Source organism: Paenibacillus sp. FSL F4-0087 (genome assembly GCF_038020215.1).
GTDB classification, from domain to species: Bacteria; Bacillota; Bacilli; order Paenibacillales; family Paenibacillaceae; genus Paenibacillus; species Paenibacillus taichungensis.
In genome coordinates this window covers 5,709,479-5,940,164 of sequence record NZ_JBBODJ010000001.1, presented here as the reverse complement: position 1 = coordinate 5,940,164, position 230,686 = coordinate 5,709,479, and the positions used below count along the sequence as shown (strand labels likewise).

Here is a 230,686-nt window from a genome sequence, read left to right as displayed (position 1 = left end):
TCCACAGATATTGTGCTGTTTCGATGGCAGAAGACGATTCCGGGATCGCCATCAGTCTGCCGTCAATTGTGGCCGCATCGAACGCACCTCTTCCCTCAGCCTCCAAAATTTTTTTCGTAAGCGGAGAGGCTTGCGTCTGATACACTTCTGTCAGGTCTTCAATCAATCCCGCATTGCTTAATTGTCTGAGTTGATATGGATTTACTTTGACTACATCCGGAAAACGGCCTGCCGCGAGGGACACCCCCAGCTTCTGATTATATACGTCACCCCTTGCGATCCAGTCATAGTGAATCTGAATGCCCAATTCTTCTTCATACAATTGGGTCCAGCGATTATCCTCTAAACTTTCACCTGGTAACTGATCGATCATTTGCAGCAGATCCTCCCCGGTTTCCATGACAAAAGTGACTTTTATCGGTGGTACGTATTTCCCATCTTCTCCAGGATTCTGCCCCTGCTGCCCCGCAGGTACAGACTGTTGTTGCTCTGTATTTCCTTGGGAAAGGCCTGCAGGTATGGACACCAAAAGGAGGAGAATTAAGGTCCATCTTGAACTGTACATCCATCTCTTATTCACGTCGACATGCCCCCAGTTCTATTGGAATGAGTTCACCATTTTGTTAGATCATCCCGAATCCTATCATTGTATAACAAACTTGGGCGGTATGAGTACAAAAAGCCGCCATCAGGCGACTTTATCCATAACCATCGTGTGTAAGCTGACTAGATCATATCGTATTTGAAATTCGAAAAATCAGCCGTTCCTCCTTTGACCTGAGTTGAATACAAGAATATGCCAATCCGACAGCCCATGAAATGATCCAGTTTGTAGAACATCTTGTGGGAAATGCCGAGTGGCTTCCACTCCGTGCTATCGAGATAGGCAAAAGAACACTCATCCTGATTGTTCACGAAATGGCCTGATGCCTGGAGTGTAACGACTGGTCCGGCTACGCGAATCCGCGCATGCTCCGTCGCAGGCTCCTCATCGATCAAATTGCCGAATATGCTGGAATCCTGACTTTCCCGCGCCTGCATGACAAGGTAGAACTCTCCCTGCTCTCTCGTTAGCGCGATCAGGCCATATGTGCCTATTAGGAAACATAGCCCTGCATAATCACCATCGTTTAAACTGCTGCCGTCCAGGGTGACGTTTACCTTACAAGCGGGCCCCATCGCACGCTGGGTCAATGTGTTCACCGCATAAATAAGGTTCGGGCTAAGCTGGCCGGTCCGAATCCGGTACACTCCAAGCTTCTCGGTTACGGACCACTGCTCATCATGGGGCGTGTGGTTCCATTGCCAAAAATCACGAAGGCGAACTCTGCTGTCCCCGCCGATATGATACTCAAAATCGTCACTACCCACCAGCGGGTTGTAACTATAATCTGGTCTTGTGCTAGGAATATCTATTGTTCTTGGTGCGTTGCTTGCAAAAACGGGAATTCCGTCTTCAAAATTCATGGGAACGATTACAGGAATACGCCCTACTGCACCATGATCCTGAAATAGCACAGCGTACCAGTCCCCACCGGGGGTATCGACTATACCGCCTTGAGCAATGCCTGAATTGAAATATCCCATATCATCGTTAAATACTTCCCCACCGATAAATTCACCATCTAGCGTATCTGCCATGTAGTAAGCCTGGGTTCTTCGTCCCACCTCTTTGGAAATGTGAATCAAGAACACATAATACTTCCCATTAACCTTGTAGAAATGGGCACCTTCGTAACCAAGATGGTAAGGATCCCGCTCCTTCACGATTAAACGCTGTGTCCCCCCCGGTTTGGGTCCTGATAAATCAGTTTTTAACTCTACCAGATGAATCTCGGCATTGCCATGTACCAAATATGCCCGATCATCATCGTCAAAGAAAAGGGAGCAATCATGATAAAAGCCCTCTACGATGCGTTTGTCCCATGGTCCCGAAATGGATGCGGACGTGTATAAATACGTTTTACGCGTATCATTGGCTACAAAGATCACGTAGAACGTCCCTTGCTGATACCGAAGTGAAGCTGCCCACATGCCTTTACCATAGATGTGCTTGCCATCTTCCAGTCTTTGGGCTGGGGTGTCATCCAGTCTGTCATATACGTAGGTTGCCACTTCCCAATGAATCAGATCGTACGAACGCAGGATGACGCAACCCGGCATCATGTGCATTGTTGTACTGACCATGTAATAGGTATCTTCTACGCGAATGACATCAAGATCCGGGTAATCAGCCCATATAATTGGATTGTGATACATGCTGTAATTACACCTCACTTTGTTTAGGATATTGTAAAGTCAAAAGCAAATGTATAAGATGACTGATCAGTCACCCTCATTTTACATGTTTTAATAGGTAAGCGACAGGATAAATAAACCGCTTTCTTCCTTTATAAAAGCTTCAAATATATGTTGCAATACACAATAACCTCCATGCCAAAGTGATAGTGGCAAGAAGGTTATTATAAAATGACAATGCATAGATATTGTTGAAGAGATATGCCAGCCACGAGCGCTAGCTTTCGAATGTACTTAGATTCACCGCTGCAGCGATGTGAAAAGTGTCCTTAGATGACGCCTTGAATGGTGCCTCGTTGGCTAGATCTCATACTCGAACCAATCAAAATGGGCAGGTGTGCTACATGCCTTACCATTGCCGGTAGCATATAGTCCGACCACCGCTCCGGTAAAGCACATTTTGTGCACAAAGTCCTCCGGTGATATGGCACGTGCCGAGCCTGAACCCAATGCTGTCCAGTTCTGTCCGTCCTCGGAACAAGTCAGCCTATATTCCTTCTCCGTCGATTCGATCCGGAGAAACAGCTGCTCCGCTTCAGTCTCGCCCGCATACACGATTTCCGACTCTCCGCGCACCGTGAGACGGGCAAATATCAGGTTGCGGCCTTCTGACCGTCTTATGCCAATCTCATAGTGTGCATCTTCATCCCGGCGGATACACATTCCGGCCTCTTCTCCATCAGCAGCCGGTACGAATGCCATGTGAGTTGTATAGCACGCTTCAACATGCTGCTGCCTCCGGCCAACAAACGTAACCTGACCGACGTCGCCGAGACTTGCTTCCTGGCCATATAAGGTCAGAAAACCCGGTTTTTCCGTAACGGAGCACACTCCTCCTGACGGATTGCGAACGAACATCCACTGCGGCCCAAGTTCTTCATTGAAGTCTTCTCGCCCTACAACGACTGCTGCATGACCATCCAATATAGAAGGTGCTGTCATCGGCGAACGTTGAACGGCCATGTCCAGACTCACTATTCCTTCATTGTTGTCCATGTGGGGCCAGCCCTCGTTCCAAACGACCGGGGCGAGGAACGTTTCCCGTCCAAGCACACTATATCCGTCCTCTGTCAAACGCACCCCAAGGAATACGGCCCACCATTCTCCGTGGTGATCCTCCACCAGATCGGCATGACCCAAATACTGGATCGGATGGTCCAGATGGCGATGGGTCAGGATCGGCTCAGGATAGCGTTCAAACGGACCATAAGGTCGATCGCTTCGGCCGATGATCTCACGATGCTCCTTGGCCGTCCCACCAGAAGCAGACATCATGTAATACAGACCATTGATTTTGTACAGATGTGGCCCTTCGGTCCATGGCCCTCCATCTCCATGCCAGACAACATGTGGTTCAGAGAGAGCCTCACCTGTAGCGATGTCGATCTCATACTGGATGGCATGAGAATCGTAATCGGCACCTTGTTGGGCGGTCACGTACACTTTGCCATCGTCGTCAAAAAACAGCGAGGGGTCAATGCCCCCATAGGGAATACGAATTGGATCGGACCATGGTCCGGCAGGGTTGGTTGCCGTAACATAGAAGTTCCCGATGCCCCTTACATCTGTCGTAATCATATAAAATATACCTTCATGGTAACGCAGTGTCGGAGCATAAATGCCGTCCGAGCTCTTCTGACCGGTCAAATCCAGCTGGCTGATTCGGTCCAGTACATTGCCGATCTGCTCCCAGTGAATAAGATCCGGACTCCGAAAGATCGGCACGCCGGGAAAATATTCAAACGAGCTGCAAATGAGGTAAAAATACTCTTCCGCCTTCACAATGCTGGGATCCGGATAGAATCCGGGAAGAATCGGGTTGGCATAACACATGGTATTAGCTTGGAGTTGCTTCATCTATTCCTTCACACTCCCTACATTTAGTCCAACGACAAAGTATTTTTGCATAAACGGATACACCAACAAGATCGGAACAGAAGCGACAATCGTAACTGCAGCACGAATCGAAATGGGCGTTACCTGTGTGGAATGCTCCACCCCCACGCCGTTGGCAACGGAAGGATTACTGTTGGCGTTCATACTGGAAGACAACAGCTTCATCAGTTCGTATTGCAGTGTACTGAGCTCTTGACGTGATGACGTGTATAGAAAAGCATCGAACCAGGAATTCCACGCGCCGACTGCGACAAAGAGCGCAATGGTCGCTAGCACAGGTTTGCACAGTGGAAAAATAATTCTCCAGAAAATTCTGAAGTCGCCTGCTCCATCAATTTTGGCTGATTCAATCAAGCTTTCAGGGATCGTGTAAATATAGGTACGAATAACGATCAGGTTAAACGCACTAATCAGCGATGGTAAAACATACACCCAGAAGGAGTTAATCAAATGCAGATCCTTCATCAGGAAGTACCCCGGAATTAGCCCGGCATTGAAATACATCGTCAGCACAAAAATGGTCGTAATCAGCTTGCGGAAAATATAATCGCGCCGACTCAGTGTGTAAGCCAACATGGTGGTCAAGAAAATGTTCAGAACGGTGGATAGTACTGTACGTGCAACGGAAATCAAAAATGCATTATAAATGGTGCCTGATGCAAATACGGCTTTGTAATTCTGCAGGGTGAAATCGCGGGGCCACAAATATAAGCCTCCTCGTATGGTGTCATTCCCTGCATTAAATGAAACCACAATCGTGTTCAAAAATGGATATAACGTCACAATCACCAGCAGCACCATGAAGATGGTATTAAAGGTGTTAAACAGAAACGGTTCCATGCCTCTGCCACCCGGGCGGCGAACGGAAAGCGCCGCTGTATTTCCTAAACCAGACAATGGTGTTTTTTTCGTCATTATAACAGCCTCTCTTCCCCAAGCCGCTTGGCGGTCCAATTCGCTACAAGTAACATCGTAATGCTGACAACGGTCTTAAATATTCCGCCTGCAGTTGCGAGCGAATAGTTGCCCTGTGCAATCCCGTATTTGAGCACGAAGATATCAATCGTTTCCGCCCAGTCAACAACCAATCCGTTACCCAGCAAATACTGAACCTCGAAGCCGGCTTCCAGAATATGTCCAATCGACATAATCAACAGGATGACAATGGTAGGCTTGATTCCCGGCAAGGTGACATTCCACATTTTTTGATATCGATTGGCGCCATCAATATCGGCAGCTTCATACTGTGCCGGATCAATCGAGGCCATGGCCGCCAAATAAATAATGGTGCTCCACCCGACTTCTTTCCAAATATGAGAACTTGCCACAACGCCCCAGAAATACTTTCCTTCCGTCAGCCACAAGATCGGCTCGTTGATGAGGTGCAGTCTCATGAGGATATCGTTGATAATGCCGTCAGAAGCAAGCGATGTCGCTACGATGCCAGTCACGATAATCCATGATAAGAAGTGAGGAAGATAAGAGATGGTTTGTACTGTCCGCTTCCACATGACCTTCTTGATCTCATTGAGTAACAATGCCAAAACAATAGCGGTAACGAAACCCAAAATCATGTTGATGATACTCATGGCCAGCGTATTGCGAAGCACACGCAAGAAATTGTCATCGGTAAACAAAAACTGAAAATGCTTAAACCCTACCCACGTTTGCTGCGAGAAACTTCTGGCCGGTTTGTAATCCTGGAAAGCCATCGTCCAGCCCCAGACAGGCACATAAGCAAAGATGATAATGTACGCAAGCAGAGGAACAGACATCCATATGAGCTGTCTCTGTGCTTTGATATTTTGCCAGGTAATCCGCTTCATTTTTGGTTTTTTCTTCGGGCGGAGCGGCTTAGTACCCACTACAATTTCCTCCATAATATCAGGCTCCCTATCCATCTTTAAAATCAAAGCAAAACATCGAAAGCGACGTATCTTCCACGATGAAAGACCAGGCCCTACAAACAATTTTTTCAAAAGAATCAGGAAGAAAGGTTATCTTCCTTCCTGACGTTAAGTCTTTTATTTCACAGACCAGTTATCGATTCTCCACTTCAACACTTCATTGATACGATCTTCATACGTTTTGATGTCCAGCTTTTTAATATCGGAAACGTATTCATTCCAAACACTGTCAAACTCTGATGTACCGCTCAAGATTGCTTTTGGCAAATATTTGGTCGACAATTCGTTCAACTTCGTATTGGCAATCTTGGCTGCAGATCCCTCAACCAGATCGACAGACCAAGCAGGGTAAGTCACCGGATTCTCTGGTGGAGCACTGAAGAAATCGACATAGCTGTTGAAACCATAAGCGCCCAAAACTTCCTTATCAAACGGTTTCAAGCTGGCTTGATATTCTTCCGGCTGATTGCTTGCCGAAGTGGCGTTGCCATCACTAAAGTAGCCTTCAACTTTCGGCGCAGTTCCATAAAATGCATCCGCTTTGTTGGCCAGTTTCCAGGCCGCATCTGCGGCATTGTCGCGCTGCTCTTGGGTTTTCATGAAACGGCCTTCGTCATTGACGTAATAGTCTTCATCCTGAATGCCCCAAGTGAGTGTCTTTTGCCAATCTTCTTCCATGAGCTTGTCGAGTGCTTTAATGATTTTCACAGGGTCTTTGGCACTCACGGTAATACCGAAGCCATTGTTCAGGTTAAGCGCTGCGCGATCACGATAATAGTCTTTGGTGCTGCTGTCATACACGAGCGGGAACCCCACATAAGTGCGTTCAATTTTGTCCTGCGTTATGAGCGAATCTTCCGCGCTGCCGAAATTCCAGTGTTGGTCGAACATGCCGAGTACTGCCCCACTGGACAATTTGGCCATATATTGGTCGTAGTTTTGTGCAAACGCTTCCTTATCCAGCAAGCCTTGTGCATTGATTTCATTTAGTTTCTGATAGTACGTCTTGGCATAATCCTTGTCCGCAAAGATCTCTGCCTTGCCGTCGTTGACGACCACACCACCATCATTCGGATGACCGATCAAATGCTGCGGCGGATTCAGCAAGCCCCAGTTTTTCCAATCATAGTTCAATACCTCGAAACCGACTGTCGGTTTGCCGTCAATGGTTGGATACTTTTCCTTGTATTTCGCGATCAAGTCAAAGTATTCGTCCAGTGTCTTCGGTGTCGGATAACCGAACTCTTTCAACACGGCTTTTTGGATCCAAAAGGCAGGTCCGCTGTAGTAGGTATCCGCCACTTCGCCGTTGTATGCACCGTAGTTTGGCAGGTAGTAAATGTGTCCATCATTCGGGTCCTTCATTTGATTCCAGTACTTCTCGTAATGCTTCTTCAAATTAGGCGCGTGTTCTTCAATCAGATCTTCAAGCGGAATGACTGAACCGGCTGCCGTAAGTTTGGTATCGGCTGAGATCAGATCCGGATAATCTCCACCGGCGATCATGACGCCGAGCTTTTGGTTCTTGTCACCAGCCAGAAATTCGAATTTGAATGTAACGCCGAGCTCTTCCTTGATTTTTTTGTAAATCTTGTTGTCAGCGGTTGGCTGCTGTCCGGCCTCATTCAGAAATACCGAGATTTCTATCGGATTGTCAGCCCCCACTTCACTTCCTGCACTGTTCTCTTCTCCGCTTCCGGAGTCACCTGCACTGCCTGAGCAACCAGCCAGCACAACGCTCAGCGACAACAACAATGTTGCCCCCATACGGAAAAAATTCTTTTTATTGCCCCCCATAAAGCACCTCCAAAGTTTCAATCTCGTATTAATGAAAACCCTTTCATTGGGATAATTTAATTATAAATTTAACACTACCTGGAAACTATATTCGAATTATAGCTCTTTCCGAGAAAAGTTCAGGTTTTCTCCCTCCCGGTAATGCGCATGAAAATAATTGTTGATATCCTGGCACAATACCCTGCGCTTCAAAGGTATTCTCCTTGAACTGTCATAATCTTGGCACGAACTTAGTTCCTTAAAACAAAAAAAAGCCGCTATAATAGCGGCCCATTTCCAGCAAAACAATCATCTTCAATTTTTTTATCACTATGATTCTGGCGGGTTTACTCCCAGGAAATGAAGAAGAACCGATCACTTCTTCATGACCAGCTCTTCTCATTAAAATTTTATAGATATCGCGAATTATGTCTCTTGTGCAATATGTGTATTATCAGGCGCTTTTTGGTTCATGATCGGAACCATGACCAGTGCGCCAAGAAGAAATAATAATCCTGCACCACTATAGATTGTACCCAGCGAAAAGGCACCCTTTAATGCGCCAGCGAAAGACATGGAAACGACCATCATGCCAACGAACATCGGATTCAGAACCCCATTCACCCGGCCGACAATCGAAGCCTCTGACCATTTCAGAATCATTGTGCTGATCCCAATATGAATGCACGGGAAAACAAGTCCATTCAGAAATTGAACGGTCAGGGTGAGTGGAACGCTTGTCGAATACCCTACAATGGCTGTGCAGACTGCGCCTGCGATCATACCTATTGCGAGAAGAATCTGCGGCGGAACCCGCTTGGCGAAAGCGGCCACGATTCCGCCACCAATCAACATAGCTGCACCATTAACCATTAGCAGATACTGCAGGAATTCCTTGCTTCTGCCCAGCCGCTCCGTTACGATAAACAGGTTGAGCGCTTGGGCTACGCCAACAGCCAGTCCCGCGAGAATAAATGCCAGTCCGAGCATCCGCAGTACTTGGCTTTGCCAAACATAGCGGAAGCCTTCAATGAATTCTTTACGGAACTGCCCTTTTACAGCGGCGGTTTGAGATTGCATATGATCTTCTGGCAGACGAATAAGAACGAGTGCAGAGAGCAGAAATACCAGGCCCATGACAGCGATCGATATTTCAAGGCCAAATGTGCTGTAAACGAAGGTGCCGAGCATAGGACCAAGCACCATGAAGATGGCCATCAGTGATTGGAATAGAGCCATCCCTTGCTGGAGCTGTTCTTCGGGCACATGATACTTGAACAAACGCATGCTCGAAGGTTGAGAGAACTGCGAAAGAATAGCTGAGATGAATGCGACAAGGTAAACGGAGTGCCAAGAACCGAAATGTATGGTCAGAAGTACTACGAATACCGATACCGCGGATAATAAATCGCACCAGATCATCGTTCGCTTTGGCCGCCAGCGGTCAGCAAATGTACCTCCAATGAACGAAAAAACAAAAATTGGTGCGAATTCGGCTACGCTGATTAGCGAAATAGCGTATGGATCATTGTTTGTTCTCTCCGCAACGTACAAGAGAATAGCAAAATTACGTACCCAAATGCCAACCTGCAGGAGCACGCTTGATAATAAAATCGTCTGCAGGAACCGATTGCGAAACAGGCTTGGTGCATTCATGGTTTTTTCGTGCCGATCCAATCTTTTCAACCTCCAATTTGTTCAAAAAGATTCCCATTTTGAGTAAGATATGACTCTCCTTTCAATTCCTAATTATACGGACTTCCACATCGTTCACCTCATACTAAAGACTGAATTTTCAGAGTGCGTCTCCCAAAAATATTCTTTTCCTGCCAGGGCACACCCCGCTCTACAAAACAAAAAAGCCACCATCAAAGATGGCGACTGTGTTGATTATTATGGTGATATTATTCATCTCATACTAATTAGCAGAGAGCATTTCATCTTTAGTTGCTAACACTGTTTGAGTCTTTTGATTCCGTTGGCTTTCGCACCTATCTTCTGCATGTAAGGTCTCACTTATTTAATAACTTCAACCTTTTTATCCCCTGCTGACTTCGCTACCTCTAACGTTGTATTACCTTGGATAGCGACGATCACGCCAGTAGCCAGCATAGAAACGACTAAAGCAGCGCTGAGGGCTTTGGAAATTTTCTTCTTGACCATAACCACACCTCCTCCGATATCTATTATGTAATAAGCGGCTCAAGACTATGACGAGCCAAGGGTGACTCCATGACTGTGAAAGGGAGAGAATCCAATCTAAATTTACATGGTGGAACTCACTAAATAATTACAATATTTCACTTTTTATGTTGAGTAATCCACCTGGTGATTGTATTATAACGTACTGACAATGATTGTAAAAGGATTTTTTCCTTGCGTTCAAATAAAATAAATTAGCCTCGGAAAATAAAGTTGTAGACTAAGCAAAGGCACCTTTGACTGCATCGTCATATTCCACTGTAACTGGTACGGTTGCCCTCTATTGTGACTGGATACGCAAGTGGATTTTCCATCACTCACCCTGATTAGAGCGTCTCAACCAATTTCTGAATCTTTGATTGGGAAATTAAATATACTGGACCCATTATTTCTATTTTGCCGTCCTTCACACGCACAGCACTCTCCTGTTCTGCCGCATAAACATCAATCTCTTCAGACAAGGGGAACAGATAGCCTTGAACAAATGTGGCGTAGTCGCGTTGAGAATGTGATTCATAGGCAAATTGATCAAAGCCAATACCATCATAAATAGCACTTGTTTCAACTTCATCAGTTTTATTCAAGCTTAACCATTTTGCAGCCATGTTTAACGCACCGGCGCTGGCACCCATTATAACGGCATTGCTGTTCTTAATAACATCCGATAATTCATATTCCGTCAAGAAATTGTTCTGCAAAACAGGATATCCACCGCATAAGAAAATGACAGAGGCGTTTTGAATGAATCGCCGGGCATCTTCCTTCTGCATGCGGTAATCAATGAAATGATATTCATCAAAAATAATATTAGCCTGATTCAACCATCTCCATTCTGAAACATCATCAAAGTTAATTTGCTCACCTGTATAACCAGACGGATCAGCGCTAATCATAACAAGCGATTTTCTGTCTTGTACATCCTCCTGCAACAATTTGACCAGCTTCTCTGGAAAAAAATCATTAAACCAACTGAAGTAGTAGTGAGTTTTCAAACTTAATTACCTCCATATGTACTTTTTACATGCTTCCATTCTAACGATAAAACATATTACACACGCTAGAAAGATGAACTGCTCTTTAGCTATCTCGTTTACAGACCCTTGTACACATTTCATAAATCCAACTCTATATTACCATAACATGGGACACGGACTTGTACCGATAAAACAAAAAAGCTGCTAAGTTAGCAGCTCTATGGGCATCTATTTTATCGACAATTCAGGTGCACATCTTTCAATAATCCCACTCTTTTAAATCCTGGATGAACTTGCTCGCAAAAACAAGTTCATCAGCTGTATATTTATCTAGAAAATTCATGAATCGTTCTTCAATTTCTTGATGGATTCGATGATGGATAACATAAACTTTTTGGCCTTTTGATGTCAAACTATAATAGACTTCTTTTTTATTGTCATTAATCTGCTGTCTTTTAATCAAGGCCAGTTCTAGAAGTTTTTTGCTAATTCTTGTGATGGACCCTTTGGTTAATCCCGTTTTTTCTGAAATGGAGGTGACATTAATCGGTGAGAAATCTCCGATACATGCGATGAGGTGAATCTCCGACAAGGTCAAATTCACCTTTTCTCCAAATTCCTTTTCGAATTTATGTAGTTCCTCACTCATTCTGACGGATAACTTGCTTTCCCTTACGTCCTGTTGACTCATAAGATGAATAAAGCTTTTAAAAATCCATTGTTTAGAATGATCCATTGGCTGCATTTTCTTTGGTCTCCTCTATTCGCATATCTCTCCTCATTATACATAATTGTTTCGCGAAAAACATTTGATACGCTTATTTTTGAAAACTTGTAGACTAAAGTATCCATGAAATAATGGGATTAGTTGCATCTGAGCCTTTGAACAACTTGGCCATTTTCCCCGCATTGAAATTTGCGCCCCAAAACGTAGCTGACACTGCGAGTGTAAAGTAAGAAAACGGAACTTTTCTCATATCAACACTTCACATAGAAAAAATGCCCGGAAAGCGATGATTCAGAGGCTTCCGGACATTTTTTGTTTCTCACAAAACAATAAGAGTAAAAAAATTACCCTTTGCTGATGCTTTTAATACCTTCCTTTATGCATTGTTCCAGTTCACTGTCTTGATCGGAAATTGCCCATGCGATATATCCATCCGGACGAATCATTGCTGTGTGCACATTGTTCCAGTCCAGGGCTGGTTCCGCCAATATCGCATTAACACATGTGAAATGCTGATTGGGCAAACGACGAGTGATGCCTTCCACGAGTTGATCATTAACGAGATTTAGCAATATGTATTTGCCTTCCCGGAAAAGTTCGTAACTGCTGAAGATATCTCCGTTTTCCTTACGCAGTTTGATCTCTGCAAGTCTGCGACCATTTAATGGATGTTCAGAAACAGTATCTGGCACTGTATAGCCAACATCCACAGCTGCAATTTGACTCGCTAAGCGGTAGTTTGCTTCCGGAATTTCCAATAGGTTGGAAATCATTGTCCGCAGATCGATCGTAGTCGATGAAAAATCGCTACCAAATAGCAGCGTTTGTACACGTGTATTCCTAAGCAATGCTGAATTGATGGGAAAACGCTCTTCATGGTAACTATCGAGCAATCCTTCTGGTGCCCATCCTTTCACTTCCGCAGCCAATTTCCAACCGAGATTCAAGGCCTCTTGCAGTCCCACATTCATACCTTGACCTCCGGCAGGGAAATGAATATGAGCAGCATCCCCTGCAAGGAATATTCTTCCTTCCCTGTAGCGGTCAGCTTGTCGGGTAGCATTGCCAAAGCGAGTCATCCAGTACGGATCTGAAATCCCATAGTCGTCCCCTAACATGCGAAGCATTCCCGAGCGTAGTTCCTCCAGCGTGACTGGTGTGTCCTTAGGAATAGATTTTCGATCCGGATCGATAAAAACTACACGATGCAACTCTTTAGACACAGGAACGATCATGATCATTCCGTTCTCGTCAAAGCTGGAAACGACATTCGTTGCAGGCGGGCGTTTAAGCACAACATCGCCTTGGACCGAAGTAAGTGTTGTATCCGTTCCGTTAAAGGGAATGTTCGCCTGTTTACGTACAATGCTTCCGGCTCCATCTGCACCAACTACATATGCTGCTGTTAATGTCATTTCGCCTTCAGTTCCAGTGGCTACCACTTCTACATATTCTGAATTTGGTGAGATAGACGAAACTTCCGTTCCTCGCCGTATTTCCGCACCTAGCTCTCTGGCTCTGCGCTCCAGTGTCTTTTCGGTTTCGGATTGGGCAATAAACAATGAATAATTCGATGAAGAGTCGATGACCGTAAAGTCCAACCGAGTTTCCAAGCCTGCAAAATGCCCGGTCGGCAACGGTTTCCCGATCTTCAACAATTCCGCTTTTAAACCGCGCAAGTCCAGCATTTCTATTGTACGAGGATGGATACTAAGTGCTCTAGAGTATGGGGTGGTATCTTCTAATTTCTCCAAAATACAAACCTTGACGTCCGCCAAAGCGAGTTCTCCTGCCAACATCATGCCGACAGGTCCCCCTCCGATAATAATCACATCATAATTCATTTTCATATTTCTCCTCTCTTAGTTGAAAATCGATGCAATTGCATCCAATTTAGTGAAGACTTACTTGGACTGAAAAAGATAGTCATCCTTCTCGAGTAGCTCGCCTTTTTCGTTTAAAGCAACTTGTCCGGAAATAAAAGCTATCGAAGAAGCGGTAATGACGATTTGCGAAATGAGATCTGCCACTGTTTGTGTGACGGTACTCGGATTTATTATCATGCGCGCCTCCTTATTTCATTGTTTTACACAAAACAAAAATAATATATTGTTTTGCACGAAACAAAATTATAGTACCATCAATATTATATTTAAACAAGATATATTTTGTAAATTGTTTTGATTGAAACAATATTATCTAAAAATGATGAATTAATATTCTAGGCTTTTGACTTGCGTTCTTCCCTCGGTATGGAAACAGTTTTTGGTACCTTGAAATAGAATAAGCCGCTAAAATAGCGACTTCAGAAGTAGATTAGCGTTAGATAAACAAAAGCAGCCGAGCAAGTTGTTCGGCTGCTTTCTAGGCATATTAAATTAGCATTTCCGTTGGTTAGACTTTTTTCTGTACTTGATATAAAAGACTTAGACACTACATTGATGACACTTTCTTTCGTTCTGAAATTTTCGGAACTGCATAATATGCACCCACATTCATTACTCCGCGCGCCCAAGGATAAACGGTCCCAGCTTGAGCGTGTCCTTTTTTGTACTGTTTACTCGACAGGGTTATGACCAATTTAGCGCCTTTCTATGGGCTCCCATCCATTCCCCTGCTCAATTGACTACATACAATGCACTAGACTAATGAACAGGAGTGATGTTATATGACATTTTTACCTCCTTTTGGACCTGGCGGAGGGTTTGGTGGACCTGGGGGTCCCGGAGGACCGGGTGGAATGCCTGGTCCTCCATCGTTCCCTGGGGGTGGAGGCGGCGGACCACAAGGTATGCAAGCACCTACCGGGCCGCCACCATCATTCATTCCTCAGCAATCCGCTTCGTTATTTGCGGTAGATCCAAGAGCCATATCCGGCTGTTTGTTTCGCTACACATATATTTGGCCGAATCGTGGTCCCGGCTTCTGGATGTTCCCGGTATTTGTCGGCAGAAATTCGGTGGCTGGTTTCCGCTGGAATGGCTTCTTCTGGCTGTACAGCGGCATTGATCTGCAGCGAATCAGCTCGTTTAGTTGTTTCTAGAATTAATCACCCTGTATGCGGATCAATCCGCATACAGGGTGATTTACATTTATTTTATGAGTATAAATATCCGTTAGCTACTCAAACATTAAGGTGTCTTCATTATATATTCCGATGAAACAGAGAGGCTACTCCAATCAGCCCTGCTTTATTGCCCAGCTTAGCTGGAATGATCTGCGTATGTTTAAAGTTATCCTACTTACAAGCCATTCTTGCTCCTTAATACCGTCACCAACGATCAACTGCAGGAGGATCTAAAAAATGAGTCAGCGTTGCAATTCCTCTAGATACTTAAAGCACTGAGTTTTGCAACAAAGAAATATCTCTCCATTTATTTGCTAAAATGCTTATTGAAGAGCTTGTTTATCCATTTTTCAAATGAGATCACAGTTTCAGTTGATATACTTCCGAGTATTAAATCGGGTCTCAAGGCCTAGCTATCATTCTCAATGCTCTCAGCATATGTTACTCCACTAATAGATGTTGCTCTGAACCGAGTGTAATGTCATATCTTTTTTGAATACCAAGATCCTTCACTAATTTTGCTGTCAATCCTTCAGTTATAGTTGACCTTGGAAGATTCTCAACTGGGCAAATCAGAAAATTGATGTTCGGTGAAAATAAAGTCTTAGACTGCCGCTGTTGTTGTTCAATTATCGTTTCCCGCTAGTTTAGTCAAGGATTTCCGATTTGATATCATTTTGAATTAAAAATTTCATTAAATCATCACTCAGTTGCACAATCTCATTGTTAGCATTATTCGCATAATCCGGCAACATCATATCCTTAACCATTTTAGTTCGTAGCCATGTCATAAAGAAAAGATCCAAAAATATGTTTGGAAATTTAAGCACCATTCTCAGCATTGGTGGATCTATTGAAACGCCAGCTTTTTGTATTGCCCTTAGATGCGCTTTTAAAGTGACTGTTATTTGGCGTGCCGTCTTTCTGATTTTGGCTGTTTTTTTGTCAATGATCTTATTCTCAGAATGCAAAAAGCTTAACATGGCAATGTCTGATACGGAATGTGTGATTAGATATGCTTGCATATCCTTTTTAATAACGTAAGGAAGCTTTGCTGTTTTAAATAATTTAGCGAGGTTTTCTATGCGTTCTGTCACTACACCATTAATTTCTCCAAATGCAGTTGCCGCTATAAACTTTGGTAGAAATCGAGCATGCAATACTCCATCTTTAATCTGTCCGCCGAAGCCTGGAAAAGCGGGTAAAAGTCTATCCCCTACGATATCCAGCCACGAAGAAAATCCAATTGAATTACTAGTCATCGTAACTATATTTTTGCTTTGATTATCTTTTAGCGCTAACAACGCTGATTCGGACCGATCATAACGAACGGTAACGAAAATAAAACCGTATATATCGTCATTTGCGAGCGTATCAATGACATTCACTTGTACCGATCTAACTGTACCTTTTTCTTTATATTGCAGGCCATTTTCTCTTAATGATTTAAATCTATTCGAATGTGCAAACAGGGTAACGTCAAACCCTGCTTCAATAAACTTAATTGCGTACATACTCCCGATGACACCTGCACCAAAAATTAATATTCTATCTTGTTTTGCTGACATTTAAGCCACCCCTACTTTTTAACATTTACTTTTTGATTATCCGACAACATGTTGTATGATGTGATTGTAAATCTTTATTATTCCTTGATCAACCATCAGATTTTTATGATTTGTCGGATGATATTCTTATTCGCTAGTAGGAGGAAAACATGAAAAAGCAACCCCAAATAACGGAGAAAACAAGACAACAGTTTGTAGAAGTTTTTTGTGAGTTATATAGCCAAAAGCCGATTGAGAAAATTTCGGTTCAGGAAATTGCGAATAAGTCAGGATATAACCGCAGCACCTTTTATCAATACTTTACTGACATTTACGAATTGTTAGACTCTGTTGAAAATGACTTATTCAATGAAATGAAGAAAGAAATGGCGAATAAAGAGCTGTCAGTGCATACAGTTCAAGATACGCTCCATTGTCTGGATAACAGGGAACACCTCCTGGTTCTCAATGCCCTTTTGGGTGATTATGGAAGTGCCCGCTTTTTAAAACGCTTAAAACAAGAAATTACTTTGAATCAATTAGAATTAAACGTCCCGCAAAACCATTCCTTAACGCCATACTTCATTGAGTTTTACCTGACAACTTCTCTTTCTTTATTTCGTCTTTGGATCCAGCGTCAAAAGGATTTATCGTCAGAAGAATTTTTCAAGTTAATGGAGAACCTATATTCAAGAGGAATTACGCCCTATTCTAAAGAATGAGTCTGTCATTCAAACCAAATCCATATGTTGTATAACAATAAAAAAGTGTGCATAAGTTGTTTACACAATATACTCCATAAAGACTGACCTAACCTACTCTTAAAGGGCCGCATTCTGTAAATACAGACTTCTCCAAGTTTTTTCTTCAGAGAAATTGTCTCTTTTTGTGCTACAGTCCTCTGTGCTGTCTGTAACGGCAAGTTAAAAGCCATCCTTCGCCAGATGGCCCTGATTTTGATCTCGCTTTAGGAGGTGAAGGTGTGTATGGCTAAATATAAAGTTAATAGAAATTCGAACTTTTTAATACGGCACCTAGATTGTGATAGCGCTCATAACTATTCATCTTTCCCTTATCAAATATATACGATTAAAGTACCTTCCTCGGAAGGGCCATGCCAATGAGGGATGATGCGGAGGGTCAACAGAAGCACGGGCAGCAAAAACATATTGAGACGATGCCGTTGTTCTCCACCATGGACAGGAACGGAAGGATGACTATGCTCCGGCCGGGACGTCGTGTCGGACTTGCGGCTCCGATACTGCCGTGGCTGCTCACAGCTGCTACACTGTGGGCAATGACAGGCTCCGTGCCGTTCGGAGCACTGCTCGGTCTGGCGCCGACACCCGCGATCAGCATTTTCCTCGGTCATCCGGTCGCGGTGAGCATTGCCGTGGTGCTGCTGTTTGTCGCGATCGGTGCAACCTGTGGAGTGTACTCGCGAGCGGTCGAGCAGTTCGGACAGACCAGGGTCGCCGGCCTTTTCGCGACACTCGCGATCGCAGGAGGGCTAGTTACAAGTGCGGGAGTCCTACTGCTCTGGACGCTGAAAAGCAATCCATCACGCCCTTTCGACCTCGCATCCATAGCGACGTCGCCGACAATCCCGCCAGAGCTCGGCGCCGTGGTCGGAGCTGGCTTCGCTCTTATAGCGGCTATCGTGCTCCTTCAGTTACCCGGCTCAATCGCCCACGCCGCGCGACGTCAGGCGGACATCCAGCTTCTCCGCTTGCAGGGTTCCTCATTCGCAGGGACATTGACTGCCGTAAACTTCACAAACCGATGGCTCTTCAATTTCCCGATGTTCACGGTCGAGGTAAGCTATATCGTCAACGATGCTCCTATTATCATCTCAGCGCACATGCGCACCAGCGCCGACCGCGTTCCCGTCGTTGGCTCGCGCATACTCGTGCTGACCGATGTTCGCGGCACCACCCATGTGGAGCTGGACTTGTCCAATGGAGTGGTATTCGAGCCAGACGTAACGAAGTACGCCGCACCGGACTATTGATTTTGCTCTTCTGATGCACCCTTAGTCCGCGTGGCCCACATTAAAACTCCAATTTTTTGGCCTCACTTGTGGTACGGCTCAGCTTAAGTTCTTGATACAATTTCTTGTCCTTAGCTTGGGACATGAACTTGGTTACTTAAAACAAAAAAGCCGCTATAATAGCGACTATAAATGGAACAAAGTGCTTGTACCGCGACACCATTCATTCTTTACTTTTTTCTACTACTCTTCTTTTTTCTGAAGAAATCGAACTTGATCACATAATCAAAAAGAGACGTAATTACAACAACTCCAAGTGGAAACAATGAATAAACCCAAAACGGATTATTTGGAGCTTCACCGGGGGGGGCATCAGTTAAAAAAACATAAAGGACAACACAATAAATTATGGCCACTACAATACCTGTTACGTTTCTATTTTTCATACCTGCTCTCCACCTCTTGTTCACAGAAAATTTAAAGTATTGTATGAATATTAAAACCCATATCTGGAATAATTACCTGTATTTAATATTCTATAATATGGATTGTATAAATACTAGTTTCTGTGAACCCAGGCCTTCGTATCCATTTCGTACCACATTAACCTTTAACCACTGATCAAACAGCATCAAGGTTAAATTAAACATAAACTAATATTTATACATTAACTCATTATAATATGGGTCCATTCTCCCGTTACAAACCTAGCATTGACTGCTTTTTCCAGACTAATAGGTGTCTTACCATTTTTATCATCTTTCTATGCTTGAAGCCCAATTTTCAAAGTAAATTAGTATCTCTTCTAGATTCATTGCTCCTCCTGCACCATGAAATACTCCATCCCTCACAATACAGTAAAACCAATCTTGATCATTTCTCTCTTCTTCAATTGACTCAAATGGTACATTTTCTAAATAAGTATCTGTCAAGTTGATTTCAACAGACCAACCGGGATTATCTACTGTATCAATTTTCACACCATATGAATGTTCCCAATCCCCATAACAGTTTTCATAATACCAGTTCTGAACCCATGTTAATGTATTCATCATCTATACCTCTTCTTTGAAATTTCATAGCTGGCCTAACTCCCCCATGTTAAGATTCACTATTAACATGGGGTATTGGCAGATTCTATTTTGTTATTTATTAATGGGACCTTTTTCTTTTCCATCAAGACGTTGTACCTTATCAAATCTATTGTATTTCTTTTTTATAGAAAGAAGAGTTATACCATATGATTGGAACACTTACCAAATAAAAAATTTTCCAAATATCTCATTCCTAGAATACTTATTGATTTCCAGGTGAAAAATCCGATTTCAATGGAGATTACATTGCTTGAAGATTTTTGCTATGCTGAATTCAAACATTTAGATATGGGAGACGGAGCATTGATGCCTAAGATACTGATCGTGGACGATGAAGCAGATCTTCGAAAGTTGCTGACTGATTACTTTGAAATAAATGGATATTCCGTCATGACGGCCAAGGACAGCCGGGAGGCGCTGCGGAAAGTGGAACAACAACCCGATCTCGTTTTGCTAGATATCAACATGCCTGAGCAGAACGGTCTTCAATTGTGCGAGAAAATTCGTGGCTTCGTCTCTTGCCCGATCTTATTTTTAACGGCTCGAATCGAAGATGCAGATAAAATAGCCGGATTTCGGGCCGGAGGCGATGACTATATCCTGAAACCTTTCAGTATTCACGAACTGGGGGCCAGGGTCGAAGCGCATATGCGCAGAGAACAGCGAATCCAAAGCAAATCCTCGATAAGGTTTAACGAAGACTTGGTCATTGACTATACAGCCCGGGAACTCTACTACCGGGAGAAGCGAATTCCTCTGGCCAAAAAAGAGTTCGACATTATCGAATTGCTGTCTACGCATCCCGGCATGGTGTTCGAAAAAGAACGCATGTACGAAGCTATTTGGGGCATGGACAATCAAGGCGACAGCAGCGTGATCGCGGAGCATATCCGGCGTATTCGCTCCAAATTAAAGGAATACAGTTGCGATAACCGAATCGAAACAGTTTGGGGAGTCGGATACAAATGGCCAAGCTCATGAATAGGCTGCCGCTTAAGCGATTTAGCTTATTGCAATCTTTTATCCTGTTGTGTGTGGTCACGCTCATTGCTGTGCTGGTCGTCATAACCATTGAGTTCTCCTGGGCAGAGAACCTGCGGCTGCGTTTTGGAGAAACGGATTGGGTGCTTCCCTCCCTTGTCGTGGCTGTGCTGCTAACCGTGGCAACAGGGATTGTCACCATGGCAGTTCTATTTTACAGATGGAAACTAAAACGTCCGCTGGAGCTATTAAAGCAAGCATCCGAAAGCATTTCGGCCAACGATCTAAGCTTCAAAATCTCCTATGACAGCCGGGACGAGATGGGCGAGTTGATCGCGGCATTTGAAAACATGCGCTCACAGTTGGAGAAAAACGTAAAGACGCTCTGGCGTTCGGTTGAGGAGCGGAAGCAGCTCAATGCGATTTTTGCCCATGATCTGAGAACCCCCCTGTCGGTGTTAAAAGGAAACGCTGAGTTTCTCGCCACTTATCTGCCCGAGAAGAAGTTATCGGAAGAAAAGGTGTTGGACCTGATCCATACCATGAACCTTCACATCTTGCGTCTGGAGAGCTATGCCGAGGCCATGAACTCGATTCAGAGACTGGAGGATGTCCTGTTGAACTACAAGTCGATGGATACGATCTCACTGACGACTTTACTGGACAGCAGCGGCGAACAAATAGCAAGACAGTTCGGTATACGCTTCGTCTCTTCTTTGAAATATGATAATGCCTCAATACATGTGGATCCCTATCTTGTCATGCAGATTTTCGAAAATGTGGTCGCAAATGGAGTGAGATACGCATCCAGTCAAGTGAACGTTCGTTATGACCTTAAGGAAGACACGATGAAAATTACCGTTTCAGACGACGGTCCTGGTTTCTCGGACGAAGCCCTGGTTAAGGCTGTACTCCCTTTTTACCGTGGCGAAGTGTGGGATTCGTCCGAACATCGCGGGTTGGGTCTTTACATTTGCAAGGTGTTTTGCGAAAAACACGAAGGAAGTCTCCAGGTCGCAAACGGACCTCACGGCGGCGGAAGCGTAACGGTAAGTATTGGGACCCAAGTTGATAAATAGTTGAAAATTATTTGATAGCATTTCCTTATCTTGAATTCAAGGAGTGTTATCATGTTAAAACTGAGAAAAAGAATGTATATCACCATCAGCTGTTTATTGTTGTTATTTACCATGTGGGGAACCCCCGTATCCGCCAATGCAGCCAGAGACAGGACAGAAGTCTTGCAGGAGATCGACGAATATATGAATCGGACCATGAAAGCCAATCACATTAAAGCTGCTTCACTGGCGATTGCCAATAACGATGAGGTCTTCTACGCAAAAGGCTACGGGACATTCGCGGATGGTCAAAGCGTTACGGGAGACGCCCCTTTTCCTATTGCTTCGTTAAGTAAGTCCTTTACCGCATTGGCCGTTCTGCAGCTGGCGGAAAAAGGCATGATTGATCTGGATGCGACTTACGCTTCCTATTTTCCAGAGCTTTCTCCTCAGGATCCCCGTGTTCTTGACATCACGATCCGTCATTTATTGAATCAGACCAGTGGTCTCAATGACAAAGTAAATCCCGATATGACGAGAAATCCGCAATTCCAATCGCTGAATGAGACGAATCGTTTATTAAACAAGGTTCAACTTGCCCATAACCCAGGAACAGCCTACAGCTACCATAATCCCAATTACGTATTGCTGGCGAACCTCGTGGAGAGCGTCAGCGGTGAGTTCTTTTCGGATTATCTGAAAAAACATATTTTTGAACCGTTAGGAATGAACCATACCTTTAGCGTCACCACGACGCAGCAAATAAATGATAATAAAACTATTCCGCTAGGACATTACTTGAGTTTGGGACGTTCCATAGGTCAATCGGAACCGCTTTGGTTCATTGATGGCCCCGCCGGCATTGTTTCAACTGCGGAGGACATGTCCCTATGGATGCTTGCCCAATATCACGGCAGCTTGCTTTCCCCTGCGTTGATGAAACAGTATCATAAACCCGGAGCCATCGGTCCGTACGGCATGGGCTGGCTTGCTGACCAGGACGAGTCCGCCGGCCGAACGATCTCCCATAGCGGCATTTTCTGGACGTACAAGTCGGAAGAAATAGTTTATTTGGACGATCAGATGGGTATCGCGGTGATGTTTAATTCCGGATTAAACGCTTTTGTGAATTACTCGGCTTTTATCGATGGAATCGCGAATATAATGAGGGGTGAGAAGCCCACAATCTCTTTTCTGAACGGTAGAAATATGGAAACAATCATGATTGCGCTGATCCTGGCTACCTTACTATGGGGCGTGCATGCCTATTTTCGCATCCGTAGAAGGAACAAACGTCTAACGTTCAGCAAATTGATTCTAATTACTGTCGGAAGGTTGATCCCGGTACTAGTTCTCTTGTCCCTATCCCCTCTGGTGACGTTTATCGGCGGAGGACGTGTGCTGCCTTGGTTCGGCATCTGGACTACCCTGTCGTCTCCAATCATATGGCTTGTTGTATGGTCGTTAGTCAATTTCTTGCATTTGGCTTGCTATTATTACATCTATTTGAGAACAAAAAGAACGGCTATGCATAGCCGTTTCAATTTCTCAAAATAAACAAAAGTGCTACTCCTCAAAATGATGAGGAATAGCACTTTTTATATACTTACCTTACTTCGTTTCTAATCACTTAATGTTAATGGAATGCCTCAAACATTTCAGCTTACTCTCGTACCGTCACATTTAATTTGGATGATCTGGTTTCCCCTGAAGAATTACGAAGTATAGCTTCATACTCATAGATTCCAGGTACCCTTCCAGAGATTGCGGTAACCGCAGACTGTGCACTAGGTGTACGGGATTGTAGTGATTGTGTGTCGATCAAAACACCATTTTCGTAAAGTTCGTATTCGGTTGCGTTCTTTCCCCACCACAGATTCATGGTGACATTATAGTTACCGTCTCCATCCCAGTTGTCATTCGACAGAACAGATTGCCCCGGGGAAGCATCCGTGACGATGACTGTCAGCGGAACACTCGTGGTCGTACCCAGTGCATTGATCAATTCACCGGTATAAATATAGGTACCATTTTTCTTTCCAGTTATATCAACTTTAACAGACTGGGCGGATGGGGATTGATCGACCAGAGAAATTTCCTTGATCAACTCACCATTCTCATACAATTTGAACTGATTGCCGTTATTGCCCCACCATAAATTCATCGTTACAGTATAGTCTCCGTCTTTGAGCCCTGTGTCGTAACCATTATTGTCAGATAACACCGGAGTGCCAGGGGCCCCGTTTGCTAGTGGGGTTGCCTGCTTGAGCCATTCTTCCCACTTAAGCAGCACATTTGCCTGCTCATCCGTAAATACGGTTCCTCTAGCTGCTTGAACGTCATTACCGTAGGCTGCAAGCAGTTGACGCGCCTTTGCTCCTTCATGATCGTTTGCTGCCTGGCTTGCTTGCTGTAAGGTGTTCGCAAGCTGATCAGCAAGAATACCGGCATTAGGATCTACCGATTCATCCGCAAAGGAATTGGTCAGATTGATCAGACTGTCGAACGTAGCAATAACCCCGAAACTATATTCTATCGTCTGTTCCCAGCCAGCCAAATCGGAGAGGGTTGCCGTAACCTGGTTCAGGCCGGGTTCAAGTGTATACGCCGGAGTGTCCAGGAGCACACCCGTCGGTTCTGCCACACCGGATACCGTATCGGAGGCTGTATAGCCAATTTCCACGTGCTGATCAATGGTGTACTCGGTTTGACCATGAATTTCAATGGTTGGAGGTACGAGATCAATGGATACAGACAAAGACTGTTCACTCTCTTTGTTACCGTCAACATCGACGCTCCAGTAGGTGATGGTATGTGTTCCTTCTTCAGTTAGGGTCAACTGCGTACCACTCACCGTTTCGCCACCATTGATTTGATAATAGGTCCCTTCGATTTCGGAATCTTCATCGGTTGCTGTGAAGGTTACTTGTACTGGAGTCGTATACCAGTCGTTCTGGGATTCTCCTTCCACATTTGCCGTAGTATGCGGGGCTTCCTGATCAGGTGACTCCCCTTCCAGCATGACAAAATCAGATAACGGTATATTCAAATCTTTCACAAGACGTGCCACGAGTTCGGCTACCTTGATTGCACCGTTCATCTGCAAATGCGTATTGTCCTCTGTTGTACCTACCCACATGAATATCGATTTGGTTCCTTCTGTGCCAAGCTCCTGGAAATGCTCCCAACTGGCCTGGTTCAGATCAATGATGAGTGTTTCCGTTTCCTGCGCCGTTTCTTTCATCGCCTGTACGTATTCCGGGAAGCTCTTGTTCAGTACCTCTCCGGTAAAATCACGACGGTTCACTGGTGTGACCAGAACCGGAATTGCACCTCTCTGCACAGCACCGTTAATGTATTCTTTCAAATATACTTTAAACTGCTCGGGTGTAAGATAACGCTCCGGACGTGACGGCGTGGAATCGTTATGAGACCACTGCATGAACAGATAATCGCCTTCATGAATGTCGAGCAAAATATCATTGAGATATCCGCCGACCAGGAAGGTTTTGCTGCTCAATCCTCCAACTGCCCGGTTATCAATGCTTACCTCATTCTGATCAAAATATCTTCCCAACGTTTCGCCCCAACCCGCTTGCGGACGATAATTCTCCGCGTAATTGGCCACGGTGGAATCACTAGCCAAATAAATTACAGGTTCATCGCTTGCGCTGTTATCTGGCAGGCGCTCCAGCTTCAGTGCATTGATCTTCGGTGCATTTCCGGTGAAGTCGAAATTAAAGACGCCATCGATCAGAGCAATGTCATACGTAATTTCTTTGAATTCTCCCTTGGCAATGGTTGTGAGCGGAAGCTTCGTCATCTGCTCTACAACGACATTCGCGCTGGTCGATTCTTGGGCATCCCCGATGGTCATCGTTACCCGGTAATTGGCCGGCTCCATTTCCACCAGGAAGGAGATGCCGTTTACCCGTGTGAAATCCTCCTTGAGCGCATCCCCGGTTTCCCGATTCTCATCTTTGGTTAGCGCAGTATCGGCAAAGCCATACCCATTACCTTCAATATACGCTCTTTTGGCATCTACCTTGGTGTATCCTTCGGCAGTGCCGCCGGAACCAAAATCAAATTTGTATTGGCTAATCTTTTCGCCCGGTTCACTTGTCAATGAATCTTTCGCCACAGTTAACATGTTAAACGCATGGTCAACTTGAGCTTGGGTGGCTTCCGTATTGAATATCGCTTCTGCAGCTGCCAAAGCCCGGTTCACCACTGCCTTCGATGCTTCTGTATATTCCGACAGATCAAGTGCTTTGATCTCATCGTACAGAGCGATTAAGGCAGCTTGATCGCCGCCCTCCGAAGGAAGCTCCGTGCCTTCAATTCGCACGTTGTCGATCTGCGTAGTCCAGTTCAACGTGCCTCCACCGCCTTTTCTCGTCCCTAGGAACCGAATGGCTCTGACGTTGTCCGCATATACACCGGAACTCAGCGGGATATCTTTGATCGTTTGTGTAACTGTCGGATCCGCCAGATTCGTCAATGTCAGATCCAGTGTTTTCTTGGCAAAATTAACGGTTGCATCCACATCGACCCACTGGTTCTTGGAAATCTCTGTAGCCGTTCCCCCTTCGGGTATGGCCGTATCGCCCGTACCGTAGTCCGGATTATATGCACCGACAAAATAATGAATTTTGGTGCTTCCGGTTTTCGTATACAGCGTGAAAAGGGCATTCTCGTTAGAATCCTGTACTGTGAGATGACCTTCTGACGGATAGGCACTCACATTACCGGATTGCCAGTCAAAGTTCACTTTCACCTGATCGCCGTTTACCGCATCGAACAGACGGAATACCTTGGCCCGATTGCCCGATCCTGCCCCCGTGACGGACAGTACCTTATTTCCAGACTGTTCAACGACCGTTCCGGTCATGGTTCCTGCAATACCAGTGGCATTAACCATCGCATACTGGTAGTCGGCAGCGTCGCCTTCAAAATCCTCCTCATATAGCTGGATTTCCGGCTCTGGTTCGGGTTCGGAAATATCCGGGTCGATGACCAGCGAAGAAATGCTCAGCTCCATGTCTTTGACCGCACCAGCAACGAGTCCGGCAATTTTCTTCGCACCATAGCTGCTGAAATGGGTATTATCGTTGATCCCATTCGGATATTTTGGATATTCACCCGGATTAGCATAAAGGAACACTTTCTCCGTAGCTGTATTACCAATTTTGTCGTAGTACGCAATACTTAACTTACTAAGATCAACTAGCGGCACGTCAAGCTCCTCTGCCACTTCTTTGGCAGCCTGCACGTATGCCGGGAAGCTGACGTTGAATTCCTGAGTCACCGTATTGAAATCTCTGCGTCCAACCGGAGTGAGTAATACCGGTGTAGCGCCGCGCTGTTTGGCACCGTTTACATAACGAGCCAAGTAAATCTTATAGTCCTCCGGTGATGCATACCGATCCGGTATCCCTACACTCGCGTCGTTATGACCAAAGGAAATGAAGAAGAAGTCCCCCGGTTTGATTCGCTGCAGGATCGTGTCCAGTCGGCCGTCTACCATAAACGATTTGCTGCTTCGGCCACCGATTGCATCATTCACGATGACTGCCCCATTCGAGAAATAACGTCCGAACTGCTGGCCCCACCCTTCTTGAGGAGCCTGCATTTCACTGTAAGATTGCATGGTTGAATCACCGGCCATATAGATCGTTGTTGCCGCACCGGCGACTTTCTCTGGATATTTCTCAATGAGGATATCCTGGATGTCTATGGCTGTACCGGTGAAGAGGAAATCGAGCTGCCCATCCACCAATGCAACATCATAGGAATACTCCAGCGGCGCTCCGGCTGCCACATTCGTTACGGCGAGCTTTTGCACAAATTCGGATTTGACCCCGACGTTTGAGTCATGCGTATCGTTGCCCAAACGTAGTGTAACCTTATAGTTGGCATTTGGCAGGTCAACAGCAAATGTCGTACCTGTCGCAACCGAAACCTCATTTGCTCCTACGGTAACACCGGTTGTATCCACGAACCCGTATCCTGGATTTTGCGCGTAGAGCGTATCCTGTATGTTCGTACTTCCCGACGCAGTCTCTGTTCCGAAATTAAAGCGATAGACCGGCTCTGGCATTTCTGCATCACGAGTCAGCGTCAGATCGGCTTTAGGGAATGCGGTAGCTTCCGCTCCAAGATAGAAGCCGGTATGAGGCGGCTGGTTGTAGGCTACATTTTGCCAGGCTACGCCAAGTCGATACACAGGGTCCTGCATCAGCGTTGGAATGCGATAGTCTGTAGGAATGGTCGTTGTATAGAGACGATACTCCGAACTATCTTCGCTTCGCAGCAGAATTTCCTCACGCCAGTCGCCCAGAATGTCCGCCTGAAGCGCCGGATTTCCTTTGGTATGGTTGTTTGTTAACGTACCGGTCGCCCGGAAGATTTCATTTAGCTTTTTGTTTTCGTAATCCCATTTATAAATGAGCGGGATACCTTTGGCTGTACTGTTATCCCACTCATGGTCAAACAGCTCACGCTGAAGATCTCCGTCCCACCAGATGGCGAAATTGGCGGTTTCGGGCCCTTCGCCCACCGTGTAGATAGCCTCTCCGGCAGCCGAATAGGTATTGGTTACGGGAACGCTCTGCCCGTTGGTAATGGTTGTGGCCCATGATTCGTATCCCGGATAGTTCGGATCAATATCCGCCGACATCCCGCGACCGGTGTCAAAACCTGTTTTCTCCCCCCAGAGGATTTCACCTGTTGCCGCATCGCGCATCTCCAGTCCGTATGCAGCATCTGAATGCTCATGCACGCTTACCATCTGATAGCCCTCTCGGTTTGGATCGAGCTGACCGGCGTGCATGGCATCGCCGTGGCCGAGTCCGGTGCTATACAGCAAGCTACCGTCATCGTCTATGGCTAGAGCGCCAAACATGATTTCGTCCTTGCCGTCATTGTCGACATCCAACACACTTAGATTATGATTGCCCTGTCCTTCATATTGTTTTCCTGCTTCGTTTGTGTCGAAAGTCCAGCGCTTTACGAGTTCTCCACCAACATAATCATAAGCAACAAGCACAGTGCGGGTATAATAACCCCGGCTCATCACAACACTTGGCTTCGTGCCATCCAGATAAGCTATGGCACCAAGGAACCGATCTACACGGTTGCCATAGCCGTCACCCCAATCACTGACGTTGCCTCTTGGCGGATCATAATTGACGGTGGATACGGCCGCGCCGGTCTCACCGTCAAACAGTGTGAGATACTCAGGCCCTGACAGTATGTATCCACTCTCGTTACGGTAATCTTTCGTGCCGTCGCCAATGACCGTGCCTTGGCCGTCCTTCGTGCCGTCCGCCGTCTTGACCACAACTTCGGCCTTTCCGTTGCCATCAAGGTCATACACCATTAATTGTGTGTAGTGCGCTCCGGCACGGATGTTAACTCCCAGGTCAATCCTCCACAGCTTCGTACCGTCCATTTTGATGGCATCGATATACACATTGCCGGTATAACCTGCCTGCGAATTGTCCTTGGAATTGCTCGGACTCCACAGAAAGACGATTTCATATTCGCCGTCGCCGTCCAAGTCAGCTACAGATGCGTCACCTGCATAATACGTATAGGTTCCACCGTCTTTGGTCCGACCGTCAGCCGGTTTATCCAGCGGAATAGGCAAATAATCATTATGCCAGACCGATACAACCTCCGGCAGCATTTGCTCCTTTCCCGCAACGATAGTGGATATTTGGTACTGCGAGCTGTCGAAACCAGTGGTGTCCACATAGTTCGTCACGTCGCTTATGGGCGATGCGTTCACTTTGGTTCCGTTTTTATATATATTGAAAGAGATATCATCAGGATCATTATTTAAATACCTCCAGCTTAAAAAAACACCATTGTCTACAAGAACCGCAACCAGACCCCGGTTAAGATATTCTCCTTGGCGACCCGGTAGGCTACTGCTACTTGGTGACTCTGCACGCACCGGCGCCGGGGGTATGACCAGTGAGATAACCATAAGGAGCGCTAATAAAGATACAAATATCGATTTCTGCATGGAAACAGTTCTTCGGTTCATCGGATTAAGTCCTCCTTATCGAAAAAATCATTTTAGAATCACAAGTTCGATCTGCTCTTCTGGTTGTCAAATGAACGCAAACTACAGTCACCCCCTTTTTTTATGTTACCGCTTACATTTATCTTACAGCTCTAAAAAAAGACAGACAATCTAAAAAATGTGACGTATTATATAATATAATTGACTTTTTTAGGCAGGGGATGAAAGTATGGTTCATACGGTCTCTTATGCTTTTCGTAATGACGATACATCAATCATGACACTTGACTCTATTGGATGGCAGATCGTCTCAAGCGAGGAATATCGTTGTCCAAGTGACAATAGACCGGACCCGGGGCATGTTGTTTTTCAATACACGCTTAATGGTCAGGGTTATCTGGATATTGAAAATCAAACGATTCCTTTACCGAAGGGACATGCACTACTTGTTAAAATCTCCGGAGAACATTGCTATTACTATAAACAAGAGAACAACGAACCATGGGAGTTTATATGGATAAACATTCGAGGGGATGAAGCCAACCGAATTTGGGATATGATCCACGAAAATGAGGGACATGTCATTCGACGAAACGCGGACTCCCCTTTGATTCAAGAGTTATGGCAAATTATCCATTTGATTCATCAAGAGAAAGTTACGGACAAGTATCGCTTGTCCGAGCAAATCTATCGGTGGTTGCTTATCCTAGTGCAGACAAGTCGGGATGCGGAGAAGGATATCGGGGCCCTTTCAATAACAACGATCGAGAAATGTAAAAAATTCATCCGAGAGAATTATGCAGCTCCATTGACGCTGGATCTGCTGGCCAGCCACTGCGATATCAATAAACACTATTTGTGCAGATTATTCCAGAAATCTGAGAAAACATCACCGCTAGCCTATCTCAAGGACAGACGCATTGAGGTTGCAATCCGACTACTCCGTACAACGGAACTCCCGATTTCCCAAATTGGCCAACAATGCGGTTTTGAGAGTCCCAGCTATTTCGGCAAAGTTTTTCGGCAATATATGTCCATGTCGCCTAAAGAGTATCGCATGAATAAGTTAGAGTTTCCTTACGAGGCCATTTATTATGAATAGCCAAATCCGCTATTTGCGAGGAAGCTTTCAAGCTCTTCACGTTTAATCTTCGGCCTCAAATTGCCAACATGTTCTTATCATTGGATTTAGACATGCGGTTTTCAGTTGTACCGATAATGTAAAAAAAAGCCGCTAAAATAGCGACTTTCAATGTAATAATGTTTTTGTACCTCGACATTAAAGATTCAATTTTAAACAAGTTTATCAACCGACTTTTGCAGCTTTATTTTCTCTTCATCTGGGTTGATCATAACGAACATTTCGATTTTCTGAGATTAAGAGAAATCACGGATTAAATTGCTTCTTTATTACGTTCATCATGAAGCGCAATTCCATTGAGATACCGACTGGTTCTCCACTCTGCCTGTAACGGCAAGTTTAAGGCCGTGTTCGTATCACACGAATTCAATTAACTTCCTATCTATTTCTGCGATATCACCAATCTCTGATATACCATCCCAAAGGATAATTGAAGAAGCTTCATCGTTTTCAACAAAATCATCAAGTTGGTACAGTTCACCCACAAACAGAGCTCCATACTCTGTCCGTTCAGGTCCATGAAAACTGGGCTGAAGTCTAAATTTCATTAAACCTTTGAATTCAACCGTATCAATATTTTGATTGGTTTCCTCAAATAATTCTCTAATTACACATTGTTGAGCATTCTCTCCAGCTTCAATAATACCTCCCGGCAGCTCCCAATTCTTTCTCCACTTATTATGCATGAAGAGATACTTTCCTTGGAACTTCGCCACGATTAGAGCATGTGTTAGTGAAGCATCCAGTGTAATTGTTGTGACCTTATCATACTCAATATTAATAAATTCCAAAAAAATATTACCTCTTGAATCTGTCATGATTGCCATTTTTACTCCTCCATTTCTTTTGTACCAAAAATAAAAAACGCGCTAGACCTAAGTCCTGCGCGTTACATATCGCAGGATGGTAAGCGCGAATAGCGTTAACCCATCCCCAATTTTTAAAAGGATGGATTAACGCTTTCCATGATGGTGTGATTGTTTTAATTCTAAAGTTAACATCGTCTATTCTCCTAATCATCAATGTATGGAAATAATACCCACTATTATGCACTAGAGTCAAGTATATATTTTGCTTCATTCACTATAACGTACCCGCCTGATAGCTTATTGAGGATTATCTCCCGTTAGCGTAACAGGCATTAACTTTTAATATCTTTATTAGGCTTTATGTTTTGTCTGTATCGAATTATGGCTAGAGGTAGATTAACTATTCCACAGATAAAAGAAGAGACAATAGATATCCATTGAGGTATTGTAGGATAATTCGGTTTCCCGTCTCCGACAGGTCCTATTTTGGGTTGGTGGCTATCCCACAAACCATATAAGAGACCAACAGCAGGTGTCAATATACAAATTACACTTGCAACGATATGTAACACATACTTGTTCAATCTAGCCCCTGCCTTTAATTGAATGAAAGCAGCCAATCATCGTTAGCTCGGGACACGAACTTGTACCGATAAAATAAAAAAAAGCCGCTAAAATAGCGACTTTCAATGGGACAATGTTCTTGTAATCATTTCAATCAGAGAGCTGTAATTAAAGCAACTTAATCAGCCCTTCAAGCTCATCAACCAAAACTTTGGCAAGTTCAAAATTAGTATCTTTTAAAGCCAATTCGATTTTCATCTCAACAGACTTTTTCTTTTGTTCATTTTCTAGATAGTCTTCATCAAAATGACTCGCATAAATCATCTCTCTAAATTCTTGTATACTCATTTTGCTAATCGTCTTGTCCTCAATAATTAAAACATAATCCATACCATTTACAACAGAATAGAAATCATGAGAAATCATGAGAATCGCACCTTTGTAGTCTTCAATGGCTTTCTCCAATGCGATTTGTGTATATATGTCCAAATGGCTTGTCGGTTCATCTAGGAGCAATACGCTGGCTTGACTGGCAGAAACTTTAGCCAATTGAAGCATGTTTTTTTCTCCGCCAGATAACGATTCAATCTTTTGATCAAGGATTTCTCCTTCAAAGCCATAGTTTGGAAGATACGATCTAATCTCATCATACGTTTGAAACCCAGCATCTATGAATTCATTTAGTATGGTATTCGAATCTTTTAGCATTTCGCCTTGAACCTGAGATAAATAAGCCACGTTAACATCAGCATTGATTTCAATGGAATCCTGATTGTTTTTAAAGATTTCTCGGAGTAAAGTCGTTTTCCCGGTTCCATTTGGACCAATCAGGGCTACTTTATCTGTCGATTTGATCTCAAAGTTCACATTTTCCAAAAGCAGCTCATCAAAGGAAACGCTATAATTATTGACTTTAACCACAACAGCTTCTTCCATTTCCTTATCGATACCAAAACTGATATTCGGCTGTTTGATATCGACAAAGGGCTCTTTTATTCGACGTGCTTCCAATCTCTCTTGAAACTTGACTCTGGCTTTTAACGCTCTGCCTCTGGAGGCTTCCGAATTATACGTGGCGATCTCTCTAAGATTGTCGATGATGTGATCGTATCTCTCAATTTCTTCAGCTTCAGCAACCGCGATTTCTTGCAGCTCGACCTTAGTCTGAAGCAGCGAGAAGTTATAATCGATAAATCGCCCGTCAAACTCCTGAATCTCTGTGTTTTCAAGGTGTATGATTTTGTTGAAACAATGATTCAACAGATACCGGTTGTGCGTAACAACCAGCAGCATTCCCTTGTGGGAATTAATAAGCTTTTTAAGTGCGTTCAGATTTTCAAAGTCTAAAAATACATCGGGTTCGTCCATAATCATTAAGTCTGGACGATTCAGCATTTCCTTCATCACTTGAATAAGTTTGAATTCCCCGCCGCTTATGGCGGATATACTAAGATCTTTGAGCTTCATGAGGTTGGCAAGGTTTAACTGTTTATTGATGTTTTTTTCGAAATTATCCCCATCCATCGCCTCGAAGGCATCCAAAGCCAATTGAACCTTTTCCATCAGGGAATCCATATCCGATGTGGTGGCCATCTCCGCATAAATCGCTGTAATTTCATCTTGTATCTTGATGAATTCTTCTGCGATATATTCAAAAACGGTCATTTCTTTCGTTTTGTCTACTTGTAAAAACTGACTCACATACCCGATTCTGCAATCGGGGTCTATCTCTAACTTGCCCTCGAACAAATATCGTTCCGGATCCATCAGGATATCGATCAGTGTACTTTTCCCACTGCCGCTTGTTCCGATAAAAGCACAATGTTGTGCCTCTTCAAACGTAAATGAAATGTTTTTATATAGTTCCTTTTGTGGAAATGAGAAGGATAAGTTTTCAACTTTTATCATAGTGTTACCTTTCTTTATAACTAAATTGGTGGCTAGTATTGAATATATTGTCGAACACAGACTTTTAGAGTAACACTGTTTACCACCAAGTACAATCGATTTTTAGCCCTTACCCGCACTTCGAAGTTCTAATACTTTCTATAGATTGATGACTTGTTGGACGATTTTCAGAATCAATCAGTACAAGTTCTTATCCCTCGCCACTAATTCCCAAGTAAAAAAGCCCTAATTTAGGGCTTTTCATTGAGTCACACTTTTCAACATATACTCCTACATTTCTATAATACAGGGGATGTACCACCATCTATGTTCACGGCAGTTCCTGTTACATAGGAGGCTGCACCCGATACAAGAAAAGCAATCACTTTTGCCGCCTCTTCTGTTTGACCTATTCTCTTGAGTGGGATGCCGTGAATGGGGTTGGAAGCGAACTCCTCCCAACTCTGCTCAGGTGCTACATCCTTCCACTTCCGCTCAATCTGATCGCTACGAATTAGACCAATGCACACGGCGTTAACACGAATATTGTCCTTGGCAAGGTCTTTGCTCATGGCCTTCGTTAGTGCAAGTCCTGCCGCCCGACTGACTGATGTTGGCAAAGACGATGCAGATGGCGCCTTCCCTACAATCGCCGTCACATTAAGGATGGAACCGCCACCTCTTTGACGCATATGAGGAACTGCTGCCTTAGAACTATGGACTGCTCCTAACACTTTCAAATCCAGATCTGAATACCAGCTTTCGCTGCCAACCTCTTCAAACGGATTAGCCGCAGACGTTCCAGCATTGTTAATCAAAATATCCAATCCACCGAAATGCTGTACAGTCTGCTCCACCACACCTCGTACCTCTGCCTCTACTGAAATATCTGCAGAAATGACTAGTGCATCTGTTCCTGTAGTTTGCTTAATACGTTTCGCCGCAGCTTGAAGCGCCTCTTCGTTGCGTGCGACGATTGCCACCTTTGCACCTTCCGATGCTAGAACAATTGCTGTCTCCAGCCCGATCCCTTTGCTGCCACCTGTAATTAGTGCTATTTTATCCTTTAATCCTAAATCCATTTGTGTTTCCTCCCTTTTTGTGTCCACTAATTGAATTAGACGGGTTATATTCAGCTAACGTTCCCGTTAGTTAAATGCCTCAATAGAATTAAATGCAAACATAATTTCTGCTTCACAAACTAATTCATTGTTTACCCTTGCAATACCTATTCCTTTAACAATCTGTCCCTTGGTTCGGGTTACTTCGAATTCAAGATGGAGTTGATCCCCTGGTTTACTTGCTTTTTGAAGCGACAATTATTAATGCCGGTCAGTAAACCTATCTTATGGTTATTGCTCACTACGTTGGACATAACGGTACCACCTACCTGTGCCAGTGCTTCTACAATCAAGACTCCAGGCATGACAGGATAATCGGGTAAGTGACCAAGGAAATAGGGTTCATTGAAAGTCACATTTTTGATTCCAACGGCTTTCTTCCCCTCAACAATTTCTAAGATTTTATCAACCAAAAGAAAGGGGAATCTATGGGGAACAAGCTCTTTAATTTGATTAATATCAAGCATGGATTTCCTCCTCTAATATTGGCTTATAACGATTCTAACTCCATTTGGATAATTAATCCATTATTATACTATATCCTGCCCGTTAGCTTAATGGAACAGATATCGTATTACAATTAGATGGACTTATCTTGCCTAACGAAGGGATATTTCCAGAATTGCCACTTTCAAAGTTGAACCGTTTCTTGTTGTTCATCTGCATAATACCTTTCATATTCTTTAGTCAGCGTGTAGCGCTCGACACCTTTGGAGGCATTCATCGCTTCCGTGGCGTGCTGGATAGCCAATTCGCGATGACCCGATTGGCCTTCTATTTCAGCAAGAAGCGCAGATCGCATCCATTGTTTTCTAATCAATTTCAGATGCTCCCTTGCTTGCTCACTCTTCTCTTCCTCCAAAAGCAAAAACGTCTCATAATATGTACGGAAATCTGATCTGCGCATCTGGAGTACCGCTTGCTGAACGACAGTCAAGTCCTTGCGATAAGCACCGTAAGCAGCCTGATATATCGCTTGCCTCGATTTTTTCGTCGTCTGTTTTCTAAGTTTCTCCATCGTGATATCGACTTCATCATCAAGTCTGTTGGCAGTCACATAATAAATATAAATATAGGGCGTATGATGATTTTTGCGTAAAAAAACTTCCACACGGTCCATCCGGGTTTCCCAAGCCATTGGGTACAAAATGTGAATCGTAAACGCAATAAGTGTGGCGACCATCACCGTTCCCACTATAAGGAAAACAGATTGTTCTTTCCACAACATCACCAGCACAAATACAAATACAACGGAATAAAACGCAACATTCCACCTACTCATTCTCATCTACCATTCCCTTCAGCATCTAAATCATAAAAGTATCTATTATATCAGAATTACAACTATCCCTTGTATGAATTTAGTAAATAGATATTGATATCACCAATAAAATATAATTTCAACAGATATGGTGAAAACGATACTTCTCTAATAGAAAGTGAAAGAATAGCACTCTGCCTCTGAACCCCGAGACGTTGGATAAAATCACTTTATTTGTGTTATATATTGCTCCATTACTTGTAACCACACTCTTAATTGACTCAAATGTTCTACTGAATGAGAACCATATGGAAACAATTCAAATTGATATAGTTCTGGACTTCCAAATACATAACTAAAATTAACTTCAATCTGGTCTTTAGTAAAATTTAAACATTCATAGTAGCTCGTAATTTCTACTTCACTGTATTCATCTGGGCAGATGTAGTCGATTGCCTGAATGATGTGATCATAATTATAATCCTCGGCTTTTAATTCAAATATGACCAGATCTTCATGTGAAAACTCACGAAACATGGTTGCCACCTCCCCCAATCATTTATTAGTGAACGTTGCTGCCTTAATCTAACTAAATGATTATCGTAAACTACTGTCCCAATCACCTCGACGTTCAGACCACCGTCTCCATAAGAATTGCCGAATTCATAACAATGAATATATCTTACATATTTTATCATCGTATAATAAAATTTCATTGTTTTTTCATTCCACATAATTAGAGGCTTGTTATATCATGCAGCAAAACAATTCTGTAAAGGTCCAACATTTAGGGGAAGATGAATGCCGACCAGCCTATATGTATATACAAATTTAGGATTAGTCTTCATTTCCCTCTTCCATTTTACGATAAATAGTATGGGGTTATACGGATAATCCTATTGCTTTACTACTTCCAAGGGGGAACAGAACGTGAGACAGACTCGCAAGAAAAAGATGGATTTAAGGTTCAAACTGTATTTGATCATTCTGGTTCCGCTACTGGCCATGGGCGGTCTAATTATGTGGACCACCATCGACTCTAGTGAAAATGCATCATTAATGACCATGCAGCACAACAATCAGCAGCTGGCAGTGAATACTGCCTCTCAACTAGGCCAGGAATCGGAATTAATCAAGACATTATCCTCTACTGCTTCGGAGGAGAGCAACGAATACAAAAGTCTTAGAGACGAACTCGTTAAAGTTAGGCTTCAATCGGGAGCCTTATACGTTTATATGTATAACAAGACTTCAAACGGGTGGATCTACACCGTGGATGGAGCGGATTGGGATGATAAGGAATACAGTCCTTACGGGACTGCAATGGAATTTAACCCCCAGATTCAGGAACGCTTGTTAAGTGGTGAAGTCGTCACAACGGGCATTGTAGATGATCCAACCTGGGGGCAGCTATTGTCCTCCTTTACACCAATTAAGGATTCGCAAGGTACTGTTATTGGCTATCTGGGCATTGATATTTCTGCTGAAGCAGTGAACCAAGTCTCCGCGACATCCTTGAATAATGCTTATCGGACCATTATCCCGATTTTTGTGGTTGTACTGATTCTTTCTTTGGTTATGATGCTATTCGTAGTAAGAGGCATTCTCGGACAAGTACGCGATATTAAGTCAAGCCTCGAACAGGTTGCTGATGGGAATCTCAAAGTCGTATCCAAACATATGACAAACGATCAACTCGGTGACATCAGTGATTTGATTAATGTCATGGTTGCCCAATTGACGAACATTCTGATGGGAATACAGCAAGGATCCAATACCTTGCAGCAGTCCTCGAAAAATATTGCGGAAACGGCTCAAACGAACCTGCGTCAGACCGAAGAACTTTCCAGAGCGATTGAAGAAATTGCCATAGGATCTACGAAACAGGCCGAAGAGACAGAACAATCTGTCCAGCACTCAGAGAGTCTCGGCAAAATAATGGATGAAGTAGGTTCATATGTGCAACAGTTTACCCATACTTCAGAGCAGTTATCTGCTGTGCAAATACAAGTTACACGTGAACATGAGGTTCTGCTTGAAAAGAGCCGAGAGAATGCGAAGCGCGTCGAGCATCAGCAGGAAATTTCCAGTTCACTGACGACTCAATCGGAACTCGCTTCCTCCATTAGCGGACAAATACACAACATTTTAAAACAAACTCAAATTCTATCGCTGAATGCTTCAATCGAGGCAGCCCGCGCTGGCGAAGCGGGAAGAGGCTTTGCGGTCGTTGCTGGTGAAATGGGACAGCTCGCTCAGCAATCCGAACGTTCGATCCAGGAGATTGATGAGATCCTGAGTTCATTTGTTCAAGAGATACATCGTATGGGCAGTCATTTTGATGCGAATATGGTGGCGGTCAAGGAACAGGAAGAACAGATCGCTGATTGCCTCCAGACGTTCAGACAGGTTAGCCGCTTATCGAACGAAGTGCATGAGCTGGCTCAACGTTTGGAAATCCGTACAGTGGATATGCACTCTATTCGTCAGGAAGTAGAACAGCACTTGAGCTATATTGCTTCCGCAACCGAGGAAACTTCAGCCATGGCTGAAGAAGTCACGGCAAGTGCTGAGGAGCAGCAGCGGTCGGCGAACGAATTGTCGAACATCTCCGGACAGCTCTCCAGCCTTGCAGGGAACCTCAAATCATATTCTGATCAATTTCAGATCGAACTCCATAAATCAGATTCATAATAATGAAGCTCCCCGCTCCTGTTGACTCAGACGGCGGGGTTTTGCTTTATCTAATTACCTTGAGGAATCCTCAAACGCTCATATGGTTAAGATCAATCCCAAAATTCTGGTGGATCCGGAATGAGTACCGTTTTATTAAGAAGGTCTCTTCAAAAGCCAAATAGTCGCGTTATGGGAACAGGTATCGCAAAACATTTGGTCTTAGAAGAAGAGCTAGTTGTACGTAATAGCATATATTAAAATCGATAGTCTGTTCCGTTATTTATAATAGCGAGGTTGCGAACTTCACCTCCGGAAAGCGGCTATCCGGTCCTTTTATTAAGTCTCCGCCTTGATTTTTCAGATACATATCGAAGAAATCCAGCATATAAGCATTGATAACGGAGTTCGCTCTTTCTGGCGCAATCTTTCCTGTAATGCCCAGCATATTGAAAACCGGAGAAATGAACTGTACGTCGGTAAAATTCAAATGCTCTGTATTTTCGATATAGAGGATTTGTCCTCCTGCGTCGGCCGTTTCGCGCATCCGTTCAAGCTCCAACTTTTTATCTTCCGTTACTTGATTCATCCACTCTCTTGTTGATCCCATCCGGTCAAGCTCTGCATCTGTGTAGACCCGATTATTGATCACCCTGTTTAATTCTTCGAAATAGCTTTCAGAGTTGATGAACAAAAACGGCTTTCTCAGATCCTCGCTTTCACGCAGTCGATACAGTCCTCCATCCAAGTCTATTCCGACCGTGATTCGTGGATCGTAAGAAGCGTCGTAGGCCGTCGCTCCGCCGATAGAATGACCGAACACCCCGACATGACCGAGATCAATCCTCCCTTTTAAAGGACTTGAAATCTGTCCCGATTGGATGAGCTCGAATTGGTCCAGCGTAAACGCCACATCGCTGGTTAACACTTTTCCCAACTTGTCGCGATTTTCTCTTCCCGTTCGGTAATCATCGTCGGGAGAGAATAAGTCGTTGGTTCTGCTGGTCGTGATTCGACCGTCCGGAAACTCGGTTGCAAATGTATTGTAGGTATGATCGATCACTGCCACGATATATCCGTGACTCGCGAGATTTTCAGCTTGCGACGTATGGAGGAACCTGGACGAGCCGAAGCCGGGATTCGCAAGGATCAGCGGATATGAAGTCTGTGCCGAGGAAACTTCGGCTTCCGAATAAGCATGACTGGACACGTACTTCAAGTGCTGAAGAGTATACTCAGGAAGGCCATAGTTCGCGGCCATGTAACGTAAAATTGGAGTATCGGGAATAAAGGGTGCGTACTTGCCGGTGCCAACTTTAACCGGATACCATACCTGAACCATCAACTCTCTCTTACCTTCTCTGGCTTTGTCGAAAATCTCTTCCCTATTTGTATCCACGAGATGAAAAGTTTGCGTCCCTACCTTAAATTCACCTGTCGGTTCAGGTAGATTAAATACTGGAAAAGCATACATAAGACCCGCTGTTACGACCAGCATTATTGCTATAGCGGTACAAGCTGAACCCAACAAGAATCGCGGGATTTTTTTGGGGCCATTTTTTCTAAAGTAACTATAAGCTGAAATGGCTAAAAAAATGATTGTTATGCAATATGGGAAAAATAGCTGAACTCTGTATCCTTCCACCGTCCATTGAATGATCAGTAAAAGTGTGGCGATCCCGATTGCAACGAATAGCGGAGTTCTGTTCCGTCCTTTTTTTAATAAGAATGTTAATGCAAACAAGCCGATGTTTGACAAAAAAAACAACAGTTCAAACAGCCTCATCTCGATTCTCCTTTTAAAAAAAATTTCTATTTTTGTTTGTTCCAATATTATCCTGGCAGGTTGGCCTGAGCTATCGATTCAACTTACATCTACCTTACAATTTTGTAATTCTACCTTGTAACTGTGCTCATCTTTGGATAGGAACTTAGTTACTTAAATCAAAAAAAGCCGCTATAATTAGCGACTTTGAATGTAATAATGTTCTTGTCCTGCGACAAGCAGACACAGGATAGTGCATGCCTTTTTCTCTTCAGTGTACTTATACACAATTCGGAGATTTCCAACAAACAATCCATCCCATTAAAATGTATGAATTATTGCTACAGAATCGCTTATACGAGCTTTAATAGTGGAGGAGAAATATCAAATCTATCCGACATATTGAAGAATTAACTGGTATATTGCTACGGAAAGTCCTAAAATACTCGCTTTCATTTTAGATGGATGATATCTTTCTCTCCGAAACAAGTACAGAAACATCACTATAAATCCTAAGGGAATCCACAGCTGAAAGACACCTTCTGTTGTATAACGAGAAAAAATTGGAATAATGGAAGTACTGATCAAAAAGTAAAAGAAAACTGTAAAACGTCTTGTTTCTAATTGCTTGCTCCACCTTACTAAAAAGAAAAAAATAATGATTCCGATAATTGTAATGTATAAAGGGGGGAGAAGAATAGAAACGTCCCCAAATTTGAATTCCATTTTGCATTGCCCTCCTCTTTTTAATCATCACCACTTTTTGTTCCGGATTGGGGAAGCATGTACATTATATGTTATAATTGAAAGGTTAATTTTACCAAAAGTAATGAGGGATGTAAAAAAACATTGTGGGGTTTATAGTTTTCGCTTAAGATTTTAGCTGTATTATGGAACTATTCCAAACAGGTGGTTCCATGCAAAGAACCAGTAGATATTTAGAGGTACTTAATAGATCGCGGAGCAGATATCCATGTCACTGATTTAAGAGGTAAATCTCCCATTGATGTGGCGACAAGCTATAAACCAGACAAGATCATCCAATTTTCAGAAGAATATCAACCATTACATCGTGACTAGGAGGACCTCATATCATGAAAAGGATCACCAAACGTACATTTCTAATCACTACTCTAACAGCGTTCCTTACTATTTCCTTAGCCCCTATCCCCACTCTCGCTTCTGATTACAAGCAACTTCCAAAGCCAGAGTGGACCTATGACGTACCTACCGATACGACAACCCAAATACATAGTAAGAACTATTATTTCACAGGAAATATCGTCTACCCTATCGTGTCAGAACAGACTAACTCTCAAACTGCATATACATTCTTGTATCAGTCAGATCGCTCTACCGGCAAAACTAAATCCGTACACTCCTTATTAGCGATAGACGACAAAACTGGAAAACAGAAGTGGATTCATAAATCGCCTATGCCCTACAATTCGTTTGAAATAGATCAGAGCGGTAACGTCTACTACTTCGATGAGGCAAATTCCGGTAATAAGAAGGTATACCAGTTAATCTCTCTGGATTCAAATAACAATCCACGCTGGGTCAAAACATTCAAAGAGCACTTTCAATTCAATGTCCTAGAAGATGGGCGCATAGCCGTGGTTACTTTCACAAAAGACACCAGTGTGATTACTCTTTATACAAAGGAAGGCAAGCCGCTCATCAAAAGGGAGTTTCCTGGCCACGTACGACATATTCAGGGGAACTACGTCGGATTGTTAAATTCTGATGCTCCGAGAAACACGACGACAATTGATATTTACTCCATTCCTACAGGAAAGAAGATTATTTCCGCTGTCCAACCGCAGGATCACGTCAATATTGTGCATGCTGACTTTGAAGTTCTAAGTGGCGGAACTGTGATTGTTCCCATTTATGATGCAAAGATGGAAGTGGAAACCTTGCACGGCTACAAGCCTAACGGGGAACAAAAATGGATCAGACCATTGCCTAAGCCAGCACAGGATGCCGCTTTCGGTACAACGTATGCGCATAATATGTACGATTCTTTTTATGTATCCTTAGGAAATAACTTTCTGATTCAAGAGAAAAATAAGCTTAGTCTGTACAATGCTAACAATCAATTGATTGCGACCAAGACGTTTACTGATTTACCTGCACAAGGACTGTTACAACGACTAAATGATCAGAGCATTGTCTTCGGAGCCGTCGACAAAACACAAGCTTGGTATGATTCATTTAAACCGGAGCCTAAGAAAGCCGCCTACTATATTCTGGACTCTAATACACTAAAAATAAAAAACTCTTTTGTAATCGATGACGCACTTTTTCACCAAGCCGATGTTCGTTTTCACGATGCAAATACATTCTATATCCACATGAGTGAAACCATTGCCAAATACGTTCTAGAGTAGCATATGCAGGCTGGATTATTCCCCCATTTTAACGATGTATGCCTAGCCCCTTCTCCATGAGGGAAGTCATACGTCGTTTCTTATTTATCAAATGAGCAGCCTGCAGAACTGCAGACTGCTCATTAATTTTATTGAGATATCGTTTCCTGTTAGCTTACTGAAAGAACCTTATTTTTCTCTTGTAGGGCCCACGTAATCTCAGATTCATTTCCCACTTGAGTTATCATCCTATCCTAGATCTTAAATGTTTTTCTTTATCCAAGAACGCAGCTTATCAGCATAGAGAGCGCGTTCATCTGGATCGGATGGAGAACCCTTTGACAGATAAAGTTGATCATTCACATATCTAGGGTAAACATGGAGATGATAATGCCACACGTCTTGATTGCCGGCGGGCTCATTATGTTGTCGCGTAGAAATCCCTTCACATCCATATGTACTTTTCATTGCAAATGCTGTAAGCTGAGCCGCGCGGTGAATTTCACCAGCGTAATCCGCTGGGAGATCAAAGATGTTCTCGAAATGTTGATTCGGAACAACAAGAACATGTCCTTTATTGTTTGGCCACCATTTGCTCGCTATAAATGCCGTTACCTTTTCATTCTGATAGATGATATCCCTTTCTTTTGTTCCCTGATTAGGTCGCTCGATACCCCAAACACAACAAAATGGACATACGTATCCTTCGGGCTTATGTGAAATTGATGCTGTCATCTTTCTCATTCCACTCCTTTCATATTTTTCCAACTAGCTATTAGACGCAGGCAACTTTTGTTCGTTGCGTTATCCTCAACATTGATAATCAATCTGAGCTCGTTTTTATTCCGGTATGCCCGGCTCTCTTGATCACCACTCCTGAATATATCCACCTTATCAAGTCTTGCCAGTAAGTTGGCAAGGCTTTTTGTCTTGAACATACCGTAGTAACGCTTTGCTTATGTAATCTTTAGATTTTCTTCAGAATTATGCTTATTAATTCCTTAGTTTTTTTCATTATGATTTCTATATCGACAAGAGTGGAGGCAAAACCATGATCAGTAATACGATCTTAGAGCTACTTCATCAGTATGGATATCTGATTTTTTATTTTGCCTTTTCGTTAGGCCCTTTCGGGATTCCAATTCCAAATGAGATCACGATCATCAGTGGTGCCATTTTAAGTCACACAGGTGTTATCAATTCATGTATCACATACTTCTGCATTCTAACAGGACTATTAACCGCCATTACCTTTGCTTATTTTGCAGGGAAGTTATTTGGACCCAAGATAAAACACAAATTTCAACATAATAAACACTTCGTTAAGGCTGAACTGATTCTGAATAAGAGTGGCAATTGGGCGATGTGCATCGGTTTATTCATTCCAATCGTGCGATATGTTCTCCCTCTGGTCATTGGACTGAGCGGCGTTCAGTATCAAAAATTTGCTCTCATTTCATATTCCAGTGCTTTGCTTTGGACCATAACGTATTTTACAGCGGGAATCTACTTCGGCACTCCCATTCTATCAATACTTCATTTATTACAATTCTAATCGATTTTGATAACATACCATCACATATACGGAGGAACCACAAACATGAATTCCAATGAACCTATTTTATTTCTGAAAAGCTTTCTTCAAAGCCCCAAACATGTTGGCAGCATCATACCCAGTTCCCGGTTTCTCGCTAACAAAATGGTGAACCAATCGCCTTGGCTAGACGTAAAAGCAGTCGCCGAACTCGGATCGGGCACAGGTGCCATCACTCGTTATATTCATCAACAGGCACAAGATTCAACCCAAGTGTTATTGTTTGAGATGAACGAGACGATGAGGAATAATCTGAAGACTGAATACCCTGCATTCCCCTGTTATCCAGACGCCTCTCGGTTAGTGGAATCCATGAAGCAAGAGGGCGTTGAGCAACTGGACTGTGTATTTAGCGGGTTGCCTTTCTTCAACTTTGAGTTTGAATTAAGAAATACGTTGGTAGACCAGATCCATAAGGCACTCAAACCAGAGGGGTTATTCATCGCTTTTCAATATTCACTTCAAATGAAAAAAACACTATCCGAAAAGTTTATCATCGAAAAGATAGAATTAGTGCCCTTGAATGTCCCCCCTGCCTTCGTTTATGTCTGCCGCAAAAAGGAAACAATTTAAACAACTCAAGCTATGGTTTACACTGATACTATCCTCTTTATAAAGATTTAAAATCTTATTTAAAACAGTCATAAAAGGAGTGTTGGATTGTGAGTACCGTTCTCATTGTAGATGATGAACCCGACATCGGTGATGTCATCCATGTCTATTTACGTAACGAAGGATATCAGGTCATGGAAGCAGCCAATGGTGAAGAAGCACTAAATATTATCAAAACCACTTCGGTCCAGCTCGTTATACTGGATGTCATGATGCCCATTATGGACGGGATCAAAGCCTGCTTCAAAATAAGAGAAGTATCAACCTCTCCCATTATTATGCTATCCGCCAAGGAAGAGGACATTGATAAAATTACAGGTCTGACTACCGGTGCTGACGATTACATGGTCAAACCGTTTAATCCGTTAGAATTACTAGCTCGCGTTAAGGCTCAGCTACGACGTCAAACACTGATTGGCAAAGCAGAATTCAATTCACTTATCCTGATCAAGGACCTTGTCATTGATACAAGTAAACATTCCGTGAAGTTAAAGGAGAATGACATTCCACTAACTCCACTGGAGTTTTCCATTCTGGTGCTGCTTGCCAGCCATCCTGGACAAGTATTTAGCTCCGAGAAGATTTACGAAACTGTATGGAAAGAACCTTACGGGTATTCGGATAATACGGTTATGGTCCATATTCGCAATCTGCGAGAGAAACTGGAAGCGAATCCACGAGAACCTCAGTATATTAAAACGGTATGGGGAGTGGGTTATAAACTTGATTAGACGATTGCCACAGTTTAAAAAAAAGATACAGATTAACATCCTATATCGAATGTTGATCAGTTTATTGATTTCGTTTGTTGGCTCTGTAGGTGTAAATAATATGTTGATCATAGGTGCCGCAAAAATTAGTGAAAGATTTGGATGGCCCTCGCTTCTCTACATTTTTCCTTATGTCCTAACACCAATCTTCATCGTAATTTTCACGTTAATTTTTTTGTTTTCTACACGAAAAATTGTGCGAGATCTCATTACCTTGGAGCAAGGATTGCAATTCATTTCAGAAGGAAATCTGGACTACCGGGTGCCCGTTAATCGACAAGATGAACTTGGGAGAGTCGCTTCCAACATTAATCACATGACTGAACAGTTGCAGCTGCTGATCGTTAAGGAGCGTGAACTGGAGAAATCCAAGATGGACATGATCACAGGCATTTCACATGACCTGCGCACACCGCTTACCAGCATCATCGGCTATATTGAGCTTCTAAGAACAGAATCATTTCAAGACAAAGCAGAGTATGACCGCTTCATTCAGAACACCCATAACAAAGCAACACATTTAAAGAAGCTGCTCGATGACTTATTTGAATACACACGTCTAACCTCAGTGGATACCCAATTGGATTTGAAAAAGGTTGACCTATACCAGCTATTGGATCAGTTGCTGTTTGAATTTGAACCTTTAGCTCAGGAGAATGGTATTCATATCGAGAAAGAGATTGGCGATGCCCCAGTTATGGCCTGCGTGGATAGTGATAAGATTGCTCGGGCCATCGATAATCTTCTTATGAACGCCCTGAAGTATTCCTTGAAACCTAGTACGATTCACATTCGAATGAGTATACGTCATGAGCACATTACCATTAAAGTCGAAAATAAAGGTGAACCACTCACAATAGAGCAAAAAGATAAGCTGTTTGATCGCTTTTATAAAGTTGATTATTCAAGAAGCAGCGAAGGTATTCAAACGGGGTCTGGTTTGGGTCTTTCGATTGCAAGAAATATTGCGGGGTTACATCAGGGTACCCTAACGCTTCAACATACGCATAACGTATTTACATTCGAGTTAAACTTGCCTTCCAACATCAAGTGATACATCAATGAATTCAACTATGGAGGATACCGCGATGAAAACATCCGAACCACTTCTTTTCCTGCAAGGATTTCTGAGGAACCCCAAACGAGTAGGCAGTCTCCTGCCCAGTTCCAAATTTCTAGCCCATAAAATCGTCCAGTCTGTACAATGGGATGAAGTTAAAACGATTGCAGAGCTGGGGCCAGGAACAGGTGTCATCACACGTCTTATGAGAGCAGAATTACCGAAATCTGCAACTGTGTTTTTATTTGAGAGAGACCCAAAAATGAGAAGTAATCTGAAGAAAATATATCCTGAATTCATGTTCCATTCGAATGCATCCTATCTTTTGAAAAAGATCAATCAAGAACATGTGCATCAGTTGGATAGTATCATTTGCGGACTTCTATTTTTTAATTTTTCCAGAGAAATGAAACAAAACATCCTTTCACAGATGCATACAGCGCTTCGACCTGGAGGAATGTTAGTGTTATACCAGTACTCACTTCATATGAAGAAACGATTGGCTGACTTATTCTATATTGAGAAAATTAAATTTGTGCCCCTCAGCTTCCCTCCTGTTTTTGTGTATACTTGTCGCAAAAAGAAAGATGAAGGACACAGTGAAACGAGAGAAGCAGTATACTAATCGTACGAAGTGTTAAAGAAAAAAAACATCTATAAAAGATGGTTTTTAAAGGAAGTAAGATTACCGTGCCTTCTCAACACGTTCAATAAGTTCTTGAATCACCTCGTCAGGCGACCGATCAATCATCCAATTTTGCCCAAACATCTGGAACAATTTCACTACAGGAAAGTCCTCCCAGAATCCAACAAATTCTTCGTTTAGATACACCTTGTCCGTGATGTGCTCGTTCATTTCATCCAGGCACTCTTCTAACACTTTTTTTGCCGTGGAATCGCTCAACCATTCGCTGAGCAGGCTGAACTTATCGAACGTGACTTCTTCCTTTCCGAAGTTGCAATGCAAACGTTCGGTGATCCGGATGTCTCTGGATGAGCTACCCAGTGCGATTTGGAAAAATCCACTCTCTGCAACCCAACGATTGTACTTGGTGTTATAGTATGAGAAGTCTCTCTCTTCAAGCTCGAAGACGATTCTGCGTTTTTCGCCCGGCTCAAGCTCGATTTTGGCAAAAGCTTTTAATTCCTTCTCCGGACGGGTCCAATTGCATACCTCATCATGCACGTATAATTGAACAACTTCCTTCCCTTTTCGCTTGCCCGTGTTTTTCAGTTGAAAGGACACCGTAACCCCTTTCTCCACTTGAGCTACTTCGAGGTCCGTATAGGAAAACGAAGTGTAGGACAAACCATGACCGAACGGGAATTGTGGTGCAAGTTCTTTACGGTCGTAATATCGATAGCCTACAAACAGACCTTCGCGATAATACAGTTTGCCGTTTTCTCCCCGAATCCGCATATGGGACGGGTTATCCGACAACTTCACTGGGAAGGTCTCGGATAATTTGCCTGACGGGTTCTCCTGTCCAAACAATACTTCTGCGATCGCTCTACCCATCCCTTGGCCAGACAACCAAGAATGAACAACACCAGGCACAAGCTGCACCCATGGGCGCATGACAAGAGCAGAGCCACTGCTTGTCACCACGATGCACTTAGGCTGAACTGCTGCAACCGCCTGAATCAACTTCACTTGATGCTCCGGAAGATCGATGCTCTTCAGATCGCGCATCTCCGATTCGGCATATTCCGGTTGACCAACGAACAGGACTGCCACATCGGAGTTCATGGCCAAAGATACACTTTCCTTAATCAAGTCTTCCTGAATGGAGTCATCCTCCGGGTAACCTTCAGCGTAACCCAATGTTACCGTGGCTCCGGCCAGCTCTTTTATTTCATCCCAAGGAATGTCGACTCTAGTAGGGGTTACCTTTGCACTGCCCGCCCCCTGAATTCTGGGTTTCTTAGCAAACCGTCCAATCACGGCAATCGACGAGATCGAATCCGGCTGCAGCGGAAGAATCGCGTTTTCGTTTTTCAGAAGGACAATACTTTCGGCTGCCGCTTTACGTGCAAGGGCATGATAGTTTTGATCTCCGTAAGAGTCTGTGGCTTGGTTGCTCGTCACCCGCTCGACCAGCTTCAAAACGCGGGCAACACTCCGATTCAGCTGTTCTTCGGAAAGAGCCCCGTTCTGAATGGCTTCCACGATCGCTTTCGTATTGTAATGAGCAGGACCTGGCATTTCAAGATCAAGTCCAGCCTTCAGGCCGCGAATCCGGTCATTAACGGCAGTCCAGTCGGACAGGACAACACCTTCGTAACCCCATTCTCCTCTCAAAATGTCATTCAGCAGATGTTCATTCTCGCTTGTATACGTTCCATTCAGCAAGTTATAGGAGCACATAACCGTCCATGGATCAGATTTTTTGATGATACGTTCAAAAGCACTAAGGTAAATTTCGCGCAGTGTCCGCTCGTCTATTTCCGAACTGGTTACCATTTTCTCAAACTCCTGATTGTTACCAGCAAAGTGTTTGAGTGAAGCTCCCACCCCCTCGCTTTGGATACCGTTGATGAATGATGCACCAAGTTCACCTGTCAAACATGGATCTTCCGAATAGTACTCAAAATTTCTTCCGCCAAGCGGTGTTCTTTTCATGTTGACTCCCGGTCCGAGCAGTAACTCGACATCCATGGCCTTCGATTCACGACCTAGCGCGACTCCAACCTCATACAACAAATCCGTATTCCAAGAGGAGCCTATCGCAGAACCCGTAGGGTAACAGGTCGCGGGAACGTTCTCTGTTGTGATGCCCATTTCTTCGTCACTGTTCGTTTTACGGATCCCGTTAGTTCCGTCATACATATGAACGGGCGGGATATTTAACCGCTCAATTCCTTTGGTCATCCACATATTTAACCCCGCGCAGATTGAGGCTTTTTCGCTAAGAGTCATTTCCGTCAGCAATTCATTAATCGATTTGTTCATGTCAATCCATCCTTTTTAATCAGTTTTGTTCCTGTTCCTTTTTCAGTTCTTGTGCATCATATAGTTTGAAAAACGGGAACCAGACAACGAATACAATCAGCAGGATTATCGCCAGCAAAATGAGTCCGTTGACGCCGGACATAATGTAGGTAGACAGTCCGATTGGCGTATACCACAATTGAAAGATTTGGCTCGGAATTCTTGCAAAACCCATATCTAACGCCAAATACACAATAATCGGCGTGATCAGTCCGTTGATCCACATCGGTACCATAAGAAGCGGATTGAAAGCAATAGGTGCTCCGTACACGACTGGCTCGTTAATATTGAACAAGGAAGGGATAATGGTCGCCTTACCGACAGACTTTAATTTTTTCGATCTTGCCAGCAGGAACCAGACGACGAGTGGCAAGGTCGCACCCATTCCCCCAATACCAAGCCAGCCGGAGAAGAAGGTTTCGAAGGTGTTGATATTGACTGGATCTTGTCCTGCTGCGACGAGAGCGGCATTCTCTTCGATTGCAGGTATCCATATGGCGTACCAGATTGGTGTCATGACCCATGGACTTACGCCGAAGGAATACAGAACTACCCCGATGAAGTTAAACAATACAAACCCAGTCAGACTTTGCCCCATGGCATTGATGGGTTCAAACACGCTTACGATCAGTGCAAAGATATCGAAATGAAGCTGGTATACGAGCAACCATCCAGAAGTTAACACCAAAGCAATCGGGACGAGAAAGTCGAACCAATCCATGATGAACTCGGGAAGAGATGATCCTTTTTTGAAAAACGAGAATTTATTGCATACATTCATGACAAGCGCAACAAATACCCCCACCAAAAGCGCCGTAATCATACCGGAAGGACCAAATCGTTCAAGGATGAACTGAATGGTACCATCTTCATTCACACTCGGATTAAGAAGCATAACGAACAGGGAGACCCCAGACATCCCCGCAAGCAGCTTAATTTTGTGGCGATCCTTTTTTTCCATGACTACATAAGGCGTCAAAAAAGCAATAAACAAACCCAACAAACCAAAACTGAACGTCGTTATGGGTGTCAGGTCCGGCATTCCCGGAATGAAATCCTGCAAAATCGAAATTAATGTAATGATCGAACCGATAAAAATCATCGGGATAGCGACCATGATCGCTTCTTGAATCGACGAAACCCAAATATTGTTCGTAAACGCCTCCAATCTGGGCGCAAACGATTCTGTCATCCATTTCATAAAACGTTTCATCCAAACTCCCCCTACTTTCCTCTTAGCTGCTATAACCATAGTATAAAGTTTTATGTTAACGCTTTCTTGTTGTAACTTGCCGCATCTTGGTTCGTTTTTTGTCCTCTTCATGCCTTTAGTTCTATCTTGTCTGCTTCTGCTGGAATTAAACAACAAAAAACACCCCTTCCTTGCGGAAAGGATGCTTTCAGTTCAGGATTGCGCAATCATTTAGTACTGCCGATCGAGCGTAAGTAGCGTTATACCATGCGGCGGGAGCAAAATATCTCTACGCCAATGTTCACCCTGCACGATTTCTGACCGGATTACCGGACCGCTTCTGCCGTTTAAATAGGAGATTTCTTCTGCAGTTAAAGAATCTGGTGAACCCATACGGTTCCACTCGTCAAATACCGATCCGTGCTCCCGATCCAGTCGATAACTGGTGCATTTATACGTTCCTGAGAGCATATGTAGCGAAAGTTCGAATGCCTTGATTCCTTTTTCCTCAAACACGTCATAACGCGATGAATCAGATAATTCGGACCAATCTCCACTCGCAAACAGTTGATCTACATGTACGTAGTGATAAAACAGGAACTGCATGCTTCCATCACTCTTTCGAGTTCCGACATAACCGTTTCCCTTTACAAGCAGCTCGTCCCCCAGCTTCTGCATTAGCTCAAACGCATAATACGCCGGCTTTTTCAGCCCGTCGCGATTGATCAGACCAAATCCTCCGTAGAACGGAGAAGCAGGAACGATGCTTTCTTCGAATACGTCAGTAAAGGACCAGAAAGCCATCGCCTTTACGTCGCCGAGCGTATTCATGGTGTGGTAGATAACAAAAGGTGCCATAAACATCGTATCGTGCAGCAGGTTTCGGTCATACAGTGAAAAATTCCACTCCGTCACATGCAGCTCAACATGGCCATACGATGATGCATTCATTTTTTCCCGTAAACGTTCAATGCTTTCCTTATAAAAAGAAGGCGGCATAATCTTCGTTAGACGATCTTCATCAATTTTAAGTTTCGGATACTCCGAATAAATATGAAACGAAAAGAAGTCTAAAGGCACCTCACGCTTTTGGCAATATGACAAAAACTCTTCAGTCCAAGTGTCGTTCCAGAGGGAGCCATAACCCATGGCAGGGCCTCCCGTTTTCAGTTCAATCAACACCGATTTGATGGCACAAACGGTGGATTCATAAAAAGCAAAGTATTCTTCCTTGCTCCCTGCCCAACAAACTCCTGCCAGATCAGGCTCGTTCCACACTTCGAAATACCATTTCTTCACTTCTTGCGCTCCGTATCGATTCAAACAATGGCGAATGAATTCACTGACAAGTGCTTCCCACCGGGCGGTATCGGACGGTGGACTGATATTCCCTTTCCACTGAAATATCGTTTCATTGGACCTCGCAAGTAGGCTCGGCATGAAACTTAACTCCACAAATGGCCGGATCCCCTGACCCAATAGGAAATCATAGAGCTTGTCCACGTATGACCAATTGTAGACTGGTGTTCCATCCTCATTCTCGCTGTACACCATCATCTCATCATTGAATATGCCATGAAACCGGATGTAACGAAATGGAATTCGTGCCCTCAATTCGACCAGCTGCCTCCGCCAATCTTCGCGCAAGCCTTCTGCAGCTCTGCCCGCAGTCATGGTAATATTCCAGTGTTTCTCATACATAACTGGGGTGTGGTCTCTCCGGATCTCAATCAGGTGCTGCTCTTCCATCAGGGATTTTGTTGGTGGAAGCAGCACCTGCTGCGTTTCCGTTTTCTCGTCCAGGTACCTATACAACGATCCCATCGCGTTTAACGTGTCCATCTCATAATAATCCCCGCTTGAAGATTCCTCGTACGTTTTGGGCTTTCGGTTCTGGTTCAGATTGGGGAATTCTGGCGCGAGCGAAGCTTCGCGGTAGGAGCCAGGCGTGCAGCCGTACTTTTCTTTGAAGTATTTATTGAACAGCTTTACATTGGCGAAACCACAATCCAGCGCGATTTCCGAAATTTTTTTCTCACTCCCTGCCAGTTGAGCCTGGGCTTTCTCCAAGCGAATGAGCGTCAAGTATTTTTGGAAGGGGATTCCGATTTTATCGGTAAAAAAATGGGAGAAATAATGCAAGCTCAAATGCTCGGAAGCAGCCATGTCTTGCAGCGTAATCTTCTCACTGTAATGGCTATCAATGTACGCAAGGACCCTGTTCAGTCTTTTATAATCGTACTCCTTGCTGCTCTCTTCTACATCCAGATTCGTCCCATCGGAAAAATATCGCAAAAGGCATCCACATAACGTCTGCAGTCTGCCTATCGTGTAGCTTCGATAACCCTTCATTTTTTTGTTGATTTCCCATACCATTTGAGCGAGGTTTTGTTTGATGCTAGTTAAACGTAATTTATCCTCATCATTATTCAGAGCAGAATTGCAGGAAATAAACGCATTAGTGTTCAGCAATTCCGGACCGAACTGCAATGTCAGAAGTACATTGTCTTGATTGGTCCGTTCAATCTTATGGACAGACATACTATTTACCACGATTACATCATCTTCATGAAGCGTATATTGCTTTTGATCCAGATACATGATGATTGAACCTTGAAGGACATACACAATTTCAACTTCCTTATGCCAATGAAAATCAACATGTTTCACGCTGTTTACAAAGAGCTTCATGGGTAGGTCGTCCTGGTGCTGTATAAACTCGTATAAATAACGAATCGACTTCTCCTCCCCTCGTATTAAATTATTATAGACATAGCGTTTACAATAAAACAAAAGACTACACCTCATCGTAAGCATCTTTGCTATAAAATCAATATAAAGGCATGATAAATAATGTTGTTTTTTCAAAAGTAAAAACCCGCTCTTTCCTCAGAAGGAACAAACGGATGTAATATATTTCATCTTTTCATAAGCTGATGCTATTCGTTATTTAGGACTTATTCATATTTTAAGGACACGTTCCATGCAGCCTGATTTTCATTTCCGGGAATTCTCAAAGAACTTACTTTTCCACAGTGTGATCTTTCTATAGGGATTCATGCTGAACAAGATATTGTTCTGAACCATGAATTGGAACAAACATACCCTTTAGCTTAATGTAGCGGGCATTCATAAATCGACAAAAACACAATGTTCTTGTCCCGCGACAGGACACAAACTAGTACCGCTAAAATAAAAAGCCGCTAAAATAGCGACTTCCAATGGGACACTCCAATCACCACCACAAAATTTGAAACTATGAGTCTAATAAAGGAGCAAACAAATCGGACGCAGTTGACCACTCCCCTTGTCCTTATTAAGTTAGTATTCCTGAATAATCTAAAAGAAATGAAACTAAGATATTTTTCTTACAGCAAACCATAGCTCAACAAAACTCAGTCCATCTTTACCTCCAGTAATTTCAAACTCCATTTCGTCTACCTGTTCATAACCTGTAGTAGGAAGCCATTCAGAAAAGAATCGTCTATACAATGTTTCAATGGTTTCATCGAATTTATCCCATGTAAAGGGATCAGATGAAAAGATGGCCCACGTTTGTGCTGGTATCGTTATACTTGTATACCCATCGTCTTTACTTGTTTCATCTTTAAATGCACTCAACATGTATGGGAAAGTATCCTCTCCGGTTTTTTTGTAGCTACAAACAGCATGTACTTTATGATAATACGGATTCATTATATCTGGTAATTTACCAGCATTGGCAGCTAATCTTTCAACCTCGCCGTTTTCGTGGCTTTGCTTCCATAATTCCGCTGGAGTCTCTACACCGTTCAACTGAAATACTTTCTCAATCCCAAATATTTGAAAGCTTTCTTTTGTTTCGATACGATAGTTCATAGGCTCTTCCCCTTTAATTGAAATAAGAAAGGAAAGCCGAGGATAGGCTTTGAGAGCAGTCCCTTCTTCACGGGCCATTGCTGGATTGACACCATGCAACGATTGAAAAGCCCTTGCGAATGAAACTGGTGATTCATACCCATACTTTATGGCAATATCAACAACTTTCATATCACTATTCTGCAATTCTATTGCAGCAAGAGTCAGCCGTCTTCTTCTTATATATTCCGCAAGTGAAACATTTGTAATGAATGAGAACATTCTCTGAAACTGATGTGAAGAACAGCAAGCACATCGGGCAATTTCCTTCAATTCAATCTCACTGACTAGATTTATTTCAATATAATCCAATGCCCGATTCATCCTCATAAGCCAATCCATCTAATCCCTCCTCTTAATATGAGTATAGTTGTAGTAGGATTTCGTATCGCAACTATTTGTGCACAAATAAGTTTCGTATCCGTCCAAAAGTTTATAGGGTAACTAATGAATTATATAATCATGTCCGGAGAACTCTTCAGAAGGAGAGATATAACGACAATTTCTCTTCTTTCACCTACCCAGATTTCTTATTTATATGATCGAACATTGAGGAAAAAGCTACTTACAAAGAAAAACAATGCATCTGAATTAACTACTTCTATGTAAAGGGAATTAAAAGTGACGGATAATGTAAGAATATAACATACTGGAACATTTATTCGTTGTGTTTGAATTTCAAGTTGAATACGATACTCAGAATAAAATAGTTTTATTGAAATTGAGGGATACTTTTCATTATGCATGTCGCTAGAAGCTCAACTCAAGCAAAGTCTCTTAGGATTTAGTGTGGGTGGATTTTGGGTTATCTCTTTGCAATTAATTGGCGAATCGTTTTGTTGGCTCAACTATACCCAACCTGGGTAAAACGAATTGAACCCAGTTTTGTACAGACCCGTTCAAGCAAGCCGAACATGGCGACAAGTAGTACGATCAGGACGATCAGGCAAATCGCGGCTGCTAATGTCTTACAGGGATTCTGATCCCGATTCCTCGGGCAATTTCCAGATACCCCGTCATGATTATGATCCATTCTTTTCCGGTAATATCCTCGTCAGTTGCTATGACCTTGATCATCTAACCCTGTTTGCTGTCGTAAATTTTTTTGAGCAGGTCCGCAAACTGCTGTTTATCGCTTTCGGACAAACAATTCGTCATCTGAAGGCTGAACTCATCCAAAATCCGTTTCAGCACAGGTTCGAAATCTTTCGCTTTTTGCGTTGGATAAAGCAGGTAAGAACGACGATCGCGAGAGTCCACCGAACGGTAAACGTATCCCGCCTCCTCTAGCTGCTTGACGCAACGGGTCGTAGTCGCTTTATCGAACTTCACTTCATTTGTGAGCTGGTCCTGGTTGAGCCCGGGATTCGACAAGATGGCTTTAAGATAATTGTGGTGCCCGCCACCGCCGATATCAAATGGTTTTAATATGCTAGCCAATTCTTTTCGGTTAATACGATGAATGTAGGACAACATTTTGCCAATCGAAGGTTTCTTCAATCCAGTACCTCCTTAAGATCTTTTGTATCCAAAAATTTTACCTCATGCAAGTTGCGTACGCAACTAACTTAAAGTATAATCAAAACCAAATTAGTTGCTAATGCAACTAATTGATTTTGACGATAGTAAGGAGTGATTATTTAGTGAAACTGGAAGACGAGAATCGTTTCATTACTTATCAAGATGACCCAGTAATCCAGAAAAGACGTTGGATCATCCTGATAGTCCTGAATTTATTTACATTTATGTCGACGCTCGACGGCAGTATCGTCAATATTGCTCTGCCTGTTATCGCGAAGCGGATGGATCTGACAGTCGCTGAAGCGGAGTGGATAGTCACCGCTTACCTGATGACCATTTGTGCAGCGATCCTCTTTTTCGGCAAGCTCGGAGACATCGTTGGTAAAATTAAAGTGTTCAAATGGGGTATGATTATTTTCACGGTTGGTTCCCTTCTATGTGGGCTCAGCTTCAGCCTGCCGTTTCTCCTGGGTTCACGACTACTCCAAGCCTTGGGCGCAGCGATGACGATGGCCAACAGCCAGGGCATCATTACAGACATCTTCCCAGCAACAGAACGGGGAAAAGCGTTGGGGCTGATCGGTACATTTGTCTCGCTTGGCAGCATTGCTGGACCGAGCCTCGGCGGTATTATCGTATCCGGACTGGGTTGGGAGTACATATTTTTGGTAAATATCCCGGTTGGACTGATCGCGATTGCGATTGGGTGGAAGGTACTTCCTGCTGATCGTACCAAACTGAAGGTGCGTATCGATAAGGCCGGGGGGTTGCTATTCCCTTTATTTATCATAGCTTTATTTTCAGGTCTACTGCTCGGGCAGCAGGTCGGTTATGGGGATATGCGGATCGTCGCTGCGTTAATCATCTCCGCCATTGTTTTTGTTATTTTCCTTTTCGTTGAGATTCGTAATCCAGAACCCATGCTAAAGCTCGACCTGTTTAAAAATCCGCTGTTCAGCTTAAGCATTTTATGCGGCTTTCTGGTATTTGTGGCCAACTTTTGTTTTAACATCATCGCACCGTTCTATACTCAAAGTATTTTGAATCTTACACCCTCCCACGCTGGGCTCTTGCTTATGCTGTTTCCGATTGTCATGGTAATCGTAGCTCCACTCAGTGGCGCATTATCGGACAAAATTGGTTCCGAACTGCTCACTTTCGCAGGACTCGTTGTGATGGTCATCGCTCAAGTCGGACTTGCTCGACTCCATAGCGGCAGTTCTATTATTCTGGTTGGGAGTTGGATCGGTATGCTCGGTCTCGGCAGCGGTTTGTTTCAATCTCCGAACAACTCGTTGGTAATGTCAAAAGTCCCCAAAACCCAACTCGGAATTGCAGGCAGTATTAACTCGCTCGTCCGCAATATGGGCATGGTCGTGGGAATTACGGTTGCTACTACCACTCTGTTTGGTGTTATGAGCAACTTGGCTGGTCGTAGGGTTACAGGACTTGTGCCGGACCGCCCCGATCTTTTTCTATCAGGCATGCACGTGGTCTTCATGACCTCCGCTTCAATATGCTTAGTAGCCGCAGTACTTACGGGTTGGAGGCTATGGTCGGCAAAACGGACTTTACGCAGTGAACATTTACGGTCTCGATAATAATATACATCGAAAAGTAATGGTATGATTTTCAAATGTTAGGTTTTTGACCTCGTAGCAATCCGGATAAAAGTAAACATTTCAGAAAAAAGGAAGCCCTCAATTACTTGGGCTTCCTTTTTTCATTCATTTCAAATATATCAATGTTAGTTTTCCACAGTGTTAATTGTTACGGTATTTGTAGTGCTATCAATCACCAAATCCAAGTTCAATAGGTTAGCTGCTTCACTTAGCTTCACATAGTTATTACCCTGAACCATGTATGCTGTCAATTGAACTTGTTGGCCATCCAAGTAAATCGTGGATGCTTTTGACGTGACTTGTTCAGAAGCCAAAGAGGTTGTTCCGGCAAGTTCCCCGCCATTTGGCGTATAAGATTTGCCTGAAACCAGGTTTACCGTTTTTTTGGTCGGCTCCCAAGTGATTTCAAACTGCTTGTCTGACCCAGTAACAGCCATCGCCAAGTCTCTTAGCTTCAGATAAACACTTCCATCATGCTCATAAGTTGAAGCAGCTACATCCTCATTGTTGACTTTAACGGTGATATTGTCAGATGTCTTTGATTGATCATCATCAGACTCACTCGAGGACTTTGCAACAATCTGGTCAGCCCATGCAAACAGCTCCTCCAAGTCATAATCACCGCTATGCGTGACATCCCAAGGCATCGCGAAGTCCACATTGTATCCTTTGTTTTGCAGTGTCGTTGCGAGAATTGTCGAAACCGCAAGAGAAGTATCGCTATCTTTGGTACCGAAACGAATCCGCCAGTATGTTGAAGTATCCGCTCCTTCGGTATCGATATAATTAAGGGGATTCATTATTTTGATAAGTTCTGAATCCGCCATTGTACCCCCTGCTGTATCATTCTCCATGCCGTATTCTGTGAAGTGCTGATTATCAATGGTATCCGTTCCAAATAACTGATTTTCTCCATTACCCAAATCTAATCCATCAAAGGCAGATGGTGACTTCATTCTTGTTAGATAGGTAATATACTGGTCGAAATCGATATCCGATACTGTGCCATTTTCAATGGTAATCCAAGTTTTGTCGGACAGATCAATACCCTCGTCCAATGCTTTTTGAGCCGATGCAATGACATAGGATTTAACATATTCCTTAAAAGTACCATTGCCATCGGATCCTAGCGTCAATGCCGTTCCATCCGGTGCTGTCAGACCCAGGCTGTTTAAATATGACGGGAACATGGCGCTCAGATCGTCAGAAACTTTAATCTCATCTTCGGTCAATTTAGTGGGGGTACTGTTTCCTCCCATTCCTCCAGGCATCCCACCTTCAGGTAATCCACCCTCTGGGAGTTCAGGCGAGTCACCTTCCGAAAGTTCAGGCAGTCCGTCTTCTGATGTTTTGGGTCCACCCTGTCCTGCAGCGAGTCCAAATGTTCTTGGTGTAACTGTATTAACACCGTTAAACTGCCACTCATAAGCCATATCTGCGTGCTCCAAGTCAGTAATTGGCGTGTATACGGCTGATGCATAAATATCATCACGCTCATCGGCTGCACCCAATTCTTCTAGATAAGGCTCATAATCCGCGTCATTGCCTGTTGCACCGAGCAATGCAGACATTGCACCTCCAGCACTGGTACCATCGGAAATAATCTTCTCGGCGTCTCCAGGCATAACTTCGTCGTTATAACGCAGATAGCGAACCGCAGCTTTTAGATCGACAATAGCGGCAGGCGCTTTTCCTGTATATGTGCCATCTTCATCTTGTGTTGTACGACCTCGTGCTCCGGGTTCGGCCACGACATAACCTTTGGAGAGTGCAACGATTGCATTTTCTCCCCCTCCCATTCCTTGTCCTGGGCTTCCAGGTGTACCAGGAAGGTAACCCGCAACAGTATTAGGGAAGTAAATAGGGGCCGTGTCCGCTGTGTAGTTGTTAATCGTTCCTCCTTCAAAGTATTCTTCTGGGACATAAATATTCATAATTTCATATTGGGTGTCAACCGGACGCTGCACGTATACGATCTTCTCATATGCACGGTATTTAATCGTTTGACCGTTATAAGTTAGGCTCTTCTCCGTGTAATTCGTTGTGTCAAAATCCAAGCTGTACAATTTGTTCTCTGTACTTGTTGCCGCACTGGCTACGCTAACTAGCGGCATACTCATCAGAGCAAGAGCAAGCAATGAAGCAACCCATTTTTTAGTTTTCATATACATTCTCCTTTTGAATTTGAGATGGTAGGTAACTTTCCTTTTCCTAATTTAGCAAAACAATGTGGCGAAAAAGTGGCGTGAGGGTGGCAAAATATCGAAGCTAGGAGTCAACTGAAATTTCATTGCAAAAAAATAGGGCGACTTTCCCCAGTCCATTTCTGGGGAAGGCCGACCTAAACAAGCATTTACTTCATGTATTTGTTCAAAAGCTCAAACACCTATTCAACTTTTGATACTCCGATGCAAAGTGAAAATAAAGCGAGTACCTGTCCCTGTAGCCTCGACCGAAATGGATTCATTCAATTGGGTTAGAATTTCCTTAGCCAGAGATAATCCTAATCCTGTTCCTGGTCCTGCATGGGATTTATCTGACTTATAGAAACGTTCGAAGACGTAAGGAAGATCCTCCATATCGATTCCCATCCCTGTATCTGTCACAGAGAGATAGATACAAGTATCATTCCAGTTTGCATCGATAGTGACCTTGCCTTCAGGCTCAGTGAACTTAAAAGCATTATCCAAAAGAATCGTGAATACCTGCTCGATTCGATCTTCATGTCCGAAAAAATCTGGCATATGATAAGCGTTTTCCGTTATCGTGAAGCGAATATCCATGTCTTCAGCCAAAACGGTAAATCGGGTACTTAATCGTTCCATAAGTTGGGCTGGACTAGTGTTCACTTTTTGGATGGCCGAAGATCCTGACTGCAACCTGGACAGTTCGAGCATATCATTGATAAGACGTTGAAGACTTAATGATTCATGAAGGATAGAGTGATAGAATCGCTGCTTGCCCTCTTCGTCAACCAACATATTATCGCATAACGTTTCACTCATCGCCCGAATAGAAGCGAGCGGCGTTCGTAACTCATGCGTCACATTCGCCACATAATCACGGCGTACCTGTTCCAGTTTAAGGGAAGCCTGGTGATTCTGCTCTAATTGGGAGGTAAGGATATTCAAAGATCGGGCGAGGTCTCCCAGTTCACCATAACCTGTTTCCTGAACCCGGACGCCATACTCTCCTCTAGCCATAGCTTCGGAGGATGAGGTCATATCTAGAATCGGATTAATCATGGAACGGATAACTCGATAAATAATATAGAGCGTCAGGATTAGTGCCAAACTAGCTGTGAGTATAATCGTAAAATAAAATCCGGTTTGTGCACTCGAATAGTCCGAGACCAATTTGATTAGAAAGAGTCCGCCAATTAAATGGCCTTCACTACGGATGGGTTGACCGATGAGAATCGAGTCACCTCCAAAGACTTCAAGGTTTGTGATGATTGCGACTTGACCACCTGAAAGAATTTTACTGACATACGGTTTGATTGCCTGCTGTATATCCTCCTCAGTGAAAGGGAGATTTAGTTTCCTTTCTTTTCTGGACAAGGAGGACTGATCAGTAAAAGCATCCATTTCTTTTGAATGCAAATCATAAGCCTTAATAATAAAACCTAATTCAGACAAACGAGTAGATGAATAGCCGTTAGTTCCGATATCATCTGCAATTATTTCCATCTGTGGCTGAAGTTCCGATAGCTTGTTTTCGATAAAATAGGATTCCAAGAATGCCCTTCCAATGAGTAATGCAATCAAGAATACGGATATAAGAATGAAAGCGATTGAAACAAACATTCTTTTTAGTAAAGAAGGCTTCATGAGTGCACCTCAAATTTATATCCGATTCCATAAATTGATTTCAGAGTCCACCCGTTATTGTTTTCAGGAAGCTTTTTTCTAAGGCGTTTGACATGCGTATCGACAGCGCGAGTATCTCCAAGATAGTCGTATCCCCACACTTTGGATAAGATATGTTCCCTACTTAGTACCTTTCCAGCATTTGTAGCAAGTAAATACAAAATTTCAATTTCTTTTGGTGTTGCTGGTATTAGCTGACCATCGACAGACAATTCGTATCCGTTCAGATCAATTCGGAGCTGTTCATATTCAAAAATGTTGTTTTGTTTAGAGAGTACGGTTAACTCAGGTAATACTCTCCGTAAAACCGTTTTTATTCGAACTACTACCTCTCTTGGTGAGAAAGGCTTCACAATATAATCATCTGCACCAATTTCGAGTCCAATAATCCGATCCAACTCATCTCCTCTTGCAGAAAGCATAATAATTGGCACAGAACTTTCCTTTCTAATTTCTTTACATACATCGGTTCCGAATATCTCAGGCATCATAATATCCAATAAGATTAGATCCGGCTGATTGTTCCGAGCGTATATCAGTGCCTCTTTTCCATTATAGGCTGAGGTGAATGACATTCCTTCTGAAGTCAAATAACTGCCAATCGTTTCGTGTACTGTTGAATTGTCATCACAAATAAGTATGTGAATAGGCTTTCTCATTCTGTTTCCTCCATTATGGGACTAACATCTCAAATGCATAACTCTACTTATCATGTTAGTTTGATATCTGCAAAGTCAAGTGATACATTTCGAATTAGAAAATGAACGGGAGAACTTGCATTATGTAATTATGTGTAAATCCAACTTTTTTAAAGACAATTCATTGATACGTGCAAAGTCTGGGTAATTCACCTCTTCTACTGGTGGATAATGTTCCTTCCAAAAGAAAAGGCATACTTCGTGATTAATGAACCATCCACCTCTGTTCCGATTCAGAACCATATCTTAGTAAAGGATATATATCCAATTTATACTACTGGATGCGGTATATAAAGTTCTTCTAAATTGTAATTTCTTCAGGCGTTAATTTAACCGATAACGTTGAAACCGCATCTTGGAAATGGCTAATTTTGTTCGAACCGATTATTGGTGCTGTGACCTCATCCTTTTGAACCAACCATGCAAGAGCAATTTGTGAACGCGTAATTTTTCTGTTAGCAGCAACTTATGCTACTCTTTCAGGAAGGTTTATTGAAGATTTTTCATCTGATATCCGGTAGCACAACCCATCTGTGATTTCATCCCGTGTGAACGCAACCCACCAACGGAAATCAGTAATTTTAGCAGAAGTGCTCGGAAATTTATCAAAGAGCACCTCTGCAGATCAAACCTATACATTAAAAACGTTCAATAATAAAAACCGACCTTTTCTCGTGAAAACAGATGCGAAGGGAGAATTGTGGATCATCCTTGGATTAGTCGGGAATATGCACGTATGTATGGACAACCACCAATGCTGGATGTTCAAAACTTAGCGTGTCAAGCTTGTCTTTCTGAAAAGAAAGTACCTCTTTAAGAAAGATTATGCTGTAGCTTATGACAGGTTAGTCTAACTACAAATTAAATCTGAATAGATACTGTTATTGGGAAACATAAGAGGGATAGAAATCATCTGATTTCTATCCCTCTTATGTTTATTAAACGAATTTAAAGGCAAATTCATGCTTTCTGTTGCAATATCAATACATTGATAATTAAGGAGATTTATGAACATCTTGACATCTTAATAAGTTAAAGCTGACCTAGGGTTAAGTCATATTCTTGTTCATTAATATTCTTTACATTACTTACTTCCCTTACCTCTCATGGAAGAACTGCGGCAAATATTTGCGGTTCTGCTCCAGCATTTCATTCAGCATCGCTTCTGAGATACACACCGAATCGGTCAGCGGATGTGAACTAAGAGCGAGCAGTGCTTTCTCCCTACTTCCCGAAACCGCCGCTTCAATGGCCAGACTCTCATAGGTCTTCACCGCTTGAATCAGGCCGACTGCGGCATCCGGTATTCGTGTAATCGGTACCGAAACAGCGCCTTTCTTCGTCACAACGCAGTTCACTTCGATACTGGAATCCTCTGGCAAAAAGTCCAGAGTGTCGCCGTTCATGACGTTCAGCGTTAGAACCTCTCCGCTATCCGTATGAATCGCCTTCATCAGATTAACAGCCGCCTCGGAATAATAGGCACCTCCACGTTGCTCCAGTTGCTTCGGTTTCTCCACTAGCTCTGGACGCTTGTAAATCTCAAATAATTCATCCTCAAGGTGCTTGACCATCTCAGCCCTCGTCTCCCCTATGGCTGCGGCAGCCTGCTGCTCCGCCAACATCTCACGGTGAAGGTAATAATATTTCAGATAATAGGACGGAATAGCGCCAATCGCCCGAATCAGCGTAGCGTTCCAAGCAAGCTGCGGCACGTTACTGGCCGAGTAGCTCCCCCCTGCGTCCAATAACTCCTCCATCTTGGACTCTCCATCAATCTCGATCCGACTGATCCAGTGCAGATGATTTAACCCGACAAACTCGCAAAAAATGCGTTCCTCAGGCACCTGATAAAGTGTAGACAGCCACTTGTAGGCGGCGATTGGGGAATTGCATAAACCGATAGAACGTATGCTGGAATGCTTCATGATGGCTTCCGTTACCATTCCGGAAGGATTCGTGAAATTAAGTAGCCAGGCGTCAGGACATAACATCTCCATATCCTTGCATATTTCCAAGAGTACAGGTATGGTACGCAGGGCCTTCATCATTCCCCCGGCTCCGGTCGTCTCCTGCCCAAGCATTCCATATTTCAACGGGATCGTTTCGTCCCAAGCTCTGGCCTCCAACAACCCTACTCGCATCTGTGTAGATACATAATGGGCATCCCGCAGTCCTTCCTTGCGATCCAAAGTTAAAGTAATACTAATCGGCAGTCCGCTTCGTTCAACCATTCGCTTCGCCAGCCCGCCAACAACGGTGAGTTTGTGAAGACCTTCCGGAATATCCACCAGTACGATATCCTTAACCGGAAAACTATCATAATGACGGATGAAACCTTCAATCAGCTCAGGGGTATAGGAAGAGCCTCCCCCAATAACAGCGACCTTTAATCCAGTGCCCATTTCACATTTCTCTCCTTTACGGCAAGTGCTTGGTGCAATTGGTCATACACAGTGAAATCTGGTTTCACCCCGTTCTCATCCATTGCGAGCAGGATGGCACCCGCTACTGGCTCAAGGGCCAAGATTCGCAATCGGCACTTCGGTGCTGCTGTAGTAACCTGAGACTCGATATACCGAACCACATAATCTCCTTCTCCACGAGTTAGCACGCTGCCAGCCAATACAACATCAAAAGAATCATTGCCCATACCAAGTTTATGAATAACCGCACTGGCGACTTTCCCCAGTTCCAAACCTTGCTTCTCCAATATTTTTCTTGCGACTTCATCCCCAGGCGCAGCCTGAAACAGCAGTTTCGCCAAAGTATGTGGTGCCCTTCTTCCATCGTCCAAAAAACGGTGGTACATCTCTTCCACGGTTTCGAAGGTAAGCGCCTTCAATGTAAGCGACGTCAATGTAGTTGGCTGCTCCCTACCTTCCCATGAACGAATGACTGTCCGAAACACCTCGACGGCCAGTTCACCGCCTCCGCCAAAATCGCCGAATTCATAACCGAAGCCTCCGATCTGAACCTCCTCGCCTGCAACGTTAACACCATATCCATTCGTCCCGCTTCCGCATATAAGGACGACCCCATCCGTCTGCCTTGTACCGGCTCTCATGGCAATGACAGTATCGCATACGATACGATATTTCTTTAAACCCATTGCGCCTATTATTGGCCGTAATATGCGGAAATCCGCCTCACGATCGGCTCCCGCAAGCCCGAATGTAGCGTAAGTGATATTCTCTTTGCCAAGCCCCGCCTGTGCATAAGCCTCATCAACGGCCTGAGTTATACTTTTCTCTGCAAAGGCAGCACCAAGCTGATGATTGCCGCAGCCGCTGATTCCCCTGCCTAATATTCGTCCCGTTTCGTCCGCCACGACGGCCAATGTCTTGCTTCCTCCACCGTCTACTCCCAAGTAATAATTCAAGTGTGATCTCTCCTATATCGCCCGGTTAATGAAGCCGCCAGCCAAGACTTTCGGGCGAAAGCTTCGCGCAAAAAATCTTAACGAAAGGACTGCTTCCAGCCATGACTTTTATTTCGCTGCTGCCATTTTCGCCTTATTCTCCTGCCATCTCGCTGTTTTGTACTTCAACAACTTGTCATAACCGGATTTTTGCGCATCCGCCTCAGCCTTATCCAGAAGCGAAAGCACTTCCTGATCCGAGGTCGTGGAGCTTATCGCTTTAGCTCTAACTTGCTCATAGATCTCAAACACGCGCTGTGCAATAATGCCTTCTTCCGAATCGCTTGCAGGATCCAGATTGGCGAACTCCGTTGTGTTCATCTGCGTCTTCCACGTAATCTCCGATTGCCAGTACGTTTCAAAATTCCGCTTCTCTGGCGGAAGGGTAGACTCGAATTTCATCTTAGAATTGTCCACATAGACCGTGTTTCCGTTCCATTGAAAGTTGACCGTTGCGTTCATCAACTCATCACGACCTTTAGCATCGCTTGTGAATTTGTCGGTGAACAACGGCATATCCTCCTCGTCCGTTCCATCCCAATATAATCCTTCTGGCCCCCACATAATCGTACGTTGGCCATCGGGACCTGTGAACCAATCCAGGAAGGCGAAGATGGCCTCTGGATCTTTGGCCGATTTCGTAATGACGCTGACATTCCAGCCTAGCTGTTTATAATCACCCGGGAAAATCTTGTTGCGATCCAACTCCGCTTTGTGTACAGGCCATACCATGATGTAACCAGCATCCGGGTCTTGCGCTTTAAGCAGATTGTTGCCCTTGGAGCCAAACTCGGTGGGACTGGACGCCACATAAATGGCTACTTTGCCGTTTATAACCTTCTGCTCGACCTGCTCCAGCTTCTGTGTGAAGGCATCCTGAGTGACAAGTTTTTCACGGTACAGACGGCTCATATACTGCAGCAGCTCACGATAGACAGGATCCTTGAACAGCGATACGAGTTGATCCCCTTGTGGAACGGCGATCATACTGTTGAATGTATGTGGGCGATTTTCTGCAAACGCAGATACCATGATGTCCACTCCTGCAGCAGTTTGACCAACCTCCAGCGGAACGACATCTGGATACTTTGACTTCACTTGCTTCAAATAGACGTACAGATCCTCTGGTGTTTCCAGGCTCGGCGAGCCGAGTTCCTCGTAAATCTTCTTATTGACGAGGTATCCTGCGTTGCCGTTTGGCTGCGTCGTATACCAGTTAGGGAACTGATATAGCTTACCGTCAGGTGAGCGAAGCAATTGGAGTGTAGACTCCCCAGCCCACTTTTTCAGATTGGGGTATTTATTCAGATAATCATCGAACGGGACCAACATCCCCTCAGAACGGAGCTTTTCGACATCCGCTCCACGATCCATCCATATAACATCCGGCAGTTCACCGGCGACGATCATGGTACTGAGCTTGTTCTTGGCGACGCCACCGGAGCTGATCGGCACGACGTCGATCTTTTTATTCTCTTTGATCCACTTCGTCGCAGCATCTTTACCCCAATCCGGCATTGTGTACCAGTCATAATGGCCGTAGAATGAGAACTCCAGCGGTTTCTCTCCCAGTACAAAGGTATCCCCCGAGACTGGGGAATTCTTCTCTTGGCTTGCAGTATTACCTCCTGAACCCGAACATCCCATTAAAGCCATGACAATGATAAGTGTGACTGACAAGCCAGAGAGAAGGTTCTTTTCCCCTTTTTTCATTATGAGTGCTCCCTTCGCGATTCATCTATGGTCAAAGCGGACGCTTAAAGCCTTGTCCGGCATTTGCTTGAATTACTCCTTCAAAGAACCGATTAATACGCCCTTCACAAAATATTTCTGTACGAATGGATAGACGCAGAGGATCGGAATGGTTGCCACCATCATCGTTGACATAGACAACGATTTGGTAGTTACGGTTTTCATCGCGCTCATCCGGCCCTGTGCAGCAGCATCCATGTTCTGCATCTGTTCCATCATGATATTGGCATTAAGTATCTGCTGAAGCTTAGTTTGAATGGGTAGAAGATCCGTGTTGGATATGTAGATACTTGGCGCAAACCAATCATTCCAGTGATACACTGCCGTAAACAGCGACAGCGTAGCAATGACCGGTCCCGATAAAGGAAGTACGATTCGGATGAATACCCCCCAGTTAGAGGAACCGTCGATACGGGCGGACTCCTCAAGCCCGGGCGGGATACCCTTAAAGAACGTCCGGAATATAATCATATTCCACACGCTGATAATGCCTGGTATGACCATAACCCAAAAAGAGTTCATCAGACCCAGCTCCCGAATGAGCAAGTAGTTGGGTATAAGTCCGCCGCTGAAGTACATCGTTATGATACAAGTTACCATATAAAAGTTGCGACCCATCAATTCACGTTTAGAAATGCCATAAGCTAATATGGCTGTTGCCACAATGGAGAGCAGTGTACCCAGCAACGTTCGGAGCACCGAGATGATGAAACCGTCAATCAGTCGCTCATCCTTAAACACCACATGATAATTTTCAAGCGTGAATTCACGCGGCCAGAATGTAATGCCGCCCTGCATCGTATCTGTCCCGGAGTTAAATGAAATGGCGGCAGCGTTCCAGAACGGATATAACGCAATAAATGTAAACAAAGCCAATGAGACGTAAATTATGCCAACAAACCATCGATCCCCATTCGACAGCCTCATGTGTATCTCTCCCCCTTCTCTCCTACCAAAGGCTGTTCCCCGATCGACGAGCCCAATAGTTGGCTCCGGACAATAACACAACGCTGATGATGGCCTTAAACAACCCTGCCGCCGTTGCGTAGGAGTATCGGCTGTTCTGAATGCCAATTCGATATACATAGGTGTCCAGCACGTCGCTGACATCTCGCAAAACCGGATTGCCTCCCAGCAGCAATATGTCCTCAAATCCTGCATTTAGGAAATTACCGATAGCCAGAATAGAAAACACAACGATAATTGGCATAATGGACGGAATAGTGATGGAAAAAATCTGCTTCAGACGGCTCGCACCATCAATCGAAGCCGCTTCATACAGTTGGGGATTGATGCCCGCAATTGCCGCCAAATACACAATGGAGGAGAAACCAATCTCCTTCCACACATTCGTTACGGTCAAAATACTCCAAAAGTACTTTGGCTCCGACAGAAAGTTAATCGGCTCATCGATAAGACTCAGCTTCTGCAGCAGTATGTTTAGGCTGCCGTTGTCCGTAGACAAGATGGAGATCACAAAGCCCGATACGATGACCCACGACAAAAAGTGAGGCAAATAGCTGATCGTTTGAACAATTCTTTTGAAAGAATGTTTCCCTACTTCATTAAGCATCACCGCGAGCAGGATGGGGGCCGGAAATCCGATGCACAGTTTAAGCATGCCAATGACGAGAGTATTCCGCATAATGGTCCAAAACTCCGGCGTCCCGAAAAACGCGTCAAAATGTTTGAAGCCTACCCATGGACTGTTCAGAAACCCTTTGAATAAACTGTAGTCCTGAAACGCCATCAGCACTCCGTACATGGGAATGTAGCTGAAGATCAGGATAAACATCATGGCCGGAAGCACCATAAGTTGAATATCCCATTGCTTCAGAAAGCGGTGCAGGTGACTTTTCTTAGCAAGCGGCTTCGTTTTGCTGCTGATTTCCACTTGCGGCATTGGCATCCCCCTTTTTTAATTTAGTGTTAGATTTATTGACATAACCATGAGATGCTTGCCACTTCATTGTATCTCCTGACCCAGTTCATTTCTCTGCTAATATCAGTAAAATATAGCACTATATTATTGTTTTCTAAGGATTTTGCTTTTGTGAAGTCTTCGGCGTCATGCCGATGTGCTTTTTAAACAGTCGATTAAAGTTGGTCAACGTGCGGAATCCACATTCCAGGGCAATATCCATTATTTTCATATGACCTCCCTCCAGCATCATGACCGCTTGCTCCAGTCGAATATGGATCAAGTACAGCATCGGAGGCATGCCGACCGCACGTTTGAATATTTCGCTGAACCTTGAAGGACTGAGATAGACAAGAGAGGCCAGCTCCTCCAGCGTCCATGGATGGGCGAAGTTTTGTTCCATAACCATAATCACCTGACGTATTTTCTCATACTGCCTCTCACTGATAAGGTGTTGACTACCGCAAATCCCCTCTATTCGACACTCCCGATTTACTATAGTCAGAAACTGGAGTATAAGCGAATATACAACGGTAGTGTAGGAACGCTGCTCCCTCTCATGCTCCAATTGGAGTTCAAGAAGAAGTGACCGCAGCCTGTCCATGGCCGGATGATCATGGTGGATCAGATTCGTGTAATGTTTGTCTATGTCGCGGAACGGGCTGAATAGCTCCGGATCGAATCGGAGATTATGAATAAACCAGGTCGAATCGAACGTAATGACAGTCATGACAAGATCCTTCGTTTCGTAAGCGCAGTGAAGATCATTCGAATTGATAAGCAGCACATCTCCTTGCTGGAAATCAAATTTTTGACCGTTGATGATGTAGTAGCCCGTGCCGGATTTGATATAATTAATCTCAAGAACATTATGCCAATGAAGCTTTTGATAATGGACAGTCACACCAATCGTGTCGCCGATATAAACTGGATATTTCTTATTCATTTTTACCTTTTCCTTCGGAACCACTTCTTCCCTCAAAATAGATGGCATTCATAACTCCCCCCACAACGTATTTTATTGTAAGCGCTAACAAATACATATCTTGTAAAAAACTCTACCATCTATATTCCATTTTTGTAAATAAAAAAGCTATCCCAAGAGCCACTACTCCCGGGACAGCGTTTTAAAAGTTCACTACAGAGTAAACTCTTTAATGTCCTTCTGATAAACCTTATCACTTCTAACTCTCTGGACTTCAACTTCTGCTTGTATCGTAAAGAGTTACATTAGGATTATTTCATCTTATTTGTAAATTCAGTTAAAAAATCCATCTGTCAAACGTCAGTTAGCCGGTTTAAATTTGATCCAATCAAAATAGGCACGCACCGGCATACCTGGGTAATTGAATTTTCCTGTCCATATTTCAGCCGGTCCCGAGCCCGACCATAGATTAACCATAATATAGCCAGGACTGGTCGGAAGTGTTCCACGAGATCCATTCTCCGTGTGGACCAGTTTACCGTCTACATACCACTTAATGAATGATGGCGACCATTCGAACGCATAATTATGAAAATCGAGCGAGGCATCAAACCCCAGATTGATAATCGTGCTATGCTGGCCTACACCATTCGTAAAATAATTAGTTTCCATCTTCGTCGTGTCTTTGCCCAAAATTTCAATGTCGATTTCGTCATTGGATGTACCTGTTCCTTGCCCGGAATACGTGAAGAGGCTTGTGACGAGACCGACTCCTGAAGCCGCTTTTAAACGCGCTTCAACCCGGCCATAGCCATACTTTACATGGGTCGAATATTCAGCGGAAGCATAATTTTTCCCCGAGCAACTGGCGGGACACCCTGCATTGTCAAGTCGCAAAGCCATAATTCCATTCACGAATTCCTGGTTAAACGCCTTCCAGCCCACTCCGAAATCAGGACCATTAGCCCATCCATCTGAGGTATAAAACAAATTAGGATTCACTCCGTTTAAAGGTTCGTTAAAAGCAATGTCTGCCGCCGACGCTTGAATGGGTAACAGCATCGCGAATATCAGGCCACTTGCCATTAACACGGCCGACATTTTCTTTCTAAAATCCATTAACTTTTTCATGAACAACACCTCTTCCTTGGAATGTAATTAAGAAAACATAAGCACGACAAGTTAAGCATTTCTGTGATTCCGGAATGAATAATTCCACTCTGAATCATCTTCATACTACATGTAAAAATGTAGTAAATCTCAATCATTTCAATGATTAAACTGCACTATTTAACGGTTTTTCGCTATAGTGACGCTATTGCCAATGAACTCTCCTGTCGGTTAGTTAAACAAGAAGACAGCCGATCGTGATCGACTGTCTTCTTGTTTTTTTGCGCTATCGTTTCCCTTTAGCTTAATGATGTGTGTTGCTTTATTTCTTGAATCATGATTTCAACGAATGCTTAAAAAATTTGTCATTAAATATTACTATTATCTATCTGTTTCTCTTTTATCTCATTAAAATTCATATTTCGCATCATGAGCACTTGCTCAACATTTGTTGTAAAACCTAATTTTATCAATAGATCGTTCAGAGGTTGATTGGATTTACGCAGGTTAGATGTCCCTCGTCTGCAAACATAGTCTAACGGGGCAAACAGTTCACTGAGAGCAAGCTTATAAATCTCCTCTGCATCTTCCCGCCCAGGAAGGACCTCACATTGATAGAGTGAAATGGTTACCAACTTACCCTCTTGATCAAATGTTCGCTTATACAATGCATAGCATAAAGGCTCGCCATCTTGTCTAATGATTATAGATTCACCCTCCTTCATGCTAGGCCATTGTGTCTGCCAAGCAGATAAACCTCGATAGAAGTCTAGCGCATATACATCACGGGGCAATCCTTTGGTGATAGAAAAGGAATGCGCAAAAGATCGCTTCAGTAATTGGGGATCTATTGTACCCGTATGTTGTAAAATCATTAATCGATCCGTAATTTCATACCCCACATACTGATATAGCTTGATCGCACTCTCATTCTGGGTCAGCGCTTCAAGTATAGCAAGTTCCACGCCTTGTTCTCGGTACAACTCTAGATTTCTTAACATGAGCGTTCTGCCAATGCCCTGTCCTCTAAACGCAGTTGCAATACCTGTCCCACCGTTCCATGCCACTTTCTTTCCAGCTACGTCACGAAATCCATTCATGACAAACCCTGCAGGTTCACCATCCACATAAATAGCAAGTGAATTCTCCAAGGAAAGTCCTTCGTTAACGATCCTGGTCATCAAAGCATCAATCGTCATGACCATCTGTATAAAATAGCCCTCGAATCCTAGATTCCAAATACGTACATTTTCCTCCATCGATAGCTCACTTAGTTTTCTAAACGTCACTGTCATAAGTACGAACCTCTCTTTACTTCGTTTAATATGATCATTTTCGTATTTTCGCCCAACCTATATGCATTCCAATTTAATAGCTCGACAATGAAAAGTAAGGGAGCCATGGTCGAATCGAACAACTAGACCTTTCCAATCCAAGAGTATCTTAATTGATTCTGCTTTTCAATCTGACTGACAAAGGTGGACATTAAACACCATAATAATAGCTGCGTTCAATTTCGTTCCAATTCCAAGATGCCCTTCATGAGTTCAACTTCGTGTAGGATCGCGGTCATTCACAGCGTGGGATTACCTACACATGACCAATATCGATTATCGATTTCAGAAAAAAACTAAACGACCCTTCCCCGGTGGATTACCGGGAAACGGCCGCACTTAAAGATATCTTTTTTCTATCTACTCGCATTATAGTGCCGGTCCGTATACCTCGAATTCCCAAATTGAATACCCATAATTTGTTGCCCGAGCGGTTCCATACATACGGACATAACGTGCTTCCACTTCGTTAAAAGTAATCTTCTCTAGACCACCTTTGCCGTTTGTGGTGCTATAAACGTCTCTCCAATTTGCCTCTTGGGTTGGAGCGTCAGCTACCTGTATGCGATAACTTTTACCGTAAGCAGCCTCCCAGTATAACCTGACTTCATTGATCTTTTTGGTTTCCCCGAGATCCACATAAATCCATCCTGGGTCCACTCCGCGCTTTGAACCAAAGCGGGTTGTTAAGTTACCGTCAGTCACATAGGGTGCTGTGTTCTCAATCCCGTCATTGGATGAAGCTACCGCTGGTCGATGAAGTGCCAAATTAGTTAAGGGAAGCGGCTCATTATTCTGAACCGGCTTAATCGTTACTCTGCTGTAATACTCTTTATTTAGAAAATTCATTTCATGAAGCGTACGCGCAGGGGTACTGCTACCAGGCATATAGACATTCTCAAACAGCAGATCTGTGATCATGGCTCCTTCCACTCCTTTAATCTTGGCAAAGCTTTCCCCTGCGTCACGCATCGTAATATTTTTCACTGTGACTCCTTGAATGGGTCCCACTCCATGGTTGCCACCATTAACCGTGAAAAGGGTCATCCAGGCACTATTGTCTTCGTTACTTCCACTGATGTCCTCGACATCCATCGATTCAAACCTCACATCACTGACGACTCCGGTACCGTATTTATGATGGATAGCGAAGCCCACTGCGGCTTTATAAACGACTCCGTTTCTGAATACAATATTAGATTGATCCTGCATGACGCCTTGACCAATCTTGTAACCATAGCATATTGTCCACGCTATCGTATCCTCAAATAACACGTTTTGAACCGGTTCTGGATTTCCCGGCCAAGGTACTTTACCTGAAGCAATGTCAGTGTCTTCTTTCCAGGCTTTCGTAGAAAATGGATCATCCAAGGAAATACCGATCGCATTTTGTACAACTACATCCTGGGATTCGCAAATATCAATACCGTCATTCTCTCCCATTCCCAGACTGTTGAACAATTTTAAATTTGTGAAAGTTAGATCGTTAGAGCGAACCGTGACAACGGCCCAGCCGGAGGATTCCCTGATAAGGATACCATCCATAACAAAATTGGAAGTGGCGATAGGGACAATCAGATTATTGATCATTCCTTTACCATTGGTAGTCTTATCATCGTGCAAGGCTTGCCCGTTGCCATCGAGTGTCCCTCTTCCATATATCCGGATATTTTCGGATTGGAAAGCAGTTGAGATCCACCAGGTAGCTGGCCTACCCATGGAATCCTTAAACCAGTACTCCTTATAATCAACTGTTTTACCTGTACCAATGAATGTTGCTCCAGGCTCCATATAGACTGCTGTATTACTTTTTAATACCAGATTGCCAATATAATAGCTTCCTGCCGGTATATAGACTATACCTTGTCTACCATCTCCTTGAAGAGTACCGTACTGGCTTGCATCGTCAATCGCTTGCTGAATTGCAGCCGTTCTTGTGGATACTCCGGATCCTGGTGTGCCTGAGGACACCACATGATAAGGTGCCGCTGTAACATTAAAAATGCCGTTCCCACTTGAAGCGGGAACATCAGTCTCCATCGGATCCGCAGCGATGACCATGCGTGTTTGACGATTATTCATCGTCACGATCAGGTATTCGTCAGATTGGGTTGTGAAAGTAATCGTTTTTCCCTCTACCTTTTCAGCTTGTATACCGAGCTTTTTTGGACTTATGGAGTATCCATGTACTTTATCGGTATTTAAAATCGTTAATTCATACGTAACAGGCCCTTCCGACATGGAAAAGTGTGCATAGTCATAGTCACTGAATCCCTTGACAACTGGTACAACAACCCCGTTCGCTTTCAGCGTATAGTTAGCCGAGTTGGTATAGCGCACTGATGGTTGATAAGTGTGTATTGTTGCTGGTGCTAATTGAGTTCCTTCAGGAGTAATGAGTCCAGATTGTGCATTCGAAGTAAGTGTAAAAATGGTAGCAGCTAGCATCAACCCCAAAGTAGAGTATAGGAATTTTCTAATCATTGTCATCACATTTGCCTCCTTCATTTTTTTGAAAACCCTTTCAAATTATGAGGAATCATTGATTAACAAGATATGTTCTTTTATAAATCTCAAACCCACCACTATCTTCTTGCCTTCATGTCATCCTAACTATTCGTGGTAAAGTACTTAGTCCAAGACGAACAAAAGCGTAATGAGATTGATACAAATTGATATTTGGGTCTAGGTCTCTATCCGTCCAACCGACTTTATTTTTAAAACTGTCTGGGCCAACCTTCATAGGTTCCCCTTTCACATGATGGTGAGGCCCAAGCAAGTTTCTACAACTGCTGGTCAACTCCAGCTCAATCAGATTTTCTCCTTGTTGGAGATATTCTGAAATTTCTGCTTCATAGGGTTCCCATAGAAAATTGCGAACTTCTTGTCCGTTAATTGATAACCTTGTGACAATCGCTTCTGGAGGTGTGCCGAACTGCCAAAACCATAAAGCGCTGTCTTCCTGTTTTATTGCAACCGTCTGCATCAGGCGAATACTGCCTGCAAAAAACGGTAAGCCCTGGCAGCCAAGATCAGTTGTCAGTACAAATTGATGAGGAAGTTCTTCAAGTACAAATGGACCATCTGTATACATGACGCCATGCTCGCCATTTTTATAAGGAGATTCCGATTTCACTGCAAAATCTCCAACTAGATACACGCTTTCAAGCTCCGTATCGAATGTCAGCTTATTCCCTTCAGACTCAAAACGTTGAGCACGTTCCATAGCTGCATATGTTTCGGGGGAGTTCCAGAAATCCAATGTTAACCTGATGGTATTTCGACCATGCTCAAGGAAACCACTTAGATCAATCTTCTTGAAGGATACATCTCTCCACCAATCACAGCTATGAGATGATATCTTTCTTTCATTAATTAAAATTTGTGCTTTCTCCGGATTTTCCATCACCAGATGCATTTCCCGCACAATCGTAGGATCAAAGGCGATCTGAAATTCGAATTCCAATTCGACTTTAACTGGATATCCTATTTGAAGCAGTTCTTCCTGAATAAAAATAATAGGCTTAGGCTCCGACCAGTCACCATTCTCCAGCCTGTACCTGCAAGTATCCATCGTCAAGCTATTGTGATCGATATGATCAATTTCCCATAACTCATTTAGTTCCTGAATGGTATTAGTTATATTGTCTGTTTGGAGTAGAGTTACCACATCCGGTTCCAGTTGATCTTTCTTCGGAACTAGTCTGATGACATAGGATTGTGTAGGGTACAGAGTCATTTTCAATTTGACACCGTTACCTGCCCCCGTATAGTTAAGTGGCCTAATATCACCACTTTCCAAATCAATTAGGGACAGTGTGCCCTTTCGAGGGAGAGTCACCTCTACATCTGGATAACACTTATCTCCGGAATTCACTAGATAATAGAGAAAGGAATCTTCTACTTTAAGTGTCTGGATATTGACCATGTCCGAAGCGATAGGGAGTCCTTCCTTGTCAATGATAGAGATTGATGGAGAAACAGTTCTGGAAACAGATTCTACCAAGGCACTGCGATTCCAATCGGGACTCACTGCAGTGTTCACTAAACGACTGATTTCTTCACTTGGTTGACCATTGATGAGGAACGGAGCAGGTTCGAATACGACTAAGCTCCCTCCTTGCAATACAAACTGGTTGAGCAATTTCAACGTCATCTCACTTAAGGACACACTCGGCGGAACGACAACGACTTTATACCCCGACTCTCCTACAACAAAAAGATTCCCCTCTACTTTGCCATGACGTTCAATAATTCCCTCGCTTCCATAATCATGCTCAATAAACGATTGGCACAACCAGCGAGACAGCTGAGCAAACGATTCATGATATTGCTCAACCCCTGATGAGTTAGAACCCTCCAGTTCCACCCAAGCAGTTCGGATTGGATGAAGCAGTAATACCTCAGCCTGCCGTGTACCTTCCACAAGGAGCATGGATAAACGGGCAAAGTAATCATTAAAGTGAGAATAGTACCTCCACCAAGGCTGCTGGTAAAACAAGGATGGTGGATAATCCCGTTTACGAAGTCCCCTTAGCGAGTAAGCTTGCAAGTGTTGGCACATTAGATTCAATCCATGAACAAATTGCCATTCCCCAATTCGCTTTAAATCCTGAAAGCTGACATTCCACCCGGAACAGCCGTAACTCTCCGTGATGGCTTGCTTTTTGCCCAACTGGCGAACAACAGAGCTAACTTGCTTTGGAACAATCGGATCTTCACTCACAGAACGTCCAAGCCAATCACAACCGGGGATTTGCAGATATTCGTAGAAGAGCAATGGATCTCCCACTGAAGTTGCTTGACCCATCAAGGTTTGCTCGTCCACAACATGGCCAGTTGCTGACCACCCCTTTTGCTCACACCACTCTCCAATTTGCTTCGCGTAAGACTCAGTAAACAATGTGGTAACACATGACCAATAATCGTATCTGACCCTGCGACAGTCCTTGGTTTCCAAGAATAGAGCTGGGAGTACCTTACGTAGCGTATACCCGTGCTGGTCCTGAAAAGCATCTTCGAGTTCTAGCGACCATGGAAGATCTCCGCGTCCAAATTGCGGTTCGTCCGTGAATATTCCTTTTACCGCAGAGCCGAATTGATCACCGAACTCCGACCAGTAGGCCTTATAGGTTGAATCAATGAACGCAGCTACAGCCTTTTTGCTTAACGTGTCGATATAATAAGGGTTCAACTCATAATAAACTCGGAAGTCAGGATTACGTGTATCTGCAGCGGTAAGTAGGTGCAGTTCTTCCTCCGACTGGACATAGGAGGCAATCGTAACTTTATTGCCTCGGCTAAATGGAGCCCATTCATAAGCCAATCGCTTCTGTTGATAAGCCACCCCAAGTGCAGGCACCTTTCCATCAGCGAAACCGCTAGGCCAACCATTCTCATCATACAGCCATGTTTCCATCCCGAGCTCCTGACTTTTCTTGATACAGATCCGTATGAGCTCCATCCACTCTTTTCCCATATAAGGTACAGTAAGCCCGCCGCGAGCATGTATGAAAAAGCCGCCGATTCCAGCTTTATGCATCTCTTCGATCTGCCGTTCAAGTTCATTTTTATCCAGATCGTCATTCCAGGACCAGAACGGCACTGTACGATAATCAGCAGGAGGATGTTGAAAGAGATTCCATATGGTCATTGTCTCATCACTCTCCTGTTAACCTTTCAGACATAACCGGATCAAATCATCGATATGCGCTGTTGCGAGACATTCAATCGTGTCTGCCGCACCATAATAAATCTTAACCTCACCATCATCTTCGAGTACCATTCCGCCTGGAAAGATGACGTTGTTACGGAACCCTCCTTCGATCTCATAGCTAGCTTCTGGTGTCAGTAGCGGCTCCTGATACATGCCGATGATTTTTTTTGGATTATCCAAATCAAGCAATATTAATCCCGCCGTGTACCGTTTCTGCCATGAAGGTTCCCATCCATTTTTCCCTCTCTCCGGATCAATATCAACGGCATGAAATGTTGTTAACCACCCCTGCTCTGTCTTGATGGGGGGAGCTGCAGGACCGATCTTATCATTGGCAAATGGTACATCTTCAACAGCAAGCAGCAAGTCAGAATTTCCCCAGTATCTCAAATCCGGAGATTCCGATATCCACATGTCGAATCGGTCGATTCCCCCGCGACTGTAGACTGTAAACGGTCGTTCAAGCCGCATAAATTTCCCACCAATCTTCTCCGGGAATAGCACCATGTTCCGCAAATCCGGTGTCGACAAACTCAATATTTCAAACTCTTCAAAATCGTCAGTAACAGCCACACCACCACGGATGCCATGCTGTGTGTCTACGGCAAAACACATATAACAACGACCATCAATTACGGTAAGCCTTGGGTCATAGGCACGGATAATCTCTTGGTCATGTAGCTTAAAACACGGTTTCGGTTGCACCTCCCAATGAATTCCGTCATCACTAAAGGCAAAACCAAGATCTGTTGTATGATGTGCCTCAATTGTCTGCTGCTCCAAAGACCCGTAGTCGTTTCGAAACACCATCACATATTTTCCATTGAATTTCGTTACGCCTGCATTGAACACAAGTGCAGTGGGATATGGGACACGAGAAGCATCTAGAATCGGGTTGTTCTGATAGCGTTTAATTACAGAACTTGATGCGAGTTTTCCGATATAAGTTGAATTCATTTCCATTCCTCCTAATGATGTTAAGAATACCACTAGCCTTTTAAGGAGCCCGCAGTCATTTGCATAAAGGATTTGTTAGCAAAAATATAAGCAATAAGGATTGGGAGAATGGATAGGCACGCCCCCGCCATCATAAAGTGTGTCTGTGAAGCAGCGGCAATACCGTACTTTAGATTGGCTAGTCCGACGGTCAAAGTCTGCAGATCGGGTTTACTGAGCGTAAACACAAACGGAATCAGGTATTCGTTCCACGCTCCCCGGAAAGCGAACAGTGCACACACACCGAGGCCGGGCGTAAGCAGCGGAATAATGATTCTCCAGAATGTTCTGCCCGGAGAACACCCATCAATGCGTGCAGCCTCATCAAGTTCTTTAGGAATCCCGTTCATGAAGCTAAGCAGGATAAAGAATGCCGAAGCATGGGTGCTGATCAAAATCAGAACCACGCCCCACAGCGTATTATGCAGATGAAGTTTAATCATCAGATCAAATTGTGGTCGAAGAACGACAGCTCCGATCGCTACAAACATAGTAAATGCCTGAATACTGACGTATAGTTTCTTGCCGATAAAGTCCATTCTGTTCACGACATAGGCTGCCATGGACGAAACAATTAATGTTCCTATGGTTGACGCGACGGCAACAAAGACACTATTTAGTGTGTATGTTGAAAAATTTGCCTGTTTCCAAGCTTCAATATAGTTGGAGAAGTGCCAAATTTCAGGAAGTAATGTCGCTCCGGCAGTAAGTTCTGCATTCGTTTTAAATGAACCGAGCAGAGTGATCATTATAGGAAAGAGTGTTAGAAATGCGACAATTAGCAGAAACGCCCACAGTACGGTGTTCCATGCGACTTTCATGAACGTTCCTCCTTATTCGTTATGACTCATCCGTTTAGATCCATAAAAGTAAAGTATCGTGATGATGCCGACAATAACAGCCGTGACAAAAGCTACTGCGCTACCATAGCCAAATTCTTGAATTTGTGTAGATGCCGTGGAACCTGCAGGTGGGAAAAACAATTTATATACATATAAGAACATGACATTGGTTTTTCCAATTGGTCCGCCATCGGTCATCACCATAATACTCTCATAACCCTTTAGTGCATTAATAATAGCTAGCATAATTATCATCTGCATGACAGGGCCCAGCATTGGAATGGTAATGTAGCGAAATTGTTGGAATTTGTTAGCACCATCTAGTGAAGAACTCTCGTACACATCTTCCGGGATATTTTGAAGGCCTGCTAAAAACAAAAGCATATAGTTACCTACTGCCCCCCATACAGCAACGAGGATGATCGTCAGCATGGCATAATCAACGCCCAACCAATCGATGGCACTGCCGATCAATTTATATTTCATAAGGAACTGATTGAGGATGCCATTATACGAGTTAAAAATGGTGAAAAACACGACCGCCATAACCGCTGTACTTATGATCGTAGGCATAAATATAACGGCTCTTAGCAGATTTCTTCCTTTGATTTTCCAATTCAGGATGACGGCCAATATGAGAGCGAGCGGTATCGATAGCAGGAGCTTACCTCCAGCATAAATAAACGTGTTGGCAACTGAATCCCAGAACTGAACATCCGTCATGACGCGTTCTAGATTTGCCAATCCTACAAATCGCGCACTTCCAAACCCTTTGTAATCGTAAAACATATATCTCATGGCCCACATAATCGGGTAGATCCCCAGAACAATGGTTAGAATATAGCTGGGCAAAAGAAAGCTGTATGAAAAAGCTAGATTCTTTGCTTTATTCATATCCTCTCAACTCCTTGAAATCTGTGTATGATTTAATGAAAGGATGGAGCATGCTTCACCCTATGAAACACCTTATTTTACGTATTTTCCTGCAAGTTCCGCTGGATCGAAATCCGAAATAGGTTCTGCTTTCGCTTCCCCGCTCTCGATTGCTGTATCCAAAGCGGCATTATAACGTGTATTCAAATCGTTGATAATAGAATCTAAATTGCCTCCACTTAGGATGTACTTGACAAAGGCGTCATCGGACTTCATACCATGTACTGGAACGGTTGGATAGACTGGCCAGACACCGTCGTACTTGTTGGGTAGGAAACCCTCTATACCTTTGACCTCTGGCTTTGCTGCAACAGCGCTTACTGAAGGAACCATGGAAATTCCAAAGCCATTCTCTTGATATTGTTGAAGAACAGATTCATCATACATATACTCAAGGAACTTCCAAGCTGCTTCCTTATTTTCGGACTCTGAACTTATTGCCAGCCATTGCCCCCCTAGAAATCCAGACGCACCATTGAAATTGCCTTCAATGGAAGGTACAGGTGCTGCGGCCCATTCGATTTTGGCTGGAAATTGAGATTGGTAGACCCCCGCTTCAGCAGAAAAGGACAAGTACATCCCGATTTTCCCTTCAGCGAATTGAGCGCGTAACGGATCAATATCAAGCGACTCGACACCCGGCAACATACTTCCGTCATCCTTGATTTGCTTAAATGCTTCCATGATGGGTTTAAAGCCGCTAAAGTCATAACGAGCTGTCTTAAAATCATAACCATACCCACCATAACCACTTACTTCTGCAATAACACGGGCAGATCGGCCCAAGGCACTGGAAGGACTCTTGAAATTCTGTGCGAAACCATAAGCACCGTTTGACTTACCCACTTCCGTAATTTTTTTAGCTGCCTCGACCAACTCATTCAATGTAGTGGGCGGTTTTTCAATACCTGCTTTGGCAAAAAGCTCTTTATTGTAAATTAGTCGCATCGTTGTACCATAGTTCGGCAGGCTGTAGCGTTTTCCATCGAAACTATTCAGATCCTCCATGACAGGAAATGTGTTTTTCATTTCTTCTGTGAGGAACTCGTCAATTGGAGCAAGGAACCCTTTCTTATAGAAAGTCTGTATGGTGTTTTCTTTAACACGAATGATATCCGGTGGCTCTGAAGTCTGAAAAGACATATCCAGCGCTTGATCGAAGTCATCCCCCTTGATGACCAGTTCCACTTCAACGTTATCCTTATTAGTTTCATTGAATCTATCAATTGTCTCTTTCACAAACTCAGAATCATGGCGGTCTCCAGTCCAGTAGGTGATCTTGGTCTTAGCTGATGATCCCTTTCCTTTATCTGTGGATTCAGAACTACTGCAAGCGGCAAGGCTCCCCGATAGGACGATACACAATGCAGATATAAGGAATTTCTTGTTTAATTTCATTCATATTACCTCCCTTTTTTATATACTGATTCTCTTTCTTCTTCATTATAGTTTCTTGTAATCGTTTACATAATGCGGTAAACCACACATCAAGGGCAGGATTTCTTATGTAACTACATCAAAAAACTAGCCCTGCATCCGAAACTTACGGAAACAAGGCTAAACATACGAATTATGATTGCTTATGAGCAAGATCTAAAGGTTGGCTGATCTTCCCCGTACTGTATAGCTTGAATTCGGATGGAGTCATATTGGTATGTTTCTTGAAAATCTCGCTAAAATAACGACGATGCTCATATCCTAATTCCCTTGCGATCTCCTGTACCTGATAATCATCGATCAGCATCTCTTTAGCCTTTTCCATTCTCTGATGGATTACGAATCGTTGAAATGAAATATTGAGCACTTTTTTGAATAAATTCGAAAAATATCCGGGACTGAGATTGAATTGCTTTGCACAATAATCAAGTGATAAATTTAAATGCAAATTGGCGCATATATAATCCTTCGCCTGATAGATCAACTTCGTTGATTCATCTGATCGTTCTTGCTCAATCCAAGAACATGCTTCAAGACAGATGTCTTTAACCGTGTCCCTTATAATCTGAAATGAAATTACACCTGTACGCTTCACATGGTTCCATCGCTCTTCAAGTCTCTTCACCCGATCGGACGGGAATTGTTCTAACATGACTCGACATATCTTGGATGACAGTTCATAGCAAAGGTTTTCGACTTGTTGCGGTTTGGGAAGAGGATCACGCTGCAACAGATCATTGAAGATTTGCTCCAGGATAAGCCGACATTTTTCCCGATTGCCTGAGCGCAAAGCCATGAGAAACTCCTGCTCAGTTGACGCAGTATAATTAAGTAGTGTTTTCTCTTCATTGGCTATACCTGAATAACTGTTAACTCCATTTCCGTCTGAATAGAAATGGTAGGCCAGAGCACTTAAAGCTTGCTCATAGGAATCCGGTAATTCGTCGATAGAAGCGACACAACTGCCAATACCGATAGAGATGGTAGAGTTCGTGAACTGATAAATATTCAACCTGCATGCCTCAGAAATTTGCTCTGCTATTCTCATATCTTCACAATTAATCAAGCAGATAAATCGATTTAATGCTTCGCTAAAAACAACACCACCACTTATGAAAGATGCAATGGTTTCCTCCAAAATATTTCGAAGGCTGAACCTGATCAATTCGACTTCCCGTGCGGGTTGTGCTTTATATTTGTCCATGAAACGGTCCAGCTCTACTATAAAGAGGTTGAAATTTTGAGGGGCAAGTTGAATACGGAGTGTTTGCCATTTCTGAAAAGCAGTGATAGCATTCGTCCTGTGATGAACTAGCAATGACAAATACTCCTGCTGAAATACCGGCAAACTTTTCCTTACCTGTTGTTCCATTTCAATCGCCTTACTCTGGCCCTGCCGTTCTTCTTCGAATGAAGCCTTTGCTTTCAACACAACCTGAACGATCTCATCTATAGAGAAAGGTTTCTTTACAAAATCAAATGCACCTAATCGAATCGCTTGTCTCGTAAATGAGAAATCGGTATACGCGCTGAGAATGACAATTTTCGTAGAGGGGGCGCTTACGAGAATTTCCTGCGTCATGGCCAGCCCATCCTTTTTAGGCATCCGAATGTCTGTAAGAACAATATCAGGTTTGGTTTCTTTCACCAATCGAATACCGTCCTCACCATCTAGGGCCGTACCAACCACTTCAATATGATGTTCTTTCCAAGGCGGCTTCTGAGAAATCATATCGACTACACTTCGAATATCATCAATAATACATAATTTAATCCGTTGGGGTTCATTTATCATGATTCAACTTCTCCTTCTCTAATCGGAATCCAAATGTCTGTTCTAGATCCTTTGCCAGGAATGCTGCAGAGCTCAATTCGCGCCTCTTCTCCATAAAACAGGTTGAGCCGATTCACGATATTGTTCAGAGCATAACCCTTCTTGGAGACGGGAGGCTGCAACATCGCTTGACTTACCATAGCCGCATCCATGCCCGAACCATTATCCTCAATAATCAGATGAACCAAATTGTTTTGCCTGTCCACCTGTATATGAATCTGACCTCCGAAAGTAATGTCCTTAAAGCCGTGTTGAATGCTATTTTCCACAATTGGCTGCAAGAGAATCTTTGGCAAAAGGCAGTTCAGCACAGATTCATCCAGCACAGTAACTTCAAAATCAAACAGCCCTTCATAGCATTTTTGTTGGATTAGACAATACTGCTCTGCGTGCAGCAGCTCATCCTCCAAAGTATTCCAATCTTTCCCTCCGCTCAGGCCAAGTTGGAACATCTGGGACAAGGATAGAATCATCTCATTGACTTCCTCATTTTCCCCCAGAACGGATTTGCAATAGATCGTATTAAGAGTGTTATACAAAAAGTGTGGCTCCATTTGCGCGGTTAAAGCTCGCATTTCTGCCTTACGTTTTCCGGATTCGCTCAACCTTACATCATCGATGAGTCGGTTGATTTCATCCAACATGCGGTTGAATTGAAACCCAACCTGAGCAACTTCGTCGGAGGAACGGCTGGCAAAGCGAACATTTAAGTGGTTATTTTCTACCTCATGCATTAGTCGTTGAAGCTTGTATAGAGGATTTAGCAATAGCGCCGTCAGTTTATTGGACAGAAGGCTAGTGGACAACAAGAAAAAAATCATAAAATAAAGGGTGGTACGCTTTACTCCGTTCATTTGTTCAAGTAGTACATCCTTCTGTTGAATACCAAACAGGCTCCAGTCTTTGACTACTGTTGATCTTGTGTAATTAACCAAGTAATCGGTTTCATCGAACTCATGAAAGAAAGAACCCTGATTACTCTCAGATACATTGTATAAGAACGGTTTATCTTTCATTAGATTATGGTTAGATGACCATGAAGTCCGGATGACTTCCTCACCTTTGGAATCGATTACAAAATAATCGCTATCATCATTTGAAGAATGTTTGTTAACCAGCCCAATTAATCCACTCTCATTTACATTCACGACAATAAATACATTTGTATTAGGGACATTTTCTTGAGTTCCCTTGGTAACAAATGAAATTGAACGCTTGTTCCCAGTAAAAAACTTATCCGTATGCCCTTTTATCCACTTTCCACCATAATTTTCAATCATATCGAAATACATACTGGATTCATAAAAGGACTGTACCTGAGAGCGTCTTTGTGAAATGGGATAAAAATCTCCAATAGGTGTAGCAATTAGTATACTTTCGATTAGAGGTTCGTTGAAATAGACCTGTGAAAACACATATTGGAGTTCGGACAAATGCACATAGTAATTAGAGATATCGTTACTCTGTACATCCAGCATCATATCCTTGAAGGCATAGCTGAAGGTCAATGAACGTATGGAGTTGGAGATCCCCGTTAGTTTATCGTCCAAGATCTGGGCCGTTTTATTTATGGTTTCTTGACTAGTCTCAAATGCGTTCTTTTGGAGCTCCTTGGATGCAATCCAATAAGTTGTCATGCCCACTGCTCCGATTGCAAGCGTTATCATGGTAATGATGGATAAGCGAATTCTCTGTTTGAAAGAGCTGTTGTAAATCAAATGATTAAATTTGTCAGTAAAAAGATATGTCCACAGTCGTCTCATAAATTCCATATCAACCTCTCTTGAAAATAAAAGAAGTCTTACCGAGATTAAACGAATCTATTTCCGAATCATTTTAGTCATTTTACATTAAAATATCAATTTAGCAATAGATTGTTCATATATTTGTACAACGGAAAAGGGACAATACCAAGTATTGTCCCTTTTCCAATCATATTTCAGGGTGGTGACTTTTCTTTGTCTGCGAAATAAATCTATTGCTCCCACCCTCACATATAAAGTCGTGCGGCTTTATCGCTTCTGTATTGGTATCCATATCTCGCTTCTGTACTGCAAAGAAGTGGTATCCTTGTGCTCATTCCACAGGATTTCCGGTCCCTCGCTCAGCTCATAATCCGAAGAAGGAAACCACTCGGAATAGATTCTTCCCCATACATCCTGAAGCGTACCCGGAAAAGGACCAATGGAAGTGAACACTGCCCACATCGAGGCAGGCACTTCCAGCTGTGACAAACCCTCAGGTGCCTCTTGGGTCGTGGCTGTACCAATATAATGGTCTAGTTCCCCCTTTTCCTCCATCCGTTCCTCACTAAAATGAGCCGAAGCACTGATTATCCCAAGTGGCTGAACATTGGATAAGCCCTTAATCGTCTCAATTAATTCCGGAGTAAGACGTTGATACATCGCAGCAATGTCCGGGTTCACCCCGTTGAACACGATGGGCACCCTTTTACTGATGCCCACAATCCGAAAGGCCTCTTTGTCTTCAATACGGTAGTTCATTTCGCTTCCTCCTTGAATGGTCAATTGAAATGTCATTCGAGGGAAGGCTTTGAGTGATGGACCATGATTTTTCGCTTCGGAGGGTGTAACCCCATGCATGCTTTGAAAAGCCCTAGCAAAAGAATCCGGAGAAGTATACCCAAATTTGAGCGCAACATCAATGACTTTAGTGTCATTCCGGCTTAGTTCCAAAGCTGCCAGCGTCAAGCGCCGACGTCGGATATACTCTGACAAGGTAATGCCGCTAAGAAAGGAAAACATACGTGTAAAATGGTATTCCGAGCAGCAGGCGATTCGTGCTACCTCTTTCATATCCACGGAATCCATTAGATTCTCCTCAATGTAGCTCAAGCCCTCATTCAGTCGTGCTAGTGTATTCATGATCTTTCCCTCCCTCGTTGATCCAAGCATATCAAATCCTTTCTTCTCACATCCGACATTCCCTGCACCATTCTGTAGGCATCGCTATTTTAATTTCTCAATGAACTCCACTCCACCTTCTTTAATTATCTACTATAATTAGAATTTGTATTTCTACGAATTGTGCATTTTGATCTGGAGATAAGGGTAAATATATTTCCCTGCTGGATTCGTTTTCCTTGATCTTATAGTTATTTTTCTCAATCCATTGAGCTAAATGAGCACAGGCTGTGCAGGCAAATTTAGAATTTGAACCAAAAGCCATTGTGGCCATCGTCGGCTCAGGAGGAAGATTTCGTAGATGAAATGCGTCTGGAATTTCTTTTGTTACTAACTGATTAAATTGATGAAAGAGAATCCTCAATCTGCACTTTAATGCCAAAAAGGGTGCCACTTATCGTGGCACCCTTTCGGTATTCATTAATATGTCTCACCTGTAAGGTTAACGAAATAGCGGGCGAAATCTATTAGATACATGACTGATCGATAAACGGAAACTGGCATCATGTAATCCTGTCATAACGCCGCTATTCTTCAGAAGTTGTCGGTTCACCTGGAGCCTCATTTGCAAGCAACTCCGCACCATCAGAGTGTCGTTCGAACATAACTGCGTCAACTCTCGTATAGATCATATCCGCAGGAAGCGTTGGAGGGTCTACCGTTGTAGGAGTAACCCTGGTTAACCGGACATACTCGCTACCGTCACCCGTAAAGTCGAACGTTCCTAGATTAACCCAACCCGATGAGCCGACCGTTGCATCGATATAGGTGACCTCGGTACCCGTCTTATGCTTCACTTCCACTTTGACATTATTATCATTGCCCGTCGTATGGACGAGCTTGTAGATCGAGACCGTATATTTCCCCTCTGGAAACTGGCCTTTCCACGTTGCGGATGATCCTTGAACTGTTGAGTAACGGGATTTAACCCCAATTTTGTATCCGGCTAAATTACTTTGGCTCCAAGACCCTTCTGTCGTGTATAACCCAGTTGTATTTGTACTGTCGACGATAACCGTTAGGTCCTTGATCGTGATGTTCAAAGGCGGTGTGGTTAAGGTCACTCCGTCAATCGTGACAGTAGCCCATACCTCTATGTGATCCGTGTTCCCATCGAGATTAAGAAGGGTCAACAAGCCACTGCTATCCACTTCGGCCAGATCCGTACGATCAACGAAATACTGCACATTGGCCTGTGTTAGATCACCGATCAAACCGTTATCCAAATAGCCGGTTACGCTCAGCTGTGCGGTTTGAGTCATCTGCAGCTCGTTCCGATCAGACAGGATTACAGCAGACTCCAATTGCGGTATCTGGTTCGCGTCCACCCACATGATCGCATCGGCAACGACCCTGGACTTGTTGGCCTTATTGGTTAGTTCCACGTACCCGCTATCGCCTGCAGCAAAAGGATAATCCCCTAGGTGCACCCAAGTACCATTCGCTGCTGTCTCATCAACAGTAACCGTCTCGGAGCCTCCGCTGTAATACACGGTAAATGAGGCATTCGTTGTCCAATTTTCACTTGCAGCGGTGATTTGCGGGATCTTGTAATACACACTGTAAGTGACACTTTCCGGCAGCTCAGGCCGCCATCTCATTTTGCTTGTCGCTGTGCCAGCCGTAGATTTGGCATACACATAGTTATCATAGTAGTAGTTGTCAGCCGTCGTATCCCTTATCCAGACGCCTTCTGTCTCCGCCTCCGTATTATCCACTATGATAGATGAACTCTCCTGCCCATCGGGTTGGACTGGAGTTTCCGTAACCTGATCAGGCAGATAAAGTGTCCGCTTGCGGGTCTGTTTCCCCTCCGATTCCACATAATACGTGAAGGTTTCGGATAAATCATTCACCCGTATCGACCATTCCATTGGGTATATCGTATCTGGGACGGTCGTATACGTAGCCCCGCCATCCAAGGAATAATGGATTGTCGCTGGTTTTGTCGTTTTTGCCTGCACATAAGCATCGTAGACCGTTTCGTCGGGCTTAACCATCAGCATGCCTTTAACCGCATCAATTGGACTGTGGGTATCAAAGAAATAGCTTGCATCCGATGGTTCAGCCGTTCTAACCTGATGCAGTGGCACGTCAATGTTAAGTCCTTCTACAATGATAGCGGTGATGCCCTTGCCTGAAACCGTGGCTTGAATGATTCCGCCACTCATAACTGCTTGCTCTGGTGTACCATTGTCGCGGATGATCGTTACGGTATAATCCTGTGTCGGGTTGAATCCAATGATTTGTTCATTCAATTCGATCGGAGTCTGAACTTCTTCTGACGATGCATTGCTTAGCCCGATGTAGAATTTATCACCGCTCTCACCCGTTATCCAATTCAATTGAGGATGGTTGGTCTTAATAATCCCCTTTGGCATCCAAAGCCAAACGTCGGAATTACCATAAAATTGACCGGGTTTATTCCCATAGAGGTGATATTTGAACCATAAAAAATTCGTTTCAAATACGGAAGGAAATGTAATACTTCCATTCGATTTTAATGATTGTTCGCTGATCAAATAATCCATCGTTTGCCCAAGCTGCCCCGGAATATGGTGGTAATAGATGGATGTAGCCCCACTGGGGCCTTCCAGAGGAAAATCCGATTCAAGTTGACTAACGGCGAAACCCTTATAGTAATAACCTGGATAACTGGAATAACGGCCAATAACCGCATTATGAGCAATATCCTGCAGCAGTTTATCCCCTGTATAGAGCGACAATCTCAGCATGAATGGAGCTTCCTGAGCATTCATTCGATAATAGCCGGTTGTACTTCCTGCTTCAAACGTCAATCCGCTCGGAGAAACAAGCCAAGTATCCGCTTGAACACCTCCAGCTATATCTTCTGGAAGCTTGAGCCTAGGATATTGAAATTTACCACTTTCCGGCCAATGGAACGACTCCGCGTAATTATACGTCTCAGGCTGAGGAATCGTAACGTTACCTTCAGGAACTGGACGAGCAACGAACATGGTTGCATATCGTTTGGCTTCCTTATAAGCGGCATTCAAGTATTTGGGATCCTGAGTTTCCTCATAAAGCTCCAAGATCTCCATCCACAGCTTGCTATAATAATAAATGAACTCATTTTTACTCACATCCACGGATGCAGGCGTATCGATATATTGCAAGATATAACTATCGGCTGCATCCTTGGCAGCCTGCAAATACTGCGCCTCTCCTGTCATACGATACATCATCAGGGGTTGAATGACAGGCCCCCGGTCTTTCTGGTCAGGATCACGCATGAGGTACTCTTCCTGTGCCAGCGCCCCAATTCCTGCCGAAGTACCCATCATCTGATTGACAGCGGCTACACTTGAAACATCGAACGGCAGAGTAGCCATTTTCCATAAGGAAGGCACACCGTATACTTTCTTCTGCGTCGGCGACCAACCGATACCATTTCGCGATACGCCATACTGGACGGACGGCAATGCTCTCGTATCATAAAGTTGGTCATCCCCAGTCAGATAGTAAGCCCCCAAAAGAACTGCATTCGAGCTTGTTCGGACGCTATCCTCGTTTTCGATATCAATAAATCCCTTGGCACGGCTCCACCACCCGCTGGGTGACGGGACATAATTAACAGAGTCGTCCCCTTGCGGCTCAATCTTAAGCAAATCGATCATATTGAACATCGCGTCAGTAAGCGACTGATCTGACACATTTTCGCGGTATGCTGAATAACCGTACTCATTGCGAAGAATATCCGCGTAGGACTCATACAGATTGCTTTTTTGAGCGATTAGCCCCATATGAAATTGATATGTGCTTTCTGCGGTCATTTGCGAATAAGTCCCTAATTGAGGCGCATACAGGATTGGCTGCACGCTGCCTTCGTTGTTGACCAGGCTCATGCCAAGCCGTTGTTTCGTAACGCCTCCCGTCGGTTCAAATTCAACCGGAAGCTCTGACGAAGGTACAAATACACCATACGTCAATGGATTCCCCGAACCATCATTTTTCTCAACCAGGCTCATCGGAGCGCTCAGCTCTCTCAAGCTTGTTGATTCCACCGTACCTACCATTTTGGCATGAGCCCTGAATCCATTTAACACTTCATTGATGCCCGAGACTGCCTCTGTTGTGAAGGACTGATATCCAATCACATAATTGCCGTCGCGGCGAGGCGTAAAGGCGAAAGAAACATCTGGTTTATCCCCTGCCATGGACCAGTTCACTTCAAAATCGTAATCACTGCCATGCGTAGAATCGGTTAATACCGCCGTCTGGCCGTCGGGAAAATGGACCCCGTCGAATGTAATCCAGCGTTTGTTCATCGTATCGTAGTAATTGGTTCGGCTGCCGGCATTCCCATCCAATAAAACCCACTGCTCCTCAAGTCTTTCCGATACATTATTGATTGGCGTCCAGTTTCCCGTGTCCGTGTTCTTGTAGAACATGTCACGAACGATGGATTTACCTCCATCCCATTCGGCCTCATAGAAGGTCGCCTTATAGTTCGCATTTTCGATGCTGCCTTTTTCTGTGTAACTGAGATTCGCTAAGGTGCGGCTCCGCAGCGGGGGCAACGGTGGTGCTTGCTGCCGGATATTCCCTTCGAACTTGACTGCATCGGCCCTAGTAATAATTGTACCCGTCGTAGGTTGCGTTCGAGTCAGCCTGACAAATTCGCTATCATTACCACTAAACTCATACTCCCCCAGATCCACCCATCCAACCGATGGACCTGACGAAGGTCTTAGATCCATAAACTTGACATCCGTTATCCCGTTATGAACAATCTCAATCTTCACATTACTATCTGCTTTATCCGCCCAATCCAGCTTATAGAACGATATTCTCGCCGTCCCTGCTTCCAAGCGCGGATTCCATGTGATAGTTCTATTTACGGCATCCGTATATTTGGAACTGGAATTATTGTATCCCTTTACTCCTGAGCTCGTGGTCCAATAAGGAGCTGAGAACCCGTTATTGACGTTGCCCGAATCAACAGTGACGACATTATCAATCGTAAGGCTTCCATCATCAATGATAATCGTCTTATGTGGTTCTTTCTGCCTTATATTCCCTTCGAACTTGACCGCATCCGCGCGCGTAAGAATCGTGTTCGTGGTGCCGGTAGACCGGGTCAATTTAACGAATTCTTCACCAACTCCGGAAAAATAGTACTCTCCCAAATCAACCCAACCAACTGGAGCGCCAGATGAGGGTCTTAGATCCATAAAGACTACATCCGTCGTTCCATTATGAACAATTTCGATTTTCACATTGCTATCAGCCTTATCCGCCCAATCCAGCTTATAGAACGATATTTTCGCCGTTCCTGCTTCCAAGCGTGGATTCCATGTTATCGTTCTGCCTGCTGTACTCGTATATTGGGTGCTGGAAAGATCATACCCCTTCACCCCTGTGCTTGTGGTCCAATTTGGAGCCGAATATCCATTGTTCTCGTTACCCGCATCAGGTGTCACAACATCATTAATCTTAATGCTCCCGTCATCGATGATAATGGTCTGATAAGGTAAGGTCTCCGCATAAGCGGCCCTTATTCCGATCAGGCTGGAAGGAACTACTATCGTCAACATGAAAACGATGAAGAAAAAAAGCTTCCTTTTGACCATACAACTCACAGCCTCTCCTATTAATGATAACGCTTCCAAAAAAAAAGATTACCCTTGCTCAAATGATCGTAAAAAAGCAATTAACCTAGTCTTCTGGCTAATCCCGCTCTGTCGTTTCTATCTTAGCATGTCACATCACCGTGAAATTTCTTTCATTTTAAGAATTTCTTATAAGATTTTAAGTAAAAAAAGAAACCTACATCCTAATTGAGCGCTCATTGCAGTCAGATAGAATATAGGTCTTCCAAGTAGACTAATCAATTATAATGGCGGCTGCACCAATAGCAACTTCCCAAGCTGAATGACCGTTTGATCATACCAAGCCGGATGCTGCCGAACATGTTCCATACTTCGTTCATTGCCGACCGCCTCAAACATGGCCGCTTTGTCTGTCTTCTCGTGATCAATTTCGAAGCGAACCGTATGTTTCCCATTTGGTAGCTCCGGTAAGAAAACATATTGATTTCGATTATGATCGTTATATGATGTGAATCTATCGATAAGAAAGGGTTCCCCTCCATCCACCGTTACCTTCAATCTGCCGGAATCCGGCCCCCCAATATCGAATAATCCGATGTGGGTTCCCTCAAACTCCACTGTGATCGTCTCTCCGGGATCGACTGCTCGCCATAGACCGGGGAACAACCAATCATACTCGCGCACTAAAGCAAAATCATCAGGGGTCATGTAAGACCACCCCGCGGAAAAATGAGTAAGACGATCCAGTGGCAGCATGGTTGCATACTCCCAAGGGTTGGACGGGACCAATGGGTCCTGCGGCAAGTGATGTTCGACTTTTCCTACGTGATCTCGAAGCTCTCTGATTTTCTCAAACGACCGGGTGATTGTATCTGTGTAAATCTGATGTCCTTCGGGAATCGTTGGGTGAATCGAATCATGTGTAAAAATAATAGCTCCGGGAATAGACACGTCTGCTCTTAAGGTGAAAATGAGCTTTCCATCCAAAACCAATTGACTGACTGCTACGCCCAGATGAATCGAAGGAATGCCGTAATAGTCGGCGACTTCCTCTTGCATACGAGCGCCCTTCTGGTATTGGCCGGATTGAAATGAGGTCAAATCCCGTTCCTTAACCGTATACACAAACAGGATATCCGTAAAACGGCTGTGCTTGCGAATCTGTCGGACAATACCTTCGATCCGTGCTTTGGATTCGGGAACTCCCCCATCGTTTCCAACAAATTCAACAAATACGAGATCAGGCTGATGACGCAGTACATCTGTCTCCAAACGGGCGCAGCCGAGGTCCGATCCTGTCCCATCAATGCCTGCGTTCACAGAACGGATATCTGCATGGGGATATTGCCCTCGCAGCCAATCCGCGGTCATGACCCTATATCCTTTAGAACGTGTATTACTGCCGCCAAAATAGACAATTGTTACTGTTTCCCCATTTTCCAACTTTTGAATGACATTAGGCAGCCCTCTTCGAGGGAAAAATTCCTTCATCGTGACTTCACCCGCCCTCACTTAGCGTTTTTAGGAGCAAAAAATTTGACAGCAAACACTTCATAATAAGGCGAACCATACGTTGCACAGAAATCAAATCGGACTCGGGTTACACCTTTTGCATGCACCTGATGTTTATTCAACGAAAGATAATTCCCACGGATATTCATTTCACTCTCGGTTCCGTCTTCTAAGGTTAAGATCACATCATAATCTTGAATCAACGGCTCGATCGGATCGTCGAAATGCTCCAAATTCAGCTGCGAATTGAAAACAAGATGGATTTCATCCAGATTCTTGGGGCTTGCAAAACCAAATTCCAACCACTCCTGTCCTTCCGAACGTTCAGAAATCCAGCCGTTCGGCAGACCATAAGGTCTGGAGAAGCCGTTGACGACATTCGCGGGATTATACATATCCTGGGATGGCATCAGATCCTTGAAGCAAATGCTTCTGTTGAATTTCTTCAGTCTGGATGGCTCTTCCGGTCTATAATAGAAGCTCACCGCTCCTGTCATTTTTTCTTCATTACCATATACGCCAAGGCTCGCCGTACCTTCCAATACGATGTAGATTTTGTCGTCAGCTGGCTTCTTGCAGCTGAGGTCCAGTGTAATCCAGTCATCGTGCCCCGCTGAAATCACCAAGTTGTATCCTTTCAGCTCGATGGCAGGAATATAGTTTTCCTTCCGTTCCCCGCCAAATAGCTTCACTTGCAACGTTTCCGAATGCTCGGATCTATTTTTAATTTTGATCTGCACACTTTCAGCCACGGATGTCTGAATCGGCAAGACCAAACATAACGCTTTCTCCAAGAAGATCTCTTCGGTTGGATGAAGATGTTCATAGCTTCGCTGAGACGAGGAACGAATCGTTAATCCATCAGCAAAGTAAGGATCCAACTGCTCTTGAAGCCCTACAATCGTTTGCCCGTCTCGTAGCAGCTGCGTTTGAAGCTCATCCATATGCGCTTTGACGATGTCCGCGGGGTCTGTCTCATATTTTACGCATAACGCAGCAGCTGTTCCTACCGCCTGCCCCATACAACCACAGGTCGCCATCACCCTTGTAGACCCAAAAGCTACATGGGTAGCGCTTATATTGCGACCAGCGAACATGAGATTGGGAATATTGCGTGAAAATAAGCTGCGGAAAGGGATATTATACAATCCCGGCACGAAATTCCACGCTGTAGCCGGCCCCTCATCGTAGATGCCTTTATTCGCATGCAGATCCATATACCAGCCTCCGACGGATACAGCATCTTCGAAATGAGTCTTTTCTGTAAGATCGTTCTGAGACAGCATGTGTTCCCCGATAAAACGTCTCGACTCCCGCTTTCCCGGAATCGGGCATACATAATCCAAGATGAGATTGTCTACATCATCAAACTCACCGCTATTTTTGATATAATCCCAGATCCCGTACACCAATTTCCGCAGTTCCAATGCGATGTCTTCATTATTCTTGATAATATCCATATGTCCGCCGTATTCCAGCCACCACAATCCACCAAGTCCATTGATTTTCCTTGGAAAAGACCGATGGTTTAATCCTTTTCGGATACTATCGAAAAACTCCAGCTTCGTGATATCATACGCAAAGCCAGGCCTTTTGTAAGGAACGGAATAGTTTACGTCACGGGCTTGAAACAGAATCGTATCGCCCATCGTGTAATGATCCGCCACTTCTGGAGCAAGCTCCTCCTTGTATTCATGCTTCGCCTCTCTTCCCCATCGGAAGTCAGCACCTGCTTGGTATCCAACAATTCCATCACCGGAGCAATCGATATAGGTTGGGCTTTCAAAACGAAATTTTCTTTCGGAAGCTAATTGAAGGCCCTCCACCCATTGAATTCTGCCGTTCTCGATGCCCGTTTCATGTACACATGTATTCAGAAACAGAGAAATGTTAGGCTCATCATAAACCATGTCGAGCAAGACCGTATCCGAAAGCGATAGCATAAGCTTCTTGTTGTATAACGGATTATAATGAAAGATCTTCAGCTTGAGTTCTTCTACCAACCCGCCCTCACGGGCATAGTAGGATGGACTATTTCCGAGATATGCCGACCCGTTGATATGAACTCTGACCTCGCTGCTCGCATTTCCCCCAAGCACCGGCCGATCATTAATAAGTGAAACCTGCAGACCTTGGCGTGCAGCTGCAATGGCAGCACATATCCCTGCAATACCTCCACCTACGACGGTTACATCTGCTTTCATAAGCTCCATTTTGATAACCTCCATGATTAGATGCTCCTATCATGGTAATGGTTTTGGCCTCTTTTTTTTTACAGGATTTCACGAAAAAATCATACATTTTTTGTATCCTTATTTGGATTCGTACCGTGTCATTTTTATCCGATATTGCTTAGGTGTATCACCCGTATATTCTTTAAACAGTTTGCAAAAGTAACCTTCATTGACGATGCCTACTTCCTCACACAATTCCAATAAAGAATAATCCCGGACGTTTAACAACTCGAGAGCGAGATGGATTTTTTTACGGTTGATGTAGCTGATCACGCCTTCGCTCATTGTTTTTTTGAATAAGCTGCTAAAATACGATGGCGCTAGATTCACTTCCTCCGCAATTGCCTCCAACGTTAAGCGTTGTTTCAGGTTTTTCTCGATAAAATGCATAGCACTCATGATTTCTGCACGATGTAATAGTTGGCCCGCGTGTACGTATTCGAATGTGAAGTCACCAATATAAGCGAGCTGCTCCTGAAAAGCCATAAATTCCATGGGGAAGTCTGGGACTTCCGTGGCCATCTTGTTCCCTGATTTAAACTTTACGGTAATGTCTCTGTACAAGTCTCTAATCATTGGTGCCATGATGGACTTGTGGATTTTATGGTCCGAAACAAATTGCGACAGATCGGCAAGTGCATTCTCCAGCTCTTCCTTGGAAATCTTCCTTTTCAGCCGTATAAGAAAATCAGCCAGCTTCTGCTGAAAGTCTGCTTTTTTGTCATTATGGTATTGGAACCGATGCATCGGTGTTTTTACGACTTTCTCGGTATGATAATAGAAATCCTCACTCACATTTTTAGCTTCCGTGTACGCCTGTTTGATCGACTCCCATCCTCGGTGTGGACCTCCAAAAGCGACAGATACCCTTTGATTCAAATATTGATGCAAATGAGAGACGATCTGTCCACCCAAGGATAAGCAAGCATATTCCGTTTCCATATCACTGCGGTTATTTTCCCAGGATAGAAAGCCAATAAAACGATTATCGGACAGATCCGCAGCTACCCCACTACCACCATTCATTACCGTTTCTTCGATGATATTTGTAATCGCATATTTTAAGATGTTTTGATCTGCGGCAGCGTATTCGTTTCGGAAACTTTCATACGTATTCATCTCAACGATGAAGCAGCAATAGTTCGCTTGAAAGAAATGAAACTGCATGCGATTAGCAAAATCCGATGCCCGATGAGAAGGAATTTCGCCTCTGATCAGTTCGTTGAAAAATTGCTTGCGCACTCTATATTTATTTTCAAGCACAGATACATTTAATGATTGAAATTCCGCTTCTTTTTTCTTAAACTCATTTAAAATTCCGGCTGCTTTATCCAAAGCTCGATTCAAATCGGCTTCCCTCAATGGAACCTTTACAATGTACTCCAATACGTTGGCTTGAATAGCTCGCTGGGCGTATTCAAAGGATGAATAGGCGGTCAAAAGTATGTATTGGGTATGGGGGAGCTCCGCCTTGAGCTGCTCAATCATGGAGATTCCGTCCATTCGCGGCATAACGATATCGGATATGACGATGTCCGGCTTAAGTTTTATGATCTCCTCGATCCCATTCAGCCCATTATTCGCTTTGCCCACTAGAACAAATCGCTTATCCCTATGAGAGAGTTCATTAAAAAACAATTCCAATCTTTGAATGATCAGGTCTTCATCGTCAACAATGAAGCAGGTATAGTCTCTCACCATTATGCATCTCCTTTTTGCAATTCTGCCGGGAATACAGCGCGTATACGGGTTATTTCCTTAGGTATGCTAATGATTTGCAGTCCGAATTGATCTCCGTAGTGAAGTCTTATTCGGCCATGAATATTATTTAGCCCGATTCTTTTCCTTTTTAGTTCCATTTCACTCGGTTCTGAGGTTAAAATATGCTTTATTTTATCAGCTGGAATTCCCTCGCCTTGATCAACAACTTCTATGATGACGATACTGTCCTCCCTGTACGCATGAATCGTAATAGGCCCCTCAATTCCCCCTCCGTTATAACCATGGAAGATGCTATTCTCCACAAGAGGCTGCAGCAGCATTCGAAAAACAGGAAAATCCATTAACCCTGCTTCGATATTTTCAATCAAGTGGAAGTTTCGGTTATACCGAATGTTCTGGATCTCAATATAGTCCGCTACATTACGTAGTTCCTGACTTAAGGAAACCTTCTCTGAAGCATCGTCTATCCCGTATTCCAATAATGAAATAAGCGATCCGATGACTACATCTACTTTCTCTATTTGTCCGAGACGTATAACGTTGCTGATCGAACCAAGTGTGTTATACAGAAAATGAGGGTTAATTTGAGACTGTAGCACCTGGATTTCCAACTTCCGCTCAAGTTCATTATGAAGTTCCGCTCGCCGAATCAGTTCCACAATTTGCTGCAGCATACGATCGAATGCTCGTGAAAGATCTCCAAACTCATCGTTTCGATTAACCGTAATTGTCGTTGTGAGTAAGCCTTGCTCCACTTGCTTCATTTTTGTTTTGAGTGTATAGAGTGGTTTCCTTATATATTTGGCAACCAAGAAAGAAATGATCAAACTTAAGAGAAGACCTGCAGCTAGAAGCTCAATATAATAGGTTTCCAATCTGGACAAAGCTGCTTTCAAGCGTGATTCATCATTGATTGAGATGATAGTCCAGTTGAATTTCTCCGTCGGTTTTTTTAGAAGGGAGACCGGAATGCCATCCATGGTATGCAGTTGAAGACTTGTTTCTGTCGTATCCAGAATTTGTTCCGCTGACGTTTCCCCGATTGAAAACGTATGATCTTGAATATTCAGTAGTCCTTTATTTTCAGAAAATCCGGCAATGATTTTACCTGACGCTGTGATCAGAGCCAGATTCATTTGTTCTTGTTTATTAATCTTGAACAAGGTTTCTTCAATGGCATTTAGATCCAAGTCAACCGCAATGGCCATTGGAAACGGAGCACCGTTCAGATATCGAACCATCGTAACGGTCCAGCCAGAATACTTCGATTTGTATGGTTCACTAACAAAGGTAGTCCTTCTGTTCTTATCAGCCGCATCAAACAAAGGTTCTCTTTCAGATAGAGGTTCATCGAATATTCGAGTAGCTGTACTTCCGCCTAGAATGGATAAATCGCTTTTGATCAAATAAATATTACTGACGTAACTACTATTGAGTTCATACAGTTCTCTTAATTGCTTTTTAATCACTTCCGCATTGTCAATATTGGCTTTCACTGATGTTTCGACTGAGAAGAGAATCGTCTGGAAGGAAGAAAAATTAACAGTGAAGTACTGGTCTACCTTGTCAAGGATTTGGTTGGTGTAAAAAATGTCATTGGTTCTTATTTCCTTTTGGACATAGCGATAAGACAATTGGCTTATCAAGATGATGCACCCTAATACAAATGCAAACACGAGAAAAAATAATTTTAAAGGCAAGCTGATTCTTCTTCGCATCCATCATCTTCCTTTTAATTCTATAGTAAACTAAGAATAGCATATGCTAATAAAGAGAGGGGCTACGAATAGCCACTCTCTTTGTTTATTTATTTTACTTGATAAGGCCGGCCTCTTTAAATTGTTTGATTGCTGTTTCCTTATATTTCTGCATGTCAAACTTGGTATCCAACGTTTGGAGGAAATTGTCCCAGTTGGAAAGAGGCTCTTTGCCTGTCATAAATTTAACTAAACTTTCATTAATGAAACGTGTGCGGTCAGCATCCAAGGTATCGCTTGGGTCTGGGGTCAATAAATTCCCGGGCAACGTTGGCCCCACATATTGCTGATTGTCCTTGAAAGCCTCCGCCGTCTTCGGATTCTGGAAGCTGAAGTACTCCGCATCATCACCACGACGTGGCATTCTATAATGATCGACCCACAGGTACTTCTCTTTCATTTCCTTCGATAACTCGGAGGTTTTATTTTTGATCTTGCCGTCCACCACATCCCAATGAATACCTTTAATTCCGTATGCAAAGTTCGGATAAGCTTCTTCGTCTGTAAAGAGATAATTCAGCATGGACAAGATCCGAATGATTTTGTCCTTATCCGCTTTCGCGGAAATGGCCCATGAATTGCCTTGAAATGATTTTCTCTCTACAATTTGATCCCCGTAAGGACCTTTCATCGGAGGAATGACAATCCATTCCGGCACCTCGCCACTAATTTCTTTCATTTTCTGTTGATAATCCGGCTCCAGTCTGCGAGCATCTCTAATCATGAAGCCAACTTTACCCTTAAACATCTTTTGGTCCAACAAATCAGGCGAATTCATCGTCACCCAGTCTGGGTCAACCACCTTGGCGGCCATCATTTTATTAATATAAGCAAGCGCTTCTTTCATTTTAGGATCGATAAACAGAAATACCGGTTCATTATCTTTTATCTCAACGGCCGAAGGAGGATTGACACCAAACATCCACATCAAGCTATCGAAGCCGTAGGTTTGCAGATTACCTTCTTTATTCATACCGCCGATGAATCCGTACGTATCATTTTTACCATTCCCGTCCGGATCTTTTTCTGTAAAGGCTTTCATAACTTCGAACAACTCATCCGGTGTCGTTGGTACCTCCATATTCAGCTTTTTCAGCCAATCATTGCGGATAAAGAAGCTTCGACTGATACCGTTAACATTATCATAGCCTGGAATTCCAATCGTTTTTCCTTGATAGGACATTGCATCCCATGAGTCGTTGCCAAACCGTTTCTTTAATTCAGGGAATTGATCCAAATACGGTGTCAAATCCGCAAGAACGCCTTGGTCGTAATATTGCGCGAGATCAGCCCGACTCTTCAAGAAGATCAAATCTGGAATATCTCCGCCTGCAATGAGTGTATTCAGTTTGGTTGTTGCTTGCCCAGCTTGAGGAATCATCATATCCAAGTCGATGTTCATCTCTTTTTCCAACATTTGACGTTGAACATCTTCATCACGTGGAGGTACCGGAGCAGCAGCGTTGAAAGTGCCTTGGTTAAACATTGAGATTTTCATTTTGGTTGCAAACTGGCCAGACTGCCCTTGCGAATTACTCGAAGCTGTCGATGTAACTTCTTCATTTCCCCCACATCCTGACAGTAGCGTACCCAATCCTAAGATTGCCGACAGAATAGCAAATGAAATCTTCTTACGCTGCATATTGACCTCTCCTTTGATTGTATATTATCACGGTTTCACCGTAATAAGTTAGGTTGGAACACCTTTTAACCTTTAACGGATCCCAAGAGCACACCTTTGGTAAAATGTTTTTGTAAAAATGGGTAAACGATTAAAATCGGAACCGTAGTCACAACAACGGTAGCCATCTGCACAGCGAACGTACTTACAGCTCCGGAATTGGCGAGCGACTCAGCGCTTTGTGTTGCAACGTTGAGCAGGATGTTGCGCAAGACTACTTGAAGCGGCATGAAGTTGGAATCATTGATATAAACAATAGCATCAAAATAACTGTTCCAATGCCCCACTGCGTAAAATAAAGAAATGGTGGAAATGACGGGCAAAGACAGTGGTAAAATGATCCGCCATAACGATTGAAGTTCACTTGCACCGTCAACCCTCGCTGATTCCTCGATTTCACCAGGCAATTGCTCGAAAAAGCCTTTGATGATCACCAGGTTAAATGCACTAATGAGATTTGGAATAATCAATACCCACGGACTGTTTAGCAACCCCAGAGAGCGAATTAGTAGATAAGTCGGAATTAACCCTCCACTAAACATCATGGTAAACACAATGAATAGTAAAAACGGGCTGCGTCCCGGCAAATATTTTTTGGATAACGGATAAGCTGCTAAGACCGTAAATAACACATTAAGCATCGTACCTACAATCGTTCGAAACAACGTAATTTTATACGCCTGCCAGATCCCATGAGAGATAAATACTTCTTTATAGGCCAGAAAGGTAAAAGATTCTGGTATAATCACAATCCCTCTTCTTAACACTTCCGATTCTGGCGTCACGGAGACAGCAATCACATACAGAAAGGGTAGTAAGCAAAGTAGCGATAAAAAAATAAGAATCACATAAACGACGGATTGCCAAACTTTTTCCCCGATTGTCAAATTGATCATATTAAAAACCACCTCACCAAATTTGCCCATCGAATTTTTTGGCGAGCTTATTTGCTGCCAAAACTAAACCAAATCCAATGACAGCTTTAAACAATCCTACAGCAGTAGCCAAGCCGATTTTAAGACGCTCCAACCCTTCACGGTATACCCATGTGTCGATAATGTCGATCTTCTCCTGGTTAAAGGTGTTGGCAAACATGAATATCTGGTCAAAGCCAGCATCCAGAATATGGCTTAATTTAAGGATCAGCATCAGAATAATGACTCCTCGAATGCCGGGTAACGTGATATGCCAGAGCTGTCTCCATTTGGAAGCGCCATCCATTCGAGCCGCTTCATATAAGCTTGGATCAATACCTGCTAATGCGGCGAGGTACAAAATAGCTCCCCATCCAATGTCCTTCCATATTTCAGATGCGATGACCAGCAGTCTTCCCCAAGCAGGCTCCGTTAGAAATGAAATGGGCTGAAAACCACTTTCCTTCAAAATCATATTAAAAAGGCCATCGCCTGGGGCTAATAATGCTACCATCAATCCATACACAATGACCCAAGACAGAAAGTGGGGTAAATAAGTAATGGTTTGTACGATTTTCTTAAACCATTGGGTATGAACTTCATTGAGCAGTAAAGCAAGTAAGATGGGAGCGGAGAAACCGAACAATAGCTTATACAGCGATATAACAATCGTATTTTTCATGATGTCCCAGAAATAAACGCCGTTCATAAAATCCGTAAAATTTTTGAATCCAACCCATGGGCTATCCCATACTCCCAAAGCCAGGTTGTAGTTTTTAAAAGCAATCAATATTCCCGCCATAGGAATGTATTTGAATACGGCAAAGTAAATTAAGGCTGGTAATAAGAGAGCATACATCACTTTATATTTTTGGATCGTCCTTATCCATGACTTCCGCTTTTTGGAGAGGGGAATGGCGTCCGCTGCCAATTTCACTTGCATATCATCACCTCGTCTTTGTTTGTATTTGTATATTAGCACCCCCCTATCGGATAAATTTCTGAAATTTCAAGAATTTCTTATAAGATATTAAGGAAGTGTATCTTGGATCGTTCCAACAGCTCATCCCGGAAAGTGGGACAAGAACTTGTATCGCTAAAATAAAAAAAGCCGCTAAATAGCGACTTTCAAGGGGACTATGTTCTGGTCTCTCAACAAGTGTTTGGAACACAGCGAATCTTAACCAACAATAACATTGTTTTTTCAACTGTTGACTTAAAAAAAACATGCTGTTAATATTAGTTTCACAATCTAACAGTTAGACAATGAAACTAATATGATAAAGGAGCAATTAACTATGGATATGGATAGAAAGCAATTAGAGCAACATATTGATCTGTACACTCAGAGAGCAATATCAATTTCTATTAGTATGCAATCTATTCAAAAGAATATTTCAAAAGATAGCAGTGTTACTCCAGACCAGTTTAATTTATTGAATGTCATTAATACGACTGATCATTGCACAGCCAGTTTTTTAGCTAAAGCACTTAATGTCAAAAAAAGTTCTATTACTGCTATCGTGAATCGATTAACGGATAAAGAATTAATTAAACGTGAGTACAATGAAAAAGATAAACGAGTGGTCTGGCTTGAATTAACAGAAAAAGGACAGCACATTGTGTTGGAGGAGAGACAGAAAATTCTGGCTGTGTTGATGCCTTTAGGAAACAAACTCACTGTTAAAGAGCTGGAGGAATTAAACCAATATTTATCAGTGATTGATACACAATTAAATAACATAAAGAAGGATATGGTTAAAAATGAAATCTAGTATGAGGTTATACGGAGTTATTGTAGGGTTAATTACGATCTTATTGTCTTGGTCACAGTCATTTTTTATCAATTATCTTATCCCATTAGGAATCGTAGCCATGGCTGTGTCTGTAGTTAATATTCTAGTCGTTAAGAAGCAGTTAAATGAAAAGGTCTATCGTGCCTGGTTAGGTATCTCGGCTTTGTTTATAGCTACTGAAATCCTCTGGATGATATTTGATAAAATCGGATTATTTGTAGTTGCACAAGTTTCATTTGCAGTAACCGGGTTTGCATTAATTATTTTTGCATTAGGCATGCATAAGAAAATGAATCGAAGTTTCAAATCATTAACGTTGAGAATTAGCAAATGGGTTCTCATCCTTGTTTTAATGGTGGGGACATCCATATTAATATTATTTACAGCTACGCCAAAGCCAGTTGCTTTATATTTGCAAAGCAGTTCTGGAGCAGAAAATACTTACACAGCAGAACCATCTACCACCTCAACTATTGATGGTAAATATCAGTTAACAACGAATATTCAATATGGAGAAAAGTATCCAAGAAGTTTTTTAAATATCATTACACCCGATGGTCAATTGGATGAAGAACGTCCAACATACTTTTATGTGCACGGCGGTGGCTTTATAGCGGGAGATTCAATTGGAGGTGATCCTAACGCAGGAGCGGCTTCAAATACAATGTTATATCATTATGAATTAATGGTTGATCATGGTTATAATGTGGTGACCATAAATTATGCTTTAGCTCCTGAATATATACACCCTACACCCATAAAACAATTATCAGAAGCCGTGCAATATATGCAGCAAAATGGAAAACAGTACGGAATTAATATGAACAACGTAATCTTTGGCGGGGGAAGCGCAGGTGGATTTATCGCTGCAGACTTTGTGACAATTCAAGTTAACCCTGAGTATGCGAAAGAAATCGATATTAATCCTGTCATAGAGCTTTCGGATATCAAAGCTTTAGTATTAGAAGTACCCATTCTTGACTTTAGTCGGGGACATAGAACCGTAACCGAAGACAGCGTGACTGACTATATTTTCGCTCAATCAGGGAGTGCATACATTGGTCAGCCGGTGGTTAGCGCTGATAAAGATATCTTACAATCCTTAAATGTAATTCCAAGAGCGACGAGTAATTTCCCTCCAACTTTTATAACGGATGGCAACACAGGAACATTCCCAGATCAGGCTGAAGATTATTATAACCGCTTAAAAGAATTAGGAGTCAAGACAGATTTATATATTCCTGATATCCATGAGAGCAAAGAAGTTCATGGATATATGAACACGATTGATACTAAAGCAACTCGAACTTATATTCAGAGAAAACTAGCCTTCTTAGATAGTTTAGATTAATCATGATAGAAATATAAAAACAAAAAATCGTTGCCTACTTCGTACTTAGGCAACGATTTTTTGTTGTGTATAAATTGATAGCAAACGTTTGATTCATTCCAGTTCGACTATTTCGTGAAATAATGCCCTTGTTCCAGATCTGCGAGAAGTCCATGCTGGACAGGCTTCCAGCCGAGAAGCTCCTTCGTCCCTTCACTAGATCTAGCTAAGTCAATCGACGCGACCATGCCTAGAAAACCGAAGATGGCTTGCGCTTCTTCAGGCGGGATGCTGACTACCGGCACACCCACATGACGACCAATGGCTTCGGCAATGTCTCTAAATGCAATGCCTTCATCCTGCACGCCATCCAGTCGTGAGCCTGCAGGCGCAGATTCTACAGCGAGGCGGAACAAAACTGCCGCGTCCAAGCGATGAATAGCTGGCCAACGGTTAGAGCCGTCTCCAATGTAAGCCGAAGAGCCTCTTTCCTCAGCGATTCGGATTAATTGCGGCACGAAACCTTTATCACCTTCTCCATGAACGGAAGGTGCAAGCGAGACGATCGATGCTCTCACGCCTTGTTCTATAAACGCAAGTGCTGCATCCTCCGATGGTTTGCCATTCGCATGGGCTGTTATAACAAGTGGTTTACCGGAGCCGGCAAGCGCCTCTCCCATTGCTTCGATGGCGCGAAGATCAGCTGCCAGTGATGCGGCAAAATTAGAGAAATCATGATTGAATGCCAGATGAATAACACCGTCTGAAGTGGCAGCACAGCTGCGCAGTATATCCAGATCCTCTAACACACCACGAGCCACCTCAGCTCCCAAGCTTTCTAATACGTGAGCACCACTCTCCGAACGGGTCAGCCCAACGACCTGATGGCCCGCACCGATGAGTTCGCGGACAACGGCTGTACCAATATAACCTGCTGCACCAGTAACAAATATACGCATAATATTTTAGCGCCTCCTTAAGCATTTGACGAAGATATAACTTCAGTCTAAACTATGAAGTGAACTCTAAGGCAAGCGTTTGGAGGTATGATCTCATATGAAAATTCAAGAATTAGCAGACTTGATGGGTTTAACCCCCCACACCATTCGATTTTATGAGAAGGAAGGTTTGCTTGATGGCAGGCATATTCAGCGAGAGAAGAATAATTACCGCAACTACTCAGACGAAGCAATTGAGCGGTTAAGGCTGATTAAGAAGTTTCAAGGCATTGGCTGCTCGTTGGCTGAACTAAAGACGATTTTGCAGGATCACGATACGAACGAACGCACCAACCAAGAAGTAATCGAATGGATTCTTCAAAAGATCAATGAGATCGAGCGCAAGAAGGAAGAGTACGATCATATGCTTCTAACGCTGAATTGGATGCTGACATACAGGAAGCTGCTGAATGAAGATCCACAACAAGCTGAGGCTATGATGGCCAAATTACGACTTAAAATCAACATCTAGGTTTACAGTCTGCAGTCGTGACAAGGCTCTATGGACGTAAATTTCACAAAAATACCCAGCTATAGCTTGAGGATATATCTGGGTATCATTTTGGTGATCTATACTTCTCCCCAAAAAATCTCAGTTTCATAATCGAATTCAACAAAACCATCTTGATTATTTTTATCAAATAAATTCCGCAGTTCTGTCATCATTGGATCGTAATTTGCATGCCCGGGTACAGGGCTGTATGAAGATGATAGCAACCGGCCTTTCAAACCCTCGAAATCGAACTCCTGACTCATTCTGAATTGCATTTCATGCATTGAACCTTCCTTGAAAAAAGAGAGCAGCATCTTCTGAGAAATATTTTTATGATTAACTTTTTCGTAGTCGGTTCCGTATGTATGAAGCAGTTGATTGTAATCTTCACGAAACGGAGTCCCGTTAGTAAGACGAGAATTCCAGATGAGTATTACTCTCCCACCTGGCCGCAGAATTCTGCGAAACTCGATATGGGCTGCGGAGCGATCGAACCAGTGAAATGCCTGAGCGCAGACAATAAAATCAACCGACTGATCAGGTAATCCAGTAGATTCCGCAGAACCTGATGTACTCTGAAATTTCGGATTACTTTCTAACATTTGCTCGGCGGCTTCCCGCATTGCCTGATTTGGCTCGACTGCGATTACATCGCTTCCGCGTTCCAGTAGTAGCCTTGAGATGATCCCAGTGCCTGAACCAATGTCTGCTATATTACTGTTCGCACGTAAACCGACGACGTCGTACAAATGGTCAATAGCCTCTTTTGGATAGCTCGGGCGGTATTTTAAATACGAATCGACCCGGGTCGTAAACCGTTCTCTATTGTTCATCGATCGTCACGCTCCCATCACTATTTTGACATCCTATATACTGGCCTCAGTAACAGCTTCAAAATCTTACTGCCCCAAAAAGCAAATACCGTCGTTCCGGTCCATGAGCTGCGCTTATCTTGGCTATATTGATCGTTAATCATATAAGTCCGAGTCGAAATAGGACTCTTCAGACCGAGCTGTTCCCATTTCTCCGGATCATTCGAACCTCCAAGTTTTCTAAGCATATTCGCCGACTCATGATCTATTTTAGCCGGAATTTGCTCGAATGCTTGGGTGATTTGCGTATGAAACTCGTCGATCGGGTTGCGACTGGTAATGCTCTGGAGATGGATGCTTTCGCGAATGTAAGAAACGTATGCCAGATGGTCAGCCCAGAACTCGTCGATATAAAAAAGCCGTACCCGCTGCTCCGATGGACTCATCGGTCTCTCGCCTTTCAATATTCCGAGCCGTTCTTCGTATAGGATTCGCCTCTGATCCTCCACCATATCCGAATAACAGTTCAATTCCCGCTGAATATCGAAGTTTTGACCGATGATAACGCGCTGAATATGCTCGATTTTGCTGCCGAGCGCCGGATCGTCAAGAACTTCTTCCTGCCTGGGAGCGCGAAAAAGTCTATGAATGCCGAAGCGAAGCATCAACTCGTCTTCCAAACTTATATAAAATACGGAAGCTCCCGGGTCGCCTTGGCGGCCGGAACGCCCGCGCAGCTGGTTATCAATCCGCATGCTTTCGTTTACATGTGTACCGATTACGTATAATCCGCCCAGCTTGGCAACCAGCTCTGCCTGAGCAGGATTGCCGCCGCCAAGACGAATGTCGACACCCCGCCCTGCCATATTCGTAGATACCGTTACGGCTCCGATTTCTCCCGCTTTGGCGATGATTTCGGCTTCTTTTGCATCGTTTTTCGCATTGAGAACCTGGCAAGGTACGCCGGCAAGCGCAAGCGCCTCTGCCAACATGTCAGACTCCTCGACGCTTGACGTACCAATAAGAATGGGGCGTCCAACCCTATGGACAGAAGAGATTTCTTGTACAAGCGCCTTATATTTGGCTTCTTTATGGGTGTAAATTCGGTGCTTGTGGTCATTCCGTATGTTTGGCTGGTTTGGCGGTATTTGCACGACCTGTAACGCATAGATATCCTCGAATTCCATTGCTGAAGCGTGCGCCGTGGCCGTCATTCCGCAAATTCCCGAATACAGGCTAATGAAATGTTGAATCGTGATCGTACCGAGAATTCTCCCGCCGGCCTTCCACTGCAACCCTTCTTTTGCCACCAGCGCAGCTTGAAGCCCATCCGGCAAATACCTGTTCTCAGCCACACGGCCGGTATGTTCTTCGATTAGCTCGATTTCACCGTCCCGGATGATGTAATCGACGTCTTTTTTTAATAACGATTCCACATGCAGCGCACAATTCAATGACGTTAACATATGACTATTATGGCTATCGTACAAATTGCCACATCCCAGCAGCAACTCCGCTTTCGCAGCACCCGCATCATTCAAGTAAACGTTCCGTTGGAACTCGTCAAAATCGTAATGCTCTGCTGGCTGCAGCTGCCGGGCCACTTCTGCGAAAAGAACGCCATCACTCTTGGAAGCACTCGAATCGCCACTAATGACTAGCGGCACCCGCGCTTCATCAAGAAGCAATGAATCTGCTTCGTCGACGATGACGTAGTGGAAAGGACGGTGTACGGTATCAGCTTCATTTAATTCGATTGTGTCACGCAAATAATCGAATCCTGCTTCTTTAGCCGTAACATAGGTTATATCCTTGGCGTAAGCTTCCCGTTTTTCGAGCAAACTCATGCCCGCTTGAACCGAGCTTACCGTTAACCCGAGGAAATGGTAGATCGGACCCATCCACTCTGCATCTCGATTTGCCAAGTAGTCGTTAAATGTGAGTACATGAACGCCTTCGCCGGTCAACGCGTTGAGATAAGCAGGCATAACAGCAGAGAGTGTTTTTCCTTCACCGGTATGCTGTTCGATCAAAAATCTCTCGTGCAAAGCGATAGCAGCCATAATCTGGACATCGTAAGGCTGTAATCCGAGTGTCCTCTTCGCAGCCTCGCAGACTAATGCATAAGCATCAACAAGCAGTTCATTCAAAGGTGTGCCTGATCTTACTTCTTCTCGCAGCCGAAGGGATTCAGCTAGTAGCCGCTGATCGTCCCAAGCTTCCAAATTCCGTTTCCTGATAAGTTCCACTTTGTCTCGATAATCTTTCAACAAACGCCGGGTATCACGCTCTTTGAATTCACGTATCAACTTGACGACTACATTCATCGGAATTTGATTCCTCCTCAGTAGAAATAAGTTGTGAAAAGAAAAGACTCCTTATGGAGTCTTCTTTCGATAGTTAATTTAATACGCCAACCCAATCATTCATTCCCGCTCTAGCTTTGAGAGAGAACTATATCACTTCTCCGATGGGAGCGGTGTAAAGAGCAGATTGACCGGCAGGTTGCTTCCTGGCGCGGCAGAGAAAAGAATTGTAACGCTCTCTCCATATGCCCCTGTACGGTAAAGAACGCTTTGTTCACTTGAATTGGCAACCGCAACGTTACCTTCGGCAATCGATACCAACTGATTGTTCACCAGAGCTACTCCGGAATACTTCCCTCCACGAGGGTTAAAGGAGATAAGCGTACGCGGTGCAACATTGGTCAGCGTGATTTTGTATAATACGCCGAAATTACCCGCATTGGATGCGTCTGTGTAAGCCATCGGATCTGTTCCTACCAGATTGGGATCGCTTGAATTGTCACCAAGTGGCAGACGGGCAGGTTTGATTCCCACGTGCTCATCGTACTTTATAATGCGAGTCGCATTCGGGTACGTACCACGGTTGTGCACTCCGTCACGATCAAGCACAGGTAGTAATGGCAGAGCCTCGAACGGATCTTTATTTTCTTCCACCAGAATAACGTTATAGTCTAAGGAATAATCACTATAAGCGTCCGAATAGAGAGAGATGACTTGTCCTTCTTTCATCGGAGTTTTATTAAGTTCTGTCAAAATCAATTTGCTTTCTCCAGGTTGAATAACCTCTTTCTTCTGATCGGCTCCGGTCTGAATCGATTTGAACCATTTATCAATCGACAATTTCCCAGCTACGGTAGCATACGGTGTAGGCCCAGCAAAGCCCATATTTTGTTGTTCGAATACTGCCGGATTGGGGTTGTTATTGGTTGCAATAACATACATTTTCACTCTTTTACCTGTATTGTTTACGTGGTGAATCATGAAACGCGTCTGCCCCGAAGATGATTCTTTATACACGATGCCTTCCGTATTAACCGTTTCAGGACTGTTGCTGCGGATCAACAGACTTGGCTCATCCGTGTACGTATAAGGCACTTTTTCCATGGAAGTTACTTCGCCACCGTTAAAGGTAAATTTCTGTCCTACCGGCGTGAAGAGCAAATTGAAATCGGAAAATGAATATAATGTCTCATTGGTTATGGTTATAACTTTGGAGTAAGTGTCCGTTGCGCCGTGATTGTCAGTAACGGTGAGTGTCACCGTTTTGGGACCGGGTTCAAAAAAGGCCAACGAATTGTTCTCCCATACCGTTTTTTCAATCCTGTTTTCATCATCTGTACTTTGATCGATGTATGTTATTTTTTCACCCATTTTATATTGTTCCTTGTCTGTGGTGAACATGGCTACAGGAGGAAGATTAGGAGCCAAAACTTCAATCGTAGTTGAATAGGGGTCGCTCCATTGACCATTGGAGTCCTGTACTTGATATGAAATCGTATATGTACCTGCTTGATCAAATGAATCCTGGCGACCAGTCCAGCGTTCGTCAACGATATCCATTCCATTAGGTGAACTGGAAGAAGTCACGTAGTCCACTTGATCACCCGCAAAGATTTCCTTTTGGGAAATGGTAAAGCTTGCAACAGGTTTTGTATTAAGATTCAACACCACCGTTTTAGCCGACTGATTCACTTTATAGGTGATGTTCAGAGCTTGAGTAATGGAAGTTAACGGCACCATGAATGTACTTTTTTGTTGATATGCAGGGCCTTTCATCGTTCTGGTCTCTCCATTTACCGTATAGTCCTTGCTGTTGGTTTTGAATCGGAGTTCATCATCACCACTAATAATGATGGTTTCCTTGGTTTTGTTATCGTATTTGACGCCATATCCCACACGGTCAACCAGCGCACGGATTGCAACATAGGATACACCGTTTTTTACAGCCATTGGCTGTCCAGCAAGATACGTTTTTCCATCCTGCTCCATTTTGTTGCTATTCATGTACAACGTCAGATCGCCGCCTGCTGCTACGGCAGAATTTCCATCAACGGATGGTTGCTCTATTTGAGCAGGGGTAGATGGCGTTTCAACATCCTCAGTGGATCCTTCCTGAATTGTAGTAGACCCTGTACTCGTTTCGTTTGTAGTCGTCTCTCCCCCATCTATGGCGGGTTTCTCGATATCTGTTTTAGGCGTTACCTCAGTGCCTGTCAAAGTTCCGGTTTCTTTTCCTTTAGTGGACGGAGTACTGCTGGATGCGTTGCTGCTACCCGTTTTCACTTCACTCTCTGCAATCGGCTGCTCTTTCTTCAGCACCTCAACCGATTCTACTTTTGCTGTATTAACTGACGCTGTATCATCTTGCGACGCTGACTGCGCATTCACAGAACCGACTGCAAATGCTTGTAAAACGGCTAAAGCGGTAAAAATGGACAATTTCTTCTTCAGATTCATGCTTTGTCTTTGGCTCCTTCTGCTCCCAAGTAATGTTTACACTCTCAAAAAGTCATAGTATTAGACGCTAGTTTCAGGGAAAAGTTTCTAGTAAATTTGTAAATTGTGGATTCAGTGCATCTATTTTTCAAAGAAAATGTTATTCATTCACATATGTATGCTGTCACAGGAATAGTTCTTTTGTTTTGTTGATGATTTTTTTAATCTAAAGAGCACCAAGCATGTTCATATCAAAACGTATTACAGAACAAAAGCTTTTACCGATAAAACAAAAAAACCACGGTATTCCGTGGTTTAACTTCTGGTATGAGCTTCAATTCAGACTACCCTTCATTTCCCTAAGTTCTAAGCCGTTTGCAACGCCCCACCTACAAGCCGTCCCTCAAACTACACTGCTGCTTCCGAACTTTCCAGTTACTGTTTAAGAGACTTCAAGTGTCGTAATTGACCAGATAATGATGAAGCTCTGTGTTATAGCAGCCAATACTGTGCTCAATAAGTCTTCCTTCTCCGTCGAAGGAGTTACGCAGGCGCTTGAGTACATGCGTCCCTGGTGGAATCTCCAGCAACTGACACACCTCAGGGGGTGCCGTCTCTACATAGAAACGGTCTCTGAAGTTTTCCAGCGCAATGTCGTTCTCCTCCAGTGAGTCATACAGCGACTGAATGTTTGTGACCATTTCTGCCGTACCTCCACCGGGCAATGCAACTGCAGCCAAGAAGTGTATCAGATGAATATAAGGCTGTCCATTCAAAATGTAGAGCCGTTCAATTCGCTGACAATACGGCCCATAGCGGTCATAGTCTTCCGTTCCGGCTTCATTCGCAATTAACCGGGATTCCAGCTGTTTCTTTTCCAGCTTGTGGCCCTCTTCTACGAGCAGCTCCGTAAACCGTTTGCCCTTAGAGAGCTTCTGATGGGAGGTATTGCGCATGACAATCGTTCCGATACCGCTTTTCTTCTGCACATAACCTTCTTGGGACAGCTCTTGAACAGCGCCGCGGACCGTCATTTTACTGACACCGAATTCCTTCTCCAGCTGCGGTTCGGAGGGGATGATGCTCCCTAAAGGATACACGCCATGCAAAATCCGGTCTTTGAGAATTTTCTGGATTTGCTGATATAAAGGACCTTGCTTTCGTTTCAAAGACACTCGTTGTTCACTACCTTTCAACATCTAAGGTATGGTCCGACAGCGCCCGGAGCACCTCGCTCTCGGTAAAAAGCGCTGTATCACCCTGAGTGGTATGGGCGAGCATCGCTGCTGCCGCTGCCATATTAACCGTCTGCTGCTGCGGATATTGTTGCAATTCCCCATGAATGACGGCGCTGGCAAAGGCATCGCCGGCACCGATCCGGTCATACACCGGGAAAGTCAGCTTGCGAGAAAATAGAAACGTACCATGCTGATAAATATATCCTGTCAGGGAATGCGTATGGTCAGCGTTAATTTCACGGTGGGTTCCCGCTGCCGTTCCGATTTCGAAGCGCTCAACCACTTCGGGAATCGCTTGCTTCAACTGTGTCATTCTATCATATTCTCCGGTTCCAAATCCAAGGATAAACTGTGCGTCCTTCTCATTCATTAGCACCAGGTCCGTCAGCTCCAGCAGTTGCTCATAATGTGGGCGGGCCTTGGCATAGCCATCCGCTCCCCATAACGCAGGACGGTAATTGCAGTCAAAAACAACTTTTCCCCCGGCACTCTTCACTTCCGCAGCAAGCCGTTTCATTTGCTTGCGAACGCCTTCATTCATAGCCAGCGTAATACCGCATAAATGAAGAACGTCGATCCGGGAGGCAAGAGCAACCATATCGTAATTACCTGCTTCCGCGGTATTGAAACTGCTGCCGAGTCGATCTGTGTAAGTGACTCTGCCGGGGCGGGCTCCAAAGCCATTCTCCAGAAAGTACATCCCCAGCTGCTTACCTCCCCGGCAAATTAGTGAAGTATCCACCCCAAGTTTGCGCAGATAAGCAATTGCCGCTTCGCCTACTGGTGTTTCCGGCAAAGTGGTAATAAGAGCACCGTTATGACCGTACCCAGCCAGCGCTGCCGTTACATTAACCCCGCTGCCGGAAAAAGAATAATCCAGCGTATTGCTCTGGACAAGCGTTCCATGGCCCGGGACCTGCAACCGCATCATCACTTCACCAAAAGCCGCAATCCTAGGCATACCGATCCACCAGCGATTTCATCGTTTCAAGCAGTTTGACGACATCCTGGACATTCGTACTTCCCGTCTGCGGATCAATAATAGATGAATACACATGCGGAATAACCTGGGGCACCCCAGCTTGAAGTGCAATCTCCAAAATGGGTCCGAAGTTATCCAGGTCGATTCCACCCGTAGGCTCCAGAGCAAACCCGGATTCCCCGCAGGCCTTGGCAACTGCACGGTACTCCTCTTCCAATTTCAACCCCTGCATTGGATAATATTTCAACGCATTGCCGCCCATGTCACGAACCAGCGCGATGGCAGCATGTACCGGAATAATAGCATGCGGAGTCGTACCTGAACTGACGGGGCCGGTTGAAATATTTACGTAGCCTGGCTGTCCGCAAGGGGAGACCAAACTGTTAATCCAGCTATCCTTGGCGCCCAGATTAGCGCGGGTTGTCCCGACTGCTGGAAACACCTGATTGATATGGCTTCCAGGATAGCTTGAGGCAATCTCCGCAACCACTGCAGCTTGTCGATTATCTCCGGCACCCAATCCGATAGATACAGCGTCCTCAATCGTCTGACCGTACTGGATCATCGCGGCTGCCGCTTCCGATGCCGTCGCGTAATTCTTCGAGAGCACGCCTACCAAAACATATCCTTCCGCTGCCTCGTACACTTCCTTCGCGTTCTCAATACTGCTGGCCAGTACATTAAGAGCGGCTCTGTTTTTATATAAACGCTGCTGAATATTACTCATTCTTGTTTCCCCCCACGATTTCATGTATTCTGCTGACGATGACTTGAAGATCATCACCTTGAAGCGATCTTGGATCAATATCGAAATACCCCTGCTTAACCCCATAGTCCCTTGTATATATCGCAATTACGCCTTTACGTAGCAGATCATTGACATGCCTCGCATCCACTCCTGCAACAGATGAATCAATCTGGATGCGCCCACGGAAAATCGCTCTTCCCGCTTCATCCTGCACGATGTGGATCGAAACTCCAGGAAGCCCGGCAAGCGGCTGAAGAGCCTCCAGCGCCTGCCTCTCCCGTTCGCTGTTGTCGGCTTTGTCCTGATATTCCTCCAAAGCCTGAAGCAGCCCGAAGGTGGTCTCTTTGCCGACCTTCATGCTGCGGCCGATCCCGTGCAGCTGTACCTTTAGCCACTCGACATATTTCATTTTGCCGGCGACAATGCCGGAGGTAGGGCCTTCAATAGCTTTTGACCCGCTGTAGATCGCCAGATCCGAGTACTGGACATATTTGCGCAGATCCTCTTCCGCTGCCGCATCGACGATCAGTGGCACCCCTCTGCGCACAGCAACATCCCACGCCTCCTCTACAGAAATCATGTTCTTCTGGACGGCGTGATGGGATTTGACATAAAGGATGGCTGCGGTGCGTTCACCAATTGCCTGTTCAATATGCTCTTTGCGACCTTCATTGGCATATCCAACTTCTACCACCCTGCCTCCGCCAAGGAATACCATGGTTTCAACGGGCGCTCCATACTGCACGTTATGGCCCTTCAGCATAATAATCTCATTCTTCAGTACCGGCTCCTGATGCAGCCGAAGGCTGAGTCGCGGATCTCCAGAAGTCACAAACGCTGCCACCGACAGTGCAATGCCGCTGGATGCTGAGTTCACGACAACCGCCCCTTCCGAACCAAGCTGCCGTGCAATATATTCTCCAGATTTGTCCACAAGATCCGCAATTTCCACGTAACTCTGTCCGCCCTGCTTCATTGCCTCCATGACCGAATCTGTTGGTGCGGAAACACCAAGGATGCTCATTCTTCCACTGGCATTAATAACACGTTTCAATCCATATCTAGCCTGTAATGAATGATCCATTAGTAAAAACTCCTTTAGCCTCAATATAATACTGCGCGACCCGAACATCACCTTCCGAGTCCTTAAGCAGCTTCTCACCTGCTTCCAGTGCAAACAAAGTCAAGTTGGCTTGCTGTCCCACCTTTATCTGTCCGAGCTCCGGTTTGCCGAGCCACTCCGCTGCGCTGACTGTAACAGCTTGGATGACCTCTTCCAGGCTATAGCCGAGAATCAAAAATTTCGTCAGCACATTTGACATACTGTACACCGGTCCGTTCAGACGGTTGCCCCGGTAGATATCTGTGCTGATGGTATTCAGCGCAATGCCTGCCGCCTTGGCCTGTTCTGCAATCTGGAAGGAGAAGCTCGCCGTGCCATGCCCCACATCCAGATGAACTCCTTGGGCAACTGCCTCCAGCAACCCTTGCAGGGGTGTTCCGTCCGCGTGGAACAGATTGTTGGACTTGCCGTTAAGGTAATGGGTAATTACATCGCCCGGTTGCAGCAGCTTCAGAACCTCGGATATCGCGGGTGGAGCGGAGCCGATATGCACCATAAGCGGAAGCTTCGTTTCTTCCGACAGTGTGCGTGCCAGCTTGAGCGGCTGTATACCGCTATCTTTGACAACACTCTGGCTGATACGGGCTTTCAGACCGACGATGAATTCCGGATAGGTCGCTACCGCCTCCAGAACCTTGTCTCGATCAATCCATTCCAGCTGAGACAGTTCATCTGTCCGTTCGAGCCCTATTCTTGAAATATTCAATAGAGCAAACACCTCGGTATCAGCCTTCAGACTCGCCGTATACAAAGCTCCGATTCGGTCTGCACCACAGCTTCCGGCATCCACCAGTGTTGTTACGCCCTGCTTTACACCAATTTCGTCGATATCATCGCCATAGGGATCAAGCTCCGGTACAGCATGCACATGCAGATCAATCCATCCGCTGGACACATATAACCCGGAACAGTCTAGCCCGCTCTCTCCTTCCGCCTGAGATGCAGGTGTAATGGCGGTGATAATCCCATCCTGAATGGCTATATCCATGATTCGCCCATCCACAAGCTGCAAATTGCGCAGCACATGCTCTGTGCCCACTCTTCCCATCTCCTTCATCAACCCCGGTATAAAGAAAAATTCAAAAAATGATTAATGTCCTGAAAGCAATACATCCCTAAATTTAATAATAATCTTGGATAGCTGCTCCACTTTAAAGATTATAATGTTATAATGTTTATATTAGCACAGGTGTAATCTAGAAGAGAACAGTGATTTATAATCCCAAGATTTATAATCCCAAGATTTATCATCCGAATATCTAACTCTGGAGGGACTGCTTTATGGCAAATCCGGCACCCAAGCCATCCTTGCTCAATAGGTTCAAGCTCAGCTGGAATCATTTCAAATCAAAACTTCTGCTGAAATATGCATTTTCCTACATCCTAATATTTCTTATCCCTCTAACTGGTGTAACCATTTTCGTTTATGAGAACGCTGTCAAGGGCCTGCGTGTCGAAATTGAACAATCCAATGTCAATCAGCTCAATCAAGTGAAGAGCACCATAGATAGTCGTATGAAAGAGCTCCAGGAACTAGCGGGCAGAATCGCCTATGACAGGCATTTGACCCCCTATATGGTTCGGCATCCTTACTACGGTCTGGAGGCGATTCAGACGCTGGCGAATTACAAGGCCAGCAGTAACATAGCAGAGGATCTGCTTCTCTATTTTCATGGCGATTCCAACATCTATTCATACCGCGGCCTGGCTAATCTTCATGTCACCTTTGATTCCTTCTATCAATTCGAGCGCTGGACCTCAGAAGAATTGCGACGGGATTTGAATGAAACTCGGCAGCCTTTGGTACGTCCCGCCGAGAATGTGACGGTCAATTCCCGAATGGATCCGATGCTCGTCATGCTCGTACCCATCAAACCGAATGACCCGTTTCCGTACGGGACTGTTCTCTATTTAATGAAAGAATCCAATCTTACCGGGGTCATGGATTCGATTTTGAGTGATTTCTCCGGTAGCAGCTATATTTTTGGTCCCTCCGGAGAGGTGTTAACAGCGAACAATCATGGCGTCAGCCTTCCCCAGGAGGAACTTAAAAATTTATCCGCACTTGAGCCAGGTACTCATAATCTGGAGCTGGACGGGGAACCATACTCCGTCGTTTCCGTACAATCTGAAGAAAATGGCTGGACCTATGTGACAACGATGCCAAGCTTCCAGTTCTTCAGTCGTGTCGCCCATGTACAGACCCTGATTCTGATCGTCTTCTGTATAACAGTCATTACCGGCATAGCTGCCGCAATGCTGCTGGCCAAACGGCAGTACCATCCAATTAGGGATCTAATGGAATTTGCGAAGCTGAGAGGAAGTGGCAATGACGCTCCCAAGCTCCGCAATGAATGGGAATGGATTCGGCAGACTATCCACGATTACAGTGCCAGAATTGATCTTCAGGAACCCTTCGTCCGTAATCAGTGCATGCTGCTGCTGCTCAAGCATGGCAAACCGGATGATCCTGAAATTGAGCAGATGATTCTTAGCGCAGGTTTCAAGCATCCTCAGGGAAAGGGCCTCTATTTCTCGGCGATCCTGTCCTGGGATGAAACTGTGCCAGGTGACAAGTCCTGGCAGGAACGCCATCTGTTGCAGGAAATACTGAGCAATGTATGTCTGTCTGGTCCCGATGCACAGATCTTCGGTGTGGAATTCGCGGTCAAGGACCAGTTTGCCCTGATTATTTCACTTCCTGACGATACGGACTTACCGGTTCAAAGCCGTATGGAGCAGGTTATTGAAGCCATTCTAGAGGTAATCCGTAAACACTCGCAGCTGTCTCTAAGTATCGGTGTTGGCATGGCCTACCGGGACCTGGCTCTCCTTAATCAATCTTTCATCGAAGCCGCTGCAGCTTTGGAGCACCGGATGATCCGGCGTAGCGGACAGGTATCCTACTTCGAGCAGCTCGTAGAGCTAGTCCCTTCCGCTGCCCAGAGCTTCTGGATTCCGCGTAAATCCATGCTGAAGCTGGAGCAGAGCCTGAAGCAAGGCAATGAATCGGTTGCTGCCCAGATGATTGCTGATACCATTGATAAAATCAAAGACGAGCCGCTGCAGGTTCATCTGCTGCGCTGCATCTGCTTCGATTTGCTGAACGCTTTTCTGCGCACAGCCTCCGAGTTAGGCATGCATGAAGTGTTCGCCAATATGCCGGAATTGACCTCCTTTGAGACCCTCGAAGAGCTTGAGAACCGTCTGCTCTCTCTAGCCTCTGCTATTTGCGCGCAGGTCGAACAAAATACGGAGACAAGCGAGCCTTCATTAATGGATGACATTCTGGCTTATGTGGACAAGCAGTTCGCAGACTACACCCTCAGCCTGGAGCATGTGGCGCTTAAGTTTGCCATTTCAACCTCTTATCTAAGCCGTAGCTTCAAAGATAAGACCGGCAGCAATTTCTCACAATATATCTGGCAGCGGCGTATGGATGAGGTCATCCGGCTACTACAGAGCACTAGTGCACCGCTCAAAGAAATTATTGAGCAGGTCGGTTATTTGGATGCGCCTAATTTCATTCGCAAGTTCAAAAAAGAAACCGGTCTGACGCCGGGGCAGTACCGCAAGGAACATGCCTTGAAGGGGGCTGCTGCGAAAAGACCGGTTAACTTGGCGGACCTTCCGCCCTTTCAGAAAAGCTAAACTTTCACTTTATAGGTTGTTCTGCTACTGCGCTTCCTGGAGAATATGCTCCACCAGCTCATTCAAAGGAACCGTTGCGAGCGCAATCGCTGTATCCGTTACCCCGTAATAGATATAGAGCAGTCCGTCTTTGACCACATTTCCGGTAGGGAAGATGACATTCGGAATCTGGAACCCGAATTTCTCATAGTACGTCTCCGGCTCCATAATAAAATTAGCTGTCCGGGCAATGATTTTCTCTGGCTGCTCCAAATCCAGCAGCATCGCTCCCACACGGTAGACAATATCCTCATCAACACCGTGATAGAGTACCAGCCAGCCCTTGTCCGTGCGTACCGGTGGCGTAGAACCTCCGATCTTCCGCGATTCCCAGGACAGGCTTCCGGCGGTGGCGAGCAGTTTGGGCTCTTCCCAGTTCACAAGATCCTCGGAGTAGGTAATCCACATGGCCGCATTATCCGTTCCATAGTCTTCTCCCACGTATTCCTCGGGGCGGCGCAGCAGCACGAATTTGCCGCCTATTTTCTCGGGGAACAGAATGTTGTCCCTGTCATTGATATCAAGTGGTGTCGTGTCCGCCACAAACTCCCAATCCAATAGATTATCCGACTTCAGAATAGAGGACCGGGTCAGCCAATGCCCTTCTTCTTCCCCCCACCCATCCGGATATTCGGGAATAGAGCGCAAGGGGACACCTGCCCCTGTAGGATAATAGCTCATTGCACAGGGGCGCAGGGCGTAGTTCAGATAGAAAGTCCCGTCAATTTTGACAATCCGCGGGTCCTGCACACTGCCATAAGGGAACCCCAGCATATCTGGCGTCACAATCGGCTCATCCCTCACATGGGTAAAGTTTACGCCATCTTCGCTCTCAAGCAGACCAAGATAATTCTTACATGGCGTCAGGGAACCTGCGGTGCGCTCAATCATATAAAATTTGCCGTTATCAATGATGACTGCAGGGTTGAAAACCGTAACCTTGCGCCATTCATATCCTCCCGGGACAACAATAGGATTATCCGGATGTCTCGTGATTTGCATATTTATTCCTCCTGCAATTCATGTTCATGGTATAGTTTGCTCGTCTGGACTTCATAGGGTTTAAAAGAAAAACTGATCACTCCGCCGAAAATCTTCACGGATCCGCATTGGCATGATTAGTTGGATTTCCACCGGTCATAGGCAGCCTGGTTGATTTCAGCTACACGCTCTCCGCCCATTTTCTTGACGGTCGTCACATAATTATCCCAACCCGTAAGCGGCTCGGCACCAGTGATGAACTTCGCTTCCATCTGATTCACATATGTTCTCAAATCAGAATTGAGGCTACTGATTTCGGTCTGCTCTTCCACGGTGAAGAACAAGGTCGGGTATGGAATTCGTGCGCCTTTATCGAGAAGCTTCTGCTGGGTTTCCTGCTCTACCCAGAGGTCAAAGTCTGTCTTCAGCCCCTTACTAATATCATCCATGGACAGGGTTGGAGCTGGAATGCCGTAGTTGGGCGTCAGAGTTGCCCGGTAATCTTCCATCTCCTTCCCGTCCGGTACAGGCAAGTACTTCTTGACCCGATTCTCTTTGTCAGTATATTCCCAGAGAATTCCCTCAGGCCCTTTATTGAAGAACATCGCCCCTTCATAAGAATAGAGATAATCCACCCAGCGCATAGACGCTTCCGGAGTGGGATTACTTTCCGTGATGGCAAATGCACCAGTTGTGATTCCTCTGTTCTTTGCAATCGCAGGAGCAGCAATGGATTCACTGCGTACAGGCGCAAACATCGGATCTGCCGTCGAAGGCTCTCCGCCCTTGGACATGTAGGCATGCCAGTCTGAGAAGAGGGCAACTTGATTATTCTGCGTTTTGGCCTTCTTCTGTTCTGCCGTCTGCGAGAAGCTCTCGTGATCCAACAGGTCTTCGGACCACAGGCGGTTCATATAGGTCAAATATTCCTTATAACCTTCTTCAAGCGGTGTATAATGCACCTTGTCCGCATCGTCCACGTAAATTTCTTCTTCATAAATACCGAAGGCGCCAAGCAGCCAGGTACGGATATCGCGGAGGTTCGCAGCGGGTGTTGTCACTGAGGAAATCGGAATTTCATCGGCTTTGCCATTGCCGTTTGGATCTTCCTCCTTCACACGTTTCAGGTAGGTATACAGCTCTTCCGTCGTTTCGGGAAGCTTGTCGATATTCAGCGCCTTCAGGAAATCCCCGTTATACCACATCGGATTGCGGTACCAGTGCTGGCTAAGTTCTACTACCGGCAAGGAATAGATATGCCCGTCCGGTGCTGTAATTGATTTGCGGACATCCGGATTCTCCTCCAGCAGTGCCTTGAAATTGGGAGCGTATTCTTCAATTAGATCCTCCAGGGGTATGATGATACCCTGCTCTCCATAATTCATCTGCTCTGCGGTCGTCAGACCGGCAGCATAAAGAATATCCGGGTAATCCCCGCTGGCGAGCACCAAATTCTTCTTGGTCTCGAAGCTGTCCTTCGGTGCATTCTTGTATTCCAGCTTAATGCCGGTCTTCTCCTGCATCTGCTGGAGCACCGCCATCTTCTCCCAGTTCTGAATTCCTACATCCGGCGCCATAAGCGTCAAAGTAACGGATTCATTGACTATTGGGAAACCTTCTTTATTAACAGCGACCTCCCCGGTACTGTTATTCGCTGCACCTTCATTTGAATTGCTGCAGCCTGCCAGCAGTGTAAGAACTAGAGCCGAAGAAAGCAGAAGCTTCCATGGTTTGCGTGTAATCTGCATGAATAATTCCTCCCTTGTTATACAAATATTCTATTGTTTAACCTTTAACAGAGCCGATCATGACCCCCTGGACAAAGTAACGCTGCAGGAACGGATAAACTGCAACGATGGGCAGTGTGGAGACAACTATAACTCCGTATTTGATCAACGATGCCGTTTCCGCCTTATTATTCATAGCGCTCGCCACCTCGCCATTAATCGAAGCGCCCGTGGTTTCGGCCGACATTTCCTGAAGGACAAGAATCTGGCGCAGAACCATCTGCAGCGGATACTTGGCTTCATCATTTAAATAGATCAGGGACGGGAAGTAGCTGTTCCAATGGCTTACTCCATAGAACAGGGCCATAACGGCCACAATCGGTGCCGACAGCGGCAAAATAATGCGTATAAACAGCTTTAAATTCGTACAACCGTCAATATGCGCCGCTTCCTGCAGTTCTTTTGGGATGGTCGTCTGAAAAAAGGTGCGGGCTACGACAATATTCCAAACCGAAGCGGCCACTGGCAGGATTAATGCCCACATACTATTAATGAGACCAAGATTCTTGACCAACAGATACGTCGGCACAATTCCGCCGCTAAAGAACATCGTGAACAGAATGAGGCCCATAAACAACTGGCGCCCGACAAAATCAGATCTGCTTAGGGCATACGAGGCCGGCAGAGTAACGGCCAGATTGACCAGAGTTCCCACTACAGTGTAAATAATCGTGTTCCAGTAACCATTCCATATCTTCGGGTTCTCAAATACAAGCTTGTAGCCGTCCAGTGTCACATTCTTCGGAAACAACCACATTGCTCCCGAATTGACGTCCTGCGGAGAACTGATTGAAGCGCTGAGAATATAGATTAGCGGATAGAGAACTACAAGCAGTGCAAGGCCCAAATAGATATAGGTGCTAATCAGAAACAGCTTGTCCCCCCTGGATTCTTTTATGGCAGTAACCACTGACTTCAACTCCTTTCTACCAGAGGCTATTCTCACTGGTGCGTTTGGCGATCTGGTTGACAGTAACAAGCAAAATAACGTTGACTACCGAGTTAAACAATCCTACAGCCGTTGAGAAGCTGTACTGGGCGTTCACTAGGCCCGCGCGGTATACATAGGTGGAAATTACATCGGAAGCCTCCATATTGAGCGAATTCTGCAGTAGCAGAATCTTCTCGAAGCCAAGGCCCAGTATATTACCCATATTCAAGATCAGCATGATCGTTATCGTGGGCACGATCGTCGGCAGATTGATATGCAGCATCCGTTTAAACCGGCTAGCTCCATCCATAATGGCCGCTTCATGCAGCTGGGGATCTACGCCTGACAGAGCCGCGAGATAAATAATAGTTCCCCACCCGGTGCTCTGCCAGACGCCCGAGAAGACATACACTGTCTTAAACCAGGCCGGATCAGTCAGAAACGCCGCTGGTTGTAGGCCCAGGAACTCGATGAACCGGACAATCATTCCACTCGAGGGTGATAAAAAAGTAATGATCATGCCTGCCATAACAACTACAGAAATGAAATGCGGCGCATAAGTTACTGTCTGAACCGATTTCTTGAACGGGCCGTTGCGGACTTCATTGAAAGCCAGCGCCAGAATGATCGGAAGCGGAAAACCAATAGCAAGTTCATAGAAACTGATGCTGAACGTGTTCCATAGCAGATCCCAGAAAAAATAGGAATTGAAAAACCGTTCAAAGTGGTCAAAACCGACCCATTCGCTGCCCGTAATTCCTTTCGAAGGTACGAAATTCTTAAAAGCGATCTGAATACCGTACATCGGACCGTAATGAAAAACGAGGAAATACAATAACACGGGAAGCATGAACAGATAGAGCTCCCAATTTTTCCAGATTCTTTTGCCAAGGGATTTGTTCTTTACTGAAGGATTCACGGATACTGGTGCATAACTCCCCTTCATTCTCCCACTCCTCTCTAAGTTGTTTTTCGTTACATGAAATCATATAGCTGATTCGCATTCTTGCTCATCCAATCTTGCGAACGCTTACAATTCGAAGTGTAGTGAAACAAAGTTGACACCGTAAATATGTAGGTTCTGCATTGTCATGTTAAGAGAGTGTAAAACCGCGTTGCTGTGGTATTTTCCGGCCTGCCTTGAAGTGAATATTTTCAGACGAAGCATCGCTGCAAATATGTGAATTATGAACCTCTTATCACACTTCATATGTGACATATTGTGTTCATTGGGAAGGTATGCAAACATTTGCTACGAATGCCAACCCAATTAAGATTTTGTTCTGCTGTAGTACAATCCTACAATCTTAATCTTAACTTTACAGGAGGAGTTAGACTATGAACATGCCAGCTTCCATAACTACGTATCTTACTGAAGCCAATGAACGGCTCGCGCATCATCCGAAATTGCAGCAACTGTTCCGCAACTGCTTTCCGAATACGCTGGAAACAACAACCAAGCTGCTTGAAGACGGTACCACCTTTGTATTTACCGGGGATATCCCGGCCATGTGGCTGCGTGATTCTACGGAGCAAGTGCGCCATTATATCCCTTTTGCTAAACATGACCCTGCGCTGCAGCGGATTCTCCGCGGCCTGATCGCCCGCCAGATGTTCTATGTCAATATTGATCCGTACACCAATGCCTTCAACGAAACGGCAAGTGACAAACATTACCGAGCTACGGATGACTGCAATCTAAACCCTTGGATGTGGGAGCGCAAATACGAGTTGGACTCCCTCTGCTTCGTTGTACAGCTGGCTTATATGTACTGGAAGGAAGCGGAGCAGACTGATATCTTTGATACTGCCTGCTACCAAGCGCTGACTTCTATCGTGAACGTTATCGAAACAGAGCAGTACCACGGGGAGAAATCTCCGTACCATTTCATCCGGGAGACACTTCAGGATACGGAAACTTTGCACAATAACGGACGCGGCATGCCTGTCAATTACACCGGCATGAGCTGGTCAGGCTTCCGTCCGAGCGATGACAGCTGTGAGTTCGGCTACAATATTCCGTCCAATATGTTCGCTGTAGTGATTCTGGACTATATTCGCGAGATCGCAAGCGTAATCTATAAGGACGAAAGACTGGCAGCCCGGGCAGCAAAGCTGCGCAAGGAGATCGACTTCGGAATCCAGAAGTATGGAATTGTGAATCATCCAAAATACGGCCGAATTTACGCCTACGAAACGGATGGATACGGTAATTATTCTTTGATGGACGATGCAGGTACACCAGGACTGATATCTATTCCTTATATTGGTTATGTGGGTGTGGAGGATGAAATTTATCAGAACACCCGCCGCTTTGCCCTAAGCTTCGACAACCCCTTCTATTTCGAGGGTAAACATGCCAGAGGCATCGGTAGTCCACATACCCCGGGAGGTTATGTGTGGCATATGGCATTGTCCATGCAGGCGCTGACAGCAGATAACGATGAGGAGATCAAAGAATTAATTGATATGCTTGTTCAGACCGATGCGGACACCGGATATATGCATGAAGGCTTTCACCCGGATGATCCCGCCGACTTTTCACGTGAATGGTTCGCCTGGTCCAACAGTTTATTTGCTACACTGATCGGCAAAGCCATGGACAAAGGAATTGTCTAAGCTTATCTAAACCTTACACTTTTAAATGACAGTATAGGAAAACCCTATCGTATTCCACCTATTGACGAACCGGCTGTGCCATCCACTTTAGAAGGAAGGCACAGCCGGTTATTAGGGATTAGTGAAATTAGGAAAACTTTCGGGTATTCGGTAACTCCCCTTTATGGATGGTCAACACGCCAAGCGTCGAGCTGCCGTTGTATTTCTACCCGCACCTCGTCCAGACCCGCCTGCTTCAGCTCCTCGTTGAATTTGGGCAGTACCCTCTCCACATTCACACTGCCAGTCATCAAGCTCGGATAGTACTTTTCCCAAACCATTTTTATAAGGTTGACCTGAATGGACATACGGGTCAAATTCGGCGTGAATCCGAGTAAGTTCGATTTGACGTATTCTGCGTTTGCTGCTCGGAACTGATCCCACTTATCCAACGGATCGGGAAATTTTCCGCCGATCGTTTTGAGAATGAACCAGTTTCCTTGCGTATACTGCACACCTTCATAGCCAACTGCTGAGACTGGATCGTCGTCGCTGTCTCCGGAAGATTTCAGCAGCACCTGTCCGTTCTTGTCCAACGTATAATGAACACCTTCAATACCGTAATTAAACAGATTGCGGATTTCCGGGTCCGTGTTGAGCAAATTTAAAAACTTTACACTTTCAACGGGGTGCGCTGACTTTGCGTTTATTGCCATAATTCCGCCGCGAACGGATTCCGTCGTGATCAAAGGCGGGGTCACGGGATGAGCAACAACCTTGTAGCCGCGATCTTTGCTCCAGCTATTTTCCGAAAGGGGGCCTCCTCCCGCAGCTTTCCAGAAAACCCGTTCTTCGCGTTTGAGATTTTGGCTCTCCCGCAGGGCGGCGTCTTCATTGATGTAACCCTTGACGTAATAGCAGCGGAGTGTATCCAGCACCTGCCTTGCTTCCTCGGTCTCAAATATATTGAATACTTGCGCATCAGGATCCAGAGAACGCACCATCAGTGGTAGCGGTTTATCCAGCACATATTCGTAACCGTACATGGCGAAGAAGTTCTGGGAATCCTTGTCCAGCTCCATCAACTGATAGGAAGGTTCCTTTTCCTTGATCATTTGGAACAGAGGATCCAAAGACTCCAGGGAATTGTATTTTGTAATGTCGATGTCATACTTTTGGACAAGCGTCTCCGGATACATCCATTGCATGCGGACGGCAAGCTCCTTATTCGTAGGCACACCGTAGATGCCGCCGTCTTCCATGCGAACGCCCTGCCATAGAACGGGGTCGATCGTGTCGTACATATCCTTGCCGAAGCTGGATAAGTAGCTGTCCAGTCTCAGCCATGCTCCTCGCTGAACATAGCTTGAGTAATCTGTGGTAAAAGCAATATCAAAAGGAGTTCCCGTCGAAATTAGCGTATTGATCCGGTCATTGTACTCCTGCCACCCAATCTTGATATATGTAATAGTGATTCCGATTTTTTGGGCCAACACTTCATTGATTTTAGCGTTTACCATCTTCAGATCCTGGTCAGGATTGCCAAGCGTATAATAAATCAGATTCACTGTGTTGATACTTCTGTCGAATTCCTCGTTCTTCCCGGATATTGATATACACCCCGACAGAGGCAGCGTCAACATCGCAGTAATCAGGACAGACTTGATCAATGTGTTCCAGATTGAATGTATCATTTCTGGACTACTCCTTTCTCCGCATATCTGAAGGCGATTTGCTGAAGTAGGCTTGGAAATGCGTGTAAAAATAGTTTAGATTAGCGTAACCGACGGAGAGTGCAATTGTCGATATCTTCTCGTCTGTAGCCTGAATACGCTCTCGTGCACATAACATTCGGTAAACCATAAGATACTCCGAAAATTTCATCTTTGTTTCCTTAAGAAACATCTGTCCAAGATAGGTTCCGTTCATCCGAAAACGACTGGCCAACACTTTGAGATTGATATTTTGATCGTATTCAGCCTTAACCATCAGCAAAATGCGATTTGTTAGCTTGGATAAGCTGTCGTAGCGCACTTCCAATATGGGGTCTATGTCACGGCAGTTCGGATTTCTTCCCTCCAGCGTACCGTTCAAATTTTCGACAATAACTCGTTCAATCAGAGCTTGAAGCTTTGCTCGCTCAACGGGCTTGAGTAGATAATCCTTAACCCCACAATGAATAGCCTCCAGGGCGTACTCGAACTCACCATAACCGCTCATCATAATATAGGTCGTCGGGAGCCCTAGCTCATTAAGCTTGTGAATGGCGTTATAGCCACGCTCCTTGCCGATGCAAACGTCAAAAATTGCGAGGTCCGGCCAAAACTCCACAGCCTTTGTTAGCGCATCCCCATAGGTTTCGCTGGTCTCGATCTGTCTGAAGCCAAGCATTTCCCAGTCCAGCGTTCGCTTGATTCCCTCCAGGATTAGTGGCTCGTCATCAACGATCAGAAGTTTGTACATACATTACGCCTCCTTCGCTATGGTTAAGGTAACTTTGACACCAGCTTCCACATTATTTTCAATTTGCATGGTAAAGCCTTTCCCATAGAAAAAATGAAGCCGTGTATACACGTTGCGCAGGCCAATGCTCTCCGATACCGAGTCTCCGATAAAAGACAGATTGCGGCGGATATCAGCCAATCGATCTTCCGAGATCGAGTTCCCGTTGTCTACAATCTCCAATACGTATGAGTGGTTATTTTCAATGCCATTCACAACAAGCAGATTAAATTCATGGTCCGAATGGAAGCCGTGAACAAAAAAATTCTCGGCGAGCGGCTGCATCCAGAATTTAACGGTAGGCAGAGACAGTAGTCCCTGGTCCACATTGATTTGATAATAGAATCTGTCCGGATATTTAAATTCCATGATCTTTAAGTATTTTTCAAGCAAAGCCAGCTCACTGCCCAACAGAATAATATCTTCGTTCTTCACGATTGCACGATATAACGAGCCTAGGGTAGCTACCGCTTCAGCCGTATCAACTGCGCGGCCGGCCAGCGCAAACGATCGGATAATTTCAAGTGTATTGTACAAAAAATGAGGGTTAATTTGATTTTGAAGCGCTTTCATTTCTGTTTCCTTCTGTTTCAGTTTCAGCAAATATTCGGTTCGAATGTGTTGGTTAAGCTGACGCGTCATATCGTCGAGTTCCCTCGCGATCATTCCGTACTCATTCTTCCGATAACGGGTCGGACTGATTGGCGTAAAATTGGCGGATTTTACACGTTGGATGGAATATATAATCCGTTGCAGAAAACCTGCATCTTCACGAAGATTGTATCCGATTAATAGGAGAAAACTGACCATAGTTGCCAAAAAGATTAAGAACACGGTAATTAGCATGCTGGCTTTTTGCCGGAAAAGCACTGCCATGTCTACAACACTTATAAATTGGTAGTCGTAAGCATTGGACGAATGAATCACATAAAACACGCGGTCCAGCTTGCCTAACTGCATAAAGCCCTTGCTACGTTCGTGCAATGCAACCTGTCTGAATAATTCCTGGTTGACTCTGCCTCCAGCGTCCATGAGATAGACATCCCCAGCCGTGCTGACGACTCCGTTTTCAATCCACCGATTGTTCTGCACGCCTTTGAATAATACATCGCTGCTGACCAAAAAACGAAACTCACCGAGCTGGCGTGAGATTTGATTTTCGTCCAGCAGCTGCTTGCGGATGACGAATCCTCTTTGGATTGTCTCTCGAAATATATCATCCGTGTTCGGCAGATTAAACAAAAAGCTCATCGCGCCGTTACTGGCAAAACGCACTACGTTGCCTCGTTCCTCAGTATGTAGACTTACCTGGATGATATCTTCCTGCCCGCTGCCGAGAAAAGCTTTCACGTCTTCTGGAAACGAAGCGAGAGGCTGATCATAGCGGCTGTTCTGGAGTCTTCCCGTCAGATAGCCTTCCGCACTATTGGCGAGAAAAAAACGAACGTCTGCCACCAGACCGTTATTAGAGTAAACTCGCTGTAAATAGGCTTCAATCCGCTCAGCATCGTTTTGAAGAATGCTTTCAACCCGGGAGAATGCATCTGCCGCTTGATTCTGAGCATTCTCTAACCACTGCTGCAGCAAGACAAGCGTGGTCAACACGCTTAAAATCAGACCCATGAATAACGTGAAAATCGCGTAAGCAATAAATTTGCGGCGGTAGATTTTGATTTGAAAGAAGGAAAACATGCAGCTCTCCTTAGCAGTTGGATTATATTGAGACTTATAGTTTTAACATATAGCTATTTGTCGGACAAATCAATCCGTTATAAGCTTAAATTAAACACAAATGTCTCCAATAAGATTGGAAAACCCGAACGGCCACAACGGCTCCGTTCGGGTTATTGTCGCAAGTCTCAAGGATTATGATTTGAAATATGCGTTGATCTGTTCTTGGGCGGCTTCCATAATCTTATCCAAGCCAGCTTTCTTCAACTCTTCTACAATTTGCGGTATCTTCTGCTCTGGATCGGATGCGCCAGTGATCAACTCATAATTGTATTTGTTCCATACAGCCTTCACATTGGCTACTTCAGTGCCGAGTTCGCTAATATCCAGTGCAAAGCCAAGGATCGAAGATGAAGTGGCTGCTTCATTCAGTTTGCGGACCTGATCCCACTGATCTTCAGGTGCGCCTTTTGTGACAGCCATGTTGAAAAACGTTCCTTGCGTATAGGCCGCCAATGGCCACGAATCCGTTTTCCGTTCAACTGTATTGTCGTTTACATAATCGAAATCGACACCCTCTTCGCCATAGGCGAGCATATTGCGCAGCTTGGAGTCGGTGTTTACCAGTTCCAGATATTTAAGCGCTTCTTCCTTGTACTTGGAGTTGGCAGAGATTGCGTTCATGGATCCCTGGATTGTGCTGGTTGTATAGATCGGACCCAGAATTTGAACCATGTCGTATTTATCAATACCCGCGGAGATCTGCCAATTCACTTCTGCACCAGGGAACGCCTGCGCACTGAAGAACGGGCGATAAGGGTCAGCCTCGATCTTGGTCGGCGCATCCGGATTGATAATACCGTCCTTATACCATTGATGCATGAGCTTCAGCTTTTCCTGTATATCCGGTTGTTCCAGAACAGAAACGACTGTACGGGATTCATCTTCGGCCTTGACGCCGATCGGCTGAAAGCCGAGAGTCATATCGTCATAGTCATTAAAGAAACCGTTAATGCCCTCTCCCTGAGTCAAGGACAGTGGATAGAACCCTTTGCCTTCCCCAGCCTTGATGTCACGGAATGGCTTGTCCAGATCCTGTAGTGTCTTGATGCTGCCGAGGTCGATATTGTACTTTTGAACGAGCGCATCGTCAAACACCCAGTACTGGGTTAATGAAGAATCCTTATACGTTGGAACAGCGTAAATCTTTCCATCGACTTTCGTTCCATCCCACACCAATTCCGGGATATAACTGTGCAAGTCCGGCACCGTGTTTGGCACAAGGTCGGTAATATCCGTGAAAGCGCCCATGTTGACCTGTTGACTGTATTTTCCGTTATTCGTAAACATAATGTCGAAAGCTTCACCGGAGTTTACAATCGTATTGATCTTAGTGTCCCAATCGCCCCAACTGGCAACGCGGAGATCGATTTTTACACCAATCTTCTCTGCCGTATATTCGTTTATCTTCTCAATTGCCTTATCAAAATTGGCTGGCACTTGTCCGCCAATCGTCCACCAGACCAGCGTAGGTACCTCGCCGGAACCTTCGCCTGCATTCGATCCTGAGTTTTCCGATGGCGTGTTGTTTGACGCGTTATTGTTGTCTGAACCGGAACAGCCTGTTAAACCAAAGATAGCCAGCGTTACCACTCCAATCAAAAGCGGAGCTTTCATCCATGCTTTAAACCTTGTCCTCATTCCTCTATTCCCCCCTTAAGTTAACACGCACCGATCCTGTACAAAATTATGATAAACCTGAAATTTCCAGATTTATTTCGATTTATCCCTTAACTGCACCGACCGTCAAACCGGAGATAAAGTATTTCTGGAAGAACGGGTAAGCCAGAGCAACGGGCAGTACAATAATGATCGCAACAGCCATACGTGCCGATTCTTTGGGCATCGTGGCGACAAGCTCAGCATAGCTTATGCCCATCGTCGAAGCGTTTTTAGCCAGCGCATCAACGTTGCTCATCAGGCTGTTCAGTAGTGCCTGTAGCGAATACAAGCTTTGGTCGTCAATATACAACATCGATTGAAACCAGTCATTCCAGTACGAGAAGCAGAGAAACAGGCCAATCGTCGCTAGAACAGGCAGTGAGATCGGGAGCACGATTGTGAAGAAGATGCGGAATTGACCTGCTCCGTCGATTTCAGCCGATTCGATCAGCCCGTCCGGAATGGTCGTCTTGAAAAAAGTTTTGCAGATGATGACATTAAAGGAGGACACGGCTAAGGGTAGAATCAGCGCCCAGATTGTGTTGCTTAATCCCAACATCGTCGAATTGATGTAATAGCTGGAGACAAGACCGCCGTTAAAAACCATTGGGATGAATACCATCCATGTCAGCAGTCCTTTTAGTTTGAATTGGGGACGGGACAATGCATAACCCATCGAAGTGGTGAGCAGTACGCCGATCAGCGTGCCTACTACCGTAACGAATACGGAGACTCCGAGTGCACGTATAATCATCGAGCCCTGCTTAACGATATAGTTGTAGGACTCTGCCGAGAATGCCGACGGTAGGAGTTGGTAACCGGTCTCTCGAATCGAAGCCTCACTTGACAGTGAAATGGACAGTACCACGACGATAGGGACTACGCACAGCAAGGCTAAAATGATAAAGATCAAGTGAAACAAAATGTTCGTTCCTTTGCCAACGCGGTTAAACTTTTCAAGACCGGAATCGTAGCTTGATTGTGTTGACATCTTCCTGCCTCCTCTCTAAATCAGTGCGCTTTCTGGATCAACTTTGCGAACGATCCAGTTCGCGAATAGGATCATTCCGCAGCCCAGTACAGATTGCATGAAGGCAGAGGCGGACGCCATCCCGACCGTCGCGGTTTTGAGTTGTTTGTACACAAGCACATCGACCGTCGTGGTTACGTTGTAGAGAGAATTGGAGTCCCGTGGCACTTGGAAGAACAAGCCAAAATCCGTGGAAAAGATGCCTCCGACTGACAGAATAAACATCAGCACAATAACAAATTTCATTAAGGGCAGCGTAATATAGCGTGTCTGCTGCCATTTGTTAGCGCCATCAATGACGGCCGCTTCGTAATAGGTCGAATCCATGCTTGTGATTGTCGCCAAGTAAACAACCATCCCATAGCCGAGACCCTTCCACATGTTCATAAATACAAGGAGATAAGGCCAATAGGATGGTTCCATGTACCAATTTTTTGGATCCTGGTTGAAATGGGTCAGAACTTGATTGGCTATCCCTTTGTCATAGCTCAGGAATGCCCAAAGCACCGCGGAAACGACAACCCATGATAGGAAATACGGGAGAAACATCATCGTTTGATAAACCTTGGCTGCCTTGCGGCTGTGCAGCTGTCCAACCATCAATGCAAGTGACACAGGCACGATGATACCCAGAATAATAAAGATCATATTGTAACCGATTGTATTGCGAATTACGATCCAGACGTCATTCGAACTGAACAGGAATTCAAAGTTTTTGAACCCGATCCAGTCGCTGTTTATAACATTACTAAGAAAATTCCCGTGAATCTTGAAATTCTTGAAAGCGATAATGACACCGAACATTGGCAAGAAGCTGAACAAAATGTACCAGATTGTGGTCGGAAGCACGAGCAACGTGAGCTCGGTATCATGCTTGCGCCAGCGTGTTCTTACTCTTTTGCGGGTGACTTTTGCTCCCATATCATTCTTCCCTTCTTGTAGAACCTACCCTCGATTAGTTGTAATTCTATGAAAATCGCCAGATGATTCCTAGATCAAAAACGTAAGACAATAGTCAAAAAACAATAGGTTTCCGTATATTTCACATCGATTTTTCATTGTGATTTTTCTAATCGACTTATTTCGATAAACAAAGGAAGCCGCTAATAGAAAGACCTTGCGAGTTGTCACACTCAAGGTCCGGAAATCAGATATGGCACAAATCTTCCTATCCTCCATTTGGGACAAGAACTTAGTTTCTTAAAAATAAAGCAAATGTTGCGTGGGACGTTACGTCACAATCTACAATGAAAAAAATGAGATAAAAGGAGTTTTATGATGACTAAGCCTACTACAAAGGAACAATACAAAATCCTGTTGAAAGCATCCCTAACGCTCACATCATTTCTTTTTATCGGATTGGTTTTTATTGGGATATTTAAGTGGGGAGAAATGTTACCATTTATAGCTTCCTTATTTATACCAAACGAAATTAGTATTTTATCCGCTGTACTCATTGGTCTTATTTCTAGTTTGTTTATTACAACTATTGTTCTAATTACTTTCATCAAAACAAGAACAGAACTACCCAAAACTGAAGGATCAGATATGATCAAAAAAATAATGATCCGACCAAGTGGTATAGCTGTATCTGCAATAGGTGGTGGTGTGTTTGAAGAATTCTTTTTTAGAGGTGTCCTGATCGGATTATTTATTGGATACTCAATAATAGTGGATTGGCTCGTTATTCTAATAAGCACATTTCTATTTTGGGTAATACATGTTCCCCAATATAAAGAAGCCACTGGTATCCTTACTGGCGTGTTTGTAAATGGTTTGATTTTAGCACTACTCTTTTATTTTACCGGGTCGTTAATCCCGCCGATGCTTGCCCATGTGATTTATAATACTTCTATTGGAATTATTCTGGCGAAAAAATATAAGAAATGATTTTTTGAAAAGAGGAATTTTAGATGAGATTAACGGTGAGTAAATTTGCAAAACTGGCAAACACAACGGTTCGTACATTAAGACATTATCGACAACTTGGCATATTAGTACCCTCACAAAAAAATGAAAATGAACATTATATATATGTAAATGAGGATTTTAAAAGGCTTCATGAAATCCAATTATTGCAAAGTCTAGGTCTTTCATTAAACGAGATTAAAGTCTCTTTGGATAATCCAAATTATTCTTTCAATGAAATCATTAGAGTTCAAGAACAATCACTACGGCAGCGCAGAGAAGCAATTGATTATTCTTTAGCATCAATTGAACGAATTAAATTGGTAACCGAGCAAGATCAACTCAATGAATCAAACTCTGAAATACTTATGCTCCTTATGAATTCCATGCGTGTTGAGCAGGCTCAAAAAAAGCTGCTTCAAAAGTATATCTCTGTAGATATTATCGATCAGGTGTTTCCAGAGGATTTCTCTAAGCAAACGTACTTGGATGGACAACTTTACAATTTGTTATTGCTGGTCCATCGAGCTATCGTAAAGGATCTTAAACCAGACCATCCTTTCATACAGCAGCAGTTGCACGATATATTTGCAGATACTCCATTAAGTAATCTGTTTTTTAATGACGAGGTAAATAACGAAGAACTGTATAAAAACGTAAAACCCTATGAATCGTTGGTGCCTAAGCATACTATGGATTTTTTAAAAGAAGCATTTGAAGTATTAAATACGAAGAAGAATTCTCCTCTAAAGGATTAAACCGAGGGCTACATATCAAAAAGGAGAGCCGCCTCTATATAAGCAGTTCTCCTTTTTATGATTAAACTGTTTCTTAGTGGTCCAGGAATACAAGCTGAATGAAGAACAATACGGCAAAAATGTAGAATATCGGATGAACGTCCTTACCCTTTCCGCGAAGCAGCTTGAGTACCGGATAGAAAATAAAGCCAACACCGATCCCTGTCGCAATACTGTGCGTCAACGGAGTAAGTATGATAATCAAGAAGGCAGGAAATGTTTCTTCGAGATCCTTCCAGTTGATTTTGCTGATTACGCTAATCATAAAGTAACCCACAATAATCAGTGCCGGAGAAGTAATCGCCGGGATACCTGATATGACACTTACGATAGGTGTAAAGAACAACGTAAGAGCAAGCAGTACACTTACCGTTACCGCCGTCAGCCCTGTTCTTCCTCCTGCAGCCACCCCTGTGCTGGACTCGATATAAGCCGATGTTGGGCTCGTTCCGAGCAAAGCGCCGGTGGTAGTTCCTACGGCATCTGCCAATAGGGCGCCGCGTGAGCGCGGAAACTTACCTTCCTTCAGCAGTCCTGCTTGCTCAGCAACGCCGAGCATGGTCCCCGTCGTATCAAACAGCGTGATCAACAGGAATGTAAATATGATGGTATACAAACCATTAGAGAATACACCTGCCAAATCCAATTGGAAAGCCGTTGACGTGAGGCCTTGCGGCAAGGATACAATCGACTCAGGCATTTGAAATAGTCCCATGATCCAGGCAAGAACCGCTGTGACCACCATTCCGATGAACAGATAACCTTTTACATTGTATGCCATAAGCACAACAGTGATAATTAATCCGATAATGGTCAAGTAAGTCATAGGTTCTGCCAAGTTCCCGATCGTAATCAAATTCGATTCTGAATCGGCAATAATCCCGGAATTTTGCAGACCTACTGTTGTGATAAACAATCCGATACCTGCTGTTATCGCGTGCTTAAGGCTCGCAGGAATGGCATCAAGCAGCATGTAACGAAATGAAGTAAGTGATAAAATAATAAACAAAAGCCCTGCTATAAATACCGCTCCTAGTGCAACCTGCCAAGACACACCATATCCAGCAACTACACTATAGGCAAAGAATGCATTCAGACCCATACCAGGCGCTATGACAATCGGATAATTGGACCCGATTCCCATAATCAGTGTCGCGACAATACTTGCCAGCACCGTAGCAATGAATACGCCGTTAAAGTCCATGCCCGTACTGCTGAGTATTCCTGGGTTTACGATCACTATGTATACCATCGTGAAAAATGTCGTAATCCCTGCGATGATCTCCGTTGATACGGTCGTGCCTCTTTCTTTTAGTTTGAACCAATTGTCCATGATTAAAGCCAGCCTCCAACTTTCAAATTATTCACCAAAGCTAAAAACAAAAAAATCCTAATCATCGTCATAGGATTGTAATATTACCGCTCCTATATTCGTCATTAGGATTAAAAAGCTAAGATTCTAAACCAATGATAAGGATACTCATATCTGCTTTACCCTGATGCCCTTTCGAATTTTAATAAATATTACACTCATTGTCAATGAATTAACGTATTGTTCACAGTTATTTACGAACTATATAGAGATGATATGGAGTGTTCATTCGTTTTTTAGAGTAAGCTACACTGAATTTAGTTTTTGTACCAATCAAACAAAAAAAGCCGCTAAAGTAGCGACTATAGATTTGGACTATATTTTTGTCGTGGATAAAGTAAAATTGACAATATAAAGTTCCATTGTTGTTTGATACCCCAAGCCTTCATATAAGCGAACAGCAGGCACGTTATTTGCTAAAACGCCCAGATAAACATCTGGTGACCGTTTTTTACCGAGGTGTGTCAATTCACTGGTTAGGCGTTTAGCTAATCCTCTGCCTCTGTAATCTAACCTGGTAACAATATTCCCAAGCTCTACTAGCTGAGAGTCATAAAAATGGTAGCCACCAACAGCTATGAAATCTTCCCCTTCCTTAATTCCAAGGAAAGGGTAATTCTCTAACTCACTTCTTGTGAAAAACCTCATTTCCCCACTATGTAAAAAATCAATTACCTTAGAATATTCATTTTCATTTATCTTTTTTGCAATGTGAGCTTCAAGGAGTTTCGATTCATCCTGATGTTTCATCGTTAGAAAACGCTGAGGAATTCCTTTGATGAGACCGAAGGATTGAAAAAGTTCAAGGTCCCGTTGACAGAGTATCGTACCACATACAGCACTTTCGTCAAGTTGGATCGTTTCTCTTGTAAAAGCAACGAGTTCTGGCAAAAAGATGTCCCGACCTTCAACTCGGAAGAAAGAAAATGCTGGAAAGGATAGTTCGCTATAATAAGCTAATACGGCTGTAAGTTGACTATTCATAAATTGACCAACATATTGAGCCTTATCCATACGTTGCGTTAAATAACTATAAAAAAGCAAATTCTGTTCTGTATTAATGTTGGGCAATAATTCAATAATTGTATCGTGAGTAAGCAAGCGATGCGAAATCATTTTAACACCTCTCAACCTATAATTTCTTATTCTCTTTTTTATCTTGTTTTCGTTCAACAAATACCCAGATATAGTATGCCAACCAAAATACAATAGGAACTAAGAATACATATGATCTCTGGTTTGCTGGAAGAAAGTAAATTACAAACAGTCCAATGATTAACATCGGTGGCATCAGGATAAAGTACTTCTTCTTATCTATGTCCATCCCTCCATTTGTTCAATATTCATAATAATAACATTCATTTATTTCTTTGATAAGATTCGCATCTGCTGCCAGAAGTAGAGTATATTAAGCTTAGTTAAAATTTTATTTAGGAGGCGACAGCCATGCCACAAGAAATCTGGATTAACCTGCCTGTCAAAGATGTTGAGAAGTCAACTGCCTTTTTCAATGAGATTGGATTCCAAGCGGTGAGCGTTGGGAACGAAAGAGCCAAGCTTTCCATAGGTCAAACAGCTATTCTATTGTTCCCGGAGTCAGCGTTTGAGAAATTTACAGGTTCAAAAACAGCAGATACTTCCCATAGCGCAGAAGTAATATTCTCTATTGGCGCTGAAAGCAGAGAAGAAATAGATACCTTTATTCAAAAAGTGGAGTTTGCTGGAGGAAGCATCTTTGGCAAACCGAGTGAAAGCGACGGCTGGATGTACGGCGCAGGATTTGCCGACCTGGACGGTCACCGCTGGAACCTGTTATACATGGATGAGAGTAAAATGCCGAAAAAATAAGCGAAATGCCGGTCACCTGTTAAGGTCGCCGGCGTTTGTTTCATATGGTACTTCGTACCGTTTTATTTGTATTTCTGATCAATTATGAGGATGCACTTATTTTTTGTAATGTAAGATCTAATTGTTCTTTAAGTTCTTCCACATTATGACAAACAACTGAAGAATTCATCAACATGAGTTGTCCCCATTGATTGATATCGAATTCACCTTCATGTAGACAAAAGATAGGTTTCTTATGCGCATAAGCATAACCAAGCTCCCAGCAGGTATTACTTAAATTCAAGCCATTGTTGTTTATAACAGCGACAAACATATCACATTCTTCTATCGCCTTAACAGTGAATTTGAACATTTCATCTCTACTTTTTGAGTCCAGAAATTGAGTTTCTATGTCTCTATGTGGTAGATGTGTGGTTAAGAAATGTGCTTCCATAATCGTATTTAACCGTTCCAATTTCCGTCGTTCCCCAGAAGTAAGTATAGAGCCTGACAAATATACATTTTTATGCAAATATCACACGCTCCTTTTCACAGCCTTTGTCATATAGTAATTTCTATTTGAATGTTTAGAGCCAGTCCTACTGTAAATCCATCATTTTTTGAATGGTTATTAGAACGCCGTTTTCTTCATTAGATTTTGTGATGAAACTTGCTGCTTTTTTGGTGTTCTCGCAAGCATTGCTAACAGCAAAGCTGTACTTAGCAATTGTCATCAGTTCAACATCGTTTTCTCCATCACCGAACGACATCGTTTCCTCCGCAGTTACCCCCAGCATATCCTGTAATTTTTTTACCGTTTCGCCTTTATGAGTATGAAGAGCAGTAATATCCAGCCATCTGGCTTCAGAGTCGACAATATAGATTTGCCCATTTAACGTTTGTTCTACATGTTTTCTAAGCATTGTGCTTCTGCCTTCTGTATCAAATACGGTTATTTTGATAAAATCACTCTCGATTTCAGAGAAGGAATCCACTTTTATGACTTGTTCATAAGAGCCTTTAACTACGTTGTACATATCATCAGAGATCGAGGAATGTACGTATGCTGCATCGCTTGCACATACAATGATTGTCATTTGGGGATCAAAACCTTGAATTTCTTCAATGGCTCGCAGAACAAGCGTGCGATCAATGCTAAACTCTTTGACGACTTTTCCATCTTTCTTAATTCTGGCCGCGCTATCTCCGAGAATCCAAATTCCTTTTCCATGGTTACCAAACAACTTTTCTACTCGTTCACACTGTTTTCCCGTACAGGCAACAAACGTTATTCCTTTCTTTTGCATTTCTTCATGTACTTCATTAAAAAGTTCATTATCAAACGAACCTTGATTATTCAAAAATGTTCCATCCAGATCAGTTACTACGAGTTTAATCATTTTAAATCCTCCGACTTCAAGTTGGATTTATTATTCATCTTTATAAAGTAAACTTATTAAGTATCTATGGCAATTCCTTTATCTATTCAAAGAGATCATTAATGGATCGAACTGGCTTCACTTCTATAGGCTGATTCGACAATTTCAAAGCCGCATATGCCCCAATCCAAATGATAGCTGCTAAAATTATATATACCATAACGCTCACCTCCTGTATCTCCATTGGTCCTTTCTAATGTAGCCGTGCGTTTTGTAACCATCTTTATAAAACAACTTTATAAAGTCAGTATGCAGCAAACCTTAATGCTCTGTCAAAGGGTATTTTAGGAAGCTTCTATAGCCTCGGCCGTATGTAAAAGAAAACCTCTAATCATGAATGAATTCTTCAATGATTAGAGGTTTATTTCGATTTGAACATTGGTTTTCAGATAAAATCATCTTTTATCTCACCAAAATTAATGTGCGGTATACCCTCCATCAACAAGCAAGGTTGTACCATTCACGAAACTAGCATCATCACTGGCTAAGAATAATACAGCTTTTGCTACTTCTTCTGGTCGTCCAAGTCTGCCCTGTGGGTGAAGTGAAGTTAAATATTCTTTGCTTTTTACATCTACATTTTTCAACAGAGGCGTTTCAATGTATCCTGGACATACCGCGTTGACACGGATTCCCTCGCTTGCATATGCAGTACATAAATTCTGAGTTAACAGTTTAACGCCTCCTTTTGCCGAGGCATACGCTGTCGTTTTAGGCAACGCAACAAAGCTGTGGATTGAGCCAGCATTAACAATAACTCCACCATTTCCTTGCTTAAGGAACTGCTCAATCGCATATTTATCGGAAAGAAATACCCCTGACAAGTTAATATCGATCGTCCGTTTCCATTTATCATATGACAATACATCAGCGATTTCGTCATCAGCAACCCCTGCATTTGCATACATAATATCCAGCTTACCGTATTTCTCAACGGTTTCATTAATCATGTGTTTAATATCTTCTTCTTTAGTCACATCTGTTTTGACAAATAACGTATCATGACCTTCCCCGTTGAGTTCGGCAGCTAGTTCTTTACCATGTTCAGAAAAGTCAGCAATGACCACTTTTGCTCCTTCTTTTGCGAAAAGGCGAACAGTGGCTTCTCCAATTCCACTAGCACCACCTGTAACAATAGCTACTTTTTCATTTAATTTCATAAGATTCAACCGCTCCATTTCTTCATAGTAAGATTCATGAACTTGTACTCCTCAATCTTACTCCTTTAATTTTGAAATACTATCCTATAAAGTTCTGTGTAATAATGGATTGTATACCCCCCATTTGTAGGGTATTTCATTTGAAGGGAACGACTTATTATGACACAAAATTTTCATCCATATACTGAAATGACTTTTCAGGAATTTGTATTATTTTTCAAAACGCATAGCAAACAGCTTGAAGAAAACACAAACATTTACCTGATCGCGGAAGCTAATATTTCTGAAACACATCGGATCGAAACGGAAGTACTGATGAGATCCTTTTTTCAGATGTTTACTTATTCAGACTTGGATCATATGGATAATCATTATTCTTCTTATTTGGATACCTGGGTTCAATCCCAGCTAACTATTTTAAATATGGCAAGCTTACAATGGCTTCAAATTATATTGGAAAAATCTTTACTAACACTATTAATACAACTGAAACATCAACGGATGTTGGACCCGCTTATGTTCCTGTTATCTGTCTTTTCGTATCTGATGCATAGCTTTCATAAGTGGGCTGATACGGAGTCTGGTAATCATGAAACGGAGGAAAATAACGAATTAATAAAACTGCGTCTGTTGGACCAATTAAACCAACTCCTAGTCAGTTCTTCGGGAGCTTCAGATCTAGCCTTTATCCTGAAAAAATGTGAGAAGTATTTCAATTATAAACGTTGTGTCTTCTATGCCTATGTACCTTGGTCCAACCAGTTCTATGGGGTCATTGGTGAAGAACTTCCGAAAATTCAGAGTATGAAAGGACAATTGACCGAGCAAAATCTAATCTTCAACTCTAAAAGACCGATCTATTTGAAGAATCCAAAACCTTATCTAAGGGATGAGCATATCCAGTTATTTCAGTTGTCTTCGATTATATTTATACCGATTGCTCACGAGCATCAATTGTATGGCTGGGTCACTTTTGACCAAATGGGAGATTCATTTGATTGCACGAAGTCTGAGCTGGATTTGCTTGAACAAGTGGGAAAAAGGATTGGTTTGTTTTTATCTAGGAAAGAGAAGGAAAATACCGCCAAAACGATGGCCATCGCTTTAACAGAAAGAGAGGCAACCGTTCTCGAACTTCTGGCGGAAGGTTATGATAACAAGAAAATCGCTTCCTTGTTGTTCCTCAGCGAGTATACAGTGAGAGATTACGTAAGCAGCTTGATGACCAAGCTGCGTGCAAAAAATCGGACACAGGTCGTTGCCTATGCTTTCCGTTGGGGATTATTGAGTTAGTACCGTTGAATTTAATTCGCAAAAAAAAGATCACCAACATATGTACCCTGTTGATGATCTTTTATTTCATTCAGCGCTTCTTGGGTAAATGCACAATAACGTTGAATTGATCGCCGTGAATCTCGACTTTGATCTGCCCTCCATGCAACTCAACGATGCTTTTCACAATAGCTAGACCTAGTCCCGAGCCCTCTGTCTGGCGGGATTCGTCTGCTCTTTTGAAACGTTCGAACAGTTCTTCCGCATCAAAATCAATCTCATAGGCAGAGGTGTTTTGAATTTTGAATCTTACCAGATCATCCGTTTCGTCCAAGTAAATATAGATGCGAGTTCCTGGAAGCGAATATTTCTGCGCGTTGTTAATTAGATTTTCAAATACACGCCATATTTTATTACCATCCAAATACGCATGGATCGGGAACTTGGCAATCCTCTCCCGCATTTCGAGCGACTCCTGTCCCATATGAGTGTTGGATTCCGCTATCGCTTGTGTCAATAACGTTGCCACATCGATGTACTCCATATCCAGCTCTATTGAACCGCTGGCCATCTTAGAGATATCGAACAGGTCTTCAATTAACAGTTTCAGTCGAAGCGACTTGCGCTCCAGCGTTTCAATATAGGCTCGGCTGGTTTCCGAAGTATGATTTTCTTTTTTTAATAAATCGACATAGTTGATAATCGAAGTAAGCGGAGTCTTCAAATCATGCGATACGTTAGTTATCAGTTCCGTTTTTAACCGCTCGCTTTTCATTTGATGTTCCAATGCGCTTTGGTACCCGGCTTTCATATTGTTAATATAGCCAGCAAGTTCAGATAGGGAATCGTTTCCGGCAGCATCTTGAATTGAACTCTGAATATTCCCTTCGGCAATCTTTTTACTTCCATTGATGATAGCGATGAAACGTCTAAGCTTGGAGAGCATATAAGGAACCACAAACAGCACAAATAGCAACAAATAAAGGATGAGCCATCCCTCTCCGTAATATGTGACTGCCTCCCAAAAACAAATGCCGGCTAAGGCGGTCAGCAGAAACATAATAATGAGGCCAAACGTTAGTCTCCCGTTTTGCAGACTGGCTCTAAAACCGGTCCTCCAAATATAAAAGTAATCTAGCAACACACTGCCATCCCAGAAGGTACGTTTATTATGAGGCGCCTTAAAATAACGAAACAGTCTGGCTACCAACAAACCCAAGATAATAATGGAAAGTAGTTCCAAAATAAAACGTGAAGTTGAAAATCTCAGACCCACCCCCAAGTATGAATACTCGTTAATAAGTAAGAAGATCCCTAAAATAACTGCGATGATGAGGACAAGAGGGTCGATTCCAATCGTTCGATCCGCTTTACTTTTTCTCAATTTTGTATCCAATTCCCCATACCACCTTCAAATATTTTGGGTCTTTAGGATTGATCTCAATTTTTTCACGAATATTTCTCACATGTACGGCAACCGTATTCTCTGAAGCAAAAACCGGTTCATTCCACACGCGTTCATAAATCTCTTCAATCGAGAAAACTCGGCCCTTGTTCTCCATTAACAGCTCCAAAATTTTGTATTCCTTCGCAGTCAGTCTAACGTCCTCTCCATCCACTTCAACAGTTTTCGAGCTTTTGTTCAACACGAGTCCTTTCACTTGAATGATCTCTTCCCCAATGGAGTGAAAGGAACCTAAATTCGTAAACCGGCGTAGCTGAGATCGGACTCTAGCGACCAGTTCCAAGGGATTAAATGGTTTTGTTATATAGTCATCGGCTCCAACATTAAGTCCCAAAATCTTGTCACTATCCTCCGATTTGGCGGAAAGCATAATGATCGGTATATTTTTATCTTCACGAATTTTAAATGTCGTCTTGATCCCATCAAGCTGCGGCATCATGAGGTCCATGATAATAAGATGAATCGTTTCTTGTTCAAGGATCTCCAGTGCCTCCAATCCGTTAGAGGCCGTAAATACATCTACTTCATTGCTTTTTAAGTAAATAACGAGAGCTTCTCGAATTTCCGGTTCATCGTCTACAACAAGAATATTATTGATCTCCATATTTCTCACCTTCATCGCGTAATTGCTCCTACAACTCTACAATACTTTGTGCAGACGCACCAGTTACGTAATGCGAATACATTTTTCCATTTCGTTTCCTTAAGACCAGCATACACAATCTAAATGAAAAATCTCTGTTATAAAAACGAAGGAATTTATGAAGTTTTTATACATCGTCAGGAAGTGATTGAGACTTGAAAGTTCTTCTCCTCCATCAAGTAATAAAAAAGAAAAACCAGCCTCTAATAAAAATATATAGTAGGCTGGTTTGTAATATTGTTAAACTATTTGTCAGTTATTCTGATTATCGATCAAATTGCTTCCTACCAAAAAACGTTGTACTATCGCTGCAGTTTCGCCCCGAGTCAGGTTCTTTGTTGGCATCAAGCCTTCAGTCGATCCTTCCACAAGTCTGTTCTTCACGGCTGCAGCCATGGCCTGTTTCGCCCAGGCAGCAACCGCTGCTTGGTCTGCAAACGGAGACAGCAGAGATATTGCATCGGCTCCGTCGGTTTCTAGACCCGCGAGTCTCAAAGCCCGGTTCATGATCACCAATGCTTCTTGCCGAGTAATGGTTTGGTTAGGAGCGAAGGTCTGGTTTTCATAGCCTTCAATCAAGCCATATTCCACAGCCTTGGCGATAGCGCCAGCATACCAATCACTGGACGTAACATCAGTAAACGTCGTCTCGTTGCCATTATCAGACAAGCCCAACGCGCGAACCACGATGGCTGTGAGTTCTGCCCTTGTAATGACAGCATCAGGTTCATAATGGTTCTCGTCTTTACCTTTGATAATTAAGCGGGAAGCCATATCATTTACGGCCTGCTTCGACCAATGACCTTCCACATCTGCGAAGTTCTTCTGATTCCAGACCAGGAAATAGTCGCTGTTGGTTAGACTGTTCACGGTCGCATAATTTTTCCCATCACGACTTGTGATATAGGTCGGAACATGGCGTACACTTCCATCTGAATTCAGCACGGCTGCCGTTGTCACCTTGCTCATATCAACGCCAGCGGGAAGCGGAATTTCGCGTTTCACGTAGCTGCTGAACTGCTCGACGCCTACCGTTTTACCTTTGTAGGATGCCGTAACATTAAAGGTAACAGGCGGAGCCGCAATCTCAAATCCTCCTTGAGCCGCCGCAGTTTCCGCGAGAACCACCACAGCCTCATTACTCTTGGTAATTTCCACATGAACGACAATGTCCGAAAGTTTGACCTGTTCGCCCAGTTTAGAGGAAATGTTATCAATGGCGATTTGCCCGGCAGGCAGCTTGTAGGTACCGTTTGGCGTCTGAACTTCCAAAATCGCTTGCTTGTTTTCCATACTCTTCACCGCTTCACCCGTCAAAACGACCAATACTGTGTCCACACTTCCGGTTACGGGGATAATCACGGTGGATTTGTTGGCCGCCTGTTTGAGCTGATCAACTAGTTTGGATGGATCGATCGTAGCCGTCAACACCGATTTGCCGTTCTCTTTAGTCATCGATCCTGTAGCAATTTGGTCTTTCACAATGCCGTCAACAATGACTTGTAAGCCCGCAGGTTTCTCGACGGTCGGTGTACTTGGAATTGATGGCGTGCCAGAGTTATTCGAACTATTTGAACCATTGTTAGAACCACCGATTGTCCACTTCGCAAACAATGTCATATCAGATATGACTATATCTGCCGCAAAGTTCCAAGCATTTGTTCCCGCTGGTTCTTTGTACCAGCCTGCGAATGTGTAGTCCGCTCTCGTCGGCGCTGGCGGAGCACTGATTGTCTTGCCGCTATCCACATTGGCGATACTGGAAACCACACTACCTCCCTTGGAGTCGAACGATACAGTGTGTTGTATCGGTCCCTCTTTTACCGTTACCTTGCCAGGGATCAACGTTTTATTCATCTCTTCCCCGGACGAATCCAGGATAGAGAAAAGAGTGGGTTCTTCTGTCTGAACCGTCAGTGCCTTATCACCTAAAGTCGCCTCGCCCTTAATCTTGAAGCTGACGGTGAACAACTTCTCTCCAGCCGCAATTGGCGTATCTCCTGCATCGCTGTCTACCCATACTTTTTTGAGCCAGCCTGCATCGTTATCGTAATTGGAGTCGAAGTAATCTCCTGAATTACCCACAACGCCCGTTACTTCCAGACCCTCTGTGTCAAAATCAATCTGTAGGCTGTGAGCTGCAATTCCATAGGTAGAGTCGATCACTGTTACCGGTACGTCCACTGTAGCCCCCGGCGCACCACTGACCGAACCGATCTGGATCTGTGCTGCGTGCCGCGTCCACTTGGCGTACAGCGTTACATCGGACGTTACAGCGTCTTCTTCGAAATTCCAAGCTTCAGTACCGGACTCATCTTTATACCACCCTGCAAACGTGTAACCCGCCTTATTAGGCGTTGACGGAGCACTCAATGTCATGCCGTTAGCCACATCAGTCGCCGGCTCTACCGTGCTCCCTCCCTGCGAGTCGAACGTAACGGAGTGCGCTGCATTTGTTACCTTTACTGTGATTTTTCCGTTCTCTACTGTAGTCGAAGCGATATCATTACCCTCATAGAGTTCGTATTTGAGCAAACTCAAGTTAGAATCCCCAGACTGTGCAGTGTTCTTAATTTTGAAATGAAGTGTGAACACCTTTGTATCTCTTTCTACAACCAATACTGGATTAGCCTTTACATTGATTGTCCCATCAATGGAGAGATCCGTTGCAAAATCTCCCTCATCTGTAAAGCTCCCTAATTCATCTGTCACTTCATTTCCGGATTCCAGCTCCAGAGAGTTGGTATCGAACCCAATCGAAATGTCGTATTGGTTAATCATTTCCTCAGGTGTCAAAAATACCGACACGCTAACGGAATCTCCGGGATACCCTTCTTCGCTGCTTACCTTCATTGAGTTTGACGCTATTTCTGACTCCGCATAACCCGTCGTTCCGAAAGGCAACAGCATTACGGCCGCCAGCATTGTAGATATGATTTTTTTCCAACGCATTATATCAACCCTTTCCCACGGAGATGGCAAGAATCACTTTGATATCTTCATCGTCCCATTTACCGTCACCATTCATGTCAAGCGCCTGCAATTGCTCGGGCGTTAGTGTGATCTTGCCTTTGATATATTTGCTCAACAGAAGTGCATCCGCAGCCGTCACTTTACCGTCGCCATCGGCGTCCCCCATGACAAACACTTTATAATACGCGGTATACGTCACATCAGCTGTCACCGTAACTGCAGTTACTTGTTGACTTGTAAGCGTTGTAATCCCGCCATCGCTGCTCCATCCTGCAAAATGATATCCCTCCGCTGGCGTGACTGTTGGCACCGTTGCCGGATGTCCACCAATTGCTACATTTTCGCTTGTACCTTCGAAAGCGCCGTGATCTCCGGGCAAATAGCTAACCGTTAGCATCTGCGGTGTCGTGTCACTGATTGTAACTTCCAGCTTCTGTGGTGCTCCCTTACTAAAGGTGAAGATCAAGTTTAGCGTTCCTTCCGCTTGTTTCGACAAATACTCTTTACTGATCGTCACCGTACCAGCAACAACGTTATAGTCGGTACCCAGCACAAGTGCTTCAACTCCATTGGTAATTCCAGTAAGTTCATTTCCGTTTAAGACAACTTCTGTTGTTACATCCTTGTAATCCGGTGATGAGCTGTATTTATCGAAAAATCCAGTTGTGGGATTGATTGTACTGTTCGTTACCGTTTTCCGTAAAATGACCCCCTCCTGTCCGATCACTACATCTTCGCTTCCGCTCGAAACAATATCCATAAGATAAATGTTAGTACCGCTAGGTTGCTTCGTCCAAGTGATTCCATCTGTCGAAGTTACAATGGTTCCGGAAGCCCCAGCGGCTTTGAAGCCATTCTCGTCATAATGAATACCATGCAGGGCGCTATATACCGGGCTCGTTTGATCCGTCCAGGTTAACCCATCGGAAGAAGTAATGATCTTTCCGCCTTCCCCGACCGCTACAAACAAACCGTTGCCGTAGGTTACATTATACAGATAGGTTGAAGAGTCAGTGGGTTGTTGCTTCCATGTTATCCCATCAGAAGACGTTAAAACTGTGCTGCCACCTACTGCGACATATAGACCGTTTCCATAACTGACACCATAGAGCACGTCTGACGATTCATTAGCCTGGCTCGTCCAAGTCTCCCCATTTGATGAAGTCAGTATCGTGCCGTTAGCACCTACAATTACATATTGCTGATCTCCATATACACTTCCTAAAAGCGTACCCTCACCATACGTTTGCTCAGTCCAGGATAGCCCATTGGACGAGGTCATAATAAGGCCCTGGAATGCGGCTGATTCCTTATACCCCAATGCAATAAATTTGCCATTACCATAACTAACACTTCCAATATAATCTCGCGTAAAAGGTGCTACGGATGGCTTCCGGTTAATCCAAGCCTTCCCATCTGGAGATGTGAGAATCAAACTTTGTGAGGTTGTCGATCCCACCAGTTCATTCCCTACAGCAACAAACATACCATTGCCATAAACTAAGCCCTCGAGGCCTGCCGCCGTTCCCTTCAACTGGTCTGTCCATGAGATCCCATTGTCTGAAGTCAAGATCACACCGCTGTACCCAACGACCACAATGAGTCCATCTTCAGTTCCGATGCCGTTAAGATCCTTAGCAGTCTCTTTTATTTGAACTGTCCAGGTCGTACCATCAGGAGAAGTAACAATGGTCCCTCCTCCGCCTACCGCCACATATAAGTTGCTGATATTGTCATAGATTACTTTATTCAGAGTGGCAGAGGTATTGCTCGTCATACTGTTCCAGTTCGTCCCATCTGTCGATGTCATAATCAAGCCACTCTGCCCTACGGCTACGTATTTGTTGTTGCCATAGGTTACTCCGTAAAACATGTTAGTAGTACTAACCGTTTTGGTACTCCAACTAATCCCGTCGGCGGATTGAATGACAAATCCTCTAATCCCTACTCCAACAAACTTATCTTTGCCATATGTAACACCCATGTGAAAGTTACTTGTACTACCTACGGTCTGTCCCGTCCAAGTCATCCCGTCGGTCGAGGTCATCACTTTCCCGTCGGCCCCTACTGCTACAAACTTCCCGGTGCCGTATACAACACTAGATATACCGTAAGTTGTAATATTTTGCTTCTGAATCTTCCACTCTGTTTCCCCGTCTACCAAAGTTACTACCAATCCGCTTGATCCAACCGCGACAAATCTGCCATTGCCGTAGCTGACACTTGATAGACTGGAATTAATGGCTTCTGGATGATCCGAAACCATCCAATTCTTCCCGTCAGTGGAAGTGAGAATCACTTGATTTCGTCCCACTGCGACAAATTGATGGTTGCCATAGGTTACATCATTAATTGTATTAGCTGTTGGGAATGGACTTAGTTGTTCCCATTCGTCGGAAACAGCTTCTGCATAATTCTGCGGTATGAACGCCACCGTCATCAGGAATGCCAATACTATCGCCAGACCTCGTTTGAAAATTTTCATGTTCTTCCTCCCGCGTTTATCATTTTCCTATAAATGGAATTCTAATGAGTTCAAATTTTGAACTCGTTATCTGGGACCTTTTTTGGTTTGGTTTTCCCTTCAATTCATTTTCCCCCTCGTGTACATTTTAAAAATTGCAATTACACGCAAAGTATATCGAACTATTCTGAACCAATTCTGAACATGAGTTTTTCGGTTTTCCAACTGCAAACATCAAAAAAACGTCATGTGATATATATTCATGACGCTAAACCAAATCGTATCGATTCTAAATAATCCATTTTTTTACTCTAAGAACTTTCTGAGGTCAACCGTATAACATCCTATCTTCAAATTAAGTTCCTTTTGTAATACATAACCGTAACAGCAGACAAGAATTTGGAGCATTAAAACAAAAAAAGTCGCTAAAATAGCGACTTTCAATGGGATGATGTTGTATCCCTCGACAGGAATTTTGAAACTAGATCAATATTTTAATCTAGATCTAAACGAATGGTTTTATTAAGTAAATGGATAGTCATCCCAAACAACATAGTCTTTTGGATAAACGATTCTTTTTGGTTGCCTTAAAGTTGAAATGGTATTCCGGCAGAACCGACAGAATTGATGCTACAAATCTCATTCTGCATCTGCCGTTGGAATTCGGCGTGTTACACAAGCTCTGCTTATTCTTCTCTCTTATACCGTGCGATTGCTGGATGCGCCCAAACCAAACAGGAGCAGCAAAGCGCTAACGCCAAGCAGAAGCAATAGCGGGGGGTTCCAGCTTGCCGTGATGTCATGAAGCAAACCAAACAAGATCGGTCCAGTTGCTGCCAGCAAATATCCTACGGATTGCGACATGCCGGACAAAGAAACTGTATCGTGGGCATCTTTCGTCCGCAAACTTAAAAAGATCATGGCCAAGCTGAACGCACATCCCCCACCAATTCCGAGTAGAACTGTCCATAACGAAATGAGCGCATTTCCCCCAAAGTAAAGACCTCCCAATGAAACAAACAACAGAATAGTCATGATGATGACCAGTAAACGTTGGTTCTTCATGCGTCCCGCAACAATCGGCACGATGAACGCTACAGGCAGCGCAGCAGTTTGAAACAGCGATAACATCCAACCGGCGCTGTCTTCACTCAATCCCCGGCTTGTCATGATTTCTGGCAACCAAGCGACCAAAACATAGAAAAGGAGAGACTGTATCCCCATAAAAAACGTAACCATCCATGCTAGAGGCGAACGCCACAGACTTCGACGCTTGAGCGCACCACTTGTTGCCGATACGGCACCCCCCCTACTCGCCCGAGCTTGAGGCAACCAGAACAATGCAGCCAAAAGAACGAGTACGCCCCAAATGCCGAGCGCACCATTCCAGCCGAAACCGAGATCACGGGCGACCGGAACACTGACACCGGATGCAATCGCACCGGATAAATTCATCGACACCGAGTACACACCGGTCATGAGACCGACTTGATGAGCAAAATTACGCTTAACCAGACTTGGTATGAGTACGTTGCACACCGCAATCGCCAACCCAATCAAAGCAGTTCCTGCAAACAAAGAAGCTGTTGCGGCCAACGAACGGATCGCGATACCTACCATGAGTAAAATCAAAGCATAAAGAAGAGTTCGTTCCACCCCAAGACGGCGTGCCAGAAAGGGGGCGAACGGCGAAAGCAGCGCGAAAGCAAGCAACGGCAGCGTAGTGAGCAGACCTGCTGTAGCATTTGACAGTTCGAGGGATTCGCGAATCGAGCCGATCAATGGGCCTACCGATGTTAAAGGCGACCGCATAATCATTGCAATCAGAACGATGCCGAGGATGATTGGCCAAGCCAACGACAACGGTTTCTTCCCAATCGTTGACTTTGTATCGCTTAGTACGCTCATGGCTGCTCATCTCCTTTGACCTCAAAAACAGCTTTCGATTCCGCAATATGACGGTGAACCGCTGCCACGGCACGTTCGGCATCTTGATCAACTATCGCTTCAACCAGATGCCGGTGCATCTCCTTGAAACTCGCGCCGATTTCATAACGAGTCAAGCTGATAATGGTATCTTGTGATGCGTCCGCGATATGGTTGTATAATTCGATTAAGATTTCATTATGAGACGCCGCGATGATGCCTTGGTGTAGACGGATATCCTCTGTTACAATTCCATCCATGTCACCGCGTGCTGCCGCCGCCTCCCAACGTTCCAATTGGAGAAGAAGTTCGCGCGCCTCGTCGTCCGTTCTGCGCTGTGCGGCAAGATGGGCTCCCTCGCGCTCGAGCGCATGCCGGACTTCCAATGTCTGCATTGTATCGGAGCGCATGATTCGTTTATGTAGCACAACGCCCAGCACGCTCGAAGAGCAGACATACGTCCCGTCCCCTTGTTTTGTCTTCAAGAGTCCTGCGTGGACCAACGCTCGAATGGCTTCCCTCAATGTATTACGGCTAACATTCAACTCGACCATCAATTCTGGTTCAGCAGGAATACGAGTCCCGACAGCCCACTTGCCAGATTCGATCTGTCTTTCCATTTGCAATGCGACTTGCTCGACCAGTGTCAGCCGATTTGTTTTCTGAAGCATACGTAAGCCCTCATTTCATCTATTTTTTTCAAACGTAGGATGTTTGGTTAATAGGTACTTTAACACACTTATATCCTCTAGGCAACTCCTTGCCTAAAAACAGCCTATGAGTATTCAGGTCAAGGACAAAGTTCTATAGTTCCATAAAAACAAAAAAACCGCTAAAATAGCGGTTTTCTTCAATGCGCTTTCGGAAGAGATCTTTGCATTCCCCCTAGGTTTTTGACAAAAACATCGAACGGTACCTCTCAGCTTGTCTCTTCTCGCAAATCATGCTCCATGAATAGAATATCTCGTTTCATCTCCTTCACGCCCTGTCTTGAAATCCTGCCTGTCTCGAACATGGACTGGATGTTGTCTCTCTCCAGCTGAATTCCGACTCGGGCCAGCTCCTGCAGCGATATGCCAAACTCTTTTCGGGTGCCGGTTTCCTTTTCATTTCTGGTCAGACCCAGCAACATTCGTTCATACTGCAGAATTAGCGAGCTGACCATCTCCATATCTTGCTCGCCTTCTGCGAGTTGAACATTTAGCTGCTTAATGACATAAGTAATATTTTTAATTCTAAGACTATTCAATTCAGCCCTTCTTTCACGGAAGCTTAACCGGACTTGCTGCAGCATCCCGAACACTTCGTCCCAATGCTTAACGGGGAAAAACTCTTTTTTATAACGGGCATCTCTTGTGTGCATAAACAACAGTTTGTTAATTCGGTTAAGGTAACGGTACGCTGTGTATGGATTCACTTCTTTCTTTTCAAGCGCATGCAGCGTATTTTCTCTTTCCCATTTCAATATGGACAAACCCAAGGACCGCTGTGCCTTATCCTTCTTCTCATCTTTCTTGAGTGTTCGTATTCTGGAAGTATACGTATTGATGATTTGGGCAATCGCAAGACGATTCTGGTCCGTGATCAGTTCATTTAATCCGGTAACCACATTCCTCAGAATCTCAATTTTCGCCTGAATTTCGTCCTCTTCCTGCTCCGTTTGTGTTTCTTTACCCAATAAAAGCGGCAACAGATAGTTGGATGCCAGAAGTGTCCACAGGATAACTCCAGCTGCGAGGAAAATGATCAGATCTCTGGCTGGAAATGCAGTGCCATCATTAAGTAAAAACGGCAGTGACAAGGTACTCGCCAGTGTAATCGTTCCCCGAACTCCCGAAAGACTGAGGATAAGCGCCTTCTTCAACCTCAGCGCCCAAGGATCACGCGGTTTGGTCCCTTCGAAAATATCCATCAGCATTGCCCAGATGAGCCGCAGTCCGAGTACAGCCGAAGTCAATAATAGTGTGTACATAATGATTTTAAAATTACCTATTTCGGGGTTACTCCAAATTGTCTGGATAATATCAGGAAGCTGTGTTCCAAGCAAGAGGAAAACGAGTCCGTTTAATACAAAAATAATAACTGACCAGGTGCTTTTGGATACAACACTTAGCTTGGCTACTTCAGGGTTCATTTTCTTGTAACCGAAAGAATGGGCAATTCCTGCGGCGACAACGGCCAGGATACCATTGACCCCCAATTTCTCAGCAGCCATGAAAATTAAAAATGGAGTCAGGATCTCAATCAGCATATGAAGCGTGACATTCTCCATTCCCAGTTTGCGCAACCACTTCACCACACCATATTTTACTAAGGTGAGCAGCAGGCCCAACACCACACCGCCAAGTGAAATCGCAATAAAGCTGATACTGGCCGTTTTGAAAGAGAATACACCTGTGACCATTGCGGCTACGGCAAACTGAAAGGAGACCAGCCCTGATGCGTCGTTTATCAAAGACTCTCCCTCAAGAATTTGCATTGTCTGATGGGGGATCTTCACTTTCTGCTCCAGTGCGCCTACGGCCACAGCGTCGGTAGGCGCCAGTGCTGCTGCCAATGCGAAGGCTGCCGCCAGCGGGATGACCGGAAGTAACCAATTCAGGAAATATCCCATCACGGCTACTGTTACAAATACCAGACCCAGTGCAAGCAAAAGGATCGGTTTCTTTAGCTTCCACAGTGCTTCTTTATCCGCATGCCTGCCATCATTGAACAGTAACGGGGCAATGAATAGAAGTAAAAACAGCTCCGGATTTAATTTCAGTTCATAGTGCAAGGGCAGCAAAGTAATCAACATCCCCAGCACGATTTGAATAATAGGCACGGAGATCGAAGGTATAAACCGGTTTACTAAATTGGATAAAGAGACCGCCACCAGCATCAATAAAATAAATTCAAACAATTCCAAACGAATCTTACCTCCATATTTATCTGTAATAAGCAGCTTTTCGTAAAACACGTTACTAACAAGAATTTATCTTATTGTAAATTGCATTTATGAACTGTATATGAATCGCTTGCCCCTAGGCTGCCCAGAGCATTCTTCCATAATCCCCTCAGCTATTTTTATCGGAATTGCCGATAATTTCATTAACATCTTCTACTCGAAATTTCTTTTCAGGAGGTACCTCGTGCTCTTGAAAAAACAAAAGCAACCGCTGAGCGGCTGCTTCTGCATAACTAATTACTCGTATATTTAACCCAATCGTATTCAGCGTACAATGGATTGGCACCGTTATAAGCACCTAACCAACTATCAATCCCGGTCCCATTCCATATGTTTCTTCATAATTTTACCGGGAGTTATGGGGATATTGCTGGTTGCCAGTCGAAAGCATAGGTATGGAATCCCTGTGATGCATCAAAGCCAAGGTTAATAACCTTCTCATGACCACCGACCCCATTCGTAAAATAATTAAACTGTACTTTGGTCGTGTCTTTTCCTAAGAATTCAATATCAATCTCATCCCATTGCGTGCCATGAGCAGGTCCTGTGTAGGGGAAAAAGGATGATATACGATGCCTGTATTTTTGGCAGGCTTCATGCTTACTTCATACAACCCATATCCATAATTATTAGTGGAGCGATACTCCCCACAATCAAACTTGGCTTTTCTTGAGGAAAATATCAACGACTGGCTCTGCACGAGCCATTCATATTCAGTTCACAAAGCTATTTTATTCTATACAACATCATTAGAACTATTATGGATCATGGGAGGAACGAATATGATAAAAAATATTCTAGTTAGCGGGGCGAGTTTCGCCGGCATCTCAACAGCCTACTGGATGAAGCAGTTTGGCTACAACGTGACCGTTGTTGAGATTGCTGAAGGTCTTAAAAAAGGCGGCACACCTGTAAATATCCGCGAAAATACCGCCGACATTGCAAAACGTATGGGGCTTCTAGACCAAATCCAGTCGAATAAAATAGACATGGAATTAATGGAATTCAAAAATTCCGATGATGTCACTGAAAGAGTCGAAATCCGTGAGCAGCTTGCAGAAGATGAATATGAAATTGAGCGAGATGTATTGCTGGATATCATGTTCGAGGCTGTCCAAGATGACGTTGAGTTTATTTTCGGGAATAGTATTACGTCTTTGAAGGAAGAAGCTAATGGCGTTGAGGTAGCTTTCAAAGGAGGACAAAAACGCTCTTATGACCTGGTGTTCGGCTGTGATGGTATTCATTCGGTCGTCAGAAAATTATGGTTCGGCGAGGAAGCGGAATTTTCGCATTTTCTTAAAACGTATTTCTCTATCACCATCGTGGATAAGTTGTTGATCCGGGAGAATACGACACAAATGTACAACGAGCCGGGCAAGGCGGTCATGCTGAACTCTTATAACAATAAAACCGATATCGTGCTCTGCTTTTCTTCGGAGAAGGAGCTCCCCTACGACTACCGAAACGAGGAACAGCAGCGGGATATCATTTTGAATCAATTTTCCGGACTAGGCTGGCGAACGCCAGAATTGCTGGAAGAAGTGAAGAACTCCAAAACTTTTTACTTTGACAAACTGTGCCAAATGAAAATGCCCTCGTGGACAAAAGGCAGGGTAGCGCTAGTCGGTGATGCTGGATACTGCGCCTCTCCGGCTGCTGGCATGGGTGGATCACTCGCAATCGATGGAGCGGCAGCCTTGGCTGATGCTTTCCATAAAAACCATGGGAACTATGAACTTGCGTTCCAAGAATATAATCAGAGTTTCCGTCCTTTCATCGAGGAAGTGCAAGCAAACGCGGAATTGATGGTAGATTTTCTTGTCCCACGAACTGAAGAAGACATTCGCGAAAGAATTTCGCAAACAGCATCCATCAAGGACATCTAGGGACCGCTCTGTAGGATATTGAGAGGATATCATTTGATGTTATTTATTCAGTGAGTATTTGTTGAGTTTAATGATCAGATCAAGTTCTTGTCCTCAGTTTGGAGCAAGAACTTGGTCCAACAATAAAAAAGCCGCTATTATAGCGACTTAGGTTGGAGCTATGTTCTTGTTTGATCCTTCGTACACTTTAAACACGCCTTTGAAGCTTGATATCACATTCTGACATTGTTCCCGTGACGTATTCGATATAATTCACAGAACCGTTAAAATTCAAATAAGCTTCATAACGCATACGGATGGCAGGTAATGTGATCCAATCCAGAACATTTCCCTTGGGAACCCACCTACATTCACTCGTTTCATCAGAAGTCGCTAACTCTCCACCTACAGCCTTGCACACGAAATCAAACATCACTTTCGTAGGAACATCAGTTACACCGTCATACCACTTATGTACCGCTGTATTCGAAACAACATTAATTAAATGGTTAACCTCGGCATCTATTCCACTTTCCTCTTTAATTTCACGAATCACGCCATCAATCAGATTTTCTCCAACTTCAGTTATACCACCAGGATACACCCAACCATCGTCATGGGCTTTTACTAATAGGATATTTCCTTTTCCATCTTCTACAATTCCACCAGATGAGACAATATGTGTCGGAAACGCCATTTCACGACCTCCAAATTCGGTAAAGTTGTATACTTATTCCACATGATTCCTAAATTATCCTGCTTTTGTGAACATGCTTGCTTGAACAAAATTAATGTATGGAGATCGGTCGTTACGGAATTGAACATAATATTCATTAATTGCTTATTAGCCTTTTAGTTTAAAATAGTTCAAGCTATCTATATCATTAAGAAGCCCATGTTGTTTTGGTTTCCATCCTAGCTTTTCTTTCGTTTTTCACTTGAAGAATTTAGATCCATTTCAGCAAAATGAGTAAACCATGTGAAATGGTTGTTAGCTTCCTCGCGAGCTATGCTTTTAACAGGAACGTTAAGTCTTTCCCCTATCACAGCAGCTATTTCTTTAAAAGCTACACCCTCCTCTGCAACTGCGTGATATACCCCTGTTGTTTCGCTCTCCAGAACCAGCCTAAATAGTTGAGCAGCATCAAGCCTGTGTACCGCCGGCCAACAATTATTTCCTTCTTCAATAAAAGCCGAAACACCTTTATTACGAGCTAAATCAATTAGTGTTGGGATAAAAGCACGATCACCATTTCCATGTACGGAAGGCGGAAGCCGAACTATAGAAACATTAACCCCTTTCTCCTTCGCTACCTCAGCTGCCTCTTCTGAAGCGATACGAGGATTAGCATGTGGCCTGAACACCGGCAACGTATCTTCGGTTACGAGTCTCCCTTTTGGAAGAACTGCCAGGGCAGATGTAATAATAAGCGGACGGTCTGAACCAGCTAAAACAGAGCTCATAGCATCAATAGCCCTCTTATCCTTCTCACAGTTCTCTTTGAATTTTGAGAAATCGTGATTAAATGCAGTATGAATAACTGCATCAGCCGCCGATACTCCACTGCGCAAACTATCTAGGTCTTCCATATCGCCTCTATGAATTTGTGCACCTATTCCGCTAAGTGATTGAGCAGCTGCTTCTGATCGAGCAAGCCCTAGCACCTCATGACCCGCACGAATTAATTCCTGAACAATAGCAGAGCCTACAAACCCGGTTGCTCCCGTAACAAAAATCTTCATTTCTATTCCTCTTCTCTTTAAATTTCATGATTTTCTTTTACTTATATAATTTATCATCATGAAATTTTTGAGGCGTGGATAATAACAACACAATGTAGCACAATATTATCTCAGAAAATTATTACATGTCTTCTTTACAGCAAGAAAGAATTTCGCAGAGTTAAACTACGTAGAAAAAAAAGAAAACACTTAGCGTTTTAGATATTTGCATCTAAAATTGCTAGGAGTTTCATTTTTAATTTTTTTAAAGATTCTACTAAAATAGTTACCGTCATTAAAACCTACTTCCAATGCGATTTCAATAATCGTCTTATCCGTGGTTATCAAAAGCTGTGCTGCCTTTTGAACACGCATCTGATTTAGAAAATCCATCGGCGGGAAACCTGACACCGTTTTAAAAACTCTTGAAAAGTGGACTGGACTTAAATGAGAAACCTTTGAAAGATCATCTAATGTGATTTTTTCAGAAATATGTTTCTCCATATGTTTAATGGCTGACTTAATTTGATTTAATTTTCTATACTGGATATCTATTTCTGATTGCTCTGGTATTTTCTTTGTATAAGATCGGATAAGATCAGTCAATATTTGATAAGTTAATCCCCTTAAAACAAGCTCAAATCCTTCCTTCTTCTCCTCATACTCTCGGATCATCTTCTGTATACTGCCAAGGATAAATTCATCCTCCGTGATCTTCTCCTCAAACAGAAATCGATTCTTTAAGAGCAGTTCAGTGTATATGGATTGTTGTAAATCAGGCTGATTTCCTAAAAGCAATAAAAGGTCAATTTTGAATAAATAATATGCTAAGTCCGAATTTATATTTTCCCCTGAGTGAATTACATTAGGGTTCACAATTAAAATTGTACCTTGCTCTCCTATTATCTGTTGATTACCAGCCTGGAGAATCATCTTTCCTTTTTCAATATATAAAATCATAAGTTGTTCATGCCAATGAGGAGGGAAAATACTGCCCTTTTCATTAAAAGAACAGTATTCCGTAATAATAGGTTTTGAAATTTCCTTGTCCTCCACATACCCATACATATTTTCATTCACAACTAATTCTCTTCCCATAACCAACACTCCAAACGCTAATATTTTCCCGTCAATCACTTTTGGTTTAAAAGTAATCTGATTATAGCAGTAGAATGTCCAAATTTGTATGAATTGAATTACTGGCATTGTCTTCTGAAAATCGTTAAACACGTGCACGCTGTACGCGCTTGATTCCTGTGCGTAGTGTAAGCCCGAAGCAAAGAATCAGAATGATTCCGGCAACCACATAAGGGTAGTTAACATTGATATCAAACATCAGTCCAGCTACTACCGGCCCAATGATATTCCCAAGGCTGGTAAAAGCGGAGTTAAGTCCAGCCAAATATCCTTGATGTTCTTTTGCGACCATGGACATTTGAGTGCTGATGGCTGGGCGCAAAATATCGATGGACAAGAATACAACAAAGGTGACGGCGAAGATCAGCCAGTATTGGTGAACAAATAACGTCAACAGGACAAATACCCCGGCAAGTAGCAGGCAAACTGTAATGACTGCTTTCTCACCATAACGGCTTATAATCCAGCCGAAAATGGTTAACTGAACCAACGCGCCTCCAATGGAGCCGAATGTGAAAATGAAGGCAATATCCTTTGGTGTGAAGCCAAACTTATGGTCAACGAACAGACCGTATACCGCTTCATAGTTGGCAAGTCCAAAGGACATGACGAACACAATAATTAAGCTGATAAAATAAGGCTCGCGGTAAGTAGAACGCAACTGCTGAATTAGACTTCGTTTGGGTTCCAGATTAGCCAATCTATTCTTATCACCCTTTACTATAGACGACAGTGATTCCGGCAGGACAATCATAGTGAGGATCGCAGCGATCAGACCAGCGACCCCCGCAGCATAGAACGGAACGCGGATACCGAATTCGGCAATATATCCCCCGATGCCAGGGCCAATGATGTAGCCTGTCGAGATCGAAGCGTTAATGAATCCCATTCCCTTGGCTCGATCTTCCTCGGAGGTTACATCTGCCACATAAGCCATAACCGTTGGCATGATGAGTGCTCCGCTAACGCCCCCCATCATCCGAGAAACAAAAAGTAGCAGAGCTGAGTCAGCTAACCCGAATATCACCTCGGCACAGGCGAAAACTAGCATTCCGGCGACAATCATTCGCTTGCGTCCTAAGGAATCGGATAATCGTCCCGCCAGTGGTGAGAAAACCAACTGTGTAAATGCGAATGAAGCAGTAAGCATACCAGCAATCGTTCCGTTAATATCTAAAATAGTAATATATTGCGGTATCACTGGTATAACCAGACCAATGCCAGCAAAGACTAAGAATAGGTTAAACATCAGAAGCAGCAGAGCGCCCCGATTTTTGAATAATAAAGCCATCTAATTGTCCTCCCAAAATCAAATATTGAATATGTACGCTAACTATGTATCTTCTGCAGACGCTGTTCTGACCCATTGCGAAGTGAAGAATAACTAACATATAATACCTATTCTCATTCCAAATTACTTTTTAAAGATAAATGTTTAAAAAGTACGGGATTAAATGTAATACACATTTTTTTCCCTGTCAATATATACTTTCTTAAATTTAATAGGTTGATCTGTGAGTAAGACGAATAGATCGATCGAACATATTGGACTGATAGTCTGTAATTATCCAATGTACAGTTCAGGCTGAAAACCATGGTCTGACTGCTCGTGACTGGTGTGGACTGCATCCAATTCGTCGTTCCGAATTTGAGTAAACACACGAAAAAAAGCCGCTAAAATTAGCGACTTTAATGTGATAATTTTATATCCCTCGACATCAACCGTCCTTTTGGAACAGCCCTATTTCGAGTCAAATTGTATTCAAAAGAAAATGATTCAACTAAAATATAATTCCGATAATTATGGCAGATAAAACGCTTACAAGTGTTGCGCCATATAAAAGTTTCAATCCAAAACGAGCAACAATATTCCCTTGTTTTTCATTCAATCCTTTTACTGCACCCACGATAGTACCAATGGACCCAAAGTTAGCAAATGAGATTAGAAAAACGGAAACAATGGCTGTAGTACGCCCACTTAAACCGTCTTGAATCTTAACAAAGTCAAGCATGGCAACAAATTCATTCGCAACCAGCTTCGTGGCCATAATACTTCCAGCATGAACCGCCTCATGCCATGGTACTCCGATCATAAAGGCAATTGGTGCAAAGACATACCCTAGAATTCCTTGAAACGAGATACCAAATATGCCGCTGAAGACCCCGTTAATTAAAGCAATGATTCCAACAAAACCAACTAACATTACCCCAACTACAATGGCTACCTTAAAGCCATCCATAATATATTCGCCCAGCATTTCAAAAAACGTTTGTTTGCCCTCTTCCTGAACTTCAACAATATCTTCTTCGGCTGTAACTTCATACGGATTAATGATGGATGTAATGATAAAGCCGCCAAATAGGTTTAATATTAATGCAGCTACTACATATCTAGGTTCCAGCATGGTCATATATGAACCAACAATGGACATGGATACCGTTGACATTGCAGATGCACATAATGTATACAAGCGATGTTTTGGTAATAATCCAAGCTGATTTTTCACAGAAATAAATACTTCATTTTGACCTACAATTGCGGCTGCAACCGCATTATAAGATTCCAATTTCCCCATGCCATTTACTTTACTTAGCACCAGACCAATATACTTGATAATGAACGGCAGTATTTTGTAATGTTGCAGGATTCCTATTAATGCTGACATGAAAACAATTGGCATCAACACAAACAGGAAAAAGGTATGAGCTCCTTCATTGGCAATCCCACCAAAAACAAAGTTCGTTCCTTCGTTGGCATATCCGAGTAATTTCGAAAAACTATCGGCAAACCCTTTGATTAAGAATTCGCCTATACTCGTTTTTAGTATAATTAATCCCAAAGCTAACTGAATAACAATCATTATGATGATTGGACGATATTTGATTTTCCGCTTATTATTACTCGCAAGCCAGGCCAATAATAGAACAATAACCAGACCAACAACAGAAATTAGATAATGCATAATTAACCCTCCAAATTATCGATACTTTTTTTGGAATCCTCATATCGATTTGCATCTTTCCACTTTAACGCTTGTTCCAAAATAATCGCCAATAGACTTCCGCAAATTAACCCATTATTCAAAATGGCTATTACAATCGGAGATAAATGGCTCGTAGCGGATGTTGGAATAAACATTAAACCCACACCAACTAAAAGAGAAACTCCGCTAACAATAAATGTTCGTTCTTCATGCAGAACCTTCTTCAATTCCTTCAGCGATAATCCAACCATCTTCACAAAGATGACGAATGTAACGGCATAGCCTATAGGCGCTGGGATACCGGAAATTACGTTCATTATTGGCGGAAACAAGGATACAGAGATGACTAAGATGCATCCAATTAAAAACGATTTCCGTTCCCTCATTCCTGTTTGTTCAACATATCCCGCCGCTCCTGAAATAGGCACTGAACCAATCGCTCCGAAACTGCCACCAATAAAATGGGTAATGCCAGAAGCAAATCCGGCACGCAAATAACGATTATGATCCAATTTCTTTTGTTTCATAACGGTCTCCATCAACCGAATAGACGCAAGCGCATTGGTTATTAATAATAGTGTTAATAGAAAGGCAGTTGTGACTGTTCCGCTATCAAATCTTGGACTTCCAAAAGGAAATATTTTGGGCAGTTTAAATAGCGTATCCGCCGGTGAAATCACCGGCATCTTGTCGCATATGATAAACAATAAACAGCCTATCGATATACTGATTATTACTGAAAATTGGCGCAGCAAAACAAAGCGACTGTTCCCTAACCCAAAGGTAATGCAAATCACAATCACACTCAGTACGAACACTTTCACATCTAACAAGGTGTGGCTTGACGTGATCCCCATCATACCTTTCATAAAAGAACCGCTTAATTGAAAGATCAATAAGAGCAAATATATAAAAGTGACCGTTGGCGTAAATAGACGAGCGATTTTATCCATTAGCTTAAATGCTGAGATTAGGATAAATAAAACTCCACTACAGATCATTCCCCCACTTAAAGCTTGCAGGGCAGCAATATTCGAAGAATACAATACCCCCACTAAACTTGCGTAAATGGTGAAAATACTCCACCATAACCCTGCTGGACCTTCATGAATAGGGAATTTATGGCCGATGACGCCTTGTAAAAATCCAGCTATTCCTAAAGTAATCAGTGTGCTCTGGATGAGTCCAGAAGCCTCCATAGGTGTTAGGTTATATAAATCTGCGATAGCAATTGGCGCAGCAATTGCACCTGCGATCATAAACATCATCCACTGCAATCCAGATAGTATTTTCATTTCTTACTCACTCTCTTTTCTTGCACCCGTACTCGTATCGATAGATTAGCTCTCAATCGCTGTGTTAAGAGCGATTTCGACCATTTCATAAAATGATTGTTCACTTTCTTGATGAGTTAAGTGCTCCTGTGTTAACAGTTGACTGCCTACTGTCAAAATGGATAGAGCTTTCACACCGTATTTAGCGGCTAACGTATATAAGGCTGTACTTTCCATTTCAACTCCTAATACACCAAAATCCATAAACTTGTGAAGTCGATCTAAGCTCTCACGGTAGAACTCATCGGAGTTATAGATGTTACCGACAAAGACACTTACTTGTTTAGCTTTTGCTTGTTGATACGCTTTCATTAACAATGAGAAATCTGCTGTAGGTGCATAATTACAGCCATGGAAGATCTTATCCGTCATATTACTATCTGAAGACACGGATTGGGCTATTATAATATCGCGGATATTAATGTCTTTCTGCATCGCGCCACATGTACCAATACGAATCAATTTCTTCACTTCATAATCGACGATCAATTCCGTTGCATAGATACTCATCGATGGATTCCCCATCCCTGTCCCTTGAACCGATACACGTATCCCCTTGTATAATCCGGTGTACCCATACATGCCTCTTACTTCGTTATAACAAATGGCCTCATCTAAAAAGTGTTCTGCTACAAATTTTGCACGCAAAGGATCTCCCGGAAGCAAAACGATGTCCGCTATTTCTCCTTTTTTTGCGCCTAAATGCCTACTCATATTTCTGCCTCCTACTCTCAATGTTGAACCCAGGCTTTCCGAAATCTCTTCCACTTGCCTTCAGAAAACCAGTTCGGAAAGTACATTGAGCATAAGATTTTTCAGCATAACAAACTAGACCAAAATCTTACGGAGGGTAAGGGAAATAATTGATCAAATTATAAAAGCAGTTCTTTACGAATATTGTCTAGATCTCTTTTAGACGGGATCGTAGAGATAATAACAACAGGCACGGTCTGCAATGTTACCGGGATATTACTAATGACAAAATCGATCTGATGTTGCTGCATCATTTCGTCGGAGAGCCCTTTCATTATGGAAGTATTGATGATCAGCTGATCCCCAATTTCCTTCTTGATCAAATCCGCTATGTAATGACGAATTGAAAATTCTTCTCCAATCACCAAGAAGGCCCTTTTCCTTTTATAACGTAAATTAGAACGAACAATTAAGGTTAGCTTGGTTAAATGAAAATTATTGTACAAGGCGGCAGGATAAGCTTTACTCCACGTTTGCATGCAGGTTTGCAGTTCTTGATAAAGCTGCTGGCATTCCTTTTGAACATAAGCCGTTAAATTACTTTGTGAAATCATCATCCATTCAGGAATTGCATTATCGATTAATAACTTGTCAAAGAACGCGTATATCTCCAATAGAAATCGTTCTTCCATCTCCAAGTTAGGGTATATTTTGGCTAGTAGCCTTAGAAGCAGATTACCCATTTGATATTCTTCTTTGTCCTTATGCAATTCAACTTCTTTCATCGGCGTTATTTCTGATCCTTCATAATAATGATATTGGCTGAGACTGACCAGGGATTGCATAAAGTAAATTTCACTATGGGGAAAATCAATGGAAAGCTTCTCTCCAAGACTCTTGGCGAGGGTCTTCACAGGTATATAAAACATCCCCTTTTCCCAAGGGTAAGCACTTTCGTCGATTTTTACGTATTTTCCTTTAGCGACTCTTTCCACAACAATGGCCAACAAAAAAGATAATCTCCGTTTGGAATTGATAAAATACACAATATTTTTCTCATTCTCAGTATTTGTGATTAACTGATTGATATATGCAAAATCGACATTCGCAAAGGGCCATCCTGTGAACTCATACGCATCACAATATAACTTCCAATAGAAATATCGAATATTCATTTCATTCCCTTTGATTGTCGGGGTTGAATATGTAATGCGTAACTTATACGCTTTTAGATCATTATTATTTAATTGTACAATCAGTTTCTTCAACGATGAGGTACTCATAAACATAACTCCGGCTAGCTCCTCCACGGACAGTCGATCCACATTGGTGAACAATACATTCATCAGTCGATAAAAGACGGTTTGTCTGAACATCGAAGAAATCACTTCACTCATCGTCTCACTTCGTCCATCTCGCCGAAGAACGATTCCCTTTCCTCTAGAAACTTCTATGGTTACAGTAGGAGGTAATTGCTTGCTGATTTCCTCAACCATTTTACGTATGGTTTTATCGGAGATACCTAAACTTTTTTCAACTTCAGCTAAGGTAAACCATCTATGTTCCGTATCAAGCAGCGTTAATAGTTGACTAGCTAATGTAAATCCCTTATCCATTTTCCCCACCCTATTTCAATTTAAATTAAATGTCATCGTGTTTTTGGCTAAAGAAAAATCGATTCCCTCATAAGGAAAGAATCGGCTTTTTAATGTGTTTAAATACGGTCTATGATAAACCAATGTGAATAAGCTTAAACTATCCCACCCGGTAGTTCAATCTATATACAAGCCAACCCTTTTGGCTACCACTATGGATAAGATTTCCCTTTTTTAGCCATGAAAAAATCCCCTCCGCTCAGCAAGATTAAGTCCATCTTAACAGATGTCTTTTTCTCTTGTTTACGAAAAGGGGATAACAGCAATTCATTCTATAGATCTTAAACTTTAATATTCAATTTGTGTTTTCTTCATAAAGATTAAGATTTTTTTCAAATTGTTCTTCTAGATACTCTGCGTAACTGACAACTCGTGGGGATTCCAACAACCTACCTACTACACAATATAATCCAATCAAAATACATACTGATAAAATGATTTCAACAATGAGTGGCATCATTCTCCCATATTCTCTCCTTGCCAGGTAGCGTCTAGTCCCAAGTTAGAATTGATTATTAGCTTGGTTATCCATTACCATTCAACTTGGTCGAAACGCATGTTTTTGTAGTAATACTCTCTGTCATGGTCGGTGATTTCACGAAGAACCCTGCAGGGATTACCCACAGCGATAACATTGCTAGGAATATCCTTGGTTACCACGCTTCCTGCACCGATCACACTACCCGCACCGATGGTAACACCTGGCACAATCACAGCGCAGCTGCCGATCCATGCGCCATCCTCGATGACTACCGGTAGAGCAAACATTCCACCTTCTTTGCGCTTTTCTGGGTGTACTGGATGATTGGTTACAGCAATCGTGACATTTGGACCAAACATGACATCGTTTCCAATCGTGACTTTATAGTCATCGACAACAGTTAAATTAAAGTTGATATAGACATTGTTGCCTACTGTAGTGTTTGATCCATACGACATGCGAATAGGAGGTTCCATCCAAACATTTTCACCAATACTACCGAAAAGTTGTTCCATCAGAGTCTTACGCATTTCAATATCATCGGGATGTAAGCGATTGATTTCATAACATAGTGCCTTTCCTCGTTGACGTGCCCGAGCCAGATCAGAAGCTTCCAGTGGATAATTCGCGTCGTGATCAGTAAACAGTTGTCGGCTTGCCATTCGTTCTGTAATATTCATGTCTTAGTCCCCTCTGCATTAAATCTAATCTATTTATTTAAGTTAACCTTACGTTCTTTGACCGCTTTTTCTTAACCTACTGGTGAAAAAGTCCTTGTAATATTATTTAGCCATTTGTATTGGCGATAACGGTAAAATGCCAATGGCAACTTAATAATCTCATCCAAACTAATGACGATATATAATACCAGGGGTGATACGTGCCAGACAAAAGCACAGAGATAACCAAGCGGCAAAATAATACCCCACATTACAATCGAATCACACCAAAAGCCAAATTTAGAGTCACCTCCTGCAGTGAATATTCCTGAGATATTAGTTGCATTAATGGATTTAGCAATACAATAAAATGCACTGATATATAACATTCCATCCAAGTAGTTTTGAGATATGGCATTTAGATTTACTATAGAGAAAACAAGCGGTTTTATCAGAATAATGGTGCACCCTGCTATTATTCCAAATAGTAAAGCATAAAGATTCATCCTGCTTCCCACCTGTTTTGCTTTCTCGGTCTCCCCTTTACCTAGATATTTCCCAACCAGTATAGAACCTCCACTAGCAATACCTCCACACAATACAATGGTTAAATTCTTAACCACGGATGCAACAGAATTCGCTGCAACCATATCAGCACTTACATGTCCTATAATTGCGGCAGTCGCAGTTAGTGCCCCTCCCCAAACAATATAATTGCCTTGTACAGGCATGGTGTATTTCAGGAAATCCTTTAGGAGATTGCGCTGAATACCATCCCATATAGGAAAATGAAAACGAATCGATCCTCGCGTCACAGAATAAATAACACAGCAGCCCAACTCAATAAAACGAGCTAAAACTGTAGCGAGAGCCACCGCCATGATTGCCATTTCAGGTCTATCTGGGAAAAGTACAAAGATGCATAACGCATTAAACAAAATGTTTAAAATTAAACATAGTGAACTAATCCAAGCGCTTAGTTTTGCATTTTCCATACTTCTAATCACGCTGAGATACATTTGTGAAATGCCCATTGCAAGATAAGAAAACGAATTCATCTTTAAAAATATTGAACCATAACGAATTAATTCACTATCATTTGTAAAGAAACGCATTAACGTTTCAGGATATAAAAAAGATACTAAAAAGAACAAAATAGAAATACTAAATGAGAACAAGCAGGCTGTGCTGAGAATACGTTGTATGGTTTGAACATCTTTCTTCCCCCAATATTGTGCAGTCAAAATCCCTGCTCCCGTAGCCATGCCCATGTAAAACAATGTTAATGCAAAGGTGATTTGTCCCGCTAACGATACGGCCGACATTGTAGATTGGCTAATCATTCCCAACATAACTACATCAGCTGATATAACTGTTGCTGAGATTAGATTTTGTAATGCAATGGGAATGACAAGCGTGATTAATTCCTTATTGAAATTTCGCGTCATAGGAGTAGTTAACTGTATGCGCTTTTTCTTTTTAACGTATATCCACTCCTCTCTGTTGCTTTTCATATTATCAAGATAGGATAAATTCATTGTCCTTTCCACAAATATTGGCTATACTTTTGTCAAAATCGTATATTTATTGGAGGCACTTTGTTGGATGGAAAATTTAGAGGTATTTTCTGATTTATCGGAACGATTGAATTATAATCTACCTGACCTACCCTTGTATGTCCGGAGAGGAAGCTTGAATCAATTTGATAATTTTGCAGCTGCCGCCCATTGGCATTCGGATATAGAGTTCATTTACATTCTGGAAGGCTCCATGGAGTATTCGGTTAACGGACAGACTGTAAGTATAGAACAAGGAAATGGGATTTTTGTGAATAGCCATCGATTGCACTTTGGTTTTTCTCACACTCATTGTAATTGTTCATTTATCGTTATAGTGATCCATTCTTCTCTCATCGGGGAAGGTTCGTTCATACGAGCATACTGGGAAGAGAAGTTTGGTCCAAACATGGATGATTTTGTATTACTAGCTGAACAGATCTCCTGGCAGCACGAGATATTGTTATCCATTCAATCGATCTATGCTGAAATGCACAATAATTTTGCTCCAAATCCATTCCGCTTAACTTCTCAGGCTTTATCTTTATGTGCTGGTATTGGAGATCACTTGCAACCGAAGGTGGGAGATATCCATGATGTACAATTATGGACAAATATTCAGCAAATGACTCGATTCATTCATCAAAACTACGAACAAAAAATAACTCTTGAAGACATTGCATCCTCAGGAGCCGTTTGTCGAAGCCGCTGTTGTACTTTATTTAATAAATACGTGGGTCAAACTCCCAACAATTACTTAACTCGATACCGCCTTCATAAAAGTTGTGAGATGTTGAGGGAAACTAAAAGATCTGTAAGTGAAATCGCACTTGCCTGTGGCTTTCAAAGTGTGAGCTACTTCTCATCCCTTTTTCGCAAACACATTGGATTAGTTCCACTAGCATATCGAAAAAGCGACATAAATGGCTTAAGTAAAACGGAGAATTAAACCGATTTATGCCCCATTCTCTAATTTCTCTTTCAGAATCGGATGGCGGATTGTAATTCGGGTGCCTATGCCCTCCTTGGATTCGATTTGTAATTTATACTCTAAACCGAAATAAATCTTTAACCGCTCATTGACATTGCGCAGGCCGACACCAGATCGCCCATTCATCTTCTGATCCTCAGATTCCTCCTCCAAGGCCTGTATAACTGAATCGGGTATTCCCTTCCCGTTGTCAGTAATGTCAATGACCAGATCCTGCTCTTCTATTCGTCCGGAAAGTATAACTTTGCCATGCTCGAAATTCCCACGTATGCTGTGTTGAATCGCATTCTCAACCAGAGGCTGTAGTAAAAGGCGCATGAACGTCATATTCAGCATATCCTCATCAAAAAAGTACACCACTCGCAGTGGCATACCGATTCTGGCCTGTTCGATTTGCACGTAGGCCTTCACCTGTTCAATTTCACGACCAACTGTCGTAATATCCTTGCCCTGATTGAGACTGAGCCGTAATAAATTGCCTAATGCGGACACCATTTCACCAATATCATTTCGTCCATGATTCTCCGCTTTCCAGCGGATCGATTCCAGCGTGTTATATAGAAAATGCGGATTGATTTGATGACTGAGCACTTGAAATTCAAGTTCTTTCTTGCTCCGTTCGGCTCGGGTAGATTGTGCAATCAAATCCTCGATTTTACGTACGATGCTGCCGAATCCACGAAACAGCCACCCGATCTCGTCCTTGCGTTCTTGATGCGGGATGTACATTCCAAAATCGCCTTCTTCAAGCTTTTTCATCAGACGCACCAATCGAAGGACAGGCTGCGTGAAATTTCGGGTAAGATAAATAACGACGCCAATGGATACAAGTAAATAGACAATAATAATGACAAGAAGCAACCGATTCATCTCCATAACAGGCTCCACTAGAGCATCCATCGGCGTCAGACTGATAATCGTCCAGGGGAGGCTGTCCATCCGGACGAAAGTGATCAAATGCTCTTGATCATAAATCGACAATTTCTCAACGCCTTCGTTATACAGATTGCGCTTGGCTAGCAGTTGTGGAGAAGGTAAAACATCACCAGTCCATTCGTTTCCGGCCGAATCAAAAAGAATAGCCCCTTTTTCATCAATGATCAGAAATTTTTGCCTTTGCAGTCGTTTGGTAGGTGAAAAGAATCGGCTTAGGTGATTGTCAGCCAGATCCGTTATCACAATGCCGCGGGGTGTCCTGCTGTGCAGACTTGTGAACGTCTTGATATAAGACAATAGCGGGCCCCGATTCGGACCATCACTTACTGATAATTGCCAATATGGCATGTTACTGTCCGCTGCTTGCCGAAACCACTCTTCTTCACCAACCGAGGCAGATTCCTCCAAAGCTCTCATATACGTTGGATAATCTGCCGGAATTAGTGGATATACTCGAATCTGCAGCGCATCCATCTGTTTCTTCTTTTCATACACGATACTCAGCATATCAACGGAGTTCGTCTCTTCTTCCTTTTGACTTAACGGTGGCCTCTCCAATAAATACTGCAATGTTTTGTCACCAATCAAGTTATTGATACCTTCGTTTAACTGAGCTAAATACGTTTCCACGTTTATCTTGGCTTGCTCCAGATAACTCATCGAGAATGTAATATTGGCTTGCTGAATGCCTTCTATTGATTTGGTATGGGCATATGCAGAGAATAGGATAAAGGGGATGATCGTTATCGAGAGAAAGATCAAAATCATACGGTTACGAAAGGAAGATGCCAGGCGCAGAAAAGCATTAATCATCCGAAATCCCCCGTAATCTACGGAATTCTTTTGGTGTTACCCCGACATGCTTTTTGAACAATTTTGAAAAATGAACCGGATCCTTATAGCCAACTTCATATGAAACTTGATAAATCTTATATTTTATATCGCCCAGCAATTCTTTGGCTCGTATCATCCGGATACTTGTTAAATCCTCCAGAAAGGTATGACCCCGTTCTTTTTTGTACAGCTTGCTGAGCCAAATCGGTGTAACATGAACCATTGATGCGATGTATTGCAACGATAGATTCTCGTTGTAACGGGTTCGGATCAATTTTGCAGCTTCCTGCACAATTCTGCTGGATGAGTTATCCATTTTATGGAAATCACTTGCTAACAGATGCAAGTTTTTTTCTACATGCTTCTTTAGGGATTCCAGAGTGTCATATTGTTCCAAGCGTTCCCACAACCCAATAGGATCGCGTTCCCATGAACGGTCTGGCCAACCAGCGGATGCGGCGGTTCGATAGATGTTCATTAACCACTGGAATATTTGCTGTTGAATGTCCTTCAGACTTAAGAGCTCCCATGATTTAACCATGTCTTCGAAACCTTTCATGGATTCAATAATATCCTTTTCTGCACCATACCTGAACAGATCCAGCACTGCCGCCGGTTCGCGAATGGACATCTTCTCATTCTCAGTATCCATCTCATCAACGGATTCAGTGAACAACCGATTGCCCCCATAAATGACTTTCTGCTCTAACGATTCAACGCATTCAACGTACAAGGCATTAAGATGCTTGAGCTCCTTCGGGAAAGCACTTACTGCAATACTGGCCTTCACTTTTACGAATTGATTGATCCGTTGCAAGCAGATCTCAGCCACTGATTTGCATAACTCCAGTATTTTTCCATCAGGATAACTGATCACAGCCACCCAACGGTCCGTGTTATCCTTGAATAAAGCTGCGGGTACATTCAATTCTTCAGCCAGTGTCTGGCTGACCACGTTGCCAATACCGAATAGTACAAGATCCTTCTCAGCCGTCAGCATTTGCATTTTGACCAGCGCCTTCAGATCATCTCCTTCAACGACCATCATAAGCAAAGGAGATTCTTTCATCCAGTCCATATGCAAGGACTTCAGCCGATGCGTGATGCGGGTTTCTCGATACGGATTATATTCGTTTTCTACCACTTCGCGCAGAAGTTCTTCTTGCAATATGGGAACGGCGAATTGAACCTGGTACGCAATATTCGTTTTATTTTGCTCCTCTAGCCTCTCCCGCCTGATGTGATCCGTTGCCTTACGCACAATCCGTTCCATCTCATCCATGTTGATGGGTTTCAATATGTAGTCGATAGCCCCCAGGTGAATCGCCTGCTTTACCAGGGAAAAATCATCATATCCGCTAATCAAAATTGCTTTCCAATCTTTAGGTTCCCTCATCTGCAATTCACTGAGCAGTTCAAGTCCCGACATCCGGCTCATTTTGATATCCGTAATGATCAAATCGGGTTTGTACTCCTGTGCAATCTGTAGTGCTTCGTCGCCATCGGAGGCAGAACGGACTGTTCCAACTCCAAATTCATGCCAAGGAAAGCGCTTACGAAGACCTTCACGAATTTCATACTCGTCATCAACAATTAACACATTAATCATGAAGTAAACCTCCCGGAAGTTAGTCAGGGTGATTCGACGCCAGATTCAGATCGACTTGCCGCTGCACCTCGCCAATGATTTTATCAAGCCCGATGTTCTGTTGTTTTATTCGGTAATCCGATACCGCCTCCTTAACATCAGATACCAATCCGAATTCAATGGACCGACCCATATCTTCATACAACTGTACCCGTTCTTCAACTTCCTTGCTGATCGCATAATCACTAAGCAGCAAACCTTCTAACGGCGAATCCAAATTGACTGGTATTTTGGCAAACCGCGCTTCCTCTCCCCAGAAATCCCCAGGGTATGTCTCCGTGGACCTGATGAATCGCGAATTCCAAAGCGCCCATTGCCCGCCCCAGCCCATATAGTTGCTTGTCGAATCACTTAAGTTGTGCGGATACACCACCTGCTCCCCGTCCATCTGATACGTCTTGCCTTCAATGCCGTAGATCACTAAGTCATACAGTTTTCGATCGGTCTCCATCATATCGAGAAATTGCAGCACCAATTCAGCATGCTCCGAGTTACGGTTAATGGCAACAACGTTCGAAATTGGACTGCGGTTGACCTGTTTCTTATCCGGGTACAGAAGAGACATTTGCTGGCGATAGTTTGGATCAACAAATCCCTGATCAGCAGCATGTGCCCATTCATGCGAGGTAAGTGTAAATAACACTTTACCGTTGCGCCATTGATCGGAACTATCTGCTCGGTCAATCAGTGATTCTGGACTCAAAATCTTGTCTTCATACCATTTCTTGCTCATCACTGCGGCTTCCACATAGAAGGGTTGCTGCTCAATGGCCTGCACTTTATGATTAGGGTCATTCAGATTAATACCTAGTCCATGAAACCCCAAATCCAGCCACTCCTCCCGCACGAGATAGAATGGAAGTGCTGTTATACGAGTCACTTTACTGTTCGGATATGCGCGCTTTAGTTCATGTAAGAGCACGTCCACATCTTGAACCGTCTGCACCGATTCCGGTTCCCGATAAATCCCCGCTTTCTCTGCGAGATCTACCCGCCATCCGGCATATGGACGTTGATTCATTTTGATAGACCAAGGCAGTCCGACAATATCTCCGTTCATCGTAGTAGATCGCAGGTTACCATCCATCTGATATTTTTTATAGAGATCTGGCGCATACTCGGGTAAAAGTTTATCTAAGGGCATATAAGAACCCCGCGAAGCCATCTCTCTGAAGGAAGAATCCGAATCAAAATTAAGGTCCCACCGATCACCGGCAGCAGCCATAACTAGAAGTTTCTCCGGATATTCAGGCCAAGAAATGAAATGAATAGAAAACTTTACATTCAGTCCTTTGTCTTTTACGTACTCGCTGACTGCCGTCCATACTTCATCGGTCGCTGCTTTTTTCTCTCCGCCAAAATAAAACTTGAGTGTCACTTCCGGCTCACTGGGATGATTAGATGATGTGAAAAAATCATTGATATCTGCCCCAGTGCTGCCCATGCATCCCGACAATGCCAGAGCTATGCATAGTAGATAGGGTGCCAGCCACCTCTGGAATCTGAAAACGGAACTCTTCATTTAATCCCCTTCCATTTCTGAAATACGGACATCGCCATCCATTCAAGATTTCTATATCAAAAAAAGCATTCACCCGTGTTCACTGTTTAAATATACCCACTTCTTTTTAGTAAAACAATGGAAATCATATATCTCATCCAGTTTAAAGGATGTACTTCTTCCACCAAATAAAAGGAGGGGTTATTCTCCCCTCCATCGCATTTACGAACGATCAGATTTCTTTCTCCATCCATTTCATGTACCAAAACTTCCTGTTGTATCAAATAGTACTGATTCCCCTATCTTACGTTTGGATGTCGAGATCCGCTTCTTCAACTCGGATAAATACAAATCTTCGTCAATTGGAAATTCAACGGTTTCGCCAGTCCAACTGGACAAATGCATGGCGTTCGACAACATTAAGCTATGGATGCCTTCCTCACCGTCCGCAATGAGCGGTGTTCCGTCCAGGATCGCCTTCCCAAATGAAGCGATGATCCCCATATGCTGGCTATTATCCCCTTCCGCTGGAACAACCGATACTTCAACCGACGGCGATGTAAAGCCTTCTTTCGATTCGAAACAATATTCACGTTCGTTCTGGCTGAGCTTATGCAGCGTCAGTTTACCGTGTTCACAGACCAGCTTACCCATCTCCAACGTAATCTCAAGACGATTTGTTCCTGGTAAATCCGCAGTTGTGGTTACAAATACGCCTGTGGAACCGTTCGGAAATTCCAAATACGCCGTCACATCATCTTCAACCTCAATATCATGCCACTTGCCTTCATGGCAAAAAGCACGTACTTTCGAAGGCATGCCGCAGATCCATTGGAGCAAGTCGATGTTATGAGGGCATTGGTTGATGAGCACTCCACCACCTTCACCAGCCCAAGTTGCGCGCCAGCTCCCCGAATCATAATAAGCCTGAGTTCTGTACCAGTCAGTAATGATCCAGTTCACCCGTTTGATGGCCCCAAGCTCGCCGCCTTGCACCAACTCGCGCATTTTCCGATACATTGGATTTGTTCGCTGATTAAACATCATACAGAAAACGACGCCACTTTCCTGAGCCTTCTCGTTCATCTCTCTTACCTGCTTTGTGTAGACTCCGGCCGGCTTCTCGCACAAGACATGTAATCCTTTGCTGAAAGCTTGTATCGCAAGTCTTGGATGATCGTAATGCGGTGTAGCGATAATAACAGCATCACAAAGACCACTGTTTATCAGTTCTTCCGGGCTATTAAAATAGCCTAATGTATCCGGTAAATACATCTTGGAAGCCTTAATCCGCTTTGCATCCATGTCTGATACGGCCGTAAGCTCCACCTCCATTACGGTGCCATTAATCAATTTTTTCGCATGGTCCGATCCCATATTCCCCATTCCGATAATACCGATACGTAATTTTTTCATGATCGATCTCCTTTTCCTCTAGCGGTAACCTAGAGAAGCCAAATTATTGTAGCTCGTCTGCAAACAATCGAATGGACTCGTCTGACATACGTCCTGCTCTACGAGCAAATATTTCGTATTTGCACTTTCAAGCGCTTTCAAAATTCCTGTGAAATTCATGTTACCTTCCATCACCGGTTCCATTTGCTTATCCGAACCCATGTCCTTCAAATGCACGCAATGAAGCCGGTCCTGTAATTTGTCGATCCATTCGCATACGTCAGCTCCGGCAGCATGTACCCAATACGTATCCAGAGTAATTCCCAGTTCTTCGGGTGAGAAATCTTCGATAAGACGTTCGATCATACGCTTGCCATCCATTTTCTCAAACTCGAAGTGATGGTTGTGATACATAAATAGCTTTCCGGATCTGGCGATCCGCCCAGCCGCTTCCCTGAAATCACTCGCGAAATATCCGTACCAATCCAGTGACCGATATTTATCCGGCATAGCTCCAATACCGATATAATCGCAGCCAAGAATGTTATGCTCCTCAATCACTTGATCGGTTTCATACAAAATCCGCTCAGGACTCGTATGCGTCAGAACAATTTGGAGCGATAACTCGTCACACATGGCTCTAAGTGTTTCCGGCTTGATTTTACCGATTGCAGAAACTTGGATCGATGTGTAACCCATCTCGGCAATTTTTTGCAATGTACGTTTGATGTCGTTTTCAGTTTGAAGAAAAGAACGTACCGTGTACAACTGTGCACCTAAAATCACATGAAACAGCTCCCTCTCTACGTTTGGAATGTGTCTACATTAATTAATTATAGTTCTGACATGTAGATATTCCATTGTAAATCGGAGCAATTACATTGCAAATATAGCGTCGATCTATTAGACTAACTTTACACCGAGTGGAAGAGGTGATTGAATGAATACTGTCAATATCCATACCGAATCGTTAATTCTTCACCACGCTGTAGACCGTAAGAAGACTGAACAATATGCACTTCACTGTCACAATTACTACGAGGTGTTCTATTTCGTTGCCGGTGATGTGAGCTATCTTGTAGAAGGCAAACATTATGTTCCCAAGCCCCACAGCCTCTTGCTAATTGCTCCCCACGTTTTTCATGGGGTCAAAATCGAAAGCGACATTCCCTATGAGAGAATATCGCTCCATTTTGTACCTGGCTTTCTACCTCTTGAAAACCAGTCAGTCTTATTATCTCCGTTCCATCCTGATGACGCTTCGGCTGACATCTATTATATGGATAATGGGAATCAGGTTATGTTTCCTTTTTTCAAACAATTGATCGACGCCAGACATGCTGACGAAGCTATTCGTGAATTGTCGCTTCGCGTGCGTCTCGAATCACTTCTATCACAAATATTGATAAGCAGCTATTCACTCAAAGGGACATCTGAATCTCTATCATCCACTAAATCCGTATCAAAAATTATTGCTTATCTAAACGATCATATTACCGAATCTATTAAGCTGGACGATTTGTCTGCTGCATTCTACATCAGCAAACATCACCTGAACAAAATGTTCCGGAGAGCAACAGGCACAACGGTTGGCAATTATGTCATTCATAAACGGGTCATTATGGCGCAAAACTTGATATCACAGGGCCAAACAGCCAATTCCGCAGCATCAGCCGTAGGTTTTCATGATTATTCATCTTTCTTCCGCGCTTATAAAAAGGTTCTCGGCTATGCACCTTCTGTCAAACAAAATACAATGCTTCTCAAGTGATGGATTTATCGTTCTGTAATTTGATTTAACATTCAACCATCACTGTTTTATTTTAATAACTCACCTTAATGGTCTTGATTTCAAACGGTTTGAAAACAAGGTCCATATTAGAATCCAGGCTTTCGAGCGTTTCTTCCAACATATTAGTTATTTCCATTTTGTCAAAAGAGATATTTACATCCCAAGAGGTGATTGTATATGCTCCTTCTGCCTCATACATTCGAATGACAAATCCTCTATCATTATTTTCTAACGGTTTGATGGCTTCCACGAGAATATTATCAGCCTCTATCGATAAAAGACTGTTTTGCTGAAATTCCCCTTCCAAAATAAGCGGCTTCATATTGAATTGATATGCAGGATGCACAACATTTTTCGCACAAAAGCTACCATCATGAGGTAAGAAAGAATAACTGCATTCATGTAAGCCTTTATCCCCTCGAGGATCTGGACGATTACCTCCCTTATGTAGTGAGAGTTGCATGCTTGAATTTTCCACACTGATTCCATACTTACAATCATTCAATAAGGCGGCTCCATACCTTGCTTCGGACAGATCCGTAAATTTATGATTCACCACTTCAAATTTAGCTTTTTCCATAGAATTATTTCTTGTTGTTGGACGTTCAATATATCCAAACTGTATTTCCTGTTTTGCAGTATTTGTAAAAATAGATGTATCAAAAGCTGTTTTCAAGAAACGATGCTCGTCTTGCCAATCAATCAAAGTATCGAACCTCACTTGCAGACTGTCACTATAGAAAACCATATCCTGAATGATGGTTGTTTTCACTGTAACTTGATACTTGCTTCGAATACGTATTTCAATAGGACCATTAGAAATCAATTCTCTTGAAATCATTGCAGCAGAATCCGCGAATTTATACTGGATATCCACATCCAGATCCCAATTATCCCATGCAGTTGGTACATCTTCAGCTATAAGGAAGGTGTTGAATGCATAGCCTTCACCGCGGAGTTCCCTCTTGGCTTTTTTGTCAAAGAATGATTCAATATAACCTTGATCATTAAAAGTAACTTTAATTAATGGCGTTTCTAATTGATTCCCATCCAAACCGAACGCTGCTTCACCTCCAGTCTCACCTTCCTCCAGTGTTAATACGATGCTAGAGAAAGCAGGAATCATGACTTCTACGGCTAGTTTCTTGTTACCGTGAATGTCGGCAGTCACTTGTTGAAGATAATCTCCTTGCACCTTTAAACCTTCAGTATAATCTAGATACACTACTTCACACCGGTCAAAAGATAAGGTATTGATAACCGTTCTAGATAGTGATTTGTTCTTAGGTTTAATCAATTCTTGAATGTACTCGGCCGATTTTTCAATGATTGCAGATGTTTCAGCTAAGGATTCATCATGGACACGAGCGATACTTGTACCTGGCAAAATATCATGAAATTGATTAACTAGCATATCTTCCATCAGCGGACGAATTTTCTCGTCACTGGCTATAGTATTTTTCCTAATAGCTTCCCTTACTGTTACATATTCTAGGTTCCTTAATGAAATTTCGGCTAACCTGTTATTTCTTTTGATATTATGTTGACTGGTTAATGTTCCACGGTGTAGTTCCAAATATAATTCTCCGCTATAAATGGACGGATCTATTGCAGTTTCTTCGAGTTCTTTCATGAACTCGCTTACTGTAGTGTGATTTGCTTTAGGAATCCCTTCTAAATCCCGAACACGACGTGCCATTTCAATCATTTCAAATTGTGGACCTCCCCCACCGTCACCAAAACCATAGGCTATTAACCTTTTGTTTGTAACGGATTTTTCCTTAATTCCCCTCATCTCTCCCCCGGCAACATAATCTACCAAGCTTGCAGCATCAGGCCATATATGAGTTCGATTAAAATGTACGAATATTCTCGACCCGTCTAGTCCTTTCCAAATAAAGGTGTCATACGGGAATACATTCGTATCATTCCAGTCCATTTTAGTTGTCAAAAAATATTTTATTCCGCAGCCCTTCATAATTTGAGGCAAAGAAGCGCTATAGCCGAACGTATCCGGTAACCAAAAACAATCCGAACGGTAATTAAAATTCTCCTGCGTGTATCGTTGTCCCCAAATAAATTGGCGGATTAAATATTCCCCATTAGGCAAATTACAGTCACTTTCGATCCATACCCCTCCATTGGGTTCATACCTGCCGTTTATAACCTGTTCTTTGATCCCTTCAAATACTTCAGGGTAATGCCGCTGAACCATTGCCGTATGGTATGCGGAACTTTGTACAAACTTATATTCATCGTATTGTTTCATCAGATTTAATTGATTGGCATAGGTTCGAGTACATTTCTTCAATGTCTCGTCTTTATGCCACAACCACGCTGTATCCATGTGAGAGTGTCCAATAATTCCGGCACTTGGTGCGGATATAGAATTTTGATTTTTTAGTAACTTTTGCAGGATCGGATGTGCTTTTCGTATAGCGCCCATAAAAGTATCGTAATCTACATTGTCGTAATCGTAGTACAATACTTTATGCACTTCGATCAGATGGGCAACGATATTGCTTCTCACGAAGTTGTTAGAGTCCAATCTAGCAACAACTTGATTAAGTGTTTTTAAGTCAAAATAAAATGCGCAAATTTCATCATTCTTGGTACAAATGTCAACGCTCTCATACACATAAGTAAAGTTACCCTGACTCTCAGTTTCCAGAGGTGCCACACCCGGAAAATCATGATGAGCATAGACTTCCAAAGCGATCTCTATATTCTCGCCACCTGTTACCTGTTGTTTTAACATGTCACAGTAATGGTTACCATGGCTGTTCACAATGATTTTCGAGCAGAAAATGCCAGACGGTACACCGTCGACCCACATCATCATTTCATATCCTCCGATGTGAGGATACAAATATAAATTTTGTCCGGCGAGACTACTGAGTACTTTGTAGCTTCCTTTAAACCAACAGTATGTTTTTTCCCCTTCCCATATATCCCCCTTCTTGCAATCCTTAAAGTTCGATTCGTCTGGAATCGTATATAGAGATTCTGTTGTATGGTATTTTTTCATTGGCACTTCATCCACTTTGGTAAACATAAGCGGTTCAATGGTCTTGGTAAATCGAACTAACTTCCCGAGCATCCGTTCTAATTGTCTATCTGGCATCATATGAGTACCCTCCATAACATGATTTGGTAGGCTAGCATTCATTCTTACTTCAAGTATAAGCGGAGTAATTCCTGTCAATTCAACGATCTCGTTCTCTCTTTTATCTTATATCACATCAAGTAGAATAACCGCTGATCATAAGACCAACGGTTATTACTCCCCCTTCGGGTTACTTCAGACTTTCGCGTAACTCTAGCGTTTTTTTGTTCCAGGCTTCGGTTTCCGGAATAATATCGTTAATATCTCGATCTCCAAAAATAATATCGTTCAAGAGGTTATTGTAGTTGTAATCTCTCCATCCGACGACAGTCAATCCTGACTGGATTCTAGCATTTTGTTGTGCAATTTTTACCGCTTCAATGTTCTTCCCCTCCCATATTGGAGCTTCATCGTAATAAGCGGTAATTTCCGGATCGTTAACCGACGCATTTGCCCCTTGGTCAATTTTCCATTTCTGCGCTTCTGGCGTGAATTGGAAGCTTAGCCACAGGAACGCCGCCTCCTTTTGTTTGGAGCCCGCAAGCATGGCAAGTGGTCCATAAATGGAATAACCCGGCTGGCTCACTTTCCCTTTGGGGAACGGAAGCACATCCCATTGAAAAGGCGCCTTCTCCTTCAACGTCGGAAGTACCCAGTCGCCACCAATTGCAAAACCTGTTTTACCGTTTATGAAATCCTTAGTCACATTTCCGTCTGCTTCTGTGGCTGCGTTGCTCTGCATGGAACCATCCTTGGTAACCAGCTCCTGAAACCACTTCACTTCGTTCATGATCTCTGGTGTATTCAGCAAACTTTGTGTCATATCTTCGTTCATGTATTGGTGGTTCGCAGCATAACCATCCGCAATCGCTTTACTGGAGAGCATGCGCATTTGAATTTCTGGTTGGCTAGTCACGCCATACTCGCCTGCATTCGAATCGGTAATCTGCTTAGCAATATTCCGGAAATCATCGTAGGTCCAATCATTAGAGGGCATATCGACGCCATGCTTGGCAAGTAAATCTTTGTTCACCAAGATCCACATCGGTACATCAACCATCGGTATCGCCAGCCTTTTGCTGTTGAACGTCATGGTGTCCAAGAAACCCTCAGGAAATTTCGCATTCTGGAATATTTCGCTTTCCTCAATGTAAGGTGTTAAATCTTCAATGAGACCACCCTGCTCAAAAGCCACCAAATCGGTATCGATCTCGGTCACATCGGCAGGCGTGCCGGCCGCTTCAAGTGATGCAATGATTTCCATGATCGGTTGCTTATTGACCGGAATTTGCTCAATGGTTATCCAAGGATATTTCTGATGGAAGAGTTCATATAACTCGTCATAAGTGCCCTCTTTCCAGGAAATGAACTTCAACGTAACCGGCTCCCTATCCCCATCCTGACCAGTCTCCGTTACTACAGTGTCATTCCCTGCTGGAGGTGAACTCTCCTTATTCCCGCTAGTCCCTGAATTTCCACTGCATCCCGCCAACATAAAAGTCAGAGACAAGACTGCAGCCAATATTGATGTTCCTAACCGCTTCTTTTTCAAGCTTTTCCCTCCCCATTGTGATCTTATTTGTGTTCTTTTCTTCAGAGATACAGACCGTCCACAGCCACTAGCGGCCAGCATTCCCCCTTTCCAATGAAGTCAAAAATCACTTTATCTCCCCAGTAGTGATCTACTCTACAATTCCAGTTCGTTCAATTCCGGTGATGAACCAGCGCTGGAGGAACATGAAAATCAACATCGGCGGGAAAATAATGAGGAATGCCGCTGCCATTTTGGTTCCTTCCGTAACCGGGTTATTAACCGACTCCTGGCTGCTGAGCAGAGAGGGATTCAATACTTCTTCCAGATTGTCCAGACGTATCGACAACGGTGTGAATCCCTTGGCCAAAAACATGGATGGTTCATAATACATGTTCCAATACCAGATGAAGGAAAAGAGAAAGACGACGAGACAGGCGGACTGAGCCAGTGGCAGCATAATTCGGAAGTAAAGTCGGGCTGCAGATGCACCGTCAAGCTTTGCCGCTTCTTCAAGGCTAGGGGGCTGGGATTTGAAGAATTGGCGGAATATGAGAATAAACAGTGCTCCCTTTAAACCCTGGCCGAAGATCGCAGGTACCAGGAATACAAACAACGAATTTAGGAGTCCTAACTTGCTGAAAATAACATACAGCGGAATAATGATGACCTGTGGAGGTATAAGAAAGGTCAATAGTACCAGTGCTGTAATTAGTCCTTTGAAGGGAATAGCCAGCCGTGCAAGTGCGTATCCGGTCATAGAACAGATCAGCACCTGAACAAGTGAACAAGTAAGAGCAATCACCGCCGTATTCCGCAATGCTTCCGGGTATTGTAAGCCCTCGTAAGCCTTTGTCAAGTTCTCCCATGTAACGACGCGGGGAATCCACTTCACAGATGGGTCCAACAGGTCACTGACCGTCTTTAACATCGTAGTGATCATGTAGAGAAGTGGCTGTAGATACAAATACGCCACAATAGACAGCAGCACATAAATGATCAGTTTAGCTAACAATCCGTCTGACAAATTCCTGCCCATAAGCAGAGCTTTAAGCTTTTGCGACTCTCTCCGCCACAGCAGATCTCTTACATTATTTTTGGCCCGATCAAACCATAGTTCTTCTTTCATGATCTTCTCCCCCTCTGGCGCATGCTACGGCTGAACATTCCGAGTACTATCGCAATCAGGACAAAAATGAATCCGAAATAGATCCAAGCCAATGCACTTGCATATCCGTATCCGGTATCCACTTTGAACATATTGTCGCGAATATGCTTCAGCACTGGATTGAGAGGGAAGGTGAAGAGATCTATGATGGTATAGAGTACATTAAGGCTTATAAACGGAATGCTGGCAGGTAGCGTTATTTTCCAGAAGCTGTCCCAAGGCGATGCCCCGTCAATCCGTACTGCTTCATAAATAGATGGAGAAATCGTCTGAAATCCGGCGATAAAGATCAAGATCTGTACCCCCGAATACCAGAGAATTAGGACAACGCGACCCAGCACTTCCATGATAATCTTCGCCATTTCGCCTCCGACATATTGCTTCACTAACGGTTCCAGATTGTATTGATCCAGAAAGGGGATATCGCCTGCCCCCTGCGTAAACAGCTCCGACAACACCTGACCAGTGGCGAAAATGACAGGTAAAAAGAATAAAGCGCGATAGATGAATCTTCCGGGAAACTTCTGATTCAGCAGCAGCGAAATAAGCAGAGCGAAGATAACGATAATCGGAACCATCAACAACATTTGCTGAAAATAGGTGATCATCTCAATCGGGAACACATTGTCCTTTAGGAAAGCATCCCGGTAATTTTGAATGCCGATCCAGTCATATTTAAATCCGCCCGGCACCACCGCCACCTTGTGTAGTGACATGAACATTGACCAACCGATGGGTATAGCTACGAACACACTGAATCCGATCATCCAGGGCAGCATGAAAAGCAAACCAACGCCATAGCGCTTGAATTGGTATTGAAGCGCCTTCTTCTTGTGTTCTTGCAACTGGCTCATCGGGCAGCCCCTTTCTCCACCTTGAAGCTCTTGGCTGCATAATCCACAATGACGCGAGTTCCATTCTCATACGTGGTCATATAACGTTCATCACTTATTTGTTCGTGATCAACAATCCTAAGCGAATAAAGATCACTTAAGCTATCAAATCGTCCGTATTCCTCTACAATGCGGCTTTCCCACTTGTCGAATCTGCTGCTGTATAGACCATATACAGGTGTATTTTTCAACTTCCGGGAATCATCATGAGTGACGAAAAAGGATGGCAGCGCTCCATATTCTATCGCCTTCAAAAATTCGGTATCCTCATCATCGCGCAGATTTCCTGCTTCAAATGTGTAAGGTACGTTGCCGTGCAGTGCGATTGGGTAAAATGGAACGGTCTCATCGATCATGAAATCGTAACTAGAGGAGGATGCCATTCCGTCAATGAAATCAGTGCTGCCAAGCACATAAGCATTGCCGCGTTCAACGCTGGTCGATCCCAACTCCTTACGGGTGTAATCAAGTAAACCATTGTATACGGTCATCGTATATTCTCTTGTACGGATGCCGGACAACTCATAGTCATGCACAAGAATCTCGCCCAATCCGCTGTAATGGATCCCGTTTACTCCAATATCTTTTAACTTGTCAATTGTTTTTGCTGCACTTACTGCCGTATATACTGGTTTAGCAAGATACCACCCATCAATGTTATAAGCCGTACCATCAATACCGCGAATGGCGTCTGTTTTGCCAGAGAATGATGACTCGCTGTCCACCCATAAAAAGTCCTCTTGGAAAGCAACATCAATACCTGATTTCTTCATCGAGGCGACAAAGGATTTAGCACCAGTCTCACCTCCGAGCGAACTCTCAATTGGGAAACGCTTCTCCATGTTGTAATCGCCCTCGTTCTGCCAGCCATAAAATATGGTCTTAAGCGAAGCGACACCCTGCTGTTGCAGCCGCTCTACAATTTCAGTCGCTTGATCAAACGTTGTGGTAGCAACATACTGCACTCTTCCAAAAGCCTTTTCATAATTTCCGCCCATCAATTTCAGGTAGAGGGGAACATGTTCTACCGGTTGCAAAGCTTCTCCCAACTGGCCGGATTCTTGTAAATAATCTCGGTAAGCACTCGCCATTCCGATATAAGAAGCTTGCTCCCCATTCAGAAAGCGGTACTCTACCTCACGGTCCAGGTCCAATTTTTGCTTCTGAATAGCCTTGCTTGGAGTAGCCAACCTACTCATTCTGTATAAATACTCTTCTCGGTAGATTTGACTCGAGTACACATTGTAGAAGGATGAGCGTTGTCCAGGTGCCATTGCGACTACATTAGCAGAATCCTCGCCCTTCCTCATGACAGCGACATAAGCATGATCTCCACGTTTCAACCCAAATACCGGATAAGCGATATTCTCTCTGTTCTGAACCATTAAATTGATATTCCCTGCATTGGTCAGTTCCTGGCCATACACCTGATGGATGTACCCTTTGGAAAGGCTTGCCTTTGCCGTATCATAGCGGATCAGTCCGCCTGGACCATCAGGCACAAATAAATATCCATCTTCATTTGCCATAGCAGCGCCGAAATGAGGCAGGACATCCATTGAAAACAACACATGATCTCCTTCTTCGCGGATTCCTGCTGCCGGCACTTTGACCTTTAATCCGGATTCCGTTAATTCGTATTGAATAGCAAAACCAATGCGTTTGTCAGGAAACCAGTATTGAATTTGAAGTCCTTTCATATCACGGATCATCGTCGTCTCTAAACCGGGCGCTTTACTGTTCAATGTTTCCCTAACCGTTTGGTCTGCTCCTTGCGTACGTACATGGGTTAATACAAACGGAGACTGCAAATTATCCAACAGTTGCCCCTTGACGCTCTCATCCGCGAGCTCAACTTCAGTCGGATTGCTGGTCCAACGGTATCCGCTTCTTTTGTCCAGAACGTAGATTTGCGTATTGAGCGGATTCACATACAGGGCGTACTGATCGTTATCTACCGCAATTGCATAACCATCTGCTTGTGCAGCAGGCTTCCATCTTTCACCTTGATAGAGGGAAGCTTTCTCTGGTATCAGCACTTGTATTCCAGTAGCGGCAAAAATCTCCGTTGTACTCTGCTGCCATGGTTTTATAACCAACACGATGAGCATCAGACCAAGCACCAGCACAATAACGGCGGTCCATCCTGCCCTATTCCATTTTCGTTTGAGTGTGTTATAGATTGATGTTCACCTCTTTGTAAAGCTCATAGAAAAAGTCATACAGATTAAAGGACAATCCGAATATAATGAAGCCAAACATCCAGATCGTCAGAATCGCAAACACAGTAACGGCCGAGTTTTTGATCGTTTCCACAAATTCAAAATTGTGAATTACTTGTGTCATCACAAAGAACATGGAGAGAAGCCACAGTACCATCACCATATTCATGGCATGAATGATGATCGATTCATCTAGTGAGACGATGTTGGATAATAACAGAAGTGGAATTGAGAAGAATACGTATGGTGATAGCGCATACACACTTCCTTGAATTACTTCTCTGAATTTACCCTCACCGTCTTTGACACTGCAAACTAAGTAGTTTGCAACAATCCAGGTGATCCATGGTAGGATGAAGAACCCCATCTCTTTTAGTAAATTAACTTCTGAAAGTTCAACTGGATGAAAGAGGAACCCAGTCCAGTAGATTGTGCATAATTTGATGGCCAGCACGAGGGACAGTAGGGCTATCGTAATCCATGGTGCAATTCTCGCTTCCTTGATCCGGTAGAATCCTTCATATGGATGAACCATCACATAACTGAAATTTTTCAAATCAGCGAAAGGTTGCTGCAAGCGCTCAGAAAGCGGCCGCTTCCGCAGGTATAAACGTATTCCGCGTATACCAAAATGGAGGAAAAGTCCGCCCCCTACTAGGCTATATATCAGGATCATAAAGTGGTTCTGCAACCAGTCTAACCTCAGCTTCCAGAAAGCTTTGGAGTAACCTTCTGTATCAAAGGCTGCCTTCATAAACATCAACGCATCCTCGTTGCGTCCTTCATGTAGAAGCACTTTTCCTAAACCTTGAAAGGTGCCGTTATACATATCGTTACGGGCGTAGACAGCTTCCCAGTAAGGCTTGCTTTGCTCGTATTTCCCTTCTGCATACAAAGCTAGCGCTTTCAGCACATCTCTTCCCAAATCAGTACGCACATATTTGTGTACGGTATTCGTGCCGCTGTCCGAGATCCAGATCGCATGGTTGCTGTCCACCCCAATGCCTGTCGGATAACCCAATATGCCATACTGCTGCGTATCTTTATTGACAAGACCAAACTCAAACATCGCTTCCCCATTACGGTCGTACATATTGATGTGCATAGAGTCAAGGTCAATATTGTAGAGAAATGCATCAGCATCAATCGCAGCATCAACAATACCGTGACCGTTCTCTAACGTCTTATTCTTGAATATATCCACGCCGCCTGCATTCAGTTTACGGATGGCTCCCTTCCCCTCACCGCCAGCAGTCGAAGTATAGATAAAGCCGTCTTTGTCTACCGAGACATTCGTAATCGGTTTAGGAAGCGCAGCCTTTTCCTTGGCCAATTGATCTTTATTGAGAACCAGTTTTTTCAACCAGTTGAGCATGGATTGATCAGCTTTGTTAGTACCGAAGTAACCCATGAATTCACCTTGGGGATTTAACCGAACAAGCCCTTGATAAGATGAATTCAGTTGTATGTACATGACACCACGACGATCAACGATCAACTTGACGGGCACAAAGTGCTCGGACCCCATTACTGGTGTACTCGGTTTTTTGAAATCACGCTGAAACACCCCGTTTTGATCAAATACCGCGATCCTCTGATTACCTGAATCCGCAACATACACTGCATTGTCCGGTGTGACAAACACACCTTCAGGTGAAGACAACTGTCCTGATCCTTCTTCTTCACCGATTGTACGTAGCAGACTACCATCCTGATCTAACACTACGATTCGGTTCTGCTTCTTATCTGCGATGTAGACCTTGTCGTCTGAGGCTACGTCAAGGTCTACCGGTTCCCCAAAGTCGGCAGAATAGGCACCTGCTGGTCTGTAAATCGGCTGAATCTGGAACCAGTTTGACTGGTTACTGTCATAATAAGCCGTCCAGTACGGAAGACTTGCTGAAGTTGCCTTCGGCAGAACGGTTAACGCAATCAAGCCTATGAGTGCCATTGATAACCATTTTTTCATCGCGACTCTACTTCCTTTACTGATGACTTTACTTAATACCGGAATGGACCATCGTCTCCAATACCTTGCGTTGGAAGAGCAGGAAGATGATCAAATTCGGGATAAAAATGAGCAGTCCGGCTGCTGCTGCCATATTCTGTCCTGCGACATTGTTCTGCAGCCCACTAAGCAGGCTATTCACATAGAACGGTAAAGTACGCATCGCCTCTTTTTGCATGAACAAAGTTGATGTCTCGACATCACCCCACACATTTTGAAAAGTAAGAATGGATATCGTTGCAATGGCTGGAACGGATAAAGGCAGAATAATTCGTCTGAATATACCGAAATGACTGGCTCCGTCAATCTTTGCAGCCTCCATCAGATCATTTGGAATCTGGGAAATAAATCCGACCAACATGAACACCGCCACCGGTGATGCAAGTGAAGGTAAGATGTGTCCGAAATACGTATTGTTCAGTCCAAGAGCGCTGATGACCAGATAACGTGGAATGGAAACGGTTTCAGGTGCAAACATAAGGGAAAGTGTGATCATCCCCATAATGAGTTTCTTGAAATGGAACTGATATTTTGCCAATACATAACCTGCCATTGTACTGACCATGATTACACTGATGAGTGTAAATGACACAACAACCATACTGTTAAACAGGTAACGGGTGAACGGTACCAAGGCATTGGTAGCGTGAAGAAACAACGTTTCAAAGTTATTTAGTGTTGGCTGTTGTACAAAGAATTGAGGTGGAAACAAAAACAATTCATTTTGTGGTTTAAAGGCATGATTGAAAATAAATACAATGGGTAGTGACATAAATACTGCCAGGCAAGTAAACAACAAAATCAGAATGACATCGAAAGATGATACTGAGCGGAGCTTTCGTAATTTGGCTATCATACTTACAGCTCCTCCTTCGAGTTGAACAGCCGATATGCAAACCTCATCACAAAATAGCTGAACAACAGCAGCATGACCGACACTGCAGAAGCATAACCAAGTTCGAACCGGATGAATGCATAATCATCGACATGATTAATGATCAGATGACCGGCATACTGAGGAGTCACCGCCATACCCGTAAGCTGGGTCGAAATACTGCCTGCCTTCAGTGTAGACACGATGGTCATGACGGCACTGAACAACATCTGTGGCTTCATCGATGGGATAGTGATATAGAATACTTCCTGAAGCCGATTGGAGAGGCCATCGATGCGGCCGGCTTCATACAGCTCGCGATTGACCGTTTGTAATCCCGCAAGCATCGCCAGAAAACCTACGCTGAAACTCATCCATAAGGAGACCATAATCATAATAGGAAGCAAATACTTGGGATCTTGCAGCCAAGTGATTTGAGAGTCAATCCAGCCCATTTGTAATAAAAAATTATTTAGATACCCAACCCTATCGCCACTGAACGCTGCAATCCAAACGACCGACAATGCTACCCCACCAGCCATAGAGGGTGCATAGAACACTAATGTATAGTAATCCCTGACCCGCAGAGGCAGTTGGTGTATCAGCCAAGCGAAGAAGAACGATAGAATATAACCACCCGGCCCAACAATTAATGCAAACAGAAATGTATTCGGAAGTGCCTTGGTCAAAAAAATAATATCTTGCGTAAATAATGCGATGAAATTGTCAAAACCGATAAAATTCAGACTTCCAAACCCATCATAAGATGTAAAACTAAGTGTGGCCGCCATCACGACAGGAATGACGATAAATACGAGAAAGCAAATTAGAAACGGTGCCAGAAAAAGATAACAGAAAGCATCTTTTCTAAGCTCTCTTAGAAAACGCATCCACTTTGATACCAAAGGTGAAGGTGGCTTAGTTGGGTGTAACACGGGAACAACCTCTGTTTTCACGATTCTGTGTCCTCCCATACGTAGGGCTCTGTAATCTGTGGAATATTCAAACTTCTGCCCATAATGCCGAAGTTCCGCTGTCTGCGGTCCATCTCCCGCTGCAGGGACAAATGCGCTTCTTCCAATGATTCATCCGCTGGTATGCCGTCAAATACGGTTCGATTCCATGCAAAATCCATCTCCCTGCCCAAGAAATAGTATCCCGGTACATTCGGCATGTTCAACGCCCAACTGGCTTGTTCCCGAATAGCTTTCAAATCATCAGCAGGCCAGTTTAGAGAGTCCATCGCTTTTACATTGGCTGTATTCCAGCGATATTCAATACCATAAAATGATTCCATATCCGCAGCATATCGAGATTGTATTTCTCCTGAAGTCCACCACTTCAGAAATTCCCAAGCTTTATCTTTCTGCTCGCTTTTTTTCATGATCATCGCACCAGTTAGGCCTTGAGGAGACCAGCGCACAACCTCACCATTTTCCTGCTTAATTCCAGGTAACGGAGCGACCTTCCAATGTCCTGTAATTTCCGGCGCAGCTACTTGTAACTGAACATAGGTGTTAAAATCAGATATCCCAATCGGAATATCCCCATCCCGAAAGTGTTGAAAGAAAGCCGGGATATCAATTGGCAAATTGTATTTTGTAAACATCTCGGTCCATAATTTAAATGCTTGTTGTCCAGTGTCGCTGAATATATTAGATTTCAGACCGTCTTGTGTATAAGGGTCGGTACCATGTTCCAGAAACAATGTGGAATAATCAGCTTTTGGTACGTTCATGGTCATCCCATTCTCTTGCAGAGTGGGTAAGATATCAAACACATCGTCCCAGGTATCAGGCACTTCTAAATCCAGTCTTTCAAGTATGTCCGAGCGGTAAAACAACAATTGAAAATTCTGTACTTCTGGCAATCCATAAGTTCCACCATCATACATCAGAGCTCTGGTAACACCCGGTATGAACTGATTCATCATGTCATCAAAACCTGGATACTGTGATAAATCCTCGACAGCATTCCGCATGGCATAATCTGCAGGTATCGATTCTCCTACTCCAAGTGCAATATCAGGAACCTCTCCTGCTGCATTTCCAAGGATTAACATGTTTGGATTTGGCATAAGATTGATATTGACTTCAATCCCTGTCTTGGGCGTGAAATCCTGGCTAACCAGTTCGCGCAATAAATCAACATAATCCCGCCCTCGTCCGACCCAGATCGTTAACGCACCTTCTTCTTCTGGCCCTCCGAGATCATAATCCACATAGAAGGAACGTGAGAAGTCCGCTAACGAATAAGGTATTCGTGAGAGTGCAGTAGGCTCTTTGAGGCCTGTCTTAGCATCCGGTGTCCGCACAACCAGATAATCGAGAAGTAGCGGTTGCTTGGTCAGAGTCGACATCCATGTCCCGATATTGGCCTGGATCGTGGAGAATTCTTTGATTTTGCTTGGAATTTCGTTCACATCGCTCAGCATCTCCTCCAGAATGGTAACCGAAGCTTTAATAGCCTGTGATAGATCCGAATCCCTCTCATTGACCGAATTGGTATAAAGGCGAATCATGTTCAACCGATCTATAATAGCTTGAAGTTTGTTCTCAACTTCCGGATCGTACTTTTTCATTTCCCATGTCCGCGTTGAGTCGATATTGGAATCGGACGCGCTCTTGCTATAGTTTCCGGTAATCAACCTCATCTCACGGTCAAAAGCGGCGATCTGTAACAAAGTATCCTTAAGTGCAATCAATATTGGCTGCATCTTTGTTGAATCCGCGGTCATGCGTATAGAGTGCTTTCCTTGTTTAAGATAGAATTTAAAGGGTTCCCCGGAAACATTGGATAAGGTCGTAATTTCAAATTCCTTATGATAGTCAATTGCGTAGTTCAGCATCTCCTCGAAAGGAACCTTGCCGTCAATGGAGATGGTACGATAGGCTTTAAATCCTGGACGATAGTTCTGGAAGTTCTTTAGATCAATCTCGTACCAACCGTTTGTTGGCACTTCAATATCCCATTCTACCCATTCACCTGGTAAGTTCCAGTGGTTTCCACCAAGCACATTATAGGTGATCCGTCCCTTGGGATCTGGTGATATGTAGGGCTCTGCCCAATGATCTGTTTGAATCGATAAATGTGATTTGCGTTCAAATTGCTCTGTTTCCCTCACCATGTACCAGTCGGAAGCATCAGATGATACTGAAGGATATGCACTCTTATATTCCTCGTACGGTATGACATGCTCATGACTTTGGAATGACATTTGTTGCAATGCAACTCCACCTCGTTCGCCCACTAATCTTAGCGTATGTTCCCCTGTCTCCAGTCGAAACAACAGCGGACGGGAGGAAACCGAATAATCTGATACTGCTTTACTTATCCATTCGTTCAGTTCCGTCTGTTGCGGTCTTACCTGCATACCTAGTTCGTTGCGATCATACGGATACTTAGCATCCTTCCACATCCGTTCCAATTCAACACGTTCCGCTTCCTCGAAGGGATAACTGCCATCAATCATCACTCCCCGAATCACGGAACTGTTACTGCCCGGTAAGGGCTTGTAATCCAAATGAAGTTCATACCAGCCAGCTTTCGCTACATGAAACGTCCAATCTACTGATCCTGCTTCGTTATCCCAATTGAGCACGGTTTTTCCGTCATCCTTCGATGAACTGAGTTTGGTTATCGGTGCTGCTGTGTCATATTGACTAGGGTTGATCCGTATTTCATTCCCGTTTCCTCCAGAACGTTCTTGTTCGCTTACTCCCTGCATCAGGATGGCATAAGGGATTTTATCACCTGCTGGCTGGAATTGAAGTAGCTGATCAGCTGTCACACTACCAGAGTAAACAACCTGTTCCTCGGAGGTTATCCACCGGATAACGCCAACAACCAGGGCAGCAACAATCAATATTTGTATCGGAAAGCGAAGATAGCGGGGCAATGAACGCTTCTTCATGTTTCATCTCTCCCAAATACAAGTTCCGTAGTCTCATCAAAAAAATGTATCTTGTTCATTTGAAGTCCAACCGATACGATCTCATCCGTTTCATATCGTGTGACTGGTTCTGTTCTAACAATTAACCTGATATGTCCAAGCTGGATGTAGACATAAGAATCGGCTCCAGTCTCCTCAGTCATCTGTACAATACCTGGTAGGAACGAAGAATCATCGATACGTCCACGGCAAAGAGAGATGTGTTCTGGCCTCACGCCCAGAATAACGTTTCTAACCGCTCCAAATTTACGTTCTAATCGAGAGACACAGTTTTCTGGAAGCAGTAGCCTCATCCGTTTGTTGGAGAAGTAATAGAACCCATCGCTCACTTCGATCGTGCCTTTAATGAAATTCATTTGCGGAGAACCAATGAAGCCTGCTACGAAAACATTCGCAGGTTCATCATAGAGCTTTCTTGGGGGGGCGACTTGTTGAATAACACCATCTTTCATCACAACAATACGTGATCCCATCGTCATTGCTTCCACCTGATCATGCGTAACATAAACGGTTGTCCGTCTTAGTTCCTGCTGCAGCTTGATCAGCTCTGCACGTGTCTGGGCTCTAAGCTTGGCGTCCAGATTGGAAAGAGGTTCATCCATCAAAAATACTTGTGGTTCTCTTGCAATAGCTCTACCAAGGGCCACACGCTGCTTTTGGCCGCCAGATAACTGACTTGGTTTGCGGTCCAATAGGTGCGAGATTTCCAGTATCGAGGCTACTCGTTTAACACGGGTATCAATCTCATGTTTCGCAGTCTTGCGCAATTTCAGACCAAGTGCAATGTTCTCCAGCACGGACAGATTGGGATAGAGGGCATAATTCTGAAATACCATGGCTATATCCCTGTCTTTTGGTGAGACATAATTAATGAATTTCCCATCCAGGTATAACTCTCCGCTGCTGATTTCCTCTAACCCGGCCAGCATCCGTAGCGTTGTTGACTTTCCGCATCCAGATGGTCCTACCAGGACAAGAAATTCCCCTTCATCAATCGTTAAATGAAAGTCGTTGACGGCAGGGCGGGATTCGCCTTTATACCGTTTAAATACATGATCAAAAGTAATGCCTCCCACCTATTCTCACCTCTCCCTTACTCAACTTCCGTTTGTATTCTCAATGGTAGCGCAAACATTTCCAGTAAAAAATGAGATAAAATTAATCTTTGTAGTTCATTCTTAATCTGTATTTCAAAACAGTAACTAAAGATAAAAAAAGCCCGTGTATGAAACCACTGTTCAGTGGTTCCATACACGGGCTTAGTTAAACGATCCAAATGAACACTTACTAATAAATACAGCTTTTCTCATGTTAAGTTGGGCCATGGAACTAAAATCGCTAATTTAGCGACTTTCTAGATGATCATGTTTTTACCCCAACGTTTTCAACTCACTCTTTGCGATATCAATAAAGGCAGCCATTGATGGAGAAATCCATTTCTCACGATGCCAGAGCATCTGTGCGGAAAAGGATACATCCGATAAATCCCATGGTAAAGCAACTAGTCTTCCCTCTCTTAATTCTTCCTTCAAAGCCATCTCAGGTAGGGACTTTCAGTGGGGCAAAAACCTTTTAATCAGCCATCATTTCACAGGAATTTTTCTTCTTTATATCGTCTCATTGATTTTGATCAACAATTTCTTTAATACTTGCTTCTCTTCGTCAGAAAGGACTTGAACGATTTCTTCCTCCACTTTTTGGAAAGACTCTTGGAAGTCTTCAATCAATTCAACCGCCTTTGGCAATACGTATATGTTTTTTTGCCGTTCATTATTGGCCGGGATTTTACGCTCGATGAACCCTTTCTGCTCTAGAGCTTGAAGCATACTTGTAATGCTGGCCCGACTTAGATGAAATCGATCTGCAAGATCCATTTGAATAATATGACTATTTTGGTTTTCGTAAATATAATCAATTACTTTTCCTTGTTGAGCGTTTAGCCCTAGTTCTTTTATACTTTCGTCCGCTCTTTTCTTTAACTTAAGACCGATAATCTGAAATAAATCCAGATAAGGTGTTTCCTTTCGGGATTTCATAATCTCCCCTCCTGATATTGTTAGGAATCTAATTGTAAGTATATAAACTATACTGCGATCCTCTTGGCTTGTCAAAAAAACATTAGCTAGTTGACAGTTAGAAGACTAACAGTTATGATTCGAATTGTTCGAGAAAGAAACACTTGGGAGGAATTCAAATGGATAAGATAAATAAAAATGCTGCGTTAGAACAAGTTACGGCGATTACAAATGTACGTGTCTTTGATGGGGAGCAAATCATTTCATCAAGACATGTTGTCATTAAAGGGGAGTCTATTGTTTCAGTCGGTGGAGACTTTCCAGCCGATGCAACGATTATCGATGGAGATAATGCGACTCTAATGCCTGGTCTGATTGATGCACATGTCCACACTTCCATCGGCGGATTACGAGATGCCCTACAATTCGGCGTTACCACTGAACTCGAAATGAACGGTGATTTTACTAAACGAGGGCGCGAAATTCAGTTGAAAAATGTGAATGACATCGCAGATGTCCGTTCTGCTGGCACAGCAATCACCGCTCCGGGTGGTCATCCGGATGAATTATTGCCGGATGGAGATGAAATACCTGAATTCGTATTAAAGGAACTAGAGAAGTTATCAGAGGCAGACCGGGAAGCAATGTTAGCCGCATACGCTCACGATCACGATGAAATACCGCAAGTGACAACAGTCGAAGAAGCGATGAAACATGTGCATACCCAAGTCGAGAATGGGGCCGACTATATTAAGATCATGATTGAAGAAGGTACGGTCATGGGTGCACCTGGACTGCCTGTATTAAGTGACGAGATTCTAAAAACAGCCGTGACAGAAGCCCACAAGTCGGGTAAGCTGGTCATCGCCCACGTCTTGACGGCTCTTTCATCGCAACAAGCCATCGATTTTGGAGTCGACGGTTTGGGCCACTTGTTCATCGACAGACCCGAGTACACCTCCGAGTTAGTGAAATCTATAGCAGGTTCAGGCGCATTTGTTACACCGTGCTTGGTGTTGAATTCATCAATTATTGGAAATACGGCATCCGAATTAGCGAATGATCCGCGTGTGCATTCCAAATTAAGCCCTGATTGGATTGATATTTTGAACTCAAGCTTCAATACGTTCCCTCAAGGCAATATGGAGAATAGCTTTAAGAATGTGATGGACCTTCACCGTGCTGGAGTTGATATTCTGGTAGGGACAGATGTCGCACCAGTTCCCGTTCCGAACCTCGGAGGCCTTGCTCATGGGGCAAGTGTCCACCACGAGATGCAGTTGCTAGTGAAAGCCGGGTTCACTCCAATCGAAGCTCTTCAATCGGCTACTTCGAAACCAGCCCGTTGCTTTGGTCTTCACGATCGCGGCCGTATTACCGAAGGAGCGCGTGCTGACCTTGTTCTCGTAGACGGTGATCCAACAACGAATATTTTGGATACCTTGTCGATCAAATCCGTGTGGTTTAATGGTTCGCAGCAACTAGGTTAATCCCATTCAATCTGCTCGTATATTGGAAAACTCCGTGCTATAGCACGGAGTTTTAAGCATTTTCTTCTGCACTACTAACTTTATTCTTCTCTTCGCTGACCTAATAAAATCCCCTCCGGTATCCAGTGTTAGAGTTTCACTGTCTACCATGAGGGGATATACCTAGGGTTATATTGGAATTCGTTCCTTTTCCTCTTGGAAAACGTACCATGCCCTGAAATTTGTATTCACTCTAGGGCTCTTCAGAATTTACTGTTTCAGAGAAAAAGACATAGGTTCACATTCACATCCATATCACTTCTCTGGATACGGATCAATCATGCGTATGGTGCCATCCGGGTTATACGTCAACTCGGCAAACTTGACGCAGCGCTTGTAATCAACGCCGCCGGAAAGGGAACAATCGTGATAGAACAAATACCACTTTTCCCGAAATTGTACAATCGAATGATGCGTTGTCCAGCCCATGACTGGCGGCAAAATGGTACCTTGGAACGTAAACGGACCCATCGGATTGTCGCCAATGGCGTACACCAGCTTGTGCGTTGTTCCTGTGGAATAGGACAAATAATATTTCCCGTTATATTTGTGCATCCAAGGGCCTTCAAAATATCTACGCTCCTCATCCCCAGCAGTCAGCGGATTTCCTTCCTGATCCACGATGGATATCTCCAGCGGTTCCGAAGCCATTGAGAGCATATCTTCACTCAGCTTTGTAACTTTTGGTCCGATCGCCGGAGCATCTGGAGCAGGTCCCTCCGCAAGTTCCACGTAGCTTCCTGTCTGCCATTTCTCCAACTGTCCCCCCCACAACCCGCCAAAGAACATATAAGCCTGCTCATCATCGTCCACGAACACAGCGGGATCAATGCTGAAGCTGCCCTGAATATATTGCTCCTCCGGTTTGAACGGTCCTGTCGGTGAAGACGATGTAGCCACGCCGATGCGGAAAATGCCATCATGGTCCCGAGCCGGGAAAAACAAATAATAGATGCCTTTTCTGTATGCGGCATCCGGAGCCCACATTTGACTGGATGCCCAAGGGACATCCTTCACATGCAGCGCTTCGCCATGGTCCGTCACGGGTGAATTCATGTCCGCCATAGACAGCACATGATAGTCTTCCATCTTGTACTGATCTCCATTGTCATTCACCGGACCGTCGTGATCCAGATCATGGGAGGGATAAATATAAATACGATCCTCGAATACATGCGCTGACGGATCAGCAGTAAATATATGGGTAACTATAGGTTGATGCGGTTTAGTTATTTCGGACATACAAATGGCTCCTTCCAATAGATATGTACTCCCGAGTATCTCATCGAGATGCTATGGGTTAAACGAAACAATATTGATCCGTTTCACGTCACTTGGGTACAGTGATTCGCGCAACACGCTGATACGCTTCCTTTGGACGATGCAACTCATCGAACAGGAATGGCCAGTTTTTCCGCCCTCGGATAGGGAAATTGTCAAGCCAGGTGTAGTCGTCGGCAGCCCCCCAGAATGTCACAGCGCTAATATGCTCCTTATATTCGTGAAGAAGGCGGAAGATGGATTCGTATCGCTCGCCTTGCAATTCCAGCATCTCTTGCGATGGCTGAACGAGATCTGTACGTCTGTCTTCAAAGCGAAATACCGATACATCCAGTTCGGTGAGCTGAAGCTGCAGTCCAAGCTGCGCATACCGCTCAATTGCTGCGCGCATATCATCCATGGACGGATCATACAGATTCCAGTGTGCCTGCAGGCCAACGCCATGAATCGGCACGCCTTGATCGAGTAATGAACGGACGAGCCGATAGATGCGTTCCCGCTTATGTGGATCAGATTCGTTATAATCGTTATAGAACAACAATGCCTGCGGATCTGCTTCATGGGCGAATTCAAACGCTTTGGCAATAAAACCTTCTCCGGCGATATCCAGCCATTTGGATGGGCGCAGGAATGCGTTTGCATCATCCGCATCATCAGAAATAACCTCATTTACAACATCCCAGGCATAGATAACGTCCTTATATCTGCCAACGACGGTCTCAATGTGTGCCTTAAATCGCTCCAGCAATACATCGCGCTCCACCAGTCCGCCAATTTCATTCTCGAACAACCAATCCGGAGTCTGGTTGTGCCAGACCAGCGTATGACCACGCAGCGCCATGCCTTGCTCTCTGGCAAAGGAAGCGATGGCATCTGCATCCTCAAACGTATACAGTTCCTTCTGTGGATGCACACTGGAGAATTTCATTTCATTTTCTGCCGTCAGGCTGTTGAAGTGATATGCAAGCAATGAACGTTGGCTGTCAATCGTCTTCGGACTCACTGCTGCTCCAATGTGGAATGCATCCTTGTACAATTCCTTCAGTGAAGCCTCTTCTCGAAACGAACCCATAATTTCCCTCCTTTAAATTTCCTTCTTCGCATTGACTTATTAGCAACTGAATCAGACCGAGTACTCGAACCAATTAAAATGGGCTGGTGTGCTACTTGCCTTACCACTGCCTGTAGCGTATAGTCCGACCACCGCTCCGGTAAAGCACATTTTATGCACAAAATCCTCTGGGGACAATGCTCTTGCCAAGCCTGAACCCAAGGCTGTCCAGTTCTGTCCGTCCTCGGAACAAGTCAGCCTATATTCCTTCTCCGTCGATTCGATCCGGAGAAGCAGCTGCTCCGCTTCAGTCTCGCCCGCATACACGATTTCCGACTCTCCGCGTACCGTGAGACGGGCAAATATCAGATTGCGGCCTTCTGACCGTCTTATGCCAAGTTCATAGTGTGCATCTTCATCCCGGCGAACACACAGTCCCGCTTCTTCTCCATCCGCAACTGGCATGAATGTCAGGCAGGTTGTAAAGCTGGCATGAATATGCTGCTGCCTGCGCCCAACAAACGTAATCTCACTTACGTCCCCAAGACCTCCCGCTTGACCATACAACGTTAAGAAACCTGGTTTTTCTGTAAGCGAGCATGATCCTTCTGTCGGGTTGCGCACAAACATCCATTGTGGCCCGAGTTCTCCGTCGAATTCGTCCCGGCCGACAATGATAGCAGTATGGCTCCCGGGCAAAGAAGGTAATGTCATTGGCAATCGCTGGACCTTCATGTCCAGACTCACTATTCCTTCATTGTTGTCCATGTGGGGCCAGCCCTCGTTCCAAACGACCGGGGCGAGGAACGTTTCACGTCCAAGCACACTATATCCGTCCTCTGTCAAACGCACGCCAAGGAATACGGCCCACCATTCTCCGTGGTGATCCTCCACCAGATCGGCATGACCCAAATACTGGATCGGATGGTCCAGATGGCGATGGGTCAGGATCGGCTCAGGATAGCGTTCAAACGGACCATAAGGTCGATCGCTTCGGCCGATGATCTCACGATGCTCCTTGGCCGTCCCACCAGAAGCAGACATCATGTAATACAGACCATTGATTTTGTACAGATGTGGCCCTTCGGTCCATGGCCCTCCATCTCCATGCCAGACAACTTGTGGTTCAGAGAGAGCCTCACCTGTAGCGATGTCGATCTCATACTGGATGGCATGAGAATCGTAATCGGCACCTTGTTGGGCGGTCACGTACACTTTGCCATCGTCGTCAAAAAACAGCGAGGGGTCAATGCCCCCCATAGGGAATACAAATTGGATCGGACCATGGTCCGGCAGGGTTGGTTGTCGTAACATAGAAGTTCCCGATGCCCCTTACATCTGTCGTAATCATATAAAATATACCTTCATGGTAACGCAGTGTCGGAGCATAAATGCCGTCCGAGCTCTTCTGACCGGTCAAATCCAGCTGGCTGATTCGGTCCAGTACATTGCCGATCTGCTCCCAGTGAATAAGATCCGGACTCCGAAAGATCGGCACGCCGGGAAAATATTCAAACGAGCTGCAAATGAGGTAAAAATACTCTTCCGCCTTCACAATGCTGGGATCCGGATAGAATCCGGGAAGAATCGGGTTGGCATAACACATGGTATTAGCTTGGAGTTGCTTCATCTATTCCTTCACACTCCCTACATTTAGTCCAACGACAAAGTATTTTTGCATAAACGGATACACCAACAAGATCGGAACAGAAGCGACAATCGTAACTGCAGCACGAATCGAAATGGGCGTTACCTGTGTGGAATGCTCCACCCCCACGCCGTTGGCAACGGAAGGATTACTGTTGGCGTTCATACTGGAAGACAACAGCTTCATCAGTTCGTATTGCAGTGTACTGAGCTCTTGACGTGATGACGTGTATAGAAAAGCATCGAACCAGGAATTCCACGCGCCGACTGCGACAAAGAGCGCAATGGTCGCTAGCACAGGTTTGCACAGTGGAAAAATAATTCTCCAGAAAATTCTGAAGTCGCCTGCTCCATCAATTTTGGCTGATTCAATCAAGCTTTCAGGGATCGTGTAAATATAGGTACGAATAACGATCAGGTTAAACGCACTAATCAGCGATGGTAAAACATACACCCAGAAGGAGTTAATCAAATGCAGATCCTTCATCAGGAAGTACCCCGGAATTAGCCCGGCATTGAAATACATCGTCAGCACAAAAATGGTCGTAATCAGCTTGCGGAAAATATAATCGCGCCGACTCAACGTATAAGCCAGCATGGTGGTCAAGAAAATGTTCAGAACGGTGGATAGTACTGTACGTGCAACGGAAATCAAAAATGCATTATAAATGGTGCCTGATGCAAATACGGCTTTGTAATTCTGCAGGGTGAAATCGCGGGGCCACAAATATAAGCCTCCTCGAATGGTGTCATTCCCTGCATTAAATGAAACCACAATCGTGTTCAAAAATGGATATAACGTCACAATCACCAGCAGCACCATGAAGATGGTATTAAAGGTGTTAAACAGAAACGGTTCCATGCCTCTGCCACCCGGGCGGCGAACGGAAAGCGCCGCTGTATTTCCTAAACCAGACAATGGTGTTTTTTTCGTCATTATAACAGCCTCTCTTCCCCAAGCCGCTTGGCGGTCCAATTCGCTACAAGTAACATCGTAATGCTGACAACGGTCTTAAATATTCCGCCTGCAGTTGCGAGCGAATAGTTGCCCTGTGCAATCCCGTATTTGAGCACGAAGATATCAATCGTTTCCGCCCAGTCAACAACCAATCCGTTACCCAGCAAATACTGAACCTCGAAGCCGGCTTCCAGAATATGTCCAATCGACATAATCAACAGGATGACAATGGTAGGCTTGATTCCCGGCAAGGTGACATTCCACATTTTTTGATATCGATTGGCGCCATCAATATCGGCAGCTTCATACTGTGCCGGGTCAATCGAGGCCATGGCCGCCAAATAAATAATAGTGCTCCACCCGACTTCTTTCCAAATATGAGAACTTGCCACAACGCCCCAGAAATACTTTCCTTCCGTCAGCCACAAGATTGGCTCGTTGATGAGGTGCAGTCTCATGAGGATATCGTTGATAATGCCGTCAGAAGCAAGCGATGTCGCTACGATGCCGGTCACGATAATCCATGATAAGAAGTGAGGAAGATAAGAGATGGTTTGTACCGTCCGCTTCCACATGACCTTCTTGATCTCATTGAGTAACAATGCCAAAACAATAGCGGTAACGAAACCCAAAATCATGTTGATGATACTCATGGCCAGCGTATTGCGGAGCACACGCAAGAAATTGTCATCGGTAAACAAAAATTGAAAATGCTTAAACCCTACCCACGTTTGCTGCGAGAAACTTCTGGCCGGTTTGTAATCCTGGAAAGCCATCGTCCAGCCCCAGACAGGCACATAAGCAAAGATGATAATGTACGCAAGCAGAGGAACAGACATCCAAATGAGCTGTCTCTGTGCTTTGATATTTTGCCAGGTAATCCGCTTCATTTTTGGTTTTTTCTTCGGGCGGAGCGGCTTGGTACCCACTACAATTTCCTCCATAATATCAGGCCCCTATCCATCTTTATTGAAAGGAATAACGTCCAGCGATATGTTCTTCAAAAAAATCGGGAAGGAAGGTAACCTTCCTTCCCGACAACAATTTCTTATTTCACAGACCAGTTATCGATTCTCCACTTCAAGACTTCATTGATACGATCTTCATACGTTTTAATATCCAGCTTTTGAATTTCGGAAACGTATTCGCTCCATACACTGCTGAATTCAGACGTGTTAGCCAAAATCGCTTTCGGCAAATATTTGGTTGATAATTCGTTCAACTTCGTATTGGCAATCTTGGCTGGAGATCCCTCAACCAGATCGACAGACCAAGCAGGGTAAGTCACCGGATTCTCTGGTGGAGCACTGAAGAAATCGACATAGCTGTTGAAACCATAAGCGCCCAAAACTTCCTTATCAAACGGTCTCAAGCTGGCCTGGTATTCTTCCGGCTGATTGCTTGCCGAAGTGGCGTTGCCATCGCTAAAGTAACCTTCCATTTTCGGTGCAGTTCCATAGAAAGCATCTGCTTTATTGGCCAGTTTCCAGGCCGCATCTGCGGCATTGTCGCGCTGCTCTTGGGTTTTCATGAAACGGCCTTCGTCATTGACGTAATAGTCTTCATCCTGAATGCCCCAAGTGAGTGTCTTTTGCCAATCTTCTTCCATGAGCTTGTCGAGTGCTTTAATGATTTTCACAGGGTCTTTGGCACTCACGGTAATACCGAAGCCATTGTTCAGGTTAAGCGCTGCGCGATCACGATAATAGTCTTTGGTGCTGCTGTCATACACGAGCGGGAATCCCACATAAGTGCGTTCAATTTTGTCCTGCGTTATGAGCGAATCTTCCGCGCTGCCGAAATTCCAGTGTTGGTCGAACATGCCGAGTACTGCCCCACTGGACAATTTGGCCATATATTGGTCGTAGTTTTGTGCAAACGCTTCCTTATCCAGCAAGCCTTGTGCATTGATTTCATTTAGTTTCTGATAGTACGTCTTGGCATAATCCTTGTCCGCAAAGATCTCTGCCTTGCCGTCGTTGACGACCACACCACCATCATTCGGATGACCAATCAAATGCTGCGGCGGATTCAGCAAGCCCCAGTTTTTCCAATCATAGTTCAATACCTCGAAACCGACTGTCGGTTTGCCGTCAATGGTTGGATACTTTTCCTTGTATTTCGCGATCAAGTCAAAGTATTCGTCCAGTGTCTTCGGTGTCGGATAACCGAACTCTTTCAACACGGCTTTTTGGATCCAAAAGGCAGGTCCGCTGTAGTAGGTATCCGCCACTTCGCCGTTGTATGCACCGTAGTTTGGCAGGTAGTAAATGTGTCCATCATTCGGGTCCTTCATTTGATTCCAGTACTTCTCGTAATGCTTCTTCAAATTAGGCGCGTGTTCTTCAATCAGATCTTCAAGCGGAATGACTGAACCGGCTGCCGTAAGTTTGGTATCGGCTGAGATCAGATCCGGATAATCTCCACCGGCGATCATGACGCCGAGCTTTTGGTTCTTGTCACCAGCCAGAAATTCGAATTTGAATGTAACGCCGAGCTCTTCCTTGATTTTTTTGTAAATCTTGTTGTCAGCGGTTGGCTGCTGTCCGGCCTCGTTCAGGAATACCGAGATTTCTAACGGACTATCAGCCCCCACCTCACTACCTTTACTACTCTCCTCTCCGCTGCCTGAATTGCTACCTGAGCAACCTGCTAGCACAACGCTCAATGATAATAACAACGTTGCCCCCATACGGAAAAATGATTTCTTACTGTCCCCCATAAAGCACCTCCAAAGTTTGATCTCACTATATGAAAGCCCTTTCATTTGAATAATTTAATTATAAATTTACATCTTCATGGAAACTATATTCGAATTATAGCTCTTTCCGAGAAAACCTCAGGTTTTCTTAAAATATCGAAATGGGCTTCTTTGAAGATACATCGCTAGACGTTTTTCTTATATTCGTTAGGAGACATGCCCATTCGTTTCTCAAATTGTTTTAAAAAATGATGGTAATTAGCGTATCCAACCTTTTCCGAGACTTCGCTATTTTTGTACTGATTCATATGCAGCAATCGACATGCCTCTTCAACCCGCAGGTTATGAAGCAGTTCATTAAAGCCGATTCCATTTTTTCGTATCAACAGTTGTCCCAAGTAAGCTGGATGCAGGAAGAAACGCTCTGCAAGCAACTTAATGGTCAATCCCTCGCGGAAATGCGCATGAATATAATCGTTAATATCCTGTACAATACCCTGTGCTTCGAAGACGCTCTCTTTAAGCAAAATCTCAAAGCAGACTCTTCCGCACGAACGCAACATGCCAATCAAATCATCAAAGGTTAACAGTGTTTCATCCAGATCCGGAATTTCGAACAAACGGTAATTCTCTGAATCTTCTGCCATTTGCGACCTCACGTAGGCCCGAATTTCATGAAGAAGGTAAATGACAAATTTTCGAGCCTCATCCGGATGGACCCTCATCTGTCGAAACGATTGCTCCATAAACTCCACAGCGGATTGGTAATTGGCGTAATCAATGAGCTGAAGTGCTCCGAGTACTCGCTCAATCAGTTCAACCTGTTTGTTGTGTCTTTGAAAATCACGGTTCTGAAGATCAGCATAATCCATTATGCTGTTCACTTCCGCTTCATAAAAGGCGTGCAGCAATGCCTTCTCTGCTGTTATTCGGGAGTTGCTGATTCGATGAAGAGAGGATTCCGCTGAGCCAATCGCCATATATGTACGAAAGCCCGCCAGACGGCGAGCCAGTCCTTCTAATAATGTTCTTAAATTCTCGCTCGTTCTCAGCGGTCCGGAGGAAACATCGCCGAACACAATGGATACGAGATCATTTCGCATACGAATGAAATAAATGACATGTTTGCCGTTCAGAACTTCTGAAGCAAGACTACTCCACTGGCCAAACTCTTTCTCGGATACCTGAACCAGACATACACACCAGGATTCAGCTGACTGGGAAAGGGACTGAATTAGTTGAGTACTTTCTGGAGATCGCACTTTGCCTAATAAAGCCTCCTTCATCGTCAGAATTTCCTGCTCTCTCCATGCAATCTGCCCAATATATAGCTGCTCTTGCTCCTTTAGCAGTTCCATGCCCATTGTACGAATCTCGGACTCCGCCTGTTCCTCATCTAATGGTTTTAACAGATAACCGGAAACTTTGAATTTAAGCGCTTTTCGTGCAAACTCAAAATCGCTGTACCCCGTAAGTATAATGAACTTGGTCAACCAGTTTCCTCTACGACGCCATTCTTCAATCATTTCCAGTCCATTCATAATGGGCATATGAATATCAACCACGACAAGATCTGGCTTTTGCTCTTCCATTCGTTGCAATCCTTCCGCACCATTGCTGCACAAAGCGCATACCTCAAAGCCAAGACTTTCCCATGGAATCCACAGCTGCAAGCCCTCTAGCGCCAATGGCTCGTCATCAATCAACAGTACTTTAAATGCCATTGTCCCTGCCTCCTTCTTTATCCTGATGCTCTAGCAGTTGCAATGGAATTTCGAAGGAAACCTCTGTCCCTTCACCTATTATGCTCACCAGGTTAAAATCCACTTTATCGTCATAATACAACTCAAGACGGCGATATACGTTACGTATGCCAATATGACTCCCTCCGCACTCCTCCTTGCTCCGCATATGGTACAGAACCTCTTGTAAGCGTTCCTTATCCATGCCCTTACCATTATCAGATACAACGACTCGCAGGCGCTCGCTCACAACTTCCGCTTTAATTTTCACATAGCCGAGTCCCTCAATAGCCTGAATTCCATGTTTGCAAGCATTCTCAGCCAATTGCTGGATACTCATTTTGGGAATTCTATACTGCCTCGCCTCATCGCTAATATCAATGTAATATTCAAACTTGTCTCGAAAACGAAATTTCTCAATTCCAAGATACATGACCGTAAAACTCATTTCCTCTTCCAGCGTGACCAAATCGTCCTTCCAATTCAATAAACGGCGAAGCAGCTTGGATAAGTCCTTGATAATATCCTTGACATCCGCATAATTGTTTTTGGTGCTAACCACCAACAGCGCATTTAGTGTATTGAATAAAAAATGGGGATTCATCTGGCTTTGCAGCAAATTCAGCTCAGCACGAATACGCTCAGCCTCCTGACTCCGCTGTTGAATTTCAAGCTTGTACACATTATTGATTAAGGAATGGATCTGAGCGGTCATCATGTTGAAATTACGTATCAGATGGCCTATCTCATCCTTTCCACCATCAATGTTGATCAGATCAAATTTCTCGTTACCCACCTTTTGCATATGTCTTGAAAGGCGTTTTACTCGATAATTGTATGATCGCAGCACGACATAGATAAAGATAGAGGTAACCAAGGTAATGATACCAGCGAGCATGCCAAAATAAAGCTTCATGGAAAGCATCGCTTGTTTGACACGTGTTTCTTGAGGCACACCAATGAGCTTCCAACCTTTCACATAGCTGGCATTGCCAATTGGAACGATATGTAGATCCTTGTCCGATGCCTTGCTCATATTGAATAACGCATAATCACTATCGACCTCGCCCTGATACTTGTCATCTGTGGATACGATAATCTGATTTTTGGCGTTGACCAAATACAGATCCAGCGAACTTTTCTCTCTCGCAATAACGTCATAGAATCGATTAAGATAAAAATCAATGCGCACCAGCTTCTTGTAAGAGTTGTCCGAGTTATAATAGTCCATTTTTTCAATTACGCTAAAATACGACGAGATCGCCGCGCGATCATTTGCTGCCTTATCGCGGTATGCAAGCACACTCAGTGACTCCCCTGACGTTTCCCATTGCCTGAACCAGGTACTGGTGTTCATTGAGCTGTCCAGATAATAATAATCCCCTCCTGAGACAATGGTTGGGTTATCCGTGTAGATGCCAATTCGCTGAATCTGATTGTTCACGGGAATATAGGAAGTCACCCGATGGCGAAGCTGTTCATCGAACGTATTGTAAAAATCCAGTTGACCATTGTATACACGATCCATGGATTCGGACAATAGCTTATCCGTGATTAATGCGTGACTGACAGCGACCCCCCCGTCAATCATGGTGTGAATGTCCTTTCTGGCTCGCTCCAGCGAAATTTGCAAATTTTGTTCTTCCCGCTCCTTGATCAGCCCTGACATACGATCCATGAACAAATAATTGCTTGCTATGATTGGAAGCAAAATACCAATAACGTATATCAGTATAAACTTGTAGTTCAAAGGAATATCGTTCACGATACCGCGAAATCGGAATTTCCTAAACATGTCTTCCATCGCCATCCTTCATTTGTTACTTGTCATATCAGGCCTATGATTGTTTTCTGTAAGTAGAAGGAGCCATACCCGTCATTCGCTTGAACTGACTTACAAAATAGTCAGCATTGGGGTACCCTGAACTGACCGCAACTTCGGCTATGCTGGAACAGCTCTGACGTAATAGTCTCTTGGCCTCCTCGATCCGTTTATCATTCAGATATTCCCGAAAAGACTTGCCAGTCTGCTGTTTGAAGGCTTGCCCCAAGTAGTTGGCATTCATATGAAATTTCTGTGCAAGTTCCTGGAGCTGCAGCTTCTGCCGAAACTCATGGTTAACATACTGCACTACACGAAAAATCGTGCTGCATTCCTTTTCTTTTCGCTGCTCCTGCAGAGCTCTCAAAGCGTTGATACTTAATACCAGTGCATATTCCCGAAATGCAGGATAGGAATCAATGTCGGTTAAGCCGCCCAACATATGTTGTAGCTGCAACTTAAACCTGTCTACATCCCCATCCAGCTCCTTCAGGTGCTTGAGAACTCCCATCTCAAGGGCAAGTAATTGTACCCGAACATATTCTATATCCGACACAGGCAGTCCTGAACCTGGATTTGCAAGCAGCTCGTTTACCTCTCTCTCGATCCCGCCCTCTTCACCCGTTAAAATGGTATTAAACAGGTTAGTTAAAGTCTTTTGGTTCACAGTCGCCATGATACCATTCCTTGGCAAGTCTTGATCGCAAATAATGCCACTCTCTTCTTGATAACGCTTCCATTTCAAGGCAGAAAATGCTTTTTCATATGCCGCCCGCATAGCGACTACTCCACCTGAGTGATATCCAAATGCCGCTATGATTGATGCATGACCGGAGTACATCTCAAACAGGTTTCTCCCTAGCCTCTCAAGCCAACTCAGGGAATCTTCAATTTCAGCAGCAAATACACCCATTCTTCCGTCAGCATCCATAAAAAATTCGTAGTGAGGAGCGCTAGCAAAACGCTGTACGTGTGATTGTATGTCCGCATTACAAGTATCCGCCTCAATTAAAAGACAGGCCATGTTCTCATGACCCTCCATTTGCAATATACTTTCCACTTCGGCTTGCAGTTCACTGCTGTCCTCACCCTCAAACAGACGGTTGAACAAACAGTTTACATATAAATTACGCTCATGTTGATACAGCTTCTCCGAGATAAGCTCATTCTGAATTTTACGACTCATCTGTTCTAATACGTTTTCAATCTCAACCTCATCAATGGGCTTGAGTAAATAATCCTCCACACGCTGTTCCAGCGCTGTTTTCACATAATCGAAGCTATCGTATCCGCTTAATATGACAAAACGCGGCGGTTTGGCTAGATTTTGTATCGAACGGTCAATCAGTTCAAGTCCGCTCACTGATGGCATATGAATATCTGTAAACACCAGGTCTGGCCGAAGGTTCTCAATAATGGACCAAGCAGCGTTTCCGTTCTCTGCCTCTCCACAAATTTGAAAACCGTATTTATTCCAATTTACCATTGTTCGTAGACCTTCAAGTACCCATGGCTCATCATCCACCAACAAAACATTCATCATTCTTAGTTCCCCCCGTTAATAGTGATGAATAATCTGCTTTTACCTTGGACACAAACGTGGATCATTGCACATTGGAAAATGTGTACCTATATAATTATTCAGATCTTTCAGCTCTTATACAATAGACAATACTTGATTTAGTATCCAAAGCTTTACTCTTTTATAGCTTTTGGTATAGTTCTCATTTTATGATAGCGAACTTTTTTCAGCACCACACCTCAGCAGCTTTATGTACCACATTGGCGATGATTCTGGTTCAATTTTGTCATTGTACACCTTGAATTTGCGACTATTAGTTAATCATAACATCCGAGAAAAGAATGCCAATACTTCAAACCAATATACAATAATTTTTAAAGAAAGAACTTTAATTTAAACAGTAACTCTGCTTGTACACACTCTCTGACATCTGATTTAATGTATATGAGCAAGGATATTGATTAACTTACCAAATGGATCACGGACATAGAATCGACGAACTCCCCAGGGCTCATCCGTAAGATCATATTCTATTGTGTAACCAGCGCTTTTCATGCGTTCGTACGCTTCATCGACATCATCGACTTCAATTGAAAGATCAGGTGTAGATGTATTTGAGCCACCTTGTGTGGCTATACTTATTTGAACGTTCTCCTCCCCAAGTAATCCGTATGTTTCAATCCAACCATGATTCATCAATAAATCTAGTTCAAGCACATCCTGGTAAAAGTTTTTTGCTGCTGGAACGTTTTGTGTATTAATATTGGTGACAATTCGTTTTACCCTCATTTTCAAAACCTCGATTCAAATAATATATTTCCCCAATGAGGAAACTTCGCCCTTATTTCACATTATCATCTAGTACCACGTTATTCAATCGACAAAAAGGCCAACCAGAAGATTCTGGCTAGCCTGCTAATACAAAAGTGAGATGCATCCCTTATGAAATTTTAAATTTGGTTAATAATAAGAAATTATTCAGATGAAAACTTATGGGAGTGATTTGATGCTGGGGAATGTCATTTTTGGTTTGGTTATCCCCATCTTAATTGGTGGTTGGATTCTACGCAGAAACGTCAACATCCTCTTAGCTTATTATCCGCTGGGAGTAGCCACCTCTTCTTGTCTAAACGGTGTGGGTTTTAATTTCTTTTGGAATATACTTCCAAACACTCACAACCAGTCATATGCAGGCCTCCCTTTCGACTTAGGTATATACCCTATTGCCGGGTGCCTCATGATCTACGTGATTCTTGAAAAAAATACGAAGTCATGGCTAGCAATTCTAATCACATCTTTTACATTAACGCTGATCGAATGGTTGGCTAAGGAGATGGGTAGAGTTATATATTTTAATGGCTGGAACATCTATTGGACTTTCTTTTCTTACTTTCTTCCTTTAGTCGTAGTATACGGATATAGTAAAGTATTCACTATGATGTACGACGTTTCTAAAAAGAAGAGAACATAAAATTCAATTCTTGCCAACATAACAATTATTGCGATGCAAGAATATATCGATTCCATTTCTGCTGCCAGGCGACATCGTCCCAGAAAGGATGATGTGGTGCACAGTTGGAGCATAGAGTCATTCCCCAGAAGCCAAGAGCCATTCCTTTACGCAGCGCGTACTCTGCAATAAATTTCCCTATAGGCCCCTCTTCGAATCCCGCTAACAACGGCGTGTACCCAACATACCCTTCCCCAATAACGACCGGCAGGCCAGAATGAGCCGCCCATTCGTGAGCTTCCTCGAAGCGCATATCTACCTTTTGCAGCATAGCCAGCTTATGTTTACTATAATTGTCGTATAAAAAAAGATCCCATTTATCGGGCTCCACCCAGTCATGAAGATAGAGCAGTCTTAACCCTACCGGATTTCCATCCATCCTCCATTCCTGGTCACGCGGTAGCGTATACTCTTCAAATGCAGGCGCGTCCTCTCGCAGGAGCGATTGGACGAATGAGCCGGGAAAAGGCGTATGTTTATCATCAATTCCAGCCGCTTCGGTTAATTCATTCAATACCCCTTTGATATAGAGATGGAAATGTGCAACCTGTAAATTTCCCGCTACATAGGATTTGGGATAGGCTTCATTTAGTGTATAACTTGCTGTCATCAGGATATCCGGGTGGACACTTCTAAGATAACCTACGGCCTCTTCAATATAAGGCTGCATGGCTTCCACCAGTGCCGGTACATTGGACTGAGCAATGCCTTGAGCGTTTCCAATCTCGGTCAGTTGCCCGAACTCCACCTCATTATGCAACTCTGTGTAGACGATCTGTTCGTCATATCCTTCCGCTTTTATATACCGGATAAGCTGATCCATGGATCTCGCAATAGCCATAAATCGCTCCTCGGGAGCTATGGCAGCCAGTTCATCGCGCAACCCGGGAAAGGCCAGAAAGCTGGGGCTCTGCTGATATTCCCAAGAAGACAAGATGATATAACAGCCATGGGCCTTGGCCTGTCTGAACAACTCCAGTAAATGCGCATGTCCATCCAGCTCGGCGCCGCCCCGGCAGTTATACCAGCGTGTCCGCTGCCCGATCTCTCCAAGGCTGCCGAAGTGTAACGGACCCGGCCGCTTGCCTTCCGCCGTGAACAATAAAAAGGGCATCGCACAGATTCGGATCGTATTATAGCCCCTCTCCACCGCTTCCTTAAATCTCGCCTCAAGGTCGCTATAGTGTTCTCCCGGTAAGGTCATGGTGTACCAGGAAAAATCCCACATCGTGATGGTCAGTTTGCGCGGCAACTCCCTACGCCCTACATCCATTATCATTACACCCTCCTTTTTGTTTTTAGCAATACAGGTTTATTCTTTGTAATACAGTCAATGAACAATATCTCTACATCTCTTTGATGATGGAGCATTAAGGTTGACATCCTTCGCGCAGTCGCCGGGAATACCGTCTATGAACCATTGCCCCTTGATGATTAGGCTCCATTTCCAGAGCCAACTCAAGTTCGGTTCCGGCTTCTTTGTCACGGCCTAGCCCCAGAAGTCCTAACCCCCTCATGTACCGGCAATGGATTACATTGCGCCGGTTCAGATCATCATCAAATACCAGGAAATCTGGCAAAGATACCGCAAAATAATCCATTTTGATATCGTCAAAAATATGCTTTTCAGCATAATCGATCAGTTTATTAAAACGACGCTTAGCTTCCTTCACGTTACGGAGCTTCAACCAGGCCAACCCTTGGTAAAAAATCATTTCTGGCGGCTGATCGTTGTAGAACAACGCACTTGTCGGCTCAGCTAGACCCTGTGAAGCTATGGTGTAACTAGCGATGGCTTCTGATTCCCGCTGCAGACCTTCGTAGGCCATGCCGAGATAATAATAAATATTATTCTCCTGAGTTCCTTCCAACTTACCTTCTCCCAGATTCAACGGATAGACTAATGCTTGTTGTAAATGCTGAGCTGCTGCTTCATAATGACCGTTTTGCAGCGCTTGTTTACCAAGCTCGGTATGAGCCAACTTATATTGCCCGGGCACTTTCCCCTCTCCACCTTCCCACGGATGGAAATTGCGCCGAGACAAGGCAGCGCTTGCCTCTTGATAACGTTCAAGATTGTTTAACAGGGTTACGTATTCCACATACAGATCATCCCGCTTCTCAACCAGATCTCGCCTCTCTTCAAGAATATGGAGGCGTTTGTCTATTGACCACGCGAGTTTCTTACGCAGCTGATCCAGTTCAAAGAAAATACGACCATCATCCGGTGCACAAGCAAAGGCCTGTTCAAGCGAAGCTAGGGCCGCTTGCGGATTGTTGTGTTTATTATAATAGGCCAACCCCAAGTTTCGGTGTACCGTCGGAAAATCATCCCGCAGTTCGCGGGACTTCTCCCAGCTCGCAATCGCCTCGATAGGCCGTTTTTTGTCATAATAAAAGTTTCCGAGATAGTAATGAGCCTTGTCGTCCTTCGGATTAGCATGAACTGCACTTACCAGCAGCTCAAGTTCATACAAGGTGTTCGGGAAACAATAGGTTGGGTTGGCCAATTGTCCCTTACGACGAGCTTCTTGAGCATGTTCATGTTGTCCGGTACGTTCATATAATTCAGCTAGTGCATAATGCAGCATCGGGTAGACTGAATTCTCCAGGTCCACTATGCTTTTCCCTACTCCAATGGCTTCTTCATAGAAACCGCTGTCCATATAGTCTGCGATGACATTCAGATAGTTGTGGGCGTCATTTCTCATCAATTGCTGCAATTCAATCAGAATACCTTGTGCAGCATCCTTGTCTCCCATAGCTGTATGAGCCAAAGCCAACTCATTATAAGCTCCAAAATCCGCAACATCCAATTCAAGGGTTTCAAACGCACAGGCCTTTGCATTATCAATCAGACCAAGCTTGCGCAGCAAGGCGGCTTTCAGATTACGTGCTTTATAGTTTCGTGAATTGCGGATGAGTGAACGATCAACATGCTCCAGAGCCTCAGTGTACTGGCCTTTCAAGCTGGAAATCTGAGCAAGGGAGAAGTACCCTGCATCCTGCCACGCTGCCGACCATACCGATTTGTGAAAAGCAGTAAAAGCCTCCTCCAAACGGCCTTGACCACGAAGTGCTACTCCCAGCTGATAGTAGGCCTCGCTGTCATATGGGTTCGGATTTCGCCAGTTCAACCGCTCAATCGCTTTGCGGAAATACTGTTCGCTGTCTATATATAATCCACGACGAAGCAGTAAAGTTCCATAAGCTACATTCAACCGGATATCACCGTTATCCCGCTTCAATCCTTCCAGATAGTACGCTTCAGGCTCAAACGTAGCATGCCGATATTGCTCCAGATGCTGGCCTGCCAGATACAGTTCTTCGGTCGAACCCAGTTCTTCTGGTGCTGCCAGTGGTTTAGCAGCTTCAGGAATCTGTTCAATATCCGGACGTTTCGGTTGATAGGAAATCAGGACTCTGCCTTCCCTATTTCGAACCAAAAGCTTCAAATCATGCTCCTGCTCCCCACTCTCCAGCGGAATTACCTTTTGATATACATCTACAGGGGACAATTCAACCGTTTCCTGCAAATACCGGGTTGCCGCCCCACTCAACTCCACAACGGCATGTTCGAGTTTAGATGTTGCATATACCTTGATCACTGCCTCTCCGGCTTCAGCATCAACTTCCAGATTGATGGCTGCTTCAATGGAGGCATTTTTTACGACACCGATGTTTTTGTATGGCATGAAATACTGGGTAAAGGTCTTCTCCTCGTAGGGTTGTAGCCAAGTGAAGTCAGGCTGATTGTCTGTGTACACTCCAGTCATGAGTTCAATATACGGTCCATCTTCATCGGTCAATTGACGGTCCCACGCCTGACCGAACTCCCCATTCCCCCACGTCCATTGCTTCTTGCCGGGAGAAATATGATGATTCGCCACATGCAGCAATCCGGCTTCTACGCCGTGATCGTATGCGCCGACGAAATTATAATCGGATTTATAAGCCATGTACGAAGTCGGAACCGGGATGTTTTTATACCGGGAAATATCAACGCCTTCCGAGTAATCCTGTTTGTAATAAGTTCCGGTAGCGATAGGAAAACGCGAGACATCCCTTTTGCCATGATCAAATACAGCCGTTACGTCTGGAGGAAACACGGATTGCGTATATTCATTAACCGCTACGGCCGGATTTGCCCACCACAGAAAGGTCTGCGGCTCAGGTGTCCGGTTGTATAATTGAGCTTGGATCTCCACATAGGCCTTATCCGAATAGAGTTTGAAGGCTGCAGTGACTTTTGTACCGTACATCCGGTCGATCTCACTAACCCAGACTGTAGCACTGCCATCACCAGTTGCTTCGTATTTGTATTCAACCGGACCAAATGTATTAGGACGGTGATGCTGTGGCCAGTTAAATTCAATTCCTCCGGATATCCAAGGACCAGCAAGGCCCACCAGTGCAGGCTTAATGACGCGGTTATAATAGACAAAATCATAATTGTTCGTTTTATCAAGCGCACGATAGATTCTACCGCCGATTTCCGGCATGATCTCAATACGGATATACTGATTCTCCAGGATAACCAATTTGTAATTTTTATCATGCTTCACATCCGAGATACTCTCGATCACTGGATGCGGATACACACGGCCGGTGCTTCCCTGATAGATTCTTTTCTCCAGAAACATAGGATTTGGGTCAGCTTCACCCGCCTCATATGTAGGTATCAACACGTTTGTCTCCCACACTTGTACCTGACTGGATCCGGTTGGATCCGCCTTCAGCTTGTGATCCACAGCCTCATGCTTCATGTTAGAACTGCCTCCCTTGTCTTGATAGTTATACTGTATATTCTGTCAAGGAAGGTTCCAATTGACGAAATGCGGGAAGTGATGGATTATATTCTTATTCGGATTATGAATTATGGGGGTAACTGGAATGAGTCCTGACCACATACGCAAGCGTGAAGGATTTCTAGAGGAGAAGCTATATGTACTTCCAGAATACTGGATGAAAGAATTGGAACAAGAGGAACTAACCTCTACCTTATTTATTACGGACATCGGCTATTTCTCTAACGCTCAATATCATTTCAGGGAGCGCCTGGAAGGTAGCCCCTCGCATATTTTCATCTTTTGCGAAGCGGGAGAAGGATGGGTTGAGTTGAATCATGGAGAACGAATACTCATGCAGCAAGGAGATATGATAATAATTCCACCCGAAACTGCACATCGTTACGGGGCAATGCAGGAAAATCCATGGAGTATCTTCTGGTTTCATTTCAAAGGCAGCCATGCGAATAAATTGGTGAAGATGTTTGGTTTGTCTAACGCATCACTCGCTTTATCCCCAAGCGGCAAAGCCCGTTTAATGGAATGGTTCGCACCCACCTATGAAATGCTGGCCGAGCGGACATATGCCCTGACTACCCATGTACATGTGGCCCAAACTACAAGACAGTTGCTCTCCGGAATTGGTTTAAATGCCGTCAAATCGGCACAAGAGAAGAAACGTGAAACTTATCTGGAACAGGCGATTCAATACATGAATGCTCATATGAGTGGCTCTATTTCTCTTACGGAGTTGGCTAATCATGTCGGGGTGTCGAAACAGCATCTGATCTTTCTGTTTAATTCTGAAACGGGAGTCGCTCCAATTGAATATTTCCTACGGCTCAAAATTCAGCGGGCAGGTCATCTTCTGGATCTTACCGAAATGAGCATCAAGGAAGTCAGCTCTACAGTGGGCATCAGCGATCCCTATTATTTCTCCCGACTCTTTAAGAAGATTTCGGGATTCTCCCCTTCCAGCTACCGGAAGATCCCGAAAGGCTAGACTTTCAAAAGTTTCTTTGCCGTCTTTCCATTACCACAATATAAAAAACCGTTGATTCTTTAAATTTAAAGTTCAACGGTTTTTTATATCTAATAGAATCAATCCCTCATATTCTCAATTAAAAGTTAGAATCAGACTGAGCATGTTGAGGTGTGTGATGCGATATTTTTTTAACGAGTAGGAAGTACGTAAGAATCGCAACGAGACTGGTCATTAATAAAGTGAGTCCAAGTGGGACGGCAGTGTCTTCACCTGCGATACCAACCAGAGGAGCAACCAGGGCGCCCAAAAGAAAAGGAACCACGCCGAGCAGTGCTGCTGCACTTCCAGCCATCTTGGCTTGGCTCTCCATCGCAAGTGGAAATGCCGCAGTAGACGTAATACCGATGGAGCAAACAAAGAAGAACAATGGAATGACCAATGCGAACAGCGGGCCATGAACTAAGGTTACCACCAAGGCTGCAACACTTGCCGCTAAAGCAAGCCACAGTCCAGATAATAAAAGAGTCTGCTCAGGTATACGTTGTGCTAACCGACCCACAATTTGGGAACCAATGATCAGGCTGATCCCGTTCGAAGCAAACAATATAGCAAATACAGTTGGTGTGACTCCATAAATATTTTGGTATATAAATGGTGTTCCTGCTACATATGCAAATACCCCAGCCGTCATGATTCCCTGTGCAAGCATATAGCCAACAAACTTGCGGTCACGTAGTAGCGTTCTGTAATTGCCCAACTGTTGTTTGAAGTTGGGAGCCATGCGCCGTTCAGGCGGGTTGGACTCCTTCAAACCCCATTTGGTCATTATTAATAAGAAAATGCCCAAAAATGAGAGTGAAATAAACACACCAATCCATGTCGTGAATGAAAGAATGCCACTTCCAGCAATCGGTGCTGCCAAAGGCCCCAAATTCCCTACAAGCAACAGCAAAGAGAAAAATTTAGTGAGTTCATGTCCACTATAAAGGTCCCTAGCTATCGCACGAGAAATGACAATTCCTGCTGAAGCCGCAAATCCTTGAGTGAAACGAAACAAAATTAATAGTCCGATATTAGGAGCAAAAGCGCACGCCAAGGAACAAATAATATAGGCTGCCATGGAGATTAACAACGGTTTACGTCTACCGTGAGCATCACTCAAAGGACCCATAACGAGCTGCCCCACACCTAGACCTAATAAACAAGCAGTAAGACTAAACTGAACAAGTGATGCACTTGTATTGAAATTCTTTGCAATCTCAGGAAAAGCCGGTAAGTACATATCAATCGTAAATGGACCTAACGTTGAAAATAAACCCAGCAACAATGCCAGGCCAAATACATTCCAATTTTTATTCTTTATCATTGTTGATTAAATCTCCAATTCATTACGTAATTTAGTTTATTTGAATCGTCATTACAACCCATCATGCATTACCTATCCCCCGTCCACACCCCACATCTATTGATCCTAACAAATTGTAACTGCCCTACTCCAGAAAAGCCACTTATTTTTCTTTCCTATTCGGAGTATAAGACATAGAGTTAACTGTAAGTCAAATCATTTATCTTAAAAAAGAGTTTGGCTTAACCACTAGATTCTCTTATTCGCTTCATGTTGGAAACCAAAGTTCGCTTAAAAACAATAATAAGACCCCCTACTAGAGCAAATTACAGTTTTGCTTTAGGTAGGAGGTTATTATTTTATGTGCAGGATATCCCTTAAGATGAGCTAACTCTTAGTAGATCCCCGCAGGGCCGTCATCTATAAGATTCATATAGTCGAATTTCGTACACTTCTGCCCGATCACCGCCGTGCGTTTCCTTGATGATGACCCTAATCCGTTTTGATTGTATCGGATTCTCAAGACGATGAATCTTTTTGCGAGTAAGGTTATGGCTATCACCAGCAAAACGTTCCCATTCCCCATTAATATATGCCTGCAACTCATAGCTCTTAACCAACTCCGGAATGATCAGAAACGGTGTCTCGTGATGATGCAAATTGATCAAATCCTCATTAACATCGTCATTAAAGGTAAGGTGTATTTCCCGAATATCCACTGGCTCTGGAAGGTTGACTTCAACCCATTCTTCACGGCCATTAGCGATGGGTTCTGATACCCACAGCTGTGGACCGCCAAACGGACGGACATAGCCGTTGATGACTTTATCAGGTGAATACGCGCCAGTCTCAACTGCAAAACAGAATGGCTTTCGGACAAGGCGCTTCATCGACCATTCGATAACGGGCTGATTCGGCTGATGATCCTCCAGATCAGAGCTGACTATTGGCTTGACTCCCCGCTCAAACGCAAGGACACCGCTGATCGGGACAACTGATGTGTAGAGACTGACTGCTTCATTCGCACGAACAATGACAAATACATTACAAGGATCGCCTCCAAACATTGCACTGTCTGCAGGCACATCCAACCATTGTTTTTCACCTACATCGACTTGGATGTCCACAGCTTGCTTGAAGTTTGCCGGTACATAATTCTCATGGCGACCTGTATCCCATAGTTCTATAGTCAGACTTGTCGCTTCCCGGGCAGAGACCAACAGAGTAAATCCTTCAATTCCACTCTCGGTCGGGAAAAGCCATCCAACGTCAGCGACCAACCGGTACTCCTCGGAAGGTTCGTTGATCAAAATTCGACTCATCGTGCTTGAAGCCGTGATGGTTCCCCTTCTCGCAAGATCAGCAGAATCCATATTTCTCAGTCCTATAATTGAGGCATCGGTCCGCAACATCGTTTGTTGCAATTCGGTCAAATGCTGCTCTCGCAGTTCACGAGGCGTGATGCCTTTGATTACCGACAAGGCAGCGCCTGCACCTGCTGCTTCTCCCATTACCGCACAAGTTGCCATGACGCGGGTTGTTCCGAATGCAACATGCGATGCACTGATATTACGTCCCGCAAACAGAAGATTGCTGACATTTCGGGAGTACAGGCACCCAAACGGAATATGATAAATGCCATCTGCATGCAGATGCTTGGAGCCGCTCTCGCTTGCATACATCCCTTGTGGGGGATGCAGGTCGATGGACCAACCGCCAAAGGCGACGCGGTCTTCAAATGGACACTGAGAGATAACATCATTTTGCGTCAGGATCGTATCACCAAGGAAGCGGCGGTATTCGCGTTTGCCTGGAATCGAGCCTACCCATTCCAGCGTCATCTCCTCGGCCTGAAACTTGCCGGAGTTCTTAATATAATCCCAGACGCCATAAATAACTGACCATAACTCATCCCGAATCTGCTCATTCTCATGTACCGTATCCAGCTCTCCGCCCCATTCAATCCACCAGTAGTGACAGCCGGAATCTCCACTGCGTATCACACGCTTTAGCGGAATTGGGGTTGTCGTAATGTCTTTAGCAAACGATGGGGCTACAAACCGTACCGGTTTCCCGGTATCTTTCGTATAGAACAGCAGTGTGCTGCCAAGCGTAATATCATCAGCAACTTCCGGTGCCCATTCTTCCCCGAACTCATGACGGGCTTCACGGCCAATCCGGTATGCTGCTCCAGCGAGAAATCCGATGAGTCCGTCACCAGTACAGTCAAGGAACATCTCACTTTCAAACGTAATCTCACGCTCGGAGCCCATCATCCAGCCTTTCACGCTACGAATTATCCTTGCATCCTTCTCACCGTCTGCTTCTACTTCTCTAACATCTGTATTCATAAACAAAGTGAGATTAGGCTCGGCTCTTACTGCCTCCAGCAAAGTAACGTCCCACAAATAGGGGTTACCTTCCGGATTCCGTTGTTGATTCTGAATGAACAATTCCCCCATAATGCCGGTCTCCCGTGCATAACGATTCACGCCATGCCCCGTTGCACCGCATACCCATACACGTACCTCGGAGCTGGAATTGCCGCCAAGTACAGGACGATTATGCACGAGTGCAACCTTTTGACCTAATCTTGCCGCTGCAATAGCGGCACAAATCCCGGAAAGTCCTCCGCCAATGACCGTAACATCGAATAATAGTTTTTCGCGTCTCATGATATAAACCTCCTTTGAATTAGCCTTTTACAGCTGAACTGGATACACCTTGAATAATATATTTCTGACCAAGCAGAAAGATTAAAATCATAGGGATAATCGCTGCCGAAGAAGCTGCCATCATTCCGTTATAATCAACGTTGTTTTCCAAAACGAAATTTTGTAGACCAAGCGGAATCGTATAAAGCTTTGGACTCTGCAGGAAAACCAGAGCATTCTCATAATCATTCCACTGCCAGGAAAAATCGATAATCGCAAACGTTGCAAGCGCTGGTTTCGCTAACGGTAACACCAGCTTGAAGAAAATTCGAAAATGACCCGCACCATCGAGTAATGCAGATTCTGTAATCTCGTTCGGTATACTGAGAAAGAATTGACGGAGCATAAATACACCAAATATCGAGAACATGGCTGGCAGAATTAATGCCCAATGTGTGTTATAAATATGAAGCCAGTTAAACAGGATAAACTTCGGAACAAAAACGACTTGTGGAGGTATCATCATCATAGATAGATACACGATGAAGAGGGTATTACGTCCTTTAAATTTCGTACGGGCGAAGCCATAAGCAGCAAAGGCCGACAAAAAAACGGCACCAGCTGTACCAATCACGGCAATCTTAATTGAGTTCAAATAATAAGGAAGAAAATTATAGTTTCCCGTCCAGATTCGCTTATGGCTGGTCCAGTCCAGCTTCGAAGGAAGCCATTGGCGGAATACTTCACTCGGGGTCTGGAAGGAAGTACTGAGCATCCATAAAAAAGGAACAATCATAAACAACCCTGCAATTAACATAAGGATCGTTACAGAAAGCTTAACCGAGCGTGTCTTCGTTGTTCTAAACATTGGGTCAGCTCCTCTCTAGTAATGGACCCAGCGTTTTTGGCCGACCCATTGGATGATGGTAATGACAAGAATAACCGCAAACAGGAACCAGGAAATGGTTGATGCATAGCCCATCTCATAATAGCTAAATGCCGTTTTGTAGACGAACAACGACAGAATCGTGGTGCTTCCGCTCGGGCCGCCGCCCGTAATCGCTTGGATGAGAGAGAAGGATTTGACCGTCATAATCAGCCCCGTAATCAATAGCATAAATGTCGTTGGACTAACAAGCGGCCATACAATCCTCCATGTAATAGTTGCTTTCCCTGCACCGTCAATACGTGCCGCTTCAAGTTGCTCAGTCGAAATCTCCTGCAGGGCTGCCAGATAGATAATCATGTTGTAGCCTAACATAAACCATATTTGCACGACGTCAATGGCATACATCGCCGAACTCGAATCAGCGAACCAGCCCGGAGGCGATACAATGCCGATAAAGCGAAGCACTTCATTAATCGGTCCCTGGGACGGCTGGAACAGCAGCATCCATACAAAAGCAACAGCAACACCGCTAGAGATATATGGCAGGAAGAACATACCTCTAAGCAATCCTTTCAAATACACGCTCCGGTTAAGCACAAGAGCAACGAGAAATGCAATTGCCAATGAGACCGGAACGGACATCAGGAATATGATCGTGTATTTGATTGAAGCATAGAACTGATCATCACCAAAAAGGCGTTTGATATTATCTAATCCGGTGAACGTCCAATTCGGATTGGCGAATTGATAGTCCGTGAACATCATAAAGAAGGAGTACAAGGCTGGCAGAATAAAAAATGCGAGGATACCGAGCATATTAGGCAAAATAAATACGTAGCCAACCCAGCCTTGTTTCCGAATCCAGCTGTTCCTTTTCACAGAAAACGCCGCCTTTCTTCTCGTATGGAACTTTTAAATACAGCAAAGAGAGAAGACGGAAGCGAAGAATCCTTCTTCTCTCTTAGGGATATTGTCAATATTCGATTATTTGATTATTTGATATATTCCTGATGGCGTTTGGCCATATTCTTAAGCGTTGTATCGATATCCTGCTCATTCAGGAAGTATTTCTCGTATTCTTCCTTGCGGGCATCCAGCGCTTGCTGCGGTACATTTAGCTGGAATGATGGGAACTCTCCGAACACAACGCTATTCATCGACTCTGTATCGTATTTGTCTTCAACACCCTTGAGCAGCAGGTCCATTGCCTGCTTGTTATCAACGCTCTTCGAGGATGGAAGGCGTCCTCCACTTGCCATTGGCAACATTCCGCCGTCCGCATACCACTTTGCGAATTTCCATGCCGCATCCTGATGCTTGGATTTTGCATTAACCGAGAGCATATCACCTAAACCGCCAGCATATTTATAATCCTTTTGATCGGCAGATACTTTCGGAATTGTAGCGAATGCGATTTTGAAGTCATGAGGAAATTCCTTCAGGTTATTGGCGTTGCGGAAAATAAATTCTCCTGCCGCTAACATAGCTGCCTCCCCTTTGAGGAACATTGTGTCTACTGGCATCTTGCTTGTTACTTGTTCTCCATATTCGGGTGTCGATTTGTCCACAAACATCATGTCATGCACGATTTGAAGCTGTTTTTTCCAAAGATCATTATTGAAGTTAGATGTGCCTTCCGGCGTGGATACGCCAAGGCCCGCAATGGTACCGTCAATTGCAGCGGTAAAGGCAGCATCATGCTGCATAAGACCGTACACATTCGATTTTGTTAGCGCTTTCGAATATTCTCTCAAGTCATCCCACGTCCAATCAACGGGAGGAATCGGAAGACCGGCTTCATCCAGCATGCTTTTGTTAAGCCAGATGAATAACATGTTTTTCTTTGTCGGAATACCATAATACTTATCCCCGATTTTCCATTGAGCGGCGTCTACCCCCATTTGCTCGTCGATGTTGTAATCTGTTCTGCTGCTCAGATCCAAAGCAACTCCTGCATCAACACGTTTCTGTAAACGGTTAATCGTGTAGTTGACGAACAAGTCTGCGTCCTGACCCGTCATGAGCGCCGTATCCAGCTTCAGGTTGCCGGGGTCATCATTTACATAACGGAAGTACTCGACCTGAATGTCAGGATTTTCTTTGTTCCAGCTGTCAATCACTTCTTGAGGTCCAGCCTCAGCAGGAACAGCTCCCCAAAGCGTGAGGTTAATGGTCTCACCAGCATTTTGATTCGCCGATCCTGCACTCGCTCCCTCGTTGTTAGCCCCTCCGCATGCGCTGAGCATCGAAGCTGTCAAAGTCGTAATCAAAGCAACCTTTAACCAATTTCTATATTTCATTTACAGTCCCCCTTATCAAGTTGATAAGCTGCTTACTACGTCTTTAACTTTATCACCAGCCTGACATTGGGGGTATGAACGGTGTTTGGATATTCATAGAACGATTTTTTGTTCTTTTCGGTATTCGTTCGGGGTCAACCCGCACCACCGCTTGAATATTTTAATGAAATAATTGTCGTTCTCAAAGCCTACCAACCTGCCTATTTCACTCACCGTTTTCTCCGTCTCTGTCAGCAGCATTTTCGCTGCTTGAACGCGGCGGTTCTGAATAAAATGCGTCATCGTGATCCCCATCTTTTTCTTAAATAAGTCACTGACATAACTGGCATCCATGCGAACATATTCAGCCAATCTCTTTAATGTCACATCCTCGGCGAAATGCTCCTCAATGTAGGTAATCATTCGGTTCAGCTCTGGATGATCTGTTGGTTCTAGGGCAGTCTTGTCTGGGAACCATTTATCTGCCAGGCGAAGCTTATCCATTCTCGTCAGCTCTCCGGCTACTTTGTCCATGGTTTGCTTCAGTTCCTTCAAATCCAGAGAAAGTTTCATCAAATAACCTGAAGCCCCGTATTCCAATGCTTGTCTGGCATACTCGAATTCACTTACTGCCGTCAACATAACGAATCGGCATTCATGTCCTTCCTTTCTCGTGAGCTGGAGTAAACGGATGCCATCCATTAACGGCATGAAAATGTCGGAAATGACAACATCGGGCTGCAGTTCCCGAATCAACTGCAAACCTTCCTCGCCATTTACCGCCTCACCGATAATTTCAAACGGGATATTCGCCTTTGTAAACAATTTGCGCAAGCTTGCTCTTGCGTACTGTTCATCTTCAACGATCAATGTGCGCCACAATGGTGCTCCCCTCCTTCAAATATGGTTTGGATAACAATAATGGGAAATGCATGATGACCTGCGTTCCTTCCTCCGTCGACTCTATCCGAAGTCCTGTTGGCTGGTTCTTAAACATAAGCTCCAAGCTCTCGCGAAGGTTCTGTACGCCAATGCTTTTTCTTTTCCGGTAGGACTGATTCGCCTGGGATTTTTTGATTCCTATACCATTGTCCGCAACCTCCAAAATAAGCAGCGAATGGTGGATTGATGCACGAATGTCGATCCGCCCCTCAAGCTGTGATTGTCCAAACCCGTGAATCAACGAATTTTCTACCAGCGGCTGCAGACAAAATTTCGGAATCAGTGCATACTCCAGATCCCTGGAAACTTCATAGTGGAGCTCGATGCCATGTCCAAATCGTTTCCGTTGGATATCCATGTAGGATTCGATTAGCACAATCTCCTCCTTCAGAAGAATAAGATCAACCTCCAAATTCAGCGTAGTTTCTAATATTTTTCCTAGCGATACACAAATCTCATAAATCTCATCATCATCCTTATCCAGTGCAATGCTCTTGATTGTATTCAGCGTATTCAGCAAAAAATGAGGATTCATCTGACCAAGTAACACCTGAAATCGGACAAACTGCTTTTGCCGCTCCTCAAGCTTTAACTGTTCCAACAGATTATTGATGTCTGCGATCATGAAATTGAAGCTTCGGGTTAGCGCCAGCAATTCACCTCTTCCTTGTTCCGGCAGCTTTGTCTTCAAATTCAATTTTACGGTTGTCTCCATCTTTCGTTGAAGATGCTTTAAAGGACCGGTAACGGTTGAAGAAATGAAGTAAGTCAGCAGCACAAACAGCAGCAGGATTGCCCCATATACGGTATAGAACCTCAGCTTCTGTTTGTTCACTTCTTCAAATAACAAGGACAGGGGTATCTTTTTCACAAGATAACCGTCAAGCTCTTGAATTTTGCTATAGGTATACATCATATAATTGTTCACAATGGATTGGGAGGAGGTATCCTGTCCCTGACTCTGACTTGCTGCTGTAATGGCAGATGACACGGTAGAGGGTACGTTGTCTCCCGACTTGGATTGAAGCATAATATTCCCATATCCATCCATTAGAAAATAGGCTCCTTCCCTATCGCTGCCGAATGTATTTTCCTCTGTTTTTTCCTGAAACCAAGCTTCATAATCGATACTAAAACGTCCATAAGCAAATGGTTTTAGTCCGTCGTCACGCAGCACTTCGTAAAGGCTCAGCATCCGATTTCCTTTTCTCTCACGAACGCCGGTCGTCAAATCATTGGATTTCCATACGTACCGTTGTCCCTCAGTCCTCTTCAGTTCCTGTACCCAGGGCTCGGAACTGATGTGGGCATAATTCAGAGAATTCTCTGGCGTATAGGAAGTGTAAGCGTTTCCTTTTAAATCGATCAATGTGTAGAATACGGTAGCTCCCGTAAGGAAAAAGCTGTTTTCAATACTAGCGAATTTATTTTCCACAATTCGCTTTCGATGGATGGCATCATATAATTCCGGCTTCTGCATCACTTCGCGGAGGACAGAATCCTGATCCAGCAGCATCCCAGTCTTCATCACAAGACTCATCAAATCAATAAGATCGGCTTTGATGCCTTCGAGTTGCTTGACGTTAATGTCCGAAGCATCCCGCTGGAGCATAACTTCCGTTTCTCGGAAGTTGTAGAGAACTAATATGGCTATAGGCGTCAGGAGGAATAACAGAAACGAAAATAGTATTCGGTGTTTAAACGTGCCTGGCGTTATTCGTCGCAGCCATCTGGTCAACATGATTATTGCTCAGCCCTCCCATCGGTGTATACCTCCCAATTTACTGAACATTAGGGCTGATCGCAACAGTAAATTGTAAGCGCTCATATGAGGAGTTGAGAGTCTCCTCTTCCCCTATGGATAAAAAAACGACAGCCAAATAATTGACTGTCGTTAGGTTGAATACTATGTCCGAATCGACTTGAAGGACTCCGTCTGCTGTGTAATGCCTTTCTCTGCCGCAAAGCGCTCGATGCTGGATGCGCCGAAGAATCCATCGATGCCCTTCGTTCTCTCCATGACATAGGCCGCATCCTCCGGCTCTGCAATGGGTCCACCGTGGCAAATAATCATGATCTCCGGGTTCACAGCCCGCCCTGCTTCAATAATAGCCTCAATTCGTTGTACACAGTCGTCCAGGGTCAGTGCTGTTTTTGCACCAATGGAGCCCTTGGTCGTCAACCCCATGTGCGCAACCAAAATGTCAGCCCCCGCCTCCGCCATAGCTTTTGCCTGAGCAGGATCAAAAACATACGGCGTAGTCAGCAAATCCAATTCATGGGCGATACGGATCATTTCAACCTCCAGGTCGTACCCCATACCGGTTTCCTCCAGGTTTTGTCTGAACACCCCATCAATCAAACCAACGGTTGGGAAGTTTTGAACTCCGCTGAAGCCCTGCTCCTTCAACTGCTTCAGGTAAACCTCCATTATTCGGAAAGGATCGGTGCCGCACACCCCTGCCAGAACAGGCGTATGTTTGACGACGGGCAGCACCTCGGCTCCCATCTCAACGACGATTTGATTGGCATCTCCATAGGAGAGCAAGCCCGCCAGCGAGCCGCGGCCCGCCATTCTGTACCGACCGGAATTGTATACGATTAACATATCTGCTCCGCCCGCTTCACTGCTCTTGGCCGTAATCCCTGTGCCTGCCCCGACACCTAGTAGAATTTTACCCTGCTTTACCTCTCCCCTAAATTTGTCCATAATTTCTGATCTGTTCAGCTTATTCATTTCGTATATCCTCCTTATTGGATTGGTTAGGAATTTGATGTCATGAGAGCGATCAGCTTTTGTGATGCGGCCTCTGCAAAGGCTGGATCGTTGATGGCACAATCCATTTCAATCACTTCAACAATTGTGCGATCGATATGCTGGCGCAGGGTATTAAACAACATCCGGTCCTCCTCCGGTCCGTAGAAAGGCTCCCCCTCCACATCAATTGCGGATACGCCTCTAAGCGGTAGCATTAGCACGGTGCGTTCCTTTGCCATGTTCAGCTTCTCCGCAAGCTTCCTGCCGATCTGCTCATTCTCTTCCACTGTGGTTCTCATCAGGGTTACCGTCGGATTATGCTGATAAAACTTATGATCCTTGAATTTCTCCGGCACAGTATCGCTCGGCCCAAAATTGCACATATCTAAAGCGCCCACTGAGACTACCTGCGGAATGCGATTTTGGCCTGCAGCCTCTAAGCGATTCGGCCCCGC

168 protein-coding genes and 3 pseudogenes (2 of these 171 cut by a window edge) are annotated in these 230,686 nt (G+C 43.9%); 31 read left to right on the top strand and 140 right to left on the bottom strand.

Going from position 1 to position 230,686, the window contains the following annotated elements; all coding sequences use genetic code 11:
• The 12 genes from MHB84_RS27125 to MHB84_RS27070 all read right to left on the bottom strand — a co-directional run.
• Positions 1-580: the beginning of an extracellular solute-binding protein gene (locus MHB84_RS27125; protein WP_256716790.1), read on the bottom strand. 1,115 nt of this gene lie to the left of the window's left edge; only the first 580 of its 1,695 coding nucleotides appear in the window; its start codon is at positions 578-580; its stop codon lies beyond the left edge, outside the window.
• 146 nt (positions 581-726) lie between these two features.
• Positions 727-2,259: a glycoside hydrolase family 43 protein gene (locus MHB84_RS27120; protein WP_076288854.1), complete on the bottom strand. Its 1,533-nt coding sequence runs from the start codon at positions 2,257-2,259 to the stop codon at positions 727-729.
• A 339-nt stretch (positions 2,260-2,598) separates the two neighbouring features.
• On the bottom strand, positions 2,599-4,155 hold the full coding sequence (locus MHB84_RS27115) for a glycoside hydrolase family 43 protein (RefSeq protein WP_076288855.1): 1,557 nt from the start codon (positions 4,153-4,155) through the stop codon (positions 2,599-2,601).
• Positions 4,156-5,109: a carbohydrate ABC transporter permease gene (locus tag MHB84_RS27110; protein WP_076288856.1), complete on the bottom strand. Its 954-nt coding sequence runs from the start codon at positions 5,107-5,109 to the stop codon at positions 4,156-4,158.
• Positions 5,109-6,074 carry an ABC transporter permease gene (locus MHB84_RS27105; protein ID WP_076288857.1) on the bottom strand — a complete coding sequence of 322 codons (966 nt, stop codon included), beginning with the start codon at positions 6,072-6,074 and terminating at the stop codon, positions 5,109-5,111. The genes MHB84_RS27110 and MHB84_RS27105 overlap by 1 nt, the downstream gene beginning before the upstream one ends.
• A 144-nt stretch (positions 6,075-6,218) precedes the next feature.
• Positions 6,219-7,898, bottom strand: a complete 1,680-nt coding sequence (locus MHB84_RS27100; RefSeq protein ID WP_341143080.1) for a sugar ABC transporter substrate-binding protein — start codon at positions 7,896-7,898, stop codon at positions 6,219-6,221.
• Between the two features lie 405 nt (positions 7,899-8,303).
• Positions 8,304-9,554, bottom strand: a complete 1,251-nt coding sequence (locus MHB84_RS27095) for an MFS transporter (RefSeq protein WP_076291302.1) — start codon at positions 9,552-9,554, stop codon at positions 8,304-8,306.
• A 339-nt stretch (positions 9,555-9,893) separates the two neighbouring features.
• Positions 9,894-10,040, bottom strand: coding sequence for a hypothetical protein (locus MHB84_RS27090; protein WP_175380615.1), 147 nt, complete (start codon positions 10,038-10,040; stop codon positions 9,894-9,896).
• A gap of 365 nt (positions 10,041-10,405) precedes the next feature.
• Positions 10,406-11,071, bottom strand: a complete 666-nt coding sequence (locus MHB84_RS27085; protein WP_076291303.1) for a Type 1 glutamine amidotransferase-like domain-containing protein — start codon at positions 11,069-11,071, stop codon at positions 10,406-10,408.
• A gap of 241 nt (positions 11,072-11,312) precedes the next feature.
• Positions 11,313-11,798 (bottom strand): MarR family transcriptional regulator, encoded by a 486-nt coding sequence (locus MHB84_RS27080; protein WP_076291304.1) that lies wholly within the window; start codon positions 11,796-11,798, stop codon positions 11,313-11,315.
• Between the two features lie 326 nt (positions 11,799-12,124).
• Complete coding sequence (locus MHB84_RS27075; RefSeq protein ID WP_076291305.1) at positions 12,125-13,624, bottom strand: monooxygenase; 1,500 nt, start codon at positions 13,622-13,624, stop codon at positions 12,125-12,127.
• 60 nt (positions 13,625-13,684) lie between these two features.
• Positions 13,685-13,843, bottom strand: coding sequence for a hypothetical protein (locus MHB84_RS27070; RefSeq protein ID WP_179087218.1), 159 nt, complete (start codon positions 13,841-13,843; stop codon positions 13,685-13,687).
• 605 nt (positions 13,844-14,448) lie between these two features.
• Between MHB84_RS27070 and MHB84_RS27065 the strand changes: the two genes are divergently transcribed.
• The gene (locus tag MHB84_RS27065) at positions 14,449-14,823 is read left to right on the top strand and encodes a transporter (RefSeq protein ID WP_076291306.1); all 375 of its coding nucleotides are present in this window, start codon (positions 14,449-14,451) and stop codon (positions 14,821-14,823) included.
• 671 nt (positions 14,824-15,494) lie between these two features.
• On the opposite strand, the gene MHB84_RS27060 is transcribed toward MHB84_RS27065, so the two are convergent.
• The gene (locus MHB84_RS27060; RefSeq protein WP_076291307.1) at positions 15,495-16,415 is read right to left on the bottom strand and encodes a ketopantoate reductase family protein; all 921 of its coding nucleotides are present in this window, start codon (positions 16,413-16,415) and stop codon (positions 15,495-15,497) included.
• A gap of 149 nt (positions 16,416-16,564) precedes the next feature.
• Here MHB84_RS27060 and MHB84_RS27055 point away from each other — a divergent pair, with 149 nt between their 5' ends.
• Positions 16,565-17,116: a TetR/AcrR family transcriptional regulator gene (locus tag MHB84_RS27055; RefSeq protein ID WP_076291308.1), complete on the top strand. Its 552-nt coding sequence runs from the start codon at positions 16,565-16,567 to the stop codon at positions 17,114-17,116.
• A 398-nt stretch (positions 17,117-17,514) separates the two neighbouring features.
• Positions 17,515-18,405: a hypothetical protein gene (locus MHB84_RS27050; RefSeq protein ID WP_076291309.1), complete on the top strand. Its 891-nt coding sequence runs from the start codon at positions 17,515-17,517 to the stop codon at positions 18,403-18,405.
• 209 nt (positions 18,406-18,614) lie between these two features.
• On the opposite strand, the gene MHB84_RS27045 is transcribed toward MHB84_RS27050, so the two are convergent.
• Together MHB84_RS27045 and MHB84_RS27040 are read right to left on the bottom strand one after the other, a co-directional pair.
• Entirely contained in the window at positions 18,615-18,830 is a 216-nt protein-coding gene (locus tag MHB84_RS27045) for a hypothetical protein (RefSeq protein ID WP_076291310.1), read from the bottom strand.
• A gap of 309 nt (positions 18,831-19,139) precedes the next feature.
• A complete protein-coding gene (locus MHB84_RS27040) occupies positions 19,140-19,436 on the bottom strand; it encodes an immunity 53 family protein (RefSeq protein WP_076291311.1) in 297 nt (98 codons plus the stop codon).
• Between the two features lie 348 nt (positions 19,437-19,784).
• Between MHB84_RS27040 and MHB84_RS27035 the strand changes: the two genes are divergently transcribed.
• The 3 genes from MHB84_RS27035 to MHB84_RS27025 are packed head-to-tail and all read left to right on the top strand — an operon-like array spanning position 19,785 to position 23,074.
• Positions 19,785-20,459, top strand: a complete 675-nt coding sequence (locus MHB84_RS27035; protein WP_076291421.1) for a response regulator transcription factor — start codon at positions 19,785-19,787, stop codon at positions 20,457-20,459.
• The gene (locus MHB84_RS27030) at positions 20,444-21,538 is read left to right on the top strand and encodes a HAMP domain-containing sensor histidine kinase (RefSeq protein WP_076291312.1); all 1,095 of its coding nucleotides are present in this window, start codon (positions 20,444-20,446) and stop codon (positions 21,536-21,538) included. The genes MHB84_RS27035 and MHB84_RS27030 overlap by 16 nt, the downstream gene beginning before the upstream one ends.
• A gap of 51 nt (positions 21,539-21,589) precedes the next feature.
• Positions 21,590-23,074: a serine hydrolase domain-containing protein gene (locus MHB84_RS27025; RefSeq protein WP_076291313.1), complete on the top strand. Its 1,485-nt coding sequence runs from the start codon at positions 21,590-21,592 to the stop codon at positions 23,072-23,074.
• A gap of 106 nt (positions 23,075-23,180) precedes the next feature.
• On the opposite strand, the gene MHB84_RS27020 is transcribed toward MHB84_RS27025, so the two are convergent.
• Positions 23,181-29,570, bottom strand: a complete 6,390-nt coding sequence (locus MHB84_RS27020) for a rhamnogalacturonan lyase family protein (protein ID WP_076291314.1) — start codon at positions 29,568-29,570, stop codon at positions 23,181-23,183.
• Positions 29,571-29,778: 208 nt separating this feature from the next.
• Between MHB84_RS27020 and MHB84_RS27015 the strand changes: the two genes are divergently transcribed.
• Positions 29,779-30,651: a helix-turn-helix transcriptional regulator gene (locus tag MHB84_RS27015; protein WP_076291315.1), complete on the top strand. Its 873-nt coding sequence runs from the start codon at positions 29,779-29,781 to the stop codon at positions 30,649-30,651.
• Between the two features lie 395 nt (positions 30,652-31,046).
• On the opposite strand, the gene MHB84_RS27010 is transcribed toward MHB84_RS27015, so the two are convergent.
• The 6 genes and pseudogenes from MHB84_RS27010 to MHB84_RS26985 all read right to left on the bottom strand — a co-directional run bounded on the left by MHB84_RS27010 (position 31,047) and on the right by MHB84_RS26985 (position 36,869).
• Complete coding sequence (locus MHB84_RS27010) at positions 31,047-31,517, bottom strand: NUDIX domain-containing protein (RefSeq protein WP_076291316.1); 471 nt, start codon at positions 31,515-31,517, stop codon at positions 31,047-31,049.
• Positions 31,518-32,231: 714 nt separating this feature from the next.
• Entirely contained in the window at positions 32,232-33,971 is a 1,740-nt protein-coding gene (locus tag MHB84_RS27005) for an ABC-F family ATP-binding cassette domain-containing protein (protein WP_076291318.1), read from the bottom strand.
• Positions 33,972-34,249: 278 nt separating this feature from the next.
• Positions 34,250-35,032, bottom strand: coding sequence for an SDR family NAD(P)-dependent oxidoreductase (locus MHB84_RS27000; RefSeq protein ID WP_076291319.1), 783 nt, complete (start codon positions 35,030-35,032; stop codon positions 34,250-34,252).
• Between the two features lie 66 nt (positions 35,033-35,098).
• Positions 35,099-35,538, bottom strand: a pseudogene (fabZ, locus tag MHB84_RS26995) (3-hydroxyacyl-ACP dehydratase FabZ).
• A 164-nt stretch (positions 35,539-35,702) separates the two neighbouring features.
• On the bottom strand, positions 35,703-36,353 hold the full coding sequence (locus tag MHB84_RS26990; RefSeq protein ID WP_143764809.1) for a hypothetical protein: 651 nt from the start codon (positions 36,351-36,353) through the stop codon (positions 35,703-35,705).
• Positions 36,354-36,557: 204 nt separating this feature from the next.
• A complete protein-coding gene (locus MHB84_RS26985; RefSeq protein WP_076291321.1) occupies positions 36,558-36,869 on the bottom strand; it encodes a hypothetical protein in 312 nt (103 codons plus the stop codon).
• 393 nt (positions 36,870-37,262) lie between these two features.
• Between MHB84_RS26985 and MHB84_RS26980 the strand changes: the two genes are divergently transcribed.
• Positions 37,263-39,026: a methyl-accepting chemotaxis protein gene (locus MHB84_RS26980; protein WP_076291322.1), complete on the top strand. Its 1,764-nt coding sequence runs from the start codon at positions 37,263-37,265 to the stop codon at positions 39,024-39,026.
• A 262-nt stretch (positions 39,027-39,288) separates the two neighbouring features.
• Here the strand turns inward: MHB84_RS26980 and MHB84_RS26975 are convergent, their stop codons facing one another.
• Entirely contained in the window at positions 39,289-40,791 is a 1,503-nt protein-coding gene (locus MHB84_RS26975) for an alpha/beta hydrolase family protein (protein WP_076291323.1), read from the bottom strand.
• 1,073 nt (positions 40,792-41,864) lie between these two features.
• Here MHB84_RS26975 and MHB84_RS26970 point away from each other — a divergent pair.
• A complete protein-coding gene (locus tag MHB84_RS26970; RefSeq protein WP_076291325.1) occupies positions 41,865-43,163 on the top strand; it encodes a hypothetical protein in 1,299 nt (432 codons plus the stop codon).
• Between the two features lie 240 nt (positions 43,164-43,403).
• Here the strand turns inward: MHB84_RS26970 and MHB84_RS26965 are convergent, their stop codons facing one another.
• Positions 43,404-43,877, bottom strand: coding sequence for an HIT family protein (locus MHB84_RS26965; RefSeq protein ID WP_076291326.1), 474 nt, complete (start codon positions 43,875-43,877; stop codon positions 43,404-43,406).
• A 316-nt stretch (positions 43,878-44,193) separates the two neighbouring features.
• Here MHB84_RS26965 and MHB84_RS26960 point away from each other — a divergent pair, with 316 nt between their 5' ends.
• The 5 genes from MHB84_RS26960 (at position 44,194) to MHB84_RS26940 (ending at position 47,803) form a co-directional block, all read left to right on the top strand.
• On the top strand, positions 44,194-44,697 hold the full coding sequence (locus MHB84_RS26960; RefSeq protein ID WP_076291328.1) for a DedA family protein: 504 nt from the start codon (positions 44,194-44,196) through the stop codon (positions 44,695-44,697).
• Between the two features lie 45 nt (positions 44,698-44,742).
• Complete coding sequence (locus MHB84_RS26955) at positions 44,743-45,309, top strand: class I SAM-dependent methyltransferase (protein ID WP_076291329.1); 567 nt, start codon at positions 44,743-44,745, stop codon at positions 45,307-45,309.
• Positions 45,310-45,398: 89 nt separating this feature from the next.
• A complete protein-coding gene (locus MHB84_RS26950) occupies positions 45,399-46,079 on the top strand; it encodes a response regulator (RefSeq protein WP_076291330.1) in 681 nt (226 codons plus the stop codon).
• Positions 46,066-47,172, top strand: coding sequence for a sensor histidine kinase (locus MHB84_RS26945; RefSeq protein ID WP_076291422.1), 1,107 nt, complete (start codon positions 46,066-46,068; stop codon positions 47,170-47,172). Before MHB84_RS26950 ends, MHB84_RS26945 begins: the two co-directional genes overlap by 14 nt.
• A 34-nt stretch (positions 47,173-47,206) precedes the next feature.
• A complete protein-coding gene (locus tag MHB84_RS26940) occupies positions 47,207-47,803 on the top strand; it encodes a class I SAM-dependent methyltransferase (RefSeq protein ID WP_076291331.1) in 597 nt (198 codons plus the stop codon).
• Between the two features lie 60 nt (positions 47,804-47,863).
• Here the strand turns inward: MHB84_RS26940 and MHB84_RS26935 are convergent, their stop codons facing one another.
• From MHB84_RS26935 to MHB84_RS26915, 5 genes are all read right to left on the bottom strand, one after another.
• Positions 47,864-50,131 (bottom strand): beta-glucosidase family protein, encoded by a 2,268-nt coding sequence (locus tag MHB84_RS26935; RefSeq protein WP_076291332.1) that lies wholly within the window; start codon positions 50,129-50,131, stop codon positions 47,864-47,866.
• A gap of 19 nt (positions 50,132-50,150) precedes the next feature.
• Entirely contained in the window at positions 50,151-51,383 is a 1,233-nt protein-coding gene (locus MHB84_RS26930; RefSeq protein WP_076291333.1) for a PTS sugar transporter subunit IIC, read from the bottom strand.
• Between the two features lie 210 nt (positions 51,384-51,593).
• Entirely contained in the window at positions 51,594-54,053 is a 2,460-nt protein-coding gene (locus MHB84_RS26925) for a GH39 family glycosyl hydrolase (protein ID WP_083679077.1), read from the bottom strand.
• Positions 54,054-54,716: 663 nt separating this feature from the next.
• Positions 54,717-55,601 (bottom strand): AraC family transcriptional regulator, encoded by an 885-nt coding sequence (locus MHB84_RS26920; protein WP_076291334.1) that lies wholly within the window; start codon positions 55,599-55,601, stop codon positions 54,717-54,719.
• 735 nt (positions 55,602-56,336) lie between these two features.
• Positions 56,337-56,759 carry a MarR family winged helix-turn-helix transcriptional regulator gene (locus MHB84_RS26915; protein ID WP_076291335.1) on the bottom strand — a complete coding sequence of 141 codons (423 nt, stop codon included), beginning with the start codon at positions 56,757-56,759 and terminating at the stop codon, positions 56,337-56,339.
• 143 nt (positions 56,760-56,902) lie between these two features.
• Here MHB84_RS26915 and MHB84_RS26910 point away from each other — a divergent pair, with 143 nt between their 5' ends.
• Positions 56,903-58,381: an MFS transporter gene (locus tag MHB84_RS26910; protein WP_256716907.1), complete on the top strand. Its 1,479-nt coding sequence runs from the start codon at positions 56,903-56,905 to the stop codon at positions 58,379-58,381.
• 146 nt (positions 58,382-58,527) lie between these two features.
• Here MHB84_RS26910 and MHB84_RS26905 read toward each other — a convergent pair whose 3' ends face one another.
• From MHB84_RS26905 to MHB84_RS26795, 23 genes are all read right to left on the bottom strand, one after another.
• Entirely contained in the window at positions 58,528-60,567 is a 2,040-nt protein-coding gene (locus MHB84_RS26905) for a subtype B tannase (RefSeq protein WP_076291336.1), read from the bottom strand.
• A 225-nt stretch (positions 60,568-60,792) separates the two neighbouring features.
• The gene (locus MHB84_RS26900; protein WP_175381076.1) at positions 60,793-62,139 is read right to left on the bottom strand and encodes a sensor histidine kinase; all 1,347 of its coding nucleotides are present in this window, start codon (positions 62,137-62,139) and stop codon (positions 60,793-60,795) included.
• An 89-nt stretch (positions 62,140-62,228) separates the two neighbouring features.
• Complete coding sequence (locus MHB84_RS26895) at positions 62,229-62,930, bottom strand: response regulator transcription factor (protein ID WP_076291338.1); 702 nt, start codon at positions 62,928-62,930, stop codon at positions 62,229-62,231.
• Positions 62,931-63,270: 340 nt separating this feature from the next.
• Entirely contained in the window at positions 63,271-63,387 is a 117-nt protein-coding gene (locus tag MHB84_RS26890) for a hypothetical protein (protein WP_246317937.1), read from the bottom strand.
• A gap of 679 nt (positions 63,388-64,066) precedes the next feature.
• On the bottom strand, positions 64,067-65,374 hold the full coding sequence (locus MHB84_RS26885; protein ID WP_076291339.1) for a 6-phospho-beta-glucosidase: 1,308 nt from the start codon (positions 65,372-65,374) through the stop codon (positions 64,067-64,069).
• Positions 65,359-66,351, bottom strand: coding sequence for an N-acetylglucosamine kinase (locus MHB84_RS26880; protein WP_076291340.1), 993 nt, complete (start codon positions 66,349-66,351; stop codon positions 65,359-65,361). The genes MHB84_RS26885 and MHB84_RS26880 overlap by 16 nt, the downstream gene beginning before the upstream one ends.
• A 108-nt stretch (positions 66,352-66,459) precedes the next feature.
• Positions 66,460-68,103, bottom strand: coding sequence for an extracellular solute-binding protein (locus MHB84_RS26875; RefSeq protein ID WP_076291341.1), 1,644 nt, complete (start codon positions 68,101-68,103; stop codon positions 66,460-66,462).
• Positions 68,104-68,175: 72 nt separating this feature from the next.
• Positions 68,176-69,069, bottom strand: coding sequence for a carbohydrate ABC transporter permease (locus tag MHB84_RS26870; protein ID WP_063563722.1), 894 nt, complete (start codon positions 69,067-69,069; stop codon positions 68,176-68,178).
• Positions 69,070-69,091: 22 nt separating this feature from the next.
• On the bottom strand, positions 69,092-70,045 hold the full coding sequence (locus tag MHB84_RS26865; protein WP_076291342.1) for an ABC transporter permease: 954 nt from the start codon (positions 70,043-70,045) through the stop codon (positions 69,092-69,094).
• A 133-nt stretch (positions 70,046-70,178) separates the two neighbouring features.
• The gene (locus MHB84_RS26860) at positions 70,179-71,057 is read right to left on the bottom strand and encodes an AraC family transcriptional regulator (protein WP_076291343.1); all 879 of its coding nucleotides are present in this window, start codon (positions 71,055-71,057) and stop codon (positions 70,179-70,181) included.
• 291 nt (positions 71,058-71,348) lie between these two features.
• The gene (gene bglS, locus MHB84_RS26855) at positions 71,349-72,119 is read right to left on the bottom strand and encodes a beta-glucanase (protein WP_076291344.1); all 771 of its coding nucleotides are present in this window, start codon (positions 72,117-72,119) and stop codon (positions 71,349-71,351) included.
• Between the two features lie 347 nt (positions 72,120-72,466).
• A complete protein-coding gene (locus tag MHB84_RS26850) occupies positions 72,467-73,393 on the bottom strand; it encodes a GNAT family N-acetyltransferase (RefSeq protein ID WP_076291345.1) in 927 nt (308 codons plus the stop codon).
• 408 nt (positions 73,394-73,801) lie between these two features.
• Positions 73,802-75,922: a galactose-binding domain-containing protein gene (locus MHB84_RS26845; protein ID WP_076291346.1), complete on the bottom strand. Its 2,121-nt coding sequence runs from the start codon at positions 75,920-75,922 to the stop codon at positions 73,802-73,804.
• A gap of 109 nt (positions 75,923-76,031) precedes the next feature.
• Positions 76,032-79,085, bottom strand: coding sequence for a glycosyl hydrolase (locus MHB84_RS26840; RefSeq protein ID WP_076291347.1), 3,054 nt, complete (start codon positions 79,083-79,085; stop codon positions 76,032-76,034).
• Between the two features lie 18 nt (positions 79,086-79,103).
• Positions 79,104-80,105, bottom strand: a complete 1,002-nt coding sequence (locus tag MHB84_RS26835) for a glycoside hydrolase family 130 protein (protein ID WP_076291348.1) — start codon at positions 80,103-80,105, stop codon at positions 79,104-79,106.
• A gap of 32 nt (positions 80,106-80,137) precedes the next feature.
• Positions 80,138-80,965, bottom strand: a complete 828-nt coding sequence (locus MHB84_RS26830; RefSeq protein ID WP_076291349.1) for a carbohydrate ABC transporter permease — start codon at positions 80,963-80,965, stop codon at positions 80,138-80,140.
• Positions 80,966-80,977: 12 nt separating this feature from the next.
• Positions 80,978-81,880 carry a carbohydrate ABC transporter permease gene (locus MHB84_RS26825; protein ID WP_076291350.1) on the bottom strand — a complete coding sequence of 301 codons (903 nt, stop codon included), beginning with the start codon at positions 81,878-81,880 and terminating at the stop codon, positions 80,978-80,980.
• A gap of 72 nt (positions 81,881-81,952) precedes the next feature.
• On the bottom strand, positions 81,953-83,317 hold the full coding sequence (locus tag MHB84_RS26820; protein WP_076291351.1) for an ABC transporter substrate-binding protein: 1,365 nt from the start codon (positions 83,315-83,317) through the stop codon (positions 81,953-81,955).
• Between the two features lie 172 nt (positions 83,318-83,489).
• The gene (locus tag MHB84_RS26815) at positions 83,490-85,151 is read right to left on the bottom strand and encodes a response regulator (protein ID WP_076291352.1); all 1,662 of its coding nucleotides are present in this window, start codon (positions 85,149-85,151) and stop codon (positions 83,490-83,492) included.
• Entirely contained in the window at positions 85,148-86,857 is a 1,710-nt protein-coding gene (locus MHB84_RS26810) for a sensor histidine kinase (protein WP_341143079.1), read from the bottom strand. Before MHB84_RS26810 ends, MHB84_RS26815 begins: the two co-directional genes overlap by 4 nt.
• Before the next feature lie 345 nt (positions 86,858-87,202).
• Positions 87,203-88,075, bottom strand: coding sequence for an AraC family transcriptional regulator (locus MHB84_RS26805; protein ID WP_076291353.1), 873 nt, complete (start codon positions 88,073-88,075; stop codon positions 87,203-87,205).
• Between the two features lie 121 nt (positions 88,076-88,196).
• A complete protein-coding gene (locus tag MHB84_RS26800; protein ID WP_445322113.1) occupies positions 88,197-88,508 on the bottom strand; it encodes a hypothetical protein in 312 nt (103 codons plus the stop codon).
• A 133-nt stretch (positions 88,509-88,641) separates the two neighbouring features.
• Entirely contained in the window at positions 88,642-93,672 is a 5,031-nt protein-coding gene (locus MHB84_RS26795) for a golvesin C-terminal-like domain-containing protein (protein ID WP_143764810.1), read from the bottom strand.
• A gap of 7 nt (positions 93,673-93,679) precedes the next feature.
• On the opposite strand from MHB84_RS26795, the gene MHB84_RS26790 reads away from it, so the two are divergent.
• Complete coding sequence (locus MHB84_RS26790) at positions 93,680-93,919, top strand: hypothetical protein (RefSeq protein ID WP_341143078.1); 240 nt, start codon at positions 93,680-93,682, stop codon at positions 93,917-93,919.
• A 50-nt stretch (positions 93,920-93,969) separates the two neighbouring features.
• Here MHB84_RS26790 and MHB84_RS26785 read toward each other — a convergent pair whose 3' ends face one another.
• From MHB84_RS26785 to MHB84_RS26755, 7 genes are all read right to left on the bottom strand, one after another.
• Positions 93,970-95,178 (bottom strand): SGNH/GDSL hydrolase family protein, encoded by a 1,209-nt coding sequence (locus MHB84_RS26785; RefSeq protein ID WP_076291355.1) that lies wholly within the window; start codon positions 95,176-95,178, stop codon positions 93,970-93,972.
• Positions 95,179-95,195: 17 nt separating this feature from the next.
• Entirely contained in the window at positions 95,196-97,427 is a 2,232-nt protein-coding gene (locus MHB84_RS26780) for an FAD-dependent oxidoreductase (protein ID WP_076291356.1), read from the bottom strand.
• 84 nt (positions 97,428-97,511) lie between these two features.
• Positions 97,512-99,134, bottom strand: coding sequence for a response regulator transcription factor (locus MHB84_RS26775; RefSeq protein WP_076291357.1), 1,623 nt, complete (start codon positions 99,132-99,134; stop codon positions 97,512-97,514).
• A complete protein-coding gene (locus MHB84_RS26770; protein WP_256716909.1) occupies positions 99,134-100,801 on the bottom strand; it encodes a sensor histidine kinase in 1,668 nt (555 codons plus the stop codon). The genes MHB84_RS26775 and MHB84_RS26770 overlap by 1 nt, the downstream gene beginning before the upstream one ends.
• 166 nt (positions 100,802-100,967) lie before the next feature.
• Positions 100,968-102,554: an extracellular solute-binding protein gene (locus MHB84_RS26765; RefSeq protein WP_076291359.1), complete on the bottom strand. Its 1,587-nt coding sequence runs from the start codon at positions 102,552-102,554 to the stop codon at positions 100,968-100,970.
• 65 nt (positions 102,555-102,619) lie between these two features.
• Complete coding sequence (locus MHB84_RS26760; RefSeq protein ID WP_076291360.1) at positions 102,620-103,489, bottom strand: carbohydrate ABC transporter permease; 870 nt, start codon at positions 103,487-103,489, stop codon at positions 102,620-102,622.
• 13 nt (positions 103,490-103,502) lie between these two features.
• Positions 103,503-104,450, bottom strand: coding sequence for an ABC transporter permease (locus MHB84_RS26755; RefSeq protein ID WP_053781115.1), 948 nt, complete (start codon positions 104,448-104,450; stop codon positions 103,503-103,505).
• 355 nt (positions 104,451-104,805) lie between these two features.
• Here MHB84_RS26755 and MHB84_RS26750 point away from each other — a divergent pair, with 355 nt between their 5' ends.
• Positions 104,806-105,282: a MarR family winged helix-turn-helix transcriptional regulator gene (locus MHB84_RS26750; protein ID WP_063563706.1), complete on the top strand. Its 477-nt coding sequence runs from the start codon at positions 104,806-104,808 to the stop codon at positions 105,280-105,282.
• Between the two features lie 100 nt (positions 105,283-105,382).
• Positions 105,383-106,654 (top strand): alpha/beta hydrolase fold domain-containing protein, encoded by a 1,272-nt coding sequence (locus MHB84_RS26745; RefSeq protein WP_179087219.1) that lies wholly within the window; start codon positions 105,383-105,385, stop codon positions 106,652-106,654.
• A gap of 107 nt (positions 106,655-106,761) precedes the next feature.
• On the opposite strand, the gene MHB84_RS26740 is transcribed toward MHB84_RS26745, so the two are convergent.
• Entirely contained in the window at positions 106,762-107,592 is an 831-nt protein-coding gene (locus tag MHB84_RS26740) for an SDR family oxidoreductase (protein ID WP_076291362.1), read from the bottom strand.
• A 97-nt stretch (positions 107,593-107,689) separates the two neighbouring features.
• Here MHB84_RS26740 and MHB84_RS26735 point away from each other — a divergent pair, with 97 nt between their 5' ends.
• Positions 107,690-108,103: a MerR family transcriptional regulator gene (locus tag MHB84_RS26735; RefSeq protein ID WP_076291363.1), complete on the top strand. Its 414-nt coding sequence runs from the start codon at positions 107,690-107,692 to the stop codon at positions 108,101-108,103.
• Between the two features lie 98 nt (positions 108,104-108,201).
• On the opposite strand, the gene MHB84_RS26730 is transcribed toward MHB84_RS26735, so the two are convergent.
• From MHB84_RS26730 to MHB84_RS26695, 8 genes are all read right to left on the bottom strand, one after another.
• Entirely contained in the window at positions 108,202-108,957 is a 756-nt protein-coding gene (locus MHB84_RS26730) for a class I SAM-dependent methyltransferase (RefSeq protein ID WP_076291364.1), read from the bottom strand.
• A 20-nt stretch (positions 108,958-108,977) separates the two neighbouring features.
• Entirely contained in the window at positions 108,978-111,263 is a 2,286-nt protein-coding gene (locus tag MHB84_RS26725; RefSeq protein WP_076291365.1) for a preprotein translocase subunit SecA, read from the bottom strand.
• Positions 111,264-111,395: 132 nt separating this feature from the next.
• A complete protein-coding gene (locus tag MHB84_RS26720) occupies positions 111,396-113,699 on the bottom strand; it encodes a copper amine oxidase N-terminal domain-containing protein (RefSeq protein WP_076291366.1) in 2,304 nt (767 codons plus the stop codon).
• A gap of 431 nt (positions 113,700-114,130) precedes the next feature.
• Positions 114,131-114,877 carry a GntR family transcriptional regulator gene (locus MHB84_RS26715; RefSeq protein WP_175381052.1) on the bottom strand — a complete coding sequence of 249 codons (747 nt, stop codon included), beginning with the start codon at positions 114,875-114,877 and terminating at the stop codon, positions 114,131-114,133.
• Positions 114,864-115,877, bottom strand: a complete 1,014-nt coding sequence (locus tag MHB84_RS26710; protein WP_076291367.1) for a sugar kinase — start codon at positions 115,875-115,877, stop codon at positions 114,864-114,866. The genes MHB84_RS26715 and MHB84_RS26710 overlap by 14 nt, the downstream gene beginning before the upstream one ends.
• Positions 115,870-116,625, bottom strand: a complete 756-nt coding sequence (gene dagF, locus MHB84_RS26705) for a 2-dehydro-3-deoxy-phosphogluconate aldolase (RefSeq protein ID WP_076291368.1) — start codon at positions 116,623-116,625, stop codon at positions 115,870-115,872. Before dagF ends, MHB84_RS26710 begins: the two co-directional genes overlap by 8 nt.
• Positions 116,618-117,730 (bottom strand): DgaE family pyridoxal phosphate-dependent ammonia lyase, encoded by a 1,113-nt coding sequence (locus MHB84_RS26700; RefSeq protein ID WP_076291369.1) that lies wholly within the window; start codon positions 117,728-117,730, stop codon positions 116,618-116,620. Before MHB84_RS26700 ends, dagF begins: the two co-directional genes overlap by 8 nt.
• Positions 117,708-118,817 carry an amidohydrolase/deacetylase family metallohydrolase gene (locus MHB84_RS26695; RefSeq protein ID WP_143764812.1) on the bottom strand — a complete coding sequence of 370 codons (1,110 nt, stop codon included), beginning with the start codon at positions 118,815-118,817 and terminating at the stop codon, positions 117,708-117,710. The genes MHB84_RS26700 and MHB84_RS26695 overlap by 23 nt, the downstream gene beginning before the upstream one ends.
• A 233-nt stretch (positions 118,818-119,050) precedes the next feature.
• On the opposite strand from MHB84_RS26695, the gene MHB84_RS26690 reads away from it, so the two are divergent.
• A complete protein-coding gene (locus MHB84_RS26690; RefSeq protein ID WP_083679079.1) occupies positions 119,051-121,420 on the top strand; it encodes a helix-turn-helix domain-containing protein in 2,370 nt (789 codons plus the stop codon).
• 24 nt (positions 121,421-121,444) lie between these two features.
• On the opposite strand, the gene MHB84_RS26685 is transcribed toward MHB84_RS26690, so the two are convergent.
• The 4 genes from MHB84_RS26685 to MHB84_RS26670 all read right to left on the bottom strand — a co-directional run bounded on the left by MHB84_RS26685 (position 121,445) and on the right by MHB84_RS26670 (position 126,104).
• A complete protein-coding gene (locus MHB84_RS26685) occupies positions 121,445-122,461 on the bottom strand; it encodes a glycoside hydrolase family 130 protein (protein WP_076291371.1) in 1,017 nt (338 codons plus the stop codon).
• A 116-nt stretch (positions 122,462-122,577) separates the two neighbouring features.
• Positions 122,578-124,188 (bottom strand): extracellular solute-binding protein, encoded by a 1,611-nt coding sequence (locus MHB84_RS26680; RefSeq protein WP_076291372.1) that lies wholly within the window; start codon positions 124,186-124,188, stop codon positions 122,578-122,580.
• Between the two features lie 37 nt (positions 124,189-124,225).
• Positions 124,226-125,137: a carbohydrate ABC transporter permease gene (locus MHB84_RS26675; RefSeq protein ID WP_053781101.1), complete on the bottom strand. Its 912-nt coding sequence runs from the start codon at positions 125,135-125,137 to the stop codon at positions 124,226-124,228.
• A 16-nt stretch (positions 125,138-125,153) separates the two neighbouring features.
• A complete protein-coding gene (locus tag MHB84_RS26670) occupies positions 125,154-126,104 on the bottom strand; it encodes an ABC transporter permease (RefSeq protein WP_076291373.1) in 951 nt (316 codons plus the stop codon).
• Positions 126,105-126,496: 392 nt separating this feature from the next.
• Here MHB84_RS26670 and MHB84_RS26665 point away from each other — a divergent pair, with 392 nt between their 5' ends.
• Complete coding sequence (locus MHB84_RS26665; protein WP_076291374.1) at positions 126,497-127,777, top strand: glycoside hydrolase family 125 protein; 1,281 nt, start codon at positions 126,497-126,499, stop codon at positions 127,775-127,777.
• A gap of 161 nt (positions 127,778-127,938) precedes the next feature.
• Here the strand turns inward: MHB84_RS26665 and MHB84_RS26660 are convergent, their stop codons facing one another.
• From MHB84_RS26660 to MHB84_RS26635, 6 genes are all read right to left on the bottom strand, one after another.
• Positions 127,939-129,450: an ABC transporter substrate-binding protein gene (locus tag MHB84_RS26660; protein ID WP_076291375.1), complete on the bottom strand. Its 1,512-nt coding sequence runs from the start codon at positions 129,448-129,450 to the stop codon at positions 127,939-127,941.
• A gap of 7 nt (positions 129,451-129,457) precedes the next feature.
• Complete coding sequence (locus tag MHB84_RS26655; protein WP_076291376.1) at positions 129,458-130,219, bottom strand: response regulator transcription factor; 762 nt, start codon at positions 130,217-130,219, stop codon at positions 129,458-129,460.
• Positions 130,220-130,222: 3 nt separating this feature from the next.
• Positions 130,223-131,950 (bottom strand): sensor histidine kinase, encoded by a 1,728-nt coding sequence (locus MHB84_RS26650; protein WP_076291377.1) that lies wholly within the window; start codon positions 131,948-131,950, stop codon positions 130,223-130,225.
• A 174-nt stretch (positions 131,951-132,124) separates the two neighbouring features.
• The gene (locus MHB84_RS26645) at positions 132,125-133,630 is read right to left on the bottom strand and encodes an ABC transporter substrate-binding protein (RefSeq protein ID WP_076291378.1); all 1,506 of its coding nucleotides are present in this window, start codon (positions 133,628-133,630) and stop codon (positions 132,125-132,127) included.
• Between the two features lie 82 nt (positions 133,631-133,712).
• Positions 133,713-134,642, bottom strand: coding sequence for a carbohydrate ABC transporter permease (locus MHB84_RS26640; protein ID WP_076291379.1), 930 nt, complete (start codon positions 134,640-134,642; stop codon positions 133,713-133,715).
• Positions 134,643-134,657: 15 nt separating this feature from the next.
• Positions 134,658-135,602, bottom strand: coding sequence for an ABC transporter permease (locus MHB84_RS26635; protein WP_076291380.1), 945 nt, complete (start codon positions 135,600-135,602; stop codon positions 134,658-134,660).
• Positions 135,603-135,959: 357 nt separating this feature from the next.
• On the opposite strand from MHB84_RS26635, the gene MHB84_RS26630 reads away from it, so the two are divergent.
• Together MHB84_RS26630 and MHB84_RS26625 are read left to right on the top strand one after the other, a co-directional pair.
• Positions 135,960-136,571 (top strand): CPBP family intramembrane glutamic endopeptidase, encoded by a 612-nt coding sequence (locus MHB84_RS26630; RefSeq protein WP_076291381.1) that lies wholly within the window; start codon positions 135,960-135,962, stop codon positions 136,569-136,571.
• Between the two features lie 35 nt (positions 136,572-136,606).
• The gene (locus tag MHB84_RS26625) at positions 136,607-137,347 is read left to right on the top strand and encodes a MerR family transcriptional regulator (RefSeq protein ID WP_341143077.1); all 741 of its coding nucleotides are present in this window, start codon (positions 136,607-136,609) and stop codon (positions 137,345-137,347) included.
• Between the two features lie 73 nt (positions 137,348-137,420).
• Here the strand turns inward: MHB84_RS26625 and MHB84_RS26620 are convergent, their stop codons facing one another.
• Both MHB84_RS26620 and MHB84_RS26615 read right to left on the bottom strand, forming a co-directional pair.
• Positions 137,421-138,719: an NCS2 family permease gene (locus tag MHB84_RS26620; RefSeq protein ID WP_063563691.1), complete on the bottom strand. Its 1,299-nt coding sequence runs from the start codon at positions 138,717-138,719 to the stop codon at positions 137,421-137,423.
• Between the two features lie 354 nt (positions 138,720-139,073).
• Positions 139,074-139,874 (bottom strand): GNAT family N-acetyltransferase, encoded by an 801-nt coding sequence (locus MHB84_RS26615; protein WP_076291383.1) that lies wholly within the window; start codon positions 139,872-139,874, stop codon positions 139,074-139,076.
• A 330-nt stretch (positions 139,875-140,204) separates the two neighbouring features.
• Between MHB84_RS26615 and MHB84_RS26610 the strand changes: the two genes are divergently transcribed.
• The gene (locus tag MHB84_RS26610; protein ID WP_076291385.1) at positions 140,205-140,606 is read left to right on the top strand and encodes a VOC family protein; all 402 of its coding nucleotides are present in this window, start codon (positions 140,205-140,207) and stop codon (positions 140,604-140,606) included.
• Positions 140,607-140,688: 82 nt separating this feature from the next.
• Here MHB84_RS26610 and MHB84_RS26605 read toward each other — a convergent pair whose 3' ends face one another.
• The 3 genes from MHB84_RS26605 to MHB84_RS26595 all read right to left on the bottom strand — a co-directional run bounded on the left by MHB84_RS26605 (position 140,689) and on the right by MHB84_RS26595 (position 143,184).
• Complete coding sequence (locus tag MHB84_RS26605) at positions 140,689-141,099, bottom strand: nucleoside 2-deoxyribosyltransferase (protein WP_326101879.1); 411 nt, start codon at positions 141,097-141,099, stop codon at positions 140,689-140,691.
• Positions 141,100-141,184: 85 nt separating this feature from the next.
• Complete coding sequence (locus tag MHB84_RS26600; protein ID WP_076291387.1) at positions 141,185-141,985, bottom strand: Cof-type HAD-IIB family hydrolase; 801 nt, start codon at positions 141,983-141,985, stop codon at positions 141,185-141,187.
• Between the two features lie 455 nt (positions 141,986-142,440).
• Positions 142,441-143,184, bottom strand: coding sequence for an SDR family NAD(P)-dependent oxidoreductase (locus MHB84_RS26595; protein WP_076291428.1), 744 nt, complete (start codon positions 143,182-143,184; stop codon positions 142,441-142,443).
• A gap of 159 nt (positions 143,185-143,343) precedes the next feature.
• Here MHB84_RS26595 and MHB84_RS26590 point away from each other — a divergent pair, with 159 nt between their 5' ends.
• Positions 143,344-144,477, top strand: a complete 1,134-nt coding sequence (locus tag MHB84_RS26590; RefSeq protein WP_076291388.1) for a LuxR C-terminal-related transcriptional regulator — start codon at positions 143,344-143,346, stop codon at positions 144,475-144,477.
• 70 nt (positions 144,478-144,547) lie between these two features.
• On the opposite strand, the gene MHB84_RS26585 is transcribed toward MHB84_RS26590, so the two are convergent.
• The 8 genes and pseudogenes from MHB84_RS26585 to MHB84_RS26550 form a co-directional block, all read right to left on the bottom strand.
• The gene (locus tag MHB84_RS26585) at positions 144,548-145,852 is read right to left on the bottom strand and encodes a sensor histidine kinase (RefSeq protein WP_143764813.1); all 1,305 of its coding nucleotides are present in this window, start codon (positions 145,850-145,852) and stop codon (positions 144,548-144,550) included.
• A complete protein-coding gene (locus tag MHB84_RS26580; protein WP_076291430.1) occupies positions 145,827-146,525 on the bottom strand; it encodes a response regulator transcription factor in 699 nt (232 codons plus the stop codon). The genes MHB84_RS26585 and MHB84_RS26580 overlap by 26 nt, the downstream gene beginning before the upstream one ends.
• A 291-nt stretch (positions 146,526-146,816) precedes the next feature.
• Positions 146,817-149,516 (bottom strand): InlB B-repeat-containing protein, encoded by a 2,700-nt coding sequence (locus MHB84_RS26575; RefSeq protein WP_076291389.1) that lies wholly within the window; start codon positions 149,514-149,516, stop codon positions 146,817-146,819.
• 4 nt (positions 149,517-149,520) lie between these two features.
• Entirely contained in the window at positions 149,521-152,022 is a 2,502-nt protein-coding gene (locus MHB84_RS26570; RefSeq protein ID WP_076291390.1) for a X2-like carbohydrate binding domain-containing protein, read from the bottom strand.
• A gap of 678 nt (positions 152,023-152,700) precedes the next feature.
• Positions 152,701-153,909, bottom strand: a complete 1,209-nt coding sequence (locus tag MHB84_RS26565; protein ID WP_076291391.1) for a CynX/NimT family MFS transporter — start codon at positions 153,907-153,909, stop codon at positions 152,701-152,703.
• Positions 153,906-154,598 (bottom strand): FadR/GntR family transcriptional regulator, encoded by a 693-nt coding sequence (locus MHB84_RS26560; RefSeq protein WP_076291392.1) that lies wholly within the window; start codon positions 154,596-154,598, stop codon positions 153,906-153,908. The genes MHB84_RS26565 and MHB84_RS26560 overlap by 4 nt, the downstream gene beginning before the upstream one ends.
• Positions 154,599-154,846: 248 nt before the next feature.
• Positions 154,847-156,835: a Na+/H+ antiporter gene (locus MHB84_RS26555; RefSeq protein WP_076291393.1), complete on the bottom strand. Its 1,989-nt coding sequence runs from the start codon at positions 156,833-156,835 to the stop codon at positions 154,847-154,849.
• Positions 156,836-157,107: 272 nt separating this feature from the next.
• Positions 157,108-157,535 (bottom strand): annotated as a pseudogene (locus MHB84_RS26550) (family 16 glycosylhydrolase); the annotation flags it as partial.
• A 121-nt stretch (positions 157,536-157,656) separates the two neighbouring features.
• Between MHB84_RS26550 and MHB84_RS26545 the strand changes: the two are divergent.
• On the top strand, positions 157,657-158,763 hold the full coding sequence (locus tag MHB84_RS26545; RefSeq protein ID WP_076291394.1) for an FAD-dependent monooxygenase: 1,107 nt from the start codon (positions 157,657-157,659) through the stop codon (positions 158,761-158,763).
• A gap of 187 nt (positions 158,764-158,950) precedes the next feature.
• On the opposite strand, the gene MHB84_RS26540 is transcribed toward MHB84_RS26545, so the two are convergent.
• The 10 genes from MHB84_RS26540 to MHB84_RS26495 all read right to left on the bottom strand — a co-directional run bounded on the left by MHB84_RS26540 (position 158,951) and on the right by MHB84_RS26495 (position 170,945).
• Positions 158,951-159,439, bottom strand: a complete 489-nt coding sequence (locus tag MHB84_RS26540) for an NUDIX hydrolase (RefSeq protein ID WP_076291395.1) — start codon at positions 159,437-159,439, stop codon at positions 158,951-158,953.
• Positions 159,440-159,657: 218 nt separating this feature from the next.
• Positions 159,658-160,485, bottom strand: coding sequence for an SDR family oxidoreductase (locus MHB84_RS26535; protein WP_256716910.1), 828 nt, complete (start codon positions 160,483-160,485; stop codon positions 159,658-159,660).
• A 189-nt stretch (positions 160,486-160,674) separates the two neighbouring features.
• Positions 160,675-161,670, bottom strand: coding sequence for a helix-turn-helix domain-containing protein (locus MHB84_RS26530; RefSeq protein ID WP_143764814.1), 996 nt, complete (start codon positions 161,668-161,670; stop codon positions 160,675-160,677).
• 16 nt (positions 161,671-161,686) lie between these two features.
• A complete protein-coding gene (locus tag MHB84_RS26525; RefSeq protein WP_076291397.1) occupies positions 161,687-162,892 on the bottom strand; it encodes an MFS transporter in 1,206 nt (401 codons plus the stop codon).
• A gap of 490 nt (positions 162,893-163,382) precedes the next feature.
• Positions 163,383-164,564, bottom strand: coding sequence for a NupC/NupG family nucleoside CNT transporter (locus MHB84_RS26520; RefSeq protein ID WP_076291398.1), 1,182 nt, complete (start codon positions 164,562-164,564; stop codon positions 163,383-163,385).
• Positions 164,565-164,566: 2 nt separating this feature from the next.
• A complete protein-coding gene (locus MHB84_RS26515) occupies positions 164,567-165,880 on the bottom strand; it encodes a purine/pyrimidine permease (RefSeq protein WP_076291399.1) in 1,314 nt (437 codons plus the stop codon).
• Between the two features lie 45 nt (positions 165,881-165,925).
• Complete coding sequence (gene deoD, locus MHB84_RS26510; protein WP_076291400.1) at positions 165,926-166,633, bottom strand: purine-nucleoside phosphorylase; 708 nt, start codon at positions 166,631-166,633, stop codon at positions 165,926-165,928.
• 158 nt (positions 166,634-166,791) lie between these two features.
• Positions 166,792-168,228, bottom strand: coding sequence for a helix-turn-helix domain-containing protein (locus MHB84_RS26505; RefSeq protein ID WP_076291401.1), 1,437 nt, complete (start codon positions 168,226-168,228; stop codon positions 166,792-166,794).
• 570 nt (positions 168,229-168,798) lie between these two features.
• The gene (locus MHB84_RS26500) at positions 168,799-169,428 is read right to left on the bottom strand and encodes a DapH/DapD/GlmU-related protein (RefSeq protein ID WP_076291402.1); all 630 of its coding nucleotides are present in this window, start codon (positions 169,426-169,428) and stop codon (positions 168,799-168,801) included.
• A 71-nt stretch (positions 169,429-169,499) separates the two neighbouring features.
• Positions 169,500-170,945: an MATE family efflux transporter gene (locus MHB84_RS26495; RefSeq protein WP_256716911.1), complete on the bottom strand. Its 1,446-nt coding sequence runs from the start codon at positions 170,943-170,945 to the stop codon at positions 169,500-169,502.
• A 67-nt stretch (positions 170,946-171,012) separates the two neighbouring features.
• On the opposite strand from MHB84_RS26495, the gene MHB84_RS26490 reads away from it, so the two are divergent.
• Positions 171,013-171,912 carry an AraC family transcriptional regulator gene (locus MHB84_RS26490; RefSeq protein ID WP_076291403.1) on the top strand — a complete coding sequence of 300 codons (900 nt, stop codon included), beginning with the start codon at positions 171,013-171,015 and terminating at the stop codon, positions 171,910-171,912.
• A gap of 6 nt (positions 171,913-171,918) precedes the next feature.
• Here MHB84_RS26490 and MHB84_RS26485 read toward each other — a convergent pair whose 3' ends face one another.
• The 5 genes from MHB84_RS26485 to MHB84_RS26465 all read right to left on the bottom strand — a co-directional run bounded on the left by MHB84_RS26485 (position 171,919) and on the right by MHB84_RS26465 (position 179,054).
• Positions 171,919-173,703, bottom strand: coding sequence for a sensor histidine kinase (locus MHB84_RS26485; RefSeq protein ID WP_076291404.1), 1,785 nt, complete (start codon positions 173,701-173,703; stop codon positions 171,919-171,921).
• On the bottom strand, positions 173,696-175,333 hold the full coding sequence (locus tag MHB84_RS26480; RefSeq protein ID WP_076291405.1) for a response regulator: 1,638 nt from the start codon (positions 175,331-175,333) through the stop codon (positions 173,696-173,698). The genes MHB84_RS26485 and MHB84_RS26480 overlap by 8 nt, the downstream gene beginning before the upstream one ends.
• Positions 175,334-175,352: 19 nt before the next feature.
• Positions 175,353-176,894, bottom strand: coding sequence for an extracellular solute-binding protein (locus MHB84_RS26475; RefSeq protein ID WP_076291406.1), 1,542 nt, complete (start codon positions 176,892-176,894; stop codon positions 175,353-175,355).
• 234 nt (positions 176,895-177,128) lie between these two features.
• Entirely contained in the window at positions 177,129-178,289 is a 1,161-nt protein-coding gene (locus MHB84_RS26470) for a Gfo/Idh/MocA family protein (RefSeq protein WP_076291407.1), read from the bottom strand.
• Between the two features lie 18 nt (positions 178,290-178,307).
• A complete protein-coding gene (locus MHB84_RS26465; protein ID WP_076291408.1) occupies positions 178,308-179,054 on the bottom strand; it encodes a sugar phosphate isomerase/epimerase family protein in 747 nt (248 codons plus the stop codon).
• A gap of 154 nt (positions 179,055-179,208) precedes the next feature.
• Here MHB84_RS26465 and MHB84_RS26460 point away from each other — a divergent pair, with 154 nt between their 5' ends.
• Positions 179,209-180,039, top strand: a complete 831-nt coding sequence (locus MHB84_RS26460) for a helix-turn-helix domain-containing protein (protein ID WP_076291409.1) — start codon at positions 179,209-179,211, stop codon at positions 180,037-180,039.
• 52 nt (positions 180,040-180,091) lie between these two features.
• Here MHB84_RS26460 and MHB84_RS26455 read toward each other — a convergent pair whose 3' ends face one another.
• From MHB84_RS26455 to MHB84_RS26400, 12 genes are all read right to left on the bottom strand, one after another.
• A complete protein-coding gene (locus MHB84_RS26455) occupies positions 180,092-183,187 on the bottom strand; it encodes an alpha-mannosidase (protein ID WP_218642262.1) in 3,096 nt (1,031 codons plus the stop codon).
• A gap of 169 nt (positions 183,188-183,356) precedes the next feature.
• Positions 183,357-184,718, bottom strand: coding sequence for an ABC transporter substrate-binding protein (locus MHB84_RS26450; RefSeq protein ID WP_076291410.1), 1,362 nt, complete (start codon positions 184,716-184,718; stop codon positions 183,357-183,359).
• Positions 184,719-184,848: 130 nt separating this feature from the next.
• The gene (locus MHB84_RS26445) at positions 184,849-185,826 is read right to left on the bottom strand and encodes a carbohydrate ABC transporter permease (protein ID WP_064637608.1); all 978 of its coding nucleotides are present in this window, start codon (positions 185,824-185,826) and stop codon (positions 184,849-184,851) included.
• Positions 185,823-186,719: a carbohydrate ABC transporter permease gene (locus MHB84_RS26440; protein ID WP_143764815.1), complete on the bottom strand. Its 897-nt coding sequence runs from the start codon at positions 186,717-186,719 to the stop codon at positions 185,823-185,825. The genes MHB84_RS26445 and MHB84_RS26440 overlap by 4 nt, the downstream gene beginning before the upstream one ends.
• Positions 186,716-188,887 (bottom strand): DUF5696 domain-containing protein, encoded by a 2,172-nt coding sequence (locus tag MHB84_RS26435; protein ID WP_076291411.1) that lies wholly within the window; start codon positions 188,885-188,887, stop codon positions 186,716-186,718. Before MHB84_RS26435 ends, MHB84_RS26440 begins: the two co-directional genes overlap by 4 nt.
• Before the next feature lie 46 nt (positions 188,888-188,933).
• Complete coding sequence (locus MHB84_RS26430; RefSeq protein ID WP_076291412.1) at positions 188,934-190,949, bottom strand: YIP1 family protein; 2,016 nt, start codon at positions 190,947-190,949, stop codon at positions 188,934-188,936.
• A 28-nt stretch (positions 190,950-190,977) separates the two neighbouring features.
• Entirely contained in the window at positions 190,978-191,844 is an 867-nt protein-coding gene (locus MHB84_RS26425) for a carbohydrate ABC transporter permease (protein ID WP_076291413.1), read from the bottom strand.
• 2 nt (positions 191,845-191,846) lie between these two features.
• Positions 191,847-192,818: a carbohydrate ABC transporter permease gene (locus MHB84_RS26420; RefSeq protein ID WP_256716912.1), complete on the bottom strand. Its 972-nt coding sequence runs from the start codon at positions 192,816-192,818 to the stop codon at positions 191,847-191,849.
• The gene (locus MHB84_RS26415; RefSeq protein WP_076291414.1) at positions 192,815-195,775 is read right to left on the bottom strand and encodes an extracellular solute-binding protein; all 2,961 of its coding nucleotides are present in this window, start codon (positions 195,773-195,775) and stop codon (positions 192,815-192,817) included. Before MHB84_RS26415 ends, MHB84_RS26420 begins: the two co-directional genes overlap by 4 nt.
• Positions 195,772-196,890, bottom strand: a complete 1,119-nt coding sequence (locus tag MHB84_RS26410; RefSeq protein ID WP_076291415.1) for an ABC transporter ATP-binding protein — start codon at positions 196,888-196,890, stop codon at positions 195,772-195,774. Before MHB84_RS26410 ends, MHB84_RS26415 begins: the two co-directional genes overlap by 4 nt.
• A gap of 294 nt (positions 196,891-197,184) precedes the next feature.
• Positions 197,185-197,352, bottom strand: a complete 168-nt coding sequence (locus MHB84_RS26405) for a LysR substrate-binding domain-containing protein (protein WP_246317927.1) — start codon at positions 197,350-197,352, stop codon at positions 197,185-197,187.
• A gap of 69 nt (positions 197,353-197,421) precedes the next feature.
• The gene (locus MHB84_RS26400) at positions 197,422-197,850 is read right to left on the bottom strand and encodes a MarR family winged helix-turn-helix transcriptional regulator (RefSeq protein WP_076291416.1); all 429 of its coding nucleotides are present in this window, start codon (positions 197,848-197,850) and stop codon (positions 197,422-197,424) included.
• 158 nt (positions 197,851-198,008) lie between these two features.
• Here MHB84_RS26400 and MHB84_RS26395 point away from each other — a divergent pair, with 158 nt between their 5' ends.
• Positions 198,009-199,319: an amidohydrolase family protein gene (locus MHB84_RS26395; protein ID WP_076291417.1), complete on the top strand. Its 1,311-nt coding sequence runs from the start codon at positions 198,009-198,011 to the stop codon at positions 199,317-199,319.
• Positions 199,320-199,613: 294 nt separating this feature from the next.
• Here MHB84_RS26395 and MHB84_RS26390 read toward each other — a convergent pair whose 3' ends face one another.
• From MHB84_RS26390 to MHB84_RS26340, 11 genes and pseudogenes are all read right to left on the bottom strand, one after another.
• Positions 199,614-200,600: a glycoside hydrolase family 43 protein gene (locus MHB84_RS26390; protein WP_076291418.1), complete on the bottom strand. Its 987-nt coding sequence runs from the start codon at positions 200,598-200,600 to the stop codon at positions 199,614-199,616.
• Positions 200,601-200,688: 88 nt separating this feature from the next.
• On the bottom strand, positions 200,689-201,711 hold the full coding sequence (locus MHB84_RS26385) for an endo-1,4-beta-xylanase (RefSeq protein WP_076291419.1): 1,023 nt from the start codon (positions 201,709-201,711) through the stop codon (positions 200,689-200,691).
• A 51-nt stretch (positions 201,712-201,762) separates the two neighbouring features.
• Positions 201,763-202,320 carry a hypothetical protein gene (locus MHB84_RS31450; protein ID WP_445322140.1) on the bottom strand — a complete coding sequence of 186 codons (558 nt, stop codon included), beginning with the start codon at positions 202,318-202,320 and terminating at the stop codon, positions 201,763-201,765.
• A 201-nt stretch (positions 202,321-202,521) separates the two neighbouring features.
• Positions 202,522-203,296: pseudogene (locus MHB84_RS31445) on the bottom strand (glycoside hydrolase family 43 protein); the annotation flags it as partial.
• 24 nt (positions 203,297-203,320) lie between these two features.
• A complete protein-coding gene (locus MHB84_RS26370) occupies positions 203,321-204,274 on the bottom strand; it encodes a carbohydrate ABC transporter permease (protein WP_076288856.1) in 954 nt (317 codons plus the stop codon).
• A complete protein-coding gene (locus MHB84_RS26365) occupies positions 204,274-205,239 on the bottom strand; it encodes an ABC transporter permease (RefSeq protein WP_076288857.1) in 966 nt (321 codons plus the stop codon). The genes MHB84_RS26370 and MHB84_RS26365 overlap by 1 nt, the downstream gene beginning before the upstream one ends.
• A 104-nt stretch (positions 205,240-205,343) precedes the next feature.
• Complete coding sequence (locus tag MHB84_RS26360; protein WP_310853299.1) at positions 205,344-207,017, bottom strand: sugar ABC transporter substrate-binding protein; 1,674 nt, start codon at positions 207,015-207,017, stop codon at positions 205,344-205,346.
• Between the two features lie 164 nt (positions 207,018-207,181).
• Positions 207,182-208,720 carry a response regulator transcription factor gene (locus MHB84_RS26355; protein WP_076289333.1) on the bottom strand — a complete coding sequence of 513 codons (1,539 nt, stop codon included), beginning with the start codon at positions 208,718-208,720 and terminating at the stop codon, positions 207,182-207,184.
• Positions 208,710-210,533 (bottom strand): sensor histidine kinase, encoded by a 1,824-nt coding sequence (locus MHB84_RS26350; protein ID WP_076289373.1) that lies wholly within the window; start codon positions 210,531-210,533, stop codon positions 208,710-208,712. Before MHB84_RS26350 ends, MHB84_RS26355 begins: the two co-directional genes overlap by 11 nt.
• A gap of 43 nt (positions 210,534-210,576) precedes the next feature.
• Complete coding sequence (locus MHB84_RS26345; RefSeq protein WP_076289332.1) at positions 210,577-212,103, bottom strand: response regulator transcription factor; 1,527 nt, start codon at positions 212,101-212,103, stop codon at positions 210,577-210,579.
• A 414-nt stretch (positions 212,104-212,517) separates the two neighbouring features.
• Entirely contained in the window at positions 212,518-212,871 is a 354-nt protein-coding gene (locus MHB84_RS26340; RefSeq protein WP_076289331.1) for a VOC family protein, read from the bottom strand.
• A 217-nt stretch (positions 212,872-213,088) separates the two neighbouring features.
• On the opposite strand from MHB84_RS26340, the gene MHB84_RS26335 reads away from it, so the two are divergent.
• Positions 213,089-213,553, top strand: coding sequence for a CBO0543 family protein (locus MHB84_RS26335; RefSeq protein WP_076289330.1), 465 nt, complete (start codon positions 213,089-213,091; stop codon positions 213,551-213,553).
• A gap of 25 nt (positions 213,554-213,578) precedes the next feature.
• On the opposite strand, the gene MHB84_RS26330 is transcribed toward MHB84_RS26335, so the two are convergent.
• Both MHB84_RS26330 and MHB84_RS26325 read right to left on the bottom strand, forming a co-directional pair.
• Positions 213,579-214,865 carry a cellulase-like family protein gene (locus MHB84_RS26330; RefSeq protein ID WP_076289329.1) on the bottom strand — a complete coding sequence of 429 codons (1,287 nt, stop codon included), beginning with the start codon at positions 214,863-214,865 and terminating at the stop codon, positions 213,579-213,581.
• Positions 214,866-214,962: 97 nt separating this feature from the next.
• On the bottom strand, positions 214,963-218,358 hold the full coding sequence (locus tag MHB84_RS26325; protein ID WP_076289328.1) for a tetratricopeptide repeat protein: 3,396 nt from the start codon (positions 218,356-218,358) through the stop codon (positions 214,963-214,965).
• A gap of 127 nt (positions 218,359-218,485) precedes the next feature.
• Between MHB84_RS26325 and MHB84_RS26320 the strand changes: the two genes are divergently transcribed.
• Positions 218,486-219,382: an AraC family transcriptional regulator gene (locus tag MHB84_RS26320; protein ID WP_076289327.1), complete on the top strand. Its 897-nt coding sequence runs from the start codon at positions 218,486-218,488 to the stop codon at positions 219,380-219,382.
• Between the two features lie 118 nt (positions 219,383-219,500).
• Here MHB84_RS26320 and MHB84_RS26315 read toward each other — a convergent pair whose 3' ends face one another.
• The 9 genes from MHB84_RS26315 to MHB84_RS26275 all read right to left on the bottom strand — a co-directional run.
• The gene (locus MHB84_RS26315; protein WP_076289326.1) at positions 219,501-220,730 is read right to left on the bottom strand and encodes a multidrug effflux MFS transporter; all 1,230 of its coding nucleotides are present in this window, start codon (positions 220,728-220,730) and stop codon (positions 219,501-219,503) included.
• 395 nt (positions 220,731-221,125) lie between these two features.
• Positions 221,126-223,384 (bottom strand): FAD-dependent oxidoreductase, encoded by a 2,259-nt coding sequence (locus MHB84_RS26310; protein ID WP_076289325.1) that lies wholly within the window; start codon positions 223,382-223,384, stop codon positions 221,126-221,128.
• A gap of 19 nt (positions 223,385-223,403) precedes the next feature.
• Positions 223,404-224,231, bottom strand: a complete 828-nt coding sequence (locus MHB84_RS26305; protein WP_076289324.1) for a carbohydrate ABC transporter permease — start codon at positions 224,229-224,231, stop codon at positions 223,404-223,406.
• 15 nt (positions 224,232-224,246) lie between these two features.
• Entirely contained in the window at positions 224,247-225,131 is an 885-nt protein-coding gene (locus MHB84_RS26300; RefSeq protein WP_076289323.1) for a carbohydrate ABC transporter permease, read from the bottom strand.
• Between the two features lie 113 nt (positions 225,132-225,244).
• On the bottom strand, positions 225,245-226,552 hold the full coding sequence (locus MHB84_RS26295) for an ABC transporter substrate-binding protein (RefSeq protein WP_076289322.1): 1,308 nt from the start codon (positions 226,550-226,552) through the stop codon (positions 225,245-225,247).
• A 93-nt stretch (positions 226,553-226,645) separates the two neighbouring features.
• Positions 226,646-227,413, bottom strand: coding sequence for a response regulator transcription factor (locus tag MHB84_RS26290; protein ID WP_076289321.1), 768 nt, complete (start codon positions 227,411-227,413; stop codon positions 226,646-226,648).
• Positions 227,391-229,214, bottom strand: a complete 1,824-nt coding sequence (locus tag MHB84_RS26285; protein ID WP_076289320.1) for a cache domain-containing sensor histidine kinase — start codon at positions 229,212-229,214, stop codon at positions 227,391-227,393. Before MHB84_RS26285 ends, MHB84_RS26290 begins: the two co-directional genes overlap by 23 nt.
• Positions 229,215-229,379: 165 nt before the next feature.
• A complete protein-coding gene (locus MHB84_RS26280; protein WP_076289319.1) occupies positions 229,380-230,210 on the bottom strand; it encodes a phosphoenolpyruvate hydrolase family protein in 831 nt (276 codons plus the stop codon).
• 26 nt (positions 230,211-230,236) lie between these two features.
• Positions 230,237-230,686, bottom strand: the 3' end of a protein-coding gene (locus MHB84_RS26275; RefSeq protein ID WP_076289318.1) for a Tm-1-like ATP-binding domain-containing protein. The gene runs 765 nt beyond the window's last position; 450 of the gene's 1,215 nt are visible here — the last part of the coding sequence; its start codon lies off the right edge, out of view; its stop codon occupies positions 230,237-230,239.

Bases quoted from the DNA above. Each gene is read 5' to 3' on its own strand.
- MHB84_RS26720 (WP_076291366.1), bottom strand. From the start codon at position 113,699: ATGAATCTGAAGAAGAAATTGTCCATTTTTACCGCTTTAGCCGTTTTA.
- MHB84_RS27080 (WP_076291304.1), bottom strand. From the start codon at position 11,798: ATGCAGCCAATGGATCATTCTAAACAATGGATTTTTAAAAGCTTTATT.
- MHB84_RS26650 (WP_076291377.1), bottom strand. From the start codon at position 131,950: ATGTTTTCCTTCTTTCAAATCAAAATCTACCGCCGCAAATTTATTGCT.
- MHB84_RS26460 (WP_076291409.1), top strand. From the start codon at position 179,209: ATGAATACTGTCAATATCCATACCGAATCGTTAATTCTTCACCACGCT.
- MHB84_RS26710 (WP_076291367.1), bottom strand. From the start codon at position 115,877: ATGCCTAGGATTGCGGCTTTTGGTGAAGTGATGATGCGGTTGCAGGTC.
- MHB84_RS27040 (WP_076291311.1), bottom strand. From the start codon at position 19,436: ATGAATACATTAACATGGGTTCAGAACTGGTATTATGAAAACTGTTAT.
- MHB84_RS26680 (WP_076291372.1), bottom strand. From the start codon at position 124,188: ATGCAGATTACACGCAAACCATGGAAGCTTCTGCTTTCTTCGGCTCTA.
- MHB84_RS26310 (WP_076289325.1), bottom strand. From the start codon at position 223,384: ATGAGACGCGAAAAACTATTATTCGATGTTACGGTCATTGGCGGAGGA.
- MHB84_RS26440 (WP_143764815.1), bottom strand. From the start codon at position 186,719: ATGAGCCAGTTGCAAGAACACAAGAAGAAGGCGCTTCAATACCAATTC.
- MHB84_RS26805 (WP_076291353.1), bottom strand. From the start codon at position 88,075: ATGAATACACTAGCACGACTGAATGAGGGCTTGAGCTACATTGAGGAG.
- MHB84_RS26670 (WP_076291373.1), bottom strand. From the start codon at position 126,104: ATGAAGGGGAGTTATGCACCAGTATCCGTGAATCCTTCAGTAAAGAAC.
- MHB84_RS26920 (WP_076291334.1), bottom strand. From the start codon at position 55,601: ATGGATTGGCTTATGAGGATGAATCGGGCATTGGATTATATTGAAATA.
- MHB84_RS26840 (WP_076291347.1), bottom strand. From the start codon at position 79,085: ATGACCATATGGAATCTCTTTCAACATCCTCCTGCTGATTATCGTACA.
- MHB84_RS26565 (WP_076291391.1), bottom strand. From the start codon at position 153,909: ATGAGCGTACTAAGCGATACAAAGTCAACGATTGGGAAGAAACCGTTG.
- MHB84_RS26490 (WP_076291403.1), top strand. From the start codon at position 171,013: ATGGAAAATTTAGAGGTATTTTCTGATTTATCGGAACGATTGAATTAT.
- MHB84_RS27025 (WP_076291313.1), top strand. From the start codon at position 21,590: ATGTTAAAACTGAGAAAAAGAATGTATATCACCATCAGCTGTTTATTG.
- MHB84_RS27060 (WP_076291307.1), bottom strand. From the start codon at position 16,415: ATGTCAGCAAAACAAGATAGAATATTAATTTTTGGTGCAGGTGTCATC.
- MHB84_RS26755 (WP_053781115.1), bottom strand. From the start codon at position 104,450: ATGCAAGTGAAATTGGCAGCGGACGCCATTCCCCTCTCCAAAAAGCGG.
- MHB84_RS26935 (WP_076291332.1), bottom strand. From the start codon at position 50,131: ATGAACAAATCGATTAATGAATTGCTGACGGAAATGACTCTTAGCGAA.
- MHB84_RS27075 (WP_076291305.1), bottom strand. From the start codon at position 13,624: ATGAATTATGATGTGATTATTATCGGAGGGGGACCTGTCGGCATGATG.
- MHB84_RS26635 (WP_076291380.1), bottom strand. From the start codon at position 135,602: ATGGGAGCAAAAGTCACCCGCAAAAGAGTAAGAACACGCTGGCGCAAG.
- MHB84_RS26560 (WP_076291392.1), bottom strand. From the start codon at position 154,598: ATGCTTCAGAAAACAAATCGGCTGACACTGGTCGAGCAAGTCGCATTG.
- MHB84_RS26395 (WP_076291417.1), top strand. From the start codon at position 198,009: ATGGATAAGATAAATAAAAATGCTGCGTTAGAACAAGTTACGGCGATT.
- MHB84_RS26415 (WP_076291414.1), bottom strand. From the start codon at position 195,775: ATGAAGAAGCGTTCATTGCCCCGCTATCTTCGCTTTCCGATACAAATA.
- MHB84_RS26845 (WP_076291346.1), bottom strand. From the start codon at position 75,922: ATGACAATGATTAGAAAATTCCTATACTCTACTTTGGGGTTGATGCTA.
- MHB84_RS26835 (WP_076291348.1), bottom strand. From the start codon at position 80,105: ATGAATTCAACTTATATCGGAAAACTCGCATCAAGTTCTGTAATTAAA.
- MHB84_RS26495 (WP_256716911.1), bottom strand. From the start codon at position 170,945: ATGAATTTATCCTATCTTGATAATATGAAAAGCAACAGAGAGGAGTGG.
- MHB84_RS26615 (WP_076291383.1), bottom strand. From the start codon at position 139,874: ATGATTTCGCATCGCTTGCTTACTCACGATACAATTATTGAATTATTG.
- MHB84_RS26660 (WP_076291375.1), bottom strand. From the start codon at position 129,450: ATGATACATTCAATCTGGAACACATTGATCAAGTCTGTCCTGATTACT.
- MHB84_RS26425 (WP_076291413.1), bottom strand. From the start codon at position 191,844: ATGATAGCCAAATTACGAAAGCTCCGCTCAGTATCATCTTTCGATGTC.
- MHB84_RS27050 (WP_076291309.1), top strand. From the start codon at position 17,515: ATGAGGGATGATGCGGAGGGTCAACAGAAGCACGGGCAGCAAAAACAT.
- MHB84_RS26385 (WP_076291419.1), bottom strand. From the start codon at position 201,711: ATGGGTTCGTTTCGAGAAGAGGCTTCACTGAAGGAATTGTACAAGGAT.
- MHB84_RS27030 (WP_076291312.1), top strand. From the start codon at position 20,444: ATGGCCAAGCTCATGAATAGGCTGCCGCTTAAGCGATTTAGCTTATTG.
- MHB84_RS26865 (WP_076291342.1), bottom strand. From the start codon at position 70,045: ATGCCGCAAGTGGAAATCAGCAGCAAAACGAAGCCGCTTGCTAAGAAA.
- MHB84_RS27070 (WP_179087218.1), bottom strand. From the start codon at position 13,843: ATGATAATAAATCCGAGTACCGTCACACAAACAGTGGCAGATCTCATT.
- MHB84_RS26475 (WP_076291406.1), bottom strand. From the start codon at position 176,894: ATGAAGAGTTCCGTTTTCAGATTCCAGAGGTGGCTGGCACCCTATCTA.
- MHB84_RS26665 (WP_076291374.1), top strand. From the start codon at position 126,497: ATGAACATGCCAGCTTCCATAACTACGTATCTTACTGAAGCCAATGAA.
- MHB84_RS26335 (WP_076289330.1), top strand. From the start codon at position 213,089: ATGCTGGGGAATGTCATTTTTGGTTTGGTTATCCCCATCTTAATTGGT.
- MHB84_RS26930 (WP_076291333.1), bottom strand. From the start codon at position 51,383: ATGAAACGTTTTATGAAATGGATGACAGAATCGTTTGCGCCCAGATTG.
- MHB84_RS31450 (WP_445322140.1), bottom strand. From the start codon at position 202,320: ATGTTTGTGCGCAACCCGACAGAAGGATCATGCTCGCTTACAGAAAAA.
- MHB84_RS27035 (WP_076291421.1), top strand. From the start codon at position 19,785: ATGCCTAAGATACTGATCGTGGACGATGAAGCAGATCTTCGAAAGTTG.
- MHB84_RS26530 (WP_143764814.1), bottom strand. From the start codon at position 161,670: ATGCCAGTAATTCAATTCATACAAATTTGGACATTCTACTGCTATAAT.
- MHB84_RS26975 (WP_076291323.1), bottom strand. From the start codon at position 40,791: ATGAGGCTGTTTGAACTGTTGTTTTTTTTGTCAAACATCGGCTTGTTT.
- MHB84_RS26785 (WP_076291355.1), bottom strand. From the start codon at position 95,178: ATGAAGGAATTTTTCCCTCGAAGAGGGCTGCCTAATGTCATTCAAAAG.
- MHB84_RS26445 (WP_064637608.1), bottom strand. From the start codon at position 185,826: ATGAAAGAAGAACTATGGTTTGATCGGGCCAAAAATAATGTAAGAGAT.
- MHB84_RS26745 (WP_179087219.1), top strand. From the start codon at position 105,383: ATGGCTGTGTCTGTAGTTAATATTCTAGTCGTTAAGAAGCAGTTAAAT.
- MHB84_RS26850 (WP_076291345.1), bottom strand. From the start codon at position 73,393: ATGACAGTGACGTTTAGAAAACTAAGTGAGCTATCGATGGAGGAAAAT.
- MHB84_RS26280 (WP_076289319.1), bottom strand. From the start codon at position 230,210: ATGAATAAGCTGAACAGATCAGAAATTATGGACAAATTTAGGGGAGAG.
- MHB84_RS26485 (WP_076291404.1), bottom strand. From the start codon at position 173,703: ATGATTAATGCTTTTCTGCGCCTGGCATCTTCCTTTCGTAACCGTATG.
- MHB84_RS26405 (WP_246317927.1), bottom strand. From the start codon at position 197,352: ATGGCTTTGAAGGAAGAATTAAGAGAGGGAAGACTAGTTGCTTTACCA.
- MHB84_RS27090 (WP_175380615.1), bottom strand. From the start codon at position 10,040: ATGGTCAAGAAGAAAATTTCCAAAGCCCTCAGCGCTGCTTTAGTCGTT.
- MHB84_RS27065 (WP_076291306.1), top strand. From the start codon at position 14,449: ATGACATTTTTACCTCCTTTTGGACCTGGCGGAGGGTTTGGTGGACCT.
- MHB84_RS26455 (WP_218642262.1), bottom strand. From the start codon at position 183,187: ATGATGCCAGATAGACAATTAGAACGGATGCTCGGGAAGTTAGTTCGA.
- MHB84_RS26735 (WP_076291363.1), top strand. From the start codon at position 107,690: ATGAAAATTCAAGAATTAGCAGACTTGATGGGTTTAACCCCCCACACC.
- MHB84_RS26905 (WP_076291336.1), bottom strand. From the start codon at position 60,567: ATGAAAACTAAAAAATGGGTTGCTTCATTGCTTGCTCTTGCTCTGATG.
- MHB84_RS26540 (WP_076291395.1), bottom strand. From the start codon at position 159,439: ATGGCGTTTCCGACACATATTGTCTCATCTGGTGGAATTGTAGAAGAT.
- MHB84_RS26580 (WP_076291430.1), bottom strand. From the start codon at position 146,525: ATGGAGATCAATAATATTCTTGTTGTAGACGATGAACCGGAAATTCGA.
- MHB84_RS27045 (WP_076291310.1), bottom strand. From the start codon at position 18,830: ATGAAAAATAGAAACGTAACAGGTATTGTAGTGGCCATAATTTATTGT.
- MHB84_RS26830 (WP_076291349.1), bottom strand. From the start codon at position 80,965: ATGAAAGTCGCATGGAACACCGTACTGTGGGCGTTTCTGCTAATTGTC.
- MHB84_RS26520 (WP_076291398.1), bottom strand. From the start codon at position 164,564: ATGCATTATCTAATTTCTGTTGTTGGTCTGGTTATTGTTCTATTATTG.
- MHB84_RS26325 (WP_076289328.1), bottom strand. From the start codon at position 218,358: ATGAAGCATGAGGCTGTGGATCACAAGCTGAAGGCGGATCCAACCGGA.
- MHB84_RS26535 (WP_256716910.1), bottom strand. From the start codon at position 160,485: ATGAAGATTTTTGTTACGGGAGCAACCGGGTTTGTAGGCTCTGCTATT.
- MHB84_RS27020 (WP_076291314.1), bottom strand. From the start codon at position 29,570: ATGAACCGAAGAACTGTTTCCATGCAGAAATCGATATTTGTATCTTTA.
- MHB84_RS26695 (WP_143764812.1), bottom strand. From the start codon at position 118,817: ATGGGAAGAGTGGGCACAGAGCATGTGCTGCGCAATTTGCAGCTTGTG.
- MHB84_RS26305 (WP_076289324.1), bottom strand. From the start codon at position 224,231: ATGTTTAGAACAACGAAGACACGCTCGGTTAAGCTTTCTGTAACGATC.
- MHB84_RS26990 (WP_143764809.1), bottom strand. From the start codon at position 36,353: ATGAGTAGGTGGAATGTTGCGTTTTATTCCGTTGTATTTGTATTTGTG.
- MHB84_RS26725 (WP_076291365.1), bottom strand. From the start codon at position 111,263: ATGAATGTAGTCGTCAAGTTGATACGTGAATTCAAAGAGCGTGATACC.
- MHB84_RS26825 (WP_076291350.1), bottom strand. From the start codon at position 81,880: ATGAATAAAGCAAAGAATCTAGCTTTTTCATACAGCTTTCTTTTGCCC.
- MHB84_RS26330 (WP_076289329.1), bottom strand. From the start codon at position 214,865: ATGGATGTAGGGCGTAGGGAGTTGCCGCGCAAACTGACCATCACGATG.
- MHB84_RS26925 (WP_083679077.1), bottom strand. From the start codon at position 54,053: ATGAAGCTCTTTGTAAACAGCGTGAAACATGTTGATTTTCATTGGCAT.
- MHB84_RS26810 (WP_341143079.1), bottom strand. From the start codon at position 86,857: ATGATAACGCTTGCAATCGGAGCAGTGGGCATGACAACTTATTGGATT.
- MHB84_RS26750 (WP_063563706.1), top strand. From the start codon at position 104,806: ATGGATATGGATAGAAAGCAATTAGAGCAACATATTGATCTGTACACT.
- MHB84_RS26790 (WP_341143078.1), top strand. From the start codon at position 93,680: ATGAAGAAAAAAAGCTTCCTTTTGACCATACAACTCACAGCCTCTCCT.
- MHB84_RS26820 (WP_076291351.1), bottom strand. From the start codon at position 83,317: ATGAAATTAAACAAGAAATTCCTTATATCTGCATTGTGTATCGTCCTA.
- MHB84_RS26360 (WP_310853299.1), bottom strand. From the start codon at position 207,017: ATGGGGGACAGTAAGAAATCATTTTTCCGTATGGGGGCAACGTTGTTA.
- MHB84_RS26340 (WP_076289331.1), bottom strand. From the start codon at position 212,871: ATGAGGGTAAAACGAATTGTCACCAATATTAATACACAAAACGTTCCA.
- MHB84_RS26610 (WP_076291385.1), top strand. From the start codon at position 140,205: ATGCCACAAGAAATCTGGATTAACCTGCCTGTCAAAGATGTTGAGAAG.
- MHB84_RS26575 (WP_076291389.1), bottom strand. From the start codon at position 149,516: ATGCGTTGGAAAAAAATCATATCTACAATGCTGGCGGCCGTAATGCTG.
- MHB84_RS26655 (WP_076291376.1), bottom strand. From the start codon at position 130,219: ATGTACAAACTTCTGATCGTTGATGACGAGCCACTAATCCTGGAGGGA.
- MHB84_RS26500 (WP_076291402.1), bottom strand. From the start codon at position 169,428: ATGAATATTACAGAACGAATGGCAAGCCGACAACTGTTTACTGATCAC.
- MHB84_RS26295 (WP_076289322.1), bottom strand. From the start codon at position 226,552: ATGAAATATAGAAATTGGTTAAAGGTTGCTTTGATTACGACTTTGACA.
- MHB84_RS26350 (WP_076289373.1), bottom strand. From the start codon at position 210,533: ATGTTTAGGAAATTCCGATTTCGCGGTATCGTGAACGATATTCCTTTG.
- MHB84_RS26860 (WP_076291343.1), bottom strand. From the start codon at position 71,057: ATGCCATCTATTTTGAGGGAAGAAGTGGTTCCGAAGGAAAAGGTAAAA.
- MHB84_RS26545 (WP_076291394.1), top strand. From the start codon at position 157,657: ATGATAAAAAATATTCTAGTTAGCGGGGCGAGTTTCGCCGGCATCTCA.
- MHB84_RS26370 (WP_076288856.1), bottom strand. From the start codon at position 204,274: ATGACGAAAAAAACACCATTGTCTGGTTTAGGAAATACAGCGGCGCTT.
- MHB84_RS27015 (WP_076291315.1), top strand. From the start codon at position 29,779: ATGGTTCATACGGTCTCTTATGCTTTTCGTAATGACGATACATCAATC.
- MHB84_RS26780 (WP_076291356.1), bottom strand. From the start codon at position 97,427: ATGGAGGTTATCAAAATGGAGCTTATGAAAGCAGATGTAACCGTCGTA.
- MHB84_RS26955 (WP_076291329.1), top strand. From the start codon at position 44,743: ATGAATTCCAATGAACCTATTTTATTTCTGAAAAGCTTTCTTCAAAGC.
- MHB84_RS26480 (WP_076291405.1), bottom strand. From the start codon at position 175,333: ATGATTAATGTGTTAATTGTTGATGACGAGTATGAAATTCGTGAAGGT.
- MHB84_RS26600 (WP_076291387.1), bottom strand. From the start codon at position 141,985: ATGATTAAACTCGTAGTAACTGATCTGGATGGAACATTTTTGAATAAT.
- MHB84_RS26515 (WP_076291399.1), bottom strand. From the start codon at position 165,880: ATGAAAATACTATCTGGATTGCAGTGGATGATGTTTATGATCGCAGGT.
- bglS (WP_076291344.1), bottom strand. From the start codon at position 72,119: ATGAAAAAGTTAATGGATTTTAGAAAGAAAATGTCGGCCGTGTTAATG.
- MHB84_RS26505 (WP_076291401.1), bottom strand. From the start codon at position 168,228: ATGGATAAGGGATTTACATTAGCTAGTCAACTATTAACGCTGCTTGAT.
- MHB84_RS26570 (WP_076291390.1), bottom strand. From the start codon at position 152,022: ATGAAAATTTTCAAACGAGGTCTGGCGATAGTATTGGCATTCCTGATG.
- MHB84_RS26315 (WP_076289326.1), bottom strand. From the start codon at position 220,730: ATGATAAAGAATAAAAATTGGAATGTATTTGGCCTGGCATTGTTGCTG.
- MHB84_RS27010 (WP_076291316.1), bottom strand. From the start codon at position 31,517: ATGGCAATCATGACAGATTCAAGAGGTAATATTTTTTTGGAATTTATT.
- MHB84_RS26430 (WP_076291412.1), bottom strand. From the start codon at position 190,949: ATGAAAAAATGGTTATCAATGGCACTCATAGGCTTGATTGCGTTAACC.
- MHB84_RS27005 (WP_076291318.1), bottom strand. From the start codon at position 33,971: ATGATAAAAGTTGAAAACTTATCCTTCTCATTTCCACAAAAGGAACTA.
- MHB84_RS27100 (WP_341143080.1), bottom strand. From the start codon at position 7,898: ATGGGGGGCAATAAAAAGAATTTTTTCCGTATGGGGGCAACATTGTTG.
- MHB84_RS26760 (WP_076291360.1), bottom strand. From the start codon at position 103,489: ATGATCAATTTGACAATCGGGGAAAAAGTTTGGCAATCCGTCGTTTAT.
- dagF (WP_076291368.1), bottom strand. From the start codon at position 116,625: ATGAGTAATATTCAGCAGCGTTTATATAAAAACAGAGCCGCTCTTAAT.
- MHB84_RS27105 (WP_076288857.1), bottom strand. From the start codon at position 6,074: ATGGAGGAAATTGTAGTGGGTACTAAGCCGCTCCGCCCGAAGAAAAAA.
- MHB84_RS27055 (WP_076291308.1), top strand. From the start codon at position 16,565: ATGAAAAAGCAACCCCAAATAACGGAGAAAACAAGACAACAGTTTGTA.
- MHB84_RS27110 (WP_076288856.1), bottom strand. From the start codon at position 5,109: ATGACGAAAAAAACACCATTGTCTGGTTTAGGAAATACAGCGGCGCTT.
- MHB84_RS26730 (WP_076291364.1), bottom strand. From the start codon at position 108,957: ATGAACAATAGAGAACGGTTTACGACCCGGGTCGATTCGTATTTAAAA.
- MHB84_RS27115 (WP_076288855.1), bottom strand. From the start codon at position 4,155: ATGAAGCAACTCCAAGCTAATACCATGTGTTATGCCAACCCGATTCTT.
- MHB84_RS26645 (WP_076291378.1), bottom strand. From the start codon at position 133,630: ATGAGGACAAGGTTTAAAGCATGGATGAAAGCTCCGCTTTTGATTGGA.
- MHB84_RS26815 (WP_076291352.1), bottom strand. From the start codon at position 85,151: ATGATAAATGAACCCCAACGGATTAAATTATGTATTATTGATGATATT.
- deoD (WP_076291400.1), bottom strand. From the start codon at position 166,633: ATGAGTAGGCATTTAGGCGCAAAAAAAGGAGAAATAGCGGACATCGTT.
- MHB84_RS26715 (WP_175381052.1), bottom strand. From the start codon at position 114,877: ATGTTGAAAGGTAGTGAACAACGAGTGTCTTTGAAACGAAAGCAAGGT.
- MHB84_RS27120 (WP_076288854.1), bottom strand. From the start codon at position 2,259: ATGTATCACAATCCAATTATATGGGCTGATTACCCGGATCTTGATGTC.
- MHB84_RS26895 (WP_076291338.1), bottom strand. From the start codon at position 62,930: ATGAGAAAGCCTATTCACATACTTATTTGTGATGACAATTCAACAGTA.
- MHB84_RS26985 (WP_076291321.1), bottom strand. From the start codon at position 36,869: ATGTTTCGTGAGTTTTCACATGAAGATCTGGTCATATTTGAATTAAAA.
- MHB84_RS26355 (WP_076289333.1), bottom strand. From the start codon at position 208,720: ATGGCATTTAAAGTACTGTTGATTGATGACGAGCCATTGGCGCTAGAG.
- MHB84_RS26875 (WP_076291341.1), bottom strand. From the start codon at position 68,103: ATGAAAAAAGGGGAAAAGAACCTTCTCTCTGGCTTGTCAGTCACACTT.
- MHB84_RS26740 (WP_076291362.1), bottom strand. From the start codon at position 107,592: ATGCGTATATTTGTTACTGGTGCAGCAGGTTATATTGGTACAGCCGTT.
- MHB84_RS26690 (WP_083679079.1), top strand. From the start codon at position 119,051: ATGGCAAATCCGGCACCCAAGCCATCCTTGCTCAATAGGTTCAAGCTC.
- MHB84_RS26525 (WP_076291397.1), bottom strand. From the start codon at position 162,892: ATGGCTTTATTATTCAAAAATCGGGGCGCTCTGCTGCTTCTGATGTTT.
- MHB84_RS26590 (WP_076291388.1), top strand. From the start codon at position 143,344: ATGACACAAAATTTTCATCCATATACTGAAATGACTTTTCAGGAATTT.
- MHB84_RS26685 (WP_076291371.1), bottom strand. From the start codon at position 122,461: ATGCAAATCACGAGACATCCGGATAATCCTATTGTTGTCCCGGGAGGA.
- MHB84_RS26700 (WP_076291369.1), bottom strand. From the start codon at position 117,730: ATGGATCATTCATTACAGGCTAGATATGGATTGAAACGTGTTATTAAT.
- MHB84_RS26870 (WP_063563722.1), bottom strand. From the start codon at position 69,069: ATGAGGCTGTCGAATGGGGATCGATGGTTTGTTGGCATAATTTACGTC.
- MHB84_RS26345 (WP_076289332.1), bottom strand. From the start codon at position 212,103: ATGATGAATGTTTTGTTGGTGGATGATGAGCCATGGGTACTTGAAGGT.
- MHB84_RS26620 (WP_063563691.1), bottom strand. From the start codon at position 138,719: ATGGACAATTGGTTCAAACTAAAAGAAAGAGGCACGACCGTATCAACG.
- MHB84_RS26765 (WP_076291359.1), bottom strand. From the start codon at position 102,554: ATGCAGCGTAAGAAGATTTCATTTGCTATTCTGTCGGCAATCTTAGGA.
- MHB84_RS26595 (WP_076291428.1), bottom strand. From the start codon at position 143,184: ATGAAATTAAATGAAAAAGTAGCTATTGTTACAGGTGGTGCTAGTGGA.
- MHB84_RS26630 (WP_076291381.1), top strand. From the start codon at position 135,960: ATGACTAAGCCTACTACAAAGGAACAATACAAAATCCTGTTGAAAGCA.
- MHB84_RS26285 (WP_076289320.1), bottom strand. From the start codon at position 229,214: ATGTTGACCAGATGGCTGCGACGAATAACGCCAGGCACGTTTAAACAC.
- MHB84_RS26640 (WP_076291379.1), bottom strand. From the start codon at position 134,642: ATGTCAACACAATCAAGCTACGATTCCGGTCTTGAAAAGTTTAACCGC.
- MHB84_RS26970 (WP_076291325.1), top strand. From the start codon at position 41,865: ATGAAAAGGATCACCAAACGTACATTTCTAATCACTACTCTAACAGCG.
- MHB84_RS26885 (WP_076291339.1), bottom strand. From the start codon at position 65,374: ATGGGCACTGGATTAAAGGTCGCTGTTATTGGGGGAGGCTCTTCCTAT.
- MHB84_RS26795 (WP_143764810.1), bottom strand. From the start codon at position 93,672: ATGTTGACGATAGTAGTTCCTTCCAGCCTGATCGGAATAAGGGCCGCT.
- MHB84_RS26400 (WP_076291416.1), bottom strand. From the start codon at position 197,850: ATGAAATCCCGAAAGGAAACACCTTATCTGGATTTATTTCAGATTATC.
- MHB84_RS26470 (WP_076291407.1), bottom strand. From the start codon at position 178,289: ATGAAAAAATTACGTATCGGTATTATCGGAATGGGGAATATGGGATCG.
- MHB84_RS26320 (WP_076289327.1), top strand. From the start codon at position 218,486: ATGAGTCCTGACCACATACGCAAGCGTGAAGGATTTCTAGAGGAGAAG.
- MHB84_RS26965 (WP_076291326.1), bottom strand. From the start codon at position 43,877: ATGACAGCATCAATTTCACATAAGCCCGAAGGATACGTATGTCCATTT.
- MHB84_RS27000 (WP_076291319.1), bottom strand. From the start codon at position 35,032: ATGGATTTAGGATTAAAGGATAAAATAGCACTAATTACAGGTGGCAGC.
- MHB84_RS26775 (WP_076291357.1), bottom strand. From the start codon at position 99,134: ATGGTGAGAGACTATACCTGCTTCATTGTTGACGATGAAGACCTGATC.
- MHB84_RS26365 (WP_076288857.1), bottom strand. From the start codon at position 205,239: ATGGAGGAAATTGTAGTGGGTACCAAGCCGCTCCGCCCGAAGAAAAAA.
- MHB84_RS26960 (WP_076291328.1), top strand. From the start codon at position 44,194: ATGATCAGTAATACGATCTTAGAGCTACTTCATCAGTATGGATATCTG.
- MHB84_RS26940 (WP_076291331.1), top strand. From the start codon at position 47,207: ATGAAAACATCCGAACCACTTCTTTTCCTGCAAGGATTTCTGAGGAAC.
- MHB84_RS26390 (WP_076291418.1), bottom strand. From the start codon at position 200,600: ATGTCCGAAATAACTAAACCGCATCAACCTATAGTTACCCATATATTT.